This window comes from Corynebacterium ammoniagenes DSM 20306, assembly GCF_001941425.1.
Classification (GTDB): Bacteria; Actinomycetota; Actinomycetes; order Mycobacteriales; family Mycobacteriaceae; genus Corynebacterium; species Corynebacterium ammoniagenes.
The window spans coordinates 1,087,699-1,318,384 of sequence record NZ_CP009244.1; the positions used below are offsets into that span (position 1 = coordinate 1,087,699).

212 protein-coding genes and 1 pseudogene (1 of these 213 cut by a window edge) are annotated in these 230,686 nt (G+C 55.2%); 145 read left to right on the plus strand and 68 right to left on the minus strand.

Annotation, left to right across the window (positions count from 1 at the left end):
- From CAMM_RS04980 to CAMM_RS05060, 18 genes are all read left to right on the plus strand, one after another.
- A protein-coding gene (locus CAMM_RS04980) for a UDP-N-acetylmuramoyl-tripeptide--D-alanyl-D-alanine ligase (RefSeq protein WP_003845220.1) crosses the window boundary here: on the plus strand, positions 1 to 963 show its 3' portion. 573 nt of this gene lie to the left of the window's left edge; the window shows 963 of its 1,536 coding nt (coding positions 574-1,536); its start codon lies off the left edge, out of view; its stop codon occupies positions 961 to 963.
- A gap of 18 nt (positions 964 to 981) precedes the next feature.
- The gene (mraY, locus tag CAMM_RS04985) at positions 982 to 2,091 is read left to right on the plus strand and encodes a phospho-N-acetylmuramoyl-pentapeptide-transferase (RefSeq protein WP_003845221.1); all 1,110 of its coding nucleotides are present in this window, start codon (positions 982 to 984) and stop codon (positions 2,089 to 2,091) included.
- An 18-nt stretch (positions 2,092 to 2,109) separates the two neighbouring features.
- A complete protein-coding gene (gene murD, locus CAMM_RS04990; protein WP_003845222.1) occupies positions 2,110 to 3,516 on the plus strand; it encodes a UDP-N-acetylmuramoyl-L-alanine--D-glutamate ligase in 1,407 nt (468 codons plus the stop codon).
- 2 nt (positions 3,517 to 3,518) lie between these two features.
- On the plus strand, positions 3,519 to 5,090 hold the full coding sequence (locus CAMM_RS04995) for an FtsW/RodA/SpoVE family cell cycle protein (protein WP_003845224.1): 1,572 nt from the start codon (positions 3,519 to 3,521) through the stop codon (positions 5,088 to 5,090).
- 9 nt (positions 5,091 to 5,099) lie between these two features.
- Positions 5,100 to 6,194, plus strand: coding sequence for an undecaprenyldiphospho-muramoylpentapeptide beta-N-acetylglucosaminyltransferase (murG, locus tag CAMM_RS05000; RefSeq protein WP_003845225.1), 1,095 nt, complete (start codon positions 5,100 to 5,102; stop codon positions 6,192 to 6,194).
- A 33-nt stretch (positions 6,195 to 6,227) separates the two neighbouring features.
- Complete coding sequence (murC, locus tag CAMM_RS05005) at positions 6,228 to 7,628, plus strand: UDP-N-acetylmuramate--L-alanine ligase (protein ID WP_050759781.1); 1,401 nt, start codon at positions 6,228 to 6,230, stop codon at positions 7,626 to 7,628.
- Positions 7,629 to 8,288 carry a cell division protein FtsQ/DivIB gene (locus CAMM_RS05010; protein WP_003845228.1) on the plus strand — a complete coding sequence of 220 codons (660 nt, stop codon included), beginning with the start codon at positions 7,629 to 7,631 and terminating at the stop codon, positions 8,286 to 8,288.
- Positions 8,289 to 8,472: 184 nt separating this feature from the next.
- Entirely contained in the window at positions 8,473 to 9,717 is a 1,245-nt protein-coding gene (gene ftsZ / locus CAMM_RS05015) for a cell division protein FtsZ (protein WP_003845230.1), read from the plus strand.
- A 21-nt stretch (positions 9,718 to 9,738) separates the two neighbouring features.
- A complete protein-coding gene (gene pgeF, locus CAMM_RS05020) occupies positions 9,739 to 10,467 on the plus strand; it encodes a peptidoglycan editing factor PgeF (RefSeq protein WP_003845232.1) in 729 nt (242 codons plus the stop codon).
- Positions 10,468 to 11,184: a YggS family pyridoxal phosphate-dependent enzyme gene (locus CAMM_RS05025; RefSeq protein WP_003845233.1), complete on the plus strand. Its 717-nt coding sequence runs from the start codon at positions 10,468 to 10,470 to the stop codon at positions 11,182 to 11,184.
- Between the two features lie 41 nt (positions 11,185 to 11,225).
- The gene (locus CAMM_RS05030) at positions 11,226 to 11,672 is read left to right on the plus strand and encodes a cell division protein SepF (RefSeq protein ID WP_003845235.1); all 447 of its coding nucleotides are present in this window, start codon (positions 11,226 to 11,228) and stop codon (positions 11,670 to 11,672) included.
- An 88-nt stretch (positions 11,673 to 11,760) separates the two neighbouring features.
- Complete coding sequence (locus tag CAMM_RS05035) at positions 11,761 to 12,054, plus strand: YggT family protein (RefSeq protein WP_003845237.1); 294 nt, start codon at positions 11,761 to 11,763, stop codon at positions 12,052 to 12,054.
- Between the two features lie 217 nt (positions 12,055 to 12,271).
- Positions 12,272 to 13,357: a DivIVA domain-containing protein gene (locus CAMM_RS05040; RefSeq protein ID WP_003845238.1), complete on the plus strand. Its 1,086-nt coding sequence runs from the start codon at positions 12,272 to 12,274 to the stop codon at positions 13,355 to 13,357.
- A gap of 76 nt (positions 13,358 to 13,433) precedes the next feature.
- The gene (locus CAMM_RS12920) at positions 13,434 to 13,592 is read left to right on the plus strand and encodes a hypothetical protein (protein ID WP_003845239.1); all 159 of its coding nucleotides are present in this window, start codon (positions 13,434 to 13,436) and stop codon (positions 13,590 to 13,592) included.
- Between the two features lie 303 nt (positions 13,593 to 13,895).
- The gene (gene ileS, locus CAMM_RS05045; RefSeq protein WP_003845241.1) at positions 13,896 to 17,039 is read left to right on the plus strand and encodes an isoleucine--tRNA ligase; all 3,144 of its coding nucleotides are present in this window, start codon (positions 13,896 to 13,898) and stop codon (positions 17,037 to 17,039) included.
- A gap of 43 nt (positions 17,040 to 17,082) precedes the next feature.
- The gene (locus CAMM_RS05050; RefSeq protein ID WP_040354305.1) at positions 17,083 to 17,661 is read left to right on the plus strand and encodes a HEAT repeat domain-containing protein; all 579 of its coding nucleotides are present in this window, start codon (positions 17,083 to 17,085) and stop codon (positions 17,659 to 17,661) included.
- 5 nt (positions 17,662 to 17,666) lie between these two features.
- Entirely contained in the window at positions 17,667 to 18,647 is a 981-nt protein-coding gene (locus CAMM_RS05055) for a MerR family transcriptional regulator (RefSeq protein WP_003845243.1), read from the plus strand.
- A gap of 69 nt (positions 18,648 to 18,716) precedes the next feature.
- On the plus strand, positions 18,717 to 19,517 hold the full coding sequence (locus CAMM_RS05060; protein WP_003845244.1) for an EamA family transporter: 801 nt from the start codon (positions 18,717 to 18,719) through the stop codon (positions 19,515 to 19,517).
- Positions 19,518 to 19,595: 78 nt separating this feature from the next.
- Here the strand turns inward: CAMM_RS05060 and CAMM_RS05065 are convergent, their stop codons facing one another.
- Entirely contained in the window at positions 19,596 to 21,086 is a 1,491-nt protein-coding gene (locus tag CAMM_RS05065; RefSeq protein ID WP_003845245.1) for a mannitol dehydrogenase family protein, read from the minus strand.
- A gap of 18 nt (positions 21,087 to 21,104) precedes the next feature.
- Entirely contained in the window at positions 21,105 to 22,409 is a 1,305-nt protein-coding gene (locus CAMM_RS05070; protein ID WP_003845246.1) for an RbtT/DalT/CsbX family MFS transporter, read from the minus strand.
- Positions 22,410 to 22,551: 142 nt separating this feature from the next.
- On the opposite strand from CAMM_RS05070, the gene CAMM_RS05075 reads away from it, so the two are divergent.
- The 3 genes from CAMM_RS05075 to CAMM_RS05085 are packed head-to-tail and all read left to right on the plus strand — an operon-like array spanning position 22,552 to position 26,122.
- Positions 22,552 to 23,367 carry a DeoR/GlpR family DNA-binding transcription regulator gene (locus CAMM_RS05075; RefSeq protein ID WP_003845248.1) on the plus strand — a complete coding sequence of 272 codons (816 nt, stop codon included), beginning with the start codon at positions 22,552 to 22,554 and terminating at the stop codon, positions 23,365 to 23,367.
- A 39-nt stretch (positions 23,368 to 23,406) separates the two neighbouring features.
- Positions 23,407 to 24,777 (plus strand): xylulokinase, encoded by a 1,371-nt coding sequence (gene xylB / locus CAMM_RS05080; RefSeq protein WP_003845250.1) that lies wholly within the window; start codon positions 23,407 to 23,409, stop codon positions 24,775 to 24,777.
- 10 nt (positions 24,778 to 24,787) lie between these two features.
- A complete protein-coding gene (locus tag CAMM_RS05085) occupies positions 24,788 to 26,122 on the plus strand; it encodes a DNA polymerase IV (RefSeq protein WP_003845251.1) in 1,335 nt (444 codons plus the stop codon).
- A 32-nt stretch (positions 26,123 to 26,154) separates the two neighbouring features.
- On the opposite strand, the gene CAMM_RS05090 is transcribed toward CAMM_RS05085, so the two are convergent.
- Positions 26,155 to 27,078 carry an asparaginase gene (locus CAMM_RS05090; protein WP_003845252.1) on the minus strand — a complete coding sequence of 308 codons (924 nt, stop codon included), beginning with the start codon at positions 27,076 to 27,078 and terminating at the stop codon, positions 26,155 to 26,157.
- A 136-nt stretch (positions 27,079 to 27,214) separates the two neighbouring features.
- Between CAMM_RS05090 and CAMM_RS05095 the strand changes: the two genes are divergently transcribed.
- The gene (locus CAMM_RS05095; RefSeq protein ID WP_003845253.1) at positions 27,215 to 27,775 is read left to right on the plus strand and encodes a WKL family lipoprotein; all 561 of its coding nucleotides are present in this window, start codon (positions 27,215 to 27,217) and stop codon (positions 27,773 to 27,775) included.
- 23 nt (positions 27,776 to 27,798) lie between these two features.
- Here the strand turns inward: CAMM_RS05095 and CAMM_RS05100 are convergent, their stop codons facing one another.
- Positions 27,799 to 28,728, minus strand: coding sequence for a hypothetical protein (locus tag CAMM_RS05100; RefSeq protein ID WP_003845254.1), 930 nt, complete (start codon positions 28,726 to 28,728; stop codon positions 27,799 to 27,801).
- A gap of 59 nt (positions 28,729 to 28,787) precedes the next feature.
- Between CAMM_RS05100 and lspA the strand changes: the two genes are divergently transcribed.
- The 4 genes from lspA to CAMM_RS05120 are packed head-to-tail and all read left to right on the plus strand — an operon-like array spanning position 28,788 to position 31,059.
- A complete protein-coding gene (gene lspA / locus CAMM_RS05105; protein ID WP_003845255.1) occupies positions 28,788 to 29,276 on the plus strand; it encodes a signal peptidase II in 489 nt (162 codons plus the stop codon).
- Entirely contained in the window at positions 29,242 to 30,168 is a 927-nt protein-coding gene (locus tag CAMM_RS05110) for an RluA family pseudouridine synthase (protein WP_003845256.1), read from the plus strand. The genes lspA and CAMM_RS05110 overlap by 35 nt, the downstream gene beginning before the upstream one ends.
- Positions 30,161 to 30,808: a hypothetical protein gene (locus CAMM_RS05115; protein ID WP_147581045.1), complete on the plus strand. Its 648-nt coding sequence runs from the start codon at positions 30,161 to 30,163 to the stop codon at positions 30,806 to 30,808. The genes CAMM_RS05110 and CAMM_RS05115 overlap by 8 nt, the downstream gene beginning before the upstream one ends.
- A complete protein-coding gene (locus tag CAMM_RS05120) occupies positions 30,808 to 31,059 on the plus strand; it encodes a hypothetical protein (RefSeq protein WP_003845258.1) in 252 nt (83 codons plus the stop codon). The genes CAMM_RS05115 and CAMM_RS05120 overlap by 1 nt, the downstream gene beginning before the upstream one ends.
- A gap of 48 nt (positions 31,060 to 31,107) precedes the next feature.
- Here CAMM_RS05120 and rarD read toward each other — a convergent pair whose 3' ends face one another.
- Entirely contained in the window at positions 31,108 to 32,073 is a 966-nt protein-coding gene (gene rarD / locus CAMM_RS05125) for an EamA family transporter RarD (protein ID WP_003845259.1), read from the minus strand.
- Between the two features lie 197 nt (positions 32,074 to 32,270).
- Between rarD and dnaE the strand changes: the two genes are divergently transcribed.
- Entirely contained in the window at positions 32,271 to 35,840 is a 3,570-nt protein-coding gene (gene dnaE, locus CAMM_RS05130) for a DNA polymerase III subunit alpha (RefSeq protein ID WP_040354445.1), read from the plus strand.
- 112 nt (positions 35,841 to 35,952) lie between these two features.
- Positions 35,953 to 37,155 carry a cobalamin-independent methionine synthase II family protein gene (locus CAMM_RS05135; RefSeq protein ID WP_040354315.1) on the plus strand — a complete coding sequence of 401 codons (1,203 nt, stop codon included), beginning with the start codon at positions 35,953 to 35,955 and terminating at the stop codon, positions 37,153 to 37,155.
- A 141-nt stretch (positions 37,156 to 37,296) separates the two neighbouring features.
- Here the strand turns inward: CAMM_RS05135 and CAMM_RS05140 are convergent, their stop codons facing one another.
- Positions 37,297 to 37,824, minus strand: a complete 528-nt coding sequence (locus tag CAMM_RS05140) for a hypothetical protein (protein ID WP_003845262.1) — start codon at positions 37,822 to 37,824, stop codon at positions 37,297 to 37,299.
- A 115-nt stretch (positions 37,825 to 37,939) separates the two neighbouring features.
- Positions 37,940 to 39,880 carry a choice-of-anchor I family protein gene (locus CAMM_RS05145; RefSeq protein ID WP_003845263.1) on the minus strand — a complete coding sequence of 647 codons (1,941 nt, stop codon included), beginning with the start codon at positions 39,878 to 39,880 and terminating at the stop codon, positions 37,940 to 37,942.
- A 185-nt stretch (positions 39,881 to 40,065) separates the two neighbouring features.
- Between CAMM_RS05145 and ilvA the strand changes: the two genes are divergently transcribed.
- The 4 genes from ilvA to CAMM_RS05165 are packed head-to-tail and all read left to right on the plus strand — an operon-like array spanning position 40,066 to position 42,642.
- Positions 40,066 to 41,361, plus strand: a complete 1,296-nt coding sequence (ilvA, locus tag CAMM_RS05150; RefSeq protein WP_003845264.1) for a threonine ammonia-lyase IlvA — start codon at positions 40,066 to 40,068, stop codon at positions 41,359 to 41,361.
- Complete coding sequence (locus CAMM_RS05155; RefSeq protein ID WP_003845265.1) at positions 41,361 to 42,011, plus strand: YigZ family protein; 651 nt, start codon at positions 41,361 to 41,363, stop codon at positions 42,009 to 42,011. Before ilvA ends, CAMM_RS05155 begins: the two co-directional genes overlap by 1 nt.
- Before the next feature lie 18 nt (positions 42,012 to 42,029).
- Positions 42,030 to 42,272 carry a hypothetical protein gene (locus CAMM_RS12925; protein ID WP_003845267.1) on the plus strand — a complete coding sequence of 81 codons (243 nt, stop codon included), beginning with the start codon at positions 42,030 to 42,032 and terminating at the stop codon, positions 42,270 to 42,272.
- On the plus strand, positions 42,244 to 42,642 hold the full coding sequence (locus CAMM_RS05165; RefSeq protein ID WP_040354318.1) for an RNA-binding S4 domain-containing protein: 399 nt from the start codon (positions 42,244 to 42,246) through the stop codon (positions 42,640 to 42,642). Before CAMM_RS12925 ends, CAMM_RS05165 begins: the two co-directional genes overlap by 29 nt.
- Positions 42,643 to 42,721: 79 nt before the next feature.
- On the opposite strand, the gene CAMM_RS05170 is transcribed toward CAMM_RS05165, so the two are convergent.
- The 5 genes from CAMM_RS05170 to CAMM_RS05190 all read right to left on the minus strand — a co-directional run bounded on the left by CAMM_RS05170 (position 42,722) and on the right by CAMM_RS05190 (position 48,841).
- Entirely contained in the window at positions 42,722 to 43,723 is a 1,002-nt protein-coding gene (locus tag CAMM_RS05170; protein WP_003845270.1) for a GTP pyrophosphokinase, read from the minus strand.
- A gap of 27 nt (positions 43,724 to 43,750) precedes the next feature.
- The gene (locus CAMM_RS05175; RefSeq protein ID WP_003845272.1) at positions 43,751 to 44,419 is read right to left on the minus strand and encodes a hypothetical protein; all 669 of its coding nucleotides are present in this window, start codon (positions 44,417 to 44,419) and stop codon (positions 43,751 to 43,753) included.
- A gap of 156 nt (positions 44,420 to 44,575) precedes the next feature.
- A complete protein-coding gene (locus CAMM_RS05180; protein ID WP_040354322.1) occupies positions 44,576 to 46,006 on the minus strand; it encodes a 3'-5' exonuclease in 1,431 nt (476 codons plus the stop codon).
- Positions 46,007 to 46,033: 27 nt separating this feature from the next.
- Positions 46,034 to 48,244, minus strand: coding sequence for a glycogen debranching protein GlgX (gene glgX / locus CAMM_RS05185; RefSeq protein ID WP_040354326.1), 2,211 nt, complete (start codon positions 48,242 to 48,244; stop codon positions 46,034 to 46,036).
- A gap of 60 nt (positions 48,245 to 48,304) precedes the next feature.
- Positions 48,305 to 48,841, minus strand: coding sequence for a TetR family transcriptional regulator (locus CAMM_RS05190; RefSeq protein WP_040354449.1), 537 nt, complete (start codon positions 48,839 to 48,841; stop codon positions 48,305 to 48,307).
- 221 nt (positions 48,842 to 49,062) lie between these two features.
- Between CAMM_RS05190 and CAMM_RS05195 the strand changes: the two genes are divergently transcribed.
- The 16 genes from CAMM_RS05195 (at position 49,063) to pyk (ending at position 62,672) form a co-directional block, all read left to right on the plus strand.
- On the plus strand, positions 49,063 to 49,770 hold the full coding sequence (locus CAMM_RS05195; RefSeq protein ID WP_232051037.1) for a hypothetical protein: 708 nt from the start codon (positions 49,063 to 49,065) through the stop codon (positions 49,768 to 49,770).
- A 28-nt stretch (positions 49,771 to 49,798) separates the two neighbouring features.
- Entirely contained in the window at positions 49,799 to 50,353 is a 555-nt protein-coding gene (locus CAMM_RS05200; RefSeq protein WP_040354329.1) for a hypothetical protein, read from the plus strand.
- 143 nt (positions 50,354 to 50,496) lie between these two features.
- Positions 50,497 to 51,807: a histidinol dehydrogenase gene (gene hisD, locus CAMM_RS05205; protein ID WP_040354333.1), complete on the plus strand. Its 1,311-nt coding sequence runs from the start codon at positions 50,497 to 50,499 to the stop codon at positions 51,805 to 51,807.
- Positions 51,808 to 51,826: 19 nt separating this feature from the next.
- Entirely contained in the window at positions 51,827 to 52,939 is a 1,113-nt protein-coding gene (locus CAMM_RS05210) for a histidinol-phosphate transaminase (RefSeq protein ID WP_040354335.1), read from the plus strand.
- Position 52,940: 1 nt separating this feature from the next.
- Complete coding sequence (hisB, locus tag CAMM_RS05215; protein WP_003845286.1) at positions 52,941 to 53,543, plus strand: imidazoleglycerol-phosphate dehydratase HisB; 603 nt, start codon at positions 52,941 to 52,943, stop codon at positions 53,541 to 53,543.
- A gap of 8 nt (positions 53,544 to 53,551) precedes the next feature.
- Positions 53,552 to 53,716 (plus strand): hypothetical protein, encoded by a 165-nt coding sequence (locus CAMM_RS12930; protein ID WP_040354336.1) that lies wholly within the window; start codon positions 53,552 to 53,554, stop codon positions 53,714 to 53,716.
- On the plus strand, positions 53,717 to 55,066 hold the full coding sequence (locus tag CAMM_RS05220; protein WP_003845289.1) for an MFS transporter: 1,350 nt from the start codon (positions 53,717 to 53,719) through the stop codon (positions 55,064 to 55,066).
- Positions 55,067 to 55,069: 3 nt separating this feature from the next.
- A complete protein-coding gene (gene hisH / locus CAMM_RS05225; protein WP_003845291.1) occupies positions 55,070 to 55,705 on the plus strand; it encodes an imidazole glycerol phosphate synthase subunit HisH in 636 nt (211 codons plus the stop codon).
- Between the two features lie 15 nt (positions 55,706 to 55,720).
- Entirely contained in the window at positions 55,721 to 56,506 is a 786-nt protein-coding gene (gene priA / locus CAMM_RS05230) for a bifunctional 1-(5-phosphoribosyl)-5-((5-phosphoribosylamino)methylideneamino)imidazole-4-carboxamide isomerase/phosphoribosylanthranilate isomerase PriA (RefSeq protein WP_003845293.1), read from the plus strand.
- The gene (locus tag CAMM_RS05235; RefSeq protein WP_003845295.1) at positions 56,503 to 57,294 is read left to right on the plus strand and encodes an inositol monophosphatase family protein; all 792 of its coding nucleotides are present in this window, start codon (positions 56,503 to 56,505) and stop codon (positions 57,292 to 57,294) included. The genes priA and CAMM_RS05235 overlap by 4 nt, the downstream gene beginning before the upstream one ends.
- 45 nt (positions 57,295 to 57,339) lie before the next feature.
- Entirely contained in the window at positions 57,340 to 58,104 is a 765-nt protein-coding gene (hisF, locus tag CAMM_RS05240; RefSeq protein ID WP_003845297.1) for an imidazole glycerol phosphate synthase subunit HisF, read from the plus strand.
- The gene (gene hisI, locus CAMM_RS05245) at positions 58,101 to 58,520 is read left to right on the plus strand and encodes a phosphoribosyl-AMP cyclohydrolase (protein WP_003845299.1); all 420 of its coding nucleotides are present in this window, start codon (positions 58,101 to 58,103) and stop codon (positions 58,518 to 58,520) included. Before hisF ends, hisI begins: the two co-directional genes overlap by 4 nt.
- A 16-nt stretch (positions 58,521 to 58,536) precedes the next feature.
- Complete coding sequence (locus CAMM_RS05250; protein WP_003845301.1) at positions 58,537 to 59,172, plus strand: TIGR02234 family membrane protein; 636 nt, start codon at positions 58,537 to 58,539, stop codon at positions 59,170 to 59,172.
- An 88-nt stretch (positions 59,173 to 59,260) separates the two neighbouring features.
- On the plus strand, positions 59,261 to 60,088 hold the full coding sequence (locus CAMM_RS05255) for an indole-3-glycerol phosphate synthase TrpC (RefSeq protein WP_040354339.1): 828 nt from the start codon (positions 59,261 to 59,263) through the stop codon (positions 60,086 to 60,088).
- A 36-nt stretch (positions 60,089 to 60,124) separates the two neighbouring features.
- A complete protein-coding gene (lgt, locus tag CAMM_RS05260) occupies positions 60,125 to 61,072 on the plus strand; it encodes a prolipoprotein diacylglyceryl transferase (protein WP_040354342.1) in 948 nt (315 codons plus the stop codon).
- 181 nt (positions 61,073 to 61,253) lie between these two features.
- The gene (pyk, locus tag CAMM_RS05265) at positions 61,254 to 62,672 is read left to right on the plus strand and encodes a pyruvate kinase (RefSeq protein ID WP_040354346.1); all 1,419 of its coding nucleotides are present in this window, start codon (positions 61,254 to 61,256) and stop codon (positions 62,670 to 62,672) included.
- Positions 62,673 to 62,766: 94 nt separating this feature from the next.
- On the opposite strand, the gene CAMM_RS05270 is transcribed toward pyk, so the two are convergent.
- Complete coding sequence (locus CAMM_RS05270; protein WP_003845307.1) at positions 62,767 to 63,909, minus strand: PrpF domain-containing protein; 1,143 nt, start codon at positions 63,907 to 63,909, stop codon at positions 62,767 to 62,769.
- Between the two features lie 60 nt (positions 63,910 to 63,969).
- Positions 63,970 to 66,426 (minus strand): glycogen/starch/alpha-glucan phosphorylase, encoded by a 2,457-nt coding sequence (locus tag CAMM_RS05275; RefSeq protein ID WP_040354348.1) that lies wholly within the window; start codon positions 66,424 to 66,426, stop codon positions 63,970 to 63,972.
- A 123-nt stretch (positions 66,427 to 66,549) separates the two neighbouring features.
- On the opposite strand from CAMM_RS05275, the gene CAMM_RS05280 reads away from it, so the two are divergent.
- Entirely contained in the window at positions 66,550 to 67,074 is a 525-nt protein-coding gene (locus tag CAMM_RS05280; RefSeq protein WP_169307530.1) for a GNAT family N-acetyltransferase, read from the plus strand.
- Here the strand turns inward: CAMM_RS05280 and CAMM_RS05285 are convergent.
- Complete coding sequence (locus CAMM_RS05285) at positions 67,071 to 68,312, minus strand: amidohydrolase (protein ID WP_003845310.1); 1,242 nt, start codon at positions 68,310 to 68,312, stop codon at positions 67,071 to 67,073. The two genes, CAMM_RS05280 and CAMM_RS05285, sit on opposite strands and share 4 nt — an antisense overlap.
- A 34-nt stretch (positions 68,313 to 68,346) precedes the next feature.
- Between CAMM_RS05285 and CAMM_RS05290 the strand changes: the two genes are divergently transcribed.
- Positions 68,347 to 68,745, plus strand: coding sequence for a hypothetical protein (locus CAMM_RS05290; RefSeq protein ID WP_003845311.1), 399 nt, complete (start codon positions 68,347 to 68,349; stop codon positions 68,743 to 68,745).
- Between the two features lie 17 nt (positions 68,746 to 68,762).
- Here CAMM_RS05290 and CAMM_RS05295 read toward each other — a convergent pair whose 3' ends face one another.
- The gene (locus tag CAMM_RS05295) at positions 68,763 to 69,890 is read right to left on the minus strand and encodes a glycerate kinase (protein WP_040354456.1); all 1,128 of its coding nucleotides are present in this window, start codon (positions 69,888 to 69,890) and stop codon (positions 68,763 to 68,765) included.
- Positions 69,891 to 70,074: 184 nt separating this feature from the next.
- Between CAMM_RS05295 and gdhA the strand changes: the two genes are divergently transcribed.
- On the plus strand, positions 70,075 to 71,415 hold the full coding sequence (gene gdhA / locus CAMM_RS05300; RefSeq protein WP_003845313.1) for an NADP-specific glutamate dehydrogenase: 1,341 nt from the start codon (positions 70,075 to 70,077) through the stop codon (positions 71,413 to 71,415).
- A gap of 118 nt (positions 71,416 to 71,533) precedes the next feature.
- Entirely contained in the window at positions 71,534 to 72,235 is a 702-nt protein-coding gene (locus CAMM_RS05305) for a DivIVA domain-containing protein (protein WP_003845314.1), read from the plus strand.
- Between the two features lie 71 nt (positions 72,236 to 72,306).
- Here CAMM_RS05305 and CAMM_RS05310 read toward each other — a convergent pair whose 3' ends face one another.
- Positions 72,307 to 72,804: a hypothetical protein gene (locus tag CAMM_RS05310; RefSeq protein ID WP_003845315.1), complete on the minus strand. Its 498-nt coding sequence runs from the start codon at positions 72,802 to 72,804 to the stop codon at positions 72,307 to 72,309.
- Positions 72,805 to 72,930: 126 nt separating this feature from the next.
- On the opposite strand from CAMM_RS05310, the gene CAMM_RS05315 reads away from it, so the two are divergent.
- From CAMM_RS05315 to ffh, 18 genes are all read left to right on the plus strand, one after another.
- The gene (locus CAMM_RS05315; protein WP_040354351.1) at positions 72,931 to 73,446 is read left to right on the plus strand and encodes a YceD family protein; all 516 of its coding nucleotides are present in this window, start codon (positions 72,931 to 72,933) and stop codon (positions 73,444 to 73,446) included.
- The gene (gene rnc / locus CAMM_RS05320) at positions 73,443 to 74,177 is read left to right on the plus strand and encodes a ribonuclease III (protein ID WP_003845318.1); all 735 of its coding nucleotides are present in this window, start codon (positions 73,443 to 73,445) and stop codon (positions 74,175 to 74,177) included. The genes CAMM_RS05315 and rnc overlap by 4 nt, the downstream gene beginning before the upstream one ends.
- Before the next feature lie 32 nt (positions 74,178 to 74,209).
- Positions 74,210 to 75,022, plus strand: a complete 813-nt coding sequence (gene mutM, locus CAMM_RS05325) for a bifunctional DNA-formamidopyrimidine glycosylase/DNA-(apurinic or apyrimidinic site) lyase (RefSeq protein ID WP_003845321.1) — start codon at positions 74,210 to 74,212, stop codon at positions 75,020 to 75,022.
- 3 nt (positions 75,023 to 75,025) lie between these two features.
- A complete protein-coding gene (locus CAMM_RS13225; protein ID WP_003845322.1) occupies positions 75,026 to 75,424 on the plus strand; it encodes an NUDIX domain-containing protein in 399 nt (132 codons plus the stop codon).
- 548 nt (positions 75,425 to 75,972) lie between these two features.
- Positions 75,973 to 77,448, plus strand: coding sequence for an alanine/glycine:cation symporter family protein (locus CAMM_RS05335; RefSeq protein WP_040354459.1), 1,476 nt, complete (start codon positions 75,973 to 75,975; stop codon positions 77,446 to 77,448).
- A gap of 9 nt (positions 77,449 to 77,457) precedes the next feature.
- Positions 77,458 to 77,736, plus strand: a complete 279-nt coding sequence (locus CAMM_RS05340) for an acylphosphatase (protein ID WP_003845325.1) — start codon at positions 77,458 to 77,460, stop codon at positions 77,734 to 77,736.
- A gap of 53 nt (positions 77,737 to 77,789) precedes the next feature.
- Positions 77,790 to 81,248 carry a chromosome segregation protein SMC gene (gene smc, locus CAMM_RS05345; RefSeq protein ID WP_003845326.1) on the plus strand — a complete coding sequence of 1,153 codons (3,459 nt, stop codon included), beginning with the start codon at positions 77,790 to 77,792 and terminating at the stop codon, positions 81,246 to 81,248.
- Between the two features lie 10 nt (positions 81,249 to 81,258).
- Positions 81,259 to 82,938 carry a signal recognition particle-docking protein FtsY gene (gene ftsY / locus CAMM_RS05350; protein ID WP_003845329.1) on the plus strand — a complete coding sequence of 560 codons (1,680 nt, stop codon included), beginning with the start codon at positions 81,259 to 81,261 and terminating at the stop codon, positions 82,936 to 82,938.
- Positions 82,939 to 83,167: 229 nt separating this feature from the next.
- A complete protein-coding gene (locus CAMM_RS05355; RefSeq protein ID WP_003845331.1) occupies positions 83,168 to 86,065 on the plus strand; it encodes a DUF4040 family protein in 2,898 nt (965 codons plus the stop codon).
- On the plus strand, positions 86,066 to 86,413 hold the full coding sequence (locus CAMM_RS05360; RefSeq protein ID WP_003845332.1) for a sodium:proton antiporter: 348 nt from the start codon (positions 86,066 to 86,068) through the stop codon (positions 86,411 to 86,413).
- On the plus strand, positions 86,413 to 88,050 hold the full coding sequence (locus CAMM_RS05365; protein WP_003845333.1) for a monovalent cation/H+ antiporter subunit D family protein: 1,638 nt from the start codon (positions 86,413 to 86,415) through the stop codon (positions 88,048 to 88,050). The genes CAMM_RS05360 and CAMM_RS05365 overlap by 1 nt, the downstream gene beginning before the upstream one ends.
- Positions 88,050 to 88,433 carry a Na+/H+ antiporter subunit E gene (locus CAMM_RS05370; RefSeq protein WP_003845334.1) on the plus strand — a complete coding sequence of 128 codons (384 nt, stop codon included), beginning with the start codon at positions 88,050 to 88,052 and terminating at the stop codon, positions 88,431 to 88,433. The genes CAMM_RS05365 and CAMM_RS05370 overlap by 1 nt, the downstream gene beginning before the upstream one ends.
- Positions 88,434 to 88,436: 3 nt before the next feature.
- Positions 88,437 to 88,691: an MrpF/PhaF family protein gene (locus CAMM_RS05375; RefSeq protein ID WP_003845335.1), complete on the plus strand. Its 255-nt coding sequence runs from the start codon at positions 88,437 to 88,439 to the stop codon at positions 88,689 to 88,691.
- Positions 88,691 to 89,080: a cation:proton antiporter gene (locus CAMM_RS05380; RefSeq protein WP_003845336.1), complete on the plus strand. Its 390-nt coding sequence runs from the start codon at positions 88,691 to 88,693 to the stop codon at positions 89,078 to 89,080. Before CAMM_RS05375 ends, CAMM_RS05380 begins: the two co-directional genes overlap by 1 nt.
- A gap of 189 nt (positions 89,081 to 89,269) precedes the next feature.
- Complete coding sequence (locus tag CAMM_RS05385; RefSeq protein ID WP_003845338.1) at positions 89,270 to 90,613, plus strand: ammonium transporter; 1,344 nt, start codon at positions 89,270 to 89,272, stop codon at positions 90,611 to 90,613.
- Positions 90,614 to 90,619: 6 nt separating this feature from the next.
- On the plus strand, positions 90,620 to 90,958 hold the full coding sequence (locus CAMM_RS05390; RefSeq protein WP_003845340.1) for a P-II family nitrogen regulator: 339 nt from the start codon (positions 90,620 to 90,622) through the stop codon (positions 90,956 to 90,958).
- 4 nt (positions 90,959 to 90,962) lie between these two features.
- Entirely contained in the window at positions 90,963 to 93,056 is a 2,094-nt protein-coding gene (locus CAMM_RS05395; RefSeq protein WP_040354462.1) for a [protein-PII] uridylyltransferase, read from the plus strand.
- Between the two features lie 42 nt (positions 93,057 to 93,098).
- Positions 93,099 to 94,724, plus strand: coding sequence for a signal recognition particle protein (gene ffh / locus CAMM_RS05400; protein WP_003845342.1), 1,626 nt, complete (start codon positions 93,099 to 93,101; stop codon positions 94,722 to 94,724).
- 82 nt (positions 94,725 to 94,806) lie between these two features.
- Here ffh and CAMM_RS05405 read toward each other — a convergent pair whose 3' ends face one another.
- On the minus strand, positions 94,807 to 97,197 hold the full coding sequence (locus tag CAMM_RS05405; RefSeq protein ID WP_003845343.1) for an acyltransferase family protein: 2,391 nt from the start codon (positions 97,195 to 97,197) through the stop codon (positions 94,807 to 94,809).
- 306 nt (positions 97,198 to 97,503) lie between these two features.
- Here CAMM_RS05405 and rpsP point away from each other — a divergent pair, with 306 nt between their 5' ends.
- The 4 genes from rpsP (at position 97,504) to CAMM_RS05425 (ending at position 99,760) form a co-directional block, all read left to right on the plus strand.
- Entirely contained in the window at positions 97,504 to 97,983 is a 480-nt protein-coding gene (gene rpsP, locus CAMM_RS05410) for a 30S ribosomal protein S16 (RefSeq protein WP_003845344.1), read from the plus strand.
- 75 nt (positions 97,984 to 98,058) lie between these two features.
- Positions 98,059 to 98,562 (plus strand): ribosome maturation factor RimM, encoded by a 504-nt coding sequence (rimM, locus tag CAMM_RS05415; RefSeq protein WP_040354362.1) that lies wholly within the window; start codon positions 98,059 to 98,061, stop codon positions 98,560 to 98,562.
- The gene (gene trmD / locus CAMM_RS05420) at positions 98,559 to 99,410 is read left to right on the plus strand and encodes a tRNA (guanosine(37)-N1)-methyltransferase TrmD (protein WP_003845346.1); all 852 of its coding nucleotides are present in this window, start codon (positions 98,559 to 98,561) and stop codon (positions 99,408 to 99,410) included. The genes rimM and trmD overlap by 4 nt, the downstream gene beginning before the upstream one ends.
- On the plus strand, positions 99,395 to 99,760 hold the full coding sequence (locus CAMM_RS05425) for a hypothetical protein (protein ID WP_003845347.1): 366 nt from the start codon (positions 99,395 to 99,397) through the stop codon (positions 99,758 to 99,760). Before trmD ends, CAMM_RS05425 begins: the two co-directional genes overlap by 16 nt.
- Here the strand turns inward: CAMM_RS05425 and CAMM_RS05430 are convergent.
- Positions 99,757 to 100,962, minus strand: a complete 1,206-nt coding sequence (locus tag CAMM_RS05430) for an RtcB family protein (protein WP_003845348.1) — start codon at positions 100,960 to 100,962, stop codon at positions 99,757 to 99,759. The two genes, CAMM_RS05425 and CAMM_RS05430, sit on opposite strands and share 4 nt — an antisense overlap.
- A 260-nt stretch (positions 100,963 to 101,222) precedes the next feature.
- On the opposite strand from CAMM_RS05430, the gene CAMM_RS05435 reads away from it, so the two are divergent.
- The gene (locus CAMM_RS05435; RefSeq protein WP_003845349.1) at positions 101,223 to 103,472 is read left to right on the plus strand and encodes a Tex family protein; all 2,250 of its coding nucleotides are present in this window, start codon (positions 101,223 to 101,225) and stop codon (positions 103,470 to 103,472) included.
- A 115-nt stretch (positions 103,473 to 103,587) separates the two neighbouring features.
- The gene (gene rplS, locus CAMM_RS05440) at positions 103,588 to 103,932 is read left to right on the plus strand and encodes a 50S ribosomal protein L19 (RefSeq protein ID WP_003845350.1); all 345 of its coding nucleotides are present in this window, start codon (positions 103,588 to 103,590) and stop codon (positions 103,930 to 103,932) included.
- A 46-nt stretch (positions 103,933 to 103,978) separates the two neighbouring features.
- Here the strand turns inward: rplS and CAMM_RS05445 are convergent, their stop codons facing one another.
- The 3 genes from CAMM_RS05445 to CAMM_RS05455 all read right to left on the minus strand — a co-directional run bounded on the left by CAMM_RS05445 (position 103,979) and on the right by CAMM_RS05455 (position 107,404).
- Entirely contained in the window at positions 103,979 to 105,394 is a 1,416-nt protein-coding gene (locus CAMM_RS05445) for an amidase (RefSeq protein ID WP_003845351.1), read from the minus strand.
- Positions 105,384 to 105,584, minus strand: coding sequence for a hypothetical protein (locus tag CAMM_RS05450; RefSeq protein ID WP_232051039.1), 201 nt, complete (start codon positions 105,582 to 105,584; stop codon positions 105,384 to 105,386). Before CAMM_RS05450 ends, CAMM_RS05445 begins: the two co-directional genes overlap by 11 nt.
- A 116-nt stretch (positions 105,585 to 105,700) precedes the next feature.
- Positions 105,701 to 107,404 (minus strand): ABC transporter ATP-binding protein, encoded by a 1,704-nt coding sequence (locus CAMM_RS05455; protein WP_232051040.1) that lies wholly within the window; start codon positions 107,402 to 107,404, stop codon positions 105,701 to 105,703.
- A gap of 51 nt (positions 107,405 to 107,455) precedes the next feature.
- Here CAMM_RS05455 and lepB (CAMM_RS05460) point away from each other — a divergent pair, with 51 nt between their 5' ends.
- The 8 genes from lepB (CAMM_RS05460) to CAMM_RS05495 all read left to right on the plus strand — a co-directional run bounded on the left by lepB (CAMM_RS05460) (position 107,456) and on the right by CAMM_RS05495 (position 113,941).
- Positions 107,456 to 108,184, plus strand: coding sequence for a signal peptidase I (gene lepB, locus CAMM_RS05460; protein ID WP_003845354.1), 729 nt, complete (start codon positions 107,456 to 107,458; stop codon positions 108,182 to 108,184).
- Complete coding sequence (lepB, locus tag CAMM_RS05465; RefSeq protein ID WP_003845355.1) at positions 108,162 to 108,887, plus strand: signal peptidase I; 726 nt, start codon at positions 108,162 to 108,164, stop codon at positions 108,885 to 108,887. Before lepB (CAMM_RS05460) ends, lepB (CAMM_RS05465) begins: the two co-directional genes overlap by 23 nt.
- Positions 108,888 to 109,559 carry a ribonuclease HII gene (locus CAMM_RS05470; protein WP_003845357.1) on the plus strand — a complete coding sequence of 224 codons (672 nt, stop codon included), beginning with the start codon at positions 108,888 to 108,890 and terminating at the stop codon, positions 109,557 to 109,559.
- On the plus strand, positions 109,559 to 109,864 hold the full coding sequence (locus tag CAMM_RS05475; protein WP_003845360.1) for a DUF2469 domain-containing protein: 306 nt from the start codon (positions 109,559 to 109,561) through the stop codon (positions 109,862 to 109,864). The genes CAMM_RS05470 and CAMM_RS05475 overlap by 1 nt, the downstream gene beginning before the upstream one ends.
- A gap of 152 nt (positions 109,865 to 110,016) precedes the next feature.
- Positions 110,017 to 110,373 (plus strand): YraN family protein, encoded by a 357-nt coding sequence (locus tag CAMM_RS05480; protein ID WP_003845361.1) that lies wholly within the window; start codon positions 110,017 to 110,019, stop codon positions 110,371 to 110,373.
- Positions 110,374 to 111,924 (plus strand): YifB family Mg chelatase-like AAA ATPase, encoded by a 1,551-nt coding sequence (locus tag CAMM_RS05485; protein ID WP_003845363.1) that lies wholly within the window; start codon positions 110,374 to 110,376, stop codon positions 111,922 to 111,924.
- A complete protein-coding gene (dprA, locus tag CAMM_RS05490) occupies positions 111,925 to 113,088 on the plus strand; it encodes a DNA-processing protein DprA (protein ID WP_003845365.1) in 1,164 nt (387 codons plus the stop codon).
- Positions 113,081 to 113,941 carry a tyrosine recombinase XerC gene (locus CAMM_RS05495; protein WP_040354367.1) on the plus strand — a complete coding sequence of 287 codons (861 nt, stop codon included), beginning with the start codon at positions 113,081 to 113,083 and terminating at the stop codon, positions 113,939 to 113,941. Before dprA ends, CAMM_RS05495 begins: the two co-directional genes overlap by 8 nt.
- Here CAMM_RS05495 and CAMM_RS05500 read toward each other — a convergent pair.
- The gene (locus CAMM_RS05500) at positions 113,916 to 114,368 is read right to left on the minus strand and encodes a M23 family metallopeptidase (protein ID WP_050759776.1); all 453 of its coding nucleotides are present in this window, start codon (positions 114,366 to 114,368) and stop codon (positions 113,916 to 113,918) included. The genes CAMM_RS05495 and CAMM_RS05500 overlap by 26 nt on opposite strands.
- A gap of 316 nt (positions 114,369 to 114,684) precedes the next feature.
- Between CAMM_RS05500 and rpsB the strand changes: the two genes are divergently transcribed.
- The 5 genes from rpsB (at position 114,685) to CAMM_RS05525 (ending at position 118,771) form a co-directional block, all read left to right on the plus strand.
- Positions 114,685 to 115,482, plus strand: coding sequence for a 30S ribosomal protein S2 (gene rpsB / locus CAMM_RS05505; RefSeq protein ID WP_003845373.1), 798 nt, complete (start codon positions 114,685 to 114,687; stop codon positions 115,480 to 115,482).
- A 132-nt stretch (positions 115,483 to 115,614) separates the two neighbouring features.
- On the plus strand, positions 115,615 to 116,427 hold the full coding sequence (gene tsf / locus CAMM_RS05510) for a translation elongation factor Ts (protein WP_003845375.1): 813 nt from the start codon (positions 115,615 to 115,617) through the stop codon (positions 116,425 to 116,427).
- A 148-nt stretch (positions 116,428 to 116,575) separates the two neighbouring features.
- Positions 116,576 to 117,262, plus strand: a complete 687-nt coding sequence (gene pyrH / locus CAMM_RS05515) for a UMP kinase (RefSeq protein WP_003845376.1) — start codon at positions 116,576 to 116,578, stop codon at positions 117,260 to 117,262.
- Between the two features lie 39 nt (positions 117,263 to 117,301).
- Positions 117,302 to 117,859 (plus strand): ribosome recycling factor, encoded by a 558-nt coding sequence (frr, locus tag CAMM_RS05520; RefSeq protein WP_003845378.1) that lies wholly within the window; start codon positions 117,302 to 117,304, stop codon positions 117,857 to 117,859.
- 69 nt (positions 117,860 to 117,928) lie between these two features.
- Positions 117,929 to 118,771, plus strand: coding sequence for a phosphatidate cytidylyltransferase (locus CAMM_RS05525; RefSeq protein WP_003845380.1), 843 nt, complete (start codon positions 117,929 to 117,931; stop codon positions 118,769 to 118,771).
- Here CAMM_RS05525 and CAMM_RS05530 read toward each other — a convergent pair.
- Positions 118,749 to 119,114 carry a LapA family protein gene (locus CAMM_RS05530; RefSeq protein WP_040354372.1) on the minus strand — a complete coding sequence of 122 codons (366 nt, stop codon included), beginning with the start codon at positions 119,112 to 119,114 and terminating at the stop codon, positions 118,749 to 118,751. The genes CAMM_RS05525 and CAMM_RS05530 overlap by 23 nt on opposite strands.
- A 90-nt stretch (positions 119,115 to 119,204) precedes the next feature.
- On the opposite strand from CAMM_RS05530, the gene rlmN reads away from it, so the two are divergent.
- The 3 genes from rlmN to CAMM_RS05545 are packed head-to-tail and all read left to right on the plus strand — an operon-like array spanning position 119,205 to position 122,511.
- Positions 119,205 to 120,299 carry a dual-specificity RNA methyltransferase RlmN gene (rlmN, locus tag CAMM_RS05535; protein ID WP_040354374.1) on the plus strand — a complete coding sequence of 365 codons (1,095 nt, stop codon included), beginning with the start codon at positions 119,205 to 119,207 and terminating at the stop codon, positions 120,297 to 120,299.
- On the plus strand, positions 120,299 to 121,048 hold the full coding sequence (locus CAMM_RS05540) for an ABC transporter ATP-binding protein (RefSeq protein ID WP_003845385.1): 750 nt from the start codon (positions 120,299 to 120,301) through the stop codon (positions 121,046 to 121,048). Before rlmN ends, CAMM_RS05540 begins: the two co-directional genes overlap by 1 nt.
- Positions 121,048 to 122,511: a hypothetical protein gene (locus CAMM_RS05545; RefSeq protein ID WP_003845386.1), complete on the plus strand. Its 1,464-nt coding sequence runs from the start codon at positions 121,048 to 121,050 to the stop codon at positions 122,509 to 122,511. Before CAMM_RS05540 ends, CAMM_RS05545 begins: the two co-directional genes overlap by 1 nt.
- Here the strand turns inward: CAMM_RS05545 and CAMM_RS05550 are convergent.
- Together CAMM_RS05550 and CAMM_RS05555 are read right to left on the minus strand one after the other, a co-directional pair.
- On the minus strand, positions 122,508 to 123,836 hold the full coding sequence (locus CAMM_RS05550) for an HNH endonuclease signature motif containing protein (RefSeq protein ID WP_003845389.1): 1,329 nt from the start codon (positions 123,834 to 123,836) through the stop codon (positions 122,508 to 122,510). The genes CAMM_RS05545 and CAMM_RS05550 overlap by 4 nt on opposite strands.
- 171 nt (positions 123,837 to 124,007) lie before the next feature.
- Positions 124,008 to 124,448 (minus strand): DUF2631 domain-containing protein, encoded by a 441-nt coding sequence (locus CAMM_RS05555; RefSeq protein ID WP_003845392.1) that lies wholly within the window; start codon positions 124,446 to 124,448, stop codon positions 124,008 to 124,010.
- A gap of 115 nt (positions 124,449 to 124,563) precedes the next feature.
- Here CAMM_RS05555 and dxr point away from each other — a divergent pair, with 115 nt between their 5' ends.
- From dxr to map, 5 genes are read left to right on the plus strand one after another with little or no spacing between them, the layout of a single operon-like run.
- Positions 124,564 to 125,712: a 1-deoxy-D-xylulose-5-phosphate reductoisomerase gene (dxr, locus tag CAMM_RS05560; protein ID WP_003845394.1), complete on the plus strand. Its 1,149-nt coding sequence runs from the start codon at positions 124,564 to 124,566 to the stop codon at positions 125,710 to 125,712.
- A gap of 23 nt (positions 125,713 to 125,735) precedes the next feature.
- On the plus strand, positions 125,736 to 126,941 hold the full coding sequence (locus CAMM_RS05565) for a M50 family metallopeptidase (RefSeq protein WP_003845395.1): 1,206 nt from the start codon (positions 125,736 to 125,738) through the stop codon (positions 126,939 to 126,941).
- A gap of 51 nt (positions 126,942 to 126,992) precedes the next feature.
- Entirely contained in the window at positions 126,993 to 128,150 is a 1,158-nt protein-coding gene (ispG, locus tag CAMM_RS05570) for a flavodoxin-dependent (E)-4-hydroxy-3-methylbut-2-enyl-diphosphate synthase (RefSeq protein ID WP_003845396.1), read from the plus strand.
- A 53-nt stretch (positions 128,151 to 128,203) separates the two neighbouring features.
- Positions 128,204 to 130,015 (plus strand): penicillin-binding transpeptidase domain-containing protein, encoded by a 1,812-nt coding sequence (locus CAMM_RS05575; RefSeq protein WP_003845398.1) that lies wholly within the window; start codon positions 128,204 to 128,206, stop codon positions 130,013 to 130,015.
- A gap of 29 nt (positions 130,016 to 130,044) precedes the next feature.
- Positions 130,045 to 130,908, plus strand: coding sequence for a type I methionyl aminopeptidase (map, locus tag CAMM_RS05580; protein WP_003845399.1), 864 nt, complete (start codon positions 130,045 to 130,047; stop codon positions 130,906 to 130,908).
- 68 nt (positions 130,909 to 130,976) lie between these two features.
- Here map and CAMM_RS05585 read toward each other — a convergent pair whose 3' ends face one another.
- The 5 genes from CAMM_RS05585 to CAMM_RS05605 all read right to left on the minus strand — a co-directional run bounded on the left by CAMM_RS05585 (position 130,977) and on the right by CAMM_RS05605 (position 135,540).
- A complete protein-coding gene (locus tag CAMM_RS05585; protein ID WP_003845401.1) occupies positions 130,977 to 131,408 on the minus strand; it encodes a hypothetical protein in 432 nt (143 codons plus the stop codon).
- Between the two features lie 42 nt (positions 131,409 to 131,450).
- Positions 131,451 to 131,804, minus strand: a complete 354-nt coding sequence (locus tag CAMM_RS05590; protein WP_003845403.1) for a hypothetical protein — start codon at positions 131,802 to 131,804, stop codon at positions 131,451 to 131,453.
- A 346-nt stretch (positions 131,805 to 132,150) separates the two neighbouring features.
- Entirely contained in the window at positions 132,151 to 133,041 is an 891-nt protein-coding gene (locus CAMM_RS05595) for a GDSL-type esterase/lipase family protein (protein ID WP_003845405.1), read from the minus strand.
- Positions 133,042 to 133,158: 117 nt separating this feature from the next.
- Positions 133,159 to 134,526 carry a mycothione reductase gene (gene mtr, locus CAMM_RS05600; RefSeq protein ID WP_003845406.1) on the minus strand — a complete coding sequence of 456 codons (1,368 nt, stop codon included), beginning with the start codon at positions 134,524 to 134,526 and terminating at the stop codon, positions 133,159 to 133,161.
- Between the two features lie 36 nt (positions 134,527 to 134,562).
- Positions 134,563 to 135,540, minus strand: a complete 978-nt coding sequence (locus tag CAMM_RS05605) for an alpha/beta hydrolase (RefSeq protein WP_003845408.1) — start codon at positions 135,538 to 135,540, stop codon at positions 134,563 to 134,565.
- 193 nt (positions 135,541 to 135,733) lie between these two features.
- Between CAMM_RS05605 and mqo the strand changes: the two genes are divergently transcribed.
- Positions 135,734 to 137,242, plus strand: coding sequence for a malate dehydrogenase (quinone) (mqo, locus tag CAMM_RS05610; protein WP_003845410.1), 1,509 nt, complete (start codon positions 135,734 to 135,736; stop codon positions 137,240 to 137,242).
- Here the strand turns inward: mqo and CAMM_RS05615 are convergent.
- Together CAMM_RS05615 and CAMM_RS05620 are read right to left on the minus strand one after the other, a co-directional pair.
- The gene (locus CAMM_RS05615; protein ID WP_003845412.1) at positions 137,239 to 138,426 is read right to left on the minus strand and encodes a protein adenylyltransferase SelO family protein; all 1,188 of its coding nucleotides are present in this window, start codon (positions 138,424 to 138,426) and stop codon (positions 137,239 to 137,241) included. The two genes, mqo and CAMM_RS05615, sit on opposite strands and share 4 nt — an antisense overlap.
- Positions 138,423 to 139,277 carry a PhzF family phenazine biosynthesis protein gene (locus CAMM_RS05620; RefSeq protein WP_003845414.1) on the minus strand — a complete coding sequence of 285 codons (855 nt, stop codon included), beginning with the start codon at positions 139,275 to 139,277 and terminating at the stop codon, positions 138,423 to 138,425. The genes CAMM_RS05615 and CAMM_RS05620 overlap by 4 nt, the downstream gene beginning before the upstream one ends.
- A 58-nt stretch (positions 139,278 to 139,335) precedes the next feature.
- Between CAMM_RS05620 and CAMM_RS05625 the strand changes: the two genes are divergently transcribed.
- Complete coding sequence (locus CAMM_RS05625; protein WP_232051041.1) at positions 139,336 to 140,463, plus strand: DUF4921 family protein; 1,128 nt, start codon at positions 139,336 to 139,338, stop codon at positions 140,461 to 140,463.
- On the opposite strand, the gene CAMM_RS05630 is transcribed toward CAMM_RS05625, so the two are convergent.
- Entirely contained in the window at positions 140,446 to 141,135 is a 690-nt protein-coding gene (locus CAMM_RS05630; RefSeq protein ID WP_003845416.1) for a YaaA family protein, read from the minus strand. The two genes, CAMM_RS05625 and CAMM_RS05630, sit on opposite strands and share 18 nt — an antisense overlap.
- Positions 141,136 to 141,165: 30 nt before the next feature.
- On the opposite strand from CAMM_RS05630, the gene CAMM_RS05635 reads away from it, so the two are divergent.
- On the plus strand, positions 141,166 to 142,923 hold the full coding sequence (locus CAMM_RS05635; RefSeq protein ID WP_003845418.1) for a proline--tRNA ligase: 1,758 nt from the start codon (positions 141,166 to 141,168) through the stop codon (positions 142,921 to 142,923).
- A 7-nt stretch (positions 142,924 to 142,930) separates the two neighbouring features.
- Here CAMM_RS05635 and CAMM_RS05640 read toward each other — a convergent pair whose 3' ends face one another.
- Positions 142,931 to 143,668 carry a hypothetical protein gene (locus CAMM_RS05640; RefSeq protein WP_232051042.1) on the minus strand — a complete coding sequence of 246 codons (738 nt, stop codon included), beginning with the start codon at positions 143,666 to 143,668 and terminating at the stop codon, positions 142,931 to 142,933.
- Positions 143,669 to 143,706: 38 nt separating this feature from the next.
- On the opposite strand from CAMM_RS05640, the gene rimP reads away from it, so the two are divergent.
- The 9 genes from rimP to CAMM_RS05685 all read left to right on the plus strand — a co-directional run bounded on the left by rimP (position 143,707) and on the right by CAMM_RS05685 (position 153,119).
- A complete protein-coding gene (gene rimP / locus CAMM_RS05645) occupies positions 143,707 to 144,246 on the plus strand; it encodes a ribosome maturation factor RimP (RefSeq protein WP_003845421.1) in 540 nt (179 codons plus the stop codon).
- A gap of 58 nt (positions 144,247 to 144,304) precedes the next feature.
- A complete protein-coding gene (gene nusA / locus CAMM_RS05650; RefSeq protein ID WP_003845422.1) occupies positions 144,305 to 145,327 on the plus strand; it encodes a transcription termination factor NusA in 1,023 nt (340 codons plus the stop codon).
- 96 nt (positions 145,328 to 145,423) lie between these two features.
- Positions 145,424 to 145,702 carry a YlxR family protein gene (locus CAMM_RS05655; protein ID WP_075761525.1) on the plus strand — a complete coding sequence of 93 codons (279 nt, stop codon included), beginning with the start codon at positions 145,424 to 145,426 and terminating at the stop codon, positions 145,700 to 145,702.
- Positions 145,703 to 145,792: 90 nt separating this feature from the next.
- Positions 145,793 to 148,648 carry a translation initiation factor IF-2 gene (gene infB / locus CAMM_RS05660; protein WP_040354379.1) on the plus strand — a complete coding sequence of 952 codons (2,856 nt, stop codon included), beginning with the start codon at positions 145,793 to 145,795 and terminating at the stop codon, positions 148,646 to 148,648.
- Between the two features lie 163 nt (positions 148,649 to 148,811).
- Positions 148,812 to 149,246, plus strand: a complete 435-nt coding sequence (gene rbfA / locus CAMM_RS05665) for a 30S ribosome-binding factor RbfA (RefSeq protein ID WP_003845429.1) — start codon at positions 148,812 to 148,814, stop codon at positions 149,244 to 149,246.
- 8 nt (positions 149,247 to 149,254) lie between these two features.
- Positions 149,255 to 150,217 (plus strand): DHH family phosphoesterase, encoded by a 963-nt coding sequence (locus CAMM_RS05670; protein ID WP_003845430.1) that lies wholly within the window; start codon positions 149,255 to 149,257, stop codon positions 150,215 to 150,217.
- A complete protein-coding gene (locus tag CAMM_RS05675) occupies positions 150,204 to 151,505 on the plus strand; it encodes an MATE family efflux transporter (protein WP_003845432.1) in 1,302 nt (433 codons plus the stop codon). The genes CAMM_RS05670 and CAMM_RS05675 overlap by 14 nt, the downstream gene beginning before the upstream one ends.
- Before the next feature lie 103 nt (positions 151,506 to 151,608).
- The gene (locus CAMM_RS05680; RefSeq protein WP_003845433.1) at positions 151,609 to 152,433 is read left to right on the plus strand and encodes a metallophosphoesterase family protein; all 825 of its coding nucleotides are present in this window, start codon (positions 151,609 to 151,611) and stop codon (positions 152,431 to 152,433) included.
- On the plus strand, positions 152,433 to 153,119 hold the full coding sequence (locus CAMM_RS05685; RefSeq protein ID WP_040354472.1) for a 4'-phosphopantetheinyl transferase family protein: 687 nt from the start codon (positions 152,433 to 152,435) through the stop codon (positions 153,117 to 153,119). Before CAMM_RS05680 ends, CAMM_RS05685 begins: the two co-directional genes overlap by 1 nt.
- On the opposite strand, the gene truB is transcribed toward CAMM_RS05685, so the two are convergent.
- A complete protein-coding gene (gene truB / locus CAMM_RS05690) occupies positions 153,116 to 153,982 on the minus strand; it encodes a tRNA pseudouridine(55) synthase TruB (protein ID WP_003845435.1) in 867 nt (288 codons plus the stop codon). The genes CAMM_RS05685 and truB overlap by 4 nt on opposite strands.
- Positions 153,983 to 154,027: 45 nt before the next feature.
- Here truB and CAMM_RS05695 point away from each other — a divergent pair, with 45 nt between their 5' ends.
- From CAMM_RS05695 to CAMM_RS05710, 4 genes are all read left to right on the plus strand, one after another.
- Positions 154,028 to 155,047: a bifunctional riboflavin kinase/FAD synthetase gene (locus CAMM_RS05695; RefSeq protein WP_003845436.1), complete on the plus strand. Its 1,020-nt coding sequence runs from the start codon at positions 154,028 to 154,030 to the stop codon at positions 155,045 to 155,047.
- Positions 155,048 to 155,050: 3 nt separating this feature from the next.
- Positions 155,051 to 155,977: a nucleoside hydrolase gene (locus CAMM_RS05700; protein WP_075761526.1), complete on the plus strand. Its 927-nt coding sequence runs from the start codon at positions 155,051 to 155,053 to the stop codon at positions 155,975 to 155,977.
- A gap of 100 nt (positions 155,978 to 156,077) precedes the next feature.
- On the plus strand, positions 156,078 to 156,347 hold the full coding sequence (gene rpsO, locus CAMM_RS05705; RefSeq protein WP_040354382.1) for a 30S ribosomal protein S15: 270 nt from the start codon (positions 156,078 to 156,080) through the stop codon (positions 156,345 to 156,347).
- Between the two features lie 212 nt (positions 156,348 to 156,559).
- Positions 156,560 to 158,836, plus strand: coding sequence for a polyribonucleotide nucleotidyltransferase (locus tag CAMM_RS05710; RefSeq protein ID WP_040354384.1), 2,277 nt, complete (start codon positions 156,560 to 156,562; stop codon positions 158,834 to 158,836).
- A gap of 63 nt (positions 158,837 to 158,899) precedes the next feature.
- Here CAMM_RS05710 and CAMM_RS05715 read toward each other — a convergent pair whose 3' ends face one another.
- Both CAMM_RS05715 and CAMM_RS05720 read right to left on the minus strand, forming a co-directional pair.
- Complete coding sequence (locus CAMM_RS05715) at positions 158,900 to 159,565, minus strand: AMIN-like domain-containing (lipo)protein (RefSeq protein WP_003845445.1); 666 nt, start codon at positions 159,563 to 159,565, stop codon at positions 158,900 to 158,902.
- 66 nt (positions 159,566 to 159,631) lie between these two features.
- Complete coding sequence (locus CAMM_RS05720) at positions 159,632 to 160,015, minus strand: VOC family protein (RefSeq protein WP_003845446.1); 384 nt, start codon at positions 160,013 to 160,015, stop codon at positions 159,632 to 159,634.
- Between the two features lie 88 nt (positions 160,016 to 160,103).
- On the opposite strand from CAMM_RS05720, the gene dapB reads away from it, so the two are divergent.
- From dapB to CAMM_RS05755, 7 genes are all read left to right on the plus strand, one after another.
- The gene (dapB, locus tag CAMM_RS05725; RefSeq protein WP_003845448.1) at positions 160,104 to 160,850 is read left to right on the plus strand and encodes a 4-hydroxy-tetrahydrodipicolinate reductase; all 747 of its coding nucleotides are present in this window, start codon (positions 160,104 to 160,106) and stop codon (positions 160,848 to 160,850) included.
- Complete coding sequence (gene thyX, locus CAMM_RS05730) at positions 160,851 to 161,600, plus strand: FAD-dependent thymidylate synthase (RefSeq protein ID WP_003845449.1); 750 nt, start codon at positions 160,851 to 160,853, stop codon at positions 161,598 to 161,600.
- 74 nt (positions 161,601 to 161,674) lie between these two features.
- Complete coding sequence (gene dapA / locus CAMM_RS05735) at positions 161,675 to 162,589, plus strand: 4-hydroxy-tetrahydrodipicolinate synthase (RefSeq protein WP_003845451.1); 915 nt, start codon at positions 161,675 to 161,677, stop codon at positions 162,587 to 162,589.
- Positions 162,586 to 164,736 (plus strand): ribonuclease J, encoded by a 2,151-nt coding sequence (locus CAMM_RS05740; RefSeq protein WP_077715798.1) that lies wholly within the window; start codon positions 162,586 to 162,588, stop codon positions 164,734 to 164,736. The genes dapA and CAMM_RS05740 overlap by 4 nt, the downstream gene beginning before the upstream one ends.
- Before the next feature lie 54 nt (positions 164,737 to 164,790).
- On the plus strand, positions 164,791 to 165,402 hold the full coding sequence (locus tag CAMM_RS05745; protein WP_232051043.1) for a TIGR03085 family metal-binding protein: 612 nt from the start codon (positions 164,791 to 164,793) through the stop codon (positions 165,400 to 165,402).
- Positions 165,403 to 165,465: 63 nt separating this feature from the next.
- Positions 165,466 to 168,657 carry an FtsK/SpoIIIE family DNA translocase gene (locus tag CAMM_RS05750; RefSeq protein ID WP_415270371.1) on the plus strand — a complete coding sequence of 1,064 codons (3,192 nt, stop codon included), beginning with the start codon at positions 165,466 to 165,468 and terminating at the stop codon, positions 168,655 to 168,657.
- Between the two features lie 254 nt (positions 168,658 to 168,911).
- Positions 168,912 to 170,036 carry a TerC family protein gene (locus tag CAMM_RS05755; RefSeq protein WP_003845461.1) on the plus strand — a complete coding sequence of 375 codons (1,125 nt, stop codon included), beginning with the start codon at positions 168,912 to 168,914 and terminating at the stop codon, positions 170,034 to 170,036.
- A gap of 106 nt (positions 170,037 to 170,142) precedes the next feature.
- Here the strand turns inward: CAMM_RS05755 and CAMM_RS05760 are convergent, their stop codons facing one another.
- On the minus strand, positions 170,143 to 170,436 hold the full coding sequence (locus CAMM_RS05760) for a YciI family protein (RefSeq protein WP_003845463.1): 294 nt from the start codon (positions 170,434 to 170,436) through the stop codon (positions 170,143 to 170,145).
- 70 nt (positions 170,437 to 170,506) lie between these two features.
- Between CAMM_RS05760 and pgsA the strand changes: the two genes are divergently transcribed.
- From pgsA to CAMM_RS05780, 4 genes are all read left to right on the plus strand, one after another.
- Positions 170,507 to 171,085 carry a CDP-diacylglycerol--glycerol-3-phosphate 3-phosphatidyltransferase gene (gene pgsA, locus CAMM_RS05765; protein ID WP_050759787.1) on the plus strand — a complete coding sequence of 193 codons (579 nt, stop codon included), beginning with the start codon at positions 170,507 to 170,509 and terminating at the stop codon, positions 171,083 to 171,085.
- A complete protein-coding gene (locus CAMM_RS05770) occupies positions 171,086 to 171,598 on the plus strand; it encodes a CinA family protein (RefSeq protein ID WP_003845467.1) in 513 nt (170 codons plus the stop codon). It begins immediately after the preceding gene.
- A 66-nt stretch (positions 171,599 to 171,664) separates the two neighbouring features.
- Positions 171,665 to 172,030, plus strand: coding sequence for a helix-turn-helix domain-containing protein (locus tag CAMM_RS05775; RefSeq protein WP_003845469.1), 366 nt, complete (start codon positions 171,665 to 171,667; stop codon positions 172,028 to 172,030).
- A gap of 221 nt (positions 172,031 to 172,251) precedes the next feature.
- Positions 172,252 to 173,094, plus strand: coding sequence for a PspA/IM30 family protein (locus CAMM_RS05780; protein WP_003845472.1), 843 nt, complete (start codon positions 172,252 to 172,254; stop codon positions 173,092 to 173,094).
- A 94-nt stretch (positions 173,095 to 173,188) separates the two neighbouring features.
- On the opposite strand, the gene CAMM_RS05785 is transcribed toward CAMM_RS05780, so the two are convergent.
- From CAMM_RS05785 to CAMM_RS05795, 3 genes are read right to left on the minus strand one after another with little or no spacing between them, the layout of a single operon-like run.
- The gene (locus CAMM_RS05785) at positions 173,189 to 173,806 is read right to left on the minus strand and encodes an energy-coupling factor transporter transmembrane component T family protein (RefSeq protein ID WP_003845474.1); all 618 of its coding nucleotides are present in this window, start codon (positions 173,804 to 173,806) and stop codon (positions 173,189 to 173,191) included.
- A complete protein-coding gene (locus CAMM_RS05790) occupies positions 173,803 to 174,498 on the minus strand; it encodes an energy-coupling factor ABC transporter ATP-binding protein (RefSeq protein WP_003845476.1) in 696 nt (231 codons plus the stop codon). The genes CAMM_RS05785 and CAMM_RS05790 overlap by 4 nt, the downstream gene beginning before the upstream one ends.
- On the minus strand, positions 174,498 to 175,067 hold the full coding sequence (locus CAMM_RS05795; protein WP_003845479.1) for a biotin transporter BioY: 570 nt from the start codon (positions 175,065 to 175,067) through the stop codon (positions 174,498 to 174,500). The genes CAMM_RS05790 and CAMM_RS05795 overlap by 1 nt, the downstream gene beginning before the upstream one ends.
- Positions 175,068 to 175,164: 97 nt before the next feature.
- On the opposite strand from CAMM_RS05795, the gene CAMM_RS05800 reads away from it, so the two are divergent.
- The 3 genes from CAMM_RS05800 to recX all read left to right on the plus strand — a co-directional run bounded on the left by CAMM_RS05800 (position 175,165) and on the right by recX (position 177,463).
- Positions 175,165 to 175,380 (plus strand): DUF3046 domain-containing protein, encoded by a 216-nt coding sequence (locus tag CAMM_RS05800; protein WP_075761582.1) that lies wholly within the window; start codon positions 175,165 to 175,167, stop codon positions 175,378 to 175,380.
- Positions 175,381 to 175,618: 238 nt separating this feature from the next.
- Positions 175,619 to 176,761, plus strand: a complete 1,143-nt coding sequence (gene recA / locus CAMM_RS05805; RefSeq protein WP_003845483.1) for a recombinase RecA — start codon at positions 175,619 to 175,621, stop codon at positions 176,759 to 176,761.
- A gap of 66 nt (positions 176,762 to 176,827) precedes the next feature.
- Positions 176,828 to 177,463 carry a recombination regulator RecX gene (gene recX, locus CAMM_RS05810; protein ID WP_003845485.1) on the plus strand — a complete coding sequence of 212 codons (636 nt, stop codon included), beginning with the start codon at positions 176,828 to 176,830 and terminating at the stop codon, positions 177,461 to 177,463.
- 13 nt (positions 177,464 to 177,476) lie between these two features.
- Here the strand turns inward: recX and CAMM_RS05815 are convergent, their stop codons facing one another.
- From CAMM_RS05815 to gluA, 4 genes are all read right to left on the minus strand, one after another.
- Entirely contained in the window at positions 177,477 to 178,415 is a 939-nt protein-coding gene (locus CAMM_RS05815; protein ID WP_003845487.1) for an amino acid ABC transporter permease, read from the minus strand.
- Positions 178,415 to 179,101 (minus strand): amino acid ABC transporter permease, encoded by a 687-nt coding sequence (locus tag CAMM_RS05820; RefSeq protein ID WP_003845488.1) that lies wholly within the window; start codon positions 179,099 to 179,101, stop codon positions 178,415 to 178,417. The genes CAMM_RS05815 and CAMM_RS05820 overlap by 1 nt, the downstream gene beginning before the upstream one ends.
- A 101-nt stretch (positions 179,102 to 179,202) precedes the next feature.
- On the minus strand, positions 179,203 to 180,081 hold the full coding sequence (locus tag CAMM_RS05825) for a glutamate ABC transporter substrate-binding protein (RefSeq protein ID WP_003845490.1): 879 nt from the start codon (positions 180,079 to 180,081) through the stop codon (positions 179,203 to 179,205).
- Positions 180,082 to 180,122: 41 nt separating this feature from the next.
- Positions 180,123 to 180,851, minus strand: a complete 729-nt coding sequence (gene gluA, locus CAMM_RS05830; protein ID WP_040354393.1) for a glutamate ABC transporter ATP-binding protein GluA — start codon at positions 180,849 to 180,851, stop codon at positions 180,123 to 180,125.
- A 381-nt stretch (positions 180,852 to 181,232) separates the two neighbouring features.
- Here gluA and miaB point away from each other — a divergent pair, with 381 nt between their 5' ends.
- Positions 181,233 to 182,777 (plus strand): tRNA (N6-isopentenyl adenosine(37)-C2)-methylthiotransferase MiaB, encoded by a 1,545-nt coding sequence (miaB, locus tag CAMM_RS05835; RefSeq protein ID WP_050759788.1) that lies wholly within the window; start codon positions 181,233 to 181,235, stop codon positions 182,775 to 182,777.
- A gap of 37 nt (positions 182,778 to 182,814) precedes the next feature.
- Complete coding sequence (locus CAMM_RS05840; RefSeq protein WP_040354399.1) at positions 182,815 to 183,453, plus strand: Rv2732c family membrane protein; 639 nt, start codon at positions 182,815 to 182,817, stop codon at positions 183,451 to 183,453.
- A gap of 16 nt (positions 183,454 to 183,469) precedes the next feature.
- Here CAMM_RS05840 and CAMM_RS05845 read toward each other — a convergent pair whose 3' ends face one another.
- Positions 183,470 to 184,627: a GNAT family acetyltransferase gene (locus CAMM_RS05845; RefSeq protein ID WP_171974887.1), complete on the minus strand. Its 1,158-nt coding sequence runs from the start codon at positions 184,625 to 184,627 to the stop codon at positions 183,470 to 183,472.
- A 17-nt stretch (positions 184,628 to 184,644) separates the two neighbouring features.
- Positions 184,645 to 185,975 (minus strand): annotated as a pseudogene (locus CAMM_RS05850) (DUF349 domain-containing protein).
- Positions 185,976 to 186,156: 181 nt separating this feature from the next.
- Between CAMM_RS05850 and CAMM_RS05855 the strand changes: the two are divergent.
- From CAMM_RS05855 to dapF, 3 genes are read left to right on the plus strand one after another with little or no spacing between them, the layout of a single operon-like run.
- Positions 186,157 to 186,765, plus strand: a complete 609-nt coding sequence (locus CAMM_RS05855) for a hypothetical protein (protein WP_040354401.1) — start codon at positions 186,157 to 186,159, stop codon at positions 186,763 to 186,765.
- On the plus strand, positions 186,719 to 187,690 hold the full coding sequence (gene miaA, locus CAMM_RS05860) for a tRNA (adenosine(37)-N6)-dimethylallyltransferase MiaA (RefSeq protein WP_050759778.1): 972 nt from the start codon (positions 186,719 to 186,721) through the stop codon (positions 187,688 to 187,690). Before CAMM_RS05855 ends, miaA begins: the two co-directional genes overlap by 47 nt.
- 5 nt (positions 187,691 to 187,695) lie before the next feature.
- Entirely contained in the window at positions 187,696 to 188,592 is an 897-nt protein-coding gene (gene dapF / locus CAMM_RS05865) for a diaminopimelate epimerase (RefSeq protein ID WP_003845506.1), read from the plus strand.
- A 14-nt stretch (positions 188,593 to 188,606) separates the two neighbouring features.
- Here the strand turns inward: dapF and CAMM_RS05870 are convergent, their stop codons facing one another.
- Both CAMM_RS05870 and CAMM_RS05875 read right to left on the minus strand, forming a co-directional pair.
- The gene (locus tag CAMM_RS05870; protein ID WP_003845508.1) at positions 188,607 to 189,161 is read right to left on the minus strand and encodes a hypothetical protein; all 555 of its coding nucleotides are present in this window, start codon (positions 189,159 to 189,161) and stop codon (positions 188,607 to 188,609) included.
- A 5-nt stretch (positions 189,162 to 189,166) separates the two neighbouring features.
- Positions 189,167 to 189,940: a hypothetical protein gene (locus CAMM_RS05875; protein WP_003845510.1), complete on the minus strand. Its 774-nt coding sequence runs from the start codon at positions 189,938 to 189,940 to the stop codon at positions 189,167 to 189,169.
- Between the two features lie 114 nt (positions 189,941 to 190,054).
- Here CAMM_RS05875 and hflX point away from each other — a divergent pair, with 114 nt between their 5' ends.
- The 3 genes from hflX to CAMM_RS05890 all read left to right on the plus strand — a co-directional run bounded on the left by hflX (position 190,055) and on the right by CAMM_RS05890 (position 193,558).
- Positions 190,055 to 191,632 (plus strand): GTPase HflX, encoded by a 1,578-nt coding sequence (gene hflX / locus CAMM_RS05880; protein ID WP_003845511.1) that lies wholly within the window; start codon positions 190,055 to 190,057, stop codon positions 191,630 to 191,632.
- Between the two features lie 76 nt (positions 191,633 to 191,708).
- Complete coding sequence (locus tag CAMM_RS05885) at positions 191,709 to 192,992, plus strand: uracil-xanthine permease family protein (RefSeq protein WP_040354402.1); 1,284 nt, start codon at positions 191,709 to 191,711, stop codon at positions 192,990 to 192,992.
- 65 nt (positions 192,993 to 193,057) lie between these two features.
- Entirely contained in the window at positions 193,058 to 193,558 is a 501-nt protein-coding gene (locus CAMM_RS05890; protein ID WP_003845514.1) for a GyrI-like domain-containing protein, read from the plus strand.
- A gap of 81 nt (positions 193,559 to 193,639) precedes the next feature.
- Here the strand turns inward: CAMM_RS05890 and CAMM_RS05895 are convergent, their stop codons facing one another.
- The 3 genes from CAMM_RS05895 to CAMM_RS05905 all read right to left on the minus strand — a co-directional run bounded on the left by CAMM_RS05895 (position 193,640) and on the right by CAMM_RS05905 (position 197,160).
- Positions 193,640 to 193,906, minus strand: a complete 267-nt coding sequence (locus CAMM_RS05895; protein WP_003845516.1) for an HPr family phosphocarrier protein — start codon at positions 193,904 to 193,906, stop codon at positions 193,640 to 193,642.
- Between the two features lie 114 nt (positions 193,907 to 194,020).
- Positions 194,021 to 196,150 carry a PTS fructose transporter subunit IIABC gene (locus tag CAMM_RS05900; protein WP_003845518.1) on the minus strand — a complete coding sequence of 710 codons (2,130 nt, stop codon included), beginning with the start codon at positions 196,148 to 196,150 and terminating at the stop codon, positions 194,021 to 194,023.
- A 44-nt stretch (positions 196,151 to 196,194) separates the two neighbouring features.
- Positions 196,195 to 197,160, minus strand: a complete 966-nt coding sequence (locus CAMM_RS05905) for a 1-phosphofructokinase family hexose kinase (RefSeq protein WP_003845519.1) — start codon at positions 197,158 to 197,160, stop codon at positions 196,195 to 196,197.
- Between the two features lie 269 nt (positions 197,161 to 197,429).
- Between CAMM_RS05905 and ptsP the strand changes: the two genes are divergently transcribed.
- Entirely contained in the window at positions 197,430 to 199,109 is a 1,680-nt protein-coding gene (gene ptsP / locus CAMM_RS05910; RefSeq protein ID WP_003845521.1) for a phosphoenolpyruvate--protein phosphotransferase, read from the plus strand.
- A gap of 50 nt (positions 199,110 to 199,159) precedes the next feature.
- Here the strand turns inward: ptsP and CAMM_RS05915 are convergent, their stop codons facing one another.
- Both CAMM_RS05915 and lexA read right to left on the minus strand, forming a co-directional pair.
- Positions 199,160 to 199,954, minus strand: a complete 795-nt coding sequence (locus CAMM_RS05915) for a DeoR/GlpR family DNA-binding transcription regulator (protein ID WP_003845524.1) — start codon at positions 199,952 to 199,954, stop codon at positions 199,160 to 199,162.
- A gap of 397 nt (positions 199,955 to 200,351) precedes the next feature.
- Complete coding sequence (gene lexA, locus CAMM_RS05925) at positions 200,352 to 201,059, minus strand: transcriptional repressor LexA (RefSeq protein WP_003845527.1); 708 nt, start codon at positions 201,057 to 201,059, stop codon at positions 200,352 to 200,354.
- Between the two features lie 850 nt (positions 201,060 to 201,909).
- On the opposite strand from lexA, the gene nrdR reads away from it, so the two are divergent.
- On the plus strand, positions 201,910 to 202,365 hold the full coding sequence (nrdR, locus tag CAMM_RS05930; RefSeq protein ID WP_040354404.1) for a transcriptional regulator NrdR: 456 nt from the start codon (positions 201,910 to 201,912) through the stop codon (positions 202,363 to 202,365).
- A gap of 25 nt (positions 202,366 to 202,390) precedes the next feature.
- On the opposite strand, the gene hrpA is transcribed toward nrdR, so the two are convergent.
- The gene (hrpA, locus tag CAMM_RS05935; protein ID WP_040354408.1) at positions 202,391 to 206,287 is read right to left on the minus strand and encodes an ATP-dependent RNA helicase HrpA; all 3,897 of its coding nucleotides are present in this window, start codon (positions 206,285 to 206,287) and stop codon (positions 202,391 to 202,393) included.
- A gap of 193 nt (positions 206,288 to 206,480) precedes the next feature.
- Between hrpA and CAMM_RS05940 the strand changes: the two genes are divergently transcribed.
- Positions 206,481 to 207,509: a hypothetical protein gene (locus CAMM_RS05940; RefSeq protein ID WP_147581047.1), complete on the plus strand. Its 1,029-nt coding sequence runs from the start codon at positions 206,481 to 206,483 to the stop codon at positions 207,507 to 207,509.
- Between the two features lie 26 nt (positions 207,510 to 207,535).
- Here CAMM_RS05940 and CAMM_RS05945 read toward each other — a convergent pair whose 3' ends face one another.
- A complete protein-coding gene (locus tag CAMM_RS05945; protein WP_003845533.1) occupies positions 207,536 to 208,501 on the minus strand; it encodes a hydrogen peroxide-inducible genes activator in 966 nt (321 codons plus the stop codon).
- Positions 208,502 to 208,700: 199 nt separating this feature from the next.
- Here CAMM_RS05945 and CAMM_RS05950 point away from each other — a divergent pair, with 199 nt between their 5' ends.
- On the plus strand, positions 208,701 to 209,246 hold the full coding sequence (locus tag CAMM_RS05950) for a carboxymuconolactone decarboxylase family protein (protein WP_003845534.1): 546 nt from the start codon (positions 208,701 to 208,703) through the stop codon (positions 209,244 to 209,246).
- On the opposite strand, the gene CAMM_RS05955 is transcribed toward CAMM_RS05950, so the two are convergent.
- Positions 209,243 to 211,786 (minus strand): DEAD/DEAH box helicase, encoded by a 2,544-nt coding sequence (locus tag CAMM_RS05955; RefSeq protein WP_003845535.1) that lies wholly within the window; start codon positions 211,784 to 211,786, stop codon positions 209,243 to 209,245. The two genes, CAMM_RS05950 and CAMM_RS05955, sit on opposite strands and share 4 nt — an antisense overlap.
- Before the next feature lie 29 nt (positions 211,787 to 211,815).
- Complete coding sequence (locus CAMM_RS05960) at positions 211,816 to 212,790, minus strand: PAC2 family protein (RefSeq protein WP_040354414.1); 975 nt, start codon at positions 212,788 to 212,790, stop codon at positions 211,816 to 211,818.
- Positions 212,791 to 213,057: 267 nt separating this feature from the next.
- On the opposite strand from CAMM_RS05960, the gene CAMM_RS05965 reads away from it, so the two are divergent.
- Complete coding sequence (locus tag CAMM_RS05965) at positions 213,058 to 214,248, plus strand: DUF4192 domain-containing protein (protein ID WP_040354416.1); 1,191 nt, start codon at positions 213,058 to 213,060, stop codon at positions 214,246 to 214,248.
- 9 nt (positions 214,249 to 214,257) lie between these two features.
- Here the strand turns inward: CAMM_RS05965 and galE are convergent, their stop codons facing one another.
- From galE to CAMM_RS05995, 6 genes are all read right to left on the minus strand, one after another.
- Positions 214,258 to 215,247, minus strand: coding sequence for a UDP-glucose 4-epimerase GalE (gene galE, locus CAMM_RS05970; protein WP_003845541.1), 990 nt, complete (start codon positions 215,245 to 215,247; stop codon positions 214,258 to 214,260).
- A 149-nt stretch (positions 215,248 to 215,396) separates the two neighbouring features.
- Complete coding sequence (locus CAMM_RS05975) at positions 215,397 to 216,077, minus strand: iron-dependent transcriptional repressor DtxR (RefSeq protein ID WP_040354419.1); 681 nt, start codon at positions 216,075 to 216,077, stop codon at positions 215,397 to 215,399.
- A 320-nt stretch (positions 216,078 to 216,397) separates the two neighbouring features.
- Complete coding sequence (locus CAMM_RS05980; RefSeq protein WP_003845547.1) at positions 216,398 to 217,402, minus strand: sigma-70 family RNA polymerase sigma factor; 1,005 nt, start codon at positions 217,400 to 217,402, stop codon at positions 216,398 to 216,400.
- Between the two features lie 133 nt (positions 217,403 to 217,535).
- A complete protein-coding gene (gene dtd / locus CAMM_RS05985) occupies positions 217,536 to 218,000 on the minus strand; it encodes a D-aminoacyl-tRNA deacylase (protein ID WP_003845549.1) in 465 nt (154 codons plus the stop codon).
- A gap of 56 nt (positions 218,001 to 218,056) precedes the next feature.
- Positions 218,057 to 219,607, minus strand: coding sequence for a DUF7782 domain-containing protein (locus CAMM_RS05990; protein ID WP_003845550.1), 1,551 nt, complete (start codon positions 219,605 to 219,607; stop codon positions 218,057 to 218,059).
- Positions 219,608 to 220,114 (minus strand): DUF3099 domain-containing protein, encoded by a 507-nt coding sequence (locus CAMM_RS05995; protein WP_003845552.1) that lies wholly within the window; start codon positions 220,112 to 220,114, stop codon positions 219,608 to 219,610.
- Positions 220,115 to 220,199: 85 nt separating this feature from the next.
- On the opposite strand from CAMM_RS05995, the gene CAMM_RS06000 reads away from it, so the two are divergent.
- The 5 genes from CAMM_RS06000 (at position 220,200) to CAMM_RS06025 (ending at position 226,341) form a co-directional block, all read left to right on the plus strand.
- The gene (locus CAMM_RS06000; protein WP_025387485.1) at positions 220,200 to 220,451 is read left to right on the plus strand and encodes a DUF3039 domain-containing protein; all 252 of its coding nucleotides are present in this window, start codon (positions 220,200 to 220,202) and stop codon (positions 220,449 to 220,451) included.
- Positions 220,448 to 222,229, plus strand: coding sequence for a DEAD/DEAH box helicase (locus CAMM_RS06005; RefSeq protein ID WP_003845555.1), 1,782 nt, complete (start codon positions 220,448 to 220,450; stop codon positions 222,227 to 222,229). Before CAMM_RS06000 ends, CAMM_RS06005 begins: the two co-directional genes overlap by 4 nt.
- A gap of 189 nt (positions 222,230 to 222,418) precedes the next feature.
- Positions 222,419 to 223,027: a hypothetical protein gene (locus CAMM_RS06010; RefSeq protein WP_003845557.1), complete on the plus strand. Its 609-nt coding sequence runs from the start codon at positions 222,419 to 222,421 to the stop codon at positions 223,025 to 223,027.
- 349 nt (positions 223,028 to 223,376) lie between these two features.
- Entirely contained in the window at positions 223,377 to 225,083 is a 1,707-nt protein-coding gene (locus tag CAMM_RS06020) for an FUSC family protein (protein WP_003845559.1), read from the plus strand.
- 76 nt (positions 225,084 to 225,159) lie between these two features.
- Positions 225,160 to 226,341, plus strand: a complete 1,182-nt coding sequence (locus CAMM_RS06025) for a polysaccharide pyruvyl transferase family protein (protein WP_147581048.1) — start codon at positions 225,160 to 225,162, stop codon at positions 226,339 to 226,341.
- Positions 226,342 to 226,373: 32 nt separating this feature from the next.
- Here the strand turns inward: CAMM_RS06025 and CAMM_RS06030 are convergent, their stop codons facing one another.
- The 3 genes from CAMM_RS06030 to CAMM_RS06040 form a co-directional block, all read right to left on the minus strand.
- Positions 226,374 to 227,432, minus strand: coding sequence for a lipoate-protein ligase small subunit (locus CAMM_RS06030; RefSeq protein ID WP_003845561.1), 1,059 nt, complete (start codon positions 227,430 to 227,432; stop codon positions 226,374 to 226,376).
- Positions 227,433 to 227,555: 123 nt separating this feature from the next.
- Positions 227,556 to 228,860 (minus strand): MFS transporter, encoded by a 1,305-nt coding sequence (locus tag CAMM_RS06035; protein WP_003845562.1) that lies wholly within the window; start codon positions 228,858 to 228,860, stop codon positions 227,556 to 227,558.
- A gap of 63 nt (positions 228,861 to 228,923) precedes the next feature.
- A complete protein-coding gene (locus tag CAMM_RS06040; RefSeq protein WP_040354425.1) occupies positions 228,924 to 230,150 on the minus strand; it encodes a 4-hydroxybenzoate 3-monooxygenase in 1,227 nt (408 codons plus the stop codon).
- Between the last annotated feature and the right edge of the window lie 536 nt (positions 230,151 to 230,686).

A 230,686-nucleotide genomic window follows, 5' to 3' on the forward strand; every position in this document is an offset into this window, starting at 1 on the left:
CGCGGCATTGGGCACATAAAACACCTCACTGATATCGCAACACCACGCATCGGAGTAGTGCTCAATGTGGGCACCGCGCATCTGGGTGAGTTTGGATCACGGGAAAATATCGCGATTGCCAAAGGCGAGCTGGTCGAATCTTTGCCGGATGTCTCCGAGGGCGGTGTCGCCGTATTAAATGCGGATGATCCTTTCGTGGCGGCGATGGCAAAGCGAACCACCGCCAAAGTGGTGACGTATTCTTCGGCGAACCCGCCAGCGGTCGGCGCAGATTATTATGCCACCAACATCACGTTGGATAACGTCGCGCGCCCGTCATTTACTCTGCATGCCCCTGGCGTCAAGCCAGTATCGGTGACTTTGCAGGTCTTCGGCGTGCACCAGGTGTCTAATTCTCTTGCCGCGGCAGCAGCAGCCATCGAGGCCGGACTGTCTGTGGAATCAGTGGCGGATTCTTTGAGTGGGCATCGTAACGCGTCTGCACACCGCATGGATGTGCATACCCGTGCCGATGGTGTCACCATTATCAATGACTCTTATAATGCGAACCCGGATTCTATGCGGGCTGCGATCGCAGCATTGGGCTATACCACCTCGGGCCGACCTGATGCGCGCTCCATTGCTGTTCTCGGTGAAATGGGAGAGCTGGGAGATGACGCCATCGAGGAGCACTACAGCCTAGGTGCTGAGCTGGCGAAATTTGATGTCCACACCCTGATTGTTGTTGGCGAAACTGCTAATGGCGAGGCGATGGCTAGTGCCGCAGCCGAACGCGGTATAAATACTATGGTTAGCCGGGATATCGATGAAGCCATTTGGCACATCGAGGACGTCCTCAACACCCCGCCCGCGGGGGTTGAAGATTGGTCTGCACGCGAGATGAAAGACGTGGTCCTGGTCAAAGCCTCCAACGCACAACGTTTGTGGCTGGTCTCTGAACGCCTGCTCAACGGCGAAGATTAAAAGGATAGTGATGAAACAATGACTCAGATAATGGCCTCCGGCGTCATCAGCTTCCTTGTGGCGATCTTCTTTACTCCATGGCTGATCCGATATTTCTCTAACGCCGGCAAAGGCCAAGAGATTCGCGAGGACGGTCCGAAGTCGCACTTGCGCAAGCGCGGAACTCCAACCATGGGCGGCGTGGCCATCCTGGCGGGCATTGTCATCGCGTATTTATCCGTCAATACCTATGGCTCAATTACCGGAACCGGCGGGTTTACCATTTCCGGAATCCTGGTTCTAGGCTTGACTTTGGGCCTCGGTGCATTGGGCTTTGCCGATGACTTCATCAAACTATTCAAATCCCGCAACCTTGGATTGAATAAGACCGCGAAGCTGGTGGGCCAGCTCGCCTTGGCATTGGCGTTTGGTCTATTGGTCCTGCAGTTTCCCGATGACAATGACCTAACGCCTGCGACTACGCACTTGTCCTTTGTGCGCGATATCCCGACGTTTAATATCGCCATCGGACCCACCATCATCGGCATCATTATTTTCTTGGTGTTTATGTACATCTTGATTGCCGCGTGGTCGAATGCCGTCAACCTCACCGATGGCCTCGATGGCCTGGCGGCAGGCTCTACCGCCTTTGTCATGGGCGCGTACACCATCATCACGTTCTGGCAATTCCGCAACTCCTGTGAAACTGGCTTCGTCGCTGGTTGCTACCAGGTACGCGACCCGCTGGACTTGGCCATCTTGGCTGCCGCTGGTTTGGGTGGCACCCTGGGCTTTTTGTGGTGGAATGCGGCCCCAGCAAAAATCTTTATGGGCGATACCGGCTCCTTGGCACTCGGTGGCCTCGTCGCTGGTTTGTCCGTAACCACCCGCACGGAGCTGCTGATGATCATCATCGGTGCACTGTTCGTGGTGGAGGCGGCATCGGTTGTCATCCAGGTATTTGTATTTAAGACCTCCGGAAAGCGCTTTTTCCGCATGGCGCCGATTCACCACCACTTCGAAAATGGTGGCTGGCCGGAAACGGCGGTTGTTACCCGATTCTGGTTGCTTGCCGGCATGGCAGCGATGGCCGGCGTGGGCATTTTCTACGGCGAATGGCTCCTTGCCACCGGCGCCAGCATTCTTTAAGAAAGGCTGAACTAGCTTATGGATTCCACACTGAAGCTTCCACGAACAGTTTTGGTCGCTGGCGGTGGGGTATCAGGCCGCGGGTGTGCCACTATTTTGCGTGAGCTTGGCGCCGACGTCACCGTTGCCGACGGCAATGCCCACACTCGTGATGAGCTGGCAGCTGAACTGGGCGTGGCCACCATCGATCCCGCTGAGGTTGATTTTGCTACCTCTAGCTTTGACGTCGTGGTGACCTCTCCCGGGTGGCGCCCGAATTCACCACTGTTGGTGGATGCCCAAGCAGCTGGACTCGAAGTCATTGGCGATGTGGAACTAGCCTGGCGCCTCGACCAAGCTGAAACCTTTGGGCCTTCACGGACCTGGTTGGTTGTTACGGGCACGAATGGCAAGACGACCACCACCGGCATGTTGACCGCCATGATGCAGGCGAATGAAGAAACTTCTGGCCTGCGCGCCGCTGCGGCCGGCAACATTGGCGTTTCGCTATTTACCGCCTTGGCCGCGCAACCGCGCGTGGATGTGCTGTGCGTGGAGCTATCGTCTTTCCAATTGCACTGGTCAAAGTCACTGCGACCTCAGGTGGGCACCGTGTTAAATCTGGCGGAAGACCATATTGACTGGCATGGCAGCTTCGAAGGCTATGCCCTCGATAAAGCCAAGGCCTTCCTCGGCGATGTGGCTGTGGTCGGCCAAGATGACCCACGCGTGGTAGACGCTGCCGTAAAGATTCGCCCGCGCGGCGAAGTCACCAGCTTTAGCGCTGGCGCGCCACAAGATGGTGGGGTCGGAGTAATCGACGACGAGATTGTGGTGGGCCTTCCACCCGTGCCACTGGCTAGCGCGAAAGGTATTGAACCGGCGGGTATCGCAGGTGTCTTAGATGCGTGCGCTGCTGCGGCGGTGGCGCATGCGGCAGGCGCGAGTGCGGCATCGATAAGCGCTGGCTTGGCGTCGTACCGCGTGGACTCGCACCGTGGTCAAGTGGTGCACGACGCCGGTGGTGTGACATTTATTGATAATTCCAAAGCCACCAATCCACATGCCGTGGAAGCAGCGCTGGCGGGATTATCCAATGTCATTTGGATTGCGGGCGGCCAACTCAAAGGCGCGGAAGTAGATGACTTAATCAGCAACCATCACACAGCGATGAAAGCCGCAGTGCTTTTGGGACAAGACCAAGAAATCATCGCCGAGGCCATTGAACGATATGCGCCGGAGCTTGCTGTCATTAACATTGCGGAGACCGACGGGGAGCTGGCGATGCAACGCAGCGTCGCGGCCGCCATTCAACACGCCGAGGCAGGAGATACCGTGCTTTTAGCACCCGCTGCGGCATCGTTGGATATGTATTCAGGAATGGGCGAGCGTGGCGATCTTTTCGCCACCTACGCACGACAACTATGCCAAGGTGAGGAGCTTTAACCATGACGGCGTCTGAGCCACGGGCAAGCACAGCACATCCCTCTCCACGCAAAAACACAACGGGTTGGGCAACCGGCATCAAGGAGTATTTAGACTCCCGCGCCGGCCTTGACTACCTGATGCTGCGGATTATCATCTTCCTGCTTATTGGCATTGGCGTCATCATGGTGTTTTCCTCCTCGATGGCGACCTCTTATGTGCAATCAACAGGCGTGTGGACCGAAGCCATTCGCCAGACCCTGATGGTTGGCGTTGGCCTATTTCTTTTCTGGATAGCGCTGCGCTTTCGGCCGTCTTTTGTGCGCAAGCTCGTGCCGTGGGTACTTTTGCTATCCATTATCCTGCTGGTTGCCGTACTTATCCCTGGCATTGGTACCGGCCGTGAAGAAGTAGGTTCACAATCCTGGATTATTCTGGGGCCGATGAGCCTGCAGCCTTCCGAGCTGGCGCGTGTGGCCATCGGGCTTTTCGGTGCCACCACCTTGGCCGATAAGGTCCACACGAGTTTCAATCTGCGTGATCCCTTCACCATGTATTCGCTGATTGCAGCCATGATGTTTGGCTTGATCATTGCCCAAGGCGATGTGGGCATGGCGATGTCTTTTGCCGTCGTCGTGATTTTCACGCTCTTTTTTGCTGGTGTGAATTGGAGCGTTATTGCCATCTTGGCGGTCATCGCTGTACTCGCTGCGCTGGGACTTTTCTTAGGCGGCGGTTTCCGCTCAAATCGTTTCCACACGTACTTTGACGCATTGCGCGGCGATTTCGCCGATACCCAGGGAACAGGCTTTCAGGCCTATCAAGGCTTCCTGTCACTAGCGGACGGCGGTCTTACCGGCGTGGGCATTGGCCAGTCCCGTGCAAAATGGTTCTATCTTCCCGAGGCGAAAAACGACTTCGTCTTCGCCATCTTGGGTGAAGAACTCGGACTACTCGGCGGGGCACTGGTTATCGTGCTCTTCGCGCTGCTGGGCTTTTTCGGAATCCGCACCGCGATGCGCGCACAAAACCAATTCCAGGCACTGATGGCAGCGACCTTGACCGCTGGTGTTGTCGCGCAGGCATTTTTCAATATCGGTTATGTCGTCGGCCTGCTGCCGGTGACCGGTATTCAGCTGCCGATGATTTCTGCGGGTGGTACTTCGGCGATTATTACCATTGCGTCGATGGGCTTGCTCGCGAATGTTGCGCGCCATGAGCCCATGCAGATCTCTGCGATGCAAAATTATGGTCGCCCACTCTTTGACCGCATCTTCAATATCCCCGAACCTGACCCCATCGATGGCGTTGCGCGACGCGGCCGTCACTCCGCGCCCAGCCGTCGGGCTGCGAGCCGCACCACCGCTCAAGTTACCGCTGAGCGCGCGAATGAAAACGGCATGGGGCGTGATCCCGAGGGCGAAGTACTGCACCGGGCACAAGGCGGCGATTATCGCCGAGCTGATGGTCGACGCGCAGGATATAATCGCGAGCAAACCCGTCGCGGCGAGACCCGTCGCGCACGCGATGCCGAGCGCGAAAAGCGCTTTGGTCAAGCAGTGACTGATAACCGGCGCCCACGTGAGAAAAGGTAGGCTAAACCCATGAACAAGGCTAAATTATCGGTCGTCATTGCAGGTGGCGGCACCGCCGGCCACATTGAGCCTGCGTTGGCGGTAGGGGAAGCACTAAAAACCGAGCACGGTGCGCGCATTACGGCACTGGGCACGAAGAAGGGCCTAGAAGGGGAAATCATTCCTGCCCGCGGGGTGGATTTGCGCATGATCGATCCTGTCCCGATTCCGCGTAAGCCGAGCATGGATATGGCCAAGCTGCCATACCGGCTCAGCAAAGCCGTGTTGCAAACTCGCGCTGTGTTGAAAAACGTAAACGCGCAGGCAGTCTTCGGAACCGGCGGCTATGTGGCTGCTCCGGCTTATCTTGCGGCAAAGTCCATGGGCCTGCCTTTTTATGTCCTAGAAACCAATGCTTTGGCAGGTATGGCCAATAAACTAGGCGTCAAGCTTGGGGGAGTAGGCCTTAACGCCACTCCTAATTCCGGTATGGCCGGGGAAGTAGTAGGCATCCCAGTTCGCTCTGAACTTGGCCAAGATCCTGATGGCGAAGCCGCAGCGCGCGGGCGCGAGCAGTGGGGACTAGATGACTCCAAGCCGGTGCTATTGGTCACCGGTGGTTCCCAAGGCGCGGCCTCTATTAACGCCGCGGTTGCAGAAGCGTTGCCAGGTCTGCTGGAACACGTGCAGGTTCTGCATGCCTACGGCCCACGCAATGAGGCACCGCAAGCTGAAGAAGGCTATGTTCCGGTACCTTATATTGATGATATGGCCGCGGCGATTGCCGTTGCCGATCTTACGGTCTGCCGTTCCGGGGCCATGACCGTGGCAGAAATTACCGCCGCCGGTTTGCCCGCCATTTACGTGCCTCTGCCACATGGCAATGGTGAACAAGCGCTGAATTCTCAACCGGTAGTTGACGCCGGCGGAGCAGTGATGATCCCTGATGCGGAGCTCGATGGGCAACGCTTGACGGAAGAAGTCATGCAGATCGCACGGGATCCGCACAAGCGCGAAGAGATGGTTGCTGCCGCGGAAAGCAGTGGCGCGGGTGATGTCTCGAAGATGCTGGCGGACCGTATCGCCGCTCATGTTAGAAAAGAACAAGAAAAGGACTCCAACTAGGTGATTACCCCAATCGAACTCTCGCGCGTGCACATGATTGGCATCGGCGGTTCCGGCATGTCCGGTCTCGCGCGCATTCTTCTCTCACGCGGGATGGAAGTATCCGGCTCTGATGTCAAAGACTCCACTCCAGTAGAAGTTCTGCGCACCATGGGCGCGAAGGTATCCGTCACCCACAAGGCAGCAAACTTAGACTTGCTGGGGCAAAAGCCCACCGTCGTGGTCACTTCCTTTGCCGCTATTCCGCAAGATAATCCGGAGCTGGTGGCAGCACGGGAGGCAGATATTCCTGTCATTCGCCGCTCTGACCTCTTAGCCGAGCTCATGCAAGACCGCACTCAGGTCCTGCTAGCTGGCACCCACGGCAAGACCTCGACGACGTCGATGGTGGTCTCTGCCTTGCAGGCTGCGGGCAAAGACCCGTCATTTGCTATTGGCGGGCAGCTCAACCGTGCCGGCACTAATGCCCATCACGGCAAGGATGACATCTTCGTGGCCGAAGCCGATGAGTCTGACGCCTCGCTGTTGCGCTATGACCCCGATATCGCGGTCATTACCAATATTGAGCCTGACCACCTGGACTACTTCGGATCTGCAGAGGCTTATTTCCAGGTCTTTGATGATTTCGCTGAGCGCATCAAGCCCAATGGCACGCTGATTGTCTGCGTCGAAGATGAGCACGCTGCAGAACTCGGCCGTCGCGCCGTAGAAAGCGGCGTGCAGGTTGTGGGTTACGGCTCTTCGAAAGCCCTGGCCCAACATCCTGATATCACACCAGGGGCGGAGATTCTCACTGAAGAAGTAGGACGCGAAACCACGGCGGTGACCGTCAAGCTTCCATCCGGCGAAGTCAGCTATGACTTGCAGATTCCCGGACACCACATGGTGTTAAACTCGGCCGCTGCACTCATCGCTGGTGAACTTGCCGGGGCCAAGGCACAGGCTTTGGCTGAAGGCTTGAGCGATTTTACCGGTGTGCGCCGTCGCTTTGAATACCGCGGCACCGCCGGCGACAATATCCGCGTTTATGACGACTATGCGCACCACCCCACAGAGGTTGCTGCAGTACTCGGTGCGGCACGCGAAAAGGTGACTGCTGAAGGCCTGGGCGGGCGTGTTGTCGTGTGCTTCCAGCCGCACCTGTTCTCGCGCACGATTGAGTTTGCGAATGAATTTGCTAAAGCATTGTCGCTTGCCGATGCCGTGGTGCTGCTCGATATCTTTGGCGCGCGCGAACAACCGGTCGAGGGAGTGTCCTCACGGATCATCAGCGATAAGATCGCAGATGACGTCGATGTCACCTACGAACCAGATTTCTCGGCTGCACGCCAGACAGTGGCGGAAATGACCAACAGTAATGACTTGGTGTTGACCATGGGCGCTGGCTCCGTGACGCTGCAAGCGGCCGAAATTTTGGAGGAGATCCAAGGCTAGATGAAAATTTCTTCTCAGCTCATCGCCAAAATTGTGGGCATTATTGTCGCAATTGCTGTGGTCGTAGGTTTGGCCGTGTATTTCTTCCCGGTGTTTCGCGTCAATAACGTGGAAATCACCGGCAATGAGCATTTGACCAATGAACAGATCGAAGAAGCAGCGGGCGTGCCTGATGGCGCGAACCTGCTGCGGATCAATGCACACGACGTTGCGCAAAAAGTGGTCGACCTACCGTGGGTATCTGCCGCCACAGTGGGGCGTAGCCTGCCTAATACCTTGGTTGTTGAGCTTGATGAACGCAAAGTAGCGGCCTATGTGGATGCGGATGATGGCCCGCACTTGATTGATACCGACGGTCGTGAATTTATTATCGATCAGCCACCGGCAGAAGCAGTGGAGATCACCGGTGAATGGGATCCTGAAACTTTGTCAGATCCAGTTGATGTGATTACGGCGATTCCCGAAGAATTACGCCGGACCATTGAGCGCGTCGACGTCGTCGAGCCTTATGTCATGCGCGTGTATATGGACGATGGACGAACCATCACGTGGGGTGCCAATGAAGACAATGAAGATAAGGCGCGCGCACTAGCTACGGTTTTGCAGATGGAGGGCGATAATTGGAATATTTCTAACCCCTCACTTGTCAGCCGACCCTGACTTCACCGTATGCTGGGGGACGAGCAAAACCGCATGTCAGCAACTCTAAACCCAAGGTTGAGGGTAGCGACACGCGGCGAAATGAACCCGAAAATTACAGCGGTGTCGTCGATGATGGAATCAACGCGTCGATTCCTCGTTGACGAACCAGACATTCCACGAACGAAAGGTGCTAGCGCCTCTAATGACCACTCCAAGTAATAACCTCGCGGACATCAAGGTAGTCGGTGTCGGTGGTGGCGGAGTAAACGCCGTTAACCGCATGATTGAAGAGGGCCTCAAGGGCGTTCAGTTCATTGCCATCAACACTGACTCCCAGGCTCTGCTCTTTTCCGATGCTGACGTCAAGCTTGATATTGGGCGTGAGCTCACCCGCGGCCTGGGCGCAGGCGCAAACCCAGAGGTGGGGCGTACCTCTGCTGAAGATCACAAGTCCGAAATTGAAGACGCACTCGCTGGCGCAGACCTTGTCTTCGTTACTGCCGGTGAGGGCGGCGGCACTGGTACAGGTGCTGCACCCGTTGTTGCTTCCATCGCGAAGAAGCAAGGTTCTTTGACCGTTGGTGTTGTTACCAAGCCATTCCGCTTTGAGGGCAACCGTCGTACCCGACAGGCGCAAGAGGGCATCGAAGCTCTGCGCGAGGTATGTGACACGTTGATTGTTATTCCAAACGATCGACTGCTGCAGCTCGGCGATGAAAACCTGTCCATGATGGAAGCCTTCCGCGCAGCCGATGAAGTCCTCCACAATGGTGTTCAGGGTATTTCCGACCTGATTCTTATCCCTGGCATGATCAACGTCGACTTCGCCGACGTTCGCTCGGTCATGTCTGATGCCGGTTCGGCATTGATGGGTGTTGGCTCGGCACGCGGTGATGACCGCGTGATGCAGTCTGCACAACAAGCTATTAACTCTCCGTTGCTGGAATCCAGCATGGAAGGCGCCAAGGGCGTTCTGCTATCCGTTGCCGGCGGTTCCGACCTCGGCCTGCAGGAAGTCAACCAGGCTGCCATCATGGTCCAAGAAAAGGCTGATGAAGACGTCAACCTCATCTTCGGTACCATCATCGATGACAACTTGGGCGATGAAGTCCGCGTGACCATCATTGCTACCGGCTTCGATGCAGAAGCTAATCTGCAGGGCGCGAAGAACCAAAAGGCTGCGGAGAAGGAACCAGAAGAGCGCAAGCTCGAATCTCGTCCAGGCTCTTTGTTTGATAACCGCGACGTCCCAGAACCACAGGCTGAGCCAACCCGTGAAGAGCCACGGTATGAACCACGGCACTCACGTCCTTCGGGCTCTGGACTATTTACCAGCCGCGAAGAAGAACGCGAGCGCGGTCGTGACTACGGCCGTGAACGCGAGCCAGACCGTGATCGTCGACGCGCAGGTGGCGACGATCTGGACGTGCCAGACTTCATGCGCTAAATAACGCGCTAGTCTGGATGCATGCCAGTTAACGAGGAAACCTTCCGCCCCGTCCGCATGGTGTTTACAACCCGTGCCGGCGGGGCTTCGGCGTCGCCATACCAGTCCTTTAACCTCGGTGACCATGTCGGAGATGACCCCGACGCCGTTGCCGCCAACCGTCAACGATTAGCCAAGGTCACTGGGGTAGACAACATCATCTGGATGGAACAGCTCCACACCAATACCGTCACCGTCGTGGATAGCTCCACCTCCGTGCCCGTCGAAGCTACCGATGCTATCGTCACCACCACGCCACGGCTGGGTCTCGGCGTACTTGTCGCAGATTGTGTGCCCGTGCTGCTTGCAGATACCAAGGCCCGAGTAGTGGCCGCAGCGCATGCGGGACGAATGGGAGCTCGCAACGGAATCGTGTCCAATACGATTGACGCTATGGTGGAACTAGGAGCAACGCCAGCCAATATCCAAGTTCTTTTGGGACCAGCTGCCTCAGGGCGAAACTACGAAGTCCCAGAGGATATGGCTAACGATGTTGAAGCACATTTGCCAGGCTCGAAGACCCGAACCACCAAAGGCACGTGGGGTGTTGATGTCCGCGCTGGTCTCATTCGGCAGCTGATGAGCAAGGGCGTGACTGCTATTGAAGCGGACCCGCGTTGCACCATTGAAGATACAGACTTCTTTTCATACCGCCGGGAAGGAAAAACCGGCCGTCAAGCGGGCCTCATTTGGCTCGAGGAGGAGAAATAAATGACCACTAGTTCTGCCGATACGCGCAGTGTCGACAGCCGACGTGAAGAATTAGCAGCCGGCTTGAAAGAAACTCGCCAGCTCATTGAGAAGCTGTCGCATGAGGCTGGCCGCGATACCGTGCCGGAACTGCTGCCGGTGACGAAGTTTCATCCGGCCGAAGATATTGCTCTACTTGCCGAACTCGGCATTACCGATGTCGCAGAAAACCGCGAGCAAGAAGCACGTGCGAAAGCCGAAGAGCTTTCCGATGTTCACTTTCACATGATCGGGCAAGTACAAACCAAAAAGGCTAACCATGTTGCGCGGTGGGCACATTCAGTGCATTCGGTAGATACGGAAAAGCTCGCCGTGGCTTTAAACCGCGGGGTAGAAAACGCAGGGCGCGATGTCCTCCCGGTTTTCATCCAAGTCTCCTTTGATGGAGATACCGCACGCGGGGGAGTACCCCTTGACGGGGTAGCAGAACTAGCCCAAATCATTGAGGATTTGCCTAACCTAGATCTTCGTGGGCTGATGGTGGTTCCGCCGCTAGACACTGATGCAAAAGAAGTATTTACCACCGTCCGCGAGCTTGCTAATAAGCTGGGTGAGCAGCTCGAACGCACCATGAAGTTGTCTGCTGGAATGAGCGCAGATTTAGCTGATGCAATTGCGTCAGGCACAGATATCGTGCGTGTCGGAACCGGAATTATGGGAGCCCGGCCACTAGGTTAAAAGTCAACGATAAATACCCGGCATCTCAAAGGGAGTAATGAATGTCTTTTTTGGTAAAGACCAAAGAATTTTTCGGTCTCGGTGAACCCGAGGCAGGCGTAGACGACGCGTACTACGCTGACGAACCACGCTACGAGACTCAAGGCTCGGCAGCGTACGCCCCGCGTCCATCTGCATATGCTCACACCATTGCAGAACCTGAGTACGAACCAACCATCGTTGCTGTCACTGTTGTTGCTTTCAACCAGGCGCAGAAGATTGGCGAACCATTTCGCGATGGCGACGCAGTGGTCTTTGAAGTAACTGACGCAGAGTTCGATGTTGCTAAGCGCTTCATTGATTTTGCTGCTGGTCTTTGCTTCGGGTTGCGCGGCAAGATGCTCAATCTGACCCGCGACATGGATACCGATCGTCGTGTGTTCGCGATTTTGCCTGAGGGTGCAGTTATCCCAACGGTAGAACTCGAAGACGTCGCCGGCCTTCGCTAAAACCAAATCTAGACCTTGATAGAGATGCCAACCCCACCCCTATAGGTGGGGTTGTGTGGGTTTTAACTACTGCTGATAGGGTTGACGCGTGACTGCATTCGGAATCATTCTGCTCGCATTGCTAAGGCTGTATACCTTAGTGCTGATTATCCGCATCATTATTGAGATGATCCAGTCTTTCTCGCGCCAATTTAATCCGCCGCGTTGGTTCATGGTTATCGCTGAACCGCTGTTCGTGATAACAGATCCACCGGTGAGGGCGTTAAGAAGGTTGGTACCACCTATGCAAATGGGTGGCGTCGCACTCGATATGTCTGTGTTGGTGCTATTTATCATTCTGCAGCTGTTGCAGTTCCTTGTGCAGATGATTTTCATCATGTAGCCGCGAGTTTCTTGCATAAAAGCTGTAGAAACCCGTAGAAACGCAGACGTTTTAACTAGAATTAAGTAACCTAGTAGTTTAGATTTAGAAAACGTACATTATTTGAACTTTTCGCTGATATGACAATGTCTTCATAGGCAAAGTCCATTAAGGTGAAAGGGAAACGAAGTACTTCGGGTCACCGGAGTTCGACCGACTTGAAGGGGAAGAGAAGTCCATGCCACTGTCACCCGCTGACGTACACAATGTCGCATTCAGCAAGCCGCCTATAGGCAAGCGTGGCTACAACGAAGACGAGGTGGATCAGTTCCTCGATCTCGTTGAGGATGCCCTAGCCCAGCTCCAAGATGAGAACTACGAGCTTCAGAAGCAAATTGAAGATGGCTCTGGTTCGACCAAGGCTGCTGCCGCTGCACCTGCTGTAGACGAGGCTTCCGTACGCAAGTCCGTTGAGTCCGAACTTCGCGCAGAATACGAAAAGAAGTTGGCAGATGCCAAGTCCGAGGTCAACAAGGCCAAGGAAGAAGCATCCAAGGCTAAGGCTGAGGCTAATAAGGCCAAGACCGCGAAGCCTGCTGCTGCACCGGTTCCTGCAGATAACACCGCTGAGGTTAAGGCTGCTCAGGATGAGACCGCTAAGGTTCGCCAGGAACTCGAGGCTGCCAAGAAGGACCTCGAAGCTGCGAAGAAGGAAAACTCTGAGCTGAAGTCTTCCAAGGCTTCCTCTTCTGCTGCTCCAGCTGCCGCTGCCACCACCGGCGCTACCGCAGGTGCTGCTGCCGGCACCACCGGCGCAGCAACTCCAGAAACCCACATGCAGGCTGCTCGCATCTTGGGCCTTGCCCAAGATATGGCAGACCGCTTGTCCAATGAGGCACGCGCGGAGTCTGACTCCATGCTGTCTGAGGCACGTGAGGCTGCGGAGAAGCAGTTGGCTGACGCCGAGTCCCGTTCGTCCACTCAGCTGTCTGAGGCGGATACCCGCTCCAAGAAGATGATTTCGGATGCCGAGGCTAAGGCTAAGCAGACCGAGTCTGAGGCTAACTCCCGTGCCGAGGCGCAAATCCGTCAGGCTGAGGATAAGGCTGCTGCACTTGAGGCAGAAGCTACCAAGAAGCACAACGAAGTTATGACCACGATCAAGACCCAGCAGACCGCGCTGGAAAACCGTATCGCGGAGCTTCGTACCTACGAGCGCGAATACCGCACTCGTTTGAAGACCTTGCTCCAGTCCCAGTTGGATGAGCTTGAGTCCCGTGGTTCTGCGGCACCAAACGGTGACGTTTCCAAGGACGCTAACTAATAAAGCACAATGGATGCCCCCGCGCTGCAGTAGGAATTCTGTAGCCCGGGGGTGTTTGCGTTGATAGGAGATTGACGTGCTCATTGCAGCATTAGTTCTTGCTCTCGTAGCGTTTATTGCCTTTGTTAACTACATCTTGTCGGCTGCAACGTGGTCACTGGTTATTGTCTTTGTGGCTGCCGCGGCAGGGCTGGTGCTGTTCATTATCGATTGGTACCAAAAGTCCAAACGCTAGGAACCTGGATTGTTTCGGTATTCCAGGTAGGCAGAATTTGACGATAGGTGTAAAGTAAGCAGCGTATGCACTGATCCGGCAATCACCGGGGAGCATTTCGGAAGAAAAGCATCGATAAGCAAAGCAAGCGTACTTTTAAGCTTGCAGCGTGGCATGTTGATTGCCGAGTAGAACCGGACGGGTGGGACCGAGATATCCTTCACTGCCAATCAAGTGGGGCTTTTTAAAGCTCAAGCAGGGTGGTACCGCGTACAACAGTGCGTCCCTGTAGAAACACACATTGACGAAGTGAAGGATTAATTAATGGACGTAGGACATGTTTATCCGAAGGTTGATTTAACCGGCGGTTCCTCAAAATTCCCGGAAATGGAAGCAGAAGTCCAGAAGTTCTGGGCTGAGGATGACACTTTTCAGGCTTCTTTAGATCAAAGCAAAGGCAAGCCAGAGTACATCTTTTATGATGGCCCTCCTTTTGCCAACGGCCTGCCGCACTACGGCCACCTGCTGACCGGTTACGTTAAAGATATCGTTCCGCGCTACCGCACCATGGCCGGAAATTACGTACCCCGTGTTTTCGGCTGGGACTGCCACGGCCTGCCCGCGGAGCTGGAAGCGGAAAAGCAGCTGGGTATTACGGATAAAGGCCAGATCGAAGACATGGGCCTGGAGAAGTTCAATGAGTACTGTGCTTCGTCCGTCCTGCGCTACACCGATGAGTGGGAAGAATATGTCACCCGTCAAGCACGGTGGGTAGATTTCGAAAACGGCTACAAGACGATGGACCCGAATTACATGGAGTCTGTCATCTGGGCCTTTAAGACTTTGTACGACAAGGGTCTTATCTACCAGGGCTTCCGCGTGCTGCCTTATTCCTGGGCTGAGCACACCCCGTTGTCCAACCAGGAAACCCGCCTGGATGACTCGTACAAGATGCGTCAGGACCCGACGCTGACGGTGACTTTCCCTGTTACCGGCAATGCTCCAGAAGAATTGGCAGATGCTGCATTCTTAGCATGGACGACCACGCCATGGACCTTGCCATCCAACCTGGCCCTGGCCGTGCACCCAGACGTGGACTACGCCTTGGTGCGCGTCGGTGGCGATACCGAATTTACCGGTCAGAAATTTGTGCTGGCAGAAAACCTCATCGCGTCTTATGCCAAGGAACTCGGCGAGGACCACGAGGTTTTGAAGACCTTCAAGGGCTCTGAACTCGAAGGCATTACCTACCAGCCGATCTTTGATTACTTCAAGGATCAGCCCAACGCTTTCCAGATCCTGCTGGCTGATTACGTCACCACCGAAGACGGCACCGGTGTTGTCCACCAGGCTCCGGCCTTTGGTGAAGACGATATGGCAACCACCGCCAAGTACGGCATTGAGCTGGTTATGCCTGTCGATGATGACGGCAAGTTCACCTCTCAGACCCCAGAATATGAAGGCCAGCTGGTCTTTGATGCCAACAAGGACATCATCCGGGACCTCAAGGCCAAGGGCCGCGTTATCCGCCACGTCACCATTGAGCACTCTTACCCACACTCGTGGCGCTCCGGTGAGCCATTGATCTACAAGGCCATGCCAGCGTGGTTCGTCGACGTGACCTCGATCCGTGACCGCATGGTGGAGCTTAACCACAATGAGATCGAGTGGATGCCAGAGCACGTACGCGATGGCCAGTTCGGCAAGTGGCTGGAAGGCGCACGCGACTGGAATATCTCCCGTACCCGCTACTGGGGATCACCGATCCCAGTGTGGCTCTCGGATAATGATGAGTACCCACGCATTGATGTCTACGGCTCACTCGATGAACTAGAGCGTGACTTTGGCGAGCGTCCAAAGTCTTTGCACCGCCCACACATTGATGAATTGGTGCGTCCAAACCCAGATGACCCCACCGGTAAGTCGATGATGCGTCGTGTGCCAGACGTGTTGGACGTGTGGTTTGATTCCGGTTCCATGCCTTTTGCGCAGGTGCACTACCCATTTGAGAACAAGGAATGGTTTGATACCCACTCACCATCCGACTTCATCGTGGAATACATCGGACAAACCCGCGGCTGGTTCTACCTGCTGCACGTATTGTCCACCGCGCTCTTTGACCGCCCGGCGTTTAAGAAGGTCGTCGCCCACGGCATCGTGTTGGGTGATGACGGACTGAAGATGTCCAAGTCCAAGGGCAACTACCCAAACGTCAATGAAGTCTTTGACCGTGATGGCTCGGATGCCATGCGGTGGTTCTTGATGTCCTCGCCAATTCTGCGCGGCGGCAACTTGATTGTCACCGAGCAAGGCATTCGTGATGGCGTGCGCCAGGCACCGTTGCCCATCTGGAATGCGTACACCTTCTTGAACTTGTACGCCTCGGAAGAAGCAAAGTTTGATACCTCATCGCAAAACGTGCTGGATCGCTACATCTTGGCCAAGACCCATGACCTGGTCAAAAATGTCGACACGGCGCTGGCGAATACGGATATCTCCACCGCGACGAATGAAGTGCGCCTATTCGCTGATGCGTTGACCAACTGGTACGTGCGTCGTTCCCGCGACCGTTTCTGGGAAGGCCAGGAAGCACATCCAGAGGCATTCAACACCTTGTACACGGTGCTGCACACGGTCTCTCGCGCGGTTGCGCCATTGCTGCCGCATATCTCTGAGGTCATCTACCGTGGTCTCACTGGTGAGCGCTCCGTGCACTTGACCCCGTTCCCGCAGGCAGAAGACTACCCAGCGGATGCTGCGTTGGTGGAAGCCATGGATACCACCCGGGCGGTAGCGTCTGCTGCTAGCTCGGTGCGTAAATCCAATAAGCTGCGCAACCGCTTGCCACTGCCAGCATTAACCGTGGCTGTGGCAGATTCTGCGCAGCTGGATCCGTTCAAGGACATCCTGCGCGACGAGGTCAACGTCAAGGAAGTTCTCTTGACTGATGATGTGGATTCTGTCGGTACCTTCGAGGTGGTCTGCAACGCGAAGGTTGCAGGTCCACGCTTGGGCAAGGATGTGCAGCGCGCGATTAAAAACCTCAAGGCCGGCAACTACACCCGCGAGGGCGATGACGTTGTCGTCGATGGGGATATCACCCTAAGCCCTGAGGAATACACCGAGCGCCTGCAGGCAGCGGACCCGAAGTCCACCGCACGCATCGGTGGCCTCGATGGTCTGGTTGTTCTCAACACTGAGGTCACCGAGGAACTCGAAGCCGAAGGTTGGGCAGCGGATGTTATCCGTGGCCTGCAAGATGCCCGTAAGTCGTCCGGCTTTGAGGTCTCGGACCGCATCAAGGTGGTCTTGTCCGTTCCAGCTGATAAGCAGGACTGGGCCACCCGTCACGCAGACCACATCGCGGCAGAAACCTTGGCGACAGATTTCCAGGTCACCGCGGAGCCTGTGGATGGCGAGGTCCACGAGGTCATGACTGGTGTTACTGCCACGGTGATGAAAAACTAGTCACCATTGACCTTGACACGGTGTCAGGTTGTGAGATGAAGATATGAATTCTTCTCTTCGCCTGCGCCGTGCACTAGCGATGGGTACTAACCCCCAGTCCGGCGATCTACCACTGCTTATTGCTCAGCTTGGTAAGGAGCCGGACTTTTTCGTCCGGGACATGCTTACGTGGGCTATTACTCGACATCCGGTAACCACGAGCTATCCCTTACTGGTGCGCGCCCTCGATAACCCAGACGGGCGCAGTCAGGTCCTTCACACCTTAAGCAAACTTGCACACCCGGATACTTGGTCAGTTATTACGGCAGCGATGCTTCACGACGAGGATATTGAGGTCCGTACGACAGCGTGGCGCGTAGCAGTGGCAGCAGTGCCCGATAATCAGGTGGACTACCTCGTTGCGGAGCTTATCCAAGAGCTGGGGCGCGGTGATATTGATACGCAGCGGAGTTTAAGCCGCGCATTGGCATCGTTAAGCTTTGCATCGCGCAACCGCGTGGCAGCGCTAGCTACACATGCGCGCCACGTGTTGGCACTGATGGATAACCCCGATGCACATGATGAACTCAGTAGTGATTTCGCACGGAAGCTTGCCGCTTTAGGTCCCGATGGGCAAGATTAAAAGACATGCGGATTGGGCAAGTAGCCGAAGAAACCGGCGTGAGCGCGCGAATGCTGCGCTATTACGAAAAACAAGGACTTATTGATCCTGGGGTGAGAACCAGTGCTGGGTACCGCGAATATGATGCGGAGGATATTGAGACAATCTTTCACATTGAAGGCCTACGCGGATTAGGACTGAGTATGGCGGAGGTAAAAAACGCGCTGGATGACCCAAAGTTTTCCTTTACCGATGTTCTCGATGAACTGCTTGTGGAATCCCGGCGCCGGTTGCGCGAGGAAAAGCGCCTGTATGACCAGCTGCGTGCAGTAAAGAAATCCCAAGTACGTGATTGGCCAGCGGCATTGGAAGTTATGAACCTGCTGCACAACTTGCGCTCGCAGGTGCCCTCGCTGCGCCAAGATTCTGTGATGCGGCTTGAACCGACTGCCGATCCACGCCACGTCGCGCGCTTGGCCTTGGACGAAGACAACGCCAACGTAGCAGGAGCCTTGTCCTGGTCAGTGTTGCGTGCAGGGCCTACAGCTTTAGCTGAGGTTGTTGCAGCGCTTCAGCATGATAATCCCGAGGTGCGCCTTCGGGCCGTACGCATTATTGAACGGGCAAAAGGCACAGATGAGCACTTGCTGGGTGCGCTGGATGATCCTGAAGCCTCCGTGCGAGGCGCGGCAGCACTAGCGCTGGGAGAGCGCGGTGGGCAGCAAGCTTTCGAAGAGTTAATGCGCATGATCGTTGACGGTGACCATGATACTGCTGCCGCAGATACTGTGGCGCAGGCAAGTAGCTGGCAGGATAAAGCTTTAAGCACCATTAGCGCATTACTTAACGATGACCATGTGCTGCCAGCACAACGCGCCCGGCTGGTGCAGGCTTTAGCGGAGTTTGCCGGTTCCGATGACGTGCTCCGCGAACTAGTTGCGGATCCGACACCGGCGGTTGCGTTAACTGCCACAGCCATCTTGAATGCCCGGGCGAGTGCTCGCTAAATCGCCGAGCTAGTAGTATCCCTGAGTGTGAGGAATCCAAGTCAATCGAGTCTTGCTGCGCCAGCAGTCATGGCGGTCGCCGGCGCGTCTTTATACGCGGGCGCGGCTGTTGCGGTGGGGTTATTTGAAAACTTTTCCCCGGTCATCGTGGCCTGGTTCCGCGTTGCTGCCGCCGGTGTAATCTTGCTGGTCTTATACCGGCCCACCTTGCGTGCTTTTGGTGGCAAGGCCGGGCGCAATGCCGCCATTTATGGCGTGATGACGATGGCCATGAATATGAGCTTCTACCAATCGTTAAACCATATTCCCATGGGTACGGCAGTGGCGATTGAGTTTCTAGGCCCCATCCTGGTTGCCGCGTGGGGCTCCCGGCGCGGTCGCGATTGGGTAGCGCTTATCCTGGCCGCGCTGGGCGTCATTGTGATTTCCGGTGCCACCTGGTCGGATAATGCCGTCGGCATTATGTGGGCGCTCGCGGCCGGACTATTCTGGGCCGGCTATATCGTCATTTCCAGCCATATCTCTGTGGATAAGGAAAGCTCGCGGCATTCTATGGCGGTGGGCTTTTTATACGCCGGGCTGCTGGCGCTGCCGGTCATGGTGCTTATCTGGCCTGAAGATCCCGGCATTCCAGGCCTGACCGTGCTGGGCTTGGCCGCAGGATTGGGTCTGTTATCCGCCGCTATTCCTTATAGTTTGGACCAGATTGTTATCCGCATGGCGGGGCCTAGTCTATTTGCGCTGCTGCAAGCTATTTTGCCGGTCGTTGCGGCCGTCGTTGGTGCTATTGCGCTGGGGCAGTGGCTGACAACCGCAGAGGTTATCGGCATCATTCTCATCATGGTGGCGGTAGCCCTGCGCCCGAATTAGGCCACGGGAACAACACAAGAAAACGCAGAAAAGTCGACCAAGCATATGGCCTTGGTCGACTTTTCTAGTCAGAAGCGGTTAGTTATGTGCCGCGAGCAATGCATCCAAGGTGGCCTCAGAGCCCACCTCATGCAGGCTGCGCAGGGCAGCGGCGTACGCCTCGGTGAATTCGGCGTTATCAACCAGATCGCCAAAGACTTCGTGGTCGCGCAAAAACGCCAGGATATCCTCGCGGTTACCGGCGGCATTTTCTTTCAAACGCTCAGCCATGCGGTCGTTGATATCAATGGGTTGGCCGTGCTCGTCGACGCCTTCGGCATAGCGCGCCCAGGAGGCAACGATCGCAGCGGACAATGTCACGGGTGCTTGGCCGGTCGCAAGGTTTTCGCGGACAGCGGGCAATAGCCACTTCGGAATGCGGTCGGAGGATTCGGCGCACAAGCGTGCCACGGTGTCTTTAATCGCCGCATTGCCAAAACGCGCGATGAGCTGGTGACGGTAGGCATCCAAGTCCACCCCGGGCAGCGGGCGCAGCGATGGGGTGCCTTCTTGTTCCATATACGCCAGCAGGAAGTCAGCAAAGCGCTGATCCGCCATGACATCGTGGACGTAGCGGTGCCCGGCCAGGTAGCCGAAGTAGCACAACCCCTGGTGCGAGGCGTTGAGCAGACGCAGCTTCATCAGCTCATAGGGCACGACATCATCGACTAATTCCACGCCGACCTTGTCAAACGCCGGGCGGCCAGCAGCAAACTTATCTTCTAAGACCCACTGGGTAAAGTCTTCACAGACTACTGGCCAGGCATCGTCGTAAGGCAGCTCTGCCCGGTCAGCATCGGTGGTCTCCGGGGTGATGCGGTCCACCATGGAGTTAGGAAATGGCACGTGGGTATCAATCCACTGTGCAAGCTCGGCATCGATAGCGCCAGCAAAAGACAAAAACATCCGGTGTGCCATCTCGCCGTTGCCCTGGATATTATCGCAGGACATCACGGTAAAAGGCACGGTGCCTGCGGCACGTCGTGCGATAAGGCCGGCGGTAATCAGCCCGTAGAACGTACGCAGTTCATCGGTCTTGCCGGCTTTTAAATCCGCAATATCAGCGGCAACGTGACGATTGTCGAAGTTGAACTCACCGCGGACATGGTCGAAGTTATACCCGCCCTCGGTAACGGTTAAGGAGACAATCTTGATGGCGGCATCGGCAAGCACACTAACTGCAGCAGCTGGGTCTTCTGGGGCATAAATGTAGTCAATGATGGAGCCAATCACCCGCGAAGAGTGTTGCCCGTCCGGGGTCTTTTCCGTGAGCGTATACAGGCAGTCTTGGCCTTTGAGCGCATCACGCCTGCGCACATCAGAGGGCATAACCCCCATGCCGATGATGCCAAAGTCCATGGCATCGCCTTGGCGCATGAGTTTATCGATGTACAACGCCTGGTGCGCACGGTGGAACCCGCCGACACCGAAGTGCACAACACCGGCGCTTACCTGCGAGCGGTCATAGTCTGGCCCGACAACTGGCAAGTCAGACAGGGTTTGTTGGGACAGCTGGATGGTGGTGGTCATAAGAAAATGGGCTCCTTTTTAAGAAACTTCGGTCAGTGATTTAACAGCAGGTACGCCGTCAAAGCCGGGCTGGGTACCGCGCAGACTGTGTGCCATAACGGCAGCTGCGGCAAATAGCGCGAGGAAAATGAGGATGAGGCCGGTTGCGCCGACCAGTGGGTAGAAGATTGCTACCAGCGCGGGGCCGGCGGCAACTGCGCCGCCGACGCCCAGGTTGTACGCTGCCATGGCTGCACCAGGGCGCTCCGGGTTGAGCGATACGGCGATGGGGGACAGTGGCACAAACCCTGCCAGGGAGACTCCGAAGAGTGCACCGCATGCCAAGGTGAGACCAAAGCCTAGGCCGTCCGGCAAGCCCAGATCCACGGAGATCATCGGGACGAAGTAGACCAGCGCCAAGGTCACGCCACAGGAGACGGCACCGGCCCACACGGTGGTTTTCGACCAGCCGAATTTATCGCCAATGCGACCATAGAACGGGTTAAAGGGCAGGTTAACCGCGTAAATCACGGTGGTGAGAATCAAAAACCACGCCAGCGGCCAGTCCAGGCGCTCGGTGAAGTAGGCAGGGAAGAACACCGCCATGGCGTAGGTGGGGATGGAGTTAATCGTGCGGATGTAGACCACAAAGCGTGCGCGGCGGTCTTTAATCAGCAACTTGAAAGATGCGCCCAAGGTTTCCGAGACATCCTCGGGGTTATCCACCAAAGCCGCGCGGCCGATGCGTTCCTTGACACCGATAAGTGCAAACGCGGTACCGATGATGACTAAGACGAGGGAGACCCACAAGGTTTCGTAGAAGCTCAGATCAAACCAAGACATGGAAATCGTCGCGGTGAGTGCACCAAGGGTGGGCAGGCCGGCGGAAAAGGCCACGTAGAACCAGCCGGTGGCGGTGCCGAGCTTATCGGCCGGGGAGACCGCAGTAATCCACACTAAAAAGCCATAGGCAAAGAGTGGATAGCCAAACCCGCGCAGCCCGTAGCTTAAAAAGATCAGCGAGGTGGAGCTGCTTGTTAACGCGAAGAGCAAGAAGGCAAGCTCAAAGACGACCCAGATTCCCGCGCCCAGTGCCATCACCTTGCGCGGGCCCCACAGATCTGACAGTGCTGCGGCAAAGAATGCGGCAATTGCCACGGCAATGCCGTAGACGGTGACCAGCAGGCCGGCGCGGGAGACCGTAAAGCCGTGTTCGGAGGAGAGGAAGGGCTCCAAGATATTAGTTTCCACGCCATCGCCAATCATGAAGATGGCAAGACCGATAAAGCCCCAGATGAGCGGTCGCGGAATACCTAGTCTTTCAACTATTGGTTCCTGTGACATGTAATAGACTCCATTTCAGTAAAGGACATCGTCACACTCTGTGATGCAGACTAAACTAACATGAATTTAACAAACGCATGTTATAAATAACAGATTGGATGTTAAAATTCACAGAAATGGTGAAGAAAGTAAAGGTGCAGTCATGGCGAGCCCCGTAGATATCCGCAGGGCCGAAATCCTCAATATCGTGCGCCATGCCGGGCACGCGCGAGTAGATGAGCTGGCACAACGCCTCGGCGTGAGCATTATGACCATCCACCGTGACTTAGATGCCATGGCCGACGATAACCAGATTGAGCGCGTGCGCGGTGGTGCACAATTTCTGGAGCCAGAATTTGCTGAAACCAACGTGGAAACACGTCGCGAGACCAATATCGGTGTGAAAAAGGCGTTAGCTACGCAGGTGGCTTCGTTGTTGTCCGCCGGAGATATCGTGGCTTTGGATGATTCCACCACGGTGGAATTTTGCCTGCCCGAAGTCTTAGAAGCAGAGCCCATGGGAATCATTACCCATTCCCTGCGCGTGCTGAATCAAGTAGCGGCCCAAGCCCCGCAGGTCGCACTGACCGGGGCAGGTGGCAGGTACTGCCAGGAAACGGACTCCTTTTTGGGCCAAGCCACCTGCGCTGCCGTGCAGCGGTTAAATGCTACGGTATCGATTGTGTCGACCACGTGCATTAATGCCGCTGGGATTTACCATCCGGATGAAGACGCGGCGATTACCAAATCCGCGTTTGTGCGCTTAGGAACGCGCAAGATTTTGGTCTCAGATTCTTCGAAATTCGATAACGTCGGCATGCATTTCGTAGCCCGGTTGAGCGAATTCGATGACATCATCATGGACAATAACCTCGATGATGAACAGCGTGAATTGCTGGAAGAATCCAGAGCCAGACTGCATTTAGTTGATACTGCCCTGCCCACCCCAACGTTGCCGCCGCCTTCGGTGCTCAAGTAGCTGACGTAGCCAGAGATAAAGATAGAGCGAGAATCCACGATGACTTATGTTCTAGGCATTGACTCTTCCACCCAGTCATGCAAAGCAGTGTTAGTTGATGCCTCTTCGGGCGAGATAGTTGACCAGGCCCGCGCCGGGCACCCGGGAGGAACCCAGGTAGATCCTGCGCAGTGGATTGAGGCCTTGGAGGAAGCAACCGCTGGGCTTGTAGAAAAAGCAGATGCCGTCGCCGTTGCGGGACAACAGCACGGCATGGTCACTTTAGATAAAGATAACAACACCGTACGCGAGGCTATGTTGTGGAACGACGTCTCCTCAGCAGATGCCGCACAGCAGCTTGTCGATGAATTAGGCGGCGCCCAAGACACCGTTGACTTAACCGGTTCGGTGCTCGTGGCTTCTTTTACGGGCACCAAAATGCGCTGGCTGCGCGATAATGAGCCAGATAATGCCAAACGCGTCTCCAAAGTGGTCTTGCCGCATGACTATTTGACGTGGCATTTGGGCGGGCGTGAGGAATTGACCACCGACCACGGTGATGCCTCCGGAACCGGGTATTACTCTACGCGTGAGCGGCGCTTTGTCCCTGAGCTCGCCGAGCAATTTCTGGGACACAGCGTGCAGCTGCCCCGCATTGCAGAACCCAATGAGATTGTCGGTCGCACCTCGACCGGCGCGGCGATTGCTGCCGGTACCGGCGATAATATGGCTGCAGCCCTGGGACTAGATCTCCAACCCGGGGATGTGTGCGTTTCGGTCGGCACCTCGGGCGTGGCCAGTGCGTGGAGTGAGACGAGCGTGCACGACGCCACCGGATTGGTAACCGGGTTTGCGGATGCCACCGGTGCATATTTGCCGCTGGCTTGCACGCTTAATGGCGCGAAAGTGTTGGACTTCGCTGCCAACCTTGTGGGCGTGGATCACCACGGTTTATCCGAGATGGCGTTGGCGGGCAATTCCACAGTGACCTTATTGCCGTATTTTGACGGCGAGCGCACCCCCAATCGCCCACACGCAACGGGACTGTTAACTGGACTTCGTACCGATACCACGCGCGAGGATTTTGCCCGCGGGGTTGTTGAAGGGTTGTTGTGTTCCATGCTCGATGCCATCAATGCGGTAGAAAACGCCATGGGGCACAAGGCCAAGCGTGTCCTGCTAACCGGTGGGGCTGCGCGCAGTAAAGCTATGCAACAGCTGGCACCGAGCATTTTCGGCGTCGATGTAGTTCTTCCCGCTCCCGGCGAATACGTTGCGTTGGGTGCAGCGCGCCAAGCAGCATGGGCGCTATCGGGTGAGAAAAATCCACCGCGGTGGGAGATGGCTGGCTTGACGACCTATCAAGGAGAATCGAACCCGGACACCGTGGCCCGATACCAAGAAATTCGGGATTTGACCGCGAACTTCTAGACTTGTTGGTATGCAACGTTGGGTTCTGCACATTGATATGGATGCGTTCTTCGCATCGTGTGAGCAACTGACCCGGCCAACACTCATGGGCCGACCAGTTCTGGTCGGCGGCATGTCCGGACGCGGCGTCGTCGCCGGTGCCTCCTACGAAGCCCGGAAATACGGCGCGCACTCGGCCATGCCCATGTACCGCGCCCAACAACTAGTAGGCCCCAAAGCAGTCGTGGTGCGCCCACGCTTTGAGGTCTACAGGCTGGCGTCGCAACGCGTATTTCACTACATCGAATCCCACGTCGAATTAGTCGAACAGCTCAGTATCGATGAGGCCTATATGGAACCCGCCGAGCTAGTCGGCGCCAGCCCCGAAGAAGTCGAAGCATGGGCTCATGAGCTTCGCGCGGCCATTCGCGAGGACGTGGGGCTACCTGCTTCCATTGGGGCCGGATCGGGAAAGCAATTTGCCAAAATTGGCTCGGGCCAAGCTAAACCGGATGGCGCGTTTATCATCCCCGCCGATAAGCAAGAAGAGATGCTGCACCCATTAGACGTGGATGAGCTCTGGGGCGTCGGCCCTGTTACCGCCACCAAATTGCACTCGATTGGTGTCAATACCATTGGCGATCTGGCACGGCTGAGCCAGCGTGAGGTAGAAATCATCCTCGGCAGCACCATCGGCCCCTCGCTATGGGCGATGGCCCGCGGGGTCGATGACCGCCCCGTAGCACCGCGCGCGGAATCCAAGTCGGTATCCGCCGAGCACACCTACCCGGAAGATTTAACCTCTAAGGACGAAGTAGACCGTGCCTTGGAACGTGCGCTAACCGGCGCGCACCGCCGTCTTCTTAAAGATGGCCGCGGGGCACGCACGGTGACGGTGAAAATGCGCATGGCCGATTTTCACAGTGAGACAAGGTCGTTGACCTTAGCCTATGCCACCGATGACATCGCGACATTGCGCAAAGCCATGCACTCTCTAGCGCGCTACCCGGCAGAACTAGGCCCCATTCGCCTGGTCGGCGTCGGGTTTTCCGGGCTTGAAGCAGAACGCCAGGATGTGCTGTTCCCAGAGCTCGACCAAGCGATGGTGAGCACGGAAACCCGCTTCGATGAAGAAACCACCGTGGCCGACCGCACCTGGCATGCCACCCAAGATGTCTTTCACCCTGAGTACGGTCACGGATGGATTCAAGGTACCGGGCACGGGTTCGTCAGCGTGCGCTTTGAAACCCGGGCAACTGGCCCTGGGCCATTTAAATCCTTCGCTGCCGATGATGACAAACTACAACCCGCGGACCCGATTGATTCCTTAGCGTGGGATATCGATGATCTAGATATGGACTTCTAGCGAGATAACCAGCTACCGCTGCGGCGGTTTAGCTACAGCAGCTCGGCAACATCGGTCTCGGTGGCCAAAGCTGCTAGCAGCACCATCCGGGATTGCCCGGCGCGCAGATGTCCTGTGCCTAATGCACCCGCGCGTGCCAACGTGGCGCCGCCGCCGCTGCCGCCATAGGCCAGCGCGACGGATCCTTCAGGAACCCGGCTGGTAATGAGCACGGGGATACCAGCCTCGAGGGCGTCGTTGACCCCGTCGCCCATCTGCGATCCCATATTGCCGGATCCGAGAGCTTCGATGATGATGCCGTGGGCACCAGAGGACACGGCGGCATCGACAAGCATGCGCGGTGCACCTGGCCACGCGGAGATGATGACCACCTCTAAACCCGCCAATGGTGTCAGGGGAAGGGTGGGGTAGTCGCGGATGTGCTGCGGTGTGGAGTGAAAGGCATCGAGCGCAGAGGTGTGCGCTTTAAATGCACCGCGCGCTGGGACGGTGAGCCCGCCGAAGCGGATGGATACTTCGGGCGTGCCGTGGGTGGCGTAAGCAAGGGCATCGGCAAGGTTGCGGGTACCATCCGAATCCGGGTGGTCAAAGGCGCGTTGTGCACCGGTTAACACCACGGGTTTGTCGCCGGTGTGGAAAAGCGATAGAGCCATGGCGGTATCTTCCATGGAATCGGTGCCGTGGGTGATGACTACTCCGTCTACCGCAGTATCTTCCAACACCGCATGTACGCGGGTGAGCAGATCGTCTAAGTCAGTAAGCGTCAGGGACGAAGAATCCAGCCGCACGGAATCGATGGGGCGAAATTCCATATCCTTTGTTGCCGCTGTGCCCATGAGGTGTGTTGCCGCCTCGACCAATTGGGCTGCGGAGATGGTGGGCACTAGGGCGCCGTGGTCATCGGTGGTGCAGGCGATCGTGCCGCCGGTGGCTATAACAGCAATGGTTTTCGACATGACGCTAGCTTAAAACATAGGCGTAAAGTCATTGGGCAAAAGATTGAAGAAACCCTGTGAATTGCAACGTGGGTTCCAATATCGCACAAGGTGGCCGGTAGGATTGACAAAGAATAAAACCGTTGAAGGAGATTAGTTGATTTTTCGTAAACTGACCGCCGGCTTCCTAGCCGCCACCGCTGCTACCGCACTGGTTGCGTGCTCTTCTGATTCCGAATCTGATTCGGCAGACTCGGCAGACAGCGCTGCACCAGAAACTCAAGCTGAGGAATCCTCCGACGCACCGTCCTCGGAGTTGCCGACCGCAACCGATCTCAACGCCATTTTGGGCACCGCAACGGATTCTGCAGCATCGCAAGAAGAAAAGGTCAAGACCGTCCAGGGCGGCGAAACCGCACCGGAACTGTTTGAGACCATGGCTGCATCCAAGGCTGAATCAGGCGCTGACTTTGAGGTCGTAGACCCAGTCATTCCGGGTTACTCGCCTGATTCCGTATTGGCCACGGTGAACTTCACCGTCCCAGAAGAGCCAGCGCAAACCGCTGAAAATGTGGAGTTCGTCTTCGAAGAAGGCACCTGGAAGCTATCCCAGTCCTGGGCATGTACCTTGATTTCCAATACGGTTACCCCAGACCAGGTACCAGAAATGTGTACTGATGGCACCGTCGATACCGGCGCCAATGAAGTTACTCAGTAACTAAAAGTTCGAGCCGGTAGTGGTTAGGAATTATCCGCTACCGGACGAAATGTCATCCGCGTGTTGGTCGATTGCAACACGCGGATTTGTGATTCTTCGGTGCCATAGGACACGCGCGTAGCGATGTCGATATCACCGTTGGTTGGCAGCGGTTGGGAGAAATCAACGGATAGATTTCCGGTAGAACGAGTTTCGGTATCCATGACTTCTAATTCGCCGCCGTCTTCCATGGCCAAGGCACCCAGCGCGGGGCGTTGGCTAATATCCATGGAAAGCTCAGCACCGGTCTCGGTGAGATCATCCAGAGTAAACGTGGTGGTTTGCAGCAAGGTGGAATCACCAGAGGTACGCGACTCGACCGTCCACACGGCACCTTCACCAATTTCTTCGTCAGGGAAGACAATCGGCATCGAGGTCAGCTCCACGATGGCTTGTTCCAAAACGGAACGGGCATCATCGTTGGCAGACTGCGGCGCTGCCAGGCGAAGGGAGGAGACCTGCCCGGCGTCGTCAGCACGCCAGCCAAATTGGAAGCCATCACCGGATTCAATATTCAACGCTTCCGTTCCCGTATAGGTAGGCGACGTCAAGGTCATAAACGCGTTGCGCGTGGCCGGAGTTTGCGCCGGGTCATCGGTAGCTTCAGAGACTTCCGCGTTGAGATTAAACCCAGTGGTTGCTTCTTCGGGAGTGCTGGATTCAAAGTCTGTGGCTACTTCGGCGTCAACCACATCTTGTGAAAAACCTTCGGTGAGCTCGAAGTACACATCTTGCTCAGAGTCGATATCCTCATAGGTGATGACGCGTTTTTCACCCTTACCGGCGTCTTCGACCGTCACGCGTGCCGCGTCGACGGGAGCGGCGACTGCTTGTTCTACCGCAGGTCCCGGGGGCTCATAGCTACAGCCGGTCAGTACTAACGCCAGGGCGATGATGGAAGCTTTCACACGCATGCATTCAAACCTACCGGATGGCTGCATCTACAATGGATTAGGTGCGCTCAAATGTGAAGATGATGGCTTTGATCATTATTGCCATTGCAGTGATTGACCAAGCAGTAAAACAGCTCATGCTGACCTGGCTAAATCCTGGGGAAGCTGTCCCCATTATCGGTGACTGGTTCCGGTTTTATCTCTTGTTTAATCCGGGCGCCGCCTTTTCCATGGGTGGGGAGGGCTCCACCTGGCTATTTACCACCATCCAATTGGCTTTTGTCATTGGCGTTGCCATTGCGGCACCGAAGGTAAAAGACCGGTGGGAAGCCGTGGGGCTGGCTATGCTGGCAGGTGGCGCACTGGGCAATTTAACGGACCGGCTTGCGCGCGAACCAGGCTTTTGGTTCGGGCATGTCGTGGATTATATTTCGGTGGGAAATTTTGCCGTATTCAATATTGCTGATGCCTGCATTACGGTAGGTGTCATTGTATTTATTCTTGCCATGTTGACTGAGGAAAGGAGGACGAAAAATGAACAGAGAAGTTCGAACCCTTCCAGTTCCTGAAGGCAATGATGGCCTGCGCATCGACGCAGCCTTGGCCAAGATGTTGGGCTTATCCCGCACCGTGGCCGCAGAACTATGCGCCGAGGGTGCAGTACTGGTCAATGGCACTACCGTGTCCAAATCCGATCGGCTCACTGCCGGGCAGTGGGTGGAAGTGACCCTGCCGGAGCCAGCAGCACCGCTTGTTCCCAAAGAGGAATTAGTGGAAGGAATGGACGTGGTCTATTCCGACGACGACATTATTGCAGTCAATAAACCCGTCGGCGTCGCAGCGCACCCCTCGGTGGGTTGGGATGGACCGACGGTCATTGGGGGATTAGCTGCCGCCGGATTTCGCATTTCCAATTCCGGCCCGCCAGAGCGCAAGGGGATTGTGCACCGGCTCGACGTCGGCACTTCCGGCGTGATGGTGGTGGCCTCCTCGGAGCGCGCCTATACAGCGTTAAAAAACGCTTTCAAAGAACGCACCGTGCACAAGACCTATCACGCGCTAGTGCAAGGATTACCCGATCCCATCGTGGGCACCATTGATGCCCCCATCGGCCGCCATCCGTCCTCGGGGTGGAAGTTCGCGGTGACCGAAGACGGTAAACACGCGATTACCCACTACAGCTTGATCGAGGCATTCCGGGAGGCATCGCTTCTCGATGTCCACCTAGAGACCGGTCGCACCCACCAAATCCGCGTGCACATGTCAGCGACTGGTCACCCGTGCTGTGGGGATCCGATGTATGGCTCTGACCCGAATCTGTCGAAGCGCCTGGGGCTGATTCGTCAATGGCTGCACGCGGTTAAATTGGGTTTTGAACACCCCGGCACGGGCCGCTGGATTGAGATTGAAACCAGCTACCCGGATGACCTCCAACACGCTTTGGACGTTCTTCGTGGCTAATCAGGGTAATTCCTCGGGCAATCGGCGTCGGCCTCAAAGCGAGTCCGCGTACGCTGCTGCGTCTCGACAGCGCAAGCCCCAGCAGGTTGCTCGCCGGCACCCGCCTGAGATTTATCGCCGGCGTCGCGTCGCTGCGATTGCCATCGTGGTCTTTTTACTTGTGCTCGTCGTATTTCTGGCCGGCGCCTGCGGGCCTGGTCCCACCCGAAGCTTGCAAGGGGACCAACTAGGCCCTGATCCAGAAGAATCTGCCGAGCAGTACCAGACTCGCGCGGCAGAAAGCGTGGAAGACGCCCGGCGCGAGACTTATGCTTTGGTGACTTTTGACCCTGCTGTGGATGCACAGACCGCAGCACAAGCTGTTGATGCCGCCGAGCGCGTCAACGCCGTGATTGCGCAGGATGATTTCCGACCCATTGAACTTCCCGAGCCCACCGACGGGGAAACCCGCGTGGACGTGCTTACCCGCGCGATTGCAAAGGAAAAGATTAACTCAGTGATTATTTACGAGGACGGCAAGACCTTGGAAGAGATCGCACAAGGCGCCGACATCTTTGCAGTGGAAGCCGCACCGCATGATGCCGCCTGGGGTGGGTTTGGTATTCGTCCACTCATTTCCGAACAGGCAGGGCAGCGATAATGGCGTGGCCGAAAAGCTTCAGAAAGCTCAGCAACTTTTCTTCTTGGCCAGCAAATTACCGCTTTGCCTACGTGCTGGTCATCGCCGGCATCTTTGTCTGCCTGGGCGTTTTAGTATTCGGCAACCAGCCCGCGGAAGGACAAGTTCTGCTTGGGTTAGGTCTTATCGTGTGCCTAGTTCTGGGGTGGATGATGCCCAGCTGGGCCTTGGACGAGACAGAAGAAAAAGCCAAGCGCGCCTGGCGTAAATAGGGCGTAAATAGCTAGCGCGCCTTAGCTACTGCGCGCTTTTACTTTTGCCTATTTGTCGGGCTCCTCGCGTATCTCGCTATTAACTGCGGGTTCTGCTGCGTTCGGAGAGTTCTCGGCTTCCGCGACCTCTGAGGCGGTCACTGTCGGCGGCAACTGCACTCGGCGTGCTTCTCGGCGGATGCGCAGCAGGTCGATCATGTACAGCGCCACCGCGAACCAGATGATGACAAAACCAATCCACCGCTCAGATGACATGTGCTCTTGGGTGACAAATACTGCCCACAGCAGCTGCATCGTCGGCGTGACGTACTGCAGCATGCCGATGGTGGACAGTGGCAAGAGCTTTGCGCCCTGGGCAAAAAGGATCAGTGGTAGGGCAGTAATTAAGCCCGACACGACCAACAAGGCGGTGTGGCTTGGGCCTTCGGATAAGAAGGTGGACTGGTCATTAACGCTTAAATAGCCAATATAAATCAGCGCTACTGGCGACATCACCAAAGTCTCTGCGGCCACAGAACCAGCTGAAGACACATTGACCTGCTTTTTCAACAGTCCATAAATGCCGAAGGACGCCGCTAGAAGCAAGGAGATCCAGGGGCCTTCACCGGTCATAAAGGTCAGCCACAGCACCGCGACGGCCGCAACGCCTACGGCGGATAGCTGCAATTTGCGCAGTTGCTCTTTTAAGATGATGACACCTAAAGCAACGGAGACTAGTGGGTTGATGAAATATCCCAACGCCGCATCTGCCACGTGCCCGGAGTTCACAGCTAAGACATAAGTGCCCCAGTTGATGGTGATAGCCACCGAGGCGGCGCTGAGCCACAGCCACGTGCGCCCGGAAAGCTGGGTCAGTTCCCGCCACGTGCCGGTGATTACAAGATAGATAATAATGAGCACCGCGGTCCAGATGATGCGGTGCGCCAAAATCTCCAGGGGGCTTGCTGGCAACAGCAAAGGGAAAAATGCTGGGAAAACTCCCCACAATAAGTAAGCCCCGATGGCGAATGGCATGTAACCCTCCGAATTAGTAAAAACCTGACCCAGGTCCTAGGCGACAGTAGTCCCAGGAGACCGCACATTTGTATTATGCAATTAGCACGCTACTCTAGTGCACTCGCGCAATCGGCACCAAGCGCATGTAGTGAGTGTAAACCCTACCGCGAACTGGTAATTCCCACCTCCGTGGCCAGATCTATACAATGACGATCATGGCGAAGAACTCCTCTTTTGTACACCTGCATAACCACACCGAATTTTCCATGCTAGATGGTATGGCCAAAGTAGATTTGCTGGCAGAAGAGGTATCCCGGCAAGAAATGCCCGCCGTGGGTATGACTGACCACGGTAATATGTTCGGCTCGGATGCGTTTTATCGACGCATGACCAAAGCTGGCGTGAAGCCCATTATTGGCATCGAGGCCTATATGGCACCAGGCTCGCGCTTTAATAAAAAGCGGCAGCTGTGGGGAACCCCGGATCAAAAACGCGATGACGTGTCGGCCTCCGGCGCGTATTTGCACCAGACCATGCTGGCAGAAAACGCCACCGGTCTATCTAATCTATTTAAGCTTTCCTCTCTCGCCTCCTATGAAGGACAGCTGGGCAAGTGGCCGCGCATGGACGCGGAGCTGATTGCAGAGCACGCCGATGGCATTATCGCGACCACGGGTTGTCCCTCTGGTGATGTGCAAACACGTCTGCGCCTGGGGCAATTTGATGAAGCGCTCGAAGCCGCCGCGATGTGGCAAGACATTTACGGCCGCGACAATTACTTCCTCGAGTTGATGGACCACGGACTGGACATCGAAAAGCGCACGCGTGACGGCCTGTTGGAAATCGGCCGCAAGCTTGACCTACCACCGCTGGTGACCAATGACTGCCACTACGTGCTGGAATCCCAAGCGCCATCGCATGAGGCGATGTTGTGCGTGCAAACCGGTAAGACCTTGATGGATCCCGACCGCTTCAAGTTCGACGGAACGGGTTACTACATTAAAACTGCTGAGCAAATGCGTGAGCTGTGGGACCACATGGTTCCGGATGGCTGCGATAACACCTTGTGGATTGCCGAGCGCGTGGAATCCTATGACTCGCTGTGGGAAGAACATTCCCACGACCGCATGCCGGTGGCAGATGTGCCTGAAGGACATACCCCTACGACGTGGTTGACCCACGAAGTGATGGAAGGTCTCAAAGACCGGTTTGACGGCAAGGAAGTCCCAGAGGAATACATCAAGCGTGCGGAGTATGAAATCTCCGTTATTGATATGAAGGGCTACCCGTCCTACTTCCTGATCGTTGCCGAGATTATTAAGCACGCCCGATCCATTGGTATCTGGGTAGGCCCTGGTCGTGGTTCGGCCGCTGGTGCACTGGTGGCTTATGCCTTGACCATTACCAATATTGACCCGATTGAACATGACCTGCTGTTTGAGCGCTTTTTGAACCCAGAGCGTCCCTCCGCACCCGATATCGATATTGACTTCGATGACCGCCGTCGCGGTGAGATGATCCAATACGCGGCTGAGCGCTGGGGCGAAGACAAGATCGCTCAGGTTATTACCTTCGGTACCGTGAAAACCAAGCAGGCGATTAAAGACGCCGCGAAGGTGCACTTTGGCCAGCCTGGTTTCCAAATGGCCGACCGAATCAACGGCGCGTTGCCACCAGCGGTGATGGCAAAGGATATTCCGCTGGCAGGTATTACTGACCCAGAGCATGAGCGTTACTCAGAAGCCGCCGAAGTCCGCCAGATGGTGGAAACCGACCCGGATGTTAAAAAGATCTATGACACCGCCCGTGGTCTTGAGGGCGTAGTCCGCCAAGCTGGCGTGCACGCGTGTGCGGTCATTATGGCGTCCGTGCGGTTGATGGACCACATCCCGATGTGGAAGCGCCCGGCCGATGGTGCGTATATCACCGGCTGGGACTATCCCGCGTGTGAGGCCATTGGCCTGCTGAAGATGGACTTTTTGGGTCTGCGTAACCTCACCGTCATTGGTGACGCGCTGGCCAATATCAAGAAAAACCGTGGCATTGACCTCAACCTCGAGGACTTGCACGCCGATGACCCACAAGTATCTAAGGTCTATGACCTGCTTTCCAGCGGTGACACCCTCGGCGTGTTCCAGCTGGACTCCGGCGGCATGCAAGAACTCCTCAAGCGCATGAAGCCAACCGGCTTTAAGGATATTGTGGCATCGCTGGCGCTGTACCGACCAGGACCTATGGGTGTGAACGCCCACTGGAACTACGCCGACCGTAAAAACGGGCGACAGGAAATTACGCCTATTCACCCCGAGCTCGAAGAACCTCTGTCGGAGATTCTGGGTGAGACCTACGGCCTGATCGTGTATCAGGAGCAGATCATGCGTATTTCCCAGAAACTGGCGAACTACACCGCTGGTGAAGCAGATGGCTTCCGTAAAGCCATGGGTAAAAAGAAACCAGAAGTGCTGGCCCAAGAATATGAGAAATTCAGCCAGGGCATGTTCACCAATGGCTACTCCAAGGGCGCGGTCGATGCGCTGTGGGGCACCATTGAGCCATTCGCGTCCTACGCGTTTAACAAGTCCCACGCCGCAGGCTACGGACTGGTGTCCTTCTGGACGGCGTACCTGAAGGCCTATTTCGCACCGGAGTACATGGCAGCGCTGTTGACCTCGGTCGCAGATAAGAAGGATAAGTCCGCCATCTACCTGGCTGACTGTCGACACCTTGGCATTAAGGTCCTGCCGCCAGATGTCAACGAATCCGCTGAGGACTTTGAGGCAGTCGGTGACGATATTCGCTTCGGCATGGGTGCTATTCGCAACGTCGGTTCTGAAGTTGTGGAATCCATTATCGAAGCGCGCCGAGATAAAGGTGCGTTTAAATCCTTCAGCGATTATCTAGACAAGATCTCCTTGGTGGCATGTACCAAGCGCGTGACGGAATCTTTGATTAAAGCTGGTGCCTTTGACTCGCTGGGCCATCCGCGCAAGGGCTTGATGCTTATTCAAGAAGACGCGGTGGACTCCGTGCAATCGACGAAGAAGGCAGCGGATAAAGGCCAATTCGACCTATTTGCAAGCTTCGGCGGCGATGACGGGGAATCAGTGTCGTCTTTTGCCATCGATATTCCGGAAGAGTCCTGGGACCGTAAACATGAGTTGGCACTGGAACGTGAAATGCTTGGTCTGTACGTCTCCGGACACCCGCTGGATGGTTTCGAAGATGCCCTGGCAGCACAGACGGACACCGCGTTGACCACGGTTGTCGCGGGTGAGATGCGCAATGGCCAAGAGATGGTCATCGGCGGCATTATCTCGGGCGTCGACCGACGTTTTTCCAAGCGCGATGGTTCGCCATGGGCCATTGTCACCATTGAGGACCACCACGGCGCCCAGGTGGAAATCCTGGTATTCAACCAGGTTTATTCTTTAGTGGCACCGCAGATTGTGGAAGACAACATTATTTTGGCCAAGGTGCAGGTGCGCGTGCGAGATGACCGCACCAGCTTCTTCTGCAATGACATCCGGGTACCGGAATTGGGGCCGGGCAACGGCGCGGGCCTGCCGCTGCGACTGAGCATGCGAACAGATCAGTGCACTATGGAAAATATTGCCAAGCTCAAGCAAGTACTGGTTAATAACAGTGGCGATTCCGATGTGTATCTGACCCTGCTCAATGGAGATGAATCCACCATGATGGTCTTAGGAGATCACCTGCGTGTGGAGCGTTCTTCCAGCTTAATGGGTGATTTAAAGGCGACCATGGGAGCCGGCATCTTAGGCTAGGGCGCCTAGGGTGTGGGTCGGGGTTGGCGCCCGTGAATAAAATTCATGGGTGCTGTGAATTCTACGATAGGGTAGACCGCACAGTCTATTTCTTTTGAAGGAGAAAAACCTCGTGGCACAAAAAATCCGCACCACACATGTTGGCTCACTCCCACGCACCCCAGAATTGCTGGAAGCAAACCAAAACCGGGCATCCGGTTCGGTTCCAGACGACGCCTTTTTTGAGATTTTAGAAAAGGCAGTGGATGAGGTCGTTGCACGCCAGGTTGAACTTGGTATCGACATCATCAACGAAGGCGAGTACGGCCACATCACCTCCGGTGCGGTGGATTACGGTTCCTGGTGGAACTACTCTTTCTCCCGCCTGGGTGGATTGACCATGACCGACGTTGACCGTTGGGCAAGCGAGGAAGTTGTGCGCTCGGAACCAGGCAAACCACGTCTGACGTCCTTCTCGGACCGCCGCGACCGGACTTTATTCCGTGAAGCCTATGAGGATCCAGAATCTGGCATCTTCACCGGCCGCGCGAAGGTGGGCAACCCTGAGTTCACCGGCCCTATTACTTATGTTGGCCAAAAGGAAGTTGACGCTGACGTCAAGCTCTTAAAAGACGCGATGGCAAAGCACAACGTCACTGACGGCTTCGTTGCTGCGCTGTCACCAGGCTCTGCAGCACGTTTGAACAATAAGTACTACGATACCGAGTCTGAGGTCATCCAGGCCTGCGGTGCGGCGTTGTCCCACGAGTACAAGGCGATTACTGACGCCGGTCTGACCGTGCAGTTCGACGCTCCTGATCTGGCTGAAGCATGGGATCAGATCAACCCTGAGCCTTCCATCGAAGACTTCCGTGGCTTTGTCCGCGAGCGCATCGACGTGCTCAACGAGTCGATTAAGGATATTCCTAAGGACCAGACCCGCTTGCACATCTGCTGGGGCTCTTGGCACGGTCCACACGTGACCGACGTGCCTTTCGGTGACATCTTGGAAGAGATTTTGCGCGCCGAGGTCGGCGGCTACACCTTCGAGGCAGCCTCCCCACGCCACGCTCACGAGTGGAAGATCTGGAAGGACGTCGAACTTCCAGACAACGTTTTGCTGTACCCAGGCGTTATTGCACACTCCACCAACGTGGTTGAGCACCCAGAGCTGGTTGCAGACCGCATTTCCAACTTCGCGGAGGTTGTTGGCCCAGACAAGGTCGTAGCCTCCACCGACTGTGGTTTGGGCGGCCGTCTGCACCACCAGATTGCGTGGGCCAAGCTGGACTCTTTGGTCAAGGGTGCAGAAATCGCGTCCAAGCGCCTGTACTAAATATATAAGTACCAAGTGCATCGTTGCTCAGCACTGGCTAGACGTATCAACCTCTACCCAGTGCTGGTGACAGAAATAAAAAGCTGAGATCCCGAATGACTGGGGTCTCAGCTTTTTGCATGCCGGGGAGAAAAGCTCCAATTAGTAGCCGAATTGCTTGAGGGCTTGGGCAATCTGGTTGCGGATCTCTGGGGAGAATGTCGCAGCGATGGTAGCTGCCTGCGTCGCAGAGGCACCAATAGCCAAGATCGCGCCGACGACGGCGAAGACCAACTCGGTGGTGTCATTGCCACGCATGGACTGCAGCCAATCAGGGACCTTCTCCCAATTTTCGTCTTCTGCCTGCTGGTCTTCTTCCTCGATGCACTCGGGTGTTTCTGGCATTCCAGAAGAGCCATAGCCGTTGACGATGCTATAACCTAGCTCCTGCGGTCCCATGAAGGATGAACCAGGGATAGTGCCGTCGTCGATGCCCTGCTCGTGGTCTTCGCGTGCCTGCGCGATGGCTTCCTGGCACTCATCGGAATAGCCTGTGCCGTCGATATGACCAACTGACGATGATGGACCTGTCGAAGGCTTGTTTTCTGCGGCCGACGCAACCGGAGCCAACGCAGATGCCGCAAGAGCAGTCGCAGCGACCATCGCCACGGCGAAACGAGATTTAGGCATGAAAGAGATCTCCTTGAAAGGCAGTAGGGAAGTTATACCTGACTGAATTTAGCAGGTCGGACGGGATCCAGAGAAGCTTCGGGGGAAATTACCTCGAACGCCATTTGTGATGGGGCTATTTCAGAAACTTTTCCACCTGGGAGCGCATATCTTTCGGCAAGACGTTGAGCAACTGATCCTTTACCCCAGGGACGATCTGCAACGCCGCAAAGACACTACCGATAACGGCAACCACAGCCGCGAGTGCACCGCCGGCAGCGAGAGCACCATTGGAAGAACCAGACGAGCCCGGCGCGCTTGAGCCGGGGGTGTTGTCCGAATTCAGCAGATCCTCCACCTCAAAGATCGTGGTGGTGCCGGAGACTTCATTGCCCACCACCAGTAGGTACTCGCCATTCGGGGAGTCTTCCTTATCGATGAAAGCGAAGCCTTCAGGACCTAGGTCACCAGCGAACTTAGTTGCCTCGTAGTTATCCTCGTCAAAGTCCACGGTGTAATCGCGGTTGTTGACGTACGTCTGGTATTTCGCATTCGCTGGGTCAGTCACGTCGTAGATAAAGACGCCCCCAACGCGCTCCGCGCCGATGAATGCATACGTGCGCTCACCAATCTGGCCAATGGTTAGAGCCTCTGGCTCTGGACCCTTGTTATCGGAGCGATCATCAAATTCTGGGCCTTCATTATCGGCATTGTGATGGAATACGCCCGGCTCATTCAACGCGGCGGTGACTTCCTCAAAGTCAGAACCAGAATCGAAGACGACATTGCCGGCGGCATCGTAGATGGAGAAAGAACGAGAGCCGTATGCGTAGAGCTCGTCGAAGCACTGTTCTTCTTCATTCCAGCCGGAGGCATTGGACAGCTTAAGGTTTCCGGCTACCTTTTTATCCGCCAGTTCTTCGAGGTTGACATCCCCCAGTGCACCGTTGCAGACCTGGCCTTCGTCGATGACATCCGCCAATTCCACCTCATCGGTATAAACCCCGGAGCCGCCCTCATCCTCGTCAACGCCCCATTCACGGGCGTCACCTTCATTGGCGGTGGCGAAATAGGTCTGGCCATTGGAGGTAAAAGCATGGATGGAATCCGGCATGCTTAAACCTTTGACGGGGATGGTGCGCAGCGCCGCGACATCGTCTTTGTTGGAAGAATCGATAGCAACCGTGGAGTGGTCAGCGATATGCGCTGGCACGATATTTTCCACCGTGGCTGAAGCGATATCGATAATGGCGATGGCGTTATTTTCCTGGAGCGTGACAAAGGCCTTGCCGTTGGCAGACGTCACGTATTCCGGCTCTAAATCCAGCGAGGGCTTATTGTGGTGGTTTTCTGGCCCAAAGATACGAATGTCTTCGTGCAGCATCCCTGGCGCATCGAAAGCTTCAAAACCTGCGGTACGAACCGCATCTTGGGTTGCAGCCGCCACGGACTCCGTTAAACTAATGACAGAGACCGAGCCTGCAGGGTCCTCCATATAGGCGGTGCCGTCGGCGTTGAGTTCATTCGACGGTTCACCTTCATTGGCGATCAACGCATATGCACCATCGTCGGTTAAATGCACGTTGTCTGGCAGTGCACCGACCGTGACGCGGCCGAGCTCAGCTGCGGCTAAATCTTCTGCTGCAGCATCAAAGAAGAGGGCTTCGCCGTTTTCTAATTTATTGTTCTGCTGAACCGCGGCGATAGCTAAACCATCTTCACGTACAGTCACGGAGTTGATCTCTTTGTCAGCACCCGCGGAGACCGAAGCAATTTTGGTGGGCTGTTGCGGGTTAGATGCATCCAGCACATCAATCTCACCCGAGCGGGCATTGACGGTCAAGATACGTTGCGAGCCGGCATGGTAAGCGACGATTTCCGCCGCAGATTCCGCGAGTTGGCCCGAGGCATAGCTACCGATGGGAGCCATCCTTACTGTGGCATCTGCTGCAGCATCGGTGTGCACCGAATCAACGATGCCATTGAAATCTTGTGCCTGAGCAACAGCAGGGGAGATGATGCCGCCGGTGAGCGCAGCAGCAGCGCACAGGGAAATGGCGCGACGAGAAAGGGACATTAATAGCTCCTTGGGAATAGTTTAAAAGAATCTCAAAACAACCTGTGTAATAGTCGTCGGCGAATATGTTGTGCTGGCAAACTTCGTGTTGAGTGTCCGTAACTGGCAGTTGAATTTCATATGAATTCACTTTCGACGGGGGCAACGCCGACATCGTTAGGCACAAGAGACTAAAATGCTTGCTCATGAGTACTAGCCAGAAGGTCACTGCAGAAAAATTCGTCCCAGTTCGCGCGAGCGATATTCAGCTGGCGCAAGCACGAATTTCTTCTGAGATTGCGCCGACACCGTTGCAATACTGCCCACGGTTGTCGGAACAGACTGGCTGCGACGTTTTTCTTAAGCGCGAAGACCTCCAAGGAGTGCGTTCTTATAAGATCCGCGGTGCATTCTTTTCCATCTCTAACCTCACTGAGGAAGAAAAAGCCGCCGGTATCGTAACTGCTTCAGCGGGCAACCACGCGCAAGGTGTCGCGTATGCGTGTAGCACCATGGGAATCAAAGGCAAGATCTTTGTTCCTGGGCCAACCCCGAAGCAAAAGCGTGATCGCATCATGGTCCATGGTGGCGACATGGTGGAGTTGGTCGTCACTGGTGCAAACTTCGATGAGGCAGCAGCGGCAGCGCATGTCGATGCTGATGCTCGCGGAGCAAATTTTATTGAACCTTTCGATGCCCGCGACACGGTTATTGGCCAGGGCACTGTCGCAGCTGAGATCATCTCGCAGCTGTCATCGCAAGGGCGCTCCTTGGACACCGTCATGGTTCCTGTTGGCGGTGGCGGACTGCTTTCTGGCATCACCAGCTATTTGGCGGATATGGCTCCGCGCACCAGCATCGTTGGTATTGAGCCAGCAGGTGCAGCATCGCTGACCGCCGCTTTCGAAGCTGATGAACCAGTCACCTTAGAAAACGTTGATCCCTTCGTTGATGGTGCTGCCGTCAAGCGTATCGGTCAGGTGCCGTACACCATCTTGGACGCCAACCGCGGCCGTTTGCACTGGGATACTGTGACCGAAGGCGCCGTATCCACAGAGCTCTTGGAGCTGTACCAAAATGAGGGCATCATCGCCGAGCCCGCAGGTGCGCTGTCCGTAACCGGATTGCGCCAGGTGAATCTGCGCCCCGGCTCCACCGTGGTCTGTGTGATCTCGGGTGGCAATAACGATGTGCTGCGTTATGCCGAAATCATGGAGCGTTCATTAGTCCACCGTGGATTGAAGCATTATTTCCTGGTCAATTTCCCCCAGGAACCCGGGCAGCTGCGCGATTTCTTGGTCAATATACTTGGCCCGGATGATGACATCACGCTGTTTGAATACCTCAAGCGCAATAACCGCGAAACCGGTGCCGCGCTCGTTGGTTTGGAACTTGGCAACGCTGCAGACATCGATGGGCTCTTAGAGCGCATGGAAGAATCGCGTATTGATTGCCGTCAGCTTAAGCCAGGCACTCCAGAATATGACTATTTGGTGGCTTAGTGCAGGTAGAATATAAACGCCCCGCGGCAGACTGCGCCGTTGAACATGAAATAGAGATCAAGCGTTCACGCTTCATCTGCCTGATTGGTCGGGTCACTAATGATGCCGAAGCGCGGGAATTTATCGACGCAGCGCGTACCCGTTTCCCGGATGCGCGCCACCATTGCTCGGCCTATATTTATCACGTGGATGCGTCGCATCCCGTTGAGCGTTCTTCTGATGATGGCGAACCGTCGGGGACTGCGGGCAAACCTATGCTCGATGTGCTCAAAGGCTCTGGCTTGATGGATATTGCCGTGGTAGTTGTTCGGTATTTTGGCGGGATTAAACTCGGCGCCGGGGGATTAGTACATGCCTATGGTGGAGTAGTCAGTGAAGCTATAGAGTTGGTAGAACCAGTGCTTCGCACGACTAGGCATCTATTTACCTTGGTTGCTCCCCATGCTGATGCTGGTCGTTGGGAAGCTGAACTTCGCAACCGCGGCTATGAGGTACTCGGCGTGGACTATGCAGCGCAAGCAACCATGACTTTGGCAGTAGCCCCTGGTGAAGAAGACGCATTATTCGACTTTATCGCCGGATTGACCCAAGCGACGGCGACGCCTAAAGAAGCTGGCACCCAATGGGTGGAAATAGCACAAGACAATTAATCGACTAGGATATATCCCATGACAATGCAGCCTCGTCCGAATAACCCCATTGAGCTGAAAAAGCAGAAGGTACGCAAGCACGCCCGCAACGGTGTAATTTCTGTTGTCGCTGGTGTTGGCGGTGGCCTCCTTGCGGGCTTAGTCCTGGCAGGCAGCTCATGGTTCTGGATATCTCTCGGTCTCGTCGTCGCTGTAGTTGGTGGCGTGTCTAATTGGGTGAAGATTCAAAAGATTGTCAACGAAAACAACAGCGGATACTAACGGCCTGCCCGTACGCATTGATGCTTGGGTCTGGGCCGTGCGTATGTTCAAAACCCGTGGCGAAGCAGCGGATGCCGTGCGCGCCGGGCACGTTAAACTCAACGGCAACGCAGTCAAACCTGCTCAACAGGTCGTGCCTGGCGACCGCGTGCGGGTGTGGAAGAACCACCATGAGCATGACTTAGAAGTCTTGCAGACCATCCGCAAACGCGTCGGCGCTCCCATTGCACGAACCTGCTATACAGATCACGCCCCGCCACCACCGCCGCGCGAATTCATGCCGGCTGTGCCACGGCGTGATCCAGGCACCGGCCGTCCCACCAAGAAGGAACGCCGCGATATGGAGAAATTCCTCGGTCGTCGACGCTAATAAGCGTTAAGTGCTCACACACAGGAGTAGCGCACTGCAAAAACTCGCCTCAGACGCGCGAAGCCGGGAGACCTGTGGGCTAATGGTTGTCTTTGGAGCGTAGCGCACGCAAAGCTTTGAGGCGGGAGTTTAGCTGCTGGCGGCGGTCCCGGCGAGTGCCGGTGTCGCCGGTGGCTTCAATGTGGTCTTTGCCAAAGCGGTTGAGCAATAGGTCATCGATAAGGCGGACTTGGCCCGGGCGGAAACGGTACTTCATGGCGTCATGCACGGTTTGAATATCGTGTTCATTGAGCAGGTTTTCTAACTGCCCCATGGTGGTGATGCCATTGGTTTCTAATAGATCGGTTAGCCAGCGGTAGTGCTCAGAGCGCGACCGTGGGAAGCGCCCATCGAGGAGCACCGCCAGAATGCCTGGCAGGGTTTCCGCTGAGATTTCGATATCGGAATCAGTGTGCTCGTCCGGATCTTTCAGCGCGGCAATTTCATCAAATTGATTATCGGCGAGCTCAATAAGTCCGGCAGCGAGTGTAAACAGTCGATCGACCTGCGGGGGCAGGGCACCGGGGCCTTGCTTATAGCGGATATCATGTTCGAATTCGGCCCAAGCGTGCTGCAAAACGGTACGGATTTGGACCTCAAAACGCATGCCGACGTAGTCCTCCAGATCTTCCATCTCATCGGTCACGCGTAGCACGAGGTGGTGAGAGCCATAGCCAAAGCCGCCAGCGACGCGTGTTTCCGCGGCTTTATCTACGGATTTAATAACTTCAAAAGAGTTGCCGAAAATCGAGATGGCTTCGGGGATGACAGTGGAGTGAAAGACGTTGACACGCACGCCCATGATGTCGTGGATTTCATCCCAGGGTTGGGAGTACATGAAACTACCGTCAGCGTTTTTCTTCTTCGCTTTGGCTTTCATTGAGGGCCACGTCTTAACGCGTGCGGCGACGCGGTCAAAGATAACGCCTGCGTCATTGAGAAGGTCTTCGATGGCATCACGAAAATCGCGTGCAGCGCGTGGGTGCACACGAACCCATTCATGGTACTGATTGCTCAGTTTAGAAATGGGCGATTCTGCCATGATGGTGGGTACTCCTTTGTACAAAGATTAGGCGCGAAATTCTTGGGGGAATCCGTGAGCCCATAATAACGGGTAAGAACAAGGACTCGGCAGTGCCGCCGCCACATTCGCTAAAGCTTTGGCCGGTAAATCAATAAAAGCGAGCAAGGAGCGGGCATCCGGAAGGACATAAACTAAAGATTGTGCACGCAAAATGCGCAATAAATGCCGGTGCAAGATTGTAAACGTTTGAGGGTGTGCAATCCAAGCCTGCGCATCGGCACCGCGTACCTTCACCTCCACCCCGGCGGGCAGATGAGAGCCAAAGCGTGCGGTGACAGAGCGGGTAGCAAACTCCAATCCCGCTGGAGTGCGCGCGGCACGTTCGAGGTTTAAAGCCGCTAAGTCCCATGCCGCTTGAATGCTGAGCCCCAAGCTATCTAGCCCACGCTGGCTGATATTGCGGCCATTGGCATGCAGCCCTAACCGCAGCCCCGGAGACAGCGCCAGGGTAGCCAGAGAATCAGAAAAGCCATCATCGGATAATGGTCGGGATTCCACCCAGGACTTGGCATGCACGGTGGGAAAGATTTCGCGTACAGACAACCTGCGGGAAATCTCCGTTGCTACCAGCGGGCTGGCCAACTGCGCCAGGGGAGTAGCAAGGGTGCGTACATGGGTTGAGAACTGAGCAGGGGAGGCTACATGAGTGAGCAAGGGGATTCTCCAATAGTCGCAAAAGGTTAATACCTTTATGGACTGCTGCGAATGAGTAAAAGGTTCCCCAGCACAACTATCTGCAGCGCTTGAAAACTGCCACAGGCGCAGCAGGTGATAACACCCGTGCGCCTGTGTCGTTCGCTACCGAAAAAATTAAAACGGTGGCTCGGTTTCTAACTCTAAGACCTCAAAAAGCTTAGAGGCAGGCCACTTTTCAATGCCCTGGCCTTTGTCATTGAGCTCATCGGCACGCTTTTCTTTCGAGGTCGTGGTGGCCCACTCACCAAGGACCAAGATGGTGGTCTTTTTGGTGACATTTTTACCCACTTGGCCGCCGTGATGGGCAATGCCATTCCACAACACGCCCTTATCAAAAGGCTCGAAGTCACCGGTTAGCGTGACGTGCTGGCCATACAGCGGGGAATTTTTATCCGCATCGGGGTTCGGATCCGGAATGGTATCCGGGGTGGCCACAGATTCCCACGGTGCCGGGCGGCGCTGGCCCTTCTTTCCAGAATCAGACTTCTTTTCCTTAGCGGGCTCAGAACTACCCCATGGGTCAGACGAAGTACGGTCGCGGAAATCGGTACCGGCACCTAAGTCTTCCGGGGAGATGGGCGCGGTGTCCTTTTTCAACACCGGCATGATGTGCTCCGCGCTCATGGCGCCGAGCTGGAAGCCTTGGGCGTCGAAGACATCGCGAATAGATTGCTCACCGGCGATCGCGTTCTCAAAAGCTGGAGCCAGGGCGGAGATGATATGCCCAGCGGCGCGGGCATCGTCCAAGGCGTCGTGGTGCTGGAAATCGCCAAAGCTTACGGCCTTGGCTACCGTGGGCAGCTTGTGATTGGCCACAGAGAGCACTTTGCTTTTCGATGCATACCTAGCCAACGCCAAAGAACACGCCAGAGCCATCTCCGGAACGGGCGTCTGGGTGCGCAAAAATGCCGAGCGCAACGCAGTGGCATCGAACTGAGCATTATGCGCGACCAGCACATCGTCGCGCATAAACGTCAGCAATTCACCCGCTGCTTCTGCGAACGTCGGTGCGTCTTTGACATCGTCCGCGGTAATGCCGTGGATGGAGATATTGATGTCATCGAAGTGATCAATCCCGGCTGGTGGCTGGCACAGCCACACCTTGGATTCGGTCTCTTCACCGGCGACGAAACGCACCGCGCCGATTTGGCAGATAGATCCCCAATTGCCATTGGCGGTTTCCACATCGACTGCCACAAAATCCAACCCCGGGGTGGAGGTTGCTGCCAAGGTACGCGTGCCAGGGCTGGTCTGCTCGGCAGAAGCTTTGCCCGAGCGCACATCATTAATCCACTGCGCGCAGGCTTTGGCATCCTGGTTCGGACCAAAGCTGACCGTCCACGCCTTAGCTTTATCATCAGAAAAGGAGATAACAATCTCGCCGCGTGTGGTGGAGCTAGGTTGTACAGCGTCGACGTTGTCGATGTCCGCAAGTGCAATCTCGCGGCGTTCTTCGCCGGTGAGCGAAGCGGTTAGCTGCGATGGAACATAAACCAAATTGCCCTGGGAGATCGACAACGAGGCTCCGAGTGTTGAAACCGTCACGTTAGGTGCTCATGCCTTTCTGCGAAATTACTGCGAATTCTCCTTCGTTCCAGCGGGAGCTGAAGCGGAGGGTTCATAAACCGGCGGCTCTGTCTGTTTGAGAACAAGAGTCGAACGGGGCTGAACTAAAAGCGTACCCTCTGCCTCATGGATGGTGTCTTCTTTGGGGTACCCGCCATGGAAAGCAGTATCAACCATCAGTTGCCACTTCGCACCCAAGTCTTGCGTGGGCAGGCGAAACTCGATTGCTTCATCGTGGGCATTGAACATCATGATAAAAGAATCATCTTTAATCTCTTGCCCAGATTGGTCACGCTCCGTAATGGCAGCACCGTTGAGATAGACCATCAACGCCTTGCCAAAGTCATGATCCCAGTCGTCTTGAGTCATCAATCGGCCGGATGGAACCAGCCACGCCACATCACGGTCACGGACATCGGCGCCTAAAGGACCGCCGGAAAAGAAGCGTTGCCGACGGAAGACGGGGTGGTTACGGCGAATAGCAATGACGCGCTTGGTAAAGGTGTACAACTCTGATGGCTTGGCCAGATCGAGCAATGACCAGTCCATCCACGCGGTCGCATTGTCTTGGCAGTAGACATTGTTATTACCGTTTTGGGATCGACCCATCTCATCGCCATGCGAAATCATTGGTGTGCCCTGTGACAGCAGCAAGGTAGTAAGGAAGTTGCGTTGCTGGCGACGTCGCAGCTTCAAGATAGCTTCATCATCAGTGGGGCCTTCCACACCGTGATTCCACGAACGGTTATGGGATTCTCCGTCGCGACCATCTTCACCATTGGCCTCATTGTGCTTGTCGTTATAAGAGACCAAGTCGCGCAACGTAAAACCGTCATGGGCAGTGATGAAGTTAATCGATGCCGTCGGGCGCCGGCCATTATTGGCATAGAGATCCGACGAGCCTGTAAGACGGGAGGCAAACTCGCCCAAGGTCGCAGGCTCACCGCGCCAGAAGTCGCGCACCGTGTCACGGTACTTGCCGTTCCATTCGCTCCAGATGGGAGGGAAGTTACCGACTTGGTAGCCGTCGTGGCCAATATCCCACGGCTCGGCGATGAGTTTGACCTGGCTGACAATCGGATCCTGTTGAACCAGATCGAAAAAGGTTGCCAGTTTATCCACGTCATCGAGCTCGCGCGCAAGCGTTGCGGCCAAGTCGAAGCGGAAACCATCGACGTGCATCTCTGTTACCCAATAGCGCAGGGAATCCATGATCAACTGCAGCGAGTGAGGATGGCGCACGTTGAGCGAGTTCCCCGTGCCGGTGTAGTCCATGTACTTGGACTTATCGTCATCGACCAAGCGGTAGTACGCGTGGTTATCAATGCCGCGAAAGGCAATCGTGGGGCCTAAGTGGTTGCCTTCGGCGGTGTGGTTATAGACCACATCGAGGATGATCTCGATTCCGGCGGCGTGATAGGCACGCACCATGGATTTAAATTCCGCCACGGCTCCGCCCGGGGTGGGGTCGGCGGCATAATCTTGCTGCGGAGCAAAGAAACCAAACGTGTTATATCCCCAGTAGTTGCGCAGGCCTAAGTTGCGAAGGCGATCATCTTGCAGGAATTGGTGCACGGGCAGTAGCTCCACCGCGGTAATGCCTAAGTCTTGGAAGTACTTGATGATGGATGGGTGCCCCATGCCGGCGTAGGTTCCGCGCAGATGCTCTGGCACATCTGGGTGCGTCATCGTCATGCCTTTGACGTGCGCTTCATAAATCACGGTGTCAGTTTCTGGAGTATTGGGGCGGCGGTCGCCCTTCCAATCGAAATAAGGGTTGATAACCACCGACAACATGGTGTGGCCGAGCGAGTCTTCTTCATTGCGACCTGTGCCTGCGGGCTCTGCATGAATATCGTAGGAATACAGTGAGGCGTCGCCGTCGAAATCGCCTTCAAAAGCATGCGCATAAGGATCGACCAACAGCTTGTTGGGATCACACCGCAGGCCATTTTCTGGATCATAAGGGCCATGAATGCGGTAGCCATAGCGTTGGCCGGGTCCGACGGTAGGTAAATAGCAGTGGAAGATTTGGGCTGTTTCTTCTTCCATCTCGATGCGGACTTCGCCTTGGTCCTCATCTATGAGACACAACTCCACTTTTTCGGCGATATCCGAAAAGATTGCAAAATTCGTACCGGCGCCATCGAAGGACGAACCCAAAGGATAAGGGCTGCCCGGCCATGGTTGTGATATTGAACTACTCGAAGCCATCATGCTTGAGAAGCTTACGGCACAAAACCATTCTTAGCGCCCTATACAGCAGCTTTTCACACGCTAGGGGGCAAACTGGCTCACTCCAGTGATGATGATTTCCGCGCCTTGCAATAAAGCCGTGTCATCGGGGGCACTGACAGTAGTTTCTGCTGTGGCTTGTGCAAGTTGGATGCGGTTTTGATCCATGACGGTGGTGCCCAAAACTAAGTGCACCAAAGTCTCCGCTGCGATATTTCGGGAGGATTCATCTGCACCCGTACCGCGGAGGGCATCTGCGAATTTTTGCGTCAGCGTCGCCCAGGTAGGGGAGTCAGCTTGTGAAAGCGCTGTGGTGACTAATTCCGCGCCATCGCGGTGCGATAAGAGAATCTTTCTTAAGTTTGCGACCAACTCCAGTGCTGAATCGCCGTGCAGGTGGGCAACGAAGCTGGAGGCGATTTCTGCAATCAGTGCCTGTTTATTGGCAACATGCCAGTACAGCGCGCCGGGCACTACACCTAGCGTGGTGGCAATGCGGCGCATAGTCATGTCCGCAAAACCGTAGGAGTTTAAAAGCTCGACGGCTGTGGTGATGATATCTTCGCGGGTCAATTGCACACTTGGGGAGTCTACCCAATGCATCCGTGCCGCAAATAGTCCCCATCTTCACAGGAACCTATGAGGTTCCCTTAAAGGCTTGGGGAAGTTTGAATTGTTAGGATATAACGCACACGATGTCTGTTGCGATGTACTAGTAGGAAGTTGGCGTCTAAGACACGAGCTTCTTGTGATGCCCGAACGAAACCTCCCAACAAGCACACACTAATACAGGAGAAAACTTGTCTTTTCCACGCCCGATGAAATTGTCCGCCGCCGCACTTGCGCTGGTCGCACCACTTGCATTAGTGGCATGTGGCTCCGGCGAAAGCGACGAAGCAGCTGCGCCATCTACTTCTGCGGTTACCTCTACTTCTGCGGTTACCTCTACGACTGAGGCGACCCCTGAAAAGGAGACCTCGTCGGCAGTGACCACGACGTCGAAGGCAGCGGAAACTTCGGAAGCCGAAGAGGCAGATGCCCAAGCGCAGAAAGAAACCCAAGAGCCTAATGCTCAAGGGGAAGATCCTGCTGCAGTCGGCCCAGCAGATGCTGCTGCCGGTAACCCTTTGGAGGGTGAAGAACTGCAGCCGGTCCAAAACGGTCAGCCTGCGGATGAGGCAACTCGTGGCGAGATCTCCGGGCTAGTCAACGGCTGGTACGAGGTTGGCGATATGCGTGCTTATATGCGCTATATCCCAGATAACACCTGCTCGCAGGTGCTGGCAGAAAACCCAGATGTTGGCAATGTTGATTACAGCGTCTTCCCACAGGTCCCCATGGACCAGGTCAGCGATAACTGGGGTGCAGCGGGCGTACAGTCCATCGACGACCTCGCTGTCAGTGGCGATACCGCTTCGGCAACCGTGACCGTTAATACCGGTGAGGGTGTTGATTCCTCGGTTATGCGCTTTAAGAATGAAGGCGGCAAGTGGCTGTTCTGTAACTAATCGGTCGAATTAGTTACTCTTAACAGTCGTGGCTCGTATAACTTTTCCCCGCACCGTCGGCTTTGGCGCGGGGCTTCTTGCATTAGTCCTCGTGGTTTATTCCATCGCAGGAATCCTTTGGGGCCTATGGCGTCCTGAAATGACAGCTACCGCGGTAGAAGGTGGTGGCTTTGCCGTTGATACTTCCTCTAATGCACAATTTCAAAGCTTTGGCACTTTTGTGCTTTCCACCGCGCTGATTGCCGGTGTGATCTCCTTTGGTGTGTTCAAATACACCAAATCCCGACGCGGGCTCGGAACCTTGCTGTATTTAGGTGTCCTAGCAGTGCTTGGGGCCTTCGTGTTTTGGCTCGTTGGTGGATATATTGCCCCCACGGTTCCTGATATGGCCTCCGAGGTCGGCAGCCAAGTCAGTTGGGTCCCTACTTTTAACCCCAGCATGGGCTTAGCCGCCGCGCCCTTCCTTTCCCTGTTGGTGTACTGGTCAGGCCTTTACCTCGTGGTCGAAGATTCTCCGAACGATGCTGCCTTAGCAGGCGCATCGGATAACGTCCCGGTGGAAGTTGGACAGCCGCTGTATTAACCGCGATTGATTCAGATTTGCACGAATGTGCCCGGAATATTCGTGTCCATCTAGTGAGATCGGTAGCTCATTTTCAAGCGGCTAAATAGCGGTCGTATGATAGGTTGAAGCACCTAATCATATTCGTTGGAAAGGCCAGCTCCATGTTGCGCGTCATCGATCTCCGGGGACGGAAATTAACCACCTCTCAGTTGCGCCGAATTATTCCTCGCGGTGGCGTGTCAGTCGCCTCCGTCGTGGAAAAAGTCGCGCCGATCGTCAGGGATATTCAGCATCGCGGAGCAGCAGCCGCACTCGATTACAGCGAACAATTCGATGGCATTCGGCCTACTGCTTTGCGCGTGCCGCAGCAGGCGCTTGATGATGCCGTCGAGCAGCTTGACCCGAAAGTCAAAGAGGCTATTGAAGGCTCCATTGAGCGCGTGCGCAAAGTACACGCGGCACAAAAGCCACAGTCCCACACCACCACTTTGGGTACCGGCGCGACGGTCACGGAGGTATTTCGCCCCGTCGAGCGCGTAGGGCTGTATGTACCAGGCGGTAAAGCTGTGTATCCCTCGTCGGTCATTATGAATACCGTTCCAGCCCAGGAAGCCGGGGCCTCGACTTTGGTTGTTGCATCCCCACCGCAGAAAGAATTCGGTGGGCTTCCGCACCCGACGGTTTTGGCTACCTGCGCCATCTTGGGCGTGGATGAAGTATGGGCTGTCGGTGGCGCGCAGGGCATTGCGCTGTTGGCCTACGGCGATAATGATGCCGAGTTGGAGCCAGTCGACATGATTACCGGCCCAGGCAATATTTTTGTCACCGCGGCCAAGCGTTTAGTGCGCGGACTGGTTGGTACCGATGCCGAGGCGGGCCCCACCGAGATTGCCGTGCTCGCGGATTCCTCGGCGAACCCAGTCTATGTTGCCTATGACCTTATTTCTCAAGCCGAGCATGATCCAATGGCGGCTAGTGTTTTAATTACGGACTCGCAAGAACTCGCAGATGCCGTAAGCGCTGAGATTGAAAAGCGTTATACCGCTACCGCCAATGCTGAGCGCGCTGAAGAAGCACTGCGCGGCGAGCAATCAGGTGTGGTGCTCGTGGATGATCTAGAACATGGCATTGTCGTAGCTGATGCCTACGCAGCCGAGCACTTAGAAATCCACACTGAAAACGCTCGTGCGGTCGCCGAGCGTATCAAGCATGCCGGAGCCATTTTCGTGGGCGATTACTCACCGGTTCCTCTCGGGGATTACTCCGCCGGTTCCAACCACGTGCTGCCGACGTCTGGCACCGCACGGTTTAACCCTGGCCTGTCTACACACACATTCTTGCGCCCAGTCAACCTGATTGAATATGACCGCGAGGGGTTAGCAGAGGTAGCCGAGGCCGTGGTGAACTTCGCCAACGCCGAGGACTTGCCGGCGCATGGCGAGGCAATCCGTGCACGATTTGAAGAAATCTAAAAGACAGGTTGATAACACGATGACTGACAATTCTTTCCAGAACGTGACAGTAGATGATTTGCCATTGCGCGATGAGCTACGCGGCAAGTCTGCCTACGGTGCACCGCAATTGCACGTCGCACACCAGCTCAACACCAATGAGAATCCGTATTCTCCCTCGGATGCGCTCATTGCTGACTTGCTGGCGGAAGTGCGCAAGATTGCGCGCGATCTTAACCGTTATCCCGAGCGTGATGCCGTCGAGCTGCGAGAATCTTTGGCCAACTACATCACGACGCAAACCGGGGTAGCAGTGGGCAAAGAGCAGGTGTGGGCGGCCAACGGCTCCAATGAAATCTTGCAGCAGCTCCTGCAGGCGTTCGCGGGACCTGGACGCAAGGCTTTAGGCTTTACTCCGTCGTATTCCATGCACCCGATTTTGTCTAGCGGCACTCAGACTGAGTTTATTGAATGCCCGCGCGGTGCCGATTTCACTATTGATATCCCGGCGGCGTTAGAAAGCATCGACAAGCATGCCCCAGATGTGGTGTTTGTAACCACCCCGAATAATCCCACCGGCGATGTGACCAGCCTGGAAGATATTGAAACGCTGATCCAAGCGGCACCGGGAATTGTCATTGTGGATGAAGCTTATGCCGAATTTAGCCCGAGCCCTTCGGCTGTAACGCTGCTGGACAAATATCCCACCAAGCTGGTGGTCTCGCGCACCATGTCTAAGGCTTTTGATTTTGCTGGCGGCCGCGTGGGCTATTTCATCGCCGCTCCGGCCTTTATCGAAGCGGTCATGTTAGTGCGTTTGCCGTACCACTTGTCGAGTCTGACTCAAGCCGCGGCGGTGGTCGCGCTACGCCATAGCGAGGACACGTTGTCGACGGTAGCGAAGCTATCTGCCGAGCGTAACCGCGTGGTCGAAGGTTTGGATAAGCTGGGCTTTAAAGTCATCCCGAGCGAATCTAACTTCGTCTTCTTCGGCGAATTCGACGACCAGCATGAAGCCTGGAAACTCTTCCTAGAGCGTGATGTGCTCATCCGCGATGTAGGAATTTCTGGGTTCTTGCGAACCACCATTGGGCTGCCCTCGGAAAATGATGCATTCTTAGAGGCAGCGGCAGCGATTGTAAAGGAGATCTAAAGTGGCGCAACGAGTAGGCACCGCAGAGCGAAAGACCTCGGAGTCAAATATCACCGTTGAGATTAATCTGGACGGTACCGGCAAGTCGGATATCTCGACTGGACTGCCTTTCTTCGATCATATGCTCACTGCTTTTGCTACCCACGGCAGCTTTGACCTGACCGTGCATTCCCAGGGTGATATTGAGATCGATGCCCATCACACAGTCGAAGACACCGCCATTGTTTTAGGCCGCGCATTTGCCGAGGCCATTGGTGATAAAAAGGGCATTCGCCGCTTTGGCTCCCAGCTATTGCCCATGGATGAGGCTTTGGTAGAAGCGGTCATCGATATCTCCGGCCGCGCCTATTACGTGATGAATGGCGAGCCCGAAAACATGGACTGGCAGATTATCGGCGGGCACTATGCCACGGTGATTAATCGCCACTTCTTTGAAACTTTTGCTATTCACTCGCAGACCACCTTGCACGTCAATGTGCGCTATGGCCGCGACCCGCACCACATCACCGAAGCAGAATACAAGGCTGTGGCGCGTGCGCTGCGGCAGGCGGTGGAAGGTGATCCTCGTCAAACGGGTATTCCTTCGACTAAGGGAGCTCTGTAAACTCCGCCGTGTACCTTGTAATTATTGTGATGTTTCTCATTGCCGGCATGCTGGTGGGAGGAGCGTGGACCGCTTATAAACAAGGGTCCAAATTTTGGACATTCATGGCAGCGGTCTTAGCGCTGGCAGCTATGGCAACGGCAATCGTATGGATGATTGGAGAGATGCAGTAATTGGCTAAAAACGGCAAGAACGAGAACAAGAACCGGCTCCACACCGTCGACGACACGAGTACTCCAGCTCCCAAGTTAGGCCCTGATGCAACCCAGGCACCGGCGAAGGTCAGCTTGTGGAAAGTGCCAGGCTTTGCGCCGACGATGGTGGCCGTAGCGGCAGCGTTTGGCGCCTGGTCCATCTTGCTTCCCGTTGTCCCAACCCAGGTCATTGCAGGTGGTGGCTCCCCGGCACTCGCGGGTGCCTCCACTGGTATTTTCATGGCCGCCACCGTGATTACGCAGATCTTTACCCCGTGGATGCTGCGGAAATTCGGCTACCGCCGGCTCATGGCGGTCTCTGCCTTCATGCTGGGCGTGCCTGCATTAGGCCACCTTTTGGGTACTGACGCTTGGGTTGTCTTGCTGTTTTCGGCACTACGCGGCACAGGCTTTGGTGCACTAACCGTTGCGGAATCTGCGCTCATGGCGGAATTAGTTCCACTGAAATACCTGGGTAAAGCCACCGGCGTGCTTGGTGTTTTTGTCGGTGCGGCACAGATGGTCTTTTTGCCCGTGGGTCTTTTTATGTCCTCCTCGTGGGGTTATGAGATTACCTATATCACCGCGGCGGTCATCGCGATTATCGCCGTCGGCATGGTGTTTCGGATTCCTGATATTCATCCGAAAACGGAGACTGAGGCGGCATCGACAAGCGACAATGCTCGCCCGCGTGTGTCTATCTGGAAGCTGGTCTTAGTCCCGGCATTGGGCCTGAGCGCGATTTCCATGAGCTACGGCCTGGTCTCGTCCTTCTTGCCAGCCACCGTGACTGATATTGACCCCGTGACCGGTGCGACCTTGGGCGGTATCATGCTGTCGATTGTTGGTGGCGCGGCGATGGTCTCGCGCTATTTCGCTGGCTCTGCCGCCGACCGCTTTGGTGAAGCGGGCCGGTTGTATATCCCCGGCCAGTTGACCTCCTTTGCGGGCATGGCCTTGATGGCCGGTGCCATTGTTGCCGGCTGGTCCGTGTGGTGGCTGGTGGTCGCCGCAGCGCTCTTTGGCCTGGGCTTTGGCGTGGTGCAGCAAGAAGCATTGCTGTCGATGTTCCAGCGTCTGCCACGTAGCCGGTCCTCGGAAGCGTCGGCGCTGTGGAATATCTCCTATGACGGCGGTACTGGTGCTGGCTCTATTATCTTCGCCGGTGTGGTGGCCAGTGCCGGTTATGCCGGTGGTTATGCCGCGGGTGCGGCAGTCATTGTCATCGGTGTGGCGTTGACTAGCTTGGACCGCTTCGCCGGTAAACACCGCGTGAGTGAATACGACAATATTAAGACCCGGCTTAAGCGCCTGCGAAAGGAAAAATAAATAATGACCCAGAAATCCGTTGCCCTGCTTGATTATGGGGCAGGAAATCTGCGCAGCGCCCAGCGTGCCCTCGAGCACGTGGGAGCGAACGTGACCGTGACCTCGGACCCGAAAATAGCGGTAGAAACAGATGGTCTTTTAGTACCCGGCGTCGGCGCTTTTGCCGCGTGCATGGCGGGGTTAAAAGCAATTCATGGCCCACGGATCATCGGCCAGCGCTTAGCAGGTGGCCGACCGGTGCTCGGTATTTGCGTTGGCATGCAAGTGCTTTTCGATGCCGGCCAAGAACACGGCATCCACACCGACGGGTGCGGGGAATGGCCTGGAACCGTGGAGCGGCTCGATGCGCAGGTCTTGCCGCACATGGGGTGGAATACCGTGGGCATGCATAAAGAATCCGAACTATTTGCAGGCCTCGATGACGATACCCGCTTTTATTTCGTGCACTCCTATGGTGCTCGGCGCTGGGAATTAGAAACTGAGATCACCACGCCACCGTTGGTGACGTGGTCACAACATGAGCAGGATCCGTTTGTCGCGGCGGTGGAAAATGGCCCGCTGTGGGCAACGCAATTTCACCCGGAGAAATCCGGGGACGCCGGATTGCAGCTGTTAGAAAACTGGTTGGAACAACTCTAGGTAGGATAAGACACCATGACCTTTACTTTATTGCCCGCAGTAGATGTAGTTGACGGCCACGCCGTACGCCTTGACCAAGGTGAGGCAGGAACCGAAAAGTCCTATGGCACGCCGTTGGAATCTGCCCTGAAGTGGCAAGAGCAAGGTGCTGAGTGGTTGCACTTTGTGGACCTGGACGCTGCTTTTAACCGTGGCTCCAACCATGAGCTGATGGCAGAAGTGATCCGCAATCTGGACATCAAGGTGGAACTTACCGGCGGAATTCGCGATGATGCGTCGCTCAAGCGCGCCTTGGACACTGGTGTGCAGCGCGTCAATATTGGTACCGCGGCCTTAGAAAACCCCGAGTGGATTGCCAAGGTGCTTGCGGAATACGGCGATAAAGTAGCCGTGGATATTGCCGTGCGCAATATCGATGGTGAATGGCGTACCCGCGGCAATGGTTGGGTCTCCGACGGCGGCGACCTGTGGGAGGTACTAGAGCGTCTAGATTCTGCCGGGTGTTCTCGCTTTGTGGTCACCGATGTCTCCAAAGACGGCACCTTGACCGGGCCTAATATTGAGCTGCTGCGCGAAGTAGCCATGGCTACCGATGCCAAGATTGTTGCCTCCGGTGGTATTTCCACTCTTGATGACGTCACGGAATTGGCGCGTTATGAAAACGAAGGTATTGATTCTGCGATCATCGGCAAGGCTTTGTACGAAGGCCGCTTCGATCTCGCGACAGCGCTTGACGCAGTAGCTAAGGTTGAGCCATTACCAGAAGAAACCCCCATTGATTTGCTGGAGTCTCGCGAATGACCTCACCGCTAGAGCTGGTTGCTATCGCCGAAGCTGTTGTTGATGATGTAGAACAGCTTTTCACCGAGGGCCTCGGCGCGCCGCCCGCCAAGTTTAAAGGCGAAGGCGACTTTGCCACGGAAGTCGATTTGGCGATCGAAGCGCAGCTGCGCAGCGCACTGACCCAACTAACCGGCATTCCGGTCTACGGCGAGGAAAGTGGTGGGGAAGCAGACCTCAACCACACCGCGTGGGTGGTAGATCCCATCGACGGCACCGCGAATTACGCAGCGGGTAGCCCCTTGTGCGGCACGGTGGTCTCACTGGTGCATGAGGCAAAACCGATTGTTGCCGTCGCTAATTTCCCGCTCTTGGGCCGACGCTTGGTTGCTGCCGACGGCATGGAACTACGCACCATTGGCGGGGCAAAATCCGGCTTTGGCGGTGGGGAAGATGCCCTGCCTTTTGAAGACTCCCGCGGTCACATCGGTTGTTCTTCGCACCTGCCCACGCCGCTTTTCGATGATTTGCGCAACGTCGGTCTACGCCCGCGCATGACAGGGTCTGTTTGCCTGGACTCCGCTTTCGTGGCACAAGGTGTCTTTGATGGGGCCGTCAATTTCTCCCCGCACCCGTGGGATAATGCCGCCGGCGCGCTCTTTATTCAATCCGTCGGCGGGGTAGCCACCGATCCGAAGGGCAACCCGTGGACAGCTTTTTCTGATGGCCTGGTCGTCGGCACGGAACAAGTTCATGCCACCATCTTGGATTCCATCAAGCGCACCGGCGTTGGAACCCGCCAAGTTTAGAAACACGCCCAATTAATTTCCCTATTTTTTTAAAAGGAGCCTGCCATGTCTGTGGCAATTCGCGTTATTCCCTGCCTCGATGTTGATCAGGGCCGAGTAGTAAAAGGCGTGAACTTTGAAAACCTCCGCGACGCCGGCGATCCCGTCGAGCTTGCAAAGCGCTACAACGAACTAGGCGCTGACGAGCTGACCTTCCTCGATGTATCTGCCTCTAAGCACGGGCGCGGAACCATGCTGGAAGTAGTGCGTCGCACCGCAGATCAGATCTTTATTCCCTTGACCGTCGGTGGTGGTGTGCGCTCTGCTGACGATGTGCGCGAGCTACTTCGCGCAGGTGCAGACAAGGTCTCGGTCAATACCTCGGCGATTGCGCGCCCTGAGCTCTTGCGTGAGCTGGCAGATATCTTTGGCTCCCAGTGCATCGTGCTATCCGTGGATGCACGCCGCAGCTCCGAGCAGCCGTCGGGCTATGAAGTCACTACTCACGGTGGCACCAAATCAGCGGGCTTGGACGCTTTGGAATGGGCACGCCAGGGCGAAGAGCTCGGCGTGGGGGAGATTTTGTTGAACTCCATGGATGGCGATGGCACGCGCAACGGCTTTGATATTGAGATGCTCAAGGCCGTGCGCGAGGTCGTTTCTGTGCCTGTTATTGCCTCCGGTGGCGCAGGAAAAGCAGCAGATTTCCCACCGGCGGTCGAAGCTGGCGCACAAGCTGTACTAGCGGCATCTATCTTCCACTTTGGTGAAGTGACCATCGACGAGGTTAAAAATGAGCTCTCGCAGGCAGGATATGAGGTACGTAAGTGAGCAATGACACCACCAGCGGCTCGGAGTCATCCGGGGATAACCGCACCGCCCCAGAAGACTATGAGCTAGCTCCTGATATTGCAGCGCGCTTAAAGCGCAATGAGCAGGGACTCGTTCCTGCCATCGTCCAGGCCGATACTGGGGAAGTGCTCATGATGGCGTGGATGGATGACCACGCGTTGGCGCACTCTTTAATGACGCGCAAGGGTACGTATTTCTCCCGATCGCGTAATGAATATTGGGTAAAAGGCGAGACCTCTGGCAATGTACAAGAGGTAATCGGTGCACGACTAGATTGTGATGGCGACACCATTTTGCTGACCGTGCGTCAGTCCGGTGGTGCATGCCATACGGGTGATAGGACCTGCTTTGATGCAGATGACCTGCTTCACCCACAACCTAAGAATCCTTCTTAAGGAGAAGTGATCTTTCATGGGTAGGCGAATCGGCCCCTTGCTCTTTGCCATAGCAGCGATTGTTTTATGGCTGTCCTCGCGCGCGACATGGGTAACAGCGCACGTCGAAGATGAACTCTCGGGCGGGCAAACCATACCGCTGAACGGCAGCTTCTGGTCTTTGGAATTGATGGGCCTGACCCTGCTGTTGCTAGCTGGCGCCCTTGCCGGTGTCGCACTGCGCCGCATCGGCCGCCGGATCGTTGGCATCATCGGCGCTTTAGCGGGTGCCGCCGTGGCGTGGGGTCCGCTGCAATTGCTCACCGGTGGGGCAGATCCAGTGCGTGCGCAGGAATTGCTGCAAAGCAGTGAAGCTAATGACAACGCGGTGGATAATGTCTCGATTTCCGCCTGGGCTCAGGTGGTCTCGGTGGATGTTTCCCAACTAGGACCATTGTTTGCAGTACTCGCGGGCGCTGCAGCTGTCTTCGGCGGCGTGCTCTTGGCCATGCAGCCGGGGGTAGACAAGCCACGCTCTCATAAATATGAAACCTCTGCGGCACGCGAAGAGGCTTTGGCCGAAGACCTGCAGAATTCCCCGGATTCTGGCCGTGTGATGTGGGACGCACTGGATGCTGATATCGATCCGACGGATTTACCTCACCAGAAATAGTGCACGATTTCATTTTCTATAGCTGAGCAAGATAGCCTAGTTGTGATCTAGACTTCACTTATCTTGAGTTCAGAACGGGAGGTATGGAGTGCCAGCCCCGATCGCTGTAGAAAATATTTTGCGCGATGTGCTTGATGATGTTGCAGCGCGCGAAGCAGCGGTGTCCTTCCAAGACGTCAAAGCCCGTTCGCGCAGCATGGCACCGCCACGGGATGCACGAGCTGCATTACTGCGCAATGGATGCTCAGTGATTACTGAACTCAAACGCGCGGTTCCTTTCAAAGGCCCCATTCCGTATTTAGATTCCCCACATTCCATGGCGAATCTTGCCGCGAATTTAGAAGATGTCGGCGTGCACTTAATGGCATGTCAGACCGAGAAGCGAAGATTCCACGGTTCACTGGAAGATATGGCCGCGGTGCGCGAAGCGACTACCGTGCCCATGATTTGCCGGGATCTCATCGTGGACCCGTATCAAATCCATGAAGCACGATGTTATGGCGCAGATGTAGTGCCGCTGCAAGTGGCGTTATTGGAGCAAGCGCGCTTGGAATCATTGCTCGACCGCATCGAGTCTTTAGGCATGGTGGCCTTATTAGAAGTGCGTAACCCAGAAGAAGTCGACCGGGCGATACAAGCAGGGGGAACGGTCGTGGGGATTAATGCCTGGTCCGTAACCTCTGATGCTCTGCATCGAGAAGCTTTTGCGGATATCGTTCCGGGATTGCCAGAAAGTGTTATTAGAATCGCTGTTGGTGGGGTGCAATCGCCGAAAGAATTATTAAGCTACGCCTCGCTCGGCGCCGATGCCATCATGGTGGGCGAATCCGTACTACGAGCGCAAAGCCCGTCAGCTTTGGCACGCAGCCTCGTTGCCACCGGACAACACCCGGCCTGCCCATCTCGTAAGGTCTAGTGCCTAAGCACCTGCTTAATATGGCACACTGAGCATGTGCAAACGATGATTTTGGCTAATATTCCATCGCCACCACAAGGTGTGTGGCACCTCGGCCCGCTTCCCATTCGCGCTTATGCCCTATGCATCATCCTCGGCATTTTAGTCGCGCTGTGGTTGACAGTCCGCCGTTATACCGCGATGGGTGGCAACCCCGACACAGTCTGGGACGCCGCTATCGTGGTTATCCCGGCTGGCATTATCGGCGGCAGGCTCTATCACGTTGCCACCGACTACGATAAGTACTTTTGTGCAGACTGTAACCCGGTGGATGCCCTTAAAATCACCAATGGTGGCCTTGGCATCTGGGGCGCGGTTGCACTCGGCGCTATCGCCGTGTGGGTGATGTTTAAAATCAAGGGCATCCCCATGGGGCCTTTTGCGGATGCCGTGGCACCTGGACTGGTGTTGGCACAGGGAATTGGCCGTTTAGGCAACTGGTTTAACCAGGAACTCTATGGCGCAGAAACCACGGTTCCATGGGCGCTGGATATCTACTACCGCGTGGATGCAGCCGGGCGCAATGCACCAATCTCGGGTCGCTCAACCGGGGAGATCATCGCCTCGGTACATCCCACATTCCTATATGAGCTGATTTGGAATGTCCTCGTGTGCCTCTTTTTGCTGTGGGCACACCGCGCGTGGAAGCTGGGCCACGGCCGCGTCTTCGCACTCTACGTTGCTGGCTACACGCTGGGCCGCTTCTTCATTGAAAATATGCGCGTAGATGAAGCAACCATGGTCTTTGGCTTCCGCATCAACGCGATTGTCTCCGTGGTGGTCTTCATCATTGCCATCATCGTGTTCTTCAGCTTGAAAAAGGGCAAGGAAACCCCCGTCGAGGTGGATCCGAAATACCATGCGGCGCTTGCCGAAAAACAGCAGGAAGACGGCGACGAGGCATCCGAGTCCACGGATAGTTCGGCGACACCAGGAAAGTCCTAGCAGGAAAGATTGACCGGAAATCTTCGGTGGGCACGCATTAGATGCCCGTTTCTACCGGGTGTTTCCGTTTTGGTTTGCTTCTTTTGGCTCTTTTTGGGCTGTAGTAGTAGCAGCGGGCTCCAACTGCGGGTAGGTTAGGAGACGTTGATTACTGCTAGAAATGAAGAGGTTAGGCACACATATGCTGGATAGAAGAACTAAAATCGTCTGTACTCTTGGTCCCGCTGTAGCCAGCGAGGACGCAATTTTGCGACTCGTTCAAGACGGCATGAATGTTGCCCGTCTCAACTTCTCGCATGGTGAGCACGCCGACCACGAACAAAACTACAACTGGGTTCGCTCGGCCACGGATGCCACCGGCCGCGCAGTCGGTATTTTGGCTGACTTGCAAGGACCAAAAATCCGTCTGGGACGGTTTACCAACGGCTCTGAGATGTGGGAAAACGGCGAAATCGTTCGCATTACCGTCGATGATGTCGAAGGTACCCACGACCGCGTCTCCACGACCTATAAGAACCTGGCGCAGGATGCGCAGCCAGGTGATCGCTTGCTTATCGATGACGGCAAGGTCGCCATCGAGTGCATCGAGGTAGATGGCAACGATGTTGTCTGTCGCGTGACCGAAGGCGGCCCAGTATCCAATAACAAGGGCGTTTCTTTGCCCGGCATGGATATCTCCGTTCCTGCGTTAAGCGACAAGGATAAGGCCGATCTGCGCTTTGCACTGAAGCTCGGCGTTGATTTCATCGCGCTGTCTTTCGTGCGCTCCCCAGCAGATATTGACTTGGTTCATGAAATCATGGACGAGGAAGGCCGTCGCGTTCCTGTCATCGCCAAGCTAGAAAAGCCAGAAGCTGTCGATGCCCTCGAATCCATCATCTTGGCTTTCGACGCGGTCATGGTCGCCCGTGGTGACCTCGGCGTGGAAGTCCCACTTGAGCAGGTTCCACTGGTGCAAAAGCGTGCCGTGCAAATTGCGCGTGAGAACGCCAAGCCCGTCATTGTGGCAACCCAGATGCTGGATTCCATGATTGAAAACTCGCGCCCCACCCGTGCGGAAGCATCAGACGTCGCGAACGCAGTGCTAGATGGCGCCGATGCCGTCATGCTGTCTGGTGAAACCTCCGTCGGTGTTGACCCACACAACGTGGTGCGCACGATGGCTCGTATTGTCCAGCGCGCGGAAACTGATGGCCGTGTGCCACCGCTATCGCATGTTCCTCGCACCAAGCGTGGCGTTATTTCCTACTCGGCGCGTGATATCGCTGAGCGCTTGAATGCCAAGGCTATCGTCGCCTTTACTACCTCGGGTGATACCGCCAAGCGTGTGGCTCGTCTGCATTCGCAGTTGCCACTGTTGGTCTTTACCCCGCACGAGGCTGTCCGTTCCCAGCTCGCTTTGACCTGGGGCGCGCAGACCTTCTTGACTCCAGATGTGGACTCCACCGATGAGATGATGCTGTCGATGGATAAGGCATTGCTGGAAATGGACGATTACGAAAAGGGCGATTTGGTTGTCGTCGTTGCTGGTACCCCAGCAGGTATCGCCGGCAATACCAATATGATTCACGCCCACGGTCTGGGAGAAGCAGTCAGCTAACCCCCGGCATCCGCATGATTTAATATGCATCTAGCCGCTACCTGCCCACGTTGTGTGGGAAAGTAGCGGCTATTTTTATCAGGTCATGGCGAAGCTACGCGCGGTCGCTATCAAGCGGGACTTGTCCGCGCATGAGGATGCGCGCGGTGCGAATGAGTGTAGTGGAGGCCAGCTCACCATCTGCGTAGTCAGCAGCGGCAATAACCGCGCCTGAGGGAGTACCCAGCCGCACGATGCTGTGCTCGGTGCTCTGCTCGGGGCTCTGCTCAGTTCTGTGGTGGCCGGTGATATCAGAGACCAACGTTCCTGGCACCGCCGCAGCGGCTGCGAGACACATGGCACCGGTCCCGGGAACCGCCAAGTGTGCTTTGCCCATTGAGATCATGCGCACCATGATGTCCACAGAATCCGCCGCCAAATCTGCGCCATCTAACGTGGTGGAATCTTGCGGCGGTGCAATAACGGCAATCTTCGGCACTACCTCCGGGCAGGTCTGAAACCCCATGGCGGCAGCACCTGCCTGCCGCAACCTTTCCAATAAAGCCATCGCCGGCCTATTAGCGTCAATTTCTCCAGGAAGTTCTGTGCCGCTCAGACCGACATCGGTGGCACGCACGATAACCACGGGCAGGGTGGAGTCCACTAAAGACACCGTGATAGCGCTGCCATCGTCATCTAAGACATTCGTCGGGGAGCCCGTGGGCAACAAGCCAGCGGTCCGGCTGCCTGCAGGAGACGGGTAGCTCAGCTGAATCGGCGAGCTCGTACCGGCTACTCCCGGCAATTCGACGGCACCCGTAGTTGCGGCACGACCGTTGACAACTTCCAACGTGACCGTGACGGTCTTGGAGGTATTGGTGTTAAATAGTTGAAATTCCTGCTGCCCATCCGGGGAAGAAATAATGCCTGCTTCTAGCGCAAAGGGGATAACTCCTGATGAGAGGTTGCCGCAGTTACCGGAATAATCAATGTGGTCGATTCCTACTTCCACCTGCCCGAAGGTGTAGTCCACGTCGAATCCCTCGCGGGTGCTAGCAGTAACCAACATGACCTTGGATAGGGAAGAAATACCGCCACCCATGCCGTTGAGCTGACGACCGTGTGGATCAGGGGAGCCCATAACATGACACAACGCAGCATCCCGGTCAGCGTCATCTGCTGGCAGGTCTGCTGCGTTAAAAAACAAGCCTTTGCTGGTACCGCCACGAATAAAGCAGGCGTTAATCCATTCCGTCATACCTGTCACTGTAGTGGCGGTAAACCTGGAAAGTACCCGGTTTGATGGCGAATTTTCGGCTTAGAGCTTGCGCTTCTTCGTCCTTTTCGCGACGGTCTTCTTCGCTTTCTTCACCGGGCTGGCCGCTGTGCTGGCAGCAGGAGCTGTAATCGGAGTGGGTTGAATTTTCCATACTTCATTCGCGTAGTCAGCAATCGTGCGATCAGAGGAGAAGCGGCCCGATTCGCAGATATTGATCCAGCACTTGCGCGCCCAGGCCAATTCATCATCCATGTAGTCCTGTGCCATGCGATCGCGGGTTTCGTGGTAGTCAGCGAAGTCGCCGAGCACATAGTAGGTATCTTGGGCATGGATTCCATAGCCATCGAGAAGCCCGGAGCGGATATCGCCGAACATGCCGGAGTTTTCTGCCCCTAAGGTGCCGTTGGTCAACGCGTCAAGCACACGCGCTAGACCAGGAACCGAGTTGTACAGCTCGCCCGGATTGTAGTTTTCTTTCAACCCCGGCAATTCTTCTGACTTTGCGCCAAAGATGTAAGCGTTATCCTCACCCACCGCGTCCACGATTTCGACATTGGCTCCATCGAGCGTGCCCAGCGTCAATGCACCGTTCATCATGAACTTCATATTGGAGGTGCCCGAGGCTTCCTTGCCTGCGGTGGAAATCTGCTCTGAGATATCCGCGGCTGGAATAATGTGCTCGGCAGGGGAGACATTGTAGTTTTCTACAAAGACCACGCGGATGAGATCACGGGTGCGCTCGTCATTATTGACCAACTCCGCAACGGTATTGATCAATTTGATGATTGCCTTAGCGCGCACGTATCCAGGAGCAGCTTTGGCACCAAAGATGAAGGTACGTGGCGGGACTTCTTCACCGTCTTCTGTGATTCGGAAGTATAGATCCAAGATGTAGAGCGCGTTCATCAGTTGGCGCTTGTATTCGTGCAAGCGCTTGATCTGCACATCGAAGATGGTTTCGGCATCGACCTCTGCGCCCTGATGTGCGTGCACCCAGGTGGCAAAGTCTTGCTTATTGGCCTGCTTAATCTCCATCAGTTCCGTCATTATGGCGTCATCATCAACATAGTTGCGCAAGTCTTGCAGCTTACTGAGGTTGGTTACCCAAGAATCAGAACCCGAAAGACGCGTGAGTAGTTCAGACAGTCGCGGATTGCACATTTCCAGCCAGCGACGCGGCGTCACACCATTGGTCTTATTATTGAACTTCTCCGGCCACAGGTCGTGCCATTCACTTAAAGTATCGGCCTTGATGATTTCGGTGTGCAAGGCAGCCACGCCATTGATGGAGTACGCGGCATAAGAGGCAATCCATGCCATGTGCACATAGCCATTGGAAACCGGTGCCATGTACTCAATGCGCTGCGGGTCTAAACCGCGGTGTGCCATATCTTCGCGAAAGCGACGGTCGATTTCGGCAATGAGCTCCCACAGGCGCCAAAACAGCTTTTGGAAGATGGATACTTCCCAGGTCTCTAATGCCTCCGCCAGCGTGGTGTGGTTGGTATAGGCAAAGGTTCTGGTCACAACGCCCCAGGCATCATCCCAGCTCATCGCGTGCTCATCGAGCAAGATGCGCAACAGCTCCGGGATGGCCAGCACGGGGTGGGTGTCATTGAGCTGGATGGAGTTGAATTCATCAAACTTGGTCAGGTCATCGCCGTGATGGGCGAGGAAGTTGTGGACGATTTCTTGCAGGGAGGCAGAAACAAAGAAGTACTGCTGGCGCACGCGCAGGACTTTGCCTTCATAGGTGGTGTCATTGGGATAGAGCACGCGGCAGATATCCATGACTTTTTCTCGCTCGACGATGGCTTCGGTAAAACGCTGGGAATTAAAAGCGTCATAATCGAATTCTGCAATCGGCTCAGCCTTCCACAAACGCAAGGTGCCGACGTTGTTCGTGCCATAGCCGGTAATCGGCATGTCATAGGGGATGGCGCGGACTTCCATGTCATCAAAATGCACGCGCCATTGTTCGGATGCGCGGCGGACGATGAAGTCATAGCCATTTTCCATCCAGGCATCCGGCTGTTCTACCTGGAACCCATTGTCAAAGCTTTGACGGAACAGTCCATAGCGATATAACAATCCGTAGCCAGTAACCGGGTAGTCCTGGGTGACGGCAGAGTCGAGGAAACATGAGGCCAAACGCCCAAGCCCGCCATTGCCCAACGCGGCATCATGTTCGGCCTCTAGAACATCGACAAGCTCGTACCCTGTGTCTTTGATGGCGTCTTTTGCCTGTTGCTCTAACCCTAAGTTGGTGAGGTTATTGAGCAACGCGCGGCCTTGCAAAAACTCCGCCGAAAAGTAGTGTTGCTGCCGGCCTTGGCCATAGGCTTTCTTGGTCTTTTCCCAATTATCAGCAATTTGTTCCATCACTGCCGCCGACAACCCAGACCAAGCTTTGCGGGCAGAAGCAGAGGGAGGAGAGACACCGGCGGCGGCGCGAATATGTCCAGGCAAAGAGTGCGCAAAGGATGCAGTGTTCATGAACGTGAGACTTCCTTGTACTTAAAGGGGCAAAAGGCCTAACGACTTGAAGCCTAATTGCAAACCCCAACTATTGCTGGACATCGGGCTACACACCCGATGAGACGCACTAAGCTAAGCCGCGTGATTCTTTCCCATAATCCGCCGCGTAACCTTGCAACCCCGAGGTTGTTATTGGAAGTGCTTACTCCCGCTCATGCGGAGGAGATGGTGGATGTGTTATCTCATCCCGATATTTATGACTTCCTCGATGATGAACCTCCCGAGCTGGAGTTTCTCCGCCAGCTGTATCGCACACAATCTCGCAATTGGTATGGGCGTCCCATCTCGTGGCACAACTGGATCATCACCAACCAGGCAACGGGTCAGGCACTGGGGTATGTCCAAGCCACGGTCAATCATTCGAAAAAGACGACCGAGCTGGGGTGGGTTGTCGCACCGGAGCACCAAGGCCAGGGCTTTGCGCGTGAGGCCACCCAACGAGTGATGGACGAAATCAGCTCGTGGGGCGGGTGTCAGTTATTTTATTGCCACATCGATAGCGACAACTATGCCTCCCAGCGCCTAGCACAGGCTTTAGGGTTCACACTGACAGAGTCCGAGCCTGACCGTGAGCAACGCTGGGAGAGAAAGTCACAGGGGAGTTAGGCTTTCGCCAGAAACGACAACACGGCGGCAGCACCAGCCTTGGTTGATGCCGTGCACGTGGGTGCGAAGTCAGGCAAGAAATTCGACTGGTGGTTGACCGGTGGGGTATCCAGCAGTTCTTCAGGAGTAGAGCCCACCAGCCAGAAGAAATACGGCACGCCCCACGCCTGCGGTAGGTAGCAGAAGTCTTCCGAGGCGGTCGATGGCTTGGCGTCGACTACCTCGTCACCAAAGACGGCATCAAAGGTATCGCGTACCGCAATGGCGGTGGCGGGGTCATTATCGGTGACTTCACCGTGGGCGAAGTATTCAAAAGACGGAGGCAAGGGGCTTGCCGATGCCACACACTCGGCCTCCACCACGCGGTGGAGTGCTTCATAAACCCGTTCTGCCAAGGCCGGGTCGTAATACCGGGTGTTGAGCACAAGCTCTGCGGAGTCCGGGATGATGTTATTTTTATCCCCGGAGTGCAGCTCGCCGACGGAAATGACGAAGAATTCCCCTGGAGGCACCTCGCGGCCCACAATTGCTTGCAGGCGAATGACGATCATTGCAGCGATGAGTGTCGGGTCAATGGCTTTATCCGGCATGGACGCATGCGCGGAACGGCCCGCGATGGTGATTCGGATAGAGTCACAGCCGGCCATGATGGGACCTTGTGAGGTTTGTACTTGACCAGCTGGGCCGGGCATCACGTGCTGACCGAGACAGACATCCGGGCGTGGGACGCGGTCGATCAGACCATCGGCCAGCATCGTCTTGGCCCCGTCGGAGGTTTCTTCCGCTGGTTGAAAAAGCGCGATAAAAGTCCCCGACCATGCACCGCGCAGGGAATCGATGATCGCGCAGGCACCGAGCAGGGCAGTAGCATGCATGTCGTGACCGCAGGCATGCATATTGCCATTGGTTGAGGCAAAGTCCACCCCGGTTTGTTCCATAACTGGCAGCGCATCAAAATCTGCGCGCATTAGCACCGTCGGGCCTTGAGAATCTGCCGCAGTGGCGTCGTCCGGACTGACATCACCTGAGCGGAAAATTGCTGCCATGCCGTATCCGCCGATACCGGTAATGAGCTCACACTCAAACTCTCGCAGTTTGTCTTCAATCTTTTGCGCCGTGCGCTCTTCGTCGTGTGAGAGCTCTGGGTGGCGGTGCAGATCTTCATAAAATTCCCGCTGCCACGTCAAGTCAGCGCTATGCGTGGCAAGCAATTCGGAAATAGAATTTGGGTGAGTCATGATCCAACTTTTTACTTAGGGTACGCTTACTTTTATGTCACTTATTCAGTTTGATGTTTTAGTCCCACACGCTCAAGCCAAGCGCGTTGGCGAAGTCTTCGAAGAAGCGCTAAATCGCCTGGTCACAGCGGAACGCATTGATTCCGCACACGTAGATATCAACGATACCCCACGCCTTCCCGAAGGCATGGAAGAACAGCTCCGCCAGACCTATCGCGATGAGCACGAAGACCACGACTTAGAAGACGCCGAGGTGTACCGCTACCTCATCACGGTGGAAGGGGTAAAGGGCTCACTGAATGAACTCGGCATGGTGCTGGGTCGGTTGCTCACCCCGCACGCGGTCCTGCCGAAGGACTGGGTATTGCTCGAAGATGAAAAGGCGCATGAATTGCCCGCAATCTTCCCGTGGGCTTTGGCTGTTAGCCGCTAGCTGTTAGTCGATAACTTCTAGCTGTGGGCAGCGGCGAACTCTTGCGCCAGTGCGCGGCCAGCTTCCTTGAGCTGGTCGTGCATGCTGCCCTGTTGCGACAGTGACGCCGACAGCGATCCGTCCGGGGCGGGGACATCAATCCTGCCGGCGACGATGCCCAGTGTTGAGTGTGCATCCGTCGCGATATCAGCTATCGTGCCCACGACCTTGCCGGTTAACGACTGCTCATCAAAAGCGCCTTCTCCCGTAATGATCAAGGTGGGTTGACCGTTCGCGTGGGCATCGTCAAGCAAATCCTGCAATCCCAGCCGGTGTGCCACGTACTGCGCGCCGGGCTGCAGCGCAATATTGGCCTCCGAGCCATACAACAGCGACGATAACCACGTCAGCCCCACGGGGATAGCCCCAGCTGCACCAAAGCCTTCGCGTTCGACATCGATGCCGGTGACTTCACACAGCTGCATCAACGCCCCGGTCAGCAGGGGAATATCCTCCTCGGTCGCGCCTTTTTGCCGCCCGTACATGCTTGCCGCGTGCAGCGGCGGACAAGTGGTATCGGCTAATAGCGTGTATTTCATTCCCGCTGCCTTGATGTTGAGCTGAGCGGTATCAATGGAATCCAGCATGACCAGCGGGGCGCCACCTTTGGGCAGTGGCAGGCCGCGGGCGTCCATGGGGGACCCACCCAACGCGGTGATAATGCCCATGCCGCCATCGACGGTGGCGGAACCTCCCAGCCCTAAGACGATGTGCTGCGCGCCGCGAGTTTGTGCATCGGCGATCAACACCCCGGTGCCATAAGTATCGGCGTGACGAACATCTAAATCATCTTCCACCGCCGGTAGTCCGGAGGCCGCTGCGACATCGATGTAGGCGGTATCGCCATGCAGGAAATAAGAGGCGGTATTGAGCCTGCCCCGGGCATCGGTGGCGGGAAGCTCTACCTTTTCCACCCGCGGCCCAGTATTGGATGCTGCCAAAGTTTGGGCAATGACTTCCGCGGTGCCTTCGCCACCATCGGCCATGGGCACTTGCTTGATGGTGGCGTGGGGGAGAACTTCGGCAACACCTTGGGCAATGACGCGCGCCGCGGCGGCGGCAGTGGCGGTTGATTTAAATGAGTCAGGGGCGATGACAATGAGCATGCGCTTGATTATAGCGATTGCTTTCACTGCCCAAATATGCCCACTTACCTTTGATGCTTGCAGTATTGGTCACTCTATAGGTAAATTAGTTTCTATCAACCGATATAAACCTGGTGGCTGTTGCCTGTAGAAGGGGCATCTTAATAAAGAAGCAGTGCCTTTAAAGTGTAAGGAAGGGCCCATAATGAACGTGGATAATAAGATTTCTGACTATTATGACAAGCTTCTCAAGCGCAATGCTGGAGAACCAGAATTCCACCAAGCTGTCTCAGAAGTCTTGGATTCGCTCAAGATCGTCCTGGGCAAGGATCCGCACTACGCCGACTACGGCCTGGTGGAGCGTCTCTGCGAGCCAGAACGTCAGCTCATCTTCCGCGTTCCTTGGATTGATGACAGCGGCAAGGTTCACGTCAACCGTGGTTTCCGCGTCCAGTTCAACTCTGCGCTTGGCCCTTACAAGGGTGGCTTGCGCTTCCACCCGTCGGTCAACCTGGGCATCATCAAGTTCCTGGGCTTTGAGCAGATTTTTAAAAACTCACTGACCGGCCTTCCTATCGGCGGCGGCAAGGGCGGCTCCGACTTTGACCCCAAGGGCAAGTCAGAGACCGAAATCATGCGCTTTTGTCAGTCGTTTATGACAGAACTGCACCGTCACATCGGTGAATATCGCGACGTTCCTGCTGGTGATATCGGAGTTGGTGGCCGCGAAATTGGTTTCCTCTTCGGGCAATACCGCCGTCTGGCCAACCAACACGAGTCCGGCGTACTCACCGGTAAGGGCTTGACCTGGGGTGGCTCCTTGGTGCGCACCGAGGCAACGGGCTTTGGCACCGTGTATCTCATGGCAGAAATGATGCGCGCCCATGGTGAATCCCTCAGCGGCGCCAAGGTTATTGTTTCCGGTTCTGGCAATGTCGCTATCTATGCAGCGGCGAAGGCACAGGAACACGGCGCCACCGTGGTTGCTATGTCCGACTCTTCTGGCTATATCTACGCTCCCAATGGCGTTGACCTTGACCTGTTGAAGGATATTAAGGGAAACCGTCGCGAGCGCATCAATGTTTACGCTGAAGAAGCAGGCGTGAAGTTCGTAGAAGGTGGCAATATTTGGGAAGTAGAAGCTGATGTTGCACTTCCTTGCGCTACCCAAAATGAGCTTGATGGTGACTCGGCACAGCTGCTGAAGAAAAATGGCGTTCGCTTTGTCGCGGAAGGCGCAAATATGCCATGTACCCCTGACGCAGTGCACATCTTCCAAGACGCCGGTATTGCCTTTGCACCAGGCAAGGCCGCCAACGCTGGCGGTGTTGCTACCTCCGCGCTGGAAATGCAGCAAAATGCTTCGCGTGATTCCTGGTCATTTGCCTATACCGATGAGCGTCTCAAGCAGATTATGACCCGGATCTTCGTCAATATCTCCACCACCGCGGCCGAGTATGACCGCGAGGGCGATTATGTCGCCGGTGCAAACATTGCTGGATTCAAAAAGGTCGCAGACGCCATGCTGGCACAGGGTGTAATTTAACCTCAGCCCTGCACAAACGCACTTCAACCCACCTGCACTTTCGGCCCCACCGAGAGTTCAGGTGGGTTTTGGCGTGGGAGATGAACCTAAAGTTGAAGTTTATATATACTTGGCTCCCATGTACCGCGTATTTGAAAGCATGGATCAGCTGGTCAATCACCTCGAGCAGGCCATGGGTGTTCCCATGACCTCCAATTGCATGGTGCCACGAAACGAAATGTTGGCACTGCTCGATGAAATGCGAAACGCCATCCCGGTAGAGCTGGATGACGCGCAAGATGTCCTGGATAACCAGGATGAAATTATCCGCAGCGCAGAAGAGCGAGCCGCTCAGATCGTGGGCGAGGCAGAAGCACAGGCGGATGACACCATCACCCGTGCAGAAACTGACTCCCAAGCCATGATCGATGACGCGAACCACCGCGCCACCTCGGCCATCGGGCAGGCGCAAGACCAGGCCGCCAGCATCGTGGAAAGTGCTCGTGCTGAAGCTGAGCGCACCGTTGCCAAGGGCAATGAGTCTTATGAGCGCGCAGTTTCTGAAGGCCACGCTGAGCAAGAGCGTTTGGTCTCTGAGTCTGAGGTTGTACGCCGCGCTAATGAAGAAGCCAACCGGATCGTCGATACGGCGCACTCGGAATCCAACCGTCTGCGCACTGAGTGCGACGAATTTGTTGATACCAAGCTCGGTGAGTTTGAAGAGTCACTGACCGGTATCTTGCGCACCATCAATTCTGACCGTGCGGCGCTGCGTCGTGGAGCCGGCGCCTCTGGCAGCCGCGCAACCCGTGGCGGTTACTCGTCCTACGAACGCGAATAGGACCCCTCAAGTCATTGCGCTCTGCTAGGGTCGCGGGTCACGCGGCCTTGGCCCTAGCGGCTATTGACTAATTAGTATGAGGTGGATTTAGCTGACGCGCTCAGCACTGCCGATATTACTGCGGCAACCAGCGCGGGTCCCGCGAGAATTGGCCATGTGGTCAAAACCATGGCGAGCTGTTGTAATTGATTGAGTGATCCGTCAAACAATGAGATAACAGCCGTGCCCGCGCTGAGGATTCCTCCAATCAGCGCGACGCTTAATACCACGGTGCCGAGCATATTGCGGGCGTAGAAGGTGATCGACGCGGTAGCCAAAGAAAAGATCAAGGCGATCACCATGATGGCAATGTCATAAGGCAATGGAAATAGCATCAGCACAAAGATGACAACGCCAGAAATTAGCGACCAGCGCACCACGCCCTTTCGAGCCACGCCATAAGGATTGATGGTCGAACGGAGCTTGTGGCGAGAAACCTGGTCTAAAACAAGACTTGCGATGATAAGGATTGCCGCGGGAAGCAGCGACCCCAAGATCAGCGGTGTCGCGCTGGAATCTAGACCATTCATGCTTAGCTATATTAGGTTGGAAGACATCAAAAAATAAAGCTCAAAACCCGCATTTCGCCTGTACATAGGGCATTGTGACCTCCTAGACAGGTGAAGTACAGATTCAAGGGTAGGCTTAAGGATGTTATGAACTCTCCACTGAAATTCAATGTGGCACAGCTTCTCCGTGCCAACTCGTTTGAACAACGCGAACAGACCGGACCTGCACCTGAGCGCATCGGCTTAGAAATGATTGCGGTGCCTAAGGGAAGCGAAATTACCGTCAATGCTGATATCACTCCGTTGGGTGAGGGATTGATGGTTGATGCCCGGATTACCGGCACCTTGGAAGGCGAGTGTGCTCGCTGCCTGAAGCCACTGGAACGTCCTTTGGATCTTAAGGTCAACCAGGTCTTTGCTATCAGTGATGATTTCATCAGTGGCGATCCCGCGGATGAAGATGATGATGTCCCAGCCGTTGTTGGCGACGAAATCGATCTCCTACAGACCGTCATTGATGAAGCCGGCATGGTCTTGCCCTTTGCCCCCACGTGTGAAGGCGGCTGCGATATCTCGACTCCAGAAGGCGTTGAGGTAGGAGTGTCCGGTGAAGAAGAAGAGCGCGTGGATCCTCGCTGGTCAGGACTGGAGAAGTTCTTGTGAGCCGAAAGAAGAAAATTAGCGGCGAACAGGCATTAGAAGAAGCCTACGCCGCAATTGATACTGCTCCGCTGCTTGCCAGCTTGAACGTTGAGCTCGAAGATAAGTATCTGCGCTTGGCATTGACACACAGGTCTTTTGCCAATGAGCACGGTCATCTTCCCAACAACGAGCGCCTGGAATTTCTAGGCGATGCGGTCTTAGGTCTATCCATTGCCGCACGGCTGTATGAAAAGTATCCAACCCGCCCGGAGTCGGATATTTCCAAGATGCGTGCTTCGATTGTGTCCCGCTTTGGGCTTGCCGATGTCGCGCGCGAGATTGGTTTGGGCGCATTTATTCTTTTGGGTAAAGGCGAAGCCAATTCCAATGGCCGCGATAAAGACTCCATCCTGGCGGATACTACGGAAGCGCTATTTGGCGCGATCTATTTGCAGCACGGTTTTGAAACCGCGCGTCGGGTTATTTTGGAGCTTTTTGCCCAGAAGGTAGATGCGGCTGTCTCCACCCGTAACCACATGGACTGGAAGACCACCCTGCAAGAGCTGTGTGCGGAAAGAAAGCTGCCAACACCAGACTATTCGGCAACCTCTACGGGGCCAGAGCATGACCAGCTTTTTACGGCGCAAGTTCATGTTGATGGTCAGCTGCTGGGTGAGGGAGTAGGGCCCAATAAAAAGCAGGCGGAGCAGCAAGCAGCTGAAAAGGCTGCACTTATTATTCGTGTGAACTAGTTGCCACTAGTTCAGCTAGTCAAGAAATATTCATGCCTGAGTTACCAGAAGTAGAAGTTGTTCGACGCGGTCTTGAGCCCCACATCGTGGATCATGCGTTCAAATCAGTAGAGATCTTGCACCCGCGAGCTAATAGGGGACAGGACGAGCCGCTGGGCGCGCTTTTGCATAACCGTGTCGTCAGCGCGGTTGCGCGACGCGGTAAATATCTGTGGTGTGAATTAGATGGACACACCGAGCGTGAAGATGATGTTTTATTCATGCATCTTGGCATGTCCGGTCAGCTTCGAATCGGGCACACTGATTCCAAGCATGTGCGCATACGCGCGCATCTCACCGATGGCGTGGATTTAAGCTTCATCGACCAGCGAACCTTTGGCTACTGGTTAGTGGCACCCAAAGCCAAAATTGATCACATTGGGCACGACCCGTTAAGTCCTGATTTCGATATCGTCGCGGCCGCGCGGAAACTGCGAACGAAGAAGACACATGTGAAAACTGCGCTGCTCGATCAGACCATTGCCTCAGGGATCGGCAATATTTATGCCGATGAAGCACTGTGGCGCGCGCACGTTTCACCATTGCGCAAAGCCAACCGGTTACTGCAGCGCGAGGCTGTCGCTATTTATGAAGCGGCGAAAGAGGTCATGCTCGAAGCGCTCGCGCAGGGCGGAACCAGCTTCGACGCGCTCTATGTCAACGTCAATGGTGAATCTGGATACTTTGCGCGCTCGCTACATGTGTATGGCCGCACCGATGAGCCATGCGATACCTGCGGGGGTCCAATCTCCCGGGTGGTGCTCAATGCACGCTCCTCACATTTTTGCCCGCTGTGCCAGCGCTAGAGCATGAAACACCGTATTGTCCTTGCTGTCATAGTTCGCGATGATCGCGTGCTCCTGGGACACCGTGCCCCAACGAGAGCTTGGTATGCGAATTGTTGGGATGTAATTGGCGGGCATATAGAGCTAGGAGAAAGTAGTGAACGGGCGCTCGTGCGCGAATGTCACGAGGAGTTGGGAATTACGGTCCAGCGCTACCAACCAGTGCCTGTAACACTGAGTGACGCCGAGATTGAACCTTCCGCATTTCCTGTCACGCAGTGGGAGGGGGAGATCCGCAACATGGCTCCGGAGGAGCACGATGCTTTGCGATGGTTCGGTCCTGAGGACCTCGGGCAGTTGCATCTCGCTGATCCGGTCTACGTCGACTGGCTCCAAGGCTTACTCAAACACTTTCAGGGGTAAACGTGGCATAAATCATACCCGCGGTCTGGTAGCGAAAATTCGTAAAACTCGGGTTGAAGAAATCCCTCGCGAGAAAAGTTCTATACAAGCGAGTGATAACCAACTTCTGCGAAATGACGGAAGTGGTGAATGCACTGCGTACTTTTAACGTTTGCCGACTCGAGGGATAGGCAGGAAGCTATTCCCAGTAGTCGCGCGAAGCTTTGCTCCATTTGCAAAATGCAATTAGTCAATCATATGACGTGCAGCGAAACCCTAAAATTGGGAAAGTTTATTGGGCAATAGGTTTGCAAACTAAGAAGTTATGGTCGGGCGAGTTTTGGCTCCTGGATTACTTGAGAACTGAAATATTTTTTGACTTTATTTACTGTCATGCCTGGCGCATATCGAAGATAAAAACTCGCAGCCTTTTGCTTCTGATACCAGGAAGATTCGGGCAAAGGTGGACACATTCGGCGCTAAAACGTGACCAAAATTCTGCTATTTCAGGGCTCACCAAAGTGTGATTCAGGTTGCTCTAAGTATTGATGATCCCCTTTAATGTCCCTATGACCTTCCTTGAGAATATTGTGGGCACATTTAATGATGGCCTGTGGACATATATTGTTCCGTGGCTGCTGGTTGGTGCGGGCATCTTTTTTGGTTTCCGCACCGCGCTCGTACAGTTGCGCATGATCCCGTCGATGTTCAAGTCCGTTGTGGAACGCCCCAAGGGAGCCGGAGATGACGCCGACGAAGACTACGGCGGAATTTCTGCGTTCCAGGCATTTACTATCTCCGCGGCTTCCCGCGTGGGCACCGGCAACGTCGCCGGTGTGGCTGTGGCCATCTCTGTTGGTGGCCCAGGCGCGGTCTTTTGGATGTGGCTTATCGCTATCTTGGGTGGCGCAACCTCATTTATTGAGTCCACATTGGCGCAGCTGTGGAAGGTGCGCGATGGCGATACCTACCGCGGTGGTCCGGCGTACTACATGAAAAAGGGCCTGGGTTGGACTCCCTTGGCAGTTATTTTCTCCGTAGCCATTGCCTTTACTTTCGGCTTTGTCTACAACGCCTTTCAGACCAATGCCATTTCGGAATCGTTCGCAACCTCATTTGGAAATGACAGCTTCACCTTCCGTGCGATCGTTGGCCTGATCATCACAGTTGTATCCGGCTTTGTCATCTTCGGTGGCGTCAAGCGCATTGCAAGCATGACCCAGGTGATTGTTCCATTCATGGCGATCGCTTACCTGATCATCGGTCTGTACGTGGTCATCACCAATATCGATGCTGTACCAACTGTCATCTACGACATCGTCTCTCATGCTCTTGGCTTCCAGCAGATCGCTGGTGCAGGCCTAGGTGCTGCCATGATGCAGGGCATCCAGCGTGGCCTATTCTCCAACGAAGCTGGTGAAGGTTCTGCTCCTAACGCAGCAGCAACCGCAACGGTATCCCACCCCGTCAAGCAGGGACTGGTGCAGACCCTGGGCGTTTACTTTGACACGCTCGTGGTTTGTTCCATTACCGCCTTCATTATTTTGCTGGGCACCGACATGGAATACGGCGGCGAAGCCGAAGGCGTTTCCTTGACCCAGATGGCGCTGTCCAATGAGGTTGGCGACTGGGGTGCACACTTGATCACCTTCATCCTCTTCTTCCTCGCCTTTTCTTCCATTTTGGGTAACTACTACTTGGCAGAAGCCAACGTGGAATACCTCACGCAGTCACCAACCTGGATCTTCCTCTTCCGCGCAGTGGTGCTTTTCTTCATCTGGTTCGGCGCGGTCGGCACGTTGCCACTGGTCTTCTCGTTGGCCGATACCGGCGCAGGTACCATGGTCATCCTCAACATCTTGGCCATTGTTCCGCTGTCTGGCGTTGCGATTAAGCTGTTGAAGAACTTCAATGAACAACGACGGCGCGGCCTCGACCCAGTCTTTCACCGGGATATGTTGCCGGAGCTGAAAAATGTTGAAGTATGGGACGGTTCAGATCCGGTAACCCGTCGTAGTTTGGATGATCTTAAAGCAAAGGAATAACAAGGATTCATGGAACGCATGACTGCCTTCGTCCGTGGAAATGTCCAAGGCGTTGGATTTCGGTGGTGGACTCGTTCGCGCGCATTGGAATTGGGTTTGGCAGGCCATGCCACAAATAAATCTGATGGCCGCGTCCAAGTTGTGGCTGAAGGCCCACGGGAAGACTGCGAAAAGCTGCTGGAGCTACTCAAGGAACAACCTTCCAGCACGAACCGTCCAGGACATGTGGAATTGGTGGTAGAGCAGTGGTCCGAGCCGAAGGGTGAGTCCGGCTTTATTGAACGCTAGACGCACGGCACGTAGTCAAAAGACTTTAAGATTCGCCCTGTAGGATTAACGCAATGCACTTAAAATCGTTGACGCTCAAAGGCTTTAAGTCTTTTGCGTCCGCGACGACCCTGAAATTCGAGCCCGGAATCTGTGCAGTCGTAGGCCCCAACGGTTCCGGCAAGTCCAATGTGGTCGACGCGCTTGCCTGGGTCATGGGCGAGGGAAGCGCAAAGACGCTGCGCGGCGGCAAGATGCAAGACGTCATCTTCGCCGGTGCGGGCGACCGCAAAGCACTAGGTCGCGCTGAGGTTACTCTCACCATTGATAATCGCGACGGCGCCCTGCCGATTGATTACGCGGAAGTATCCGTCACACGCCGCATGTTCCGCGATGGCGCTAGTGAATATGAAATCAATGGTGCCAAGGCTCGGCTCATGGACATCCAAGAGCTGTTGTCAGACTCGGGCATCGGCCGCGAAATGCACATCATCGTCGGGCAGGGCAAGCTCGCAGAAATCCTCGAGTCCCGCCCTGAAGACCGCCGCAGCTACATTGAAGAAGCAGCCGGCGTGCTCAAACACCGGCGTCGAAAAGACAAAGCCCAGCGCAAGCTCACGGGCATGCAAGCCAACCTGGATCGCTTAACGGATTTAACCGAAGAACTCGGCAAGCAACTCAAACCTTTAGAGCGTCAAGCCCAGGCAGCACAGCGTGCTGCCACGGTGCAAGCAGATCTTCGTGACGCCCGGCTGAAGTTAGCCGGCGACCGAGTAGTGCGGGTGCGCGCCGAATTTGCTGATGCCCAGCGGCAAGCAGAGATTTTAGAAGAACAGGTCGCGCAGGCCACCGAAGCTTTGGAGTCTGCTTCTGAACAACAATTAGAGCTGGAAGAAGAACTCAACGACGTAGTCCCGCAGGCAGATGCCGCGCAAAAGCTGTGGTTTGATTTGTCTACGTTGGTAGAGCGTCTAGCAGCGACGTCACGCATTGCCGAAGAACGAGCAAACAACGCCGGTGCAGTGACCAAGTACCAAGGCCAAGATCCCGATGACCTCGAAGCTCGCGCGAGCCAAGCAGATGAAGAGCACGCAGAATTGGTCTTCGCGGCGGAAGAAGCGGCAGAGGCTTTGGAATCCATCCGCGAAGAAGTTGCTGAGCGTCGCGAAGCGTTTACTGCGGCAGATAAAGAACATGCCGCACAATTGCGCGCTATTGCCGATCGCCGCGAGGGCGTAGTGCGCCTCATCTCCGAAGAAGAAGCGCTGTCGCGACAGGTAGAAGCATCAGAACAAGCTCTTGCGCATAGTGAAGATGGCGTTAACGAAGCAGTGCAGAAACTACGCCTTGCCCGGCAAGAAGCCAGTGAGGTGGAAAAGAAGCTTGCGGATTTTGACCGTGAGCGCGCGCCCTTGGATGAAGCGCATGTTCGGGCTTTAAGTGAATCCCAGGCGGCAGATTTGCGCTTGGAGCAATTACGCGATCAACAGCGCGAATTTGAGCGCACCGTCTATACGTTGCGCTCACGGATTGAGACTTTAACTAGTACCATTCCACCGACTGCGGAAATTGGAATTGACCTGCAGCCACTGGCCCAGCTGATCTCTACGCAATACGATGTGGCTTTAGCAGTCGCCTTGGGGCAGTTCGCTGAGTCCCAGGTGGGTGAAGTAGGCGCTGACTTGGTCACAGCCTTGGAAAATGCCCAGCGCACTACAGTCTTTGATAAAGCCGGGGGAGGAAAGACCCAGTGGCGCATGGAGGCCAATCTTCCGAAGGGCACCTCGTGGTTGCTCGACCACATTGTCGCCGTACCAGAGGTATCCCACGGTGTTACCCGCGTGCTTGCGGATGTGGTGTTGGTCGATGATTTTGCCACGGCACGACAGGTGGTCAATGAGGATCCGCGTCTGCGCGCGGTAACTCCTGACGGCGTCATGGTCGGCGAAGGCTGGGTGTCAGCGGGCACTGGTTCACAATCCACAGTTGAGGTCACCACCAAGATTAAGACGGCCGAACAAGAGCTGGAAACAGCCGCCCAAGATTTGACGGAACTGTCCGGCACGCTGGAAGGCGCCAAGTTAGCAGCAGAAGACGCCCAGGTCACGGCAGCGGGTGCGAAAGCGGCACTGCGGGATCATGATGCACAGGTTTCCGCCTGGAAACGTGATCACCAGCGCTTGTTATCGCAGGTGGAAACCAGCCAGAAAGAACACACAAAACTTGCCGAGCGCGCTACAGAGCTTGATGTCTCCTTGGCGAAGTTGCGCGAGCAGCTGTCCGAGGCCCGCGACCGCCTGGCGCGGGTGGATAAGGATGAACCGGACACGGAGGCATCGACAAGCGAGCGCGATGCGGCATCGACTGCCTTGGATGCTGCTAAGACCATGGAGATGGAAGCGCAGATGAGCTTGCGCTCTGCCCAGGACAAAGTAGGCCACGCTGCCGGGCGCGGTGATAGCCTGCGCCGGTTAGCCCAGCAAGAACGCGAAGCGAAAGCACGCCACGACCGGACGATGGAGCGTCGCAGAGCGCTTGGGGAGTTGGCACGCACGGTAGCAGCGCACGCCAAGCCCTTGGGTGAAAGAGCGAGCGCTGCGATGTCACGTGCGGCGCAATCCCGCGATGAGCTGGCCACTAAACGCACGGTGCTAAACAACCAGCTCAACGCCGCCAAGCAAACGGTCAATGGTGCACGCCAACGCCTCGAGCAATTGACGAACAAAGCGCACTCGGGCGATATCGCACGCTCGCAGGCGCAGGTTCGCTTGGATGAGGCAGAGTCCAAAATCTCGGAACAGCTTGGTATTGCTATTGCCGATCTATTGCAGGATTACACCCCCGGGGATGATTTCGATCGCGCTGCTGAGACCAAACGCCTAAAGCAAGCGGAAAAAGACCTGAATTCCTTGGGCAAGGTCAACCCCTTGGCGCTGGAAGAATTTAAGGCTTTGGAAGAGCGCTATTCTTTCCTGTCCACGCAATTAGATGATGTCACCCAAGCACGCACCGACTTGGAAGGCGTTATTGAAGACGTCGATGCGCAAATTCTGCAGCTCTTTAGCGATGCCTGGCATGATGTGGAAGCAGAATTCCCCAAGGTCTTCAACACGCTTTTCCCCGGCGGTGAAGGACGGCTCATCCTCACCGAACCAGATTCGTTGCTCACCTCGGGCATCGAAGTTGAAGCACGCCCACCGGGCAAGAAAGTCAAGCGCCTATCCTTGCTTTCTGGCGGGGAGAAGTCTTTGACTGCTTTGGCGATGCTGGTAGCTATCTTCCGCGCACGACCCTCGCCGTTTTATGTCATGGATGAGGTGGAAGCAGCGCTTGACGATGTCAACTTGCGTCGCTTGATTGCACTATTTGAAGAATTGCGCAAAGACTCCCAGCTCATCGTGATTACGCACCAAAAGCCGACGATGGATGTGGCGAACGTGCTCTACGGCGTGACCATGCGTGGCGACGGTGTGACCCGGGTTATTTCCCAGCGGATGAACCCAGCTCACGCAATGGAGCCCGCTAGCCGTTAAGATAGGGCGCATGGAATCGAACTTAACGTTGTGGATCGGCATTGCCGTTGTTGTCCTCATCATCGTCATTGTCCTGTTGATTTTGTGGGGCAAAAAACGCGGTGAGGATAAGAAGGTAACTTTTGACAAACCTGAGGAAGAGCCAAAAGAGCTAACCCAACAGCAAAAGTCCGGCAATTATCAAGCACAATCCGGCTTTAACTTCGCGCCCGCCAAGTCTGCGGAGCCAGTACCTGCACGCGAAGATAAAGCCCCGAGCACCGAGCATAAAAAGCCTCAGCAGGCTGCTGCGCAAGCTCCCGAAGCTCCGCAACCTCCGGTGCCACCAGTAGTTCCACCCACCCCTAACGAAGAGCCTGCTTCCGCAGAGTCTGCTACCCAGGAGCCGGACGCTGTTAAACCCGCACCTGAAAAAGCAGCGCCAGTCGAGGAAGAAAATCCGGAAGCAGATTCCGTACTCCCAGTTGAGCAGCCAGAGGAAGTAGGGGAGAAGCAGGAAGAACCAAAGGACGCTGTCGAGGAAAGCAGTGCGGCTCCACAACAGTCTGTTAATCCAGAAGAAGATTCCCCGATCTTTGATGAAGTGGCCGAAGATCTTGACGCAGAAGATGTTCGTGACGAGGTCGACGAGCACGAAAAGGCACAAGAAGCAGCTGATGCCGCAGAGGTTCAGTCGGACTCTGCCGCAGCGGCACTTGAAGAGACTCCAGTTCCGGAAGAGCCGGTTGCTACGCCTGAGCCCACCGAGCTGGTGGAAGAAATCGAGCCAGCTGGTGGCCGTCTCGGTCGCTTGCGTGGTCGTTTGTCCCGGTCTCAAAATGCCATCGGCCAAGGTTTGATGGGCATTTTATCCGCGGGCGATCTAGATGAAGATGCCTGGGAGGAAATCGAAGATACCCTCATCATGGCGGATTTGGGTACCACGGTGACGATGAAGGTCTCAGATTCCTTGCGTCAAAAGATCGCAGAGCGAGGTGTCTCCAGTGAGGCAGAAGCGCGCGCGATGTTGCGTGAGGCATTGATTGAGGTAGGTCATCCAGAAATGGATCGTTCCATCAAGGCAATGCCTCATGAAGGAAAGCCTGCAGTAATCATGGTCGTCGGCGTCAACGGCACCGGCAAGACCACCACCACGGGCAAATTAGCGCGCGTGCTGGTATCGATGGGCCACTCGGTTCTGTTGGGCGCTGCGGATACTTTCCGTGCAGCGGCTGCAGATCAGCTAGAAACCTGGGGACGTCGCGTCGGCGCTACCACCGTGCGCGGTAAAGAAGGTGCTGACCCAGCCTCTGTCGCTTTCGATGCCGTGGCAAAGGGCGTTGAGCAACAAGTCGATGTTGTCTTAGTGGATACTGCCGGGCGCTTGCATACCTCCAATGACCTGATGGATCAGCTCGGAAAGGTCAAGCGCGTCGTTGAAAAGAAGTCCTCGGTTGATGAGGTCTTGCTCGTCATTGACGCAACCGTGGGCCAAAACGGTTTGATGCAAGCACGCGTGTTCCGTGAGGTCGTTGATATCACGGGCGTCGTACTGACCAAGTTGGATGGCACCGCGAAGGGCGGAATTGTCTTCCAAGTCCAAGAAGAACTGGGTGTCCCAGTCAAGCTCGTGGGCCTGGGCGAAGGTGCAGACCACCTTGCCCCCTTTGAAGTGGAAGGCTTCGTCGATGCACTACTTGGCGAACAGTAACCTGTAGTTCGACCGAAAGCACGCCCCCGCACTCTTTGATGATGGCGGGGGCGTGCTATTGTTTCTGTGATGACGAATACAAATGCCTCACATTCCGCTGTGCGTATCAGGCACAACGGGACCAATGGCTATATCAATTCGTGGGGCCCGCACCTATCCGGTGTCATTCCTTGAGCTGAGTAGTTCACCCCGTCTTTTCATGTTCACATAATAGGAATATCTACTTGCGATGCTTTTTTATGTTTTAGTGCTTTTAGGGCTTACGGTCGCAGTTGCCCCACTGGCGTCGCGTCTCTTAGAGCGTAATGCAGGGTGGCTTCTTGCTATACCGCTGTTAGCTGGTGCCGGAATGGCGGCAGCAGCATATAGCACCGATGAGGTTCATACTGAGTCAGTGCAATGGATGCCGACCATTGGCGTGGATTTTTCTTTGCGCCTCGATGGTCTCTCGTTGGTCTTTTTGATGCTCGTGCTGCTGATCGGCGCGGGCGTGCTGGCGTACTCAACGCGGTATCTCCACCACAAGGACACTGCTTTTTACTTTTATATCTGTGGCTTCGCTGCCTCCATGGCAGTCGTCGTCACCACAGATAACCTCATGGTGTTCTACCTCGCGTGGGAGCTGACAACCCTGTGCTCCTACTTCTTGATTGCCAATTCCGGTGAAAAGGGACACCAACCGGCTATCCGTACTTTGCTGGTGACGGTATTAGGCGGACTCTTCCTGCTGGGCGCCACCGTAATTATGGCCATCAGCGCCGACACCATGTCTATCTCTGAGGTCATTGCCTCACCAATGTGGGAAGACAATATCGGGCTGAAGGCCACCGTGGCCTTCTTGATTGCGATCGCGGCGTTTACTAAGTCGGCGCAATTTCCCTTCCAAGCCTGGTTGCCGGATTCCATGGTGGCTATTGCGCCAGTTTCTGCCTATCTTCACGCGGCAGCGATGGTCAAGGCAGGTATTTATCTGATCTTGCGCTACTCGCCGCTGTTGCATGATGTGCAGTTATGGAATGTCATGCTGGTAGTCGCCGGTGGTATTACGGCCCTCTTTGGCGCATTGACTGCTATTAAGTGTGACGACCTGAAGGAACTTCTGGCGTATTCGACGATGTCGCAATTGGGCCTATTGGTTCTGACGGTTGGCATCGGCACCGATGTTGCGATTACCGCAGCCATTGTTCATACCGTTGCCCACGCCTGTTTCAAGGCGGCACTGTTTATGTCCGTCGGAATCATTGAGCATGAAACCGGCACGCGTTCGTATCAGGAATTGCGTCATACCCGGATTGTGAAGATGCCGTTTACCACGGGGATCATCATCATCTCCGGTGCATCGATGGCCGGTATCCCATTGCTACTGGGCTTTGTCTCCAAAGAAGGCCTCATTACAGCCGCACTGGAATCCGGTTTGGCACAGCCATTTACCATTCTTGTCACCGCGGTGATCGTCATTACCTCGATGTTCACCTTCGCCTACTCCTTCCGCTATATCATCGGCTCCCGCGGTGCGACCAAGCACTCGATCGCCGAAGCCGAGTACCAGGCGGAAGAGGGCGGCTATGAACCAGAACCAGTCCAGACCATTCGGGAAGCAAACCCAACTGTGTGGATTGTCCCTGGTCTTCTCGCGCTGGTTACCCTGGTGCTCGGTCTCATTCCACCGCTGATGAACTGGATCGTGAGTCAGGCAGCTTTGGCAACTACCGGGCAAAGCATCGAAGTGGAACTAGCCGTCTGGCATGGCTTTAACGTTCCGCTGGCATTGAGCGCTGTCATCATTACCTTCGGCATTATCCTGGTGAAGTTCAACCGCGAACTGGCACGTGCGATGACGAACTTTGGTGCACCAATTTCTGGTTTGGACGCAGTGGAAAATCTGCGCCAGGGAATTATCAACTTTGGCGCCAAGTACGCAACCGGCCCATCGGGTACTACCTCGATGCGTCGACACTTGGTATTGCCACTGTTAATGCTGGTGCTGATTGCTGGCGTGGGTATTTTTACCCTGCGCGATCTGCCAGAGGTCTACCGTGAAACCTCAACACCAATGGACTGGGTCTTCGTACTCATCATCGCCATCGGTGTGCTCGCCTCGGTCATGGCTAAATCACGTCTGACCGTAGTCGTCGTTGTCTCCATTGCGGGCTACGGCGTTACCTTGTGGTTCTACGCCTTGGGCGCAGCCGATGTGGCAACCACCCAGCTGACCGTAGAAATTCTGACGGTCTGTGTGCTGGTCCTGGTTCTGCACCGTCTGCCAGATCACTTCACCCCAGAAACCCGTAAGTTCCACTGGTGGTCCATCGTGCTATCCGTCGTTGTCGGCTTGTGCGCGATGCTGGCAGTTTGGGGACTGACCGGGCGTCGGGATAAGTCAGACGCGGCACGTTTGTACCTGGAGCAGGCACCGGAAGATACCGGTGGCTCTAATATCGTGAACACTATTTTGGTCGACTACCGTGCATTCGATACTTTCGGCGAGCTCACGGTCTTGGGCATGGCTGGTATCTCCATTGCGGTACTGCTGGCTAAGTTCCGCCTCGCTCCGGTGCGCGAAACCCTCCTAGACCGGAAATCACCAATCTTTGGTGCCTTCGAAAACTCGGTATTCCTGCGCGCGACCAGCCGTGTGGTTGGCCCCATCATCGTGGTGCTCTCCGTACTGCTCTTCTTCCGCGGGCACTACCAAACCGGTGGCGGATTCGTCGCGGCACTGGTTGGCTCCGGTGGCATGGCGCTGATGTATCTGTCTGCGCCAAGCAACGACAGAGCAAAGGTTCGTTGGCCATACTTCACCCTCATCGGTTCTGGTGTTGCACTGGCATCGTTGACCGGTTTGGCGGGCTTTTTCGAAGGCTCTTTCCTTACCTCGCTGCACGTGGACATCTTCGGTTCACAGCAAACTTCCGCCATGATTTTCGACTTGGGCGTTTACCTCGCGGTTCTTGGTGTCATCGTGGCCGCCTTCAACCTGCTGGGCATGCCGCGTAAGGGAGATAAGGAATTCCATATCTTGTTGGACTTAGACTCCGAACGCACTTTGGAGCGTCGAGGAGAAACCGAAGACCACAAGGCGCTTGCTGCACAGGCGGCAAATAAGACCGAAGAAAGGAGCAAGTAGATGACCCTGGCTATTTCCTCAGGCATCCTCATCGGAGGCGCTGTCTACCTCATGCTGCGCCGAGACATGCTGCGCATCGCGCTCGGGTTTACGCTTCTTTCGCACGGCATCAACTTGATGATTGTTGCCACCGGTGGCACTTATGCCCGCAATGAACCATTTGGTGAGCACACGACGGCACAGATGGCATTTGCTGCGGACCCGCTGCCACAGGCTTTCGTGCTGACTGCGATTGTTATTGGTTTTTCGATTTCGGTACTCATGTTTGTCACCGCCGCAGTAGGCGATGGCAATGATGCCACCCGTCCAGAACTCGACCTGGATGAGCACAAGGATGTGGTTCTCTAATGTGGTACAGCCCTGAACTAGTGGCATCCTTACTGCCACTGTTTGCAGCTATTCCGCTGCTTGCAGCTGGTTTATTAATTCTTTTCCAGCGTGTACGACTCCTGCAAGAAGTCGTCATGTACACCGTGTTGGGTGCGGGTTTAATTGGCTCGTGCATCCTCATTGCTATTACCGCCGATGGCACCGCCTTGGCACACCGCGTGGGTAATTGGGATGCTCTTGTAGCCATTCCTTTTGCGGTGGATATGTTCGCCGCGCTGATGCTGGTTACAGTATCTATTTTGGCGATTGTGTGTGCTTGGTTTGCCACCGCGAGTGGCTTTTCCAAAGAACCTTTCTTTGCACCACTGACCTTGGTTCTCATGTGTGGCGTCTATGGCGCATTGTTGACGGCAGATATTTTCAACTTCTTCGTCTTCATCGAGGTCATGCTGCTGCCTAGCTACGGGCTGTATGCCACGACCATCTACCGTCGCGGCGGTCGTCAGCAGCTGGCGGGTTTGCGCCTGTTTATTGTCGCCAACCTGTTTGCGTCCAATATGCTGCTCGCCGGTGTTGCCCTGGTCTACGGCTCCTACGGTGCGGTGAACCTCGCGCAGCTGCAAGGTGCGGCCAAGGAAGAACCTGCCGTGGCTATCGCGATGTCGGTTGTCATTTTGGCCATGCTGATCAAGGCCTCGGTGGTGCCAATCCACACCTGGCTGGCACGTTCTTACCCCTATACCAACCCAGCGGTCACCGCTCTGTTCTCCGGCCTGCACACCAAAGTCGGTGTTTACGCGATTTATCGTTGGTACGCCGTGATCTTTGATGGTGATGCGCGCTGGTTATGGATCTTGGTTCTGCTATTTACCCTCACTATGGTCATCGGTGTCCTCGGCGCGGTCGGGGAGAAGACCACGCGTGAGATTTTGGCCTTCCACATGGTGTCACAGCTCGGCTACATCCTCATGGGCGTCGCGCTGTTTACCCACCTGGGTATGACCGCGGGAATCTTCTATCTGATTCACCACATGATCGTCAAAGCTTCGCTGTTCTTGTCCACCGGCGCTGTCGAAGTTGCCTATGGCACAGGAGAGTTGGACAAGGTGACCAACATTTCCAAGCGAGAGCCGATCATCGCGGTCGCTTTCTTTGCCGCCGCATTGTCGCTGGCCGGAATCCCGCCATTTTCAGGATTCGTCGCAAAGTTCACCTTGCTGCTGGGAACGTGGGAAGCAAGAGAAATCTACGCGCTGGTTGCGATGTTGGTCGTCTCCCTCATTACCTTGCTGTCCATGCTCAAAATTTGGAAGGGCATGTTCTGGGGAGATCGCACCAAGGCAGCACCGAAACCACGCGCGGGACAAGATCCTGATAGCGAAGCAGCCACCATCTGCGGTGGCGTCGCGAGCTACCCAGAGCTTCCTGAGGAAGGCGCATCGGTTGCTGTTAAGGCAGCATCGGAGGCTTATATCATTGAAGATACTAAGGATGCCCGCCCACGCATTAAGTTCTGGTTGGCTGCTCCAGCAGTTATTACCGCGCTTTTGACCCTCGCCATCGGCGTGGGCGGCGAAGTTCTGCTGAACTGGTCGGATACTGCAGCAGCTGGTCTTTTAGACACCTCTAATTACGTTGAGGCGGTGCTTGGATAATGGATTATTTAACTTACCCATTTCGTTTCATTGGCTTTTGGCTCTGGTACATCAAAGAATTTACCGTTGCCAACTATTCCGTCTTGAAAGATATTTTGTCCCGCGGGCATGACTCGACTCCTGGCATTGCCCGGTACCCCTGCGAATCAGAATCTGAAGCGCACTACACACTCATCGCAGCATTGATTACCGTGACCCCAGGTACGTTGGTTGTCGGTGCGGCAGCGAATACAGAAGAAGGCCAGCGGGTGATGTATGTCCATGGCATGTACAACTCGGATGCTGATGAACTGCGTGCAGATTTGCGCGATATGGAAGAGCGCATGCTGCGCGGAGTGATGATTCACCCGCACTTTTTCTCTGACCGAAAGAAAGAGGCTTAGGTCATGGTTCTCAATATTGCAATCGTGGTGGTGGCCCTGTCCATCATTCCCTCTGCTTATCGTATGTTGATTGGCCCAACCCGTGCTGACCGCGTCTCTGCGGCCGATGCCTTGTTGTTTGTGCTCGTGGCATTGATTGCCTTGATCGGAATGAAGAAGGGGTCAGGCTTTACCTTTGACTTGGTGCTTGTCGCCTCCGTCATGGGCTTTTTGGGCGCGGTCTCGCTCTCCCGCGCGCTTATGCGAGGTGAGCGCTAATGTCAGTGCTTCTTATCATCTCCGATATCTTCTTGGTCTTAGGCGCATTTAACTTTGCAGTCTGTGCTGCCGGCATGCTGAGCTTTCGCGATGTATTTGCCCGTATTTCGGTGTTATCTACCGCGTCTGGTTTTGGCGTGACCTTCCTGCTCATTGGCGCATTCTTGCGTGACCCAAGCTGGTGGAACGTGCTGATTGGTATGGCAGCCATCGTCTTGTTGCTGGGCACTTCCGCGATTGGCTCGATCTTGATCTCCCGCGCTGCGCTGCTGCGTCGGGTTGAAATCGTGGATTGCCACTTCCAGGAAGCTGACCCGTATTACAGCGACCCTGAGGCTCTAGCGCGCGAGCAGTTTATGCGCGAGGACATGCAAGATCGTCTGTCGTAAGAGCAGATAGTCGGCAAGATAGTGGATTCGGTACCTTCGGGTACCGAATTTTTTTATGTCTGCTGAGTCACAAAACATTCCTTATTCTATAGGTCTACAGATATTCTAAAACGGTACCTGTCGAACTATAGAAAGTAGGCTACCGTGACTTCTGATACCTTGCTTGCCGCTTCCGGCAACGCCTCGTGGATGCTCATGTCGGCATCGTTGGTGTTGTTGATGACCCCGGCGTTGGCCTTGTTTTATGGCGGCATGTCCTCGCGCCGCAGTGTTTTGAACATCATGATGATGAGCTTTGGCACCTTGGGTGTCGTCAGCGTTGTCTATATCCTGTGGGGCTGGTCCATGTCTTATGGCTCCCAGTCCATTGGTGGAGTAGTGGCCAGTCCATTCGAAATGTTCGGACTTTTAAGACAAATCGTCGATGACAACGGAAACTACGTCGACGGCGCATCTGGTTATGCCAATGTCATTGACATTGGGTTCCAACTGACCTTCGCGGTTATTTCCACCGCCTTAATCTCCGGCGCCTTGGCCGAGCGGGTGAAGTTTTCCACCTGGCTGATCTTTAGCGGTGCTTGGGCGACCCTGGTGTATTTTCCATTGGCGCACATGGTGTGGGGAGGTGGCTGGCTTTCACACTCGACGCAGTCGATTTCCGCTTTGCTGTTTGGAACCACTGGTGGTGAAGCAAATGTGGTTCCGATTGATTTCGCAGGCGGGGTAGTAGTCCATATTTCTGCTGGCGCGGCTGCTTTGGTCCTTGCCTTGGTAGTCGGCAAACGCCACAGCTTTCCGAAAAGCCCGTCGCGCCCGCACAATCTCCCGCTGACGATGCTCGGCGCCGCCCTGTTGTGGTTCGGTTGGTTTGGATTCAACGGCGGGTCTGCCTTCGCAGCCGATGGCTTAGCCGGGCTCGCGTGGATTAACACCACAGCTGCAGCAGCCGCAGCAATGTTGGGCTGGATGCTCATTGAAGCTATCCGCGACAAAGCAGCTACCTCACTGGGTGCAGCCTCTGGACTCGTTGCTGGCCTGGTCACCATCACCCCGGCAGCGGGGGCATTGAACCCGTTGACGTCACTGATGTTGGGATTAATCGGCGGCATCCTGGCCTGTCTTGGCGTGGGCCTGAAATACAAATTCGGCTTCGATGACTCATTGGATGTCGTCGGCGTTCACCTCGTCGCTGGCCTGTGGGGCACCGTGGGCGTGGCATTTTTCGCCACGGATGGCGGAATGTTGACCGATGATTTTGGTTATGGCTTCCAACTACTTATCATCCAAACCGTTATTGCTGTCATCGCCATGATATTTTCGGCAGCGATGACCTTCATTATCGCAATAGCCCTGCGCGCAACCATGGGATGGCGCGTGGATAGGGAAGCAGAAGCCACGGGCATTGACTTGGCTCAGCACCGCGAAACAGCATATGAAACCGCCGGGGTCAGTACTTTTGGAACCTCAAGCGCTACTATGGGTAGAAGTGGTACAGCGCCAATCCTTCCATCCCGCACCGATATAAAGGAGTAAAACACCATGAAACTGATAACTGCAGTTCTCAAACCCTTCACCTTGCCGGATGTGCGGGCTGCCCTCGAGCATGTCAACGTTCACGGCCTGACCGTGACGGAAGTACAAGGCTATGGCCAGCAACGCGGACACAATGAGGTCTATCGAGGCGCAGAATACGCCACCGACTTCGTGCCAAAGATTAAATTGGAAATCCTCATCGCTGATGACCGCGTGGATGAAGTTGCCAATGCCATCGTCGAAGCGGCGTATACCGGCAAGATTGGTGACGGCAAGCTCTGGGTTTCCCCAGTAGAAGAAGTCATCCGCGTGCGTACCGGTGAGCGCGGAGAAGACGCAATCTAGCGTGATTTTAGACCCCCAAGAGATTCGCGCCGAGGCATATTCTTCGGCGCGAACTTTAATTGACAGTTTAGAAATCCCCGCTAATGCAGCACTTGCAGCCACGGGCTCGTTGGCGCGTCGAGAGATGACATCATATTCCGATCTCGACATGGTGCTCATTCACGCGCCCGACGAGCACATCGCGGATGAGGCAGCATCGGCGCTGTGGTATCCCATCTGGGATGCGAAATACCACCTCGATTATGCGGTGCGCACCCCGGAAGAATGCGCGGCAGTGGCGGAGACTGATGTCGCGGCCGCGTTGAGCCAATTGGACTTGACCTTTCTCGGCGGCAATAAGCAGCTTGTCGATGAAGCCCGGGCCAAGCTCTATGCCACCTGGCGAGTATCGCTGCAAAAGAACTTCGATAAGTTCATCGATTCTTCTATCGATCGGTGGCGCTGGGCAGGAGCGATTGCGTCGATGACGCGCCCGGAGATTAAAAACGGGCGCGGCGGGTTGCGCGATCTGCAGCTTCTGCGCGCTTTAGCCCTGGGAAACCTGTGTGATGTGCCCGATCTGTCCGTACAACGCGACCTTCTGTTGGATGTGCGTGTTTTGCTTCATGAGCATTCGCGTCGACACCGCGACGTTCTAGAGCCAGAATTTGCGGCAGAAATTGCCGAAGACCTAGATTTCAAAGACCGCTACGAGCTCTCCGCTGCTCTGGCAGAAGCCGCGAACACGATTTCCACCGCCGTGGAACGTGGATTGTCAACGGCGCGTGGGCTGGTCTCGCGGCGCAGCTTGCATCGGGTGCGCAAGCCCTTGGATGTCGATGTCGTCGATGAAGGTGGATATATCACCCTGGTCCGCCATGCGAATTTAGAAGATCCGGGCTTAACACTTCGCGTGGCCGCAGCTGCCGCCCGCACCGGAAATCCCGTCAAGAACGGAGTCTGGCAACTACTAACTTCCGTCCCGCCGCTGCCATCGCGCTGGCCGCGGACAACCGTCGATGATTTTTTCACCGTGTTAACGCGCCCGCAGGTGATTATCGACATGGACAAACACGGTCTGTGGCAGCGCTACGTTCCCGAATGGAATCACATTCGCGGCGTGTTGCCCCGCGAGCGCAACCATTCGCACACCATTGATTTTCACTCGGTAGAAACCGTGGCCCGCTGCGCCGAGGTGCGTACGACGGTGGGACGGCCAGACTTGTTATTGCTCGGTGCGCTTTTTCATGACATTGGCAAAGGCTATGGACGCCCGCACGAGCAAGTCGGTGCGGAAATGGTCGCGCGCATGGGACAGAAGATGGGCCTTAACCTGCCCGATCGCATGCGTGTGCAAACATTGGTGGCAGAACACACCACCTTGTCGAAGTTTGCGGCACGGATGGATCCGGCTTCAGATACAGCACGCAATGCCATCTTGGATGCGGTGCACTATGACCCCTTGACGTTGACGATGTTGACAGTATTGACAGAAGCTGATGCGAAATCGACCGGCCCGGGGGTCTGGAGCCATCGAAAAGCGTATGCCGTCCACGAGCTGTCACAGCGTGCCTTGGAAATGTTGGACACCTTTGTTCCTGCGCGCCCGCGCGTTTATGCGCCAGCCGATATTGGCTTGCAGACCAACTGGGAAGATAAACAGCTCACCATTTCCTGGCGCGGGTCTTATCAACGAGAAGTAGTAAGGCCCTTGGCGGTCGTGGCAGCGTTGGGATGGGCGGTGACTTCTGCGGCGATGGTGCGAGAAGATGATGGTTCTTATGCGGCGGAATTTACCGTGCGCGCACTGCATGAGCGTTTGGAACGAGCCGCGGATGAGGCACGGTTTGTGCAAGCGTATAAATCGGGCGTGTACTCCGTCCTGCCCGCCATTGAGAATTACCCGTCCACGGCGAACTGGCAAGTTGGCGGGGTCTTTGAGGTGCGCACCGTGGATCAGCTTGCGGGATTAGGCCATGTTATTGGCAAATTGCCTGATGTAAAGTGGTTAACTATGACCTCCCCTGGAGCAACCATGGTGGTGCAGGCAGCAATGTTTGAAACCGTTTCTCGCGCCGCAGTGGCCAGGAATGTGACCGAAGCGCTATCAGGCGGCTAAGCTAGGGGAGTTAAAAGTTCCCGAACGAAAAGATGTGCTTAAGTGTTCGAGTCACTATCAGATCGCTTACAAACGACGCTGAAAGGTCTGCGCGGTAAAGGCAAGCTGACCGAGGCAGACATCAACGCCACCGCGCGTGAGATTCGTCTTGCGCTGCTGGAAGCTGACGTGTCATTGACCGTCGTGCGCGGGTTCATCAAGCGCGTAAAAGAACGCGCTGTTGGCGCAGAGGTTTCTGAAGCGCTGAACCCTGCCCAGCAAGTTATCAAGATTGTTAATGAAGAGCTGGTCACCATCCTTGGTGGCGAGACTCGCCGTTTGCAATTTGCGAAGAACCCGCCGACGGTCATCATGCTCGCCGGTTTGCAAGGTGCTGGTAAAACCACCCTTGCCGGTAAATTAGCCAAGCATTTATCAGGTCAGGGGCACACCCCCATGCTGGTGGCCTGTGACTTGCAACGCCCTGGTGCCGTTCAGCAGCTAGAAATTGTCGGTGAGCGCGCTGGCGTTCCGACCTTTGCTCCTGATGCGGGCACCTCGGTGGATGCGCACGACCATGAGATGGGCACCTCCACGGGCGACCCCGTCCAGGTTGCACAAGCTGGTATCGAAGAAGCCAAGCGCGCGCAGCACGACGTGGTCATCATTGACACGGCTGGTCGATTGGGTATTGATGAAACCCTGATGACCCAGGCGCGTAATATTCGCGACGCCGTTAACCCCGATGAAGTGCTGTTTGTCATTGACTCCATGATTGGTCAAGACGCTGTCACAACTGCGGAAGCCTTCCGTGATGGTGTGGACTTTACCGGCGTGGTCTTGACGAAGCTGGATGGTGATGCCCGTGGTGGTGCTGCGCTGTCGATTCGTGAAGTTACCGGCAAGCCCATCATGTTTGCATCGACCGGCGAGAAGCTCGAAAACTTCGATGTCTTCCACCCAGAGCGCATGGCCAGCCGCATCTTGGGCATGGGCGATATGCTCAGCCTTATTGAGCAAGCCGAAGCCACGTTGGACCAGAGCAAGGCTGAAGACGCTGCGCGCAAGCTGGGCTCTGGTGAGCTAACTCTCGATGACTTCCTCGACCAGTTGTTGATGATCCGCAAGATGGGACCCATTGGCAACCTGCTCAAGATGATGCCTGGCGGCAAGCAAATGAGCGATATGGCAGACATGGTCGATGAGAAACAAATAGACCGCATCCAGGCCATCATTCGCGGTATGACCCCGGAAGAGCGCGCGAATCCGAAGATTCTCAATGCCTCGCGCCGCAAGCGTATTTCCATCGGTTCTGGCGTCGAAGTAGCCGATGTCAACCAGCTCATCGAACGCTTTAATGAAGCGAAGAAGATGATGACCAAGATGGCTGGCCAATTCGGCATGGGCGGCGGTGCTCGTTCGGCGACGAAGAAGAAGCCGAAGGGCCGCAAGGGCAAAAATGGCAAGCGTAAAAAGCCACGCAATACCAACCGCGGCGGTGGCATGCCACAAATGCCGGGTATGCCAGGCATGCCTGGTGGTGGTGGTGGAATGCCATCCATGGAAGAGCTGCAGAAGCTCCAAGACCAAATGGGCGGCGGTGCCGGTGGTGGCTTCCCAGGCATGGGTAATAAGTTGCCGAAGGGCATGGAAAATATCGACCTGAATAATTTGAAGTTCGATAAATAAGCCGCACACCACGGCACGTAAAAGGCTGAACTCCTGACACCATCTGGCGTCAGGAGTTCAGCTTTATTTTATGGTCAAGCTTCTAGGTAGCCGGGATCTGCGAACCGGGAAGCGCTTCACCGGGGCCTGGCTGGTATGGCAGAGGCTGATCCGCAGGTGGTTCCTCTTCGGGTGGAGCTTCTTCCGGTGGAACCTCTGCTGGAGGGGCTTCCTGGTAGAACGGTGGTTGTTCACCGCCAGGCAATTGCTCAACTGGAGCTTGCTCGCCACCGGGGTACTCACTGCCTGGAAGTGGTTGTTCTTCCGGTGCTGGCAGTGGGAGGGGATCGAAGCTTGGGACACGGGATTCTGGAATCGGCGCACCGTCCATAAACGCGCGGATGTAGTCCTCAAACAGCGGCATCGCGGAGTCTGCGAAAGCATTGGAGATATGGTGCATATCGCGATAGACCATAACGTTGCCAATAACCGTTGGGCACCATTCGGCGTCACAGAACCAATTCGATGTATCGATGGCGTACATATTGTCAAAGTTCGCGAGGATCTCTGCTGCCGGATCCAACGGGGTGTACACGCGCTCGCGCGCCATGCCACAACCAATCGGGTCTTCGGTTGCCACGTAGCACTCGTCGAACTCACGAGCCATCAGGTTCTCATCGAAGCTCCATGGGTTATCGCGCAATCCTAAGAATGGGATATTCGCGGCTTGGAGGCCTTCCCAGAACCCGACGTAGCCAGCGGGCACCATATCTGGGCCATGTCCATGTTCGCCTTGTGGGCGAGTGGTATTGGAAATGACCAAATCAGGCTCTCCTTCGAGCATCCGATCCATTGCTAGCTCGCCCCACTCGGCGCAGACGGGAGTAACCCCAGAAGTATCACCGAGCTCGATAGGGCAGTCTTGGCGCAGCAACGGAACTAGCTTAAAGCCCATGCGTTTGCCCAATTTATCCAAGCCCGAAGACCACTGTTCAGCATGGGAGCCGCCGACTAAGTAAACGGTGAATTCGGCATCGACATCACCGAAGATACAGGGATCGCCGTTGACGTCGATATCGATGAAGAAATCAGCCGGGGCATCTTTGGGAATAAAGCAGTGCACCATAGAAACCGGTGGCGCGAGACCGCCCACCAACATCGGATCTGGCTGGACGGGCTCATCCGGAACCTCCGCGCCAAAGTGCGCCATGACGCCTGGGTAGGAGGCAGGATCTAAGGTTTCACCCTCAAGGTTTTGAATAGAGCGCAACCACATTGGTTGAACCATCAGCAGTGCCACCATGCACACAGCGACAAAGCCGCCGCCAACCGCGCGCATTTTGCCACCGCGCTGCTTCAAGGTTGCTAGTGCGCGATTGACTGGCATGTCATCGGCCAATGGACGCTTGGCATGCTGGCGCAGCGGGCTTTCTAAGAAGCGGTAGGTAAGGTCCGCCAAGCCCAAGGACACCACGATGATCGTAATGCCCAACCACCATGGTGGTGTTGCCAAGCTCAATGCAGAGGTGGAAAGAATCAGCAGCGGCCAGTGCCACAGGTAGAGCGCGTAGGCGATGTCACCGAGCCAGCGCGCTGGTTTCGAGGCCATGATGCCGGAGACCTTGCCGCCGGAGCTGCCACCAATGATGATCAGAACCGCGCCGCCGAGTGGTAGGAGTGAAAGCGGGCCTGGATAAGCCGTGGAGTCAGCAATGATAGCGCCGGTGAAAAACAGCGCGATCAGGCCGACGATGGTCATAATATTGCCAAAGAACGGCGAGACCCTGAGCTTGGAGCCGTAGATGGCGAGTACTGCGCCCAGCGTTAGCTCCCAGGCACGCGACCATGTGGAGTAGTAGTTTTCACCAGTGCCAAACAAACCGTGCCGGGAGGCATAGAGGAAGGACACAATCGTGATGACGATGAGGATGGGTCCGGCGATTTGCTGCACGCTTGGAAAACGGGACTGACGAAGCCCGCTTTGCCGCGGGATTCGCGTGATGGCAGCCAAGACGAGCGCGAAGATAATGCCCATGAGGTAGAACTGACCCTGCACCGCCATTGACCACATGTGCTGCAGTGGTGAGGTATCGGCGGAAGCCGCTGCATAATCAGCATCCTGGGCTGCCAGCTCCCAGTTTTGGAAGTAAAACAGCGTCGCCGTAATTTGCTGCGCGAACTCGGTGCGCATCAACTGCGGGGTTATGAAATACACCAGCAGGGTAGTGACGCCGATAACCAAAATCAGGCTCGGCAGCAGCCTTCGCAGGGTTCGCCAAATGGGCCACCACGGGTTTAGCGAGGCATTCGGCTTGGCCGCGTAACGCAGCTGTGAGCCGAGGAAGAAATAACCCGACAGGAGCAAGAATACGTCGACGCCGCCGGATACACGGCCGACGAAGACGTGATAAAAGACCACCAGGGCGATCGCAATTCCGCGAAGTCCGTCCAGGTCATAGCGATAACGGAAGTTTCGAACTGCGTCAGTGCTCATTGAAAATCTTATGGTCCGAATCTATATACTTGGGCACGCCAAAAAGCTGGTGTGCAAAAAGTGGCTGGAATTCGGTTGTTAGATTACTTGGTTGTTAAGCCTAACTCCTATTCCTCCACGCCAGTTTTGGGAATTGACGAAATTCCTTGTAATATGGCTGAGGTTGTGTGAAATTGCACGACTGCGTAATGCCGCCAACGACCATGGTCGCCCGGCAGTCACACGCAGAAAAATCTCCAAGGGTTGAACCGGCTTGGTTAATGCCAAGCGACAGTACTGCCCAGTGACTTAGAAAAAGGAGCCATCATGGCTGCAAAGATTAAGCTTCAGCGTATCGGTAAGGTACGCAATGCACAGTACCGCGTTATTGTTGCGGACTCCCGCACCCGCCGTTCCGGCCGTGCTATCGAAACTCTCGGCATCTACCAGCCAAAGGAAGAGCCATCCGTTATCCAGATCGATTCTGAGCGTGCTCAGTACTGGATCGGCGTTGGCGCACAGCCAACCGAGCCAGTTCTCGCACTGCTGAAGATCACCGGTGACTGGCAGAAGGCTAAGGGCCTGCCAGGCGCTGAGGGCACCTTGAAGGTTGCAGAAGAGAAGCCTTCCAAGCTGGATCTGTTCAACGCTGCGTTGTCCGAGGCTAACAACGGCCCATCCGTTGAGGCTGTCACCGCAAAGCGTGCGAAGGCTAAGGAAGAAAAGGAAGCTAAGGCCGCTGCAGAAATGGCTGCCGCAGAAGCTGCTTCCGCTGCAGAGTCCTCTGAGGAAGAGTCCGCGGAGTAATTCTTTCTACACCGTGCTGCATGGCGTCGTTTCCCAATTGGGAAGCGGCGCTTTTGCTCTATTATGCTAAAGAACATGGAATTATTGATCGGTCGAGTCATCAAGTCGCACGGCATCAAAGGTGAAGTATCCGTCGACGTGACTACAGACAGCCCAGAAGAGCGCTTCTATCCGGGGGCAGTGCTCAACGGCAAGCAGGGCGCCAAAGACTTGGAATTCACCATCTCTACTGTGCGGGCGCACAAAGGCCGGCTGCTGCTGACTTTTGAAGAAATCACTGACCGAACCCAGGCCGATTCCTTGCGTGGGGTTCAATTTTTTGCCCCACCGCTAGAAGATGACGATGATGACGACGGCTTCTACGACCATGAACTAGAAGGGCTCAACCTTGTTCTGGATGGAAACGTCATCGGTGAGGTAACAGGCATCAGCCATGGTCCCGTGCAGTCGCTGCTAGAAGCGAAACTGCACAACGGCAAAGAAGCACTGATTCCATTCGTCGAAGAAATTGTTCCGGAGATCGATCTCGATGAAGGCACGTGCACTATCACGCCACCGGAAGGACTTCTGGAACTGTGAGGATTGATGTCGCAACCATTTTCCCGGAATACCTCGATCCACTACGCCATGCTTTATTAGGCAAAGCCATTGAACAAGGCCGGCTGAGCGTCGGGGTGCATGACCTACGCGACTGGGCAGCCGGTACGCATAAACCCGTTGATAGTGCTCCCGCCGGCGGAGGGCCTGGCATGGTTATGAAACCAGATGTCTGGGGACCAGCATTAGATGATATCGCCGCGGGACGTGCAGACGGCAGTGAATTAGACTCTGCCATGCCGCACTTAGAGCGCCTGCGCCATGATGAACTGCAAGGGGTAGCAGGTAATTCTTATGACGGTGAAGGTGAAGATTCCGATCTGCCGTTGCTTTTAGTGCCAACGCCAACAGGCAAGCCTTTTACCCAAGATGACGCTCGTGCGTGGTCGCACGAAAATCACATTGTCTTTGCCTGCGGCCGCTACGAAGGCATCGATCAGCGCGTCATCGATGATGCACGCAACCGGTACCGCGTGCGGGAAGTCTCCATCGGTGATTATGTGCTCATCGGTGGGGAAGTCGCCGTGCTGGTGATCGCTGAGGCTGTCGTGCGGTTAATCCCTGGCGTGCTGGGCAATAAACGCTCGCATGAGGAAGATTCCTTTTCCGATGGTCTATTGGAAGGGCCTTCTTATACCAAGCCGCGCGTGTGGCGAGATCTAGAAATTCCGGAAGTTCTTACATCCGGCAATCACGGCCTGGTAGATAAATGGCGGCGTGAGCAGTCGTTGCAGCGCACTTTGGAAAGGCGGCCGGAGCTTCTTCACGACGCCGATTTGAATAAAGCAGATAAGAAATTCTTGGAGGGGTTGGGTTGGACATCAGCGTAGATCTCTCAGTGCTGCTGTATCCCTCACAGTGGGAGAGCATCATTGAAGCATTGCCCGACCGCGCTGCCGATGCAGGCGTGCACATAGAAAATATTGCTGTCGAGCAACTCTATAGCGCTTGCGAACACGAAAACGTGCTAGTTAATGAATACTGGATGCGCCACGGTCAAGCACCCACTGGGGCAGAGGTCTACCGGATCATTGTCAACGGCTCCTCGCAGCTACCACTGAATAAATGCGCCACCGCGGTCGCAGAATCCTTCCCAGCAGAAACCACCTGGTACGGCACCGCCGAAATTGGTCATACCGAGTTTGGACTCGGCACGACCTTGGCGTGGACACGCGATTAGGTGCCCTTGACGTTGAGCACCTGGCGTAGCTCGTGCTGGACATCGACAAGCTTGGTGGCATCAGCCATTACTTGGTCGATGTCTTTATAAGCATCCGGTATTTCATCAATCCAGGCCTTGCCCGGACGGTAGACAATACCTTCCATGCGCTTGTCTAAATCTTCGGTGGTAAAGCGCTTGCGAGCTTCCGTGCGAGAGTAGCGTCGGCCAGCACCGTGCGGTGCGGAGCGCAGCGCCGGAGCAAAGCCTTTCCCTTCGACGACATAAGAACGCGTACCCATGGAGCCCGGGATGAGTGCTTTGACGCCGAGATCGGCAAGCACTGCTCCCTTGCGCGTGAGCCACACCTGTTTACTAAAGTGCTCTTCCTTGACCGTGTAGTTGTGGTGGCAGTTAATTCTTTCTGCTTCCACCACATCCGCACCCATGAATTCCGACAGGCAGCGTGCGAACCTATCCATCATTTCCTCACGGTTGAGGTAAGCAAAGTGCTGCGCCCAGTGAAGCTCCGTGATGTAGTCATCGAATTCCTGGGTACCTTCGGTTAAGTAGGCCAGGTCACGATGAGGCAAGCGCACCCAGTGCTTGTCGCACTGTTCCTGTGCTGCCGCGATGTGCTTTTGCGCAATCTTATTGCCCACGCCGCGCGAGCCAGAGTGCAAAAACATCCAGACTCGGTCTTGTTCATCCAAGCACAATTCAATGAAGTGATTTCCGCCGCCGAGGGAACCTAGCTGCTGGCGCCACTTGGGAGAATGCGATAGGTCAACCTCGTCATTCTCGGCCATCTGTGCCAGCTCGCGTGCTCGGCGATCCGCGGAGCCTTCTAGGTGCCACTCGTTATAGTTTCCGGGAGACAGCGGAATGGCAGCTTCCAGCGCATCGCGCAGCGGAATTAGATCTTTCGGCAAGTCCGCAGCAGTAAACTGCGTGCGCACGCCAATCATGCCGCAGCCGATATCAACACCGACGGCAGCAGGAATGACGGCGCCGATCGTGCCAAATACGGTGCCAACAGAAGACCCCATGCCCACGTGAGCATCGGGCATTAGCGCGACGTGCGGGTGGATAAACGGCATGCCAGCAAGTTGTTCAGCCTGCTCCATTACGGCGGGCTCTAGCACGGAAGCGAAAGTCTCCACGTGGATCTTGTCATTGAATTTGCGAGGTGCAGCCCGTTTGGGGCCGCGAGAACGAGACATAAGTCCTTCTCCTTGTCTTGAAAGGTGGTAGAAAAACAAAAACCGGCGTCAGCTGATGCTGCGCCGGAAAACTAGGATTTAGTTCACATAACTAAATCCACATGCGCGCACGCCAAAAGGAACCGAGTTGCAGTTGATATAGATGCACGGTTTTCTCCTTTTCGCAATTAAAGTCATAAAATGAACACGCGGGAATTAACGCTAGCCCGAAGTGGGGAATTAATCAATAGTCAATATGGGCGGCTGCTAGACTCGGTCGAATGATTGCAGCGACTATCGCACAAGAAATTGGGGTTCGCCCAGATCAGGTAGAAACCGCCCTGAAGCTTTTGGCGGAAGGAAATACGGTGCCGTTTATTGCCCGGTACCGCAAGGAGGTTACTGGGGGATTAGATGATACCCAGTTGCGGACCATCGAAACCCGCGCTACCTATCTCAAAGAACTAGAAGAACGCAAGCAAACAATCCTCGACGCGATTGAAGAGCAGGGAAAGCTTGACGATGCCCTGCGTCGTGAAATCCTCGAGTGCACAACCAAGGCACGCTTGGAAGACTTGTACTTGCCGTATAAGAAGCGGCGCAAAACCAAGGCCGATATTGCGCGTGAAGCAGGCCTGGAACCGTTGCTCGAGGAGCTCATCGACAAGCCCAGCGCTGACCCGAATGAACTTGCCAAGGCCTACCTGACCGAAGGCTTTGAAGACGAAAAGAAAGCCTTGGACGGCGCGCGGGCGATCATCGTGGATCGTTGTGCGCTGGATGCCGATTTGGTGGGGCAGGTGCGTGAGGAGATGTTTAGCACCGGCACCATGGAAGCAAGCGTTGTCGCTGGAAAAGAGACCGAAGGCGCGAAATTCAAGGACTACTTTGAATTTTCCGAACCTTTTGACTCGTTGCCCTCCCACCGCATCCTGGCGCTGCTACGCGGTGAATCCGAAGGCATTTTGCAGCTCAACCTCAACGCTGGCGACGATGATATTTACGAAAATATGATTGCCACTCGCTTTGAGCTGGATCGCACCTCAAAGTGGTTGTCGCAGGCCGTGCGCTGGGGCTGGCGGACCAAACTCTACATCTCAGCAGGTCTTGATGTGCGCATGCGGTTGAAAGAAATCGCCGAAGAAGGTGCGCTGAAAGTCTTTGCTACCAACCTGCGCGATGTTTTGCTTGCCGCACCAGCTGGTCAGCGCGCCACGCTGGGCTTGGACCCGGGATATCGCAACGGCGTCAAATGCGCGGTGGTTGACCCGACCGGCAAGGTGCTAGATACCAGCATTGTCTACCCACACCAGCCCCAAAACCAGTGGAGCCAGGCAGTACAAACCTTGTCCACCTTGTGCGCCACCCATGGTGTGGAATTGCTGGCCGTGGGCAACGGCACCGCCTCCCGCGAATCTGAAAAGCTGGCCGTCGAAGTCGCCGACCTTGTGGCACGAGCAGGCGGTAAGCGCCCAACCTCCGTGGTGGTGTCTGAATCCGGCGCTTCGGTCTATTCCGCATCGCAACTAGCCGCTGATGAGTTCCCGAACATGGACGTCTCGTTGCGTGGTGCGGTATCTATTGCGCGCCGCTTGCAGGATCCCTTGGCAGAGTTGGTCAAGATTGATCCGAAGGCCATTGGCGTTGGCCAATACCAACACGATGTCAACCAGGCAGCGCTCGCGCGCACCCTTGATGGTGTGGTCGAAGATGCCGTCAACGGCGTTGGCGTCGATATCAATACTGCCTCCGGCCCGCTGCTGGAGCGCGTGGCGGGTGTTAATGCCACCCTGGCGGATAATATCGTGGCTTACCGCAATGACAATGGGCTTTTTACCACGCGCAAAGAACTGAAAAAGGTTCCACGCCTGGGACCGAAAGCTTATGAGCAATCAGCCGGCTTCCTGCGCATTAGCGGTGGCAAAGACCCACTCGATAGCTCCGCTGTGCACCCTGAGGCTTACCCGGTAGTACACAAGATTGCCTCCGCGACCGGACTAACTATCGATGAGCTTATTGGCAATACTCGTGTATTGGGTGGCCTGAACCCAGCCGATTTTGCGGATGACACCTTCGGTATCCCAACGGTTAGCGATATCATCTCGGAGCTTGATAAACCTGGCCGCGACCCACGCCCGGAATTTAAGACAGCGACCTTTAAAGAAGGCGTGGAAAAGATTTCCGACCTGGTCCCCGGCATGGTGCTGGAAGGCACCGTCACCAACGTAGCTGCGTTCGGTGCTTTCGTGGATGTGGGCGTGCACCAAGACGGTCTCGTGCATATCTCAGCGATGAGCAATAAGTTCGTTTCAGACCCGCATGAGGTCGTGCGCTCCGGGGAAGTGGTCCGGGTCAAGGTCTTAGAAGTTGATGTTCCCCGCAAGCGCATCTCGTTGACCCTGCGCCTGGAAGATGAGGCGCAGGCGAAGAAACCTGAGAAAGTATCGAAGCCTCGCAAGCAGCCGCGCACCAGGCAAAAGCCCGCGCCACGTGGTTCGATGGCGGATGCTTTGAAGAATGCTGGGTTCTAAGAAATTTGTAATATTCCCGCTGCATGTGCGACAATTACTGACTGTTCTATGTAGATGGATATGAACCGGTTAGTTTTACGCTAGGGTCCTCTATCCCAAATTGAAAAGGATTGCCATGAGCAACATTCTCGATAAGATCAATGCAGCATCGCTGCGCGATGATATCCCAGCGTTTCGCCCAGGCGACACCTTGGACGTTGAGGTCAAGGTTATTGAAGGTAATAACCAGCGTACCCAGCTCTTCAAGGGTGTCTGCATCCGCCGTCAGGGCGCTGGCGTCAGCGAGACCTTCACCGTACGTAAGGTTTCCTTCGGCATCGGCGTAGAGCGTACTTTCCCAGTACACTCTCCAAACCTGGAGTCCATCACCATTGCTCGTCGTGGACGCGTTCGTCGTGCGAAGCTGTACTACCTGCGTGACCTGCGCGGTAAGAAGGCTCGTATTAAGGAGCGCCGCTAATAAACGGCTAAAGTCCCTGCCTTGTGGCAGGGACTTTTTTTGGGTTTTATGCACCAGTGGGTGCGCGTTTGCCGTCCATTGGATTGCCAGCCTCAATGATCGATCCGACATTGAGCACGGTTTCTTCATCAAAGGCACGGCCAATGATTTGCAGCCCGATGGGAAGCCCGTCCTTTAGCCCTACGGGCATCGACAGGGCAGGCAACCCGGTGAGGTTGCTGGGGCCGGTAAACCTGATGAAGTGATCGATGAGATCCACGTCGGTGCCGTTGAGGTCTGCGACCGGGGAACCAATTGTCGGTGGCATGACCGGTAAGGTCGGCGCGATGATGACATCGACTTCTTCTAGGGCCTTTGCAAAGTCCTGCTTGATCTGGCGGCGGACTTGTTGGGCTTGGAGATAATCAACAGAAGAGAAGACCTCTCCCAGCTCAAAGAGGAAGCGAATATCATCGCCGAAATCATCAGCACGGTTGATGAGATCATTGTGGTGGATAGCCGATGCCTCTGACAAGCTTGTGGCAAGCTCCGCCCATTCCGAATACGCCAGCGAAGGAATCGACACCGTCTTCACGGTGGCGCCTTGATCCGCCAATGCTTGGATTTGGTCGCGGACGCGCTTTTCGATGTCAGAATCAACGTCCTTGAAGAAGTAATCTTCTTCAACTCCAATAACCAGTTTGCTGGGATCTCCGCGCAACGCGTCTTGGTAGTTGCCCACCTCAACCTTGACGGAGGTGGGGTCGCGTTCATCGAAGCCGGCAATGACTTGCAGCAGTGCTGCCGCATCATCGACGCTCTTGGACATCGGCCCGATATGGTCCAAGGTCCACGCCAGTGGGAAGCAGCCATACTTGGCCACGAGTCCATGAGTGGGTTTGAGACCTACGAGCCCGCAAGCGGCTGACGGGATTCGAATAGACCCCGCGGTGTCTGTGCCGAGTGTGGAGAAGGACATATCAGACGCTACCGCCGCACCGGATCCACCCGAGGAGCCACCGGGTACCTTGTCCAGGTCCCAGGGGTTATGGACCGGGCCGAAGTGCGGGCTGTTGTTGTCAATGCCCCACGCATACTCATGCATGTTGAGTTTGCCGGTGAGCACGATTCCGGCTTCTTTCATCCGCGCCACCACGCTGGCATCGTCGTCGGAGACGAAGTCCTGGTGAATCTTTGAAGCCATGGTGGAGACTTCGCCGCCGATGTAGATATTGTCCTTGATGGCCATGGGAACCCCGTGCAAGGGGCCGCGGATTTTGCCAGCGGCGATTTCCTCATCGGCCTTTTTCGCATCAGCCAGTGCTTGTTCCTCGCGGAAGCTGATGTAGGCATTGACCTGCTCATTCAAAGAGCGAGCGTGCTTCAACAACGCTTGAGTCAACTCCACGGACGTGACCGTGCCGTCGTGAATGAGTGCGCCTACTTCGGTGGCTGTCTTTTTGAGCAGGGAATTATCCGACATGATCTCCTCCTGGCAGATTGCGAAGCGAGATATCGGCGTCGGCGAACGCGATATTGGAAAGATCCCCTTTAAGGTTTTGGATCTCTTCCCATTTATTTTCTAGCTTGTCGATGTTCTCCGGCTTGGGGTGAATTCCTTTGGCCGCGAGCAAGGCCTCGATGGACACAGTCATCTGATGGTCTCCGTTCACGTTAGAAATCTGCGTTCCCCGGCGAGCAGACAGGAAAACTGCCTGCTCAGGTGGAACTAATTGCCAAGGTATGTGAACGGGCGCACAAATGCAACCATTTGCGTATTAATGCACTTTTAGGCGAGGAGTTGGCGCGAGGCAAGCTCGCGGTAGAGATCGGAGGTTTCCAATAATTCTTCGTGTCGGCCGCGTGCTTGGACTTGGCACTTATCGATGACCAAAATCTGATCCGCATCAGTCACCGTGGACAATCGGTGCGCCACGATGATGACGGTCTTATCCGCACCTGCTGCGGCAATCGCATCCAAGATAAGTTGCTCGTTTTGCGAATCGACCGCGGAAGTTGGTTCATCGAGGACCAAAATGGGTGAATCCATCAGCAGCATGCGCGCTAAGGCAAGGCGCTGGCGTTGACCGCCCGATAAAGACACGCCCCGATCACCCAACACGGTATCCAAGCCTTCAGCGTCTGCGAATCGGTCGCGGAGATTGACTTGGTCTAAGGCCTGCCAGCATTGCTCGTCGGTGGCGGAGAAATTCGCAAGCTTGAGGTTTTCTCGCACGGTACCCGCCAGGATGGCAGCTTCTTGTTCCACGTATCCCACCATGGAACGCACAGATTCACGCGAGAGCGTCGACATATCCTGATCTCCCAGATAAATCGTGCCGGAAGTCGGGTCATAGAAGCGTTCCATGAGCGCTAATGTCGTGGACTTGCCGCCACCGGAAGGACCGACCAAAGCGGTCTTGGTGCCGGGCTGGACTCTAAAGGAGATATCGTCAAGCACTGGTGTCTTGCCGTCATAGGAAAAGGACACGGAATCAAAGGCAATCGCCGAAGACTTAACAGCGTCTTTGCCGGTGGCATCTTCCAAAGGTTCATCTAAAACGTTGTTGATGCGGTCGATGGCACCCATGGCTTGGCGGACGGTGGTAATCGCGCTGAAGATTGTTCCCAGGGGCATCGAGGCCATAAACATATACAGCACGAATGAAACCAAGTCGCCGACGGAAATACTGCCCGTGGCCACGCGAGCGCCGCCGATACCGAGCACGATGAGAAACGAGCCTTGCAACGCGAGCCCAGAGACTGGGTTGAGCAATGCTCCGACCTTGGCCATTTTCACACCCTCGCGGAAGGCTCGACCGGCAGAGGAGTGGAGCTCTTTTTCTACGCGTTCTTCTGCCCGAGATGCACGCACGGTACGAACTGCCACCAGTGATTTATCCATTCCGGCGCCTAATTCACCGACGGCTTCTTGGGCACGCTTGGTGTATTTCTGCATCAAGCGGGAGGCGAAGATAACTGCGATCATGGTCAACGTGATGACGGAGAGCACCACCAGCAACATCATGACATCGATAAGCGCCATGAGCACCACGGAGCCGACGATTGTGAGCACGGAAGATACCGCTTGGACCAGCCCGCCGGTAAAAGCGGTGCGCACCAACGTGGTATCTGAACCGACGCGGGTGACTAGATCACCGGTGCGGTGTTTGTCATAGGTGGTAATAGGCAAGCGCAACAGGTGAGAGACAAGGTCCCGGCGAGTAGCAAAGACGGCTGCTTCGGCGGTACGGGTTAACAGGAACCACTCCAAGCCACTGGCGACGGACGATAGCACCAGCAAGCCGATAAGCACGGCAATCAACGCGCCCATGGGTTGGCCGATTTTTTCAATGATCTGATTGATGAGCATCGGCTGCGCAAGGCCCATTAACGAGCCCAAGATGGAAAAGACTATGGCGCCACTTAAAGCCGCCTTATGATGCCCCAGCATAGATAGCAGGGTGCGGAATGAATGAGAAGATTCTGACACAAGTTCATAGTCTAATCTGCGGCTGGATTAAAGGCTGCTACGATCGGCGGGGTGAAAGACAATAGCGCTGAGAGCGACAAGAAGCAGTTGCCATGGATAGTTGAAACCCTCCTGATCGTGGCGGTGGTTTTAGCGGTTGTTGGCCTCCTTCAGGCGTTTGTTGGTCGTCAGTACGTCATTCCTTCCTCCTCGATGGAGCCGACGCTGCATGGTTGTGAGGGCTGCACCAATGACCGCATTTTGACGGAGAAGATCAGCTACTACGGCTCGGATCCTGAACCTGGCGATGTCATCGTGTTTGAAGGAACACCATCGTGGAATGCGGGATGGGAATCTCCCCGTTCCGATAACAGCGTGCTGGCAGCTATCCAAGAAGGTTTGAGCTATGTCTCGCTCGCCCCGCCGAATGAGAACAACTTGGTCAAGCGCGTCGTAGCAACCGGTGGACAAACCGTCGAATGCCAAGAAGGCGACCCGGCAGTCATGGTGGATGGCGAACCGATTGATCAGTCGTATGTCTTAAGCCCTCCGACCTATCCCATCGATCCGACCACTGGCTCGGAAGCTTGTGGTGGACAATACTTCGGGCCGATTACCGTGCCTGATGAAAATGTTTTCGTGATGGGCGATAACCGCACCAATTCGGCGGATTCACGGGCGCACTCTTTTGATGAGTATCAGGGCACGATCCCTTTGGACAATGTTCGCGGCAAGGTAGCCTTGGTCTTTTACCCATTCAGCCGTATCGGTGGAGTCGATGACCCAGAAATCCAAGGCTAGTTCTGAGCCACCACAAAGCAGCTGGGGACTGTTGTGGGAAGCCTTCCTCATCATTGTCCTAGCGTTTGTCTTGCTCATTGGCACCCAAGCGTTTGTCGGCCGGCCTTATGTCATTCCTTCTGCGTCGATGGAGCCGACCTTGCACGGTTGTGAGGGCTGTACCAATGACCGCATCTTCGTCGAAAAGCTCAGCTACTATTTCTCCGATCCGGACCCAGGTGACGTGGTGGTCTTTGAAGGCCCAGATGCGTGGAATGTCGGTTTTAGCGTGGACCGTTCCTCTAATGTCATGGTGCGCGGGATGCAAAACCTCGTCGCTGCCGCAGGACTGCGGCCTAATACCAAAAATATTTTGGTCAAACGCGTCATCGCCACCGAAGGCGATACCGTGCAGTGCCTAGAAGATGACCCTGGCGTGATGGTCAATGGCGCAGAGACCAATGACTCTTTTGTTAAATACCCACCAGATATGGAAGTAAGCCCGCAAACCGGCTCGGCAGCCTGCGGTGGGGAATACTTTGGTCCTCTCACGGTGCCCGAAGATAGCCTTTTTGTCATGGGCGATAACCGCACCAATTCTTTGGATTCGCGGTATCACCTAGGCGATAAGCTTCAAGGAACCATTCCGGTTTCCAACGTGAAAGGGCGCGTGCGCGCGGTATTTTATCCGAGATTCCACTCTGTACCTTCGGAGACGGTTTAGGTGCGCAAGCTGGTCCAAAAGCGCACCTATGAAGTAGCGCTGTCCAAAGCTGGCTTGGGCCCGGTGGCAGGGGTTGATGAAGCAGGCCGCGGTGCGTGCGCAGGTCCGATCACCATTGCTGCGTGTATTTTGCCGGAGAAAATCATTCCGAGCCTGGCTACTTTAACCGATAGTAAAAAGTTGTCTGCCAAGCAGCGTGAAGAGCTTTTCCCAGCCATTCAACGCAACGCTTTGGCTTATTCCATCGTGCACATTGACCCCGGGGACATCGATAAGCACGGCATTCAGCACGCCAATGTCTCCGGCATGCGCCGCGCAGTGGCACGCCTGGAGGTGCGCCCGCGTTATATCCTCACTGATGCGTTAAAAGTCTCCGGGTTTACCGCGCCGTACTTGCCGGTGGTCGGGGGCGATTTCGCTATTCGATGCATCGCTGCCGCCTCCGTGCTTGCGAAAGTCTCCCGGGATCACATCATGGAAGAACTCGAGGAAAAGTACCCTGGCTATGGATTGGGCAAGCACAAAGGATATGGCACCGCGGTGCATACAGAAGCGATTAAGACACTGGGAGCAACTGCGATTCATCGGATGAGTTATTCCAACGTGGCGCACGCGCATTTGGAGTTCGAAATGACTAAAGTAAACCCCAGCATCGTCGAAGGAGAAAAATAGTGAGCGCTGAAGAACTGGAAAACTACGAGGCAGAAGTTGAGCTGTCCCTCTACCGCGAATACCGCGACGTGGTTAGCCAGTTTTCCTATGTCGTGGAAACCGAGCGCCGCTTCTACCTCGCTAACGCCGTCAAACTCATCCCGCATACCAACGGCCCGGATGTGTACTACGAAGTGCGTATGTCAGATGCCTGGGTGTGGGATATGTATAGGTCTGCGCGATTTGTTCGCTATGTGCGCGTGATTACCTATAAGGATGTCAACATCGAAGAACTCGACAAACCAGAGTATATTTTGCCTGAGTAATCAGCTGTTGCTTCTTATTCTGTGGATAACTTCGCCGTGACGGTGAGTTATCCACAGTTTTGCGTTTTGTAGATGTATCACTCATTGAGTTCCAGCCTTGTGCTGCCGGAAACTGGATTTGACCAGTAAATATGGCAACACGAAAGAATTCAATGATTAATAAAACCACCAGAAAATCAGCCTTAGGAAAACGCGGGGAACGATTCGCCGCCGATTATTATCGCTCGCGCGGGGCGGAAGTCATTGCCGCGAATGTGAATTACGCAGTGGGCGAAATTGACCTCATTGTCCGCGAAAACAACGTCTTTGTCTTCGTGGAAGTCAAGACTCGGACCACCGCTGCCTATGGAATTGCTGAAGCCGTCACTCCACGCAAAATGGCGCGCATGCGAAAAGCTGCGGTGCAGTGGCTTAATGGCCGGCCCTTGTCGGAAGTCCGCTTTGATGTCATCGCATTGCAAGTTAAGGGCATGTCCTTTGAGCTCGAACATTTCGAAGCGGTGAGCTAGGTGGCTTTAGCATCATGTAAGACCTTCGCTTTAGAAGGCGTCATCGCGCACATCGTAGACATTGAAGCGAATATCGGGCCCGGACTGCCGGGTATCCACGTGGTGGGGCGAACCGATACCGCCATTAGTGAATCCCGTCAGCGCATTAAGACCGCCATTATCAATTCCAAATTATCGTGGCCGAAAACCAAGATCGTGGTCTCGCTTTCTCCCGCATCTTTGCCAAAGTCTGGCTCGCATTTTGACCTCCCCTTGGCCGTGGCCATCTTATTGGCCGGCATGCAGGCTCAAGATGAGCAATTAGCTGCCGATGGCTATGCCACCTGGGGTACTGAATCCTTTGCAGAGAAAATCGCCAACACGCTTTTTCTTGGAGAGCTCGGACTCGATGGCAGTATTCGTCCAGTGCCAGGGCTGTTATCGGCCACGGTGGCAGCCCATAAACAAGGCTTTCGCACGCTAGTTATTCCACCTGGAAATGCCGCTGAGGCACAACTTGTCAAAGACGTCCGGGTTCTTATCGCGCACAACCTACGTGAAGTATTTGACTGGCTGCGCGGCACGGCGGTTCTTAAAACTCCGTCCCATGAGCCGCCACCTCCGCGCCAGCAGCTTATGGACTTCGCAGAAATCGCGGGCCAGCACGAAGCGAAATTTGCCGTAGAAGTAGCAGCCGCCGGCGGGCACCATTTGATGATGATCGGCCCGCCCGGCTCCGGAAAATCCATGCTTGCCGCGCGCATCCCGTCCATCCTGCCGGAGCTGAGCACGGCGCAATCTGTGGAATCCACGGCTATTCATTCCCTTGCTGGGGCGATGGGCAATGTCATCGCACATGCGCCGTTTATCTCCCCGCATGCCTCGCTGTCACGTCCAGCACTACTTGGCGGTGGTTATGGCAACCCACGCCCCGGGGCAGTAAGTCTTGCGCACAATGGGGTGTTGTTTTTAGATGAAGCCAGTGAAATCTCCCCAGCTGTTCTCGATGGCCTGCGCGCACCTTTAGAAGACGGCGAAGTCCGCCTTGCCCGTGCCCAACGAGAAATTACCTACCCCGCTAGATTTCAGTTGGTCATGGCCGCTAACCCTTGCCGGTGTGCTGCCGAAGATCCCTCCAAGTGCGTGTGCCGGTCTACCGCGCGACAAGACTACTTGCGCAATATCTCCGGCCCATTGCGCGACCGCTTGGATATCGTGTTGGAATTGTCCAGCCAACAAGCGCTATTGCACACCACGGATGAAGAATCGTCCGCAACCATTGCCGCCCGTGTGACCCTTGCTCGCGAAAGAGCGGCCTATCGCTGGAAAACTCACGGGTTATCAGTAGTCCACAATGCGGCCATGCCGTCGACATATCTTCGCCGACACTGCGCGGCCGATGAAACCGCGATGGCACTAGTCAGCGCTTATCTCGCCGAAGGGCAACTATCTCAACGCGGAGTAGACCGCTGCCTGAAACTGGCGTGGACCTTGTGCGACTTAGAGGGCGAAGACTCCCCAGGTTTGGACCACATTGCACAAGCCTTGAGTCTGCGCGGGGAGGGGTTTTAGATGTTTCTCAATGACACACCGGAACAAGCCTGGGTGTATATCAACCGCGTCGTTGAACCACCCTCACGAAACCTCGCGAACTTACTTGTCGAACACCCAGTAGAGAAGGTGGCCCATGGCATCTACCACCAGGAGGCTTGGGTAGGCCCTCTGTTGCAGGAATCCGCCGCGCGCCGGGACTGGTTGCGCCAACAAGAAGACCTCGACACCATTGAGCAGGTCGGTGCTCGTCTTATCACCCCAGATAGTGCCGAATGGCCCGACTTCGACTCGGCTTTTAGGTTTTATGACAACTCAGAAGCCCCAGCCACCTTTGGTAAAGAAGCCATCGCCCCGCAATGTCTGTGGGTTAAAGGACGGCCACTGAAAGAAACAGTAGCGCAATCTGTCGCCGTCGTCGGCACGCGAGCGATCACCCCGTATGGCACCCAAGCAACCCGAAAGGTGGTCGCTGACTTAGCCAAACACCAATGGACCATCGTCTCCGGTGGTGCACTCGGGGTTGATACCGTCGCTCACGGCGCAGCCTTGGAGATGCAAACTCCTACCGTTGCGGTTGCCGCATGTGGCATTGATTATGACTATCCCGCGCGTAACGCCCCGCTTTTTGAGCGCATTGCCCGCACCGGCACTATCGTCAGCGAATTCGCGCCGGGCACCACGCCGCAACGACACCGCTTTCTCTCGCGCAATCGCCTCGTGGCAGCAATGACCGCAGGCACCGTGGTCGTCGAAGCAGCTTTTCGCTCTGGAGCGCTCAATACTCTCAATTGGGCAGAAGCATTGGGGAAGGTCACCATGGCGGTACCCGGGCCGATTACTACTCCTGGCTCGCTGGGCTGTCACCAAAGAATCCAAGAAGGACGAGCTCAGTTGGTAGCCAGTGGGGAAGAGGTACGCGAACTTATCAGCCGGGTTGGTGATGCCGATGCCGGGGCGCAGTATGAGCTGGACTTTGCAGCGAACCCCGTGCAGGCACTGTCGCGAAATGAGCTCAAAGTCTACGACGCAGTTCCGCTTCACGATGGCCATACCGCCGAAGACATTGCCCGCGACGCCGGAATGCGCATCCCGTTGGTAGTTCACTTGCTGGTGGTCTTAGAAAAGCACACGCTTATTCGCAGGGAAGGAAAAAGGTGGATTAAACTCTTAAACCATGAGTAGTTCTCAAATGGTGGAAGCTATCTACGACTTCGCCGAGCACCAACGGTATGTGCTCGGCAGGTCTGAAGCGACCATCAAAGGCTATACCTCAGACCTGCTCGACTTGGCACAAACCACAGAAGACTTTGCTTCCTTTAACCTCGCGCACCTGCGCAGTTGGCTCGCCTCAGCTGTAGCAGCGGGCAAAGCTCGCTCCACGCTGGCACGGCGCACCGCTGCGGCTAAAGCCTTTTCTACCTGGGCGGTGAAACAGGGATACCTGCGCACCGATGAAGCAGCCAAGCTTTCGACCCCCAAAGTCCCGAAGCAGCTGCCGAAAGTCCTGAACGAACAAGAAGCAGCCACGGCGATGGGAAATGCCCATTCCGTCGACGAGCTCCATTCCTTGCGTGATGCCGCAATGCTGGAATTGCTCTATGCCACAGGGATGCGCGTCTCGGAGCTGACGGGCATCGATCTGTCAGACATAGACTCGTCTCGGCAAACCATCCGCGTCTTGGGCAAGGGAAATAAACAACGCGTCGTTCCCTACGGGCAAGCCGCGCAAAAGGCACTCGATCTGTGGCTGGCGCGCCGGGCTGAGATGGCGAAGGACCCATCTGCGTTATTCGTGGGCACCCGTGGTGGGCGCATCGATCAGCGCCAGGTGCGTCGCGTCGTGGAAGCTGCCGGGCAGGTCTCACCGCACGCGCTGCGCCACTCCGCAGCCACGCACATGCTCGAAGGCGGGGCAGATTTACGCGTGGTGCAAGAATTACTGGGCCATTCCTCGTTGCAAACCACGCAGGTGTACACGCACGTGACGTCTGAACGGCTCAAGAAAGTCTTTAATCAAGCTCATCCACGGGCTTAAGGCGGATAGTCGGAGTCAGCAACGACAGCGGGTTCATATATTGGTCTTTGCCCGTTCTAGCACCCCAATGAAGCCCTGGGGCATCATCGAAGGGATGTCCCAGCTTGCCGATGACATCGCCTTCCCGAACTACCTCACCCTGGCTGACCCACCCGTGTACTGGTTGATACGTGGTTCTAATCTCCTCATGCTGAATGGAGACAGTCGGGGTTCCGGCGACCACGCCCACAAACGCCACCGTCCCATCGCCGGCAGCGAGTACTTCTTCGCCAATGTCTAGGCGAAGATCCACTCCACGGTGCCCGGGCAACCAGTTTTGTGCCGGTGGGTCATACGGGCGCAGCACACCGCTGGCGTATGACGCACCAGTAGTGGGATCCACCCATGCAAGTAGTAAAGGGACTAATAACAGCCAGCATTTCCTCATGGCCTTAATTCTTGTGTGCAACAGTGGCAAGGGTCTAGGGGAGCATCGACAAGCACTGCGAAGTTGTGGAGAACTTGGCCTAGTTGTTTATGCTTCACCAAAAAATTGTGGACAGAGCGCATGTCGGTTTGATAAGCGGGGTAGTTCTGTCTAGACTCAGGCGTGCAGTGTGTCAAGAACATGCTGACTTCGCGCGGCGAAGACAACTCATCGACAAGGTCCCTTAACCGGGTGTTGATTGGGATAGCTTCGCAGCCAGGGTGCGGCAAAACCGCACAAATAATTGTACAAAACCGAAACTGAAAGCGAGCGAAACATGGCAGTTGTAACCATGCGCGAGCTCCTCGACGCTGGTGTGCACTTTGGTCACCAGACCCGTCGTTGGAACCCAAAGATGCGTCGTCATATCTTCACTGATCGCAACGGCATCTACATCATTGACTTGCAGCAGACCCTGACCTACATCGATGAAGCATTCGAGTTCGTCAAGGAAACCGTTGCTCACGGCGGTACCGTTTTGTTTGTTGGTACCAAAAAGCAGGCTCAGGAAGCAGTTGCTGAAGAAGCAACTCGCGTTGGCATGCCATATGTCAACCACCGTTGGTTGGGCGGCATGCTCACCAACTTCCAGACTGTTTCCAAGCGTCTGAAGCGCATGAAGGAACTTCAGGCAATGGACCAGGCTGAGGACGGCTACAAGGGCCGCACCAAGAAGGAAGTTCTCATGCTGACCCGTGAGCGCACCAAGTTGGAGCGTGTTCTCGGTGGCATCTCTGAGATGACCAAGGCTCCATCCGCACTGTGGATTGTTGATACCAACAAGGAGCACATTGCTGTTGCTGAGGCGCACAAGCTGAACATTCCAGTTGTCGCTATCTTGGACACCAACTGTGACCCAGATGACGTCAACTTCCCAATCCCAGGCAACGATGACGCTATCCGCGCAACCAAGTTGCTGACCGGCATCATCGCAACCGCTGTCGACGAGGGCAAGAAGTCCCGCGAAGAGCGTCAGTTGGCTGCAGCTAAGGAAGCTGCCGGCGACACCGCTGAGAAGGACGAGCGCGACGCAGCTGAGGCTGCGGCAGAGTCCGACCCAGCATCAGCTGAATAAGCTTATGTGACTTGCCCCCGTGCCGAGTACGGTGACGGGGGCTTGTTGTTGACATAGCCGACAGATCTTACAAAAATCGGCTACGCTATTTTCTGAACATTGTTTGATTAAACAAGGAGGATCGCCCCGACTATGGCGAACTACACTGCTGCTGATGTAAAGGCACTGCGCGAAACCACCGGCTCCGGCATGCTCGACTGCAAGAAGGCTCTGGAAGAAGCAGGCGGAGACTACGACAAGGCTGTCGAGATTCTGCGCATCAAGGGCGCAAAGTCCGTTTCCAAGCGTGCAGACCGCGAAGCAACCGAAGGTCTCGTTGCTGTTTCCGGCAACACCATGATCGAGATCAACTGCGAAACTGACTTCGTTGCTAAGAACGCTGATTTCCGCGCTTTCGCTGACAAGATTGCTGAAGCAGCTGCTGCTGCAAAGGCAAACTCGGCAGAAGAGCTCAACGCCGTTCAGGTTGATGGCAAGGACGTTGCCACCTTGATCGACGAAGAGTCCGCAAAGATCGGCGAGAAGCTGCAGGCACGTCGTGCAGTGACCATCGACGGCGACAATGTTGCTGTCTACCTGCACCAGCGCTCCGCTGACTTGCCACCTGCAGTTGGCGTTCTGGTTTCCTACGAAGGTGACGCAGAAGCAGCTCGTGCAGTTGCAATGCAGGTCGCTGCGATGAAGGCAGAGTACTTGACCCGCGAAAACGTTCCAGCTGACGTCGTTGAGAAGGAACGCGAAATTGCTGAGGCAACCACTCGTGAAGAGGGCAAGCCAGAAGCTGCACTTCCAAAGATTGTTGAAGGTCGTCTCAACGGCTTCTACAAGTCCATCGTCTTGCTGGAGCAGGCTGCTTTGTCTGATTCCAAGAAGACCGTGAAGCAGGTTGCTGAAGAAGCTGGCACCACCATCACCGGCTTCGAGCGCTTTGAGGTTGGCGCTTAAGAAAGTCACTCATGTGATATCAAAAACCCGGCCAGACGCCTGGCCGGGTTTTTGTATGCCTAATGTAAGATAGAACAGACTCGAAATCACCATCAAGGAGACGTATCCCGTGACCACTGAAAGCCGTCGTACAGCCTATAAGCGCGTGATGTTAAAGCTGGGCGGTGAAATGTTCGGCGGTGGGCAAGTCGGCATTGATCCGGATGTTGTAGAAAATGTAGCTCGTCAGATTGCAGAAATTGCTCGCTCCGGCACCGAGGTAGCAGTGGTGATTGGCGGCGGCAATTTCTTCCGTGGCGCAGAGCTGTCCCAGCGTGGCATGGACCGCGCCCGCTCTGACTACATGGGCATGCTCGGCACCGTAATGAATTGCTTGGCTTTGCAGGACTTCCTCGGCCAGCTAGACGTCGACTGCCGCGTTCAGACTTCCATCAATATGGCACAGGTTGCGGAGCCATACTTGCCGCTGCGCGCTGAGCGTCACCTCGAAAAGGGGCGCGTTGTCATCTTTGGTGCTGGCATGGGCATGCCATTTTTCTCCACCGACACCACCGCAGCACAGCGCGCGCTGGAAATCGGGTGTGAGGTCCTGTTCTTGGCGAAGGGCGTAGATGGCGTGTACTCCGATGATCCACGCTCGAACCCGGATGCGGAGCTTTATGATGAAATTACTCCACGTCAGGTCATCGAACGCGGGCTGAAGGTCGCTGACGCTACCGCGTTTAGCTTGTGCATGGACAATAATATGCCGATTTTGGTGTTCAATTTGCTCACGGAGGGCAATATCGCGCGCGCCGTCAACGGTGAGCGCATTGGTACCTTGGTTCAGTCTTAGTCTGCTACATTGAATTCGAATTAATAAGGAGATCACATCATGATTGATGACATTCAACTGGAATCTGAAGAGCGTATGGCCAACTCGGTGGAGCACACCCGTGAAGAGTTGGTAACCATTCGTACCGGACGTGCTAACCCGTCGATGTTTAACGGCGTTGTCGCTGAATACTATGGCGTTCCAACTCCGATTACGCAGATGTCTTCCATCAGCGTTCCTGAGCCACGCATGCTGCTCATTAAGCCTTATGAGCAGTCCATGATGGGCGAGATCGAAAACGCTATTCGTAACTCTGACTTGGGCGTCAACCCAACCAATGACGGCCAGGTTCTGCGCGTGACCATCCCACAGCTGACCGAAGAGCGTCGTCGTGACTTGGTCAAGGTAGCAAAGTCCAAGGGCGAAGATGGCAAGATTGCTATCCGTAATATCCGCCGCAAGGCCATGGAGCAGCTGAAGAAGCTGCAAAAAGATGGTGATGCTGGCGAGGACGAAATCGCCGCAGCGGAAAAGGAAATGGAAAAGATCACCCACGGCTACATTGAGCAGGTGGACAAGCTCGTTGCCAACAAGGAAGCGGAGTTGATGGAAGTCTAGTCTTCCACCAAGCTTTCACCTGGTGCTGTCGTCATGCGGCAGCACTTTTCATATTGACGAAGGGCGACGATGAAAACTGTGCCAAAACCGAAAAATAGCGCGGGGCGTAACGTCCCCATAGCTATTGGCGTTGGCGTTGGATTAGGCGCACTCGTAATTTTTGCGATGTGGGCCGGACAGCTGGCGTGGTACATCCTCGTCGCCGTCGCGGTGGCTGGTGCCATGTGGGAAGTTCTCACGCGTCTGCGGGAGCACTCCTATCACTTGCCACGCACGTTAATGATCATCGGCGGGCAGCTGATGGTGTGGAGCTCGTGGCCTTTGGAAACTGAAGGGCTCATTGCGTTCTACGTCATTGCTGTCTTAGCTTTGATGTTTGGCCGACTTTTTCATAATGGACGACACCGGCCACCGATTAATTACCTGCGTGATACCGCAGTGGGTGTTTTCGTCCTGACATGGATTCCCATGTTCGGCTCTTTTGCCGCGATGTTGTCAGCGACCTCGCAGGGCGCGTCGTCCATTCTGGTCTTCATGCTGTGTGTAGTCGCATCCGATACTGGCGGCTACATCACCGGCGTCATGTTCGGCTCACACCCCATGGCACCGGCCGTGAGTCCGAAGAAATCCTGGGAAGGGTTTGCCGGCTCCATTATCTTTGGCATGGTCACCGGCGCATTGAGCATTCACTTCCTGCTGGAGCGCGAAGCCTGGGCCGGCGTGATCATGGGGCTTGGCTTGGTTGTCTGTGCAACCCTCGGAGACTTGGTGGAGTCTCAGTTCAAGCGCGAGCTGGGCATTAAAGATATGTCCAATATTCTGCCGGGCCACGGCGGGTTGATGGACCGCCTCGATGGCATGTTGCCGGCAGCGATGGTGACGTGGCTGGCTATTTCTTTCCTAGGCGTTTGATTTGGCGGCGCAATTCCAACATGCGCCATCCGCCAATGAGCGCCATAAATAATGCGCCGCCAATGGCAAAGAGCAAAAAGGCAATACCTGCTGGAAACTCACCAGACCACGCGAAAATATTAAGTTCTACCGACTGCTGATTTTGTAAAATGAAGATAATCAGCAAGATCAACAAGATGAATCCGATGATCAACGCAATCCAGGTTGACGCCGCGAAAGAACCTCTGACCTTTGCTTTGTCTTGTGCTGGTTGCTCAACCGCCGGTTCGATTTCGGTGGAAGCAGTGGCTTCCTCGGTTGGTTCAGTGTAGTGGTATTCCTCGGAGGGGTTTGGTGTAGTCATACCCCTCATTAAATCTGGTGAAACCGGTTTTGCCCACTTAACCCGCCCAGAATTGGGAAAAATAGTCCAAATCATGCGAAGATGGCGGATATGGCGCAACCAATTGAATTAAATTTTACTAAACCCCGTCGCGGGCTTCCCCCGAAGCACTTCGCTGACTACACCGAGGCAGAGCGCATTAAGATCCTCGATGAGCTAGGTCTGCCCAAATTCCGTGCTAAGCAACTGGCTAAGCACTACTATGTTCACCACACCGTGGACGTTGATGAAATGACCGATATTCCGGAATCCGCACGCAAGGATATCCAGGAAAAGTTTTTCCCGCCGCTGATGACCCAAATCCGCGGCTTTTCCACCGATGACGGTGAAACCACCAAGTCCCTGTGGCGCTTACATGACGGCACTCTCTTAGAGTCTGTGCTGATGCGTTACCCAGGCCGCGCGACCTTGTGTATTTCTTCCCAGGCTGGTTGCGGTATGGCCTGTCCTTTCTGCGCGACCGGTCAGGGCGGCTTGGACCGCAACTTGTCCGCAGCAGAGATCGTCGAGCAGCTGCGCAACGCTTCTAAGACCATGGAAGCTGAAGGCGGCCGCTTGACCAATGTTGTGTTCATGGGCATGGGAGAGCCACTGGCCAACTACAAGCGTGTGGTTCACGCTGTGAAGCAATTTACCGACCCCGATGGATTTGGCATGTCGATGCGCAACGTGACCATTTCCACCGTTGGTCTTGCACCAGCTGTTCGTAAGCTTGCCGATGAAGGCCTGTCCTGCACCCTGGCTATTTCCCTGCACACGCCTGACGATGAATTCCGCAACGAGCTCGTGCCCGTGAACCAACGCTGGGACGTGGATGAAATTTTGGACGCTGCGCGCTACTACGTCGATAAGACTTCCCGCCGCGTATCCATTGAATATGCACTCATTCGGGACAAGAATGACCAGGATTTCCGCGCGGACATGTTGGGACAGAAATTGCACAAGGTGCTAGGCTCAAAAGTCCACGTAAACTTGATTCCGCTCAATCCGACCCCGGGGTCTGAGTGGGACGCATCACCTAAAGAACGACAGGAAGAGTTTGTTCGCCGGGTAATTGCCCAAGGTGTTCCATGCACCGTCCGCGACACTAAGGGACAGGAGATTGCCGCAGCGTGTGGACAGCTCGCCGCTGAAGAAAGGCAGTAATGGAAGCACTTCGGATCGAAGGCCTGACTAAGAAATACGGCGATAAAGTCGCCGTAAACAATCTCAATTTGAGCATTCCTTATGGCTCAATTTATGGCATCGTCGGTCCGAACGGCGCTGGCAAGACAACCACGTTGACCATGGTCACCGGCATTACGAAACCGGATGCCGGAAAATCGTGGATTGCCGGACATGAAACGGGTTCTATCGAAGCCAAAAGGGCGATGGGCCTGTTGATGGACGGTGCGCCAGTGTTTGAAAAGCTCTCCGGCGCCGAATACTTGCAATACCTTGGCGCTTTGCGCAGCATACCCACCACAGACGTCGAAGAACGCAGCAGGGAGCTGCTCTCGGCGCTGGGGCTTAGCGATGCCGCCACGAAGTACATCGGCGACTACTCCGCCGGTATGACGAAGAAGATTCTCCTCGCCGGCGCCATCGTGCATGACCCAGAAGTGCTCATTTTGGATGAGCCGCTTGAGGCGGTGGATCCAGTATCATCCCGCATGGTGCAGCAGCTTTTGCGTAGCTACGCCGCCCGGGGAGGAACAGTCATCTTATCTTCCCACGTCATGGAGCTAGTAGAAGGTCTGTGTGACCACGTGGCTCTCATCAACAATGGGGAAGTAGCCGTCGATGGGGAACTCGACGCTGTTCGCCAAGGCAAGTCCCTAACGGATGTCTTTGTGGACTACGCAGGTGGTGCTGAATTCGACGAGTCCACCTTCACCTGGCTGCGAGGTAACTAATGACCTCCACGCTTTTTAAACTCCACCGCACCTTATGGTGGCGCACGGTGAAAAAGAACCCGACCGTGCTCATCGCCGGTGCCATGATCTTGTTCTATGGCTTGCTCAGTGTCCTGTCCATGGCCTTTCAAGTTACCTCGCCTGAAGCACTTCATGCCCCTGTAGCTTTCGGCATGGTCGCGATGCTGATTCTCGCCATGGCCATGCCCGCCAACGAGCAGCAGATCACGCAGGAAACCTTTCGAACCCTGCCGATTGAAAATCTGAAGCCCGCCATGGCACTGTCTTCCTTGTGGACATCACGCGCGATGCTGACGATGGTGTTTACCATTATTTGGGCCATCTTTGGATTTACTCAACTACCCATTGGCCAAGGCATCCTGTTTATCATCGGCTCTGTTATCGCGGCCGCCACCACGATTGTCTACATGGACGTGATTGCCAAGATCGGTAAATCTCGCAAGGAAATCCTTGGTCTGATCGGTGGCATCGGGCTTATCGGCATGATCTTCTTCGCCGTCAACATCAGCAACACCGCCGCGATGGATTTACCGCTGGATGAGGTGGGAGCGATTGCCGCATGGACTCCCTTTGGTGCCGCTACTGGTTGGGCGACAGGGAGCATCGTCAAGCTGCTCATTGCTCTTGCGACCCTCGCCCTTGGCGTGTGGCTATGGTGGCGCGATATTGAGGAAGCACCAGTACAAGCCAAAGACCATGACAAGGCCGACCTGCGGATTCCCCTCGTTCCCGATTCACCGTCTGGCATCGAGTTTGCCCGCAGCCTTCGCTACATTTTCCGCGATAATCGTCTGTTGCTCTCGGTATTGGTTCTTCCCATCGTGGTAGTTGTTCTTTTGGTGCAGTCCATCGCGCAAGGAGTCCCAGAGATATCCTATGTAGCACTGTTCGTGTGCGCGCTGATTTCTGGGGCCATCGCCGTCAATGACTTCGGCTACGACGGTCCTGCCATGTGGGTAAAGATGATCGCCCCGGTGCCCATGGGACGCCTGGTACTCGCGCGGCACTGGGCGCATATGGTCCTTCCGTTTTTGACGACTGTGATTTTCGCGGTCATCGTGTTGTCGCTTCATGGCGTGCAGGAAATAAGCATCATGGTTGCCTTCGCAAGCCTTGGTGTGCTGATGGTCTCTGCGGCGCTGTCACTGCTCCTTACGACGTACAACCCGTACCCGGTTGCCCCTCCTGGGACGAGTCCTTGGGCGGACAAGTCGGGCTACTCGGGTGCTGCCTTTGTGGCTGTGTTCGGGCTGATGTTTTTGGGATGGATCCCTGTAGCCCCTGGCGCTGTCATCTTTTTCATGGGACAACACATCATCGGCATGATGATTGCCGTGCTTATCCCCGCAGCACTGTACGCGGGCGCGATCGCGTTGGTGAACAAGACGGTTGCCAACCGCATGCCGCGCGTTTATGAAAAAGCAGGAGTCTGGGTTAATTAAAATGGAGGTTCTCCTTCCTCCACGTCTTCTTCGATGAGGACTTCCTCGCTGAGGACCTTCTCAGCGATATCTTCGACATCTGCCATCATCTGGGCGAAGACTCGAGCGTTGCGTCGACGAGCGAGGTTGGCTTGGGCTACAGTTTGTACCCACCGGGCTTTACCTTCTGACATCGGCCCGCTCGCGGTCGAACATTCCCACGTCCCATCTTGGAAAAGCCAGAAAATATCGCGGGAGAATGGGTCCATGATGTAGAAGGCGCGGCGATCCGTCTTCACGTTGTGGTGGTGCTGGCATAAGCTCGCGAGATTCCACGCTGAGGTCGGCCCGCCGTCTTGGTGGTTGTGTCGGTGGTCCGTTTGGCACCGGTGCGCGGAGACATCGCATCCTGGCCACCGGCAGGTTCCATCCATTCCGACTACCGCAGAGCGGATAGAGTCTGTGGGGGAGTACGCCGTGGTCTCGGAGGTACTGGCTTCGTCCATGTCGCGGGTGCTTGAGAGCCTTTGCAGCATCTCTTCCGCGTCTTCTGGCGTCAACCATCCGATTCCGGGGATAAAGACGGGGGCTGACTCAGTTTTTGCTTGATAGAGATTTAAAATAAGTTTTGCTTGCGGCTCTTCTTTTCCGCTCAGCAGCGCGATGGCCGCTTTGGCATAAGATATGTCTTTGCGTGCGGCAAGTTCTTTGATGCATGAGTCAATGACAGCACCGGCTTCGGAGTCCAACTGCAATTCGATAAAGGCTTGTTTTCCGGAGTAGCTAATGCAGTAACGTAGCTGCGGCTTTTTATCACCATTAGACAAAGAAGAATCCTCAAGAGCAATGAGCTCATTGAGGAAATTAGTAATGGAACGGCGAGACGGCATGCGCTGGTTGCGTCTCGTCGGGGTGAGAAACAGCGATAGCTCGAGATCTATACGCTGCATCATGTCTGGATCCGGAACGGGGCCTAATTTATCGAGAGTGTTGTTGATTCCGATAAGCCGGTCGATATCCAAGTGGCACAGGCGGTGGAAGACCGCGTTGGTTTCGGGAAGCTCACGTAGTCGCATAATGCCAAATACGGCGGCACGGACATAGCCTACGGATACGCCAAAAGTAGATGACATTTTGCGGGCATAAAGCTCGAAATCCTCATCGTCGTCGGGAATGTGTTGCATCCAAATATTGAGATCCATGCAGCGGCGAATCATGCCCTGCACAGCGAGATGATCATTGGTGTTGTTGATGGAGTAGTACGCTAATTCGTTTAATGGTTCAGGTCTTAAGGTGCACCCAAGTGCATCCCAGTCAATGGCTTCTAGGGTCGAGGTATCGGACATGCGAGTAACCACAATCTTAAAAGTATTCGAACAAAGAATCTAATTAGAAGTATAGTGTCGCCGCGGGAAAGCGCAAGGGTATCTGCTAATCAATATTCGAATATATGTTCACCGTGGTGGGCAAAGAAAAACCGCCTCCGGTTGACCCGGAAGCGGCAGGAGCGTCGCTGGTTAGTTTTCCAGTGAAGCTGTGGAGAATGGCTTCACGCGCAGGTGCTCAACGCGGGAAGGCTCGATATTCATGGCACGCAGCTCGGCATCGGAAAGCGTTGCGTAATCGCCGCCCAAGGTCTTCTGCTCGTAGGTCCAGTCTGGCTCTACGTGGCCTTCAGGCTTGTTGTGGCCGGTCAAGGTGCGCACCTGAGAAAGCTTTGGCTGGAAAGCGTGAATCAGCAAACCGATAGCAATCAGGATGGCGAAGGCGAATAGCCAAATGGTCTCAACGTGGCCCTGGTGGTTACCGAAGTTGAAACCTAGCAAGGTCAATACCGTGACCCAACCGGCGATCTGGGTGCCGGTGCGTGGGGTGCGGGACCATCCGAAGCCAGCAGAAGGAACGTCACTGGTGGACACGCCGTCGTATACCTCTGGCGCCTTGTTGTGAGAAGACACGTGCTCTCCTTATTTCTGTCAAAGCCACAATTCTTCCCATCATCTTAGTCCATCCCTGGTGTGATTGCGGTAATCCACCCCCGTAAATCATTTGCCGTTGACTAAGGTGGGGTGAGTGAAACGTATTCTGATTCTTGGCTCAACAGGTTCAATTGGCACCCAGGCGCTCGAGGTGATTGCGGATAATCGCGATAAATTCGAGGTCGTTGGCATCGCCGCAGGTGGAGCAAACCCTGACCTCGTCGTGGAGCAAGCTCGCACATTTAACCTTTCGGCGGACCGTGTGGCAGTAGCTAATACCCAGGCAGCAGCCAAGGTTGCTGATGCTTTGGGTGGGGCAGTGGTCTCGAGCGCTGCTCAGCTGGTTCGAGAGGTCGAGGCAGATACCGTTCTTAACGCGCTGGTCGGGTCGATGGGGTTGGAGGCCACGTTGGCCACCATTGAGGCGGGGGAGATTTTGGCTTTGGCCAATAAGGAGTCACTGGTTGCAGGTGGTTCCATCGTCATGGACAAGGTCAAGCCGGGGCAATTGATTCCAGTGGATTCAGAGCACTCTGCCATGGCGCAGTGTCTTCGCTCCGGGGAGCGAGGGGAGCTGGCACGCTTGGTGCTGACTGCCTCCGGTGGGCCTTTTCGCGGTTGGACCCGGGAGCAGATGTGGGAGGTCACCCCGGAGCAGGCTGCTGCGCACCCGACATGGTCGATGGGGCAGATGAATACTTTGAACTCCGCAACGTTGGTCAATAAAGGCCTCGAGCTCATTGAGGCGACGTTGCTCTTTGACATTGAAGCAGAGCTTATCGATGTCTCCGTACACCCCCAATCCATCATTCACTCGATGGCAACTTTTAAAGATGGATCAACAATTGCTCAGGCGTCTCCTCCTTCGATGAAGTTGCCTATTTCGCTCGCCTTGAACTGGCCATACCGCGTTCCTGATGCGCAGCCGGCGTTGGACTTTACGCAGTCGATGCAGTGGCAATTTGAGCCGGTGGGCGAAGCTTTCTCCGCCGTGCAATTGGCGGCGGACGTGGCGGGTAAAGGCTCTTTGCCGGCGGTGTATAACGCCGTGAATGAAGAAGCTGCCGAGGCGTTTTTAGAGGGGAAGATCAAGTTCCCGCAAATCGTCGATTGCATCACAGAAGTCTTGGATTCAGCTTCTGAGTTTGCTGGTGTACCCTCAAGCGTCGACGATGTGCTTGCGGTGGAAGCTGAAGCGCGTCAGCGGGCGCAGAAGATTTTGTCCGCGTGGTCATCCCGCTAATTTCTTAATAGAAGGCTTAACTAATGGCGAATCTCTTGGGCATCGTGCTCTTTGCCCTCGGCATCTGTCTCACAGTCGCACTGCACGAGGCGGGCCATATGTTTACCGCGCGTGCTTTTGGCATGCGTGTGCGCCGGTTTTTCATTGGCTTCGGACCCACCTTGTGGAGTGTTCGCAAAAACAAAACCGAGTACGGTGTCGCGGCTCTGCCCCTAGGTGGCTTTTGCGATATCGCCGGCATGAGCTCCCAGGATGAGTTCATCACGGAAGAAGAACGCCCGTACTTGATGTACAAAAAGCCATGGTGGCAGCGCGTCATCGTGCTCTCCGGTGGCGTGGCAGTCAACCTGATTCTGGGGTTTTTAATCCTCTTTGTCGTCGCACAAACCTCTGGTTTAGCTAATCCCAACGCGGATGTTCGTCCAGTCGTGGACGAAGTTACGTGCTCCGCAGACCAGTTAGACAATGGTGAATTGGCCGAGTGCTCCGGTACCGGACCAGGTGGCGAGGCCGGCATTGAGCCAGGGGATAGGATTCTCAACTTCAATGGTGAACCCGTCGAAACCTTCCAACAACTCCGTGAGGAAGTGCTGGTTCGCCCGGGCGAGACCGTGGATATTGAAGTCGAACGTGGCAATAGTGTGCTGGAATTTCCAGTAACCCTGGATACCGTTGAGCGCCTTGTAGACGGTGAGATGGTTGAGGCTGGATCTATTGGTTTGGTGCAGCGGCCACTAGATATCATCGAAAAGCATAGCTTTGTCGGCGCTATCCCTGCGACCTGGAATTATTCCATGTACATGCTCAATGCGACCGTGCATGGAATTGCTGAATTTCCCTCGAAGATTCCAGGAGTTGTTGCTTCCATCTTCGGCGCAGAGCGTGACGTAGAAGGGCCGATGTCTGTCGTTGGCGCATCGCGAGTCGGCGGCGAGCTTGTGGAAGCGAACCTGTGGGCGGCCTTTTTCACGATGCTGGCTTCGCTGAACTATTTCTTGGCGTTGTTTAATCTCATACCGCTGCCGCCGTTTGACGGAGGTCATATCGCAGTGGTGCTGTATGAGAAGATTCGTGATTTCTTCCGGAAAATCCGTGGAAAATCACCAGCTGGTCCCGCAGACTATACGAAACTCATGCCAATAACCTATGTAATTGCTGCGGCTTTGATGTCTGTGGCTGCGGTGATTATCGTGGCAGACTTCGTCAATCCCATTAAATTGCTCGGCTAGAAACCGGTGCTAAAGTAGGGGAACAATACCCCATGACAACAAGGAGTGTAAATGTCTATTGGTCTAGGTATCCCAGAGGGCCCTCCACCAACCTTGGCGGAGCGTCGTAAGACTCGTCAACTTTTCGTTGGCGATGTCGGCGTGGGTTCTGACCATCCGATCTCCGTGCAGTCGATGACCACAACGAAGACGCATGACGTCAACTCAACTCTGCAGCAGATTGCGCAATTGGCAACCGCTGGTTGCGATATTGTGCGCGTGGCGTGTCCTCAGACTGCTGACGCAGAGGCGCTTCCAGCGATTGCGAAGAAGTCTCCTATCCCAGTTATTGCCGATATCCACTTCCAGCCGAAGTACATCTTCGCTGCGATCGATGCCGGCTGCGCTGCGGTTCGCGTTAACCCAGGAAATATTAGGGAATTTGATGGCCGCGTCAAGGAAGTCGCGAAGGCTGCCGGCGAGGCTGGCATTCCGATCCGCATTGGCGTCAATGGCGGCTCCTTGGATAAGCGCCTATTAGAAAAGTACGGCAAGGCCACCCCAGAAGCATTGGTGGAATCCGCCATCTGGGAAGCTAGCTTGTTTGAAGAGTACGGCTACGGCGATATTGCGATCTCCGTCAAGCACTCTGACCCCGTGCTGATGGTGGAAGCCTACCGTCAGCTCGCAGAGCAGACTGATTACCCACTGCACCTGGGCGTGACTGAGGCTGGGCCGAAGTTTATGGGCACCATTAAGTCCTCCGTGGCTTTCGGTGCGCTGCTTTCGCAGGGCATTGGCGACACCATTCGTGTGTCCTTGTCCGCGGACCCAGTTGAGGAAATCAAGGTTGGCGACCAAATTCTGCAGTCGATGAACCTGCGTCCACGCAAGCTGGAAATCGTATCCTGCCCATCCTGTGGTCGCGCACAGGTGGATGTGTACAAGTTGGCTGAAGAAGTCACCGCTGGTCTGGACGGCATGGAATTCCCACTGCGCGTGGCTGTTATGGGCTGCGTGGTCAACGGTCCTGGCGAGGCTCGTGACGCCGATTTGGGCGTTGCATCCGGTAACGGTAAAGGCCAGATCTTCGTCAAGGGTGAAGTCATCAAGACGGTTCCTGAGACCAAGATTGTTGAAACCCTCATTGAAGAAGCAATGCGCATCGCTGATGAGCAGGGCCTGGAAGCTGTCGAGGGTGCGAAGGCACAGGTTCGAGTAACTCGCTAAATTTCTGTGTTGGTCAGCCGAAACAGCACCTTTTGCTGCTAGGCTGCTAACTCATGAAACGGTCGGTATCGCTGCTGTGTGCAGTAACAATAGCTGCAGGCACGGTGGTGGCGTGTACCCCCAAGCCGGTTTCAGCCGACCCCACCGTAGATTCCATCATTACTGCGATGGAATCCGGTGAAGCCTTCGGTGAATACTTTGATCAATCCGCCGAAGTCGATGACATTTTTACCTCCACCTACGAAGGTTTGCAGGCGGAAAGCGTCGATGTGGAACTCCACGATATCGACCAAAATGATTCCCGAGCGACCGCCAATTACACCATCACGTGGGATTTGCCGCGTGAGCGAGAATTGTCCTATGACACCTCGATGGTGCTTACCAAAGCCAACGATGAATGGACGGGGCGATGGCAGCCCAGCATGGTGCACCCACAGCTGGGAGCCAATCAACATTTGGAGTTGCGCTCCATTCCTGCCGAGCGCGCTAGCGTGGTTAGCTCAGACGGCGTGGAACTAATGCGCCCTGGGCTGCAGTACCGCGTGGTCGCGGATATGCGTGAAGTTGAAAGCGTGCGCGCCTTTGCAGGCAAAGTAGCTGGCGCTATCGACGAAGCCGGCGGGAAGGCTCCCGACGCAGAAGAGCTTGCCGATGAAATGCGCGAGGTCGACGGCAATTATTCCGTGGGCATTTTTGATGAAAAGGTGGGCAAGAAACTCCAAGCCCGTTTCACCGAGGACCCGCAGGTGCGCATCAATGAAGAACCTGCGTTAGTCGTGCGCGATGAAGGCTTTGCCCGGGATTTGATGTCACGGGTGTCCAACTTGGTCTCTGATGATGTCAATGGCGTCAACGGCTGGTCTATCGATGTCGTCAATGATGAGGGCGCGTCGTTTACTCAAGTAGTAGAGCACGCGCCGGATCCATCGCCAGCTGTGCGCGTGAGCATTGACTATGACGTGCAACGTGCCGCTGAGGAAGCCGTCAACCTTCGGGCAGATTCGCAGACGATGATGATCGCGATTCGTCCGTCCACGGGAGAGATTTTGGCGGTTGCGCAAACGGAAGCCGCAGACCGCGACGGTGATGTGGCGTTAAGCGGGCAGTACCCACCTGGCTCGGTCTTTAAGATTATTACCGCGGCCGCCGGAGTGGACAACCAAGGTCTGACCAGCGATTCGATCGTGCCTTGTCCGGGAACGATGGATATCTTTGGCCGTATCGTGACCAACTACAACGGCTTTTCCAAAGGCAATGTGCCGCTTATCGATGCCTTCGCGAGCTCCTGCAACACCACGTTTGCCGATATGTCCACGCAGTTAGAACCTGGGCAGCTTGCCGATGAGGCCAAGCAGTTCGGCCTGGGCATCGACTATGAGATTCCCGGACTCACGACTATGACCGGTGAAGTGCCCCATGGTGATACTCCACTGGAGCGCACCGAAGCCGGCTATGGCCAGGGGCATGACCTCGCGTCTCCGTTCGGCATGGCTTTAGTGTCTGCAACGGTTGCCAATGGCTCTACTCCGGTGCCGACCTTGGTCTCGACCGAGGAGACCAAAGTGTCCGAGAAAGTTGCCCCGCCGAGTGAGCACGTCATAAACCAAGTACGTGCGATGATGCGCCAGACCGTAACATCAGGTACTGCAGCAGGCATGCAAGCGCAAGGCGAGATCTTTGGCAAGACCGGTGAAGCTGAGATTAATAACGGATCACACGCTTGGTTCACCGGCTATCGCTCTGATGACGATATTGCTTTTGCAACGCTGGTTGTTCTGGGTGGTGGTTCGGAAACCTCGGTATCAATTACTGATTCTTTCTTCCAGAACCTGGATCAGAACCGAGCTGAACCCCAACGCGAATAAGTTCTTTGAGCAGGACTACGATGTAGGACATGACTACTCGTGAAAAGTTGAAGCCTGGCAAGCCCACCCCGGTCCGCAAGGTCCCAGATCATATTGAGCGTCCAGAATATGTTTGGAAAGATACCGTTCAAGAGGCCATGGGGGAGCCGTTTGTTCAGACCCCAGAGACCATTGAGGCGATGCGCGAGGCATCCAAGATTGCTGCTAATGCGCTCAAAGAAGCCGGCGCTGCAGTTGCTCCTGGCGTTACCACCGATGAAGTTGACCGCGTAGCTCATGAGTATATGTGTGATCACGGCGCTTATCCGTCGACGCTCGGCTACCTTGGGTTTACCAAGTCCAGCTGTGTATCGCTCAATGAGATCGTGTGCCACGGCATTCCGGATACCACCGTGATTCAAGACGGAGATATCGTGAATATCGACGTCACGGCTTATAAAAATGGCGTGCACGGCGATACCAACGCCACCTTCTTAGCGGGCAATGTCTCTGAAGAACACCGCTTGCTCGTGGAGCGCACCAAAGAATCCATGATGCGCGGTATTAAAGTAGCCAAGCCAGGACGTGAGATTAACGTTATCGGCCGTGTTATCGAGTCTTATGCGAACCGCTTTGGCTACAACGTCGTCCGCGACTTTACCGGTCACGGTGTCGGCCCCACCTTCCACAATGGTTTGGTGGTTCTGCACTATGATTCCACCGCGTACCGGAATGTTTTAGAGCCAGGCATGACGTTGACTATTGAGCCCATGTTGAACCTCGGCTCTTTGGAATACGATATCTGGTCCGATGATTGGACTGTCCAAAACCGTGACGGAAAATTCACCGCGCAATTTGAGCACACCATCGTTATTACCGAAGACGGCAATGAAATTTTGACGCTGCCGGATTAATTCCGCGCTTGAAATGCACAAAGTCGCAGCCACCACCTGGTGACTGCGACTTTTCTTATCCGGACTTCTTAGAACTGAATGAAGTGTGGGAAGTAGCCGTTGTATACGCCGTAGTTGTATGCAGCGATTGCGCCGCCAACAACGGTGCCGATAGCAGCAACGATGTTGCCATCGCGCCAGAGACGAGCCCAACCTGGGTTGGTGATATCGCCGTTATCTTCCTGGTTGCCCTTTGCGCTGCCTAAGAATTCGGTGCCAGATACGTCTTCACCAGCGTTCATTAGCTCACCGAACTTCGAGGAGAGGGTAGGGAACTGATCAGAGTCATCAGAGGACAGAACCTCTTGGCCACGCTCGGAGGACAGAACGGAAGAGCCCTCAGCGAAGGAAGAGTTGGAGTTTTGGTGATCAGCATCCTGCGCGGAAGCAGCGGTGATACCGGTGAAAGAGACAGCGACTGCGGTAGCGGCAGCAACAGCAGCGGTGCGGAATTTACGCATTAGTGTGAAACCTTTCGAGGAGTGTTTGTTAGAAGCTGCGGTTTACTGACCGAATTGGATGTAGTTAGCCAATGGGCCAACAACTAGTCCAATGATGGAACCGATCGATGCAACGACGGTCAAAGCGTAAAAGCCCTGAGCCCAATCTGGGACGTTGTCGAAGTTCTTGGAGGAGCCGAAGATATCCTGGCCGGTGAACTGGGTGTTCTTATCGTTGCCCTCGCCATGGTCGACAAGACCTGAGTCGGCGATCTTCGAAGACAGGGTTGGAGCGGAATCAGCGGTGCCGGATTCGGAGGACAGCGAAGAGCCTTCCTCGGCAGAAGCGATGGTGGCGCCGCCGAAGGCAACAGCGATTGCGGTTGCACCGGCGATAGCAGCGTTGCGGATACGCATGTGAATTTATCCTTATGAGTCGTACTGGCAGAGTCTCCAATTGAAGACCATTGTGTTATTGGAAATCCAGGGGTTTTCCAGAAACACGCGGACGCCGGGATGCGGCTGTAGCCGGTGTCACAAACGAACTCTAACGAACAACCTCGTTCTTTGCAGAGGTATAGCGTAAAAACCGCGTTTATATTCACGAATTCTGGGGCATGTAGATCATTTGGCGGCACAAAATATCAGCAAAAGTTCAGGTTATTGCCACGTCGGAATAATTGACCGCTCAGGAAAATCGGTAATGTGATTATTCCCACAAGTGGATCAAAAAGCGTCAAATTGTTGCCGGGAGGGAATGTATCTACATTGCAGAGCTGTCGAGCAGCCGTGCAATCTCGCTGTTGCCCTTGTGGGTGATGTGAATGCTGAGGTTGTGGGGTACTCCTGTTTCGATGGCGCCCGCAATGTAACGATCGGAGTTTTTCGCACACATATTGTTGTATTTGGTAGCACCATTGAGGTCGTAGAAATCGACGCCGTTGTCGCGCGCTGCTTGGTACATGTTGCTGTTGATAAACTTCTCGGCGTTATGAACCGTAGCCAGGTAGTCGAGATTAAAGCCCGGCCCGCTGTTATTGATATCCGTTCGCACTGGGCATAGTGCTCCATTCGGGGCCGAGACTGCCGGATAGGAGACCACGGTAATCTTCGCATTCGGGGCCGCCTGCCTAATGCGGTTGATGTTATCGCGCATCCCGCGGGCATAGTCTTCGCCCAGTATCAGGTCGCTGCTGGCGCCCGTGACGGGATTATCCATCATCAAACTAGGTGCGTCATTGGCGCCGAATTGAATCAGAACATTTCCGGTGCTGGCATTGAGTGCATTGGTATCGATCGCATGTCCAACTTGGGAGTACATATTGCTTCGTTGGGACTCGCCACCGGCTTTTGCTGAAGAGCACGCCATATTCACGACGTTGTGCCCAAGGGTTTTAAGCTCATTGCCAATATTTGACTGTCCCTGGGGACATCCCTGCGGTGAGGGGGCGCCTGGTTGTCCTTGGTAGAAGATTTCGCTGGATCCGGGCATCGCCTGCACGCCGCCTACCTGGGCGTAGGTGGGGTTGGCAAAGAAAGAATCGCCGAACATGACGACATTGCTCGCTGGTGCAGCATTGGCATGCGTCGCGGTCAAGGTCAGGGAAGCGAACGTGGCAACAACAGCGCCAAGTATCTTTTTAACTGGGTGCATTATTAACAACGCCTCAAAACAAAATAGGAATTACGTACTTAATCACGTAAAAATAACACATGCCGACGCCTTTGTCGGCATGTGTTAGGTAAAGCTTGGGCGTTTCTCTTATTTCACTTAGTTAAACTCCAGCCCCAGGAGTGCGTTTTCGGTGACCTCAGGCAGGGCTGGGTGAATCCAGTATTGCTTCTGTGCGAAGTCGCGAACATCCATGTCGAAGGCCATGACGGTAATCATCTGCTGAATCAAAGTGGATGCTTGAGGCCCGTAGTAGTGCGCACCGAGGAGTTTGCCGGTGTTCTTGTCGGCAATCAGTTTGCAAATGCCGTCGTTGTCTTCCATCGCCCAGCCATAAGCCACGTCGCCGTAGTTTTGAACCTTGACCGTGATGTCGAGATCCATGCCTCGGGCTTGTTCCTCAGTTAGGCCGACGGTTGCAATCTGCGGGTGGGTAAAGATTGCAGAGGGGACATGATCGTGTGGCATCGGCACCATGTCATCAGGGTTGAGCATGTTGTGACGCACGGCCTTGGTTTCCGCGTTGGCCACGTGCTTGAGCATGTAGGGCGAGGAGACATCGCCAAGCGCCCAGATGCCTTCTGCGGTGGTGCGGCCGTAGTCATCAACCTTGATGCGGCCATCGTTGTGCATGTCAATTCCAGCAGCGTCGAGATTCATCTGGTCACCGTTTGGAATACGGCCGGTGGCGACGAGAATGGCATCGGCGTCTAAGGCTGCGCCATTGTCGAGGGAGACCTTGACGCCGGTGCTGGTATTTTCCAAGTCGTTGACATTGACATGCGTGATGACATTGAAGCGCTCACGAGCCTGCTTGTTAAAGCGTGAGGACAGATCGGTATCCAGCCAGCGCAAAAGGGTCTCGGAGCGGTTGACGATGGTGACGTCGGTGCCAAGTCCGGCGAAGACGTGTGCAAACTCCATGGCAATGAAACCGCCGCCGACGATGACCAGGCTCTTCGGCTGCTCAGGCAGGCGCATGATGGTCTCGTTGGTGTGGTAAGTTGCGCCGGATTCTGCAATAGCTTCCGGGATCTGTGGGCGTGAGCCAGTGGCGATGATGATTTGATCGCCGGTGATTACGTCATCGCCGGTCTTAATGGTTTTGGGGCCAATGAATTCGGCACGCTGATCGTAGACCGTGATGTTGGGGGTTTCATCGCCACGGCGGTAGGCCTCGCCGCCTTCAGCGATCTTATCGATGCGGTTGGTAAAGACGCGATCAACGATGGAGTCCCAGTCCACGTTGGTGACTTCACCAGTAATACCGAGCTTTTGGGAGTGCTCGGTCTGGTGTGCGACATCGGCGGCGTAGACGTACATTTTGGTGGGGATGCAGCCAACATTCATGCAGGTGCCGCCGAATTTATCTTTTTCAATAATCGCGATCGATATATCATCGTGCTCTGGGGTGGGAATGGAGTTGCCCGAGCCGGCGCCGATAATAATCAAGTCGTAATGCGTCATTATTTTCCTTTACTATGCGTCTAAAAGTGTTTAAGACTAATTCTTCACGTGGTGGGTGAGGAACTTAGTGGACACCGCGAATGCTTCCTCACGTGCAGGGCGAAGGGAGAGAAATACGTCATGCCGCGCTCCTAAGATAGTGTACACGTCAACATCTTTTCCGAGGTGAGGTGCCCAATGCTGCGTCTGTTGTACATCTAATACTGCATCGGCAGTATCAGTAGCTGCCGAATAGGGCTGATTTAGATGTGAGCGCGCAGATGTTAACACTAAGGTTGGAACCCCAACATCGATGTTATCGGTGTGGACTAAATGCTGACCATTAAGTACAGCGCGTAACCAGCCCAAATATTTCCGGTGACCCCCGAGTGGCTTGAGGTGCAGGTCGTAGTTCCATTCGCCGTGGTAGTCGGCATGGATGGATTCGCCAAAGGCTTTGAGTCCGCCGCCGGGGATAGCGACGCGAGGCGCTATTTGTCCCAGGACATTGATTATTGGGCGCACCAGGCTGATTTGGAATTGGCTGAAGTTCATCAAATCGAGCCACGGGCTGTCTAGGACGAGCGCTGGAACTTTATCGCTGGATAGTTGATTAAGCCACATGGGAACAATGATGCCGGCGGTGGAGTGCGCGATGGGAACCATGCTCGGGTGGTGCTGTGAGATGACCTCAAGCGCCGCGTCCAGGTCGGGGAAATAGTATTCGAGGTCAGTGACGTAATGCCACAGTTCGCCGTCTTGTCGCGCGCGGCCACATTTGCGCAAGTCGATCGAATAGAAGGCATAGCCTTGCTGGTGGAAATACTCGGCGACGTGGGATTGAAAGAAGTAGTCAGTCATGCCGTGGACCCACAACAGGGCAGGGCGGTCTTCGATACTTTCACCGTTTGGTTGGTATCGAACTAATACGGCGCGGATATCGCCGTCGCCATCTGGGTCTTTGTCCAGGGGAAGGGTGAGGGCTTGAAAGTCTTCGCCCAGGATATCGGGCCGCCACTCGGGTTGTTGCTCCATGAAGACAAATATAACGAATTTAAACTACTGGTGCTGAAGTTAATATCGTGAAGCAATTATTGTGAAATTCGATTTATCGCCCAGGCTGAATCTCCTATTTAGAACCCTAGGGCGTATGGTTATAGGTGATGCGTGCTGTGTGCACGACTATATAATTAATAACTTTTATTCGATGACGAAGAGGTAATGTCTGGTGTCCCCCGCAAAGAATGCAGGCCAAGCAGTTGATACCGTCGACGTCGCACTAGTTGGTGCTGGCGTCATGAGTGCGACCCTGGGTGCAATGCTCAGGGAATTGGAGCCAAGTTGGACTCAAATGATCTTTGAGCGTCTTGACGGCCCGGCTCTGGAATCGTCTTCCCCGTGGAATAACGCTGGTACCGGCCACTCCGCATTGTGCGAGTTGAACTACACGCCTGAAAAGGGCGGCAAAATTGATATCTCCAAGGCGATGCACATCAATGAGCAGTTCCAGGTGGCACGTCAATTCTGGACCCACCAGGTCAACAACGGCATCTTGGCGGATCCTCGCGAGTTCATTAACCCAGTGCCACATGTGTCTTTTGCACAAGGCGAAATTCAGGTTGACTACCTCAAGCGTCGCTATGAAGCGCTGAACGGCAATCACCTCTTCCCAGACATGCAATTCAGCGATGACCGCGATGTCTTCAATGAGCACCTACCGCTGATGGGCCGCGGACGTTCGGATGACAGCAAGGTTGCTATCTCCTGGACCAACGTGGGTACCGACGTGAACTTCGGTGCGTTGACCAAGCAGTTTTTGACCGCAGCTCGCGCTGCCGGCACCGAAATCCGTTATGGACACGAAGTCACCAAGATTAAGCGCAACGGTGCGGACTGGCAGGTCTACACCAAGAACCTGCACACCGGTGATACTCAGGTCGTCAATGCGAAGTTCGTCTTCGTTGGTGCGGGCGGCTACGCCCTCGACTTGCTGCGCAAGGCTGGCGTTCGCGAGGTCGCAGGTTACGCAGGCTTCCCAGTCTCCGGCCTGTGGCTGCGTTCAACCAACAAGGACTTGGTAGAAGAGCATAACGCGAAGGTCTACGGCAAGGCAGCGGTGGGCGCTCCACCAATGTCGGTTCCTCACTTGGATACCCGCGTTATTGATGGTGAAAAGAGCTTGCTCTTTGGCCCATACGGTGGCTGGAGCCCGAAGTTCCTCAAGCAGGGCTCCTACTTGGATCTGTTCAAGTCCATTCGCCCGGATAATATCCCGTCTTACCTCGGTGTTGCTGCACAGGAGTTTGGTTTGACCAAGTACCTGGTGCAGGAAGTGCTCAAGGACTTCGACGACCGTGTTGAAGCACTGCGTGAGTACGTCCCAACGGCTGACGCCAAGGACTGGGAGACCGTGGTAGCAGGTCAGCGCGTGCAGGTGATTAAGCCAGCAGCAGCTCCACGTTTCGGTTCCCTGGAATTCGGCACCACCTTGATCAATAACCCAGAGGGCAATATTGCGGGCTTGCTCGGTGCATCACCAGGTGCATCGATCGCCCCAGCAGTCATGCTGGAATTGCTGGAGCGTTGCTTCGGCGAGCACATGATCGGTTGGGCAGACAAGCTCTACGAGATGATCCCGTCCTACGGTGAAAAGCTCGGCAAGAACCCGAAGCTGTTCGATGAGATTTGGGAGATTACCCAAAAGACTCTGCAGCTGGATAACGCTCCGGAGTTCTAAGTTCCACAGAACGTAATAAACCCTTCGAGATCCCCCGGTTGTGATAAATCGGGGTGATACTCGTGGGGCTTTTTTACTGCCTCAAGCAACTCGAAGTAGTAGGAAAGATCACCGTCGGTTGCCAATTTCAGCGCCCGGTCGAGTGGCTCATTTCGGGGAATAGTGACCGGCGCATTGGGATCACGCTTGTGGTTTTCGACGGTGATATCACCGTCAACTTTTTGCGCATCTTCGGAGTCCAGGGCCGCATTCATCACATCGGTAAACTCCCCCATGGTGGAGTTGGCGATATCGACTGCGGTGTTCGGGTCTTCATCGAAAAGCGGCAAAAGCGTCTCAGCTAACCGCGCGAGGTTCCAGCCCAAGATATTCGGCTGGTTGCCATAGCGGTAACGGCCTTGCGTATCGATGGAAGAAAAGAACGTGTCCTCATCAAACTCTTCCATAAATGCACACGGGCCGTAATCGATGGTCTCACCGGACAACGTGGTGTTATCGGTATTCATCACGCCATGGATAAAGCCCAGCCGCTGCCATTTGGCCACGGTGCGCGCTTGTGCCTGCATGACTTGGCGGAAAAGCCCTTGGTAATCCTCGCCGGGGTAGTGCCGCTGGATCGCGTAATCTGCTACGGGGCGAATCTGGTCGGTCATCGCGGCATATTGCATGGTGCCCACCCGCAGGTGACTCGCCGCCGTGCGCACGACCACCGCAGCAGGAACCACGCGATCGCGTTGAATCTTGCGGCCTGTGCCGATGACAGCCAGCCCGCGCGTGGTGGGAACACCCAAAGCGTGCATGGCCTCGGAGACCAAGTACTCGCGCAGCATTGGTCCAATGGCACCTCGGCCGTCAGAACCAGGGCGCGAAAATTGGGTGCGGCCGATGCCCTTGGCGTGAATGTCTTGGCCGTTGGCCTCTCCCAATAACAGCGCGCGGCCGTCGCCTAAAACAGGGGAGAGCTGGCCGAATTGGTGCCCCGAATAAGCCTGGGCATAGGTGTCGCCCGATTGGCCAAGAAGGAGCTTAAGCCCGTCCGCAGACTTTAGAAAGTCGACGTCGAGGCCAAGCTCTTCGGCTAATGGTTCATTGAGTACCACCAAGCTGGGATCAGGTTGCTCCTCACCGGACGCAGACTTGACCATCTCGGGGAGGGCATGTGCATAGGTGTGTTCTAGTTTCATAGGGAATTTCCACTCGTTAAGGTGCCGGAGATGCGAATGTGGACGCTGCCGCCAATCCAAATTTCTTTGCCGTCATCAAAGACATGAACCACCCCAGCGCGGCCCAACTGGGAGCCCTGGGTGGCGGTATAGGACTCTGGCACTAATTTCCGCTCACGCATAAATTGCGCGACAGAGCCGTTTAAAGAACCGGTCACGGGGTCTTCGAGACCAAACATAAAAGCACGGACTTCGTATTCCGGGCCTTCACCGTCGGAGAGTCCCACCACGCCGACTTTTTCCGCGTGGCTGGTTTGCGGCTTGAGCTCACGCACCGCCTCGGCATCGCGAAGCTGCAGAATCTTCCATCCGGGTCCGTTATCACCCCAGCTATGATCCACAACTTCCGAGGGGTCAACATTTAAGGCCGCACAGGCGCTCGCAAGATCGTCGTTAGTCAACGGACCAGACTTGAGCAAATCTGGCGTAGCGAAGGAGAAAATCTTCTGTTTATTTCCCTCATCGTTGCGAATAGCTTCTTCTTGAATGGTGACAAGCCCCAGCGCGCACTCTTGCACAATGCGGCCGTGCTTGTGTGGCTCAATACCCAAAGAACGCCACGCGCGAGCACTGCCTAGGGTGGGGTGGCCAGCGAAAGGCAGTTCCTCGAACGGGGTGAAAATACGCACCCGGTAGTCGGCAGAAGACTCGGTGGGAGGAAGCAAGAAGGAAGTCTCAGAGAAGTTGATCCAGGAAGCAATGGCTTGCATTTGCTCAGTGTCTAAGTCACCAGCATTGGCGATAACCGCCAAGGGGTTGCCCGAAAAAGGGGAGGTGGCAAAAACATCAACTTCAAAATACTCGTGCTCCATGTCCCATAGTCTAGGTCACTGCCATGGTCCGTCGGCAAGGGATTTACTATTTAAAGTCGTGACCGTTAATTATTCTCCGTTTACGCACATGGCTGATGGCACCATCAAACAAATCAACCCCCTGCTGGGCACTGAGGTGTGGACTGTGCCGGGCCGTGGGAATCGTCCCTTGGACCAGCCACAGGCCATGACAGACAATCACAGCTGTGCCTTTTGCTGGGATCGCAAGCGTGAGACACCACCGGAGAAAGCTCGCATGCTTTCCGATGCCACGGTGTTGCGCCACGTTCCCGCCGCAGAATTAGACGCGACCGATCCGGATTTTCGCCGGATTCCCAATCTCTTTGAGATTGTCACTTTCGATTATTGGCATGCCAACTATGGGACGGAAGCCGATGCAGAGCTTATCGATGCTTACCTGGCCGAAGACAGCGGCTATGACCACGTTAAAAGTGTCGTCGAAGCAAAACTGAGACGGCAGCTCGATGGTGAGGACTTGAAGCTTGCCGCGCGGGCATTTTTCTCCGGTAGCCATGATGTCATCGTCGCGCGTCGGCACCATGGGGGTTCGGGCTCATTGAGCAAAGACGAACACGCGCGGTTTATCGCTTTTACTATCGATGCGATGCGCGATTTGTATGAGAAAAACCCATACGCGAAATACGTCGCCGCATTTCAAAATTGGCTAAAACCAGCGGGCGCGTCCTTTGACCACCTGCATAAGCAATTAGTCGCCATCGATGAGCACGGTCCCGAACTGCGCAGCGTGGAGCGAGTACCCAATGTCTTCGAGGAGCGCGGAATTGAGCTTGCACGGAAACACGATTTAATCATTGCGGAAAATGAACACGCCGTGCTTTTCGCGGGCATCGGGCACCCGTATCCCACCTTGGAGGTCTACTCCAAAGCACCTGGGCGCCCGTGGGAGCACAGCGCGGCAGAGGTGCGCGGGTTTAGCGATGTCCTACACGCCGCGCACAGGGCGATTGGTGCTGGGGTGCCGTGCAATGAAGAATGGCACCACCAGCCCCGGGATGTGCACAGTCCGATGCCGTGGCGTGTGAACCTTAAACTGCGCACATCGACTCTCGCTGGTTTTGAGGGCAGCACGCATATTTATCTCAACACGATTTCGCCGTGGGACTTAAAAGAGAAAGTCTTGGAGGGCTTAGACAACCATCGTTAGCTGAGTGCCGTTGACTTCTGTGAACCGGAAGCCAGGGGTGTCCATAATGTCCTCGATGGAGTGGAGATCTTTCCCAGCGATGGCGCGGGCGAGTTGTCCTTTGTGGAACTTATTGAAGTGGGAGATCACCTTGCCCTCGGAATTTTCTACGCGGACAGTCACGGCGCTCTTGACGCGGCCAAGTGCTTGATAGGTGCCCGAGCGCAGGTCGATGATGAAGTCATCTTCCGCCTCGAGTGCTTTTGTAATGGAGTTGCCCCACCGGGACTTCATGGTGGCATCGTAAAGCTTTGTGCCCCCGGATAAACGATAAAACGGAATCATATCCCGCGGGCGCACGACGCCGAATAGGGCTGAACCGATAGCCAATTGATCCCAGGCTTTATCTGACAGAGTTTTCGCATCTAAAGCGTCGTATAAAACCCCGGTGTAGCGATATAGCGCGGGCATGGTGGGGCCAGTAAGTAACTTGGAATTTTCCTCTGCCTCCGCGCGCAATGCCTCAGAGATTTTTAACACCTTCATTGCTTCATCGACATCGTATTGTCGCAGGATATCAATGATATTTTGCCGGTTGTCGTGCAACGATGGAAAAGAAAGCGACGCTAAATCTAGCGGATCGCCGTCGCCACCGAAAGCTTTTGTTTCACTAGGAGGGAGGATAATGAGCATGCATATACAGTAGCCGTGTATTTTAGGATCATGATTACTCGCCTTTCTGAGCTGTTCTTGCGTACCCTTCGGGAGGATCCCGCAGAAGCTGAAGTCCCAAGCCACAAACTGCTAGTTCGCGCAGGTTATTTGCGACGTGCCGCACCTGGCATTTATTCCTGGTTGCCGCTGGGACTTCGTACCCTGCGCAAGATCGAGGACGTAGTCCGCGAAGAAATGAATGCGATCGGTGGCCAAGAGCTACTTTTCCCCGCTTTGCTGCCGCGCGAGCCTTATGAACTTACGGATCGGTGGACCGAATACGGTGACAACCTCTTCCGCCTCAAGGACCGCAAGGGTGCAGACATGCTGCTGGGCCCAACGCATGAGGAAATGTTTGCCCAAACGGTCAAAGACTTGTACTCCTCCTACAAGGATTTCCCCGTCACCCTGTACCAAATCCAAACCAAGTACCGCGATGAGGAGCGTCCTCGTGCCGGCATCTTGCGCGGGCGCGAATTCATCATGAAGGACTCGTACTCCTTCGATATGTCTGATGAGGGCCTCGATAAGTCCTATGCTCGCCACCGCAAGGCGTATCAGAAGATTTTTGACCGCTTAGGCATCGAGTACGCGATTTGCCAGGCAACCTCTGGCGCCATGGGTGGCTCGGCGTCCGAAGAGTTCCTGGCGGTCTCTGAAGTCGGCGAAGATACCTTCGTTCGCGCCACCGACGGCGACTACGCCGCCAACGTCGAAGCCGTGGTGACCCCAGTTCCAGCAGAGATTGATTACTCCAACCTGCCGGAGGCCAAGGAGTATGACACTCCTGATTCAGAGACTATCGACACCTTGGTCGAATGGGCACGTTCTGAAGGCATAACCATCGATGACCGCGAGGTCACTGCCGAAGACACCCTCAAGTGCATGATGGTCAAGATTGCACAACCAGGCGAAGAACCAGAACTCGCCGGTGTCTTGATCCCAGGCAGCCGCGCGCTGGCACCGAAGCGTCTGGAAGCTGCGTTGGAACCGGCGACCTTTGAGCTGGCCACCGACGCCGACTTCAAGGACAATCCATTCTTGGTCAAGGGTTATGTGGGCCCACGTGGGCTCAATGCCAATGGCGTTAAGGTCTACGCCGATCCGCGCGTGGTCTCTGGTACCTCGTGGATCACTGGTGCAGATGCGAAAAACCGCCACGTCGTTGGTTTGGTAGCAGGCCGCGATTTCCAGATCGATGAATTCGTGGAAGCCTCCGAGGTCCACGAAGGCGACCCAGCTCCAGAAGGTCAGGGCACCTTGACGCTCAAGCGCGGTATTGAGCTTGGCCACATCTTCCAGCTGGGACGGAAATACACCCAGGCCTTTGATGTGCAGATTCTGGACGAAAACGGCAAGCGTGCCATCCCCACCATGGGCTCTTATGGCATTGGTGTCTCGCGCATGATGGCGGTGTTGGCAGAACAGCGCCATGACGAAAAGGGCCTGAACTGGCCGCTCGATGTCGCGCCGTACCAAGTACACGTGGCGGTAGCCAACAAGGACGAAGATGCCACCAAGGCCGGCAACGAGCTGGTAGAAGCTTTGGATAAGGCAGGCGTCGAAGTGCTTTTCGATGACCGCCCGAAGGTTTCTCCTGGCGTTAAGTTCAAGGATGCCGAACTACTCGGCATGCCATACTGCGCGATTTTGGGCCGTTCTTTTAAAGACGGCATCATCGAATTGCGCATTCGTGGCGGCGAGACCCTCGAGGTCCCCGCCGAATCCATCGTGGACGAATTGCTGCAGCGACTGGGACGCAAGTAGTCCGCGGTTAAAGTTTTGCGGCAGCATGAATGAGCCAGCTGCGCCACTGCGAATCCTGCGCGGTGACAGCAGCTGCCTCAAAGCTATCGCGGCTTGATTGCACGAGCTCATCAGCAAATTCTTGAGCCGTGGAATCATCCGGCCAAGTCGCGGTGTATGCCGGATCCGCTACTGGAGCATCTTCGCCGATAAATTCTTGCAGCTGCACAATGAGTTCTTCGTGCGCAACGGTATCGACATCCGCGCCGTGCGCCTCGGCAACATCGAGGCCGTACACGGTGGAATATTCAAATTCCAACAGCCCGCGCGCCTCACCGAGCATGTCTTCATCGGGTGTTTCGGGGAGAGCCGCATTGCCATCGGCAAGCGCGATGGCTTGATCGATTAATAGTGGGCGGGAATCTTCCGGCGCTTTCTCGGCGAGTTCGACGAGCTGCGCAACCGCGTCCTCGCGAGAGCCTGCCGGACCTGCCGGGTCTGTGTCATCGATAACGCAGGTATCTGGCACCTGGCCATCTTCTTCCAGCCCGCAGAGACGATTGATTTCTGCAAACAGTTCCTCTGATTGCGTCCGGCGCAGCTGCGCATAGGAGGAATCTTCGGATTCTTTCGCATCCGCCTGCGCAGTTTGGGCAAGCTCCACTAAAGCGGAATCGGGCCGTGGGCCAAAGAAGTCCACGACGGCACACGAAGACAGCAGGGGGACGCATACAAGAAAGGCTGCAAAGGTAAGTCGGCGATTCACGTGGAAGACCTTACCTGCTCCCCGTTAAGCTATTGGCTATGGCTTTCCCAAGTGAACAAAAGTTAGAAGATTTCCTCACCCCGATTTTAGCCAAGCACGACTTGGATGTGGAACAGATTAAAACCACCAAAGCGGGGAAGAAGTCCCAAGTAGTCATCCGTATTGATGGCGAAAAGCGCCCGTCTTCGGATGTCTTAGAAGAGATGTCGCGCACTATCGGTGACGCCTTCGACGCCGCCGAAGAAGCTGGCGAGCTCAATTTCGGTGCCGGCTACACCCTGGAGGTCTCGACCCCTGGCGTGGACCTGCCGCTGACCGCACCGCGGCATTTTCGCCGCAATCGGGGCCGCAAGATTAAGTCTTCGCTGGGTGAAGTACGTATTGGCGCTCTCAGCGAGGATGAACAGAACGTGATTGTTGTAACAAGCGCCCGAGATATAGCCAAGGTACAAGTACAGCGATTGGAAAACCTTGTGGGTTCAGTGGTAGAAATTGAATTCGCACCTGCTCCCGCCGTGGAGCAGGATATCGTCGAGCTCAGCTTCGACGCAGCCCAAGAATTGGCTGCTGAAGACTAAGCTGACCGCTTGGATGGAACACGAGCGGTTATTGTTGGAAACGTTGAAGGATGAATAAGTGAATATTGATATCGACGCGTTGCGTGCTATCGAGACCGAGCGTGGTGTGCCAGTTACGGACTTGCTGACTTCTGTAGCAAGCGGACTGCTGTATGCATACACCGAGTACCGCGATGGCAACATCGAAGAAAACCATAAGGCCCGCGTAGATATTGATGCTGATACCGGCGAAGTTTCCGTCGTTGTTACCGAAAGCGACGAAGACGGCGAGATCATCACGGAATTTGATGACACGCCCACCAACTTCGGTCGGGTAGCTGCACCGGCTGTCCGCGATGCAATCTTCAAGCGCTTGCGCGAAGTAGAAGCAGACCGCGCCTACGATTCTTACGCTGAACTGCAGGGAACTGTTGTCTCTGGCGTCGTGCAGCAAGATTCTCACGCGAATTCCCGCGGCATCGTCGTGGTGCAACTTGGTACCGAGATTGATATTAAAGAAGGCAAAACCCAAGACGGCATCTTGCTCCCAGCGGAACAGATCCCCGGCGAGCGTTTAACCCACGGCACCCGCGTGCGGGCTTACGTCGTTGGCGTTCAAAAAGAAGGCGCTCGCGTCCAGGTTCTATTGTCGCGGACCCACCCAGAATTGGTTCGTGGACTCTTTGAGCTGGAAGTACCAGAGGTACTCGATGGCGCTGTGGAAATTGTCGCTATCGCTCGCGAAGCAGGACACCGTTCCAAGGTTGCTGTCACCGGCCAGGTCAAAGGCCTAAATGCCAAGGGTGCATGCATTGGCCCCCGCGGTCAGCGTGTGACCAACGTGATGCAGTCTTTGGGTGGCGAGAAGATCGACATCATTGATTTCAATGAGGATCCTGGCGTATACGTGGGCAATGCCTTGGCACCATCGAAAGTAGTGCGCGTGGAAGTGCTTGACCCTGAAGCGCAACTAGCACGCGTGACTGTTCCGGACTACCAGTTGTCACTTGCTATTGGTAAAGAAGGACAAAACGCACGTTTGGCAGCTCGCCTTACCGGCTGGAAGATTGATATTCATTCCGACGCTGACAAGGTCGAGTAATCAACCGCATTGGGCAAAGAAATGTCGCAAGTTCAATTTTTACGACTTTTCAAGTAGGATTGACAATGGCCCACGTGCAGCAGGAAGGAGTTGGTTTTGACCCGACTTCGGACGTGCATAGCAACACGAAAGCGCCTACCGGACACGGAGTTATTGCGTGTGGTGGCTGATACTCAAGGACGTATCATCCCCGATCCCGGCAGACGGCTTCCCGGCAGGGGAGCCTGGATAACACCAGACTTAGCTGCATACGAGCTTGCGGAGAAGCGCCGAGCATTCGCTCGGGCTCTTCGTCTGTCCGCACCCGTGGATACAGGTCAAGTACGTGAGTACTTATCCAAGACCTTCGAGATTGTAAGGAAGACCGAACACTGATGAGCACACAACGATGAAGCATCAGCGATGAAAGTCAGTAACTGATCCTAGGGGCGCCTTGTCGCCTCTAGGGAAACTAAGAGGAGACAAGTGGCAGGTAAGCTACGCGTTCATGAGCTGGCAAAACAGCTCGGAATTACCAGTAAAGAACTACTCGGCACGCTCAAAGAGCAGGGCGAGTTTGTAAAGACCGCATCATCCACCATCGAACCGCCGGTGGTGAAAAAGATGCGTGCGCATTATGAAGAGCAGGGCATCGGTGGCGACAACGCCGAGGCCGCAGCTAAGGCTGCGCCAGCAAAGGCTGAGCCAAAGAAGGCTGCAGCAAAACCAGGTGCACCAAAGCCTGGAGCTGCCAAGCCAGGCGCACCGAAACCAGGTGCTGCGAAGCCAGGCGCTGCAAAACCAGGTGCACCAAAACCTGGAGCTGCGAAGCCAAGCGCGCCGAAACCAGCCCAGGAGCCAGCAGCGGCACAGTCCGCGCCAACTCCGGCAGCGGATGCCAAGAAGCCTGCGGCTCCAGCAGCTGCAAAGCCTGGTGCCCCAAAGCCAGGCGGTCCAAAACCTGGTGCGCCCAAGCCGGGAGCACCAAAGCCTGGCGCTCCGAAGCCAGGTGCAGAAGGCGGCGACAAGCCAACCCCACGTTCCATGCCTAAACCAGGCGGCTCTCGTCGCGTGGCTAATAACCCATTTTCTTCCGGTGGTGGCGCAGGCGATCGTCCTGCACCACGCCCAGGTGGAGGAAAGGGACCACGCCCGAAGCCACAAGGTGGAAAGCGTGACGGCGGTCGTCCAGACAACCGCGAGAATAAGCCACAGTCTGGTGGTCAGGGCGGCGGACGTCGTCCATCGCCAGCAATGATGCCTTCGCATCCAAACCCAGCAGCTATGCCGCAAAAGGCAGCTGCTGCCGGTGGACGCGGTCGCGGTGGTCGCCCAGGCAACCGTCCAGGCGGCGGACAACCAGGTGGAGCACCAGGTGGATTCCGCAGTGGTCCAGGTGGACGCGGCGGACGTCGCGGCGGTACTGCAGGTGCATTCGGCCGTCCAGGCGGCGCACCACGACGCGGTAAGAAGTCGAAGCGTCAGAAGCGGAATGAATACGAGGAGCTACGCGCACCAAACGTAGTTGGTGGCGTGCGCTTGCCAGATGGCAAGGGCGCTTCCATCCGTTTGCGTCGCGGCGCATCCTTGGCGGACTTCGCTGAAAAGATCAATGCGGATCCAGCAGCATTGGTGCAGGCACTGTTTAACCTCGGTGAAATGGTGACCGCAACCGCATCGGTTTCGGAAGAGACCTTGCAGCTGCTCGGCGCGGAGATCAACTACGACGTTCAGGTTGTCTCTCCAGAAGATGAAGACCGTGAGCTGCTTGAGTCCTTCGACCTGCAGTTTGGTGACGATGAAGGTACGGCGGAAGACCTCGCGAAGCGTCCTCCAGTCGTAACCGTCATGGGTCACGTTGACCACGGTAAGACTCGTCTGTTGGACACCATCCGTCGGACGAATGAAGGCGCGGGCGAGGCCGGCGGCATTACCCAGGGCATTGGTGCGTACCAGACCCAGGTTGATGTCGATGGTGGCGAGCGCGTCATTACCTTCCTGGATACCCCAGGTCACGAGGCATTTACCGCCATGCGTGCCCGTGGTGCGAAGTCCACTGACTTGGCAATCTTGGTGGTTGCAGCTGACGACGGCGTTATGCCGCAGACAGTAGAGGCCATCAACCACGCCAAGGCAGCGGATATCCCAGTCGTGGTTGCTGTGAACAAGATCGATAAGCCAGAAGCTGCTCCGGATAAGATCCGTGGCCAGCTGACGGAATACGGCTTGGTCCCAGAAGAGTACGGTGGCGACACCATGTTCGTGGATATCTCCGCGAAGGCTGGCACCAACATCGACGCTCTGCTGGAAGCAGTTGTTCTGACTGCCGATGCAGCGCTGGAGCTTACTGCTAACCCAGACATGGATGCACAGGGTGTATCCATTGAAGCTCACCTCGACCGTGGTCGTGGCCCAGTTGCATCCGTTATCGTTCAGCGCGGTACCTTGCGCGTGGGTGACTCCATCGTTGTGGGTGACTCCTTCGGCCGCGTTCGTCGCATGCTCGATGAGTTCGGTCATGACGTTGAAGAGGCTGGCCCATCCCGTCCGGTCCAGGTTCAGGGCTTGAATGGTGTTCCAGGTGCCGGCGATAACCTGCTGGTTGTGGAAGATGACCGTGTTGCACGTCAGATTGCTGCGCAGCGTGATGCTCGTAAGCGTTCTGCTATGCAGGCGAAGTCCCGCAAGCGCGTTTCCCTCGAGGATCTGGATTCAGTACTCAAGGAGACTTCGACCCTCAACCTCATCCTCAAGGGTGACAACGCAGGTTCTGTGGAAGCACTGGAAGACTCCTTGCTCGATATTGAAATCGACGACGAGGTACAGCTCAACATCATCGACCGCGGCGTTGGTGCGGTTACCCAGACCAACGTCACCTTGGCTGCAGCCTCTGACGCTGTCATCATTGCCTTCAACGTTCGCGCTGAAGGTAAGGCAACGGAAGAAGCCAACGCTGAAGGCGTCGATGTTCGCTACTACACCGTTATCTACCGTGCTATCGAAGAAATTGAGCAGGCACTCAAGGGCATGCTCAAGCCAATCTACGAAGAGCGCGATACCGGTGGGGCAGAGATCCGTGCACTGTTCAAGTCCTCTGCTATCGGCACCATCGCTGGTTGTATGGTCACCGACGGCAAGGTCAAGCGCAACGGCAAGGTTCGCATTGTCCGCGACGGCAACGTCATCACTTCTGACGCGAAGATTCAATCTTTGCGTCATGAAAAGGACGACGTCAACGAGATCAGTGCTGGCTACGAGTGCGGCATGGTCTTGTCCTACCCAGACATCCAGGTAGGCGACCTCATTCAGGCATACGAAGAGGTTGAAGTTCCACGTACCTAAACATCAAAGGTACGGGCTACATGACGTAGCTTAGTGAACGAGATGGAACGAGAAGCCGGGCCTTGTGCCCGGCTTCTTTATCCCTAGAGCAAGTATTTTTGATTCCTAGGAAATGAACTAGGATTGTCCTGAGTTAAACACGAGATAAGTAGAGGCGGATATCATGGCTGATCATGCACGCGCGGCCCGGATGGCAAAGCGCATTCAAACTATTGTGGCGACCGCCATCGACCGTGAAATTAAAGACCGCAGGCTTGAACTAGTCACTATTACGGATACGCGCGTGACTGGTGACTTGCATGACGCGACAGTTTTCTACACCGTCCGCGGTGTCGATATTGATTCTGAGCCAGATTACGACCAGGCAGCCGAGGCACTTAACCGCGCTAAGGGGCAGTTGCGCAAGATCGTCGGTGACCAGCTACAGGTGCGCTTTACCCCGACCTTGTCGTTTGAATTCGACGCGGTGCCTGAAGCTTCGGCACACATGGAGGAGTTGCTTGCCCGGGCACGGGCACGTGATGAGGAGCTGGCCAAGCTAAAGGAAAACGCTAAGCCGGCCGGTGAAGCCAACCCTTATAAGACGGACTCGGAATAGAACTTTCCATGTCCTCTATTTCAGAAGTGGTGGGAGCACTCCAAGAAGCTGACTCGGTGTGCATCGTGGCACACCTGCGCCCAGATGCTGATGCCCTAGGTTCCATGGCGACATTGCGTTTAGCTCTGGAACAGCTAGGGAAGACCACTCGGTGCGTCGTGGGCCAGGATTGGCCTATCTCGGAAAACCTATTTACCATCCCCGGCACCGAGACCGTCGAAGTGGTGACAGCGTTGCCCCAGGGCTGTGACCTGTACGTCACGGTTGATTGTGGCTCATTGGACAGGACAGGGTTTTTGGCACCTGGCCTGGCAAAGATGATCCGCCGCGGCAAGGTTGTATGCATCGATCACCATGCTTCCAACCATGGCTTTGGCAATATCAACCTGGTCGACGTTGCGTGTGAATCCACGACAACGGTGCTCGCTCCCGTGCTGGAAGAACTAGGCGTGAGCTTAAACGCTGATATCGCTCATGCGATGTATGCAGGTTTGGTGACCGACACCGGAAGTTTCCGGTGGGGAAGACCCTACATGCATACCTTTGCGGGGCAGCTGATGGAGTATGGATTAGATACCAAGCAGATCTCAGTTGACCTGATGGATTCCAATACTGCCGAGGATTTGCAGATGCTGGGCCGCGTGCTTGCCGACGTTGAAATCATCCCGGCAGGAGAGCACACTATGGCAGTGCTGGTCGGCCGCTATGACGTGATTTCGGGGCACTCAGATTCTGCAGTGGAGACGATGGTCGATTTTGTCCGTGCCTTGGATGGCACGGACTTAGGCGTGGTCTTTAAGGAACAAGTGCCTGGATTCTGGGCAGTATCTTTGCGTTCAAATGGCGTCAATTGCGCCCAGGTTGCTGCTCGCTTAGGTGGCGGTGGCCATGTTCCGGCAGCGGGCTATTCAACTCGGGGAGAACCAGAAGAAATTATTGCGGAGTTAGCAGATATCGTTGGTCAATTCTAAAGAGTCCCAGATCTCCGCGCGGAGGGTCTTTGCCCTAGCGCTGCCTGCACTTGGCGTGCTGGCAGCCATGCCGCTGTACCTACTGTTGGATACAGCGGTGGTTGGCCGTCTTGGCGCGGAACAATTGGCGGCTCTCGGTGCGGCGGCAGCGGTGCAGTCTGTGGTCACTACCCAGCTGACCTTTTTGTCATATGGCACCACGGCGCGTTCCTCGCGGCTTTTTGGCTCTGGTGATAAACAAGGCGCTATTGCTGAGGGTGTGCAAGCCACCTATGTGGCGCTCATCGTTGGTTTTGGCCTGGCCTGCGTCATCTGGCTATTTGGTGGTCAGATTGCCCTGTGGATGACCGGTAACCCAGAAACGGCAAAGCTGTCCGCATCCTGGTTACACGTGGCTGCCTTTGCAATTCCTATTACCTTGGTCGAAATGGCCGGTAATGGTTGGTTGCGTGGCATCCAAGACACCAAAAAGCCGTTGTACTTTACTCTGGCAGGTTTAATCCCTGGAGCTATTGCCGTGCCATTTTTCGTGCACTGGTGGGGCTTAGTGGGCTCCGCGTGGGCGAATGTCTTAGGCATGGGCATTATCGCGCTGTTGTTTGTGCAGGAGCTGCTCAAGCAACACACGGGTTCGTGGCGCTTGCGGCCACAGGTCATTAAGCGACAGCTGGTGTTAGGACGCGATCTCATCATCCGCTCCGCCAGTTTGCAGGCGGCATTTTTATCCGCAGCGGCAGTGGCAGCACGCTTTGGCACGGCTCCTTTGGCAGCACACCAGGTAATGTTGCAGATCTGGAACTTCCTCACGCTAGTGCTGGATTCGCTAGCCATCGCCGCGCAGACTCTCATTGGGTCTGCTCTCGGTGCCAAGTCCGTCGATGTTGCCCGCAATGCTGGGCAGAAAATCATTCGCTATTCTGTCATCTTTTCCGGCGCATTAGCAGCCGTCTTTGCACTGGGCGCAGGTATCATTCCGCGAATCTTTACCCAAGATGCCGCTGTGCTAGAGGCCATGCGCATTCCGTGGTGGATCATGATCGGCATGATCATCGCGGGGGGCGTCTTGTTCGCCATCGATGGCGTCTTGCTGGGCGCGGGAGATGCCGCTTTCCTGCGTACTATTACCGTTGGTTCGGTGATCGTGGGATTTTTGCCTGGCATCGGTATCGCCTATGCCGCAGGCCTTGGTCTGGCCGGAATTTGGGCCGGTTTGGCGGCATTTATTGGCCTGCGAACCATAGCTGTTGTGATCCGGTTTTATTCGATGCGGTGGGCGGTCATCGATTAGCACTGCGCTAACGTTTCTGGCCACGGTGACGATAAACCTTGGAGAGCCGACGGGCTGCTAAAGTTTCAGCAGTCGATAGAAGTCAGAGTACAAGGGGTTAATCATGGCTGGACAGTCATCGCACACAACATTGTGGGCGGTCTCTGACCTGCATGCTGCGGTGAAGGCAAATAGTAAAAAGATTGATGAAATCCAGCCTTCAAATCCGGCAGATTGGCTAATTGTTGCCGGCGATGTCGCCGAACGCACCGATCTGGTGGTGCAGGTCTTAAAAGAGCTGCGGTCGCGTTTTGCCAAGGTCATTTGGGCACCGGGCAACCATGAACTATTTTCTCGCTCCACAGATCAGTTCCGAGGACGAGAAAAATATGTGGAGCTAGTCGAAGGCTGCCGCGAGATTGACGTCATCACGCCGGAAGACCCCTACCCAGTATTTAATGGCGTGACTATTGCGCCGCTATTTACGTTGTACGATTACTCGTTCCGTGCACCCGGAACCACGGTGGAACAAGCCATCGCGGCTGCAGCCGAGCGGCAAATTATGATGACGGATGAGATTGCGATTGCACCTTTTGTGGATGTGCGTGCCTGGTGCTGGGACCGTCTGGCGTACTCGATTAAGCGCCTATCGCGCATTTCCGGGCCGACGGTGCTGATTAATCACTGGCCGCTGGTACAAGAGCCAACGCTGAAAATGCGGTGGTCGGAAATTGGTTTATGGTGCGGCTCCCGGCATACTCGTCATTGGCCGACCCGCTATAACGCGGAGGCAGTGATCTATGGCCATTTGCATATGCCTTCCGTCGAAAAGATTGATGGAGTCGATCATATTGAGGTCTCTCTGGGCTACCCGCGGGAATGGCTGTCCCATCAAGGCAACCAACTGTGGCCATATCCTGTGTTGACGATGGAAGAGGATGAAACATGATGATGGAGAAATCTCTCTTCCCCGACGTCGCACGGTTTTGCTACGTCAAGACCGACCCGAAGACCTCCGACTTGGTCAATTTCCATAATCTGCACCCGCTGGAGCAATCTGTAGCGGCGCATTCCGTTGATGCCCGCAAGGCAGAATTCGGGGATGCCCGCTGGTGTGCGCATGAGGCGCTGAAAGAACTGGGTTATCAAGGCCAGGAGCCGATTTTGCGCGGGGAGCGAGGCATGCCGTTATGGCCAGCTGGCTATATCGGATCCTTAACGCACACACCTGGCTTTCGCGCGGCGGTGGTCGCGCCGACCTCACAGGTTACGTCTTTAGGTTTAGACGTTGAAGTCGCAGAGCCGCTGCCCGAAGGCGTGCTGTCGATGATTGCGCGGTCGGGGGAGATTCCGCAGATTAATCGCTTGCGCAAGGCCGAGATATCTTTTGCTGACCGGCTGCTATTTTGCGCCAAGGAAGCCACCTATAAAGCATGGTTTCCCATGACTCACCGGTGGTTGGGATTTGAGCAGGCCGAAGTAGATATTCGCGAAGATGGCACGTTGATTTCTTACTTATTGGTCCGACCAACACCAGTGCCGTTTATCTGCGGGCGCTGGATGGTGCGCGATGGCTACATCATTGTCTCCACCACCGTGGAAGCTGGCCTTGGCCACGAGCGATTGACGTATTAGCTCAACGTCGACGGATGTGCCACAAAGACGGTGGCCAAACGCTTTCCTTGTTCTTTGATGAGCGCTACTGAGCGGCCATCGGGGCCTACTGCTGCGTGCGTGCCTTTGAGGCCACGTGGTTCTAGCCATTGGCCCATCGCGAGCTTGTGCGCCTCTTCGGCGGTGACATCCAAGCGGGGATAGCAGCGCACCAACGCCTCATCCAAGCTCAGGGACAGTTGCATGGCATCGATCGGGGAGGCATCGTCAAGCAAAAATGGCCCGACGGCGGTTCTACGAAGCGCCGTTAAATGCCCGCCGACGCCCAGCGCAGCACCTAAATCGCGAGCAAGGGAGCGGATATAGGTACCAGAGGAACATTCCACCGTGACATCTAACTCGCGGGGATCCATCCGGCTATTGTGCACCTCAAAGCGGCTCACGGTGACCGGGCGGGCAGGAATATCGATGTCCTCGCCATCACGAACGCGCTGGTAGGCACGTTTGCCATCGATTTTAATGGCGCTGACTTTGGCGGGCTTTTGCATGATCTCGCCGCTGAGCTTGGCAATTTCTTCGTGGACCTGTGAATCCGTGATGTGCGCGGCTGAAGTTTCTGACAGGATGTCGCTTTCAAAATCATCGGTGGTCGTGGAAGCACCCAGGCGGATAGTAGCTTCATAGGCCTTGGTGGCTGCGACCATGTGCGCTAAAAACTTGGTGCCACGCTCAATACCCAGGATTAAAACACCCGTGGCCATGGGATCTAAGGTTCCGGCGTGGCCAACCTTGCGGGTACCAAACTCCCGCCGAACGCGGGAGACCACGTCATGAGAGGTCATGCCGGCTGGTTTATCCACAACAACAAGTCCTGAGTCAGTCATGAGGCCATAGTCTAATCGGCAAGCAAATGATCTAGCATGTAAGGCGTGGATATTTGGTACGGAACAGCAGCAGTCCCCAAAGACTTAGACAACAGTGCAGTGACCATTGGTGTCTTTGACGGTGTGCACCGCGGACATCAAAAATTAATTAACGCCACTGTTGATAAAGCCCGCCAGACGGGTTCGAAAGCAGTCATGGTGACCTTCGACCCGCACCCGGTGTCTGTGTTCCTCCCGCGCCGAGCTCCGCTGGGAATTACCACGTTGCACGAGCGTTTTTCCTTGGCGGAAACTTACGGCATTGACGCAGTTCTTGTTATCGATTTCACCAAGGAACTTTCCGGCACAACCCCAGAAAAGTACGTGGAATATCTCTTGGAAGATACGCTGCACGCCTCCCACATCGTCGTTGGCGCGAATTTCACCTTCGGTGAAAACGCCGCCGGCACCGCAGACACGCTCAAAAATATTTGTGCGGCGCGGATGACAGTCGATGTCATCGATTTGCTTGACGATGACGGGGTGCGCATTTCCTCCACGACAGTGCGCGAGTACCTGTCGCAGGGCAATGTGGCGCGGGCCAATTGGGCATTAGGGCGGCACTTTTCGGTGTCTGGACCTGTCGTACGCGGTGCTGGGCGCGGCGGCAAAGAATTGGGCTTTCCTACGGCGAATCAGTATTTCCATGACACCGTGGCATTGCCAGCCGACGGAGTCTATGCAGGGTGGCTGACGATCTTGCCGACTGAGGCACCGGTGAGTGGAAATATGGAACCAGAAATCGCCTATGCTGCTGCGATTTCGGTGGGAACTAACCCGACGTTTGGTGATGAGCAGCGCTCCGTCGAATCTTTTGTTCTCGACCGCGATGCTGATTTGTACGGCCATGATGTCAAAGTGGAATTTGTGGATCATGTCCGCACGATGGAAAAGTTTGATTCCGTGGAGCAGTTGCTCGACGTTATGGCCAAAGATGTCATCAAAACCCGTAAGATCTTGGCAGAAGATGTGGCCGCGCAGCAGATGGGGCCGACGACCTACTTCCTGCAATCTGAAAGCGCTTAAATTATGAAAATGATTCTGGACTTGGACACGGGTATCGATGATGCCTTTGCGCTCGCTTATGCCATTGCGCACCCTGATATTGAGCTCATTGGTATCACCGGCACCTACGGCAATGTCACGGTGGAACAGGGGATGGCTAATACCCAAGCGTTGTTGGAGCTGCTCGGCCAGCCAGAGATTCCCGTGTACGCAGGTGCCACCGTGGCGGGTTTTGAGGTCTCAGAGGCATCGGCGCGCATCCATGGCGCGGATGGCGTGGGAAACGTTGATATCGCTGCTGAGAAAGCGGACTCTGCGGGCGATGCCGTGGAGTTTCTTATCGCATCGGCTGCCAAATACGGTGAGGACCTAGTTGTTGTTCCCACCGGCGCGCAAACCACCCTGGCTCGTGCGCTCGAACAAGATGAGACGCTGCGCAGTATCCGCATGGTGTCTATGGGCGGCGCGCTGACGGTACCGGGGAATGTCTCTCCGGCTGCTGAAGCCAATATTTCCCAAGATCCACACTCGTCGAATACCGTGTACCAACTTGCGGAAGACATGACCATGGTGGGCTTGGATGTGACGATGCAAACACAGCTAACGCGCGCAGAAGCAGATTCCTGGCGGGGAAGTGCCGCGGGTGATGTCTTTGCCGATATGGCGGGGTATTACATCGACGCGTACCAAGACAACAATCCGCACATGGAGGGTTGTGCGCTCCATGATCCACTCGCAGTCGCCGTGGCTGCCGACCCCGACTTGGTGGATTGTCTCATTTTGCCACTGCAGGTAGACACCGAAGGCCCGACCATTGGCCGAACAATTGGTCGTTGGGAAGGCACCGATGTGGAAACGCGTGTTGCCGTTGGGGTGGACGTGGATACGTTCGTGCCCGATTTCATCGACAAGCTAGCGCAACTATTTGGCCGATTGGCCCAGTCACGGTAATATTAACCCTCGCTTTGTGACTGCGGTTCGCAGCAGTTGCGAAGTAGCAGCTTAGGCTGTTTGTTTTATGCGGACTGAAATATTTATAGGAGATAATCTCATGGCATTGACCGCTGAGAAGAAGTCCGAAATCCTCAAGGAATTTGGACTGCACGAGACCGATACCGGTTCCCCAGAGGCACAGGTTGCACTGCTGACCTCTCGCATCAATACTTTGACCGAGCACCTGAAGTTCCACAAGCATGACCACCACTCCCGTCGTGGCTTGTTGCTGATGGTTGGTCGTCGTCGTGGCCTGCTGAAGTACCTGGCTGCGAACAACATTGACCGTTACCGTGACCTGATTTCCCGTCTGGGCCTGCGTCGCTAAAGCTTGCGTCAATCGCCGCTGTTGTCATCATGACAAACAGTGGCGATTTTTTTGCGTTTTCTAGGCTTGACTCGGCCAATCAATCTCACAGTGTGAACGAGCAGCGACTTTGGTAGACTGTGGAATGTTGTACGTGCATAAATACGTAAATGAACACTTTTGATGGCGACACCGATGATCGCCAGATACTCTACGAAGGAGATCCCCTCTTAATGAGTCCACGCAATAGCGGGAAAGCACTAAACCCAAATAACCAAGTCAGCTTCGCAAAAGATGAAGACTTTGACATCCTCGAAGCAACCGCTGTTTTAGACAACGGTGACTTTGGTACCCGCACCATCACTTTCGAAACTGGCCAGCTAGCCCGTCAAGCTGATGGTTCTGTCACCACCTACTTTGATGATGACACCATGCTGTTGACCACCGTGACTGCATCCAACCAGCCGCGCGAAGGACTTGATTTCTTCCCGCTGACCGTGGATGTGGAAGAACGCATGTATGCCGCAGGTAAAATCCCCGGCTCTTTCTTCCGTCGCGAAGCCCGCCCATCGACTGAAGCCATCCTGGCGTGTCGTCTGATTGACCGCCCGCTGCGCCCGACCTTCGTTAAGGGCCTGCGCAATGAGGTTCAGGTCATCAATACCGTCTTGAGCTTGGACCCAGCGGAATACTACGACGTCATCGCCATCAACGGCTCGTCGGCTGCAACCCAGCTTTCCGGTTTGCCAGTATCTGGCCCTGTCGGCGGTGTCCGCATGGCACTGCTGGCTGATGATAAGCACCCAGAAGGCCAGTGGGTGGCATTCCCGAATGCAGAACAGCACGAGCGTGCGCTGTTTGAAATGGTCGTTGCCGGCCGTATTGTCAGCCGCAAGAACAAGGGCAAAAACGTCGACGACGTTGCCATCATGATGGTTGAAGCAGGCGCTGGCGTGCACGTGCACGAACGCGTTGCTGAAGGCGCACCAGCGCCGCAAGAGTCCACTGTTGCAGCCGGACTCGAAGCAGCCAAGCCATTCATCAAGACTCTGTGTGAAGCACAGGCAGGACTTGCTGAACGCGCGGCGAAGGAAACGAAGGAATTCCAGCTTTTCCCGCCATACGCTGACGAGGTCTACGACGCGGTTGCACGCAAGGCTGAGAAGAAGCTCAGCAAGCTGATGACCATTGCTGCGAAGCAGGAGCGCGACGAAGCTACGAATGCGCACATGGAAGAAGTCGAAGCACAGCTGCTCGAGGTCTTTACCGAAGATGATGCGTCCAAGCAGATCCGCGCTGCTTACAACCAGTTGATGAAGGAAATCGTGCGTGAGAAGATCCTCACCGAAGGTTTCCGTATCGATGGTCGTGCGGCAGAAGATATCCGTGACCTGGGCGCTGAGATTGGTTTGATCCCACGCGTACACGGCTCTGCGTTGTTTGAGCGCGGTGAAACCCAAATTCTTGGTGTGACCACCTTGGATATGCTCAAGATGGAGCAGACCATTGACTCTTTGACCCCAGTGGAGTCCAAGCGTTATATCCACCACTACAACTTCCCGCCATACTCCACCGGTGAAACCGGTCGTGTTGGTTCTCCAAAGCGCCGCGAGATTGGCCACGGTGCACTCGCAGAGCGTGCGTTGCTGCCGGTCATCCCTCCACGCGAGCAGTTCCCGTACACCATTCGCCAGGTCTCTGAGGCTCTTGGATCCAATGGTTCTACTTCCATGGGTTCGGTCTGTGCTTCGACGATGTCTTTGTACAACGCTGGCGTCCCGCTGAAGGCACCGGTTGCTGGTATTGCGATGGGTCTTGTCTCCGGCGAGGTCGACGGTGAAGAGCGCTTCGTCGCTTTGACCGATATCTTGGGTGCAGAAGACGCATTCGGCGATATGGACTTCAAGGTCGCGGGTACCAGCGACTACATCACCGCACTGCAGCTGGATACCAAGCTGGATGGCATCCCATCCGAGGTATTGGCTAATGCTTTGTCGCAGGCACGCAATGCCCGCGAAGAGATCTTGGACATCATGGCTGAGGGCATTGACGGACCAGATGAGATGTCTCCACTGGCTCCGAAGATCACCTCGATCAAGATTCCAGTATCCAAGATCGGTGAGTTGATTGGCCCGAAGGGCAAGACCATCAACACCATCACGGAAGAAACCGGCGCAGATGTGTCGATCGAAGACGACGGCACCGTCTATGTCTCCGCTACTTCCGGTGAAGCCGCAGACGCAGCCATTGAAAAGGTCAATGCCATTGCGAACCCGCAGCTTCCGAAGGTCGGCGAGCGTTTCTTGGGCACCGTTGTGAAGACAGTCGCTTTCGGCGCCTTTGTCTCCATCACGCCAGGCCGTGACGGTCTTATTCACATCTCCAACCTCGGTGGCGATGAGCGAATTGAAAAGGTCGAAGACGTTGTCAACGTCGGCGATAAGATTCAGGTAGAAATCGCGGATATTGATAACCGCGGCAAGATCTCCCTGGTTCCAGTCGAGGCTTAAGCCTTCACCCTTAACTAAAAAGCAGTGCTTCCAAGACGGAGGCACTGCTTTTTGTGATCGGTATTAGTTCATGATGTCGATGACCACGCGCGATGGATCTTCGAGGGAAGTGACCGAGTAGGCGGATTCCTTTTTCAGCCCGATGACATATTGTGACTGGGCTTCAAAGGTGGTGACGAATTCAACGCCGGTGACAACTCCTGCACCAGGGGTAGTGCCAAAGTCCATGTACTTTTCTTCCAATTCCGGAGTTGAAGGCCACGGTGTCGATTCCACGCCGACATTGATGGCAGTGGTGCCCTCATATTCAATGGGGAAGCCAGACGCCTGCTGGGTGGGCTCAGGGGTCAACGTAGTAAACCAGCCAGCTGAACCAGAGCCTTCATAGTCCAATACGACGCGGGTAAATGACCCGTGGTCAGCGACACGGACCCCGACTGGCACCAGATCGGTGCCTGACGCAGGCCGTTGCTGTTTATCCGCGGTATCAGGTGAGCCCATTGGTGGTAGTTCTTCTGAACCGTTGGTGGTTGCTTCTATCGTGTTGGGAGACGTGGTAGCCGCCGTGTCTTCTTCGCTGGTAGCAGCGGCGCTTGAGGTGGTCTCCTGGGCCGGTTCTGAAGGTGCGCTTGAATCCGCAGCTTCATCAGCGGGGGAGGAGCAGGCAGCGAGTAGTGCAGTAGTGGCTGCCAAGCTAAGGGCGATGAGGGAAAAGCGGCTGGTAGTCATACTGCCATCTTAGCTGTTTTATCAGTGACTATTGAGACAATTTGATAACAGTGGGGTGGAGATTGATTAGTGCTTCAATTGCACAAGCTGAATGATGTTGCCACACGTGTCATCGAATGCTGCGATGACAGATGGACCAACGTCGGTTGGGTCCATGGTAAAGGTCACGCCTTTTTCTTTGAGTGCTGCAGTTTCCGCTTCCACATCGTCGGAGAGGAATTGGGTGGCTGGAATTCCGTCCTTGCGGATGGCTTCGGTGTAAGCGACTGCGGCTGGGTGAGCATTGGGTTCTAGAAGTAGCTCTGTACCGCCGTCTGGGTTGGTGATGGTTAGCCACCAAAAGTCGCCATTTTTGACGCTGTCTTTGACGACAAATCCGAGCTTATCAACGTAGAAGTCATGGGCCTTTTGAACATCATCAACGAAGATGGAAGCAATATAGATACGCATGGTTCTAACGATAGCAGCGCAGCTCGCTACACTTGAGGGCTAGAGAAGATTTTTACCAACGTAAAACGCAAAGAGGAGAAGGTAGAAAATGACGATTAAAGTCGGTGTGCTTGGTGCCAAAGGCCGTGTGGGACAAGCCGTGGTTGAAGGTGTGGAAGCAAGCGATGACCTCGAGCTGGTCGCGACGATCGGTCGGGACGACTCCTTGGAACTGCTGTCTCTCAATGGCGCGGAAGTAGTGGTGGATTTCACCCAGCCAGATTCCGTCATGGGAAACTTGGAATACTGCATTGCGCAAGGCATGCACTGCGTTGTTGGAACAACCGGATTTACTGATGAGCGTTTGCAGCAAGTAGAAGCGTGGACTCAGCAGGAAGGCGCCGGCAATGTATTAATTGCACCGAACTTCGCTATTTCTGCCGTGCTGACGATGGTCTTTGCGCGTCAAGCCGCACCGTATTTCGAAACGGCGGAGGTCGTGGAATTCCACCACCCAACCAAGCTCGACGCACCTTCTGGAACCGCCATCCATACCGCTCAGGGCATCGCTCAGTCCCGCGCTGAGGCAGGCATGGGAGCAATGCCTGATGCCACAGCACAAAGCTTGGATGGTGCCCGTGGCGCTTTGGTCGACGGCATTCCGGTGCACGCTGTTCGCACCCGCGGCATGGTCGCGCACGAGGAGGTTATCTTTGGTGCAGAAGGACAGTCGCTGACGATCCGCCAGGATTCTTATGACCGCAATTCCTTTACCCCAGGCGTATTGCTGGGTGTCCGCGAAATCGAGAAATACCCAGGTCTGACCTACGGGCTGGAAAAGTACTTGGGGCTGTAAATGGCCGAGCAAGTACACCTTAATGTGCAGCTGATTGCTGCAACGCAATTTCACAAACCACCCGAACCACAGTGGGACCGCGATGATGCGGCGACCGATGCAGAAGCCCTCGTGGAATTTGCCGGGAGGGCGTGTTACGACTCTTTTGATAAGCCGAATCCTCGGACGCAGACTAATGAGTCCTATTTGCGGCACCTTCTCGAAGTCGGCCACGACGCACTGCTAGAGCACGCCACGGCCACCCTTTATATTCAGGGTATTTCGCGCTCCGCATGTCACGAATTAGTGCGCCATCGTCACTTTTCTTTCTCACAGCTGTCGCAGCGTTTCGTCCATCCGGAAAACGCTGAGGTCGTCGTCCCCAAATCCATCGCGGATGATGAGCAGCTATCGCGGCTTTTATTAGGTGCCGTTGATGAAACCCGTTTTGTCTACGAAGAGCTGTTGAGTGCACTAGAAGAAAAGCTTGCTGATGAGCCAAATGCTATTTTGCGCATGAAACAGGCACGACAAGCTGCTCGCTCCATTTTGCCCAATGCCACAGAGTCACGAATTGTGGTGACAGGTAACTACCGCACGTGGCGGCACTTTATCGCCGCTCGTGCCACGGAATACGCTGACGTGGAGATACGCAGCGTTGCTATTGCGTGTTTGCGCTTGTTAAAAGCCCAAGCACCGGTGCTTTTCGATGATTTCAATATCTCAACTTTGGCTGATGGTACGGAGATGGCATCGTCTCCGTACGCCTAAGGTGAAACCCAATTTTCGGCACACACGGCTCCCGATGTACCGAAAAGGGGGTTAAGCGGGTAATCTTGATAGCCATGAGCACAGGTATGACAGCAAGGACAGGTGTCGAGCACTTTGGCCGCGTCGGTGTCGCAATGGTTACTCCTTTTGATAGTAACGGCGCATTCGACGTGGAGAAGGCTCGGCAGCTAGCCGCACACCTGGTGGACAACGGCATTGATTCATTGATCTTGTCTGGAACCACCGGGGAATCACCCACGACCACTGTGGATGAGAAGCTGGAATTGCTCAAAGCTGTAAAGGACGAAGTAGGAGACCGGGCTAAGCTCACAGCCGGTGCGGGCACAAATGACACCGCAAGCTCGATTGAGCTAGCCAAGGCAAGCGTCGATGCTGGTGCAGATGCCCTACTGATTGTGACGCCGTATTATTCGAAGCCATCTCAAAGTGGTGTCTACGCGCACTTTGCAGCGATAGCGAATGCCACAGACTTACCTATCTGTGTCTATGACATCCCGGGTCGCTCGGGTATTCCTGTTGAAACAGATACCTTGCTGCGTATGTCAGAGCTTCCCACCGTCAAGGCCGTTAAGGACGCGAAAGGTGATTTCGCAGCGGCTTCACGCCTGATCGCAGAAACTGACCTGGCGTGGTACTCCGGTGATGATCCACTCAACCTGCCATGGTTGTCAGTTGGCGCATCCGGATTTATTTCGGTTGTTGGTCATGCCGCTCCACGTGAGCTGGCGGAACTGTGGGATGCCTTTGACCACGGTGATATCGACCGTGCTCGGGAAATTAACGCACAAACTCTTATCCCTCTGGCGGAGCAACAAGCCCGTCTTGGAGGCGTAACACTTGCAAAAGAAGCTCTGCGTATGCAGGGCATTGAAGTTGGAGATCCTCGTTTGCCAGTACTCGGCGCAGATGCCGAGGAGCTCGAGGATCTCCGTAAGACGATGAAGAAGGCTGGAGTCCTTAAAGAATGAATGAATCCCGTAACCGTCCCCGTAAGGTAACCCGAAAGGCGGGTCCACCTGCGGAGGCGCAGGAAACCGCTTCAAATGAAGCGGCTTCGCCTGTTTTCCAGGCACCTGACGACTCGGCCCAGTCCGCACAGAATGAGCGGGCAGAGGCAAAGTCATATAACTCCGACAAGAATGGCTCGGAGAATAGCCACAACAACCAGGACAATGGTGGCCAGGGCGGAAATAACAACCGTCGCTCCCGTTCCCGTGGTTCCCGCGGCCGTGGCCGGGGTGGCAATAATGGCCACAACAACCAGGGCGGCAATAACAGCCAGAGTGGCAACAACAATCAAGGCGGACGTGGCAACCGTCGCGGCGGAAATAATAACAACCGCCGGAACGTTCCAAAGTCCATGCAGGGCGCAGATTTGACCAAGCGTCTTCCACAGCCACCAAAGCAGGCTAAGGGCTCGCTGCGTATTTACGCACTGGGTGGCATTTCGGAAATTGGCCGCAACATGACCGTTTTCGAATATGACGGAAAGCTGTTGGTCATTGACTGTGGCGTGCTTTTCCCATCGTCCGGCGAGCCCGGCGTGGACTTGATTCTGCCTGACTTTGGTCCAATCGAGAACAAGATCGACAAGATTGAGGCCTTGATTGTCACTCACGCGCACGAGGACCACATTGGTGCTATTCCGTGGCTGTTGAAGCTGCGCTCTGATATTCCAATCGTTGCTTCCCGTTTCACCATTGCTTTGATCGCAGCCAAGTGTAAAGAACACCGCCAGCGACCTAAGTTCATCGAGGTCAACGAGAAGTCCGATGTAAGCTACGGCCCATTCCGTGCACGCTTCTGGGCAGTAAACCACTCTGTGCCAGACGCACTCGGTGTCATGCTGGGAACCCCAGCTGGCAACGTCATCCACACCGGTGACATCAAGCTGGATCAAACTCCATTGGATGGTCGTCCTACTGACCTTCCAGCATTGTCTCGCTACGGGGATGAAGGCGTTGACCTCATGCTGTGTGACTCGACGAATGCAAACATTCCAGGCGTTTCCGCATCAGAAGGCGACATCCCGGCTACCTTTAACCGACTAGTCGCAAGCGCCCGCCAGCGCGTTATCATCGCATCGTTTGCATCCAACGTTTACCGCGTTCAGGCTGCTATCGATGCCGCAGTAAAGGCTGGCCGCAAGGTGGCCTTCAACGGTCGTTCCATGCTGCGCAATATGGAAATCGCCGAGAAGATGGGGTTTTTGAAGGTCCCGCGCGGAACCATCGTTTCCATTGAAGACGCAGCAAAGATGGCTCCGCACAAGGTGGTCTTGATTACCACCGGTACTCAGGGCGAGCCCATGGCAGCATTGTCGCGTATGGCACGACGTGAGCACCGTCAGATCACCGTTCGTGACGGCGATATGATTGTGTTCTCTTCCTCCCTGATTCCAGGTAATGAAGAAGCTGTCTACGGCGTAATGAATATGCTGTCGCAGATCGGCGCTCAGGTTATTACCAATAAGGAAGCTAAGGTTCACGCTTCCGGCCACGGCTACGGCGGCGAGTTGCTGTTCCTCTACAATGCAGCTCGACCAAAGAACGCTATGCCGGTTCACGGCGAGTGGCGTCACCTCCGTGCCAATAAGGAATTGGCCATTTCCACGGGTGTTGACCGCGACCGAGTTGTCTTGGCACAAAACGGTGTTGTTGTGGACATGCAAAATGGTCGTGCACAGGTCGTTGGCCAGCTGACTGTTGGTCACCTCTATGTTGACGGTGTGAACATGGGCGACGTCGACGCGGATACGCTCGCGGACCGCACCAATCTAGGCTCGGGCGGCGTGGTCTCGATTACTTGTGTAATTGATAACCGCACCTCGCGTCTGCTGGAGCACCCAACGGTCTCCACGACGGGCTTTAGCGATGATGACCGCGGTATCGTGCCCGAGGTTGCTGAGTTGGTAGAAAATACCATGAATGACTTGGCATCCGAAGGTGAAAATGACACCTACCGCATGGTCCAGCGTTTGCGCCGTAAGGTTTCCAAGCTGATGGATTCGCAGTACAAGCGCGAGCCAGTTATCTTGCCGACCATCATTGGCACCTCTGGAGAGGTCTTGGTTGCAGACGAGGACGAAGTCAAAGCAACCCGTCCTTCTCAGTAGTCTTTAAGGGCTTTCACCGGCTTTTTGTCCCCCAGCATAGCTATGCTGGGGGACATGACTTTTTCTTCTGCACAACGAAATCAATTAGCGCATCTCTTTTTAGAACTAGGTCCGGACGCTCCGACCCTGTGTGAGGGGTGGGAGACTAAAGACTTAGCCGCGCATTTATGGATCCGCGAAAATCGCCAGGATGCAGCAGGTGGAATGTTCATTCCACAGCTGGAGTCGCGTTTAGAAGATCTCACGGATCAAACTCTCGACCGTGACTTCGAAGATGTAGTCAATAGCTGGGCCGCGGGCCCGCCCCGGTGGCTCAAGCCTTTCGACGCGAAGATGAACACGATGGAAAACTTTATCCACCATGAAGATGTTCGCCGCGCCAATGGCATGACTGATCCGCAACCGCTGTCTCAGGCTGCACAAAAACAGCTTTATTCCTCCCTCAAGATGTTTGCGCCGATGAGTTTGAGGAAATCAAAGAGTCCAGTGGTTCTTCACCCGCGAGGTTTTGATCGAATCGTTGCGGCGGATAAACGGGGAGTAGCTCGCAGCGGCAGCGATGTCGTTCGCGTGAGCGGTGAAGTAGGAGAGTTGTTGATCTGGGTCTCCGGCCGAGATATCGCAGACGTAACCATCAATGGGGATGGCTCCAAAATCGCCCGTTAGATTTACGGGTTACTTTCCCGCAAAAATTAAGTAAGAAAATCCCGTCATTCTAGTGTGGCTAATGTGACGAGAGGTGCATCTGCGGCTAAAGTTACAGGTATGTCTGTCAAGAATACTTCTCGCTCGTCGCGCCGACCTCGCTCTAGCACCAAGAGTGCGAACCGGTCTCGGCCTGCTCAAGCGCGAAGTGCTTCCTCTAGTGAGACTAAATTGCAGGTAACACCAAGCGCTACCAACGCTCATCAGCGAACTGGTAGCGCTTTCGGTGCTGTCGGACGCGGACTTTCCAAGGCGGCGGGCGCTACTGCCCGTGGCCTGGGTAGCATGACGCGTTCACTAGGGGAGGGGATGGCAAGTCTGAAACCGGCTTCTGATGATGACGGCGGATATGACCGCGATCTTCATGACGATGATCAACTGAGAAATGAAAAGGAGTTTGACGACATTACCGATAAACCAGCGCCCCGCAAACGGCGCAAGTCGAGCGTAACTTCAAAAGCACGTCAAGAACCTGTCCAGGAAGAGCTTTCCTTGGACGACTTTGACGATGTCGAAGAAGAGGAGGATGTCCAAGACGCTGATGCGACGGGCTGGCGAGTAACCAATCCTGATGCCATCGGGCTTATCTTGCTCGGACTTGCTGCCATTGTGGGCGCTTCGGTATGGCTCGATATCGCGGGGCCGATTGGTGCTGCCTTAGCTCAAGGCATTCATTTGGTTATCGGCGCCGGCGCACTGGTGCTGCCCGTAGCGCTGATTGCCTTAGCTCTAGTCCTGATGCTTGACATTAGTACTCCGGAGCGTGGAATTCCGACGCGCGTGATAATCGGGACCACACTGATTATCGTCGCGATGCTTGGTTTAATTCACTTGTTCGCCGGAAACCCGGGCGCTTGGGCCGACCGTATCGCCGCGGGCGGTGCCGTAGGTGCGTGGACTGGTGGGCTGCTGGCAGCTGGCTTTTCTTCCTACGTAGCAGTCCCGCTGTTGGTCTTAGTCATCATCTACGGTGCACTCCGTGTCACCGGCATTACTGTGCGAGAAGCGTTTGACTTCATTAGCGCACGAATTAAGACCTTGATATCAGGAGAAGACGCGGCTGATGGCTTCGATGAAGAAGAAGACGATGACCTCTACGGTTCAGTAAGCAATGACATTGAGGATATTGAGCGCGGCCGAGCTAGCTCACGCCCTTCCCGAACGAGCCCACGGATTACGCCGCGGGTAAGCCCCCGTCCAGCCCCGCGCAGCCCCATGGATGCTTATCCTGCGGATGCGCCTGAGCCAGGCCGGTACCCAATCGATGAGGGGCCGTCAGAAAACGACACCCAGATCCTGCCGGCGATGAGCTCTGCACCAGAGCCGAAGTCTCCAAAACCTGCCGCAACGACACCTGCGGCTCCAGCGGCGCCGGAAACCCCGAAGCCCGAGCCCACGCAGGTGATCAAGAAGTCGAAGCCGGCTCCGGCAGCTCCTGCGGCAGAGGAAGGAAACGGCGATGTTGTCTCCTCGTCGCAAGACGCGATGCGTCAGGCGATCCTGGCTCGCTCTGGTGTGGATCCGGTAACGGGCAAGCCTTCAGCTGAGCCTGTTGCGCAAGAAGAAGATGCGGTCAGTGGTGAGTCCGGTGCTTTTGAAGCGCCGGACTATGAAATCCCAGAGACCAACCTGCTGACCCCAGGTGCGCCGTCGAAGGAGCGCACGGAGGTCAATGATCGAACGATTGAAGCAATTACTGATGTCTTTGCCGAGTTTAAGATCGACGCAGCCGTAACTGGCTTTAGCCGTGGTCCGACAGTTACTCGCTACGAAATCGAGTTGGGACCTGGCGTGAAGGTCTCGAAGATCACCAACCTGCAGTCCAACTTGGCGTATGCAGTTGCGACCGAGAACGTACGTCTGTTGACGCCGATTCCGGGCAAGTCCGCCGTGGGTATTGAGGTGCCTAACCCGGACCGTGAAATGGTTCGTCTTCGTGAGGTACTGGAGGCACCTGCCACCATTGCGGATCAGGACCCCATGCTCATTGGTTTGGGCAAAGACATCGAAGGTGAGTTCATCTCGGCATCGGTACAAAAGATGCCGCACTTGCTGGTCGCCGGCGCTACCGGTTCCGGTAAATCGGCATTTGTCAACTCCCTGCTGGTCTCTTTGCTGACTAGGGCTACTCCCGAAGATGTGCGCTTGATTCTGGTGGATCCGAAGATGGTGGAATTGACTCCTTATGAGGGCATTCCGCACTTGATCACTCCAATCATTACGCAGCCGAAGAAGGCTGCGGCTGCCTTGCAGTGGTTGGTAGAAGAGATGGAACAGCGCTACATGGACATGAAGTCTGCTCGTGTGCGCCACATCAAGGACTTCAACCGCAAGGTGCGTTCGGGTGAATTGACAGCACCTCCGGGCTCGCAGCGTGAGATGCGTCCATATCCGTTTATCGTCTGTGTCGTCGACGAGTTGGCGGACTTGATGATGACCGCACCGAAGGAAATCGAAGACTCCATCGTGCGCATCACACAAAAGGCTCGTGCGGCAGGTATCCACCTGGTTCTGGCCACGCAGCGTCCATCCGTGGATGTTGTGACTGGCTTGATCAAGACCAACGTTCCTTCCCGTCTGGCTTTTGCTACCTCCTCGTTGACCGACTCCCGAGTCATCTTGGACCAAGGTGGCGCGGAAAAGCTCATCGGTATGGGCGATGCTTTGTTCATCCCGCAGGGCGGACGCCCAGTGCGCGTGCAGGGTGCGTTCGTCGCCGATGAAGAAGTCCAGGCCGTGGTAGAAGCCGCCAAGGATCAAGCACAGCCGAACTACACCGAGGGCGTGACCGAGGAGAAGGCATCGGCGGCTAAGAAGGAAATCGATGATGATATCGGCAAGGACATGGATGACTTGCTCGAGGCAGTTGACCTCGTAGTCACCTCGCAGCTGGGCTCGACCTCCATGTTGCAGCGCAAGTTACGCATCGGTTTCGCCAAGGCTGGACGCCTTATGGACTTGATGGAATCTCGCGGTGTCGTGGGCCCATCCGAAGGCTCGAAGGCACGTGAGGTCCTGGTCAAACCCGAAGAACTAGAAACCATTGTTTGGATGATTAAGGGCGCCGACCCAGCGGAAGCTCCCAAGGAAGTTCAAGAAGAGATGGCTGCCGAGGCGGAAGCTAATGAGGCAGCAGCGACCGATGCATCGCCTAGCGATGACGGCGAGAGCCGCACCGTCCAAGCGACCTATAACCCAACCCCTGGTGCTTTTTAACTAGGTGGTTGTAGTCTCACCGAGCTCCATTTAATCGCGACCTAGTACCGGTCGTTGATTAGGTGGGGCTTTCGTGTAGGATATGAGACGTCTTGGAGGGGAGTACCCTATTAATCGGCACTGATCGTCAGCACGGAAGAACTGCTTTTATCCCCATGGATAAAGCGTAGATTCTCCCGGTCGTGTCGGCCCACTTCGGTGGGTGGGGGAGACCTCCGGTCAATTTTAGTTTTCATGAGACCGGAGGATTTACAATGGGTGTACCTATATGGATTTGGCTTTTAACCGGTGCGGTTATTGCCGGATTCTTCATTTTTGATTTCTATTCGCACGTTAAAACACCCCACGAACCAACCTTGAAAGAGTCAGGAACGTGGACTGCGTTTTACGTAGCCATCGCGCTGCTCTTCGGCCTGTTGGTCTGGGGTTTGTGGGACCAAGAGCACGCGCTGCAGTACTACACGGGTTATGTGACAGAAAAGGCGTTGTCGGTCGATAACCTCTTTGTCTTCGCCTTGATTATGGGTGCGTTTAAGATCCCGCGTAAGTACCAGCAAAAGGTGCTGTTGATCGGTATTGTTCTTGCGCTGATCTTCCGCCTGGTCTTTATTTTGCTGGGTGCAGCCGTCATCGCGGCGTGGTCCGATGTCTTCTACCTCTTCGCAATCTTCCTGCTCTTTACCGCTGTCAAGCTGGTTATTGATGAAATTCGAGACGCAGAAGAAACTGACCCTAATGACATGCTCATCATTAAGTGGCTACGCAAGGTCATTCACGTCACCCCGCGTTACCACAGCGATAAGCTGACTCACCGGGAAGAGTCAGGGCCTCAAAAGGGCAAGCTCGCGCTGACTCCGTTGTTCATCGCGCTGGTAGCTATCGGCTTGATTGACATCATGTTCGCGTTTGACTCGATCCCAGCGATCTACGGTATTACCTCGGAAGCATTCCTGGTATTTACCACCAACGCGTTTTCTCTCATGGGTCTGCGTCAGATGTACTTCTTGCTCGACGGCCTGTTGGACCGCCTCGTCTACTTGTCCTACGGTCTGGGCATCATCCTCGGATTCATTGGTGTCAAGCTGCTGCTTCATGCTCTGCATGAAAACAACCTGCCATTTATCAACGGTGGTGAGAACGTCTCCGTCCCTGAGGTAGGAACCGTTGCTTCCCTGTTGGTCATCGTTGGTGTACTTGTGATCACTGTCGTGGCGTCTGTCATCAAAAACAAGCGTGATGAATCCCAGGGTGGCATCCGCATCTCGCACAACCACTATGACTGGGATGATGAAGGCAACCGCATTGTTCGCGATAAGCAGGGCGAGCTTGTCGGTTACGCTTCCGAACTTCCAGAAAGCGAATTGCCGAACGGCAAATAGTCGGTGTGTGGCTAGGCTTTCACACTAAAAGTCGGGCACCAGCTCTACATCATGTAGTAGCTGGTGCCCGATTTTTCCTTGCTCGAGTGCCGAAATGGCGTCGGTGCTAGATTTCAAACGACGCGGTCACAGGTCCCCATTCACGGATATCGCGTTTGTTAACAATTTCTTCGATCCAATAGGGATCGCCGTCCATGATGGTGACAACATCGTCAACGGTGGTGTCCTCATCCAGCTTCAAGATGATGAGAGCGCCGCGCTTCGAGTCCGTAAAAGGACCCGAGCCCAGGATCTGTTCCTGGTTGTGCAAGGTTTCAATAAACTCACGGTGCTGAGGGCGAACCTCGTCGAGGCGCGGGTTGTTTGCGTTGTAATCGTAAATGACTGCGAAGTATTTCATTGGTCTGATTGTACGCAATTTTTAGGTCCATCTCGGTGGGATGAACCATGAAAAATACATGCACGGTATTATGTCTTGTGTGGCCACTTCAAAGGAAAGCGTGAACTCAAGCTTCGAATCACCGAAGCCTTCAAACTGGAACCTGCCCAATGTTCTGACCAGTTTGCGCATCTTATTTATCCCAATTTTCGTGTGGTTGGTGCTTGCTGGTTTTCAGTGGTGGGCTTTTGGTCTATTCGCCGTGTTAATGGCGACGGATAAATTAGACGGCGATATTGCGCGCGCACGCGGCCTCATCACCGACTTTGGCAAGATCGCAGATCCGATCGCCGACAAGGCGTTGATGACTGCTGCGTTGGTGTCGTTGAACATCGTTGGTGTGTTGCCGATTTGGATTACCGTTGTCATTTTGATTCGGGAATTCGGTATCACCTTGTGGCGGATGTGGATGTTGCGCAATGGCAAGGTCGTTCCGGCATCGAAAGGCGGCAAGCTCAAGACCGTCTTGCAATCGTTCGCAGTGGCAATGTACTTGTGCCCACTGCCAGGCTGGATGGATATTCCAACCTATGTTGTCATGCTCGTGGCTGTTGCCGTCACGGTGGTTACTGGCGTGCAATATTTGCTCGATGCGCGAAAGCATAACTAAGTGTTAGCCGCTGAGATTATCCGCGCGCTTGCACGCAAAGGCGAGACCGTGGCATTTTGTGAGTCGCTCACCGCGGGTTTGGCTAGTGCCACCGTCGCGGACGTCTCCGGCGCATCGACGGTGCTCCGTGGCGGCCTTATTACCTATGCCACCGATTTGAAAGTCGACTTAGCCAACGTTAGCCAGGAGCTTATCGATGCCCACGGGGTGGTCTCCGAAGAGGTTGCCGCAGCGATGGCGGCGGGCACACGAAAGGTTTGCCATTCCACGTGGGCGGTATCGCTAACGGGGGTTGCCGGGCCGGATTCGCAGGATGGACATCCCGCAGGCGAGGTCTTTATTGGTTGCGCTGGACCTGATGGGACGTTGGTTGTGCGCGCGGTCAATGACTCGTCGGTATCCGCGCACACCGGCGACGGGGGAGAGCGCATTCAGGTACTCAGCGGCGACCGCAATGCCATTCGTACGCAAGCGGTTGACTGTGCATTGGAATTATTATTAAAGCGCCTATGACCTCCATGAAGGTTAATTTTTAAAGACGCGGGAACAAATTGAAGTTGAGCACCGTTGTACCTAGTAATGAACACTACAACTGCACTCCTCGAAAAAACCACTGGATCCCAGGCGGCTTCGGCGTCGCACAGTGCTCGAGTTCGTCATCCCGAGCCACTGCTGCGTGAAGCACTGGGACTGACACTGCGTGCTTTCCGCGCTGATAAGGGCGTTACCTTGCGTGAGCTTGCTGCGAGCGCACATGTTTCCCCCGGCTACCTTTCAGAGCTGGAACGCGGCCGCAAGGAAGTCTCCTCGGAGATGCTTGCTGCGGTTTGCCACGCGCTGGAGGTGTCCGTATCGGATGTTTTGATTGAAGCCGCTGGCAACATGGCACTGCCGACCGTCAATGAAGAGCTGGCATCCACTGCACCTGCAGCATCAGAATTCTAGCGAGGGCACACCGCGCTAGAATCGGCCGCCGTAGCTCACTGGCTGCGTCTTGGTGGCCTTTGGGCATTTTGTGATGGAATTTTCAGGCGATTCACGCGGCACTAGGAGCGGGAGTTAGCTACCATTGTGCCTGTAGAAATCTAAGGTAGCTTTAGACTTAGTAGACTTTAGTAAAATTAGACAATCTGAATCTAGAAGATGTGAATGAAAGGCCTGGGACTATGGCTAACCCGTTTGTGAAGGCTTGGAACTACTTGATGGCGTTGTTCGACTCCAAAATTGAGGAGAACGCTGACCCTAAGGTACAAATCGAGCAGGCAATTCAAGACGCACAGCGTCAGCACCAGGAATTGTCCCAGCAGGCAGCAGCAGTTATCGGTAACCAGCGACAGCTGGAGATGCAGTTGAACCGCCGCCTTGGCGAAATTGAGAAGCTGCAGGGCAATACCCGCCAAGCTCTTGAATTGGCCGATAAGGCTCGCGCTGACGGCGATGAGAACAAGGCTGTCGAATACGAAAACGCCGCAGAAGCATTTGCAGCGCAGCTCGTGACTGCGGAGCAAGCAGTTGAAGACTCGAAGCGTCTGCACGACCAGGCACTGCAGCAAGCTGATCAGGCTAAGAAGGCCGTTGAGCGCAACGCCGGAACGCTTCGTGAGAAGGTTGCGGAACGTTCCAAGCTGCTCAGCCAGCTGGAGCAGGCCAAGATGCAGGAAAAGGTCTCGGACTCGCTGTCGAGCATGAATGACCTGACCAACACCTCGGGTCCATCCTTGGACTCGGTGCGCGATAAGATTGAGCGTCGCTACTCCAAGGCCTTGGGCCAGGCTGAGTTGGCTTCTAACTCGGTGGAAGGTCGCATGGCTGAGGTACAGCAGGCTGGCATCCAGATGGCTGGACACTCGCGTCTGGAGCAGATTCGCTCGGAGATGAACTCGAATAAGTCTGTAGAGTCTGGCTCTTCGGCCAATAATAAGTCGATTGAGTCTGGTGCTAATGATTCTGCGCCATCGGCTACTGATGACGCAGTACAGGCTCGCTTGCGCGAGCTACGCGGTGAGTAAGATTTAACTCGCTGAGAATAAAAGCGGTGGAGATTCCCAAGTAAGGGGATCTCCACCGCTTGTTGTTTTGCCAGGTGGCCTTTTGCCGGTTGGCTTAGTCGTCCATTCCGCGTGCTTGAAGTGCTTCGCCAATGGCGCGCGCACGGCGAATCGAACGGATCAACACGGGGGTTCCGAAAGCTGTAATGGAAAAGCCAGCGCCGCGGGCTTTCCGCGCATCGAGGACTTCGCCGACGGTGGCAAACATCAATGGGATCAGGCGAATGGTTAAAGACATGGCCAGCGTGATGTTATCGACCGGAACCCCGAAGCGTTTGAGAGGCGCTAGGGAAGTCTCTACCGATTCCATGATCTCATTGACAGTCGAGGTTAGCGTGAGCAAAAACGCAATGAGCATGGAGGCAAACAGCGTCAGAAACATCGTCAGCGCATAGTCAAAGTCACGTGCCCACCACTGAAAGGCTGCAAGGGGTACCAAAATGATTAATGGCGGCCACAGCTGAGAAAAGGCTACGCGCGGCGGAATGGACGCTACAACGTAGAATGCGGCGGCGACAGCGCACGCAATGAGCCCACGAGTTGGGGTGGTGGCCACCACGGAGGTCACAATGATGAAGATAATGATAAAGAGCAATTTCCAGCTGGCCGAAAGCTGGTGCAGGGGAGTGTCTTTATCGACATAGACCGCTAGAGGGATGTTTTTGGTTTTCATCGCACAGCTCGTTGTTCCATCAGCTCCGTGTAGAAACTGATTGTCTCGGCGGGCGCGCCGTCATATGCCACTGCGTGATTATCAATGCAGATCACGCGGTCGAAATCAGAGAGAAACTCCAAGTCATGAGTAACTACGATAACTTGTTGCTCGAGTGCTGCAAATTCGCGTCGAATGCGGTTGCGATTAATCAGATCCAACAAGGTGGTTGGTTCATCAGCCAAGATGAGGATCGGATCAATGACCAAGACCGCTGCCATCGCCAACATTTGCTTTTGGCCGCCGGAGAGCGTGTGCGGGGAATGGTCCGCCAGATCGCTGAGCTGGAAACGTTCAAGCGCGGCATCGACAAGCGCATTGCGTTGCTGCTTGGGCATTTTGAACCGGCGCAATGAAAAAGCCACGTCGTCACGTACATTAGGCATGACAATTTGGTTCTCCGCATCGGAGAAAATGAAGCCAATCTTCTTCCGTAGTTCTTTGCCGTGGTCGGAAACATCCAGACCGTCGACGCTCACGGTTCCTGACGTGGGTTCGCCGAGCCCATTAATCAACCTGGTCATCGTAGATTTTCCAGAGCCATTAGCGCCAATGATTCCAATCCGATGTTCTGTGAGATTCAGATTGATATCGCTGAGCACTGGAGTGTCATCAAAGGCGACGTCGACGTGTTCGAACTTGATGGTTGGCACTACACAGTCCTCTTTTTGCGTGCAATGAGGTCAGGGAATGCCGCGTGGACACCCAAGGCGATGATGATGGCGATAACAATCTTTGCGCTATCTGGGACAAGGAAAGGAATTTGCGCGGCAAATGCAGGGGCCAGCTCTAATCCGGAGCGGAGCATAAGACCAATGGAGCCGCATACGTATTGCACAGCCAAACCCGCGATGGCGGCGACAATGAGCGTTATGGCCATGCCACCCTTATTGCGCGGTGCACGGTAGGCAATAAGCCCTGCAACGGCTGGGGCCAGCACGTAGCCTACGATGTAGCCTGCTGTTGGTCCTGCCAAGGCACGAAGAGTTGTGCCGCCGCCCGCCAAAACTGGCAGCGCTAAGCCTAAAATGAGGAATAATAGACCGACGTACAGTCCACGGCGTCCTCCTAGCACGAGGCCCGCCAGGATGATTGCGGCATTTTGCATGACGATGGGCACGCCGGCCGCACCGACAGGGATCGATACGAACGCGAGGACAATGATGAGCGCGGTAAAGACCGCTACATAAGCCAGATCCGTCGCTAGGGAAGTTTTCTTCATGGAAAATACTGTAGAGCAAAGTTATTCACGCTGGCAAACCCTTATTTTGAACAGTGTTTAAGCTGGCGTTTTGTATCACTGCGCTATGATGACCCCCATGCGATTAACGGAGTTTGAGCAATTGCTGCAGGACGTTTTTGGATCCCCGCAGGGTAGGTGGATTGCACATTCGCATGTGGTGTCCACGCTGGGAGAAACTCCAGATGATCTAATCGAACGCGGATACGATTTGTCGCAGGTGTGGAAAGAGTTATGTGATGACTTTTCTGTCCCAGAAGACGAGCGATTGGGGATAGATCGACCCGGAAAGTAGGTCGGATCAAGGCGCGGGCAATTCGCGCGCAACTCGCCCTATTCGAATGTGCAATCGAATAAGAACGCGTGTAGAATTCGAACTGTCAAACGTGGCCGATAGTCTCGACGACGTAATAATCTTTAGTGCGGGAACTAATTGTTAGGCACTGAAGTCTAGAAACTACAGTGGGTATTTAAATAGAAAGCAGCACGCTGCTGTAACCGCTCACTCATGAATTTAACTTTAAGGAACGCACATGGCTGCAAAGAAGAAGTCAACGGCAACCAAGCCGGGTGAAGATCGCAAAAAGGCTCTCGACGCCGCAATGTCCATGATTGAAAAGGACTTCGGCAAGGGTGCTGTTATGCGCCTGGGTGAGGAAAACCGCCCGCCGATTCAGGCCATTTCTTCGGGCAACACTGCAATTGACATCGCTCTTGGTATTGGTGGCTTCCCGCGCGGTCGTGTGGTTGAGGTTTATGGTCCGGAATCTTCCGGTAAGACCACCGTGGCGCTTCACGCTATTGCCGAGGCTCAGAAAACTGGCGGCATCGCGGCCTTTATTGACGCCGAGCACGCCTTAGACCCTGAGTACGCACGTCTATTGGGTGTAGATACCGATAATCTGCTGGTATCGCAGCCTGATACCGGTGAACAAGCTCTAGAGATCGCGGACATGCTGGTGCGTTCTGGAGCTATCGACATTATTGTTATTGACTCGGTGGCAGCCCTTACTCCGAAGGCCGAAATTGAAGGTGAGATGGGTGACTCTCACGTGGGCCTTCAGGCACGTTTGATGTCCCAGGCGCTGCGTAAGATGACCGGTGCTTTGTACAACTCCGGCACCACGGCAATCTTTATTAACCAGCTGCGTGAAAAGATTGGCGTGATGTTCGGCTCGCCGGAGACCACCACTGGTGGTAAGGCGCTGAAGTTCTACGCGTCGGTACGCTGCGATATTCGCCGTATCCAAACGCTCAAGGATGGCCAGGACGCGATTGGTAACCGCACCCGCATTAAGATTGTGAAGAACAAAGTCTCTCCACCGTTTAAGATTGCGGAGTTTGACATCATGTACGGCGAGGGCATCTCCCGTGAGTCTTCCATCATCGACTTGGGCGTGGAGCACGGCTTTATCAAAAAGTCTGGCTCGTGGTTTACCTACGAAGGCGACCAGCTCGGTCAGGGTAAAGAAAAAGCTCGTAACTTCTTAAAGAACAGCCCTGAACTGGCCGATGAGATTGAGAAGAAGATCTTCCAGAAACTCGGTGTCGGTGAGTACGCGAAGACCTCAGGCGAAGAGGCTGCCATGGATGTGCCGGGCGCAGAAGACCCTTTGACCGATGATCCGGCAGGTTTTGTGCCCAACGTCGACTTTGATGACGAAGACGAAGAATAGAAACTATTAGTTTGCAATGAGTGCGCGGAATTCAGTCCCAGACTGGGTCCGCGCATTTTTTAGACCATGCATGGGATGAGAAGAAGGGGATTGTCAGTGACGGCGCAACAGCCGAGCGAGGAGAAGCTAGCAAAGCTTCGCCAGGCCTTAGAAGATTACGCTGAGGGAGCTGTACGCAATCCGCTCATTGACCATGAAGCGGAAGAAGCGAAAGCAGACGTGCGCGCGCGGGCGCTGCGGTTGCTGGATGAACGCGCACGCTCTCGGCATGAGCTACACGAGCGCCTGGTTAAGCTCGAGTTTGCTGAGCCCGTCATTGAGGATGTCCTGGATGACCTAACGGGTGTGGGGCTTATCAATGATGAAGCCTTCGCTACCGAGTGGGTGAGACAGCGGCACGCCCGCCGCGGTAAATCCGCCCGCGCGCTCAATCAGGAGCTTATTCGCAAGGGGATAGCGCCTGCCATCCGCGAGCAGGCGCTGGAGCAAATCGATGACGATGATGAAGAGGAAATGGCGTGGAAACTCGCTGTAAAAAAGGCGAAGTCCATTAAGCACGTACCGGAAGATCGGGCTGAGCGTGACAAGGCGTTACGCCGGATCGTTGGTGTACTTGCTCGACGGGGCTTCAACGGAGGAATGTCCCTCAACCTCGCACGCCGCGCTTTGGATGAGCGCTGCGAGGAGTTGGGGACAGCTTAAATAGTAGAAATTTTTACTCCGACGGGTTAGTGATTTCCTTATACCCAGGAGCGCGCCAGTCGACGTTGGCATTGTCTTTGGTATCAATGCCTTGATCTGGTTGTTCTGGCACCTTGGCAATAATATTTTTGCGAGCACGGCCAGCGCGTAGCTGGCGTTCAATGCGCTGTGCCAGGGTAGTAAGACCCCAGTTGATGAGCACCATAATGATGCCGACGATAACCAGGGACGCAAGGAAGTTCTGGTTGTACGATGCGGACTGGATACCAGAGCGCACGATTTCGACGTAGCCAATTTGGTAGCCCAGTGCGGAGTCTTTCAATGCAATGACCATCTGTGCAATCAACGCTGGCAACATGGAGGCAATTGCTTGCGGGAGAAGAACGCGGTACATCGTCAAGCGATGAGACAGACCAATAGCCTTGGCCGCTTCTGTTTGTCCCTTGGGCAAAGACCGGATGCCGGAGCGCAGGATCTCTGCAATCACTGAGCCGTTGTACAAGGTCAATGCCAAGACGACGGCGGAGAAGGCAAGTTGTTGCGAGGGGACGAGGTCGTAGACAGCGAAGAGCTGGTACGCGAAAATCATCAACAACAGCACGGGGATAGCGCGGAAGAATTCCACGATGACACCGCAGATCCATCGGACAATGCGATGTTCAGATAGGCGTCCTAGCCCTAGTACCACGCCGAAGATACACGCGAGGATGATGGAAGCAAATGCAGAAAAGAGCGTGCCGCGAAGACCAGGCAGCAAGTAGGTGGTCCAGGTTTGGCTCTGCAAAAATGGGGTCCACAATCGGCTTTCAAACTGGCCGTTGTTGTTAAGCGTCCATGCCACCCAAGCGATGACCGCGAGGAAAATCACGGCGGCAATGACGGAATAGATGCGGTTGTTTCGGCGCCCTTTGGGCCCGGGAGCATCGTAGAGAACAGTAGCGCGTACAGCCATTACTTCTTCACCGCCATTTTCTCAGAGAGTTTGCCTAAGCCAAGACCCATCGGCAACGTCAAGATGATGAAGCCAAGTGCGAAGACGAAGAAGATAATAAAGAGCTGATTCGCGTGGTTCTCAATCGTTGACTTCATCAGCAGGGATGCTTCAGCCACACCGATGGTCGAGGCAATCGTCGTATTCTTGGTCAACGCGATAAGCGTATTGCCCAGCGGAACAATGGCAGCGCGAACGGCCTGTGGGAAGACGATCTTTCTGAACATGTCGGAAAAGCTCAAGCCAATTGACCGGGCTGCTTCAGCTTGACCAAAATCCACGGTGTTGATGCCGGAGCGCAGGGACTCAGCAACGAACGCTGAGGTGTACAAGATAAAGCCCACGATGGCGAGGCGGAAGTTGTTGTCAGCCAAAAAGGTTGACGATTCGCGACTCGCCAGAGCCATACCCAGGTTCTGGTACAGACCAAAGGAACAGAACAAGACGATAAGCGTCAGGGGAGTATTACGGACCACGGAGATATAAAACGTGGATATAGACCGTAAAATCGCGACCGGTGAGACGCGCATGGCGGTGAGAATGGTTCCAAGAATGATTGCACCAATCGCCGACCAAAAAGTCAGTTGGATGGTTAGCCAAAACGCTGGCCATAAGCCAGGTAATAGCTGTTCCCACATGGCGTTCATAGTTCTCCTCGTATAGTTTGCAAGCACATAATGCGTATTGAGCGAGAAAAGCCCCGGCTATGTTGGAATCACGGGGCTTTTCTAGGCATTACGCGGCAGGATTATTCATCCAGGAAGGAAAGGTCACCTGGGGTGCCTTCGGTGATTGCTTCGCCTTCGCCCAAGTTGTCGGAAATGAACTGGTCGAACGAGCCATCATCGATCATTGCTTGTAACGCGGTGTTGATAGCGTCGGTGCCTTCCTCGTCATCCTTAGTCAAGCCGATGCCGTAGTACTCGTTAGTAAATGGCTCGCCATCTTGCTCGAGTTCTACAACGCGGAAGTTGCCAGGAGACTGTGCTGCATAACCGTTGAGGATGGTTGCGTCGGTGGTCATGGCATCAACGTTGCCCTGGCGCAGTGCCTCAGTACAGCTGGAGTAGGTGTCATATTCCTGCAGCTGGACGGTAGGAAGGGCTTCCTTGACCTTTTGTGCTGGGGTCGAACCGGTGACCGAGCACAAGATCTTGCCGTCCAAATCATCAAGACCAGAGATTTCATCATTGCCGTCTTGGAGCAACAAGGCCTGGTGGGTCAGCAGGTATGGCCCACCGAAGTTGACCGACTCTGAACGACCTGGGTTGATGGAGTAAGTAGCGGTGATCATGTCGACCTCACCGTTTTGGATGAGAGTTTCACGCTGTGCGGAAGGTGCCTCGCGCCAGTCGATGGAGGGCTCCTCCCAGCCATTTTCTTCCGCGATGGAGTTAACAACGTAGGTTGCAACATCAACATCAAGACCGGTCATGGATCCGTCGGGTTCGCGAAGTCCCAGACCAGGTTGGTCAAACTTGGTGCCCAGGGTGACATTGCCCGCCTCGATGGAGCCGAGTAGACCTTCGGAGTCGCCTCCGCCGGAGTCGCCACAAGCGGCAAGGAGGCTGCCCGAAATAGCTACGGAGCCGATGATCGCTGCGATACGAGTAATAGAACGTGACATGGTTTTCTCCTTATGTGAAAGATAGGGAAGTTGTTACAGGGTTAGTGAGAAAGAATCTTGCCCAAGAAGTCTTTGGCACGGTCAGACTGTGGGTTATCAAAGAAGTTTGCCGGATCCGAGTCCTCGACAATTTCTCCGTCCGCCATAAATAAAATCCGGTCTGCAGCACGCCGAGCAAAACCCATCTCGTGTGTTACGACGACCATGGTCATTCCGTCCTTGACGAGGGAAGCCATAACATCAAGGACTTCATTGACCATTTCTGGGTCAAGCGCTGAAGTAGGCTCGTCGAAAAGCATGATTTTGGGTTCCATGGCGAGTGCACGCGCAATGACCACGCGCTGTTGTTGACCGCCCGAAAGCTGTGCGGGATATTTTGAAGCCTGGTTGCCAATACCCACGCGATCGAGAAGCTGCATTGCACGCTCTTCGGCTGCGGACTTTTTCAGCTTGCGCACCTTGATGGGGCCCAAGGTGACGTTGTCTAAAATTGTCAGGTGTGGAAACAGGTTGAACTGCTGGAAAACCATTCCGACATCGGCGCGCAGCTTTGCTAGCTGGTTGCCTTCTTCTGGGAGGATGGTTCCATCAATTTCAATGGTTCCTTCTTCAATTGTTTCAAGTCTGTTGATGGTTCGGCAGAGCGTTGACTTACCGGATCCAGACGGACCAAGAACTACCACGACTTCGCCGTGCGCAACCTCTAAGTCAATATCTTTGAGCGCTTGGAAGTCATCGAAGAACTTCTGCACGCCGCTCATGCGAATCATCGGAGTGTCTGTCACTTCACTTTCTCCCTTCGCGTGTGTTTTGCAGCATAGTGAGAATCGTAGGCGGTAATCTTCGCAAGGAAGGCTTAGTTTAAGTAACAAATTGATAAACTTCGCAACTATTGCAAATATTTCCGCCGTGCGATTTGCCGATATCGCAGGTTGCGGCGTATACAGTATTGTTTCGCATGCAAAGCCAATATTTGTGAATGTCTTTGGGTAAATATGCAAAATAGCCCCCAATAGTGCCCCCGTTTTGCCCTGTTCGCTCACCGCAGGTGTCGACGCGCTAGTGTGTCGTCGGTGGTTAGGCACTGGTGCAAAAGGCCACTACAATGACCACACGTGGAAACCAAGCGCGAAAACCCCAATGAAAACCCTGTGGCCTTAAGCAACGCGGCAACTGCTGTTGCCGAAGAACAACCTCGTACCTACGAGGTTCGTACTTTTGGCTGTCAGATGAATGTTCATGACTCCGAGCGAATTTCCGGCCTTTTGGAAGAGGCTGGCTATATCGCCGCGGAGCAGGAGGCTGAGCCGGATCTCGTGGTCTTTAACACGTGTGCTGTCCGTGAAAATGCGGATAAGCGCCTTTATGGCTCGCTCGGTGCGTTGAAGAAGGTTAAAGAAAATCACCCGGGAATGCAGATTGCTGTTGGTGGTTGCTTAGCGCAAAAAGATAAAGACACCGTTGTTTCCAATGCACCGTGGGTAGATGCAGTATTTGGTACTCATAATATGGCAGCGCTTCCAACCCTGTTGGAACGCGCACGCCACAATGAGAAGGCCCAGGTAGAAATCGTTGACTCGCTGGAGGCGTTTCCTTCTGTACTGCCTGCGAAGCGTGAGTCCTCCTACGCAGGTTGGGTCTCTATTTCCGTGGGCTGCAACAACACATGTACTTTCTGCATCGTTCCTTCCCTGCGCGGTAAGGAAGAAGACCGTCGTCCCGGCGATATCTTGGCCGAGGTGCAAGCATTGGTTGACCAGGGTGTTACCGAAGTGACCCTGTTGGGACAAAACGTGAACTCTTATGGCGTGAATTTTGCGGATCCTGATTTGCCGCGCGATAAATTCGCCTTTTCCAAGCTCCTTCGTGCCGTTGGCGCGATTGAAGGATTAGAGCGTTTGCGGTTTACTTCCCCGCACCCTGCGGAATTTACCTCTGATGTCATTGACGCGATGGCTGAGACTCCCGCGGTCTGCCCACAGCTGCACATGCCGCTGCAGTCTGGATCCGACAAAGTACTCAAGAATATGCGCCGGTCTTACCGCACGAAGAAGTTCATGCGCATTGTGGATGAAGTACGTGAGAAGATGCCGCATGCTGCTATCACCACGGATATCATCGTCGGTTTCCCAGGAGAGACCGAGGAAGATTTCCAAGGCACCATGGATATCGTGCGGCGTGCACGTTTTAGCGCCGCATACACCTTCCAGTACTCACCACGGCCTGGCACTCCCGCTGCCACCATGGACGAGCAGGTGCCAAAGCACGTCGTGCAGGAGCGTTTCGAGCGGTTGATTAAGCTGCAAGATGAGATTGCGGCGGAAGAAAATGCCAAGCTGATCGGCACGGACGTGGAGCTTTTGGTGCAAGCTGAAGGCCGCAAAAATAATGAAAAGCACCGCCTTAGTGGTCGTGCCCGTGATGGCCGTTTGGTGCACTTTGCACCGGTCGCTAACGGCGAAGACATCTCTGAGCAGATCCGTCCTGGCGATATCGTGCACACGACCATTACGGATGCCGGTTCCTTCTTCTTGATCGCTGATGAAGGAGTGGCGTCGCACCGTCGCACAAAAGCCGGTGATATGTCGGCGTTGGGTCAGACCCCAACAACTCAGCCCATTGGCGTTGGTTTGGGATTGCCCAAGATTGGCAAGCCAGCCGAGCAGCCCGCGTCGTCGCCAGCGTGTGGCATCTAAAGTGGCGAATGTACAACAACGAGTAGGCTAGGTAACTGTGTCTAAGCAGCAAGAAAACCCCATCCAAGCAGAGCGTAGAATTGCTCGAACCATGGACTTGCGAAACCAAGTCATTCCGCTCACCATTGCGGTTGCGTTCTACCTCGCATGGCTCATTTTGCCGCATTCGGCAGGGATTCATGGTTTTGAAATCATTACTTTCTCCGCCGAAGCTCGCGAGAAAATGTCCATCGCAGAGTTTATCTTTGCTATTTTGGCCACGTTTGGCGTGGGTATTTGTACAACGCTGACGCTTATTACCCGCCGCGCGCTTTTCGGCTTAGTCGGTTGGATGTTGGTGACCGTCGGTCTTGCCTACTCGCTGTTTATGGTGTGGATGCGCGGCTCACGCGCTGATGGCGCGGAAATTGGTTTGTGGTGCGGCATCATTGCCGTTGCGATTGCAACCGTGTCCTTTTCCTTAGTTGCATTACGCCGCAGTCCTGAGCAGATCGAGGCGGCAGAAAATGCGCGCCAGGCTGCATCCCAGCTAGATACGGTTGGCCAGGCCCAGATGGATATTCGTCGAGAAGCGGCGCCAGAGGTTAACCCATTGCTTGTCGATGACCGCAGGGAGCGAGCAGCACGGCGCCACCGCGGCAACCAAGCAAATAGAAACCAACGTCCTGAGGCTTAAGCGAGCTACGGGCTGGCTAAGCCTTTAACTCCCAAGCCTCAGATTGGGAGATTCCAGTGGCCCCAAGGCCATCAAAGATGTGGTTCATCGCGGTATCATCCACCCCGATGGAGGCATAAGCTCGTTGTACATCGGGCCAGTGTTCGCGCAGTTTCGTCAAGGCAAATAGCTTGATTCTGGTAGCAAGTTGCTGCTGCCGCCATTCGCGGGCCGTGACCGTGACGGTCCACTCGGCGACTTCTGGATCAGAGCCGGCATGGCGGCCTAGTTCTGTTAACGCCACGACGGTCTGCCTCGAATCATCGACGAGCGCTACCATGAGCGTATGCGCATTACGCGAGCGCAGCCGGCCGTGCGCCTCCGCCAGGCGGGTGCGGTTCCACTGAATTGGTTCCACGCTGAGATCGCCCGTGAGGGAATCTTCGGAGGCGATAGTCAGCAAGCGGATGACATCGTCCAGAAAGTCTTCGGGGATGTCATAGTCCAGCCATGCGTGTGCGCTAAAACCTGCAGGAATGAGCACAGTCGCTGGGTATTCAGGCACGTGGACTTTGACTTGGCGCTCCGCGTGTTTGATATTAAACCCTGCCGCACGATAAGCAGCGCTGAAAGGATCCGCGTCAGCAGGCGTCCCGTCAGCGTGTAATGAACTAGCCTGCAGGGTGCTACGACCCATCTTCTGTGCCAAATCTAATCCGTGATTAACGAGCGTGGTAGCAACGTGCTGGGCATCGTCGTCCAGCGGTTGGCCCGGAAGCGGGAGAAAGTTGACGTCGAGGACGAAGTCTAAGTCAGCTGTGTCTTTTTCTTCCAGCAATGGCACGCTGATGTGGATAAATCCGGCGTAGTCATAGTCGGGGCACTCACCGGTGGATGGGATATAGGGCACGCCCAAAGGAGAGACTTCACCGAGCGGTTGAGTGCCTTCAACTAGGGCGAAGATATGGGTGGTTGATTCATTCGAGCCGCGGAGTCGGTGAACGACGCGTTCGGGGGAGGCTGAGGCAGCAGGATCACCACTGGCTTCCTGCGCATACAAATTAGCCATAAACGCAAAAGTGCGTACGGCATCAGAGGGCGTAGGAATAAATCCCTCCGGGCTCGCTGCAGTCGCAGCAGAAGAACCGGAGGGAAATTGTGGTGGCGCAAACTGCACGAGATGCAGGTTATCCACGGTTAGTTAACTTCTTCTTAGCTTTCTACTGCAGCTTCAGCAGTCTTTGCCCACTCAGCCCACTGGGCAGCCTGGGCACGCAGTTCTTCTGCCGTTGCGGTCTTGCCTTTGGCTTCAGCGGCTTCAGCTTGCGCGGTAAACTCGTCAACCTTTGCCTTGAATTGGTCAACGCGGGCTTGTACTTCTGGATCGGTGCGGCGCCAATTGGACTCTTCTGCATCAGCGACGCGCTTTTCCAAAGCGCCAATCTTGTCTTCATACTGGCGGATCTGTTCGCGTGGCACGAACCCAATGGCTTCCCACTTTTCTTGCAGCTCACGCAGCTTCGCCTTGGCAGCGTCGACGTTTTCGCCGGATCAATCTGCGGGTCGTATTCCGCGATGAGCGCATCTTTCGCGCGTGCGTTTTCCGCAAACTCTTGGTCGCGTTGGCTATTGACAGCATCGCGTTCGGCAAAGAAGTAGTCTTGGGCGCCACGGAACGCTGCCCAGAGTTGGTCATCAACCTCGCGTGGTGCTCGGCCGGCAGCTTTCCACTCCTTCATCAAATCACGGTAGGCACGCGCAGTTGGACCCCAATCCGTGGATGTCTTTAGAGCTTCGGCGCGCTCGACCAGTTCTTCCTTCTTCTTGCGTGCTGCAGCGCGTCCACGGTCAAGTTCTGCGAAGTGCGCACCGCGGCGACGGTTGAAGGCATCACGGGCGCGCGAGTAACGCTTCCACAGGCCATCATCGGTCTTGCGGTCGATGCCTTTAATCTTCTTCCACTCATTGAGGATTTCCCGAATGCGGTCGCCGGCTGCCTTCCACTCCGTGGAGTTTTCCGCGATCTCTTCAGCTTCTGCCGCAAGTTTTTCCTTGGCAGCGATAGCTTCCTCGCGTCGACGTGCTTTATCCGCGGCAGCTTGTTCACCCGCTTTAACGGAGTGTTCTTGGATGGCATCTAAACGTTTTTCCAACGCCGCTAAATCGCCCACGACAGCTGCCGTGGGAACCGTGGCTTTGAGATCCGCCGCGGTTTGTTTAATGGACTCCGCTTCGTCTGGGTGTGCTTTGAGGCGTGCTTCCAAAAGTTCTACCTCGGTGGCCAGGTCGTCGTAGCGTGCACCAAAGTGCGCCAGGCCTTCTTCTGCGGTGCCTGCCTGCCAGCTACCTACCTCGCGCTCCCCATCGGCAGTGGTGACAAAGACCGTGCCATTGTCATCAATTCGACCCCATTTGCTCGGGTCGGATTGCGGAGGTTTATTCATCGTAACCACCGCCGGCGCAGTTGGTGCTGCCGGGGACTTAGCGCCTGGGCGCGGGCCCGGCTTCGGCATATTGGCAGGGGAGGGGGTAGAGGTAGCCATGAGATGAACTCCGTCCTTACTTGAAAGGCTGTGCCGCGCGTCACGGCTGCCGAGAAATTAAATAACGAACGCCCACTTTTAAGGTACGCACGTGTCTTGTTACACAATAGCGCGATTTGGGCATCATTGTCAGGGGTTAAAGTCACGAATGTCTGTGAGCGGGCTTAGGATAGAACACACAATGAACAATGTCGTCTTCATCCCCGGTTCGCCGGCGCTTATTCCGGAGCTTTCACCTCATGATGTGCCATCGCGGCGGTTGCTTGATGCAGCAGTGGAGCTGATTGCACAGCTTCATCAGCAACATCCTCGAGCAATCCATGTGGTCTCATCGCAGGATAAGCGTTGGTACACCGCGCACGCCGGTAGCTTTCGCGCGTGGGGTGCGCCGCAGGTACAGCTGGGGCAGGGCCATTTCCTCGGTGAGCTCATTAGCCGCTATATCCTGCACGCAGCGGGAGTACCAGCAGCGGATATCGTCGAATGCCGCAGCGAGATTGGTGAAATAGATGCGGACGCTTTGACCATCGTGGTTCTCGATGGCAGCGCAGGGTTAACGCCGCGTGCACCGTTGGCTTTGCTGGAGACAGCAGCGCAAGCAGATCAGTGGTGTCAGCAGGTCCTTCGCGGCCAAGCGGAGCAGGTCGATGCACAAAAACTTGTCGATGCCGGGGTGATCGAACCCGAACTGTGGCTGGAAGTGGCACACCACAAGCCCGAGAAGGCGGAGCTTATAGATTCTGATGCATCGCTTGGGGTTGGTCGGTACATTGCAGCTTGGAAGGTATAAAAGCGTGGACGAAGAAAAACTCAGGCCCATCGTGGTTGTCGGGCCCACTGCGTCTGGCAAGTCAGCATTGTCCTTGCAGCTTGCGCACCACTTCGATGGCGAAGTGGTCAACTGTGACTCTATGCAGCTGTATCGCGGTATGGATATTGGCACCGCCAAGCTAACCGTGGAGGAACGCGAAGGCATTCCGCATCATCAGTTGGATGTGTGGGATATAACTGAGACGGCCTCGGTTGCTCGCTACCAAGACGATGCCGTGCGCGATGTAGAAGAAATTATGTCGCGTGGGAAACGCCCGATCATCGTCGGCGGTTCCATGATGTATGTGCAGTCATTAGTAGACGCGTGGGCATTTCCACCTACTGATCCAGATGTGCGCGCGAAGTATGAAGCGGAGCTTAACGAGCTTGGCGTCCAAGCAATGCACGCCAAGTTGGCTGAGGTGGACCCGCAGGCAGCTTCGATTATCGAAGACAATGACCCGCGTCGTACGGTGCGCGCCCTAGAAGTCATTGAACTGACGGGAAAGCCGTTTCAAGCTAGCCAGCCACCGAAGAATGCGCCACCGCGCTGGAATGCGCAATTGCTGGGGCTAGAAACCAACGCCGATTGGCTCAATCCCCGCATCGAACTGCGCACTAATCTCATGTTCGAACAAGGCTTGGTGGGCGAAGTCGAAGCCTTGCTGGACCAGGGCTTGGTCCGAGACTCTACGGCAGGTCGTGCCATCGGCTATGCCCAAGTGTTGCAAGCGATGGCAGGCGAGCTGGAGTGGGATGAGGCAGTCGAGAAAACCATTATCGGGACTCGGCGTTATGTGCGTCGCCAGCGTTCGTGGTTTCACCGCGATAAGCGCATCCAGTGGTTAGATGCTACGGCACCGACCCTGCCACAGGCATCGCAGATGCTGGAAGTTATAGAATAGACACTATGGCTAATATCTCCACTGCATCGCTACCATTTGCCAAAGGTCATGGCACGGAAAATGATTTCATCATCGTCAATGACCCAGAAGGCAAGATTTCGCTCGACGCTGACCGCGTGGCGGCATTATGTGATCGCCGAGCGGGTATCGGTGCCGATGGTTTGCTGCGCGTAATCCGTGCGCAAGCACTCGTGGACAATGGCGAGATTGATGAGCTCGCTGAAGGTATTGCTGGCGATGACTGGTTTATGGACTACCGCAATGCGGATGGCTCCATTGCCGAGATGTGTGGCAACGGCACTCGCGTCTTCGCCCACTGGGTAGTGGCGCAAGGACTCGTGTCGGTACCACCTCGGGGCGCGGCCGGTAAGGGAATATCTTTTACCGTGGGAACTCGCGCGGGAGCGAAGCCAGTTACCGTGCACGCCTGCGACTCTCGTCGTGCAGATGTCAGCGTAGAGATGGGCGTACCCGAGGTCATGGGATTGTCAACCGCTCAGATGGCCGGGTTCTTTTATGCGGGACTTGGCGTGGATATGGGAAATCCTCACCTTGCTGCCACCATTCCAGGCCTGGATGCAGAAGCTTTGGCTGAGCTGGTGTTGGAACAACCAGTGTATGACGCCGAATTTTTCCCACACGGGCTTAACGTTGAAGTCGTTACTCCACTGAAAGACGGCGAAGTGAATATGCGCGTTTTTGAACGCGGAGTGGGAGAGACCCGCTCGTGTGGTACGGGTACCGTTGCAGCAGCTGTATCAGCGTTGGCAGATGCGGGCGCAGTGACTGGTTCCGTCACGGTGAACGTCCCAGGTGGACAAGTACAGGTTGAAGTACGTGAAGACGGCTCAACCTTGCGTGGTCCTTCTGAAATTGTGGCTACTGGCTTGGCTGCTATTTAAGCAGAAACGAGGGATTAATAATCCCCGCGGGAGTTAGGATCGTATTTCGGTCCTAGCGCCAGCGCGGCACGCCGAGCTTCCAGCCAGGACTCTTTAAGCTCAAAGGAGCGCTGATCCGTCACCGTCAACAGCTGTTCGAGCTCGTTGGTTTCCATGCTTGGGCTTGCCAGACGGGCCTCTAAGCGGCGAAGGAAGCGTTTAGCGGTAGACAGCTGATAGTGGAATTTTTCCACGGCTGGGTCTTGGCATTCGGGGTCTAGCAAGGCAGGGCGGTGCAAGGTGCGATCCGCAATTGCCTCGGCCTCTGGCGAGTGAGCGAAGTGTTCAAATTCTTCGGCCACATCCTCGATGTCATCGGCAGATAGCGAGATAGAGGAACGCAGGGTCTTTTGCTCAGAGGCATCGGGCCGTGAATACAGCATAAACAATGCGAGCGGCAAAATAATCAGGCAGATAAGAAGGCCGGTGAGACGAAGAGAACTGAGCACAACGAAAACAGCGACCATAATGGCGATTACGCCAAAAATGGTGCGCTGACGTGCTGTTAATCCGCTCGGGCGCCACTGCATGATAATTAGTGCCCGCCGCAGCCACCTGAACCGCAAGCACAACCGCCGCCGGAGCCACAGCCACCGGACATAGGAGTGAGAACAGTTGCGGTCATCAGGGCGGTACCAGCAAGGACAGTATCCTTGGCTGGCAGATCACCGAATGATTCAGGAAGGCACAGGTCGAACGGGAATGCACCGTCGAGTACTAGGTGCATGAACCGCTTGCCACTGAGTTGGTTGTGGCGCCATCCAGATTCCAAAACGCGGGCCGCAAAGCGAGCGCCCGGGGTCGGGGCAGCGCCACCGTTGCCGGAGTTGATTACTTCCGCACCCTCGGACTCAAAGAGTGCTGGGTAGGCACCTTCTGCTTCTTCGAAAGCCGCCACGGAGTCATAAGACTTCACCGCAAGTCCCATCGCAGTGATACCTACTTGCTGCCACTGCTGTTCTTCCACCTCAGCCAAAAGCGGGCCTTGGGCAAGGTTGGCCGTGATTTCCGCAATGGTGTCTCCGGTTGGGGTGATGATGTTCATATAGCTCAAAACATCATTGACCATGGAGACATGCGCGAAAGCTTGGGTAATACCTTCGAAGCCAATGTAGGTCGAAAATGGTTCCACAGCGAGGATGTTCAGCTGCGCACCGGAAGCGTCTGCGAACTGAACCAGCTGGCCACCACGGACTTCACCAGTCACGGTGAGCTGGTTGGTGGCAATAGCTGCTTCCACAACGTCTTGCCATTGCTCAGAATCGAAACCGAGCGCAAGCATTTCTGAGTGGGTCTGGGCGGTAGTCATGGATTTGATTCTAGTCCCTAATGTGCGTTAGTGAAAATGTGTCGAAGACATTTACGGACTTTTACCAGTAACTCCTAGCCAATAGCACGGGTTTCATGCGATACTGGGAGGACAATGACAGATTTTTCAAACCGATTTGATAGTGATAAAGAACGCGACGAGCTTTTGGCGCGTGCTTTTTCAGAAAATACCCCGCAGCCCCTTTCTGGTGAGCGCGAAGAAGAAGATTTTACCGTTGGCGAGCTAGAGCTCGCAGAACGTAATGCTGTCCGCCAGGCGACGAGACGAACTGAGATTCGCCACGAAGACGCGGATGATGTTTATGAAGTTGAATACCGCAAGCTGCGCCTTGAACAGGTTATTTTGGTCGGTGTCTGGACCGAAGGCACCATCGCAGAAGTAGAAGCCGCCATGGCGGAACTTGCTGCCTTGACGGAAACTGCTGGCGCAGAAATCGTCGACATGCTCTACCAAAAGCGCGAAAAGCCTGACGCCGGTACCTTTATCGGCTCTGGCAAGGTCAAAGAGCTCAAACAGATCATCGAGTCCACGGGAGCAGATACCGTCATTTGTGACGGTGAACTTACCCCTGGTCAGCTCAACGCGCTGGAAAGGGAACTCAACACCAAGGTCATTGACCGCACCATGTTGGTGTTGGACATCTTTGCTCAACACGCGAAGTCAAAAGAAGGTAAAGCTCAGGTTGCGCTCGCGCAGCTGGAATACCTGTACACCCATACCCGTGGTTGGGGTGGCAACCTGTCACGCCAGGCCGGTGGCCGTGCCGGTTCAAACGGTGGCGTTGGTCTGCGCGGACCTGGTGAGACCAAAATTGAGTCGGATCGACGCCGGATCCGCTCGGAAATGTCGCGTTTGCGCAAGGAATTAAAAGGCATGCAGACCGCGCGTGACGTTAAGCGCGCTGGACGGCAGCGCTCCACGGTGCCGCAGATTGCTATCGCTGGCTATACCAACGCCGGCAAGTCCTCTTTGATTAATGCGCTCACAGGTGCGGGCGTATTGGTTGAGGATGCACTTTTTGCGACCTTGGATCCCACCACGCGTAAGGCAGAACTGGGCGATGGACGCCACGTGGTGCTGACTGACACCGTAGGTTTTGTGCGCCATCTTCCCACCCAGCTGGTGGAAGCTTTTAAGTCCACGTTGGAAGAAGTCTTTAATGCGGACTTAATGCTGCACGTCGTGGATGGCGCAGATCCATTCCCGTTGAAGCAGATCGAAGCCGTCAACAAAGTAATCTATGACATCGCGAAGGAAACAGGGGAGACCCCGCCACCAGAAATCATCGTGGTCAACAAGATTGACGCGGCTGATGATTTGGCCCTTGCGGAGATTCGCCACGTTTTAGACCGTGAGAATGTCGTCTACGTATCGGCCGCTACCGGCGAAGGCATTAGCGAGTTAACTACCCGAATTGAGCTCTTTTTAAATTCGCTCGATTCTCACGTGCAGCTCTTGGTGCCTTTTACCCGCGGCGATGTTATCGCCCGCGTCCATGACTTGGGCACCGTGCTGGAAGAGTCTTATCTGGCAGCTGGAACCTTCGTCGATGTGCGCTTGCCGGCGCAGGTTGCTGGTGAGGTAGAAGAATTCATTGTCGATGAAGAAGAACTGAAGAATCTTCATGACGACGACCCCACGTCCACGGACTCAAAGCGCAGCGCTTCTTAAACGTCTTTGGTTCCTTCCGGGGTTGCTGAGGCATTTATTTAGGTGAAATTGCCGGCATACGCAATAATAGAATTTCGTGAGTTCATTAATTGGCTGGAAGCTGCACGGCGACGGTAAGAAAATTCAACCAGGGGCAGTAGTTTCTCCTGAAGAGCGCCTGAACTGGCCGCGAACCATTGGCATTGGCATGCAGCATGTCATTGCGATGTTTGGTGCAACGTTACTGGTGCCAACACTGACGGGCTTTCCCGTTAACACCACGCTGTTATTCTCCGGCGTCGGCACCATCTTATTCCTGCTGATTACCCGCAATCGACTCCCGTCGTATCTCGGGTCCTCTTTCGCGTTTATTGCGCCCTTGTCCGCATCCCAGCAATACGGGATTGGTGCGCAGGCTGGTTCCATCTTGGTCACGGGCCTGTGCTTGGTTGTTATTGGCTTCATCGTCAAAGCTGCTGGGCGCAAGGTTGTTGATGCTGTGATGCCACCGGCGGTGACCGGTGCGATCGTCGCACTGATCGGTTTGAACTTGGCGCCGACCGCGGCGTCCAACTTCCAAACCCAACCGGCGGTCGCGGCCGTAACCCTAGTGGCCATTGTGCTGTGCACGATTGCCGGGCGTGGGATGATTTCTCGCCTCGGAATCCTCATCGGTGTCATGATCGGTTGGATCTTTGCAGCTCTAACCGGCAATCTCAGCGAGGGAGCTGCCGAAACCATCGCGGACGCAGCGTGGATCGGTCTGCCGGATTTCCATGCGCCTGAGTTCAACTTTTCCGCGATTGCCGTGGCGTTGCCGGTATTGGTGGTGTTGATTGCGGAAAACGTCGGCCACGTCAAGGCTGTCAGCGAGATGACCAAGCGTGACTTGGATGACCTGGCCGGCGACGCGCTCGTTGCCGATGGTCTGGCTACTACGTTGGCCGGTGGCTTTGGCGGTTCGGCAACTACTACCTACGCTGAAAATATTGGCGTGATGGCGGCAACGCGCGTGTATTCGACCGCTGCGTATTGGGTTGCGGCAGCGACTGCAATTGCCTTGGCTTTTATCCCGAAGTTCGGCGCGTTAATTTTCACCATTCCCACAGGCGTGCTGGGTGGTGCCACCTTGGTGCTGTATGGCCTCATTGGCATGCTGGGTATTCGCATCTGGATGGACAATAAGGTCAATTTCAACAACCCCGTCAACCTCACCTGCGCGGCGGTGGCGCTGGTAGCGGGTATTGGCAACTTAACGCTAACTGTCTTCGGTATTACCTTGGAAGGTATTGCTTGGGGCTCCCTCGGGATTATCATCGCGTACCCGATTTTAAAGCGCTTGTACGAAACCGTAGGTGAAGGCGAACACGCGAAGTACTAGCTTTTGACAGTGGTAGCCTAGGCGGTACAGCACCAGCTGTGGCGTACCGAATAGGAGTGCCCGCTATGAAGTTTGAACTCACCACCGTTCCCGCTCACCACATTCTTTGTATCCGCAACAGTGTCCCACTGGCGGAAATCTCAACCTTTCTCAAGCCCTGCTATGAACGCATGGAAGCGCTGATGACCAAAGCTGGCGCGGATAGTGCGGGAGGACGGGCGTATACCTACTCCATTTCCCCTGATGACATTGATATCGCTGCTGCCTTTGTTATCGCCGACCAGGATTTAGAAGCTGTTCAGCAAGCAGTCGCCGAAGCTCAAGAAACTCACGGTGATGGCAGCGCTGATGACGTAGAAATCATCAGCTTTGATGAAGGCCCGGCAGCGATGGCTGTGCATCACGGCAGCTATAACCAGCTGGGCCAGTCCTGGGATGGGTTCGCCCAAGAACTTGCCACACAAGGAATTAAGGTCGCAGAACCTACTTTTGAAGACTACGTTGACCGCGGGGATGGAGATACCAGCGCGGCGGTCACGAATTTGTACTGGTACCTCCCGAACTAATTGCGGGATCTAAAAAGGGTCTAAGCACAACCGTTGAGGAAGTGCTTAGACCCTTTTTATTAGGTCAATAGACCGAGCAGCTTAAGCGTCGAGGTCTTGTTCGATCAGGCCTGCGATCTTGTCAACGGCTTCTGCGTTATCGGAGGTCACGGTGACTTCATCGCCTTGTTCAGCACCCAGTGCCATAATCATCAACGACGAGGCAGCGTCAGTTTCATCGTCATCTTCCTCACCGACGAGCGCCAAGAAGATGTCCTCATCAAATTCTGCTGCGGCATCAGCGATGATGGATGCTGGGCGAGCATGCAGCCCGACGGAGGAACCGACCTTTACAGTCTTAGAAGCCATGATTTATTAAATCCTTTCCCGAATTAAAATTTCTCTCACCAGTTTAAAGTCGAAACCGAAAATCTGCCACGAAGGGTGAGGCTTTCGTGAGAAGTCCCAGCTGCTTCCTTGGGTTTAGGCAGCTGCGACGGCAGACTTTTCTGCGGCATCTTTCGCTGCAGCTTCCTGAATGGTCTCATTTGGCCAAAATTGCTTCAGCGCAATGACCAAGACAGCTGCCACGATCGTGCCGACAAGGATCGCTACGAGATAGCCCCAGATGGGCTCGATAGCAAAGAGCACGAAGATACCACCGTGTGGGGCACGAGAGCCCACACCGAATGCCATGATGAGCGCACCAGTGGTGGCACCGCCGGCCATCATCGCCGGAATCACGCGGAATGGATCGGCCGCTGCGAAGGGGATTGCGCCTTCGGAGACAAACGCCAGGCCCATCAGCCAGGACGACTTGCCGTTTTCTTGCTCCGCTGGGGTAAACAGGTTCTTGCGCACGAAGGTGGCAATGGACAAAGCGATTGGTGGAACCATGCCAGCAGCCATGACCGCAGCCATGATTTCCAGAGAGGCCTGGTCACCGGTAGACAGCCCCGCAGTACCGAAGAGATACGCGGCCTTGTTAATTGGCCCGCCCAGGTCAGAACACATCATCAGGCCCAGAACTATGCCCAGCACGACGGCCGAGGAGCCCGACATGCCGCTGAGCATATTCTGCAGGCCAGTCATCAGTGCCTCAAGTGGTGCGCCGAGCACGAAGTACATGGCCAGACCGACGACCAAGGTGGTCAGCAGCGGAATGAGCATGACAGGCATCAACGACACCATCCAGCGTGGCACCTTCCAGGAGCCAATCCACATGGCGATAAGACCAGCGAGCAGACCGGTGACCAAACCACCGATAAAGCCGGCACCGACGGTCACAGCGATGGCACCGCCAGCAAAGCCCGGCGCGATACCAGGGCGTCCGGCAAGCGCGTAGGCAATGTAGCCGGACAAGGCAGAGACAATAAAGCCCATGGCAGCTTGGCCGGTGGCAAAGAGTACGGCACCGATATACAGCAGGAGTCCGGAGCGTTCGAAGGTTAAGGTTTCTCCATCGACGTCGACTTGGTTGCCGGGGAGGTTGGTCAAGGAGTATTCGGTGGAAATCGCCTGCCAACCATTGGCCATATCCGCCCCGCCGAAGAGAAAGCCCAAAGCAAGGAGCAAACCACCGGCAGCCACGAATGGCACCATGTAGGACACACCGGTCATTACTGCCTGCTGGATGCGCTTTCCCCAGCCAAGCTGACCGCCGCTTTCTTCGGCAGTGGAACCACCGGCCGCGTGGGTACCACTGACGGTGCGCGCAGAAGGGTTATTCGCGGCAGCAACGGCTTCGTTCAACATGACGTCGGGTTCGTTGATGGCCCGTTTGACGCCGGATTCGATAACTGGTTTGCCAGCAAAGCGCTCCCGGTCGCGCACGCCCACATCGGTGGCGAAGATGACCGCATCCGCAGCATCGATGACCGATTGTGCAACGGGGGTGTTATTCGACGAGCCCTGGGTTTCTACCGTCAGCTGGAGGTCCTTGCGGGTCTCTGCTGATTGGGTCAAGGCATCGGCTGCCATATAGGTGTGTGCAATGCCGGTGGGGCAGGCGGTGACAGCAACCACGTTGAGAACGTGAGCATCGCTTGTCGATGCAGCTTCTGCCGCAGCAGGCTCTGCGGCAGCAGGCTCCGCAGAAGCAGGATTTGCGGCAGCAGGCTCCGCAGAAGCAGCTTCTGCTTGTGCCTTCGGCTTCTTTTCCGCGTTGACAACGTCGCTGACGAGTGTGACGATTTCTTCGTTGGTGCTAGCGGTGCGCAGTGACTCGAGGAAATCCTTGCGCACTAAAGCACGCGCCAATTTCGACAAAATCTTCAGGTGCGCCTTGCCGCCACCAGCAGGGGCAGCGATGAGAAATACCAACTCGGCATCGCCATCGGGCCCGGAGAAATCAACGGGACGCGACAACCGGGCGAACGCCAGGGTGGGCTCGCTGACGGCCTCGGAACGGCAGTGCGGAATGGCTACTTGCCCTGGCACGCCAGTACCCGCTTGGGATTCGCGTTCGATGGCAGGTTGAGCTAAACCTTCCACATCGCTGGCGCGCCCAGCGTCGTGGACGATGGTCGCGAGCTGTGTGATGACAGAGTCGACGGACGTGCCCAAGTCAGCATCGAGGGCGACTAAGTCTGTCGTAATAATATCGGAAGCCATAACTGGACTCTCCTTGATTTATAAAAGGGAAAGGTGGGCGCTGCTTACTTCAGTTGACGAACGGTGGTCTGCGACAGGTTCAGCATATCTGGAGTGGGAATGGTGGTCCCGGGTAATGAGGTTGCTGCGGAGCCGTAGGCCACGGACTGCTGCAAGGATTCCGGCAGGGTTTTACCGGCTGCTTTGGCCAGCAAAAATCCCGCGAGACTACTATCACCTGCGCCGACGGTGGAGGTGACCGTAATTGGCGGCGGGCTCGCAATCCACGCGCCGGATTCGGTGACCAGCAACGCGCCAGCCGCGCCGAGGGTCACCAGCACGTATTTCACGCCTTGGGCGTTGACCTTGTGGGCGGCGGCAATGACACCGGAAAAGTCTCCACGTTCTGCAGCTTCTTCTAGCGCTAGTCCGTCTTCGCCGACGAGTTGTCCCAGCTCTAAGCCATTGGGCTTTAACAGGTCCGGGGCAGCAACATCGAGGTGCTGCGAGATTTCTTCCATAGGCTTATCGGACGTATCCAGCGCGATGTGTACCTCAGGCGCTGCCTGGCGAAGGGCCTTAATTGCGGTGACATAAAAATCTGTTGGCACGCCATTGGGCAATGAACCCGCCATTACTACCCAGGAAGCGTTGGCTGCGGCGTCGCAGGTGGCATCGATAAGCTGCTGTTGCGCGCCGTGATCAACCAGCGGGCCTTTGCCATTGAGTTTGGTAGTACGCCCGGATGCTTCCGTTACCGTGGTATTGGTACGGATAGTCTCCGCGATTTCGACGGTTTTGATGTCAACGTTGATATCGCGAACCAGAGAAATAAACGGATCATGGGCGGCGGCGGGAAACACCGCCAAGGTGGGTTGGCTAGCCAACGTCACTGCGTGCGCGACATTGATTCCCTTTCCACCTGCCGCGTTGGTCATGCTTTGGGCACGGTGAACGGTGCCTGGTTTTAGCGAGGAATCCAAGGCGATCGTGGCATCGATGCTGGGATTAGGAGTCAGGGTCACAATCATGAGGCGCGGGGTTCTCCAAAAGTTAGCTATATTGGGGCAAAGCCATGCGGACAAAGCCCGAATACATGGCGAATACTTGGGATATTACTCAATAATGTTGATTGTTGCCCGAATATGTCCGGTTGTCAATGATATCCTTTGGTTATTCTGGGGAATATACTTTCCGCAACCATTGATAACTTCACACCTCTAATCCGTAACACTGTTTCGCTCAGCGCAAGCATGAACACTGGCGCAAAGAGCGCACAAGACAAGGGAGAAGACACACCATGTCAAAGTCCATTAACGGTACAGGCGTTGTCGCCGGCGTCGCCTATGCTCCGGCAGTGTGGGTACGTCCCCGCCCTGACATGCCCCAACCCGGTGCCTCGATTGCTGAAGATGCACGCGATAGCGAGTTTGAGCGCTTTCAACAAGCAGCTGAGGTCGTAGCTGGCCGCTTGCAGGAGCGCGCTGCCGAGGCTGATGGACACGCCAAGGAAGTCCTCGACGCCACCGCAGGCATGGTCAAAGACCGTGGTTGGCATAAGGCAGTAAAAAAGAACATCGCCGGAGGCCATAATGCGGAATATGCCGTAGTCGGTGCTACCGATAAATTTGTGGCGATGTTTGAATCCGCGGGCGGGGTCATGGCAGAGCGCACCACTGACTTGCGCGATGTGCGTGACCGCGTGATCGCAGAATTGCGCGGGGAAGAAGAGCCCGGCCTGCCGCATATTGACGGCGAGGCAATTTTGCTTGCCGATGACCTGGCACCTGCCGATACCGCCACCTTGGACACGACCCACGTCAAAGCCTTGGTGACAGAACTTGGCGGGCCAACTAGTCACACGGCTATTATCGCTCGCCAGCTGGATATTCCTTGTATCGTCGCTGCGGGCAAATCACTGCGCGAGATTGACTCGTCGACTGTCATTTTTGTCGATGGCGCCCTTGGCACTATCACTACCGGCGCCGATGAGACCGAGGCACGGCAGGCCGTTGCCGATTACAAGGTCCGTGCAGAAAAAATCGCACAGTGGACCGGCCCAGCGCACACCAAAGACGGCCACGCCATCCAAGTCCTGGCCAATGTTGCCGATGGCAATGCCGCGCGCTTAGCCGCCCAATCCCAAGCAGAAGGCATTGGCCTATATCGCACCGAGTTGTCTTTCCTTTCGGCCAATTCTGAACCCTCGGTTGATGAGCAGGCGAAAGTCTACGGCAAGGTCTTTGATGCGTTCCCTGATTCCAAAGTTGTGGTGCGCACGCTCGATGCCGGCTCGGATAAGCCGATTTCCTATGCCACGTTGGACGATGAAGAAAACCCGGCGCTTGGGGTGCGTGGTCTGCGCATCGCCCGCGATAATGAATCCTTGCTTACGCGTCAATTAGATGCGATTGCGCAAGCAGCATCTCAACGCAGCGATGATGCCCAAACCTGGGTCATGGCTCCCATGGTTGCGACCTCAACGGAAGCGCAGTGGTTTGCTGAGCTGTGCCGCGAGCGTGGCTTAGTACCAGGTGCGATGGTGGAAGTACCGGCGGCAGCATTGATGGCAGATACCATCATGCCGCACCTAGACTTTGTCTCCATTGGTACTAACGACCTGACCCAGTACACGATGGCTGCAGACCGCCTGTCTCCGCAGCTGGCTTACCTGACTGACCCTTGGCAGCCGGCCGTCCTGCGTCTTATCCAGCACACCTGCATTGGCGGGGCAGATAACAATGTCCCCGTCGGCGTTTGCGGTGAGGCAGCAGCAGATCCTCTGCTGGCCTGCGTTCTAGTCGGCCTCGGCGTGAATTCTCTTTCCGCTGCATCGACGGCAATTGCCGGTGTTGGTGCGCAGCTAGCCGAGGTCACCCTAGAGCAATGCCAAGAGATGGCGGAAGCCGCTATCTACTCCCCAGGAGCGCCAGAAGCACGCACGGCAGTGCGCGCGCTGTTGGATGGCTACAACTCCTAAACTCAACACAAAAAGGGCTGACCCGCGAATTTCGGGGTCAGCCCTTTTTCTTAACTGCGGGTGACGTCATCGACGACAACGACGTCGATTTCACGCTCGCGCAGCGAATTCAAAAATAGCTCCGAAGCTCCACTATCGGTGATGACCACATCGACTTCCGAAATGGGCGCGAAGCTAACGAGATAATCCGTGCCGAGCTTGGAAGAATCGCACAAGACCACAACCTTGTGCGCGTTGGTGACAAACGCCGATTTAATCGCTGCTTCCTGAGCATCAGCGGTCGACAACCCGTGATCAAGGGTGAGGGCATTGGTGCCGATGAAGGCAACATCGGCGCGCAACAATGCCATTGTGCGCAGTGCAGTGTCACCAACGACAGCCTGCGTGATGGCGCGGACGGTACCGCCCAGCAATTGGACATACTGGATTCCACTATTGGCCAGTGACAGGGCAATCGGCAAGCTATTAGACACAATAGATAGCTGGTGGGCAGTGGGGGTTTGCCCGATTAGATCTGCAACCGCGCTGGTGGTTGTTCCCGCATCCAAAAAGATGCTGCCGTGTCCTTGGGGCAGAAAATCCATGGCAGCCCGAGCGATCGCCATTTTGGCTGTGGTTGCCGAACGCAGCCGTGAATCAAGGGTCAACTCTGAGGTCTGGAAAGACTGTGAGGCAACGGCGCCGCCGTGCACGCGGTGCACGACACCCTCGCGGTCAAGAACAGCTAGGTCACGGCGGATAGTTTCCGCGGTGACGTCGAAACGCTCAGAGAGCTCGGTGACATTAACTCGGCCTTCGACCGCAGTCATTGAAGCAATTTGTCGGCGTCGCTCCTCGGCGTACATACGGCATCCCTTTCCCCGTGGGTCTAAGTTAAAAATATAGGCCACACCCAAAACCTGGTGCTGTGCTTCCGAATACAAAATTACGGATGAACAAAAATGTGGATTTCTGTCCTATTTGAGCTGTGTTTCCTCCAGAATGCCATGAAATTCAGAACTAAACACAGATTGTGTCTGACCACCCCGGGTAAGTCGCGCCTGTTGGCCTGTGAAGACGCGGACATTAACAACGGTCAGGGCATTGAAAGCGGACAAACCAATGTGGGAATACCTGCGGATCAGAATTTCTCGCTGCTACCCATTCGGGGGGATGAAATCGGTAGTATCCCACAACTCGACGCATAGAAAAAGACCGTATCCTCACCGAGTGGGAGGATACGGTCGACAGCGCGGGGCTTCGTTAAATCTTGCGAATGACCGAGACAACCTTGCCCATAATCGTGGCATTATCACCAGGAATTGGCGCGAACGCCTCGTTGTGCGGAAGCAACCAGATGCCACTGGAATCTTGGTGGAATTCCTTCACGGTTGCTTCTTCATTGTCGAGAAGAGCTGCCACGAAGTCACCGGATTCGGCGGTCGGCTGGGAGCGGATGATGACCCAGTCACCGTCCAAAATAGCGGCATCCTTCATGGATTCACCAACAACCTTGAGCATGTACAACTCGCCCTTGCCCACGATCTCATCAGGAAGAGGGTAGTAGGCATCAACATTTTCTTCCGCGGTAATCGGCGCACCGGCTGCGATGCGGCCGACGACTGGAATATAGTTCACCCCAGACGCGGTCTCTGGCAGCGCATCTTCCTCAGTGGAGGCTGCGGCAGCCTTGCGGCCGGGCTTTGGATCATCGTCCATCGCAAATTGACGAAGGTCTACAGCGCGCGGCTTATTGGGATCGCGGCGAAGGAATCCTTTTTGCTCCAGCTGATTGAGCTGATATGCAACAGACGACGTGGACTGAAGCCCGACAGCATCGCCGATTTCGCGAATGCTTGGCGGATAGCCACGTAGGACGACTGCATCTTTGATGACTTCTAAAATCCGACGTTGCCGAGGGGTCAACTCAGAAATATCGGGGCGGGGAGTGACTCCACGAGGCTTGGCCATTTTAAACTCCTTGGCTTTCTAAGCCCGCCCTAAACATCGGGCTCAGCGGCTTAGTTGGATTGGACGTAGTTCAGTGGGTAGCGGGCTTTCGGCGACAGGATTCAACCTATTTATGCGATATTCCATTTGTATCACGTTTTGCACCCATGTTCGACTATTTCGGCCGTCGTGTGGACAACCTTTCGAATACCTGTTATAAATCGAACATAGAAAATCAATCGAACAGTTGCGCGAATGGCTAATTCTGGTGTCTAGGAAGATAGATAGTGTCGTTTGCGTAATCGAAAGGACAACACGATGGCTATTGCACTTAATCGCGGAAACGTTAATTCAGCACGATCTTCATCAGCTACCTCTACGCATGTACGTCGGGTTCCCTCCGCATCCGTATGGGAACCCGCCATGCGGGAGCCGCGTGTCAATCATGTTCGCACTCTTGAGGCAAGCACTAGAACACTACAGCGAACCACGGTCGAACACGACATTCGTTCCCGAGAATCGCGTCCGCGCGAAACTGCGGGACAATGGGAAAGTGTTCGAAGTAATCTAGCTCTCGGCGCTGTGTTCGGAGCGGCAGCGATTTTGGGTACTCTTTTTGCAGGTATCAGCGCCCCAGATGAGCCAGCTTCGCCTACCACGAGCATTAGTAGTCAGCCGGTCGCGGGCGACGTGCAAGCGCGTTAAAGGCTTGGCAAACCGCTATATCCCATGGATCCGCAAGCCTACGCAGCACCGCTGATTACATGCTTAGGCGGTCCATTGTGGTTTGCATGTGGGCAGTAGACTAGTTCTAGTATTCAAACGCCTCACATGGTGAGCTAGTGTCAGCAATTCTACGTAAGGACGCTCGTTGTTCTGCCCATTTTGTCATCATGAACAATCCCGTGTCATCGATTCTCGCGTCATCGATGCAGGTTCTTCAATTCGCCGGCGCCGTGAGTGCGCGTCATGCCGGGGTCGCTTCACCACCATTGAAAAAGCCATCCTTTTGGTGGTCAAGCGTAATGGCTTAGCGGAGCCGTTTAGCCGCGATAAGCTCATCCGGGGCGTGCGACGCGCGTGCCAAGGACGGGACGTCAGCGATGATTCTCTCAAGCGTCTGGCTCAAGAAGTAGAAGAGCGCGTGCGCAGCCACGGCAGCTCACAAGTCAACGCCAATGAAATTGGCCTGGCCATCTTGGACCCACTGCGGGACCTTGATGAAGTGGCTTATCTACGCTTTGCATCGGTCTATAAATCTTTCGACAGCGCTGACGACTTTGAGTCTGAAATTCGACTCATGCGACGCCGCGAACGCGACGTCTAAGTCTCATGTCAAGGCAGTGGGCTAGTTAAAGCTTGTCCACCGCCTTTTGTATGCGTCGCAGAGAGACAGCATGAGCGGTTCCAAGACGCTGGGCAAACAGGGAAACGCGAAGCTCTTGAATCATCCACCGGATAGCTTTCACCTCGCGTGATTTCACGCGCCCCGCCGGAAGGTTGCGCAACTTGTTGTCGAGGTAGGCCTTGGCATTTTCCACCTCAGCTTGGCGGTCTGCATCCTTATCAGGATCAACGCCCATTTCTTCCAAGCGGATACTCATCGCCTGCAGATAGCGGGGCAAATGGCGCAGGTGTTCAATCCCATGAACCGTAATTGCATGCTTGGGCAGCAAGAACTCCAGCTGCTTGCGCATGTCATCAATAGCCGGCCCAGTCCACTTCTTGAGTTCATCAGCAACACGAGCGTACTGCACCAAAGCAGGTGCCAAGGCCACCACGGATTGCCGCACACGCCCTGGAACCTTCGGCTTAACCTGTTCTTTGAGCGCCGTAAATTCCTCAGGAGTACGCACAGGTCCGCCGGATTCCATCATCACGTCACGGATTGCCGCGACGCGGGCATCGTTGACTAAAGCGTCTGCGCCATAGTTATCAATGGCAACGCGTTGCTGCAACGGTAGCCCCTTGATCATCTGGGTGGTGTTGACCGTGATCTCACGCATCAGCAAGGTCAGCGTCGTAGTAATCATTGCCGAGTCAGCCGCCGCCTTGGTGGCGTGGACCTTGACCTCAATACCCTCAGGCGTTGCTACGAGCGCCGGATAGGCCACGACCTCATGGCCGTCAACGACGGTCGCGACTTCTTCGTCGATGCTTCCAAGGGTATCTTCTGTCCACTCGGAGACTGCTGCAGATTCTTTCGCTCGTCCAAGTTGTGACATGGAAGAACTAATCGATCCCGCTTGGCGTTTGACCAACTGTGCCAAGGCACGGTCAGAGTCGATGACTTGGCCCTTCTTATTGACCGCAGCAAAGTTGAACTTCAAATGCGCAGGCAAAGCTTCTGGCCGGAAATCGGAAGCTGAGATGCCAGAGCCGCCTAATTCTCTTAAGACATCGGAAAGTTGCTGGACCAAGCTGCCTTGATAAGGAATCAGCTTATCCAACGCCCGGCTGGCAAACTCAGGAACTGGAACCACGGAGCGTCGCAAAGCCTTCGGCAAAGTACGCATTAGTTCTGTAACCAGCTCTTCACGAAGACCCGGCACCAACCAGTCAAAGCCGTCATTGTCGAGACCAGCCAGCAAAGGAACCGGAACCATGATGGTTACGCCATCCATCGGATCTCCCGGCTCAAAACGGTAGGTCAGCTCATAATCAATGGAACCTTGCTTCCAATGATCTGGAAAAGCATCTTCTGTAACCGTGGAGTCATCATTGAGGAGTGCTTCTGGGTCGAAGTCCAACAGCGTGGGATTTTTCTGGCGTTCCTTCTTCCACCAGGAATCGAAATATCGTCCAGTTGTGACCTTGGCAGGAAGGCGTTTGTCGTAAAAATCAAACAGCGTATCTTCATCGACCACGATGCCGCGACGACGTGCCTTCTCTTCGTACTGACTGGCGTCTTCTAGCTTCTTGACGTTTTCGTGAAAGAAGTGATGATGCGTATTCCAATTTCCACCGATAAGCGCTTCACGAATGAACATATCGCGTGCAGCAACGGGATCGATGCGGTGATAAGGCACCGTCCGGTCAGCAACGACCGTGACGCCATACAAGGTTGAACGCTGGGTGGCCATTGCAGCTGCGCGCTTTGAGGACCACGTGGGCTCCGAGTAATTGTGGCGCAGCAAATCGCCTGCGAGGGCTTCGACCCACGCCGGTTCAATCTTGGCGACATCGCGTGCCCAGAGCCGAGATGTTTCGACCAGCTCAGCGGCCATGATGAATTCCGGCGGTTTCTTAGCTAGAGCAGAACCAGGGAAGATGAGGAATTTCGTGTTCCGAGCACCATAAAATTCCTTGGAATTGCCGTCACGGGCGCCGATATTCGACAACAGCCCAGAAAGCAGTGATTGGTGAATATTGTCGTCGTGGCGCTTGGTCTCCGTAGCAGTCCAGCCCAATTGCTTGGCAACACTTTGCAATTGGCGAACGAGATCAAACCACTCGCGGATTCGCATGTAGTGCAGGAATTCCTTCTTCATGCGCTTGCGGAACGCGTTGCCCGACATTTCGCCGCGAGAGTCTTGGATGTAATCCCACAGCTTGAGCATGGACAGAAAATCTGAGGTCTTGTCCTTAAACCGTGCGTGGGCCTGATCTGCTTGGGCTTGGAACTCAAGCGGACGCTCGCGGACGTCTTGAATAGTCATTGCCGAGACGATAACCATCACATCGCTTAAAACCCCGAGCTTTTGAGACTCTACCAGCATGCGAGCCATGCGCGGATCAACGGGGATTCGCGCCAAATCCCGGCCGATAGAGGTCAGCTTGGGCAGTCCTGCTTCCTCGGTATCTTCTAATGCGGAAAGCTCATGCAGCAGCATAAGGCCATCGCGAATGGCTTTGGTCTCTGGGGGTTGAACGAACGGGAACTCCTCAATTGCGCCCAAGCGAAGCGAGACCATCTGCAAGATGACGCTGGCCAAGTTGGTGCGCAAGATCTCCGGATCAGTAAATTCCGGACGAGACTCGAAGTCTTCTTCGGAGTAGAGGCGAATCGCAATACCATCTGCCACACGACCACAGCGTCCGGAGCGCTGATTAGCCGAAGCTTGTGAAATCGGCTCAATGGGCAGGCGCTGAACTTTAGTGCGAGTGGAGTAGCGAGAGATTCGTGCCGTACCGGTATCGATCACATAGTGAATACCAGGGACGGTCAAGGATGTTTCCGCAATATTGGTTGCTAGAACGATGCGGCGACCGGAATGCGGGCTAAAGACGCGGTGCTGTTCTTGATTAGAAAGCCGACCAAAGAGGGGAGTAACTTCCACCCCGCGCCAGTGACGGGCTTCAATTGCCTCCATGGCATCGCGGATATCGCGCTCTCCTGGAAAGAAGCACAGAATATCGCCATTGCCTTCTTTCATAAGCTCGGCGATTGCTTCACATAAGCCATCGAGTGGATCTTGATCGACTAATTTTCCATCGACTTCAAACTGCAATGGGCGATATCGAATTTCGACGGGAAAGGTTCGTCCGGAAACCTCAATGATGGGGGCAGGTTTGCCGTCCTGGTCCGCGAAGTGCTCCGCAAAACGTTCGGGATCGATCGTTGCCGAGGTGATGATGACTTTTAGATCTGGGCGGCGGGGGAGAAGACGCTTTAAATAGCCCAAAAGGAAGTCGATATTGAGCGAACGCTCGTGGGCCTCATCGATGATGATCGTGTCATAGGCATTAAGGAAGCGGTCTCTTTGCATTTCTGCCAGCAAGATACCGTCGGTCATCAACTTCACCGCGGTGGTGTTGGTAACACGGTCATCGAAACGAATGGCATAGCCGACAGACTCTCCCAAGTCTTGCCCTAATTCATCCGCGATGCGCTCCGCCACGGTGCGAGCTGCCAGTCGGCGTGGCTGGGTATGGCCAATTAGCCCGCGGCGCCCACGGCCGAGTTCCAAACAAATCTTCGGAATCTGCGTGGTTTTACCCGAACCGGTTTCACCAGCGATAATGACGACCTGGTTATTCGCAATCGCGTCGGCAATGTCGTCTTTGCGTTCACTAACCGGTAAAGCTGCAGGATATTCCAAGGTGGGCACGTGGGCATCGATAAGCTCAATGCGCTGTGCTGCCTTGTCGATATCTGCGCTAATGGCTGAAAGCGCTTTCGGGGCGCGTGCTTTAGAGAGGCGACGGCGAAAAGACCGTTCTTCAGTCAGTGAAACGTGCGCTAGACGCTCATATAATTCTCGACGCGTCGGCGCACTGGGGGAACTATCGCGGTGTGAGTTACTCATGGCTAGTGGAAAATGATACCCGTTATCCATGCCTTTCCCCAGTTATTACGACATGAGAACAATCCGCCGAAAATGCCTATGCGAAATCGCAGGGTGTGTATTGACACGGTAACGTGATTAGAGGCGTATTTAGAGCACTCAAGGCGTAAATTCTCGTGCAGAGATGAGCCGATGATTGGAGAAGGAGAGAGATTTGAGCACTCCATACAATGGTAGCAACGACGGCTACGGAGATAATGAAAACGACGGATTCGGGAACTTGCCGCGCTACGGTTCCACCGATCACCCCGAAGACCAGCCGGGATACGGCAGGTCAGACCAACCTTATTCTTCCGGCTACGACTCTGCCTATGGCTCGCAGGGCTACAGCGGTGCGCAATTCGGTGGCCCGGGCTACTCGGAACAGCCGTATTACGGCGCAAATCCCCACGACAACCTCGTAGCAACCAATGGCAAGCTGCAGATTTTTAACGCCATCGGATTCGGTTTCAAGCGCACATTTTCCAATGCCAAGCTGTGGCTGTTGGGCTCTGTCGCTTTTATTGCCTTTACGATGGTCCTGGGCGCAATCGCAGGTGCATTGACCGGCTCTGGTTCAGAACCTTCTCAGGTCGGTCCGGATATCACCGGCAACTTCTTAAGCCTGATTTCACTATTGCTCATGCCATTTATCTACCGTTTGGCGACCAAAGAAGTAGATTCGCGTGCTACCGGGTGGTCTACGATCGGCAAAGACGTTCACTATTGGCCGACTATTGCCATCACCATTATTTTGTGGCTGATTGGCCTGGTCTTTTCATTCATTTTCGTCGATCAAGCCCTCAACGGGCTCTTAGCTGATCTGGACAGTGCGGCTACCAATGACACCGCAGAAATGGAAGCTTTAGCGGCGGAGATGGGCAGCTTCTTCGGACTTATTTCTCTGTTGATGCTTGCTACGTTGTTCTTAACCCCGCTGTACCAGCTCATGGTGTGGTACGCCGCCGACGGTCGCGGGGGCATTGGGCAGGCAATTGTCCAAGGATTTAAAGCTGGCGCGTCCAACTACCTGCGCCTAGTGGGCTTCAATATCGTCGTCAGCATCATCATGATGTTCGTCATTATTGTGACACTTGGTCTCGGAACTATTATCGCCTTGCCGATGTACCTGTTGGCGCAAGCCCATGCCTACCGACAAATTGCTGGTGGGCCGGTCCCAGACGACAGCGTTAAGAACGCTTAAAGCACCGTGTGGTGGTGGAACCGGGCTTATCCGACCTTCTGTTCCACCACATTGCGGGAGCGAGCTACTGCAGCCTCATAAGCTTGCACGACGAGCTCTCCGAAGTGCCTAAACTCTTCACCGCGTGCTGCTGAAGCACGGAAGACCAAACCGATCTCTCGCTCGGCGATGACATCATCGCGGAATGTCGCCAGGCTGAGTTTGTCATTGGTGTACTCGGTGGCAATGGCTGATTCCGGCAGGAGAGTCGAGCCTAACCCGCCGAGCACCAATTGGATAATGGTGGTCAGCGAGGACGCACGGGTAATCGAATTCGTGGCATCGGCCGGGTTTAAATCAGCGCGACGGCACAGATCCATGATCTGATCGCGTAAGCAATGACCGTCATCGAGAAGCAAAAGCTCCAAGTCTTTAATCTGCGACAAGGTCACGTCCGTATCGCCGGCCAAAGGATGACCCTCGGGCAAGACAATGGAAAAGCGCTCACGATAAAGTGGTACTGATACCAGCCCAGAACCTTCTGCTGGCAGCGCAATGACTGCCATGTCTAGCTGGCCATCACGCAACTTCTGAGTCAGGTGCGTTGTTTGTTCTTCAACAATCCTGGGCTCCAGGCCCGGAAACTGCGTCTTAATATCAGTTAAGATCTGTGGCAAAATATATGGTGCCACCGTGGGGATCATGCCGATGGTTAAAGGACCTGCGAGCTCACCATGGGCGCCGCGCGCGTGGGTGAGAAAGATATCTGCCGCTTCCAACGTGGCTTTCGCATAAGGCAAAAGGCGCTCTCCAGCAGAAGTTACGATGACTTTCCGCGTGGAGCGTTCAATTAACTGAATTTCGAGACCTTGCTCGAGCGCCACCAACGCTTGGGAAAGGGAAGGTTGGGATATTCTCAACTTTTGAGCGGCTGTACCGAAATGCTTATTCTCCGCAATTGTCACGAAGGTTCGCAGCTGCGCCAGGGTAGGACGGTACTCTTTATCGAACATGCCTATAACTCTACACGAACCGATTGTGAAAACTATAAATCGCCCTGCTATTGATAACCATTTCAACTAGATGCAGGTGAAGTGGCTATCAGAGACGGTTAAAGTTACGACTGGCACACATAAGACCCAGTGGGAAATAGTGAATCTGCCGCAATATTATAGGTAGCTAATCCTAAACAATAGATAGCAGGTTGGCGTTATGACATTGCATAACTTGAAGCAATTGATTCCGGCTTACGCCAAGGACCAAGTGCGCAATCTCGACATGCTTATTTCTTCCACAGTGTTGACTGACCAGCAAAAATGGGGATGTTTTCTCGTTGCCGCAGCCACGTCATCGAATGACGACTTGCTCAAATACATTGATGCGGAAGCGAAGGAGCATTTAACCGCGGATGCCAAAAGCGTTGCTTTAGCGTGTGCTACCGCGATGACCCTGAATAACTACGGCTTTAGGGCCAAGCACTGGTTAGGCCAGGACTTTGACGTCGTACGGTTCGGGCTGCGTAATACAGTGTCTTTAAAGCCCGGTGTTAGCCAAGCGGACTACGAGCTGTGGGCCATTGCTGTCTCCACCGTCAATGGGTGTGAGCAGTGCTTGCAAGCCCACTTTCGGGAAGGCCAAGTACACGGGCTGGAACCTGCACAGATTTGGCAAGCTGTCCAGATTGCTGCGGTTACCCAGTCCATCGCACACACGCTGCGCGTGCACGGTGTACTAGGGCAGCAGGACGGCGGCTTTTAGGAATCAATGCGCAAGCTGGAGAGGCGAACCTCTCCGGCTTCATCCGAGGCGTCTAAATCAACGGTGGCCACGAATTGGTACCCGTGGTCGCCTTCGGGATCCTTGATAATTTGGCGCACTTCCCAGGAACGACCCGAGGTATCGCCGAGTCGGAAGAATTCTTTTCCGCGGGCTTCTGGGCCGGTCTCCATGTCGTCATATTCATCAAAGTAATCATCCAAGTAAGCACCGAAGTCTGGAATATCTTCCAGATAGTCGAGCATCTCTTCTAAACGGTCTTCCTTTTCGAACGCGAAGAGTTGAACGATTCGGAAGAGGTAGTTTCGAACCATGATGGTAAACGCCCGGCGATTGGAAGTCAGCAACGTTGGGTCTTCCACACCAAAGGCCAGCTCGCGGTCGAGGGTGTCTTGAGAAATTGGGGAGTCTTCCCCGGTCATCTCTGCCCATTCATCGACCAATGACGAGTCGACCTGACGAATTAATTCTCCGAGCCACTCGATGACATCGGCTAACTCATCAGTCATGTATTCATCTGGGATGGATTGACGCAACGTGCGCCAGGCATCAGTGAGATAGCGCAGAATAACACCTTCGGACCGAGCCAGACCGTAGGTGGCAACGAGGTCAGAGAATGTCATCGCATTTTCCAGCATGTCGCGTACAACGGACTTTGGCGACAGTTCAAACTCTTTTACCCACGGATTAGATTCTGCGAAGGTGTCATAGCTTTGCTCTAACAGCTCTTCCAGCGGCTTCGGCCAGGTGACGTCTTCAACAATGGCCATGCGCTCGGTGTAGTCCACGCCTTCGGCCTTTAGCGCCGCAATCTCTTCGCCTCGCCGTTGTGATTGCTGTGCCTGTAATACTTGGCGGGGGTCATCCAGAATGGATTCAAATACGGAGATGACATCCAAATAAAACGTGGGCGATTCTTTATCCAACAAAGACAGCGCGGCCAGCGCGAACGGGGACAGTGGTTGGTTCAAAGCAAAATCCCGTGGCAATTCGCGCACGAGGTGGTAGGGACGGCCGTAGATATCCAGCCCCTTGGTGGAACGCTGCACCAGCCCAGCATTAAGCAACCCTCGGAAGAGATCGAGAGCAGTGAGGATATGTTTGTTTTGTTGCGTACGAGTGTCATGGTTCGTGCGCAGCAGATGCTTCATGTGCTCATATCCATCACCGTGGCGCGCGAGCACGTTCAGCAGCATCGAGTTAGACACGCGAAATTGCGAGGTGAGCTGCTCAGGTTCGGCATGAATGATGCGGTCAAACGTCTTTTCCGACCAAGTAACCGAACCGTCGCGAGGAGCCTTCTTTTTAAGTTTCTTCAACTTCGCGGGATCCGAAGAAAGACGCCGGCGTGCCTTGGCGTTTTCGATCTCGTGCTCTGGCGCTTCGACGACCACGGTGCCCTCGGTGTCATAGCCGGCACGACCTGCGCGACCTGCAATCTGGTGGAACTCACGAGATTTCAGAATTCGTTCACGACGGCCATCATATTTCGCTAACCCGGTCATCAATACGGTGCGAATAGGCACATTGATACCAACACCAAGTGTGTCTGTGCCACAGATGACTTTGAGCAAACCCTTTTGCGCAAGACGCTCTACTAAGCGCCGGTACTTTGGCAGCATGCCGGCATGGTGAACACCAATGCCGCGGCGGACCAATTTTGATAAGTCTTTGCCAAATGTCGTGGTGAAGCGGAAAGTACCAATTTCTTGCGCAATGCGTTGTTTTTCCTCCGGGGTAATAAGCCCGGATAACGAGGTCAGCGCCTGTGCACGCTCAGAAGCTTCACGCTGGGAGAAATGCACGATATAAATCGGAGCCTTGCCCGAATCTAAAAGCTCCTGGACCGTGTCATGAACCGCCAGGAAAGTATAGGAAAAATCCAGCGGCACAGGGCGGGTAGTACCGCCGACGAAGGTGGTCTCGCGTCCAGTACGGTCCGTGAGGTCCTTTTCCAGCCAGTCCGTGTCACCCAAAGTCGCGGACATCAAAAGAAATTGGGCTTTTGGCAGCTCCAATAGCGGGACTTGCCATGCCCAGCCGCGCTCCGGGTCGGAGTAGTAGTGGAACTCATCCATTACTACTTGGTCGATATTTGCCTCCGCGCCATCGCGCAGCGCAATATTGGCAACAATTTCTGCGGTGGCAGCAATGATAGGTGCCTTGCCATTGACCGTGGCATCACCAGTCATCATGCCCACGTTTTCAGGGCCAAAGATTTCACATAGCGCGAAGAATTTCTCACTGACCAAAGCCTTAATCGGGGCAGTGTAAAAAGAGCGCTGACCGCGTGACATGGCAATAAAGTGCGCGGCATTAGCCACCATGGATTTACCAGAACCCGTTGGCGTAGCCAGGATGACATTATCGCCAGTCAGCAGGGCTAACGATGCTTCCTCCTGAGCTGGGTATAAAGAAATCCCTCGCGAGCTGATCCAAGACACGAATGTGTCCCACACAGCCTCATCAACGAGGGATTCGGGTACTTCTTCCAAGTCAGGCAACATCTGGGAAAGGTTCATCACCCCTCCCAGCCTAGTTACCTTGCTAGCTAGAAGTCATCCTCAGGGTTAGAGTCATCGTGGTCATCTTTATCTTCGTCTAAGAAATCATCGACCGTGTCTAAATCCGCAAGGAAGCGTTGGAACTCCGCACTAATTTCTTCGCCCGTTGGAACATTTTGCTCACCGGGCATGATTGCCTGGGGATGCTCGGTGCGGTAGCGCTCCATGTAGGCGTCATATTGATCTTCCAGTGAGCGAACAACGTGAACGATCTCTTCCGAATCATTCACCTGTTCTTCCAACTGGTTATCGACGCGTTCGATGTCGTGCTCCAAAGACTTCAATGGCAAGGTCAGTCCAGCTGCCTCAGAGACTGCATCGAGCAATTGATGCGTGGCATGAGGGTAGGGGGAGGAAGCAAGGTAGTGCGGAACATGCGCCGTGTATCCTGCGACATTGCGGCCGCGCTGGGCCAGTTCACGCTCAATATAAAACGATGCGGAGCCTGGAACAATCATCTTGGATTCCATGCGAACCATGCGAGAGACAAGCTCTGCTGAGTTGCCATGCGCTGTTACGACCAGAGGACGGGTGTGGGGCACGGGCATTGGTGCGGCATACAAGCAGATGGTGTTTTTGACATCAAAGCGAGTCACCAATTCGGAGACAGCCTTGGTAAAAGACTCCCAGCGCAAATCTGGCTCAGGCCCTGAAAGCAGGAGAAATGGCTTACCCTCAGTATCTTTGAGCACCCGGATATCTAAATCTAATGACTCGACTTCGACCGGCTGGTCAATATCAATGGTGACCGCGGGGCGACGTGAGCGGTAGTCGATGAGCTCATCAGAGTTAAAAGTAGCCAATGGGCGTGATTCCAGAGCAGCCTTGAGGTGATCAGCGCTGGATTCAACCGACAACCCGGCATCAGCATAGCCGTGCATTGCCACCACTAGCGTTGGCCCCTCGTCTACCGGTGGTGCGGGATATTCCAACTCATACATGCGACGTTCGTTATCTTGCATGATAAACCTCCTTTTACTACCACGTTCAACACACTTCATGGATAAAGTATTCCCAGCGCTGATTGGTGCTAACCGCGGTGATTGTCCAACTATTCTAGGCCAAAGCTCACCCAAGGTGTGCCAAGCTGCTGAGAATTCGCGGGCGCGTCTATCAACCTGTGGATAACTGTGATGATATATCAACAAAAGACGCAAGCTATCCACAGAATTGGCCTGTGAGACTTGGTTGCTCTGGTGTACACGCACGATCTTCGCGAGTCTTAAAGCATGACTAACTCTTCGACGCTTCGTACCCCTGGACAACTACTAGCTAATATCCCCGGAATCCTCGGATTCTATCCCTCTGATTCTATCGTCTTGATGGCCTTTGAAGAAAACAACGGCGACCTTGCGCTGGGGCCAACACTTCGGTTTGATATCTCAGATTTGAGCTCGACGTTGGCTGACGCATTAACCGCAGTTGATTACCACCGATGCGTGTTCATCATGCCTTTTGCCATAACCACGTCTCAGGATGCAGATCTGCTCAGCATCGCCGGAGAAATATTTCATCACGCCTCACTATTGGATGTGCCGATAACCGCGATGTGGCACACCACCGAAATTGCAGACGGGGAGCCTTTCGCCATCATTGAGCGCGATCTTGATGCAGCACAATTGGAATTGATTGGTTCTACTGAGGACCTGCCGGAGAGCTGGAAATCTGGCTACATCGACAAGGTCGTAAACTCTGCCACGATGGAGCCGTTCATTAAAGAAGGGCGCTTGCCGGGCTACGATCGGGACGAAGCACACGCTCCATTGCACGTGCGTAACCATATTATAGACGCCGATACTTTAGATCTAACCCAGGGCCAAGCACTTCATGCCGCGGCAATCATGCATGAGAAAAATAGCTTGGCAATCCCACGGTATGGGTATGGCTTAGAAGATCTCCTCAATGAGTGCGAGGAGTTGATCTCCCAAGCGGCTTCCTATGGCTTTGATGCCGCCGATAGTTGTCTGCATGACATTGGGATCTTAGGTGTAGCCGCTATGACCATGGGCAATACCTATGTTCGCGACCTAACGGCAGCGACGTATTTGGACCACCCGGAAGAAACTGCAGCGATTATGCTTGCAACGTCGCAGTCGTTTACCGGGGTGATTCGCAATAACGCCTTGTGCATATACGCCGCTGCTCAAATCAAACGAGGAATGCCCATGTACGCAGGCATGGCATTGGGAGCTTCCCAAAGCGCAGACCGACAGCATTCACTGACATCACTGATGCTGCAGTGTTATCTCAATGGACTGGCGAAGAACTGCGTGGACAATATCTACCAGGGAAGCGCCAACGCGCGCAGTCACCACTACCGAAAGCGCGCAGAAGCCCAAGAGGATCCGGAAGGTTCTGCGCGAGCAGGCCGCGAGAAATCCAGTGGTGCAGACACACCGGATTTCGATGATGCGGCATAGCGTTTGTGTTTATTTGATGCGCTGAGCGGAGTGCGCGCGGTCACCGAGCTGGCTGGTAAATGCCCAAGCATCGGAAACAATGGTGTGCAGGTCAGTACGGGTTGGGTTCCAGCCCAGCTGGGACTTGATCTTTGCTGACGATGCAATGAGGGTCGCCGGGTCACCAGCGCGGCGAGGCGCGACTTCTGCGGGGATGGGGTGACCGGTGACTTCGCGGCACGTCTCAATGACTTGCTTGACCGAGTAACCGTCTCCGGAACCCAGATTGAAGATGCGGTGCTCTCCTGAGACATTCGCCTCGAGTGCCAAAAGGTGAGCATCAGCGAGATCGCGAACGTGGATATAGTCGCGAACTGCAGTGCCGTCGACGGTGTCCCAGTCATCGCCGAAGATGAAAATCTTATCGCGATGTCCAAGGGCTACCTGCAAGATGATGGGGATGAGATGAGTTTCCACTTCTCGGTTCTCGCCGATCTCGCCATACGCGCCAGCCACATTAAAGTAGCGCAACGAGGTGGCGCCAAAGCCATAGGCCTTGGCATACGAGGTGATCATGTAATCAATCGCTAGCTTGGACGCACCATAAGGATTCGTCGGCTGCGTTGGCATGGACTCGGTGATTGGAACCTCTTCCGGTTCGCCGTAGGTTGCAGCCGTTGAAGAAAAGACCAAGTTGCTCACGTCATTCGCACGCATTGCCTCTAAAAGCGTGAGTGTGGTGACAACATTGTGCTGCCAATACTCTGCTGGCATTGCCACGGATTCTCCGACGAGGGAACGCGCTGCAAAGTGAACAACACCGTCGAAGCCGCCTTGCCCCAGCACGTCGCCAACGACATTGGCAACATCGCCTTCCACCAAGGTGGCTTGAGCAGGTACTGCCTCACGGTTACCGGTGGAAAAATTGTCAATAATGGTGACTTCATGGCCAGCTTCAACCAGAGTTGCAGCACACACGCTGCCAACATATCCGGCGCCACCAGTAACGAGTAGTTTCATGTCAGACCTACCAAACGGTTTGAAAAAGTAATGGGCGAGACTTCCTCCGCGCCACGGCCCTAGGTTGAGATTTTATCTACAACCTTAAAAACCAGAAAGGGTTCGAACCTTGAAAAAGATTCGAACCCCCAAAAATAAACGCGGGGTAATTAACGCAGAGCGACGCGAATCGCGTGTGCGTAATCGTCCGCCAATTGTACAGTTCCGCCGTCAGTGTTAGTGAGAGTGACTACGCCACCTTCTTGGCGAACGGTGACATCCGCGCCCACATTCATGCCAGCAGCGTAAAGGTTTTTGAATGCGTCCCCGTCATACTGAATGATCTCATTGATCTGGGTGATGGTGGCCTCCACGTCCTCGCCATGCGGCAAGTCGATGGCACGCTTGTCATCATTGAACGGGGCAGACACTGCGCCCAGCTTTTCCAAACCAGGGATGGGGTTGCCGAACGGGGAGAGCGCTGGATCATCAATGACAGCAACGACGCGACGTTCCACATCCTCACTCATGACGTGCTCCCAGCGGCAGGCTTCATCGTGTACCTGGTGGATATCGAGCCCCAGGACATCGGTGAGCAAACGCTCTGCGAGGCGATGCTTGCGCATGACGGAGGTGGCGTGCTCGCGCCCTTCCGGAGTTAAGTCAAGACTACGGTCCGGACGAACGTGCAATAATCCATCGCGTTCCATGCGCGCAACTGTCTGGGAAACAGTTGGGCCAGATTGCTCGAGACGCTCAGCAATGCGTGCGCGGAGAGGGACAATGCCTTCTTCTTCTAATTCATAGATGGTGCGCAGATACATCTCTGTGGTATCGACTAAGTCCCTCACGTGGCGACCCTTTCAGCAACAAAGAAAAACAGTTAATTACTTACACACTAGCGCACTTTTTCCGCCAGGACCTTTATGGCGGACACGAAGTCCACCCGTAAATGCTGTGCCTAGGTGGTGTTATTGGAATATGTGATATATATCGGCGGTTATAAAAGGTTTAGTTTTAACTTAGCACAAATTGGCAAATTTGTTCCATCAGCGCGGTGCGCTGGCATTAGTGGACACCACCGTCGAAACGCAATGAAAAATCCACCGCCGCTACATTCCTTGTGGCGCCGGTGGATAGCTTTAAACTGCGTTACTGTGCCGCTTTAAACCTACTGGGCGTACTCGCGGAGACGGTCCGCACGATTGCCATCACGTAGCTTGGCCATGACTTCACGTTCAATCTGGCGCACACGCTCGCGGGAGAGACCGAACTTGCGGCCAATCTGATCCAAGGTGCGTGGCACACCATCATCGAGCCCGTAGCGCAAACGGATAACGTCCTGTTCGCGCTGCTCAAGGGTGCCGATAACATCCCGGATATCAGAGTGGCGCATAGATGCAACCACAGCTGTTTCTGCATCGGTTGCCTCAGCATCTTCGATGAAGTCGCCCAATGGAGCTTCCTCATCTGCACCAACTGGCATATCTAAGGAGACAGGATCGCGGGATTGGCGGAGCAGCATCTCAATCTTGTTTTCTTCGATGCCGGATTCTTCCGCCAATTCCTCGTTAGTGGCCTCACGGCCCAGGGATTGGTACATCTCGCGCTTGATGCGCGAGAGCTTATTGACCTGCTCTACCAGGTGTACGGGTAGGCGGATGGTGCGCGACTGGTCGGCCATGCCGCGGGTAATAGCCTGGCGAATCCACCACGTTGCGTAGGTGGAGAACTTAAAGCCCTTGGCGTAATCAAACTTTTCCATCGCGCGGATAAGGCCCAGGTTGCCCTCTTGGATGAGGTCGAGCAGCGGCATGCCGCGGCCCGTGTAGCGCTTCGCCAAGGAAACAACCAAACGCAAGTTAGCCTCCAGCAGGTGGGAACGTGCCTTCTTGCCTTCTTTGACCAGGATTTTCATATCGCGCTTTTCGGCGCGAGTGAGCTTTTCTGCGGTATTGAGCTTGTACTCTGCGTACAGGCCAATTTCAATGGCCTGCGCTAGTTCAACTTCGTCTTCTGCAGAAAGCAGTGCTGTTTTGCCAATACCGTTGAGGTATACGCGAACTAAGTCAGCGGAAGGGTTGTCATTGGTCTGACCGCGGCGTGAACCCCGGTCAACTTCCTTTTCATTATTATCTGAAGCGTCATGGGAATTCTGGGCAGATGCTTTGGTCATCGTTGGCCTCCTGAATTTATCGCCGGTTACATAATGTCCAACGGGCGGTGCGCCAAATAAGTTCCCGAACTAAAGAAAAGTTTCTCCCCGGCCGGTAAAAGGCACCCTAATCGGGGGCACAACGACTCCTTATTTAGGCCTCAACGAGCACAGTAAAGGGACCATCGTTGACAGAAGAGACTTTCATCATCGCCCCGAATCGTCCTTCTTCTACATGCACATCTCGCGCCCGCAATTGCTCAATGATCTTATTGATGACCGGTTCGGCTGCCGGTCCAGGCGCCGCATCCGACCACGAAGGGCGGCGCCCCTTAGCCGTGCGTCCATACAAGGTGAACTGGCTGACTACTAGGACGGGAGCACCGGTTGTCTCCACAGAGGTTTCTCCGTCCAAGATGCGAAGCTCCGCTATCTTGCGAGCCATGGTGGCAATCTTGTTCTCCAGCACCGTCGGGTCTTTCTCGCCAGCCTCAATATCTTCGGTTGAAACGCCGACCAGGGCTAGCAGCCCGCCGGTGTCTGGAGCATCAAAGCTTCCCACGACCTCATCGTCGACGGTGACCGAAGCCGAAAGACAGCGGGTTAAAACTGCGCGCATGGAAAAGAGACTCCTTTGTAGGTGTGCGGTGAGCGGTTGTGGGGAAAATGTTTGAGCTAGATGACCGGGCCAAGTTCGGTGGGGTAGAGGAAACCATGGCGGACTAAATCAGTAATCGCCGGCAACGCTGCTGTAAATAATTCCTCAGAATCATAGTCATTGGCCACGGCATATAGTTCCAATGTCTCACGCAGATTGAGCCCTTGCGGGTTGAGACCGGCCACAATCGCTGCGATATGTTCATCGACTTCATGCGTCCAGCGCGGGCCTTCTGTACGCGTTAGACGCATGGTGGCGCGGGAGAACCCGAAGCCGAGTTGCGAGTTAGACAGCGCAATATCTTCACGGGCAACGCCTGGGCGAAGCCCAAATTGTTTATCCCCGAGCTCATCGGGCAGTAAGTTGCGCAACCAGTTAGCGCGCATAAAGTGCTCTTCCACCTCGGGACCTAAAGCGTCCTCAAAAGCTTGCGGGATTTCCTCGGCGGTTACTTCTGACGGCAAAGAATCATCAATGCGTTGTAAGGCGACGAAGCCAAAACCAATGCCGGTAACATCGTTGTCGCGGAAGTGTTCTAGCCACAGTCGCGAGCGTTCCCGACCTTCCGGACTGCGCGGGTCGATGGATTCATCTTTGAGCCAGGTAGATACATACAGCGCCGGATCAGCGACATCGCGCTGCAATACCCACGCGCTGACCCCAGTCCGCGGTAGCCATGATGCAACGCGCTGTTGCCAGGGTTGATCTGGGGTATGCACCCACGCCGCAAGCAGATGTGCCATTCCGCCGGGATTGAGATGCTCCGCAGCTTCAGAGACTACGAGCTCACTAGCGCCATCGAGATCTAACCCCGAGTCACGGTAGACGTGGCCAACCTCCGGAAGACCCACCACAAACGGCGGGTTAGCCACGATGCGATCGAAGCGCTCGTCGGCGACAGGTTCAAACCAGCTGCCATGGCGAAAATCCACGTGTGTGGCATCGGTGGTCGCAAGCGTTGCTTGTGCAAGCGCTAATGCGCGCTCGTGAACATCGGTAGCTACGATGCGCTCCGCGCTGTTTAATTGCCCGAGCAATTGCACACCCGATCCCGTACCCAAATCTAAGACCGAATGCACTGGGGTCGTAGGCGTGGTGCGCAGCAGCGACAAGCTGGCAGCACCAAGGCCTAAAACGTGGTCAGAGCCGGGGACGTGGTCGACGATGGAAGCATCCACGTCAGAAAAGACCCAGCGGTTGGTGCCATCGATGACATGGGAACGAATATCCAGGGCGATTCGTACCACCCCGGAGGCGTTGGTGACGGCCACGTTGGCATCGACAAGCTTTGTTGCCATGACCGAACCTACGGCCTTAGCCAATTCTGTTGCCGGCATGGGCTCATGCAAAAGGAATAACCTGATGAGCAGATCCATCTGACTGCCATGTGCCGTAGCTACCTCGACCGCTGCTGGCTCACCGCGATACAAAGCCTCGGTTGCCTGTGGGCCTAGGTGAGCGGCAACGCCATGGGAATTAAAACCAGCCTTGTCAAAGACCGTTATTAGTTCCTGTGCGAGCGAATGCACGGGAAGATCGGGGTTAAGCGGCGGGCAAAATTCGGTCATCTATTCATCCTTTGAAGAATCTGGGTCATCTGAAGCATCATCCGTGGAGTTGGACGATTTATTGCTGCGTGATGTGGAATCAGTGACATGGTCAATAATGTCAGATTCACGGCGCGGGGAGTCAGTGTATTCCAGCTGCGGCGCATCACCTGCAGCTAAAGCTTCCGTGCGTGCTTGCCGTGCTAGCGCAGGCTTGTACGTGTTTCTTTCGCGCGGGTCACGTTTTTGCCCACGCGCATTGGCAAAGACCACCGCGATCCATGGCAGGGGAATGGTCACGCCTGAGATTAAGGCGGCCGGAATCCACGCGTTAAAGGCATAAATGAGCCACAGGGACAGCAACAGGGATGGAACGCGCAAAAACATCAAGATGCCATAGCCGATTTCGCGTCGGTGGCGATCTTGGCCAGGGGAGATCTGGGCATCTGTAATCAGCACAGATGACTTGCGGCGCCACCACGGCTTGGCGGTGGATTTACCCTTGCCTTTGTTGTGACCGGAACTCATGGTTTCCAAGCCTAGACCGATCACCCACCCAAATTCGATACGCCCCTACCTGCGGCTTGCTCATTCGGCGGGGTTTTGGGGCAAGATGGAGGGCGTGAGTACGACGACAAAGACTATTGAGAGACCAGACATCCGTGAGGATGTAAGTAACACTGACGATGACACCCCGAAGTTCTTTCACTACGTCAAAAAGAACCAGATTGTGGACTCTGCTGTGTCCGGCAAGATGGTGGTTGCGTTGTGCGGGGAGACCTTTCCGGTGACGAAACAGGCAAAGCCGGGTTCGCCGGTCTGCCCCGACTGTGAACGGATTTATAAGGGCCTGCGTCGAAAGTGAGTGCACAGACTTCCAGGAACAAGGGTCAACTACGTGCCTGGCAGCAAGCCGCACTTGATAAATTCCTCGCCACCAAGCCACGGGACTTCATGGCGGTGGCAACGCCAGGTGCAGGTAAGACGACCTTCGCCCTGCGCGTAGCTACCGAGCTACTGGATTCGCGTGCGGTTGAGCGCATCATCGTGGTGGTGCCCACCGAGCACCTCAAGGTGCAGTGGTCAGCTGCCGGGGCACGAGTGGGCTTATCGCTCGATCCCAATTTCACCAACTCTTCGGCCGTTAACCCTTCTTTCGACGGCATTGTGGTCACCTATGCCCAGGTGGGCATGCACCCGTTTAAGCACCGCGCGGTGACTTCTGCTCGCCGCACTTTGGTGATCTTGGATGAGATTCACCACGCGGGCGATGCCAAAAGCTGGGGCGATGGTGTGCGCGAAGCTTACGATGACGCGGAACACCGACTATCGCTAACCGGTACGCCGTTTCGTTCCGATGATTCGCAGATTCCGTTTGTGCGCTATGAAGAAGACGGCGAAGGCCACTTGGTGTCGCAGTCCGACCACACTTATGACTACGGGCATGCGCTTGCCGATGGTGTTGTGCGCCCTGTTGTCTTCTTGGCCTATTCGGGTGAAGCCCGCTGGCGTACCTCTGCTGGTGAGGAATTCGCCGCGCGTTTAGGTGATCCCCTCAACCCGGAGCAAACCGCACGTGCCTGGAAGACGGCGCTTGATCCTCGCGGTGACTGGATTCCTTCTGTGTTGCAGGCTGCGCACACGCGTTTGCTGCAGATGCGTCGGAATATGCCCGATGCCGGTGGGCTAGTAATTGCCACGGATACGGCCACTGCGCGTGCCTATGCCAAAATCCTTAAAGAGCTGTCCTCCACGCCGGTATCGGTGATTTTGTCAGATGAGCCTGGTTCTTCCGAGCGCATTCAAGAATTTTCCGATAGCCGCGATGAGTGGATGGTTGCGGTACGCATGGTGTCCGAAGGCGTTGACGTTCCCCGACTCGCAGTCGGTGTCTACGCAACCTCAGCATCCACGCCGCTCTTTTTCGCACAGGCCATCGGCCGCTTTGTTCGTTCCCGCATGCCGGGTGAGACAGCATCTGTCTTTTTGCCATCCGTGCCACGGCTGTTGGGGCTTGCGGAGAACATGGAAAAGTCCCGCGACCACGTCCTTGGCAAACCAGACCGGGAAGATGATGGTTGGGATGAAGAGCTAGTAGCCCAGGCCAATAAGGAACAAACCGAACCGGACCTGGAACCCTCCTATGAATCCATCGGCGCCGATGCGGAATTCTCCTCGCTGATCTACGACGGCTCGCAGTTTAATACTGCCGCCCTTGACTCCGAGGATGATGCTGATTTCTTAGGCATTCCAGGTCTATTGGACGCCGACCAGGTCAAGGACTTGCTGCGTAAAAAGCAGGAAGAAGAAATGGATGCGCGTGCGGCGAAAGAACGCGAAGAGCGCGCTGCCCAAGCGGCAGAAGAACATCGCCGCAAAATCCATGGTCTGCCTTCGGCACCGGCTAATAGGCGCGGGGGTGAAAGTAGTGCGCAAGACGACTCTGACTCTCCAGTTGCCATTGATGAAGTCACGAACCTGCGCAAGGAGCTCAACACCGTAGTCTCCATTACCGCGGGGCGTACCGGGCGACCACACGGCGCCATCCACACGGAAGCGCGTAAGGCCTGTGGTGGACCACCGACTGCTTTGTGCAACGCGGAGCAATTACGCGAAAGAATTGAATACCTCCGCAAGTGGTAAGACAACATCGAGCGGCTACCAGCGCGCCGGGCTTTTAAGTTCTCGGGCTGGTAGCCGCTTTTCTCTGTCCTGAAGAAGCAGTTCCCGGTAGGCTAACTAGATAGGTTCTGGATTGACGAGTCACAGATGTACTCGGACAGGATTGTGTGAAGATTTTGATGTAGCCAAAGACTCTAAGGATTGTTGATTATGTCCAACCCCAACCACAACCCCTACGACCCAGCACAAGGGCCTCAAGATGGCGATCAGCCTTATGGGGACCAGCCCTACGGTGGGCAACCACAGGGCGACCAACCTCTTGGCGGGCAGCCAGGCGATAACTCCTACGGCAACGGGGACTACTCGAGCGGCAATGGTCTTCCCAGCTACGGTGGCTCAGGCCAAGCAGCCGGCGGGTACCAAGAACCGGGCTATGGCGGTTACCAGCAGTACCAGGGATACGCTGGCGGGCAAGTCAACGACGCACCAGCGAAGAAATCGGCTATGGCATTAGCCGCGTTTATCATCGGCATTATTTCGCTGCTTGCCATGATTACGAGCTTTTCCATCGTTCCGGGCATTGTCGGCGTGATCGTTGCGATCATCGCATTGGTGCGCAACCGTAAGAAGCCAAAGCCAGCGCGTCGCACCTGGATGTCTGTACTGGGCCTTATCTTCTCCCTGATTGGTATCGTGGCCACCCTGGCTATCTTCGGAGTGATTTTGGCATTCATGGGTGATCCTGCGGTGCAGGCATGTATGGACCGCACGAGTTCAACTGAGGAGCTTCAAGCATGTATCGAGTCGGCAATACAGTAACGCCAATCACGACGGGACAGTAACCCCGATCACTGCTATGAGCTTGTAAATTGCGTCCTGCAATTAGGTGCAGTACAGCTAGATAGCAGGAAGATTATGCACGCTGTCGTGCATGCGGCGCCTGGCACAGAAGCACCACATGATGGTTCTGTGACGGGCGCTGTTTCTGTGAGCAAACCGCCACACGTGTGGAAGCTAGAGATGTCGTGTGTGGACTCGGTCAAAACTACGCTTGGTCGCTCACCTCGGCGCACCGTACATGCTCCGGCAGATGCGAAAGTATTGCGTGCGCTAGGCACTAATTAAATACATAATATGAATAGTTAAGGACGAAGGGGAGCAATAAGCAGTGAGTGAGCTAAAAGGCCCGAGAAGAAAGACGCTGACGTTGTCGGATTGGTGGACGGCCTTTATCGCCATCAATTCGACCGCCACCAGGTGGCCCGGCGCACTGCGGGCGGCACTAGCTATCCTTATCCCGGGCAGCATCGCTATGCTCACCGGCAATAAGGACGCAATTCTGCTTATTTGTGCTGGAGCTTTTACTGTCATCTACGGCGAGGGCATTGTCTATCGCAAACGCTGGAAAGTCATGCTGACTGCGGGTGCATTGCTATGGACGGGCGCTACCGTCGGCGCGTTAGTCGGCACCTTGGTCTTTGCCCCCGGCAATGGGCATTGGTGGCTGTTGCTGACCGCCCTTTTTGTTTCCGTATTGGGTGCAGGCACAGTCTTTGTACAAAACGCCTTGCGCCTGCCACCGCCTGGCGGCTTTTTCATCGTCATGGTCACCGGTGGCTCCACCATGCTCGCGCGCGCCGGGATTGACCCACTAGAGGCAGCTTTTTGGCCGCTGACCGCAATTGCTACGGGATTGGTGCTCGGTATGTTGCCCGCGCTGTTGGATCCACATGGGCCAGAACGGGCAACAGTAGCCACCCTGGAGCGCGCGACGAAGGCTTTTGAAGAAGCTAAAGATGATGCGCTAGCCCGCCACCATCAAGCACAAACTGCACTGGCAACCGCGTGGGAAGCTATTGCAGATGCCGGGATTGTCCGTGCAGGGCGCGTAGTTATCGCCTCGCAACAAGAGCTGGTCGACCGCACACTCAAAGCGCAAAAGGCGATTGTTAAACGCAATCAAGCCGACTCTGGGGCCGTTTCGGAAACGCTTTTTGAATCCACGAATCTCATTGACCCGGAGCGCACCGCGATGCCGCACTCGCGGCCAACAGCACGCTATCGCATCTATCGCTCACTCACCGCAGATAGCCACGCGATGGTCACGGCGAAGAAGGTACTGGTTGCTGGTCTTGCCACGGGCGTGGTGGGTGTGGCGCTGGGACTTAACCGCCCTGACTGGGGCGTGATCTCTGCGTTGTTGATTTTGCAGAATGGCCCGGAAAAAATTCCCGGCACCATTCGCGGCACGCACCGCGTTTTAGGCTCCATTTTGGGACTGGGTTTATTTTCCATGTTCTATCTTTTCGGCGTCGATGGTTGGACGATGCTGGCCGCCTTGGCCATCTGTCAGTTCTTTGCCGAGATCATGGTGGTCAAAAACTACGCGCTGTGTGTTATTTTCTCCACGCCATTGGCCCTATTGATGGGCGGTATCGAAGAACCACTCGGGGACCTGGTCATCTCGCGCAGCTCTGAGATTGCGCTGTCGGTCCTATTTGCCTTCATCGTGTTGTGGTTTATGAGCAATAGCTCCAAGGCTCGGGAAAACATCCGGTTGCAGATGCGCGCGTACCAATCCATGTCCACTGTCTTGGGCAGCCTGCTCACCGGAACTCCTGATGATGCGCTCGTGCAACGTCGGGACTTGCAGTACGAGTTATTATCGGAACGACGTTCCATTCAAACCTTGGCTATGGATCATCCAGAACAAGCCCAACAGCAGTGGGAAAAACACCGTGCACTTCAGCACGCCGGCTATGAAATCCTGGATTACTGCTCACTCAGCCCTAATACCATGATGGAACACGGAGCTTTAGGCACACTTATTGCCTCGGTGCGCAAGATATCCCCGGCGCATGACCGCAGTTTTTGAGACCTCATCACGCGAAGATGAAAAAAGTCGGAGGTCATTACAAGCGCAGAATTGAAGTTGTGCAACGATGGTGAACATGGCTGAAACGATCTATCTAGTCGCGCCCGCGGGGCATCCAAATTTCGGTGATGAATATATCGTTTCTGCGTGGTTACGCGAGCTTTCTCGCAGACGCCCCCACACCCAAGTTATTTTGGACTGCCACACCCCAGGCATAGCGTCCATCCTGCACGCCAATGTGCATCCGCACCTGACAGTCACAGACACGTTATGGCAACTGGGACTGCTGTGTGAGACTGATGATGACGTAGTCGAAGCAATCAGCAATACCTATTCGCAGCCAATGCTGACTACTAGCTTAAACCTGGCGAAATCCGCCGAAATCGTGCATGTCCTGGGCGGCGGCTGGTTCAATGACACCTGGCCGCACCACCTGAAAGTATTGGCTGGAGCAGCTTGTTTAGGAACAGAACGCAAAGTCATGACGGGGCAAGGTTTTATCCCCGGCGATGAGATTAAAGAACGGCTGGGACATTGGCTGCAGCGCTTTGATCACATTACTGTCCGCGATGAACCATCCGAGGCATTATTTGCAGACCTTGCCCAAATAGAGCGTGGAGTGGATGACGCCTGGTTAGCAGCGCCCGATACCACCGCCGAACACGGCTTGGGGTGGGGCAATGAGGATGCCCGCGCGCGGGATTTCGTCATCGTCGCACAATCAGATCTTTTAGGTATTGAAGTAGAAGAACTCGCACGCCGTATTCTCCGGCAGCTCAAGCACTTAAATGCCACCGGCGATAATATCGCCTACGTTGAGTGCATCCCTGAAGATGACCACAAAGTGCTTGATATTTTGCGCGAGCTGGACCCACAGCTGATGGACCAGACCCGCGTTGTGCCCTTTGATGAGCTGTGGGCGTTTGGTCTGCCCACCCGTGAAGGCCAGACGTGGATTTCTACGCGCTTTCACCCGCACCTAGTAGCATCCGCACGTGGAATCTCCGGCATCGCGGTCTCTGCCCACACCGGCATGTATTACACCGTCAAGCACGCTTCAGTGGGTTCTGCGTGGACGATCACCGACCTATATGAGCCCGTAACCCCCGGCGGGCCAGTGTCCCCGCAACACGGCGAGGATTTGCGCGAAGCCGCCGAGGATTTGGCCGAAGATATTTACCCAGTGACCTCAGGCCAGCAGTTTAAACAAAGCCTCAAGGCCATCGGGCGCCTAGCCAAACGCCGCATCACCCGATAGGTATTTACCGGGAAAGCGGACGACATCAGGTTTTAAGGAACGCGCTTGGTCCATTCCTCCGTGGAGTATTTCTCATCCACTAGGGTCTGGACTGCTTCGAGGTCAGCATCGCTTAGCTCTACCTCCTCAGCACCGTAGCGAGAAGAAAACACCGACTTCAATGTGTTAATAATATGCTCACGTGAGGCACCGGTTTGCCGGCGCAGCGGGTCAACACGCTTTTTCGCACTGCGCAGACCCTTATCCGAAATCTTGACTTTGCCAATGCGCAGGACTTGCGTCATCATGTCGGCGTCAATGTCATAGGACATAGTCACGTGGTGCAATACGGCGCCGCCTCGACGCTTTTGCGCGGCACCACCGATCTTGCCGCCGGTAGAGGTGATGTCATTGATGGGGACATACCACGCATCCACGCCGTGTTCCTTTAGCGCTGCAAGAACCCAGCGGTCCAGGTATTCATAGGATTGTTCGTAGCTAAGGCCTGCGACCAAGGATTCTGGGGCGTAGACGGAGTAGGTAATGCAGTTGCCACCTTCCATGAACATGGCGCCGCCGCCGGACATGCGGCGGACGACAGTGACGTCATGTTCTTCGACGCCTTCTGGGTGCAGTTCGTTGACATAAGACTGGAAGCTTCCGATTACGGTAGCTCGATCTTCCCAGTCCCAAATGCGCATGGTGGGTTTGCGCTCACCGCGGGAGACTTGCTCTAAGATAAGTTCGTCCAAGGCCACATTGACTGGGGTGGGCAAAATACCCGGGTGGAGGATTTCCCATTCGAAGTCCGTAAAATCCTTGGCGTCGGTCACCGCGCGCCGTACCGCTAAGGCAACGTCGCTGGTGGCAAAGCCTTGCAGTTCCGCATGGTCGAACTCCGCTAAAGCGGCATCCATCTTGGCTTGTAAACGCGGGGCAGGATCGCTTGTCGATGCCCCCTCCAATGCCCGAGATAACGCAAAGAAGGCCTCATCTGGTTCGATGAAGAAATCACCAGAAATCTTAACCTCTTTAATGATGTCTTCGTCTGCGTCCACATCGACGACCACTAATTTTCCGCCGGGTACTTTCAATTCAAAGTGTTTGCTCATAACCCCCACACTAGTGAAAGAGTGAGGGCTTGAGTTACCGATACCTTGGCCCATGAGCCAGACAGAGAAAAGCCTGACGAAGAAGCGCAAGGCAAGCGGCTACTAGCCGCGCTGGGCGAGTACCTACGCGGAGGGCGCAGACTCAGGTGCGGAGGCTTTGGTAGTTTCTGGGCGCGTCTTCAACGTCCGTGAGGCGGAGAAGATGACGGCGCCAAGAAGGCCGACGATGGCGAAGGCGAAAAAGCCCCACGGGTAGGCCAGGCCCTGTGCAACCAGCAGACCACCCAGCATGGGGCCGGAAATCGCGCCGAGGCGGCCCACACCGGCGGATAGGCCCATGGCAGAGGCGCGAACAGAAGCGGGGTGGTTTTCGCCCACGAAGCCATAGACCAATACCTGGGAAGAAAAGACGAAGATACCCGTCAAGAAGATCATGACGTACAACGCGATAAGCGGAAGCTTGACCGCGAGCAGGGCAAGGAAGACTGCCGAGGCAATAAACCACACCAAGCTGGTCTTGCGCGGGGAGACCTGGTCGGCGATTTTGCCGGAGATAAGCAATCCCACGACGGCGCCGATATTAAGCACCATCAAAAAGGCGAGCGAGTTGCCCAGATTGTAATCGGCGTCGCGCATAATCTGAGGTAACCAGGTATTCATGCCATAGACCAAGAGCAAGCCCATAAAGGATGTGCCCCAGATGGCCAGGGTATTGCGACGGAAGGTCGCGCCAAGGAGAACCTTCATGGTGCCGCTGTTTTCTATTTCGGCTGCGTGCTTGTCACCTAGTTCATCGTCAAGCGAAATGTTGTAGTCAGCGGCGATGGCGCGAGCTTCCTCCACGCGGCCGGCGGCCATGAGGTACTGCGGAGATTCGGGCAGTAAGAAATACATCGCGGGCAACAACACGAGAGCCGGCGCAGCACCAGCGATAAACAGTGAGTGCCAGCCCAGCGGCTCAATCATCAAAATACCCAACAGGGCAGTAGCAACCGCGCCGACGTGATAGCCCGTCATCAAAATCGTGGATGCCGAGCCGGATTTCGTGACCCCACGAAACTCCGTGACTAGTGAGATTCCTGTTGGCAGCGCGCCACCAAGGCCTGCACCGGCGAGAAAACGCAGCAGCGCGAATAAAGTGATATTCGTGGTAAAGGCGAGACCGAGCGTGAACAGTGAAAATAGCGCTACCGCCATCATCATCACGCGGCGGCGGCCGAATTTATCGGTCAGGAAAGAAATAACGAGCGCACCCAGCATCATGCCTACCAGTCCCGAGGTAGAGACCAAGGTTGCTTCGGCCGCGCCGAAATCCCAGCGGGTATCTTCCATCATGGATGGAATGGCAACGCCGAGAACAACTAGGTCAAAACCGTCGAGCAGGAGCGCAAGCCAACACAACGTGGTGATGACGGCCGGGTTTTTCATGCCACGAGCGGTGTGCGTACTGGCAGCGGATAAAGACGTCATGAGAAAAGATGTAGTCCTTGTTTAAAGTGCTTCGATTGACGGAAAGTCCCAGCCGACGTACTGCTGAGCGAGCAGCTGACGTCCGGCGTCGGAGGTAACAACGGTGGAAAGTTCTGCCAGGCGGCGGTTGGTCTGAAAGAGTGTGGACATTTCATTTTCCGCCGGCACCGAGTGCAGCATGGACGACATCCAGTAGCTAAAGTGCTGGGTCTTCCACACGCGTGGCAAGGCACGCTCACTGTAGGTATCGAGCAGGGAAGTATCAGACTTCTTCACGGCGCGAACCAAGCTCGGGGCAAGCGCGCAGACATCTGCCATCGCCAGGTTCAAGCCCTTCGCACCGGTTGGAGGCACGGTGTGCGCCGCATCGCCAGCGATGAACAGACGGCCGCGCTGCATCGGGTCAGTAACGGCAGATCGGAAGCGCAAGACAGCCTTGTCGGTGATTTCGCCTTCGGAGACCGTGACGGTATCGGAATCCGCGCGTAGGTGCAGTTGCTCCCAAATACGATCATCAGACCACATATCTGGCGTATCGTCTGGGTTGCACTGCAAGTAGTAGCGCTGCACATTTTCCGAGCGCGTAGAAATTAGCGCGAAGCCCTCTGGGTGGGTCGCATAGATGAGCTCCGGCGCGGTCTGTGGCGCATTGACCATAATGCCGAACCAAGCAAACGGGTATTCGTGCTTCATTCGCAGGCCACCGTCGTCGGTAATGAGCTTGCGAGCCAGCGACTTGGAACCGTCAGCACCGACGACAAAATCGGCGCTGAGCACACCTTCTGTGCCATCGGCGGTGCGGTAGTGGACCTTGGGGTTATCTGATTCATGGTCTGCAATGGAGACTACTTCGGTGTCAAACCACAGCTCGCCGTCATCGCTGAGCCGCTTAGCGATGAGATCGATAAGCACTTCATGCTGAGGATAAACAGCAACTTGCTTGCCTGTGTATTTGGCAAAGTCAATGCGGTGGCTTTCTCCAGCAATCGAAATGGAGATGCCTTCATCGATTTCTGCCTCTCGATCAAGCCTTTCACCGACGCCAGTTTTGCGCAGCAAATCAATGGTGCCTTGTTCCAAAATGCCAGCGCGAACGGTGCTTTCTACCTCTTCGCGGCTTTGCTTTTCGATGACAACAGATTCCACGCCTTCCAGATGGAGCAGATGCGAGAGCATGAGTCCTGCCGGCCCAGCGCCGATGATGGCTACTGGAGTATGTGAAGAATCTGAATTGGTTGGGGTGCCCATTGTTATGCCTCTTTCCACAAAAATTGGTCGGGACTGTTAGTGGGGTAGGGGAATATCCCACTTAACGAAAGCAATCAAAAGTGACGCTAGAAACAATATAATGAATAAACACTGCACCGAGGGCGGATTCGCTAGGCGAACGCGACCCACTGGGGGCGGTGCTGTGACCTGCACATCTCTAGGGGGTGTTTGTAGCTCAAATAAATCGGGGGTGAGATTGGGGTGTGGGACATGGACTCAATCTCTGATGTGAAAGCCCGAGTTTCGTTCTCGGATAATGAAATTTTTAGCGGGTTTGGATCCGATGGATTGAGATGGAGAAACCGCGGCGATTTTGGGTAGAAAAGTAGTGCTCATCGACCATATTAAAGTCTGTGATCGCTGAGAAAAAACATTCTAAAAAAGCTGGCTTATCATTTGTTTATATGTCATACTCGTAGTTGTCAGCGCGTGGCCCCCGGTACTTCACCCCCGAATGTACCGGCGCGAGCCCCCTGACACGGAGACACTAGGCCACCCCCCGAGCCTGGTGTCTC

Coding starts and splice junctions, on each gene's coding strand:
- CAMM_RS05890 (WP_003845514.1), top strand. CDS start 193,058: ATGAAGTTTGAACTCACCACCGTTCCCGCTCACCACATTCTTTGTATC.
- CAMM_RS05590 (WP_003845403.1), bottom strand. CDS start 131,804: ATGCGTATCCGCAACGCTGCTATCGCCGGTGCAACCGCAATCGCTGTT.
- CAMM_RS05290 (WP_003845311.1), top strand. CDS start 68,347: ATGTCACTTATTCAGTTTGATGTTTTAGTCCCACACGCTCAAGCCAAG.
- lspA (WP_003845255.1), top strand. CDS start 28,788: ATGATGGCTTTGATCATTATTGCCATTGCAGTGATTGACCAAGCAGTA.
- truB (WP_003845435.1), bottom strand. CDS start 153,982: ATGACTGACTCAGGACTTGTTGTTGTGGATAAACCAGCCGGCATGACC.
- CAMM_RS05540 (WP_003845385.1), top strand. CDS start 120,299: ATGGAAGCACTTCGGATCGAAGGCCTGACTAAGAAATACGGCGATAAA.
- rimM (WP_040354362.1), top strand. CDS start 98,059: ATGGAATTATTGATCGGTCGAGTCATCAAGTCGCACGGCATCAAAGGT.
- CAMM_RS06035 (WP_003845562.1), bottom strand. CDS start 228,860: ATGAAAAACCCGGCCGTCATCACCACGTTGTGTTGGCTTGCGCTCCTG.
- CAMM_RS06025 (WP_147581048.1), top strand. CDS start 225,160: ATGGCTGAAACGATCTATCTAGTCGCGCCCGCGGGGCATCCAAATTTC.
- CAMM_RS05795 (WP_003845479.1), bottom strand. CDS start 175,067: ATGAAGAAAACTTCCCTAGCGACGGATCTGGCTTATGTAGCGGTCTTT.
- CAMM_RS13225 (WP_003845322.1), top strand. CDS start 75,026: ATGAAACACCGTATTGTCCTTGCTGTCATAGTTCGCGATGATCGCGTG.
- dnaE (WP_040354445.1), top strand. CDS start 32,271: ATGGCGAAGAACTCCTCTTTTGTACACCTGCATAACCACACCGAATTT.
- CAMM_RS05375 (WP_003845335.1), top strand. CDS start 88,437: ATGGTTCTCAATATTGCAATCGTGGTGGTGGCCCTGTCCATCATTCCC.
- gluA (WP_040354393.1), bottom strand. CDS start 180,851: ATGATTCGCATGAGCGGCGTGCAGAAGTTCTTCGATGACTTCCAAGCG.
- CAMM_RS05315 (WP_040354351.1), top strand. CDS start 72,931: ATGAACTCTCCACTGAAATTCAATGTGGCACAGCTTCTCCGTGCCAAC.
- galE (WP_003845541.1), bottom strand. CDS start 215,247: ATGAAACTACTCGTTACTGGTGGCGCCGGATATGTTGGCAGCGTGTGT.
- CAMM_RS05785 (WP_003845474.1), bottom strand. CDS start 173,806: ATGAAAACCAAAAACATCCCTCTAGCGGTCTATGTCGATAAAGACACT.
- mutM (WP_003845321.1), top strand. CDS start 74,210: ATGCCTGAGTTACCAGAAGTAGAAGTTGTTCGACGCGGTCTTGAGCCC.
- rimP (WP_003845421.1), top strand. CDS start 143,707: ATGGCTTTCCCAAGTGAACAAAAGTTAGAAGATTTCCTCACCCCGATT.
- miaA (WP_050759778.1), top strand. CDS start 186,719: ATGCATCGCTTGGGGTTGGTCGGTACATTGCAGCTTGGAAGGTATAAA.
- CAMM_RS05855 (WP_040354401.1), top strand. CDS start 186,157: ATGAACAATGTCGTCTTCATCCCCGGTTCGCCGGCGCTTATTCCGGAG.
- CAMM_RS05820 (WP_003845488.1), bottom strand. CDS start 179,101: ATGAACGCCATGTGGGAACAGCTATTACCTGGCTTATGGCCAGCGTTT.
- CAMM_RS05960 (WP_040354414.1), bottom strand. CDS start 212,790: ATGCAAGATAACGAACGTCGCATGTATGAGTTGGAATATCCCGCACCA.
- ileS (WP_003845241.1), top strand. CDS start 13,896: ATGGACGTAGGACATGTTTATCCGAAGGTTGATTTAACCGGCGGTTCC.
- CAMM_RS05070 (WP_003845246.1), bottom strand. CDS start 22,409: ATGTCACAGGAACCAATAGTTGAAAGACTAGGTATTCCGCGACCGCTC.
- xylB (WP_003845250.1), top strand. CDS start 23,407: ATGACTTATGTTCTAGGCATTGACTCTTCCACCCAGTCATGCAAAGCA.
- CAMM_RS05775 (WP_003845469.1), top strand. CDS start 171,665: ATGAACACTACAACTGCACTCCTCGAAAAAACCACTGGATCCCAGGCG.
- CAMM_RS05140 (WP_003845262.1), bottom strand. CDS start 37,824: ATGCCTAAATCTCGTTTCGCCGTGGCGATGGTCGCTGCGACTGCTCTT.
- CAMM_RS05435 (WP_003845349.1), top strand. CDS start 101,223: ATGATTGCAGCGACTATCGCACAAGAAATTGGGGTTCGCCCAGATCAG.
- CAMM_RS05065 (WP_003845245.1), bottom strand. CDS start 21,086: ATGACCACCACCATCCAGCTGTCCCAACAAACCCTGTCTGACTTGCCA.
- CAMM_RS05635 (WP_003845418.1), top strand. CDS start 141,166: ATGATTACTCGCCTTTCTGAGCTGTTCTTGCGTACCCTTCGGGAGGAT.
- CAMM_RS05605 (WP_003845408.1), bottom strand. CDS start 135,540: ATGGAGCAACAACCCGAGTGGCGGCCCGATATCCTGGGCGAAGACTTT.
- CAMM_RS05270 (WP_003845307.1), bottom strand. CDS start 63,909: ATGACGGAATGGATTAACGCCTGCTTTATTCGTGGCGGTACCAGCAAA.
- CAMM_RS05755 (WP_003845461.1), top strand. CDS start 168,912: ATGGGTGTACCTATATGGATTTGGCTTTTAACCGGTGCGGTTATTGCC.
- CAMM_RS05565 (WP_003845395.1), top strand. CDS start 125,736: ATGGCGAATCTCTTGGGCATCGTGCTCTTTGCCCTCGGCATCTGTCTC.
- recA (WP_003845483.1), top strand. CDS start 175,619: ATGGCTGCAAAGAAGAAGTCAACGGCAACCAAGCCGGGTGAAGATCGC.
- CAMM_RS05965 (WP_040354416.1), top strand. CDS start 213,058: ATGACTAACTCTTCGACGCTTCGTACCCCTGGACAACTACTAGCTAAT.
- dapF (WP_003845506.1), top strand. CDS start 187,696: ATGGCTAATATCTCCACTGCATCGCTACCATTTGCCAAAGGTCATGGC.
- CAMM_RS05210 (WP_040354335.1), top strand. CDS start 51,827: ATGACTGACAATTCTTTCCAGAACGTGACAGTAGATGATTTGCCATTG.
- CAMM_RS05090 (WP_003845252.1), bottom strand. CDS start 27,078: ATGTCGAAAACCATTGCTGTTATAGCCACCGGCGGCACGATCGCCTGC.
- hisF (WP_003845297.1), top strand. CDS start 57,340: ATGTCTGTGGCAATTCGCGTTATTCCCTGCCTCGATGTTGATCAGGGC.
- CAMM_RS05685 (WP_040354472.1), top strand. CDS start 152,433: ATGATGGAGAAATCTCTCTTCCCCGACGTCGCACGGTTTTGCTACGTC.
- CAMM_RS05900 (WP_003845518.1), bottom strand. CDS start 196,150: ATGGCTTCCGATATTATTACGACAGACTTAGTCGCCCTCGATGCTGAC.
- pyk (WP_040354346.1), top strand. CDS start 61,254: ATGCTGGATAGAAGAACTAAAATCGTCTGTACTCTTGGTCCCGCTGTA.
- CAMM_RS05250 (WP_003845301.1), top strand. CDS start 58,537: ATGGGTAGGCGAATCGGCCCCTTGCTCTTTGCCATAGCAGCGATTGTT.
- CAMM_RS05060 (WP_003845244.1), top strand. CDS start 18,717: ATGGCGGTCGCCGGCGCGTCTTTATACGCGGGCGCGGCTGTTGCGGTG.
- CAMM_RS05370 (WP_003845334.1), top strand. CDS start 88,050: ATGGATTATTTAACTTACCCATTTCGTTTCATTGGCTTTTGGCTCTGG.
- CAMM_RS12925 (WP_003845267.1), top strand. CDS start 42,030: ATGACAATGCAGCCTCGTCCGAATAACCCCATTGAGCTGAAAAAGCAG.
- CAMM_RS05740 (WP_077715798.1), top strand. CDS start 162,586: ATGAATGAATCCCGTAACCGTCCCCGTAAGGTAACCCGAAAGGCGGGT.
- CAMM_RS05335 (WP_040354459.1), top strand. CDS start 75,973: ATGACCTTCCTTGAGAATATTGTGGGCACATTTAATGATGGCCTGTGG.
- CAMM_RS05120 (WP_003845258.1), top strand. CDS start 30,808: ATGGCGTGGCCGAAAAGCTTCAGAAAGCTCAGCAACTTTTCTTCTTGG.
- CAMM_RS05445 (WP_003845351.1), bottom strand. CDS start 105,394: ATGTCGGATAATTCCCTGCTCAAAAAGACAGCCACCGAAGTAGGCGCA.
- CAMM_RS05990 (WP_003845550.1), bottom strand. CDS start 219,607: ATGACCGAATTTTGCCCGCCGCTTAACCCCGATCTTCCCGTGCATTCG.
- CAMM_RS05895 (WP_003845516.1), bottom strand. CDS start 193,906: ATGGCTTCTAAGACTGTAAAGGTCGGTTCCTCCGTCGGGCTGCATGCT.
- CAMM_RS05995 (WP_003845552.1), bottom strand. CDS start 220,114: ATGAGTTCCGGTCACAACAAAGGCAAGGGTAAATCCACCGCCAAGCCG.
- CAMM_RS05630 (WP_003845416.1), bottom strand. CDS start 141,135: ATGCTCATTATCCTCCCTCCTAGTGAAACAAAAGCTTTCGGTGGCGAC.
- CAMM_RS05945 (WP_003845533.1), bottom strand. CDS start 208,501: ATGTTCGATAAAGAGTACCGTCCTACCCTGGCGCAGCTGCGAACCTTC.
- CAMM_RS05550 (WP_003845389.1), bottom strand. CDS start 123,836: ATGTCCGATACCTCGACCCTAGAAGCCATTGACTGGGATGCACTTGGG.
- CAMM_RS05950 (WP_003845534.1), top strand. CDS start 208,701: ATGACATTGCATAACTTGAAGCAATTGATTCCGGCTTACGCCAAGGAC.
- CAMM_RS05815 (WP_003845487.1), bottom strand. CDS start 178,415: ATGGCTGTACGCGCTACTGTTCTCTACGATGCTCCCGGGCCCAAAGGG.
- dprA (WP_003845365.1), top strand. CDS start 111,925: ATGTTTCTCAATGACACACCGGAACAAGCCTGGGTGTATATCAACCGC.
- hisD (WP_040354333.1), top strand. CDS start 50,497: ATGTTGCGCGTCATCGATCTCCGGGGACGGAAATTAACCACCTCTCAG.
- CAMM_RS05680 (WP_003845433.1), top strand. CDS start 151,609: ATGGCTGGACAGTCATCGCACACAACATTGTGGGCGGTCTCTGACCTG.
- CAMM_RS05010 (WP_003845228.1), top strand. CDS start 7,629: ATGAAAATTTCTTCTCAGCTCATCGCCAAAATTGTGGGCATTATTGTC.
- CAMM_RS05360 (WP_003845332.1), top strand. CDS start 86,066: ATGACCCTGGCTATTTCCTCAGGCATCCTCATCGGAGGCGCTGTCTAC.
- rbfA (WP_003845429.1), top strand. CDS start 148,812: ATGGCTGATCATGCACGCGCGGCCCGGATGGCAAAGCGCATTCAAACT.
- CAMM_RS05380 (WP_003845336.1), top strand. CDS start 88,691: ATGTCAGTGCTTCTTATCATCTCCGATATCTTCTTGGTCTTAGGCGCA.
- CAMM_RS05305 (WP_003845314.1), top strand. CDS start 71,534: ATGTACCGCGTATTTGAAAGCATGGATCAGCTGGTCAATCACCTCGAG.
- CAMM_RS05760 (WP_003845463.1), bottom strand. CDS start 170,436: ATGAAATACTTCGCAGTCATTTACGATTACAACGCAAACAACCCGCGC.
- CAMM_RS05145 (WP_003845263.1), bottom strand. CDS start 39,880: ATGTCCCTTTCTCGTCGCGCCATTTCCCTGTGCGCTGCTGCTGCGCTC.
- CAMM_RS06030 (WP_003845561.1), bottom strand. CDS start 227,432: ATGAGCAAACACTTTGAATTGAAAGTACCCGGCGGAAAATTAGTGGTC.
- dapB (WP_003845448.1), top strand. CDS start 160,104: ATGACGATTAAAGTCGGTGTGCTTGGTGCCAAAGGCCGTGTGGGACAA.
- pgsA (WP_050759787.1), top strand. CDS start 170,507: ATGTCTTGTGTGGCCACTTCAAAGGAAAGCGTGAACTCAAGCTTCGAA.
- CAMM_RS05595 (WP_003845405.1), bottom strand. CDS start 133,041: ATGCACCCAGTTAAAAAGATACTTGGCGCTGTTGTTGCCACGTTCGCT.
- frr (WP_003845378.1), top strand. CDS start 117,302: ATGATTGATGACATTCAACTGGAATCTGAAGAGCGTATGGCCAACTCG.
- hflX (WP_003845511.1), top strand. CDS start 190,055: ATGACAGATTTTTCAAACCGATTTGATAGTGATAAAGAACGCGACGAG.
- CAMM_RS05285 (WP_003845310.1), bottom strand. CDS start 68,312: ATGACTCACCCAAATTCTATTTCCGAATTGCTTGCCACGCATAGCGCT.
- mtr (WP_003845406.1), bottom strand. CDS start 134,526: ATGACGCATTACGACTTGATTATTATCGGCGCCGGCTCGGGCAACTCC.
- rpsP (WP_003845344.1), top strand. CDS start 97,504: ATGGCTGCAAAGATTAAGCTTCAGCGTATCGGTAAGGTACGCAATGCA.
- CAMM_RS06000 (WP_025387485.1), top strand. CDS start 220,200: ATGGAGGGCGTGAGTACGACGACAAAGACTATTGAGAGACCAGACATC.
- CAMM_RS05355 (WP_003845331.1), top strand. CDS start 83,168: ATGCTTTTTTATGTTTTAGTGCTTTTAGGGCTTACGGTCGCAGTTGCC.
- CAMM_RS05075 (WP_003845248.1), top strand. CDS start 22,552: ATGGCGAGCCCCGTAGATATCCGCAGGGCCGAAATCCTCAATATCGTG.
- CAMM_RS05050 (WP_040354305.1), top strand. CDS start 17,083: ATGAATTCTTCTCTTCGCCTGCGCCGTGCACTAGCGATGGGTACTAAC.
- smc (WP_003845326.1), top strand. CDS start 77,790: ATGCACTTAAAATCGTTGACGCTCAAAGGCTTTAAGTCTTTTGCGTCC.
- recX (WP_003845485.1), top strand. CDS start 176,828: ATGCATGGGATGAGAAGAAGGGGATTGTCAGTGACGGCGCAACAGCCG.
- CAMM_RS05955 (WP_003845535.1), bottom strand. CDS start 211,786: ATGAACCTTTCCCAGATGTTGCCTGACTTGGAAGAAGTACCCGAATCC.
- lepB (WP_003845355.1), top strand. CDS start 108,162: ATGACCCAGAAATCCAAGGCTAGTTCTGAGCCACCACAAAGCAGCTGG.
- CAMM_RS05875 (WP_003845510.1), bottom strand. CDS start 189,940: ATGACTACCGCCCAGACCCACTCAGAAATGCTTGCGCTCGGTTTCGAT.
- CAMM_RS05800 (WP_075761582.1), top strand. CDS start 175,165: ATGCGATTAACGGAGTTTGAGCAATTGCTGCAGGACGTTTTTGGATCC.
- CAMM_RS05545 (WP_003845386.1), top strand. CDS start 121,048: ATGACCTCCACGCTTTTTAAACTCCACCGCACCTTATGGTGGCGCACG.
- CAMM_RS05295 (WP_040354456.1), bottom strand. CDS start 69,890: ATGCTCATTGTCATCGCCCCTGACTCATTTAAATCAACCGCCACTGCC.
- rlmN (WP_040354374.1), top strand. CDS start 119,205: ATGGCGCAACCAATTGAATTAAATTTTACTAAACCCCGTCGCGGGCTT.
- priA (WP_003845293.1), top strand. CDS start 55,721: ATGACCTTTACTTTATTGCCCGCAGTAGATGTAGTTGACGGCCACGCC.
- lexA (WP_003845527.1), bottom strand. CDS start 201,059: ATGGCCAAGCCTCGTGGAGTCACTCCCCGCCCCGATATTTCTGAGTTG.
- ptsP (WP_003845521.1), top strand. CDS start 197,430: ATGTCAAAGTCCATTAACGGTACAGGCGTTGTCGCCGGCGTCGCCTAT.
- CAMM_RS05110 (WP_003845256.1), top strand. CDS start 29,242: ATGAACAGAGAAGTTCGAACCCTTCCAGTTCCTGAAGGCAATGATGGC.
- CAMM_RS05310 (WP_003845315.1), bottom strand. CDS start 72,804: ATGAATGGTCTAGATTCCAGCGCGACACCGCTGATCTTGGGGTCGCTG.
- ftsZ (WP_003845230.1), top strand. CDS start 8,473: ATGACCACTCCAAGTAATAACCTCGCGGACATCAAGGTAGTCGGTGTC.
- CAMM_RS05480 (WP_003845361.1), top strand. CDS start 110,017: ATGATTAATAAAACCACCAGAAAATCAGCCTTAGGAAAACGCGGGGAA.
- ilvA (WP_003845264.1), top strand. CDS start 40,066: ATGAGTACTAGCCAGAAGGTCACTGCAGAAAAATTCGTCCCAGTTCGC.
- CAMM_RS05745 (WP_232051043.1), top strand. CDS start 164,791: ATGACTTTTTCTTCTGCACAACGAAATCAATTAGCGCATCTCTTTTTA.
- rpsB (WP_003845373.1), top strand. CDS start 114,685: ATGGCAGTTGTAACCATGCGCGAGCTCCTCGACGCTGGTGTGCACTTT.
- CAMM_RS05385 (WP_003845338.1), top strand. CDS start 89,270: ATGCTCATGTCGGCATCGTTGGTGTTGTTGATGACCCCGGCGTTGGCC.
- murG (WP_003845225.1), top strand. CDS start 5,100: ATGAACAAGGCTAAATTATCGGTCGTCATTGCAGGTGGCGGCACCGCC.
- CAMM_RS05500 (WP_050759776.1), bottom strand. CDS start 114,368: ATGAGGAAATGCTGGCTGTTATTAGTCCCTTTACTACTTGCATGGGTG.
- CAMM_RS05780 (WP_003845472.1), top strand. CDS start 172,252: ATGGCTAACCCGTTTGTGAAGGCTTGGAACTACTTGATGGCGTTGTTC.
- dtd (WP_003845549.1), bottom strand. CDS start 218,000: ATGCGCGCAGTTTTAACCCGCTGTCTTTCGGCTTCGGTCACCGTCGAC.
- ftsY (WP_003845329.1), top strand. CDS start 81,259: ATGGAATCGAACTTAACGTTGTGGATCGGCATTGCCGTTGTTGTCCTC.
- thyX (WP_003845449.1), top strand. CDS start 160,851: ATGGCCGAGCAAGTACACCTTAATGTGCAGCTGATTGCTGCAACGCAA.
- CAMM_RS06010 (WP_003845557.1), top strand. CDS start 222,419: ATGTCCAACCCCAACCACAACCCCTACGACCCAGCACAAGGGCCTCAA.
- mraY (WP_003845221.1), top strand. CDS start 982: ATGACTCAGATAATGGCCTCCGGCGTCATCAGCTTCCTTGTGGCGATC.
- CAMM_RS05340 (WP_003845325.1), top strand. CDS start 77,458: ATGGAACGCATGACTGCCTTCGTCCGTGGAAATGTCCAAGGCGTTGGA.
- CAMM_RS05055 (WP_003845243.1), top strand. CDS start 17,667: ATGCGGATTGGGCAAGTAGCCGAAGAAACCGGCGTGAGCGCGCGAATG.
- CAMM_RS04995 (WP_003845224.1), top strand. CDS start 3,519: ATGACGGCGTCTGAGCCACGGGCAAGCACAGCACATCCCTCTCCACGC.
- gdhA (WP_003845313.1), top strand. CDS start 70,075: ATGAACGTGGATAATAAGATTTCTGACTATTATGACAAGCTTCTCAAG.
- CAMM_RS05670 (WP_003845430.1), top strand. CDS start 149,255: ATGTCCTCTATTTCAGAAGTGGTGGGAGCACTCCAAGAAGCTGACTCG.
- CAMM_RS05715 (WP_003845445.1), bottom strand. CDS start 159,565: ATGACTACCAGCCGCTTTTCCCTCATCGCCCTTAGCTTGGCAGCCACT.
- CAMM_RS05235 (WP_003845295.1), top strand. CDS start 56,503: ATGACCTCACCGCTAGAGCTGGTTGCTATCGCCGAAGCTGTTGTTGAT.
- dapA (WP_003845451.1), top strand. CDS start 161,675: ATGAGCACAGGTATGACAGCAAGGACAGGTGTCGAGCACTTTGGCCGC.
- CAMM_RS05575 (WP_003845398.1), top strand. CDS start 128,204: ATGAAACGGTCGGTATCGCTGCTGTGTGCAGTAACAATAGCTGCAGGC.
- CAMM_RS05100 (WP_003845254.1), bottom strand. CDS start 28,728: ATGCGTGTGAAAGCTTCCATCATCGCCCTGGCGTTAGTACTGACCGGC.
- pgeF (WP_003845232.1), top strand. CDS start 9,739: ATGCCAGTTAACGAGGAAACCTTCCGCCCCGTCCGCATGGTGTTTACA.
- ispG (WP_003845396.1), top strand. CDS start 126,993: ATGTCTATTGGTCTAGGTATCCCAGAGGGCCCTCCACCAACCTTGGCG.
- tsf (WP_003845375.1), top strand. CDS start 115,615: ATGGCGAACTACACTGCTGCTGATGTAAAGGCACTGCGCGAAACCACC.
- CAMM_RS05615 (WP_003845412.1), bottom strand. CDS start 138,426: ATGAAACTAGAACACACCTATGCACATGCCCTCCCCGAGATGGTCAAG.
- hisH (WP_003845291.1), top strand. CDS start 55,070: ATGACCCAGAAATCCGTTGCCCTGCTTGATTATGGGGCAGGAAATCTG.
- CAMM_RS05825 (WP_003845490.1), bottom strand. CDS start 180,081: ATGTCACGTTCTATTACTCGTATCGCAGCGATCATCGGCTCCGTAGCT.
- glgX (WP_040354326.1), bottom strand. CDS start 48,244: ATGATGGCTTCGAGTAGTTCAATATCACAACCATGGCCGGGCAGCCCT.
- CAMM_RS05620 (WP_003845414.1), bottom strand. CDS start 139,277: ATGGAGCACGAGTATTTTGAAGTTGATGTTTTTGCCACCTCCCCTTTT.
- rplS (WP_003845350.1), top strand. CDS start 103,588: ATGAGCAACATTCTCGATAAGATCAATGCAGCATCGCTGCGCGATGAT.
- CAMM_RS05405 (WP_003845343.1), bottom strand. CDS start 97,197: ATGAGCACTGACGCAGTTCGAAACTTCCGTTATCGCTATGACCTGGAC.
- CAMM_RS06040 (WP_040354425.1), bottom strand. CDS start 230,150: ATGGGCACCCCAACCAATTCAGATTCTTCACATACTCCAGTAGCCATC.
- CAMM_RS05905 (WP_003845519.1), bottom strand. CDS start 197,160: ATGATTGTGACCCTGACTCCTAATCCCAGCATCGATGCCACGATCGCC.
- pyrH (WP_003845376.1), top strand. CDS start 116,576: ATGTTAAAGCTGGGCGGTGAAATGTTCGGCGGTGGGCAAGTCGGCATT.
- map (WP_003845399.1), top strand. CDS start 130,045: ATGACTACTCGTGAAAAGTTGAAGCCTGGCAAGCCCACCCCGGTCCGC.
- CAMM_RS05870 (WP_003845508.1), bottom strand. CDS start 189,161: ATGCAGTGGCGCCCGAGCGGATTAACAGCACGTCAGCGCACCATTTTT.
- CAMM_RS05390 (WP_003845340.1), top strand. CDS start 90,620: ATGAAACTGATAACTGCAGTTCTCAAACCCTTCACCTTGCCGGATGTG.
- CAMM_RS05525 (WP_003845380.1), top strand. CDS start 117,929: ATGAAAACTGTGCCAAAACCGAAAAATAGCGCGGGGCGTAACGTCCCC.
- CAMM_RS05915 (WP_003845524.1), bottom strand. CDS start 199,954: ATGTACGCCGAGGAGCGACGCCGACAAATTGCTTCAATGACTGCGGTC.
- CAMM_RS05710 (WP_040354384.1), top strand. CDS start 156,560: ATGAGTCCACGCAATAGCGGGAAAGCACTAAACCCAAATAACCAAGTC.
- CAMM_RS05030 (WP_003845235.1), top strand. CDS start 11,226: ATGTCTTTTTTGGTAAAGACCAAAGAATTTTTCGGTCTCGGTGAACCC.
- CAMM_RS05085 (WP_003845251.1), top strand. CDS start 24,788: ATGCAACGTTGGGTTCTGCACATTGATATGGATGCGTTCTTCGCATCG.
- CAMM_RS05365 (WP_003845333.1), top strand. CDS start 86,413: ATGTGGTACAGCCCTGAACTAGTGGCATCCTTACTGCCACTGTTTGCA.
- rarD (WP_003845259.1), bottom strand. CDS start 32,073: ATGCCATTCGCCATCGGGGCTTACTTATTGTGGGGAGTTTTCCCAGCA.
- CAMM_RS05170 (WP_003845270.1), bottom strand. CDS start 43,723: ATGGCAGAATCGCCCATTTCTAAACTGAGCAATCAGTACCATGAATGG.
- CAMM_RS05025 (WP_003845233.1), top strand. CDS start 10,468: ATGACCACTAGTTCTGCCGATACGCGCAGTGTCGACAGCCGACGTGAA.
- CAMM_RS05720 (WP_003845446.1), bottom strand. CDS start 160,015: ATGCGTATCTATATTGCTTCCATCTTCGTTGATGATGTTCAAAAGGCC.
- murD (WP_003845222.1), top strand. CDS start 2,110: ATGGATTCCACACTGAAGCTTCCACGAACAGTTTTGGTCGCTGGCGGT.
- CAMM_RS05040 (WP_003845238.1), top strand. CDS start 12,272: ATGCCACTGTCACCCGCTGACGTACACAATGTCGCATTCAGCAAGCCG.
- CAMM_RS05980 (WP_003845547.1), bottom strand. CDS start 217,402: ATGACCAAAGCATCTGCCCAGAATTCCCATGACGCTTCAGATAATAAT.
- rpsO (WP_040354382.1), top strand. CDS start 156,078: ATGGCATTGACCGCTGAGAAGAAGTCCGAAATCCTCAAGGAATTTGGA.
- murC (WP_050759781.1), top strand. CDS start 6,228: ATGATTGGCATCGGCGGTTCCGGCATGTCCGGTCTCGCGCGCATTCTT.
- hrpA (WP_040354408.1), bottom strand. CDS start 206,287: ATGAGTAACTCACACCGCGATAGTTCCCCCAGTGCGCCGACGCGTCGA.
- CAMM_RS05530 (WP_040354372.1), bottom strand. CDS start 119,114: ATGACTACACCAAACCCCTCCGAGGAATACCACTACACTGAACCAACC.
- CAMM_RS05495 (WP_040354367.1), top strand. CDS start 113,081: ATGAGTAGTTCTCAAATGGTGGAAGCTATCTACGACTTCGCCGAGCAC.
- CAMM_RS05275 (WP_040354348.1), bottom strand. CDS start 66,426: ATGAACACTGCATCCTTTGCGCACTCTTTGCCTGGACATATTCGCGCC.
- CAMM_RS05585 (WP_003845401.1), bottom strand. CDS start 131,408: ATGCGTAAATTCCGCACCGCTGCTGTTGCTGCCGCTACCGCAGTCGCT.
- CAMM_RS05430 (WP_003845348.1), bottom strand. CDS start 100,962: ATGTCTCGTTCTCGCGGCCCCAAACGGGCTGCACCTCGCAAATTCAAT.
- CAMM_RS05700 (WP_075761526.1), top strand. CDS start 155,051: ATGAAAATGATTCTGGACTTGGACACGGGTATCGATGATGCCTTTGCG.